This is a genomic window from Leucobacter insecticola, assembly GCF_011382965.1.
GTDB lineage: Bacteria > Actinomycetota > Actinomycetes > Actinomycetales > Microbacteriaceae > Leucobacter > Leucobacter insecticola.
Genome location: NZ_CP049934.1, coordinates 1,435,646 through 1,666,331, shown reverse-complemented (window position 1 = coordinate 1,666,331; position 230,686 = coordinate 1,435,646). Strand labels below are relative to the sequence as shown.

The following is a 230,686-nucleotide window of genomic DNA, read 5'->3' as shown; positions in this document are numbered from 1 at the left end:
GACCGGCTTTCCCGGGTGATTCGCAACGCCCTCGAAGACGAGACTTTTGCGGGATTTACGCTCTGGCCGCTCGGGCTCGCGGCTTCGTGGAGCGCGATCGAGGCGGGGACCGATCAGGCCTTCGACAACGGGATGGAGCTGATGCGGGAGCTGACCCCGCGGATGAGCTCGGAGTTCTCCGTGAGGCCACTGCTGCTCCACAATCTCAGCCGCGGGCTCCGGCACATGACCGAGTGGACGGGCGACCCCGACTGGAACGTGCGGCGTCTCGCATCAGAGGGAAGCCGGCCGCTGCTGCCGTGGGGAGAGCGGCTTCCGGTGCTCGTCACAGATCCCTCGCCGACGCTCCCGATCCTCAACGCGCTCTACGACGATCCCGAAGAATCGGTGCGCCGATCCGTCGCGAATCACCTCAACGACCACAGTCGCACCCACCCGGAGCTTACGGTACTGACGGTTCGCGGCTGGCAGCGCAGTGGCGGGGAACATGTCGCCCGCACTTCTCGGCACGCACTGCGGACGCTCGTGAAGCGCGGGGATCCTGGGGCCCTTGAACTCCTCGGATTCCCACCCGTGAGCGTGACCGTGTCCCCACTCACCCTGTCGACAAAGCGGGTGCCCGCCGGCGGCGCCGTGCAGTTCTCTGCGGAGGTACAGAACACGGGTGACGAGCCCGCTCGCATGGTGATCGACTACGTACTGAGCTTTCCCGGGGCGCGCGGCGGCACGCGTTCAAAAGTTTTCAAGATCGCGGAGCGCGCACTCGATCCCGGCGACGGCACCGTGGTTACGGCCTCCCATTCCTTCCGGCCGATCACCACGCGCAAGTACTACCCTGGCAGCTACGCCCTCGCACTGCAGATCAACGGTGTCACCCAAGAGCCTGCGGAATTTACGGTCGAGGAGAACTAATGCCAAGGAAGATTGACGGAGGATCTGTGAGCGCCACAAAGTCAGACTTCAAGAAGGAACTCGACGCGTATCAGGCGAAGCGCGGCGCATTCCGTGTGGTTGATGTGCCCGAGCTGCAGTACCTGATGATCGATGGGCACGGGGATCCGAACACCTCCCCCGAATACACTCGCGCCCTCGAAGCGCTCTACCCGATCGCCTACGCGATGAAGTTTGCGAGCAAGCGCGAGCTCGGCCGCGATTACGTGGTGATGCCGCTCGAGGGGCTGTGGTGGGCGGACGACATGTCGACGTTCACGAGCGCGCGCGACAAGTCGCAGTGGGACTGGACCATGATGATCATGGTGCCGGAGTGGCTCAGCGAAGCAGCATTCACGGCCGCGCGGGATCAGGCCGCTGCCAAATACGCCGCACAGCACGCGGCGGCGGATCCGCACGCCGAAGACTCGCCCCCGTTCGACGAGGTCCGGCTCGCAACACTGCGCGAGGGACGGTGCGTGCAGACGCTGCACGTCGGCTCCTACGAGGCCGAAGCGCCGGTGCTTGAACGGATGCACCGCGAGTTCATTCCCGCACAGGGGCTGCGCATGGCCGGCACGCACCACGAGATCTACCTCAGCGATCCGCGAAAGGTCGCCCCCGAGAGACTACGCACGATCCTGCGCCAACCCGTTACTGCCGCGTAGCCGCCGCAGCGGCCTCACCGTCGAGCGCGGCGAGGATCCGGCGTAACGGGGCATGGTCGGTGCCCTCCTCGCGCTCGCGCACGCGGGTAGCCGCGTCCGGGCGGTCCTCGACGTGCACGATCCGGCCCGGGCGATCGCTCATCACCAGCACCCGGTCCGCGAGCAGCAGCGCCTCCTCGATATCGTGGGTGACGAGCAGGATCGGGCGGCCGTCGTTCGCGGTGATGTCGAGCAGCCAGTGCTGCAGGCGCCGCCGGGTCAGCGCGTCGAGCGCCCCCAGCGGCTCGTCGAGGACGAGCGCGCGCTGCGGCATCAAGAAGGTACGCATCAGCGCAACCCGCTGCCGCATGCCGCCGGAGAGCTCGTCGGGCCAAGCCCGCTCTTGCCCGGGCAGCCCAAACTTTTCAAGCAGAGCCACCGCCTCCGCGCGCGCCTCGGCGCGATCCCGCCCCGCGGTTTCCGCGCCGAGGGTGATGTTGTCGAGCGCGCGCAACCACGGCAGCAGGGCGTCGCGCTGCGGATGGTAAGCGATGCCCCCGGGGTGCGCGATGAGGTCGCGGGATCCACTGCGCGCGCTCCCCCGCTCCGGAACCACAAGCCCCGCGAGGATCCGCAACAGGGTCGATTTGCCGCAGCCGCTCGGCCCGAGCAGCGCGGTCAGCGTGCCGGGCGCAACCTCAAACGACACCTCACTCAACACCGGTGTGAGCTCGGTGCGCCGTGCCGCACGCCGGGCCCCCGCTTCCCGAAACCCGTGCGCGATGCCGTCGACCACGAGCGCGCCCGCGGTGCCTGATCCGATGAAATCAGTCATGTCAGCTCGCAGACGGCGCGGGGAGGTACTCGTTGGTCCACGCCCCTTCGAGTGCCGAGGCATCGTCAAGCATCCCCGCCCGCACCAGGAACTCTGTGAAACGATCCCACACTGCCTTGTCCATCTGTCCGAAACGGCCAGCCTCACCCTCGGCATCGCTACGGTACAGCGGGGCGTAGTAGGCGACCGCGGCGCGCACGAGCGAAGCGTCCAGCTCGGGGGCCACGGCGAGAAGCGCGTCCGCGCCGGCCCGCGGATCTTCGATGACGGCGTCGTAGCCGCGGCTCGTCGCCGCCACAAACGCGCGCGTCAGCTCGGGATCCGCCGCCATCGCGGCGTCGTTGCCAATAATCACCGGGGTGTACCAGTTGGGAATACAGTCCTGGTGCGCCGACAGCGGCAGCACAACCACGTCATCCCGCTCCATCTGCGCCCGCAGCGCGTCCCAGCCGCCAAACACCCAGGCAACGTCAAAGCGATCCTGAGCCATGCCCGCAAGATAGTCAACGTTGCCAATATCGATGAACTCAATCGATGCGGGATCCCCGCCACCGCACTCGGTCAACGCGGACATGATTTCGGTTTCGAGCGCCCCACCATACCCGCCGTAGGTGAGACCGGCGAGCGAAGCAGGATCCTCGCTCAAGCCGCTGGAGGCGAGACCCATGAGCGCCGAGTCGTTGACGGGCAGAAGCGTCGCGATCGCCGAGATCCCCATGCCCGACGCGCGCGCGGGAAGCAGGGACTCGGCCTGCGAGATCCCAAACTCCGCTTTCCCGGACGCCACGGCCGCGTCGGCCCCGATATCCGCGCCCGGCTCGATGATCTCCAGGTCGATGCCCGCCTCCGCGTAGTACCCGTGTTCGAGCGCGTAGGCGATACCGGCGTGGTGCGCGTTGGGCGTCCAGTTGAGCATCAGCGTGACGCTGTGCAGATCACCGTCCGCGGCCGACGCGGATCCCCCTCGGCGGCAGTGCATCCGCTGAGGAGTGTGCTGCCGAGCAGGATCCCTGCGCTGAGGGTTGCGAGGGCGGTGACGGATGAAACAGGTGAGTGAGCCACGACGGAGTGACCTTTCTATGGTGAGGATTTCGAGTTATACAGAGGCGGCGTCAGCGGCGAGGGCCGAGCTGGCGCGGGTGCGCGCGAGCGCGCGATCACCGAGGAGGGAGGTGATCCAAAACAGCAGCACCCCCAGCACGGCAATGACACCGACGGCAGCAAAGAGCTGGTCCATGCGGTAGCTCGCCTGAGAGCGTTGCAGATAGACGCCGAGACCGACGGACGATCCCATCCACTCGGCGATGATTGCGCTGAAGACGACGTAGCTAGCGGAGACCTTGGCCCCGGCGACCATGCCCGGAACGGCGCCGGGGAAGCGCGCTCGCCGCAGCACAGCAAAGCGCGAGGCCCCCATCGCGACCAGCAGTTCAACGAGGTCGCGGTCGACGCCGCGCATCGCCGCGCTGGCGCTGATGACAACGGGGAAAAACGCGCCGAGCGTGACCACCAGGATCTTCGGCCACGATCCGAAACCCATGGCCGCGATCACGATGGGTGCAAAGATCACCGGCGGGATCGCCTGGCTCGCGATCAAGAGCGGTTCGACCGCGCGCCGTGCTGTGTCCGACAGCGTCAGGGCGACCGCAGTGGCGATGCCGAGCGCGGCGCCGAGCACAAAACCACTGACGGCGATCTGAAGTGTGGCGGCGAGGTGTCCCGCGATCAGGGTGCGATCGTGCCATGCCGCCTGCCACACCTGCTCGGGGGCGGGCAGCAGGTAGGACGGAACCCCGGTGACGCGCACCAGCAGAGCCCACACGACCACCACGCCGACGACGGCGAGGAGCACGGGAAGGATCTGCCGCGAAAGACTCTTCACGACGACGTCTCGGCTAGTGCGTGATGCGCGCGGCCAGATCCGACATCGAGGCGTCGAAACGGTCGTCCCGCGCCTCGAGGATCCGCACATGCGTCATGTTTTGCTCGGCACCGGAAACGAGCGTCGCTTCGTGCAGCTCGCGCATCAGCGGCCACAGCCGATCGGCCGGCCCCTGCACTGTGGTGCCGAGCGCCCCACTTCGTAGTCGAGACCGCTCGATTCGATCACTCGAATCGCCGCCTCGCAGTGGGCGTATGTGCCCCGTTCATCGCCAGATGGCGCTGGCCCAACATGGACATGGATCAACATATTGACCGCTTCCCTCCGCTCGCATTACCGAGATCAGGTTTCTGGGGTGGTCCACCTCAATCGGTGAATCTCAGCCAAGTTTGGCCCCCCAGCGGATGTGTACTGTGGATTTCCCACCATAGCAGACCTCTGCGCCCTCGGATGGGGTCCGTCTCCAGGCCCGTGCTCCGCCCCCGGGTCCCGCTCGACGAGAATGCACTCCGCCGACGAGAATGCACTCTGCCGACGCACGGGGAATGGCTTCTCGTCGAGATACTGCATTCTCGTCGGATTACCATTGAGTGCATGGCGATCCTGATCGATCCTCCCGCGTGGCCCGCGCACGGCACGCTGTGGAGTCACCTCGTGTCAGACACCAGCACCGACGAGCTCCACGCGTTCGCGGCACGTCTCGGCGTTCCCCGTCGCGGGTTTGATCTTGATCACTACGACGTTCCAGCATCCCTGCACGCGGAGGCGCTCGCGCTCGGGGCCCGCGCCGTCACCGCGAAGCAGGTGGTGTTCGCGCTGCGCCATTCGGGACTGCGCGTGCGGCAGGTCGATCGGCCCGCGGCCGTTCCGCTGCAGCGGCGAGAGTTTCTCGTCACGGAGTGGTCGCGGCTCGGGCAGGCGCTCGGCAGTACCAAAGCGGACGGAGCCGAGGGTCCGTGGTCGCGGCTCGGTGAGAGCCTGCTCGCCCGCTGGAATGAACCTCACCGCAGGTACCACACCGAGGTGCACCTCGAGGATGTCCTCCTCGCACTGGACCAGTTGCACACCCGCGGTGAGCGCGTCTCGCCGGCGACGCTGGCCGCAGCGTGGTTTCACGACGCAGTGTACGCCGGCGCTGAGACGGACGAGCAGGATTCTGCTGCGCTCGCGACGCGGGAGCTCGGCGCGTTCGCTTCACTGCCCGACTCCGGGATCACTCCCGCGTTTCTGGCCCGGGTGGAGTCCTGTATTGTCGCGACGGCACCCGCGCAGCACGCGCAGGATCCTGACCCGGCACTCAGCCATCTCCGTGATGCTGATCTTGCGATTTTTGCCGCTGCTCCGCCTCGCTACGAGGCCTACACGACCGCGGTGCGCGAGGAGTATGCGCACGTCTCGCAGGAAGCGTTTGCGACCGGGCGCAGCCGGATCCTGATGGGCTATTTGGAACAGACTGCCATCTACCGGACCCCAGCCGCGCGGCAGCTGTGGGAAGAACGTGCCCGCAGCAACCTCACTGCTGAGGTGACGCTGCTGGAGCGGTCGCTTCGTCGTCCTGATCGGGATGTTTCGCGAGATTGACGATCCCGGCGACGAGGCCGCCCCAGACCGTGACCATCGCGATGATCATCATGACAACAGCTTCGGTAGTCATCGCGTTTCCTCCGTGTGCAGTGTTTCCAGGGTGCCCGTCTCACGATCAGCATCGTATGCCTCACGCTGCAAATACTCGTCGTAGCCCGGGTCCGTTTTTGCGCGTGATCTCTCGCTCCACGGGAGCAGCGACAGCAGCACACCGCCCACGATCAGGGTGACCACCATTCCCCATCCGAACACGGCCACAAACCACGCGGGGTAGCCCGAGTAGATCTCCGTGATCTTGCTCTGGAGTTCGCTGTACAGCAGGTAGCCGAGTACGACCGGGGCGAGGATCCCGACCAGCAGACGCCACCAGGATCGCACCGGGAAGCTTGAGCGGCGGTTGAGATGCGCCTGCAGCATGGGCAGTCGGTGCAGCACCCAGGCCACAACGATCACCGTCACAAACGCGACGGCCATGATCCCGAACGCGTTCACAAAAGCGTCGGCAGTGTCGAGTACCGCAAGCGCCGTCGTGGTTGAGAACAGGGCCATTGAGATGAAGGCCAGCGGGATCGATACGGCGAGTGTGGTCGGCACCCGCCCCCAGCCCAGCTTGTCTTGCAGCGCCGAAATGATCACTTCAAGGATCGACATCATGGAGGTCACCCCTGCGAAGACGAGCGAGCCGAAGAAGAGCACGCCAATGATCGAGCCCCCGACCGCGTTCGACACGATCGTCGGGAACGCGACAAAGGCGAGCCCGATCCCCGAGGTGGCAACACCCGAGACATCGGTACCCTGCGCCGCGGCCATGAAGCCGAGCGCCGCGAACACGCCGATTCCCGCCAGGATCTCAAACGACGAGTTTGCGAACGCGACGACGATCCCGGAGCCGGTCAGGTCGGACTTCGGCTTCAGGTATGACGAGTAGGTCACCATGATGCCAAACGCCACCGACAGCGAGAAGAAGATGTGCCCGTAGGCTGCCGCCCACACCGCGGGGTCGCCGAGTGCCTGCCAGTTCGGGGTGAAGAACGCGTTCAGGCCGTCAAGTGCGCCGGGCAAAAACAGCGACTGCACCACGAGCGCGATGAACATCAGCGTCAGGAGAGGCATCAAGATGACGTTGGCGGCACCGATGCCGCGTTTCACGCCGAGACTCATGATGACGATCACCACGAGCCACACGCCGATCAGGGGCAGACCCACCTGGGGCACGAACTCCGAGGATACCCCCGACTCGGCGACATCCCCCATGCGCAGAAAGTCAGAGAAGAAGAAGTCGTTTTCGTTGCCGACGCCCCACGTCAGCCGCGCAGAAAACCAGGTATACATCACGGCCCAGGCCACAATCACCGCGTAATAGACAGCGATCACAACGCAGATCAACACCTGCCACCAGCCCAGAGGCTCGGCGGCCCGGTGCATCCGGCGAAAGGCGAGCGGTGCGGATCCGCGGAACCGGTGCCCAATCGCGTAATCAAGGAACAACAGAGGCACACCCGCAGTGAGCAGGGCACACAGGTAGGGAATCAAGAACGCCCCGCCGCCGCCCTCGTAGGCAACGTAGGGGAACCGCCAAATGTTGCCGAGGCCGACAGCCGAGCCGATCGCTGCCAAAATAAACACGTTTCGAGAGCCAAAGGCCTCGCGTGCTGCCGGTCGTTTTAGAGAAGACATAGTGGGTAGATTACAGGACCTGGCGAGGTTGCGCGTATGGCACGCTAAGCGAGAGAATCGCGGCTTCTGCGTTCGGGATCGAGCCTCGCGAACCCGATGGAATCGCCCAAATGCGTCGTCATGTTACGGCCGACTTTCGTAATATTGCAGACGTTCGGCATGGTGGATGATTATGCCCGAGATCGTCGCAGCCCCCACGGCTCCGCCAGCCACCACGCCGGCGGGCCAGGTGCGGATCGATGCTGTCGAGCGTACCTTCCCTATGAAAGACGGCGCCCGCACCGTGCTTCGTGACCTCTCGCTCGAGGTGAGCGCGGGCGAGATCATCGCGGTGGTCGGTCCCTCCGGCTGCGGCAAATCGACGCTCCTCAGGCTGATCGGCGGACTCGACGTCCCCACCTCGGGCACGATCACCCTCGACGGCGAGCAGGTGCGTGACCACGACGATTCCACGGCCATCGCTTTTCAGGAGCCGCGCCTGCTCCCCTGGCGCACGCTTGCGCACAACGTCGCGATCGGTCTCCCCCGGGGCACCAGCCGCCGCGAGGCGAAAGCGCGCGTCGCGGAGCTGCTTGAACTCGTGGGCCTCAGCCATGCCGCAGACCAACGCCCCGCAGACGTCTCGGGCGGAATGGCGCAGCGCGCCTCGCTCGCCAGGGCGCTCGCCCGCAGCCCCCGCGTGCTGCTCCTCGATGAACCCTTTGGCGCGCTCGACGCGCTGACCCGGCTCAAAATGCACGACCTCCTCCTCGATATTCATCGGGCCCAGCCCACGACAGTGGTGCTCGTCACCCACGATGTCGAAGAGGCACTGTACCTCGCCGACCGGGTGTTGATGCTCCGGAACCTGCACGCGGCCGGGCACGAACCCGCACGCCCCGCGCCCGGGTGGTGGCGCTCGGATCTTCCTCCGGCATTGGCGCCCTCGGGTCCGCTCGCGCAGCAGCGCAGGATCCCGAACAGGATCACACCCAAGATGCAGCCGCCGCGGGCACTCCCCGTGCAGCCGGCTCCATCGCCCGTCTCGTGCCCGTGCCGGGCGCCCGCCCCGCGACCGAGGCGCCAGAACGTTCACCGATCTTCGGAACTCCCTCCTCGACGGATTAGGGGTCCACAAGTCCACCACACAGGAGAACCAATGAGCCCCATCACCCGACGTCTGATCCCCGCAGCCATCACCGCAGGGGTACTGGCCCTCACCATGTCCGGCTGCGTGCAGGGCGAAAGCGGCGGAAACTCAGCTCCCGCAGAGGGCAGCGAGTGGTCGACCAACACGCTCTCGCTCGACTGGGCAACCTACAATCCGCTCAGCCTCGTCGTCAAGGATCAGGGTCTCATCGAGGACGCCCTCGGCGACACTGTCAAGGTCGAGTGGATCCAGTCGGCCGGCAGCAACAAGGCGAACGAACTCCTGCGCTCGGGATCCATCGACATCGGATCGACCGCGGGATCCGCCGCGCTTTTCGCCCGCGCAAACGGGTCTCCGATCAAGGTCATCGACATTTTCTCGCAGCCCGAGTGGGCAGCGATCGTGGTCGGTGCAGACAGCAACATTTCCGATGTCGCCGATCTCAAGGGAACGTCAGTTGCCGCCACCAAGGGCACCGACCCCTACTTCTTCCTGCTGCAGACGCTCGAGGAGGCGGGCCTCAGTGCAAGCGACGTCGAGATCCAGAACGTGCAGCACGCCGACGGTCGGGCTCTCCTTGACGGCGGCTCCGTTGCCGCGTGGGCCGGGCTAGATCCAATCATGGCGGCGGCCGAGGTTGAGTCCGGATCCCGGCTCATCGCACGCAACGTCGACTTCAACACCTACGGTTTCCTGAACGCGACCGAGGATTTCATCACGGATCACGCTGATGTGGCCCAGGTCGTTGTTGACGCCTATGAGGAGGCTCGTGTGTGGGCGCTCGCGCACCCGTATGAGACCGCTCAGCTACTCGCGGATGCCGCCTCCATCGACATCGCGGTTGCGGAGACCGTGATCAACGAGCGCTCAAACCTCGATGTTTCGGGGGTTCCCGGCAAGGAGCAGATCGAGGTGCTGCAGCGGATCTCCCCGATCATCGCCGAATCCGGTGACATCAAGGGTGGCCAGGCAACACTCGATACGGCTATCGCCTCGATCGTGCACGACGAATTCGCCAAGAACGCGGCCCAATGACGCCCGGTTCAACCCCGCGTACCTGGGTCCAGATCGCCGGGGGTTTCATCGTCCCCCTCCTCATTGTCGGAGCCTGGCAGTTTGTTACGGCGACGGGGATGGTGCCGGCGTACCGGCTCCCCGGCCCCCTGTCGGTTATCGAGGCGGGATCCGAACTCATCCAGCGCGGTGAGCTGTGGCTCAACATCGCGATCTCGGTGCAGCGCGTCTTCATCGGCTTTGTTGTCGGATCCGGGATCGCGCTCGCCTTCGCTGCGGCCGTTGGTCTGTCGCAGATCGGCCGGGTGCTGCTGGCGCCCACGCTCGTCGCGCTGCGGGCTGTCCCCTCGCTCGCCTGGGTTCCCCTGTTGATCCTGTGGTTGCAGGTCGGCGAAGAATCGAAGGTGACACTGATCGCCATCGGCGCGTTCTTTCCGGTCTACACCACCGTCGCCGATGCGCTGCGGCACGTCAACCCGCAGCTCGTGGAGGCGGGGCGCAGCTTTGGTCTTCGTGGCTGGTCCCTCTTTCGCACCGTACAGCTCCCGGCGGTCATCCCGTCGGTGGTTTCCGGTCTGCGCCTCGCGCTCGCCCAGGCGTGGCTGTTCCTCGTTGCGGCTGAGCTGCTTGCTGCGTCGATGGGGCTGGGCTGGCTTCTGAACGACTCGCAGCAGACCGGGCGGGTTGACCGGATCCTGCTCGCCATCGTGTTGCTGGCGCTTCTCGGCACCATCACCAACGCGATCCTGGTGCTGTTCGAGCGTGCCGTGCTGCGGAGGTGGATGTGAGCAACGAAGCGCGCCTCAGCGAAACCCGCGCCTTTCCGCCATCGCCGAGCTTCGCGGCCCGGGCGAACCTCGACGCGAGCAGTTACGACGCCGCTGCGGCCGATCCGATCACCTTCTGGGAGAACGCCGCGCGGCGACTCGAATGGACCGAGCCGTGGCACACGGCGCATACGTGGTCTCCCCCGGTCAGGGACGCCAGCACCGGCACCGTCACGATCCCCGCAGCGACCTGGTTTGACGGCGGCACACTCAACGTCGCGACGAACTGCGTCGATCGGCACGTGGCGAACGGTCTCGGCGAAAACGTTGCCCTGTACTTCGAGGGCGAGCCCGGCGACCGCGTGGCCGTCAGCTATGCGGATCTTCAGCGGCGGGTGTGCCAGGCCGCGAACGCGCTCACCGCACTCGGTATCGAGCCGGGCGACCGTGTCGTTGTCTACCTGCCCGTGCTCATCGAAACCGTGGTGATAGCCCTCGCCTGCGCCAGGATCGGCGCCGTACACTCGCTCGTTTTCGGAGGTTTCTCGGCGGAGGCGGTGCGGTTCCGACTTGAAGACACGGGTGCAAAGCTACTCGTGACGAGCGATGGCCAACACCGCCGCGGCACGCAGGTCGAAGTGAAATCGAACGCGGATCTCGCGGCCACCGGCCTCCCCCATCTCGAGCACGTCCTCGTGGTGCGTCGCACCGGTCAGGCAGTGCCGTGGACCGCCGGCCGAGACGTGTGGTGGCACGAGCTCGTTGACGCGCAGCCCGAAACTCACGCGCCGCGGGCCTTCGACTCCGAGCACCCGCTGTTCATCATCTACACCTCGGGCACCACCGGAAAGCCCAAGGGTCTCGTGCACACCTCAGGCGGCTACCTCACCCACGCGAGTTGGGCGCACTGGGCACACTTTGACGCGAAACCCGACGATGTGCACTGGTGCACCGCGGATCTCGCGTGGGTCACGGCGCACAGCTACGAAATCTACGGGCCGCTGTCGAACGGGCTCACGCAGGTCATCTACGAGGGCACTCCCGACGCTCCGCATCGTGAACGGCACCTCGAGATCATCGAACGCTACGGCGTCACCGTCTATTACACGGCGCCCACGCTGATCCGGACGCTCATGACCTGGTTTGGCGAGGAGCTCCCGCCGGGGCATGATCTCTCGTCGATCCGGCTGCTCGGCACCGTCGGCGAGGCGATCAACCCCGAGGTGTGGGTGTGGTTCCGCCGCAATTTCGGCCGCAACAGCGTTCCCGTGGTGGACACCTGGTGGCAATCAGAAACCGGTGCCGCGATGATCGCGCCGCTCCCCGGCGTAACCACGCTGAAACCGGGGTCGGCAACGATCCCGCTCCCCGGGATCGACATGGCTGTCGTTGACGAGGCGGGCGAGCCGGTGTCCCCCGGCCGGGCCGGAACCCTCGTCGCCAGACGCCCCTGGCCGGGCATGGCCCGCACCGTGTGGGGCAACCCCGAACGCTACCGCGACTCGTACTGGGCTCCGTTTGCGGGGCACGGTGAGCACGGCGGCTACTACGTTGCGGGCGACGGCGCCACCGTCGACGCGGACGGCTATATCTGGATCCTGGGCCGTCTCGACGACGTCGTGAACGTGTCAGGGCACCGCCTCTCCACCATTGAGATTGAGTCTTCGCTCGTCGCACACCCGGCCGTCGGTGAAGCCGGGGTGACCGGGGTGAGTGACCCGATCACCGGGCAGGCCGTTGCGGCGTTTGTGGTTGACGGGTCGGAGGGCGTCGCAGATCACCACGAGCTGCGCGCACAGGTGACCCGGGATATCGGGCCCATCGCGAAGCCGAAGATCATCGTGCGCGTACCCGAGCTGCCGAAGACACGCTCGGGCAAGATCCTGCGTCGATTGCTTGCGCAGATCTGGCAGGGCGATACGCTCGGCGATACCACCAGCCTGCAAAATCCCCGGGCCGTCGACGAGGTGCGCAAGGCCGTGCGCCTGGCCAGGCTATCGGCGAGCAGCGAACCATCATCCAGCGCTTTATCGAAGGAGACCACATGAGCGAGCACCAGTTCGGGTTCCGCACCCGCGCCCTCCACGCGGGAGGCACCCCTGACGCGGCAACCGGCGCACGCGCCGTGCCGATCTACCAGTCCACGTCGTTCGTCTTCGACAGCGCGAAGGAGGCGGCAAACCTGTTTGCCCTGCAGAAGTACGGCAACATCTACTCGCGCATCGGCAACCCCACGGTGGCGGCGCTGGAGGAACGGATCGCGTCCCTTGAGGGCGGCATCGGTGCGGTCGCGACCGCGAGCGGCATGTCTGCGGAGTTCGTCACTTTTGCGGCGCTCGCGGGCCACGGCGACCACATTGTCGCCTCGGCGCAGCTCTACGGCGGCACCGTCACCCAGCTCGACGTCACGCTGCGGCGCTTCGGCATCGACACGACGTTCGTGGCGAGCTCCGATCCTGAAGAGTTTCGGAAGGCGATCCGCGCAAACACCAAGGCGGTGTATGTCGAAGCGATTGGCAACCCCGGCGGCGAAATTGCCGACATCGAGGGCCTCGCCGCCGTCGCCCACGAGGCCGGGGTGCCGCTCGTCGTCGATGCCACGCTCGCGACGCCCTACCTGTCGCGCCCGATTGAACACGGTGCGGACATCGTGATCCACTCGGTCACCAAGTTCTTGGGCGGTCACGGCACCACCCTCGGCGGTGTGGTCGTGGAGGCCGGCACCTTCAACTGGGGCAACGGCAAGTTCCCGACGATGACCGAACCGGTCGAATCGTACGGCGGTATCAAGTGGTGGGACAACTTTGGCGAGTACGGGTTCCTCACGAAGCTCCGTAACGAACAACTGCGAGACATCGGGCCGTCGCTCAGCCCGCAGTCGGCGTTCAACCTGCTGCAGGGTGTTGAGACCCTGCCGCAGCGGATCGATGCGCACGTCGCGAACGCCCGCGTCGTGGCCGAGTGGCTCGCCTCGGATCCCAGGGTCTCATTTGTGACTTGGGCAGGGCTCGACGGTCACCCGCACCAGGATCGCGCGCAGAAGTATTTCCCGCTCGGCCCGGGATCGGTGTTTGCGTTCGGGGTGCGCCCGGCGGGCGAGTTCACCTCCGAGAGCGAGCGGGTGCAGGCGGCCCGCGCGACCGGTGAGGCGTTCATCGAATCTCTGCAGCTGGCAAGCCACCTCGCAAACATCGGGGACGCGCGCACCCTGGTGATCCACCCCGGATCAACCACCCATCAGCAGCTCACCGCCGAACAGCTCGAGGCGGGCGGCGTGCCCGCCGACCTGATCAGAATCTCGGTCGGCATCGAGGATCCGGAAGACATCCTGTGGGATCTGGATCAGGCCCTTACCCGCGCGACAGGAGCACAGCGATGAGCGCAGCAGAGAACCCGGACAGCACAGCGATGAGCACAGTCAGCAACGACCCCACTTCCCCTCTGAGTCGACGTTCTCGGGGCTGCCTGCGCGCTGCCGGGAGCCGCGGGTGCCGCCGTGCGCAACTGGCAGGGGCCGACCGCGGGAGCGCGGCTCGGGATCCTGCACCGCGCAACGTCGGTGGCGATTGTGGGGGCGTCCGATAATCCCGCCCGCGCCAGCTACTTTGTCGCTACCTACCTGCTTTCGAGCGCACCGTACGAGGTGTACTTCGTGAACCCGCGCGCCGACACGATCATGGGACAGAAGTCGTATGCGTCGCTCGCGGATCTGCCGGTAGTGCCCGACATCGTCGATGTGTTTCGCAGGCACGAGGATCTGCCGGGTGTCGCCCGGGAGGCCGTTGAGGTTGGTGCGAAAACGCTGTGGTTGCAGCTGGGTTCCTTGAACGAGGAGGCTGCCGCGATCGCCGAGGCGGCGGGGCTCGACGTGGTCATGGATCGCTGCCTGAAGATCGAGCACGCTCGTTTCCACGGCGGGCTGCACCTCGCGGGCTTCGACACCGGCGTGATTTCCTCGAAGCGCCAGGTCGTCGCGCGGGGTTGACAGCTCAGCCGGTACTCAACTCTCAGCCGGTAAAAAACTGCGAATTCTGACCGGCTGAGGTGTGAGTACCGGCTGAGGTGCCGAATAGTAGGTGCCGGCTAGTTGACGCGGCGCGCTTCCGAGTCGGCATCAAGCTCGGCGGCGGCGCGGACCTCATCGCGGCGACCGGCCGCTGTGAGGGCAAGCCCTGCGGCGCTCGCGGAGAGCAGGTGTTTGAGGGCGCGGGTGAGTGGACGGAACCCCTCAATCGCGACGGCGAGATCCGGGGCGGTGTGATCCAGCCCGAGCTTTGACAGCGCGTCGCCTAAGGCGCCAGCCGCCAGGTAGTCTTCCACCGCGAAGGCACCGCCATCGCCCGCAAGCACGAGGTTCACCGCGGTGCGATCACCTCGCGCAAGCTGCTCGTCGACGATCGCCCGCGCGGTCGCGGTCGCGTTGCGGAGCGAGGCACGAAACACCGTCGGCCCGTGTGGCAACCCCGCTGCCTGCGCAGCGAGATCCGCCGCGGCATCGCCGATGACATCGGCGCCGGGAGCAACCCTCGCGCCTACAGAGGTGACAGCTTCGGACGCAGCGGGTGCGTCAAGCGCATCGACCACCACCACGATGCCCGCATCAGCGAGGGTCGTGAGGCCTGCGGTACCCCATGCAAGCCGCAGCTGATAGGTAGATTGCGAACGCGAAGCCGTCATGCACTTCAGCCTAGAGCGGCGGGACAGCGGCTCACCGGGAGCGACGTAATACTGCGTCATGAAGAGGAGATTCACGGCTCGATACTCAGCCCATTCCAGGCCAACACCATAGGATTACACACATGGCATATGAGGTTTCAAAGTCTGAAGAAGAGTGGCGCGAAGAGCTCGGCGACGAGAAGTACGAGGTGCTGCGCCAGGCTGGCACCGAGCGCGCCTGGACGGGTGAGCTCCTCGACGAGGATCGGGCGGGCTTCTACACCTGCGCCGGCTGCGGCAACGAGCTGTTTCAGAGCGGCACCAAGTTCGACTCGCACTGCGGCTGGCCGAGCTTCTACGATTCAGTGCGCCCCGACGCGGTTGAACTCATTGAGGACACCTCCCTCGGGATGGTCCGCACCGAGGTCCGCTGCGCCCGCTGCGGTGGCCATCTCGGGCATGTCTTCCCCGACGGCTTCGGCACGCCGACCGGCAACCGTTACTGCATGAACTCACTTTCTTTGAATTTCACGCCCGAAGCCGAGTAACAATTCGTCGCACACGGTAACAAAGCGCACAATCGTGCAGCACGGTCCCGAGATTCGGTAGTTTTCTGCGAAAGCCACCGACCGTCCCGGAAGGACCACACCCGTGCCAACAGCAGCCTCATCCTCCGTCGCACCCAGCACACACATCCGCCTCAACGCCTTCGACATGAACTGTGTAGCCCACCAGAGTTCGGGCCTGTGGCGGCACCCCGAGGATCAGGCGTGGCGTTACAAAGACATCGAGTACTGGACGAACCTCGCCCGCATCGCTGAGCAGGGACTCTTCGACAGCATCTTCATCGCAGACGTGCTCGGTACCTACGACGTCTACGGTGGCAACGATGTCGCCGCGATCCGCAACGGTGCGCAGGTGCCGGTGAATGATCCGGTGCAGCTCGCGGCAGTAATGGCCGCGGTCACCAAGAATGTTGGGTTCGGGATCACGGCGGGCACCGCCTACGAGCATCCGGTTCCCTTCGCGCGCAGACTCTCAACGCTCGACCACCTGACGAAGGGTCGTGTGGGCTGGAACGTGGTGACGGGGTACCTGCCATCAGCGGCCCGCAATCTCGGCAACGACGATCAGCTCGAGCACGATCAGCGCTACGAGCATGCCGACGAGTATCTTGAGGTGGTCTACAAGCTGCTGGAGGGTTCATGGGAAGACGACGCCGTGGTTCGGGATCGCGAGCGCGGCGTGTTTGCCGAACCGGAGAAGGTGCACCACATCGGCCACGAGGGCACGCACTACAAGGTGCCGGGCATTCACCTGTCTGAGCCTTCGCCACAGCGCACCCCGCTCCTGTTCCAGGCCGGGGCGTCACCGCGCGGGATCGGTTTCGCGGCGCAGCACGCGGAGGCCATTTTCATAGCCTCCCCCACGAACGCGGTCGCGAAGAAAAGCGTCGACGCGATCCGCGCAGCCCTCGTTGAGGCCGGGCGGGATCCCGAATCTGCCAAGGTCTACCTGCTGCTCACCGTGATCGTTGACGAGACCGACGAGCTTGCTCAGGCGAAGTACGAGGATTACCTATCGTATGTCAGCCCCGAAGGTGCACTCACGTTTTTGTCGGGCTGGATGGGCATCGACCTCTCGACGTATGACCTCGATGAGCCGCTCGGGAATGTGCAGAGCAACGCAATCCAGTCGACGCTCGCGGCGTTCAAGGCCGATAACCCCGAGGGTCGCGCGTGGACCGTGCGCGACATCGTTGAGCGCGGCGGCCTCGCGGGGCTCGGTAGGACCGTCGTTGGATCGGCCGCGACCGTTGCCGACCAGATGCAGCAGATCGTCGCCGAGACCGGGATCGACGGCTTCAACCTCGCCTACGCGGTAACTCCCGGCACCTTCGAGGACGTCGTGAAGCACGTCGTGCCCGAGTTGCAGCGCCGCGGCGCGTACCCGACGGAGTACGCGCCGGGCACCCTCCGCCAGAAGCTCTTTGGCGCCGGGGATCGCCTCCCCGAGAACCATCGCGGCTCACAGTACCGCGTCGGCGCCCCGCTCTCGACGATTGACGACAGCGTGCGGGGGTAGCCAGTGACTCGTCGATCCATCAACTCGTGGCCTATAGGCCCAAAAAGGGGCTTTAAGCCCAACTCGTCGAGAGTACAAAGCGCCCCTCTTGCCGAAGCAGCAGGGGAGCTAGGAGTCAGAAACCGAACGAACCAGTGACAACCCAAGAAGTGTACGTCAGGGGGAGACGAACTGTCTAGCACTCGACTTGACTCATCTAGAATGTCCGGGAACGACAGCCTGCGCCTCACATAAAGAGGTCCGCGTAGTTCCCTGGAACAATGAGCAGGGAGCTATCGATGGCGTCGCGCCGTGAAATCACGAAGAAGTTCGCACGCGAGTACGCGAACGCTAACAAGACGGAGAAGACCCAACTTCTGAACGCGTTGGTAGAAACGACAGGCTGGCATCGCGACTACGCTCGCCGGGCGATCCGCAACGCGCACGCCCGTAAAGGAGCCGCCCGCGACCGACAGCGCAAACCACGCCCACGGAAGTACTCCTACGACGCGCTCGTGGTGCTGCAGGAAGTCTGGGCGCTTTCAGGTCAACCATCGGGGAAATATCTCGCTGCGGTCATGGACGATACCCTGGAACGCCTCGTCCGGTTTCGCGAGCTCGGCCGGGTCGCCGCCCGCGTGAGCGAGGAGGTGCTGGACGAGCTACAGTCGATGAGTGCGGCGACGATTGACCGGTACCTCAAACCGCACCGGGACGCCCGCTACCCGCACGCGCTGGGCACGACGAGACCGTCACATGTCCTGCGCTGGTCCATCCCGACCCGCACCGCGATGGATGGCTTGCCGCCCGGGCCGGGGTTATACGAGTTGGACACCGTCGCACACTGCGGCCACACCACCAAAGGCGAGTACCTGCGCACCCTCACCGCCACGGATCCGGTGATCGGGTGGACACTGATCCGCGGTATCCGCAACAACGCTCACGTGAACATCAGAGCCGGGATGGACTGGATCCGCAAGGCCTCCCGATCCCGATCGCGGGGATGGACTTCGATAACGGAAGCGAGTTCCTGAACTGGTCGGTGGTTGCTTGGTGCGACGAGCGCGGCATCCCCGTCACCCGGGGCCGCCCCTACCAACACAACGACAACGCTCACGTTGAGCAACGCAACGGTGACTGCGTCCGCCGCCACACGTTCCGCTTCCGCTACGAAACCGATCACGAACTGACGCTCCTCAACGAGTTACATGCCCTAGTGATGAAGCGGAAGAACTTCTTGCTGCCCTGTGTGAAAGCTACCGGCTGGACCCACACCACCTCGGGCGGAAGAAACGCGTCTACGACGCCCCACGCACCCCGTATCAACGACTCCTCGACGTAGGCGTGCTCGATCATCGTGCCGTCGAACGCTTGACTGGTGAGCATGCGAAACTGAATCCAGCCGCTATCACTCGCCGGAGCGCTCGCATCCAGCAGCAACTAGTTGAGCTCGCTGCCTGAGCAAACTGTCACCTAAACGTGCATCAGACCCGATCGAATCGTCCCCCCATTAGAAACTAACTATCTGGTTCGACGCCAGACACTAGCCTTCTTCCAGTGGGCCATATATCCGGTCAGGCTGACCTGGCGGTCGCCCCGTATTCAGAATATGGAGAGTTGCGCCAAACTGGCCCTCAATCATTTCGAGCAGCGGGAATATCTCGTACTCGGATTCGCCGAGCTCGACTGTGAGCTTCAACGGAAGCGGCATATCGGATTCGGCCCATTCAATAGGAATCGGCGAGTTCATCTTAAATATGGGCTGCCCCACACGCACGGGAGAGCCGTCTGTAAGCCATTCGTGGGCCGGTCTATCACCACTCACAGGCATAGGCTGGTTACCTTCAAGACGGAAACTGTAACGACACGTGGAGCGGTCTCGAACTACCGCGTTCGCCTTAACTTGGGCTTTGTGCTTGTCCGCTATGTCCAGCTTATGGAGAATCACCAAGATGCCTTCCTCCACGGGTTCAGCATGGAAGGGCTGCACCGCATACAACCGCCTCCGTATGTCTATGGGAATAGATGCGAACGGGCCCTTAACCTTGCGATCCCATTCTGTTTTCGAAATACATATTGGGAAATAGAGCTGACGCACATGCTTCGGATGGGGCTGTCTTCCATCGAGGTGAGCAAGTTCCCAAGCGAGCGCATCGAGCGCCGAGCGATAGTTATGCAAAACATCACCAAGCAACAGAGACCATTCGTGAACTGGCATAGGTGCTGCCTCACGCACGAGGAACGTTGCCGACAACTTGTCCTGGGCAATTTCCACGTCCAGTCCTGATCTAGAACTCACGGACTGCATGTTCACGGAGTGGTAAAGCTGTCCTGATAATTGCTGTGCTCGGGCCCATTTCATGTATGGCCAAAGCGAATAGTCTTCACCAGGGCGCAAGACTCGTGGTTCATCACTGTTCTTCATGACACCTCACCTGCAACCGGGAACGATCCTCACACCGCTTCGTCGAATCTCGACAAGAATAACCTAGCAAGATGTTGGAATCGCAGGGCCGAGCGGAGTTCCACTTCCTATCCGGGTTAGCAGGTGGCCCGCATAGGGATAGTCGATCATAATCACGTAGTAACAGCCTATGATGCGGAGTCGCTATTGTTATTTTGATGATCAGCCACTGGTTCACCGCTTCTCGGATGACGGGGAGATTTGCGTCCCTGCAAGCCGTCATCTTCGTTTTCCTCGCGGGTCTGGCGACGTGGCTGCTGGCGCAATTCCCATCTGTGTTCCCGGCTTGGATCGCACCTGAGGGGCGATTGCGTATTTCGAGCGCACTTCTTGGTGCCGTTGCGTTCCTCGCCGCACTCACCCTGGTCGTGGAGTTTACGCATCGCATATTAGAGACGCATGGCGCCAACAGGTACCTAGGTTACTCAAAGAATGCAATGCTACTGAGTTCCCTACCCAACATGCTGTTGTTAAGAAGTTGGTTCTTTGGGTTCGCGCTACTCTGCACCTTGGCAGTACCTGCAACACTATGGCTTCTTCGCCAACTTTGGACTGACAAGCTACATTGGCTTGAGGCATACATTGCCTCTTGGTGGACAGTGAGTTATGCCTTTGTTGCTCTTGCCTTGACGTCAGGAGTTGTGGGCATATTCAGGATGACGGTGCAAAAACCCCACGTTCTCATGTGGAAGCAGCAGGACCCAACCATCAAGGAACAGATCGCTCACTATTTCAGACAGACACTGGGCCACCGCGCAGCAAACGCAATACGACAGGGCAAACTTCGTGAATGGGTCCAGAAGGCAGACAACTGGGCCGCTCAGGTGCAGCCCCAGGAAGATGCAAAGCGCGTGGTACAAGAAGCAATAAAGGGCCTCGAACGCAAGCATTTGTTGCTTAAGACAGACTCATTCTGGAAACGTCTCGACAAGCTACCCTCGGACGAACAAGAACGAAGAATCTGGGACTTGCACTCGTACGTCGAGTACACCTGGTGCGGGCTCGATGCGACAGCGCGCGTGGATGATGGCCGGAGGAAGTTGGGAGAAGGAGTGGCTGCCGCCAACCGACACGCGACGATTCTAGGACAGGCAAGGAACAGGTTCTCAGCCGAAACGAGCCGCTGGACTTCATCCGCGATGTCGCGAACTCGCCCACCGAACGAAACACCCACACTTGACACTTGTGATGCCAAAGACCTTGGGAACTTTATTTTACGGCAAGCTGCAAAAACCGTAGTGCGCGCCCAAGAGTCAGAAACAATGCCTGGCTGGAGAACTCACAGCCTTGAAGGCATCGTCCGGGAGTCGGGAATTGCCGAGGAGGAGTCTGTTAAAAGACAAACTGCGGCCCTGCTGCTTGACGCGATTGAGCAAACGGACGCGAGCAAATTAGCAAAGGATCTTCGAAGCGATTTGAGGCGCTATCTCCTCTCCATTGAGGCTGGCTCGTTGGCTGCCGTCGGCACCGGGGTGAGCGATTCCCCAGGTGTTTTCTGGCACCACCTGACGCGAGATCAAGAGAATTGTGCCCCGTATGCGCTTGAGGTGGGTATCGCTGGGCTCGGCGCGCATTACATCGTCTTGGGTGCATTGTTCGAGTATCTCGCCTGCGAAAACCGCCACTCGAGCTGTGAATGCGTGGAGCGGTTTGAAGTATGGCGATCCAACATATCTCAGAAATGGTCTCGCGACAGGCCGATGCTACCCACGGGCACTGAAGCTTATGGGATTCTGCGAAAGACTCCTATTCACTACTATCTGCCGCCTGCACATGAGCTAGACGGCCTTTTTCAGGCGCTAAGCAGGCCGACAAGTGGCTCCGGGCTTTGCGGAGATGCACCTTCCGAGCGTGTGCCCGTGATCGGTGGGCGACACTTTCTACTGTTGAAGATGCTTGCCGATGAAACCTGTAGCGGCGTTTCAACAGAGGTGTGCTGGCCATTTTTCTCCAATAGTCCGACAAACGAGTTTGAAGTATCCCGCCGCGGGTCTGCACTTGTCGAGTACCTCACCTGGATGACTGATTTTTCGCCGATCACCATTCCTTCGGGACTGTCTCGTGTGAAAGCTGCGATTGAAGAGGAGCAGTATCGGCTGAAGCTGTTTCACGAAGAAACGCGTCGACCAGAATCTGAAGTCGCAGCACGCAGGAGAGGAACCAGTCGCCAGGTGCGGATATCACCGTCTCGGGTCTTGCGGGTAGGAACTCGAAAGCGACAGATTCGCGAATAGCTTTACCCTTTGTTAGCCCATACCTCGCTTTCGTGGATCACCGCGACTCACGGTACCTTGTCGAAGCCCAGCTCTCCACGATCGACAACGGCTTTCGGAGGTAGGGGCTAGGGGACTCCGCCCACTCATGCCTGTGTCCGCTCCCCCGGCACCCACTCTGCTGTGAACGTATAGTGACCCCATCTTCACTCATAGGGTCACTTTGCGTTCACGCGATGGTAGATGTCGAGCTGATTGGAAAGGCTGCTTACGGCACGGATGATGCTGCTTATGAAGGCAAACGACCCTTCCAGCATTCAGGCTGTCGCCGTTCATGGGCATAGGCCAGCACGAAGACCCCGTCCTCAAATAGCGTGTAAATGATCTGGAATGGAAACCCGGCAACGCTTCGGGCATAGACCTGAGGGGCACTGATGCGATCGCGGTAATATCCCCAGTGGTAGGCAGGATCAAGAACACTCTCGACGGCAGGCTGGACGGCGATCAAGCAACGCACGCCTAAGCTGTCGCCAGCATCTTCATATCGATACGCAGCTTCCCGGAGTTCTTCGTGAGCCTTTTGATGCTCGCTCCAGCTCAGAGTCACTTTCTCCGTGCGGCAAGCTCTGAGCGGATCCGTGCCAAGCCGTCGCGCCCATCAACCAGCCGGGCTGAACCGTCAATCACTTCTTCAAGACGTCGACTGATAACTTGGTCCCAGGCTGCGTCAATGTCGGCCTGTTCCTCCGCGTCCACACGCTGAAGTGCAAGCGCTGCAATCTCGCGCTCGTCAGCGTCAAGAGACTTACCGCGCTCAATGTACTCAGTTAGGTGGGGGTTCAAGGTTCGATTGCAACTCGCGACCCTCGACAAGGGATCACTTTTGCTTTCCACTCGCCGGCGCCGTCCCCTCGGCCGCCGCCCAGAGACGCCTCGCTGAATCGAGCATGTGCTGCCGCATTTCTGCGGGGTATCGGATTGAGAAGGGCACTCCCGGAGCGAGGAGGTACACGGCGACAATCTCATAGCTCGCAGCTCCGGTGTGGACCACGCAGCTGTGGTCGTCAATCGCCTCGATGTGCACCGAATCGGGCGGAAAGCTGCCAGCCAGTTCCTCGGCCGATGCAGCGAACACCGCTTCGACTCGGTAGGCGTAGGGGGCAGTGGCGATAGTATTCACGGTAAATCCGGCCGCATCGAGCGTAGGCAGTTCCCGCTGCACAAAACGTTTGGAGGCCGCGCGCATGCTGGTGATGCGATCCACCCGGTAGTGCCGCCAACACCGGGACTGCTGGTTCCAGGCGAGGAGGTACCAGAGGTATTCGTTCTGGACGATGCGATGGGGTTCGACGAGTTGCGCAGGCTCCTCGACGCCATCCGAGGTGTAAGTAATCTCAAGAGTCATTCTGAGCCGACAGTATTTGGCGAGCTCGCGCAGGGACCTTGCCGAGGTCGTCGGGATCGGCGGCCGATAACTCTCGACGTACCGCGACAGGTCCAACGCCGCACTGCGATGCTTCTGCGGCAACACGCGGAGCAATTTCTCGGTGAGATCCTGATGGTCGATGTCGGGATCCTGCAGCCCCATCGCGGCCGCCGATTGCAGGCCCGCGAGCAGCGCGACGATCTCGTTTTCGCTCGGCAGCAAAAGCGCGATTCGTTTACCTGGCCCGAGCCGGTAGCCTCCGTGCGGACCGGGAACCGACTCGATCCCGAAACCGATGTGTTTGAGGTCGGCGATGATCCTGCGCACGCTGCGGGTCGTGATCCCCAGGCGATTCGCGAGCTCCGCCGCGGAGAGGTACTCGCTGGAGCGTTGCAGCGCGCCGAGCACCTCGATGCCGCGCTCCAGATAGTCAGCCACGTCCACCACCCTAGATAGAGATAGGGACATTCTACGACCGCATATCTCGTTACCGTTCGAGTACACGAACAATGACCCGAGAGAGTAAGCAATGATCGCAGAACATTTCCTCCTGAAGAGCCGCCCGCAGGCCAAGCCACACCTGGACAATTTCATACTCGCAAGCACCGAGATCCCCGCGCTGCAAAACGGCGAGGTGCTGGTGCGAAACACCGCCATGCAGCTCACGGCGGTGATGGCCGAACTCCTGCGGGGCGAGGATCTGCCGATGCCGTCCTACTCGATCGGAGAGCCGCTCTGGGGACCTGCCGTCGGCACTGTCGTAGAGAGCCGAGCGGCCGACTTCGCTCCGGGAGACACGGTCCAGTCGATGAACGGCTGGCGCAGCGCCTTCATCGCTCAGAGCGCGGAGCTCTCGCTGATCCCGAGGGTCTGTTCGCGAGGCCCGAGATGCTGCTGTGCCAGGGGCCCACCGCCTACCACGGGATCGTGGACATCGCCCGGGTGGGAGCGGGCGACACGGTGTTCGTGTCGGGTGCCGCTGGTGGCGTTGGATCGCTGGCCGGGCAGATTGCACGCTGTCGCGGCGCGGCAAAGGTGGTCGGCAGCGCCGGTTCGGAGGAGAAGTGCCGCTGGCTCATCGAGGAGCTGGGGTTTGATGCCGCGCTCAACTACCGGGATGAAGATTTCGCCGAGCAGCTCAGGGCAGAGTTCCCAGACGGATTCTCCGTGTTCTTCGACACGGTGGGCGGGACACAGTTTGAGTTTGCGGTGCAGACGGCGGCTCCGGCAGCGAGATTAGCGCTGTGCGGCACGCTCGCTCAGCAGTTCGCCGCCGCTCCCGGTGCGAGCATGCCACGCTTCGAGGCTCTGACCGCCATCCGCAAGCAGCTCGTGATCCTGCCTTTCAGCACCTTCCACACACCCGAGCAAATCGCGCACTGGGTCACGCACTACGCTGCATGGCTTGCAGAAGACCGCTTTGTATTTCCGCAATCCTCGCCTGCTGGTGGTCTCCGCGAAGCACCCCAGGCACTCATTGACCTTGGCAAAGGCAAGTTCCGCGGCAACGTCGTTCTCGCCTTGGACTGAACAGTGACACCTACACCCGCCACCAGACCACGCTATGCCATCAGCCAGCCCCGGGTGCTGATCGTCTGCGCCGTCTCACAACTGCTCGTGATCCTTGATACCTCGGTACTCAGCGTCGCCACCCCGCAGATCGGCAGCGAGCTGGGTTTCTCCCCCGTGTCGCTGCAGCTCATCGCGAACTCCTACACCGCGGCCCTCGCCGCCACGATCCTGCTGATGGGACGAATTGCGGATCGCTTCGGCAGGCGCAGGATCCTCGTTGGCGGGCTCGTACTGTTCGGCTTCGCGTCACTCGTCGGCGGTCTTGCGCCAACACAGGCGGTGTTCCTGATCGCGCGAATTTTCCAGGGCTTTGCCTCGGCCGGGATCGTCGCCTCAAACCTTGCGCTGCTCGTCGAGTGTTTCCCCGAGAAACCAGCTCGGCTCAGAGCGATCGGGATCTGGGGCGCCGCGGGTGGCTCGGGAGGAGCAATCGGGGCCCTGCTCGGCGGGATCGCGGTCGAGCACGCCAGTTGGCGGGTCGCGCTGCTCGTCAATGTGCCCGTGGTGCTCACTTTGCTACTCGGGCCGATGCGGCGCACGGGTCGGGATCACATCACCGGCGGAGGAGCAACGGGTTCTGCTGGCGGGTTCCTGATCCCGACCCGGCTTTTTAAAAAACGCGGGGTGCTCACCGCAGCCGCGATCATGTTCGTCGGCGGCGGCGCGATAGCCTCGGCGTTCTACTTCATCACACTGCATCTGCAACTCAGCGAGGGCTTCGGCCCGCTCCAAACCGGCCTCATGTTTCTACCGCTCTCGCTCGCGGTTCTTGCCACGGGTGGCCAGAGCACCCGTATCCAGCTGCGACTCGGCGCGAGAAGGGCACTGCAACTTGCCACGCTGCTGATGTTCTTCGGGCTCGGGATCACCGCCGCGCTGTTTGCAGCGTCGCTGCCGCTGGCTGGCGCATTCTCCTCCGCGATCTTCGGAGTTGGTGTCTCGCTGGTACTGTCGGGAACCGCCTCGGTAGCAACAGGACATGTGGATCCCGCGGACGCGGGATCCGTGTCGGGGATGATCGCGACGAGCCAACACTTTGGTGCGGTACTGATTCTGGCAGCACTTGTCTGGCTCAGCACGAAGCTGTCGCTACCGTTGGCGACTCAGGGCGAGTATCTGTTGCCTCTCTTGTGCGCCGCAGCGGTGTGCCTCATTGCGCTGCTACTGACCCCCGGTATCCCCCGGGGCAGGAACAATCAGCGGTAGCGACCGGGGCCGCGCCTGTACTCAACGGCAGCCTCCTGTGGGGTTCGGCGCGTTCCTGTTTCAGAGCCCACCGCTCATCCTCGGCGCCTATGTTCTCAACCTAATCGCGTTTCTCATCGCTCTCATGCTGGCGAATACTGAATTCAGACGCAGGGGCCAAGCATCAGGCGAGGACTAAACATGCCGAACCTGCACTTCATCGCCGAAACTGCGGTTCCTCGATGCAGGCTCGCCGGTGAGATGCAGGCTCGCCGGTGAAGTGCAGTCTCGGCGAGCAGGCAATAAAGGCCGCAGGATCTCGGTGCGGCCGGCAAACACGCACAAACACAGACATCAAGCACCCCAAACACGGCCCGAACGGGACCGTGTGCGAGAAGGAAAACTTGCTGGGATACCAGGACTCGAACCTAGAATGACGGTACCAGAAACCGTTGTGTTGCCAATTACACCATATCCCAATGGCGGAATTCCGAGGCTCCGGGGAGCTCGGCACCGAGATTCAACATTACCGGGTTTGGCCCTGAACATCAAATTGGTACCGACCCTTTGGAGCGTCGGAATCCCCTATTCAGCCCGGGCTCGCGCCAGATATTCGTCGGTCGCGCGGCGCGGCACCAGCACCACGGGAACGGGTGCCGCGCGCAGGATCTTCGCGGCGTGCGACCCGAGCGAAATCCGCGCAAGCGGCCCAAGGCTGCTCGACCCAAGCAACAGCACCTCGGTGCCCTCCCACGGGATCGCGCGCAGGGCCTCACGCCAGTTCTTCCCGGCACCCACTACAACCTCGACAGACTCCGGCACGCGCCCCGACTGCTCGATCTCACCCAGGATCTCGGTGGTGTGCGCGCGAATCGTCATTTCCCACTGCTTCACTACCTGATCCTCGGCCTGCAACCCCACCCCGGCCGACGCGAACGCGCGCGGCCTGGTGTGGAACGACGCGATCCGGATCCCTGCACCAGCATCAGCTGCCACCGCAGCCCCGCCCAATACGAGTTCGGCCGAAGTCTCAGAGCCACTGTATGCGGCGGTCACTCGCGAAAGACGCGCACCCGGCTCAAGAGCGAAGCCGTGCGGCGCAATCGCGACCGGGATCTCGGCCGCCTGCAGCAAACCAAAGCTGACGGAGCCGAGCCTAATGCCCTCTCCAGCTTCCGAAGCAGAGCCGAGCACCAGCCGCACGGCCTTCTCCGCCTCGCACACCTCGAGCAGCCCGCGCCTGGCGCTCGATGCACCGTGCACCACGGTGCGCACGCGAATATCGCTCGGGATCAGCGCCACGGCAGCATCGATCGCGGCCCGCGCATTCTTTATGAGAAAGGTCTGGTACTCCGTGTCGACCCGACTGTCGCTTGGCGGCCACGCCACAGAATTCACGGACGCGACCACCAGATCACGGTCGTAGCTGCGCGCAAGCAACACGGCAAGGTGAATCGCCGCTTCCGAGGCGTGATTCGGGGCGACCCCGACAACGACGGTCATCGGCGCGGCTCGCTGCCTGCGGGATCGAGGTCCATCGAATCTAGATCATCAACATCGAGATCGTCCGCGTTCAGATCACCGTACACACCCTCGCTTGCGAGCCTGTAGCGCCCGGGCCCGGTCAGCACGATCATGCCGGTATCGATCTGCTTGCCAAGCACCGAGTTCTTGCGCCCGGTGAAGTAATACCAGACAAGCACGAGCGCGGTCCAGCCGGCGAAGACGAAGATGGTGATGGGGCGCAGATCCTTGATGATCCAAAGGCAACCGATGATCGACAGGATCGGGATCACCGGGTACAGCGGCACCCGGAACTTGCGCTCCAGCTCCGGCTCGCGGCGGCGCAACACCATCACGGCGATCGACACGACGAGGAACGCAGCAAGCGTACCGATCGAGGTCATCTCGGCCAGGAAATTAATTGGCAACACCCCTGCGAGGATCCCGACGATCACCGAAACGATCACGGTGTTTGCGACCGGGGTCATCGTGCGCGGGTTGACCTTCTGGAACACCTTCGGCGCCATACCGTCGCGCGACATCGCGAACAGGATCCGGGTCTGGCCGTAGAGCACCACGAGGGTCACGCTGAAGATCGAGATCACGGCCCCCGCGGCGACCACGGTGCCAGGCCAGGTCGCCCCGACGATGTTCTCGAGGATGGCGGAGAGTCCGGCACTCTGGCCCGCGAAATCACCCGAAGCCTGCGCACCGAGCGCGGTGAGGGCGACGAGCACGTACACGCCGGTGACGACGATCAGCGCTGCTATCAGAGCGATGGGCAGGTTGCGGCGCGGGTTCTTCGCCTCGTCGCCCGCGGTGGCAACCGCATCAAGACCGACGAAGGAGAAGAAGATAATGCCGGCGCCCGTCATCACTCCGGCGAAGCCGAAGGGGGCGAAGTTTGCGAAGTGGTCGACGTTCCAGCCGGTGATCCCGACCGCGACGAAGAACAGCAGCACGGCGATCTTGGTGAGCACCATAATGGTGTTCGCGACGACGGACTGCGAGGTGCCGCGGATCAGAAGACCCATGCAGAGGAAGATCAGGATCACGGCCGGCAGGTTGATGATCCCGCCCTCTTCTGGGGCATACAAAAGCTCGTGCGGAAACTCGAAGCCGAAAATGTTCAGCACCAACTGATTCACGTACTGCGACCACCCGACAGCGACGGCTGCGGTGGAGACACCGTATTCGAGCAGCAGACAGGCGGCAACGCCCATCGCGGGCAACTCACCGAGGGTGCTGTAGGCGTAAGAATACGAGGATCCCGACACCGGCACACTACTCGCGAGTTCCGCGTAGCACAGCACCGAGAGGCCGGCGACCGTACCCGCGATCACAAACGACCAGATCACGGCGGGTCCCGCGATCGGCACGGCCTCAGACAAGATGAAGAAGATCCCGGTACCGATCGTTCCGCCGACGCCGATCATGATCAGTTGGAAGAGGCCAATGCTGCGCTTCAGCTGACTCCCCGCCTCCCCGCCGTCTCGGGGTACGGGCTTCACCCGAAAGAGCTGCTGTCGCAGAGAACTCGCCATGTGTGTGGACTTCCTTGTCTAGCGGACCGAACGGCCCTTGATCGTAGTTTCTGTCCGCTCCAAAGTGTGAAGCGAGCATGGCTCGGGTCTAGATGAGGCCTAGCCCCGAAGCACGCGGAAGCGGGTGACTTCTGCGTCAATTGCGCCGCGCACATACCCCGACGGGGACGTGGCAACGGCCTGGAGAAACGCCACGGTCTGCGGCGTAATCTCCTCGCCGGGAATTACGTTCGGGATCCCTGGCGGGTACGCAGCAAGGGTATCAGCCGAGACCCGCCCAACCGCATTCGCGGCGCTCACCACCTCGGTTGCTCCGAAGAAGCCGTCACGGGGCAATACACGGAGCCTTCCGGGCGCGGGCAGTGCGGGAAAGTCTTCTGCAGCGGCCACAGCAGTTCGTTGTCCCTCAGCTTCTTCGGATTCCACCGCAGAGACGAGCGCGCGGTATACGGCATCGACGTCAGGGGTCTTTCCCGCGCCGATGACCGCGACAATTGAGGTGGCCGTCGACATCTCGAAGTACAGCCCCTCAGCGTCGATCAACCGCTGCCGCAGCCAGTGCCCGCTCACACCCGTGGCCGTCAGGTCGATCGGCACGCGCAGCAGATCGGTGCCGACGATATCCGGGAACCGTCCGAAGGCGTCACTCACGACGCCAAAGCGTGGGTCTTCGCGCAGGATCGCGCGGAAGCACTGCGCCACCTCGATCGAGCGGCCGATCTCGGCCTTTCCGGTGGCGAGGGCGTGGCGCGCGATATCGAGCGATGCGCGCAGGATCGCACTCGTGGAGGTCGAAGCGGTCATCGCGAAGGCGCGCTCGATGAGAGGTTCGAGCTGATCAGCGAACGGGCCGTCGCCGAGGTGCAGCATGGCTGACTGAGTGAGGGATCCTGCAAGCTTATGCGTGCTTGAGATCACGAGATCCGCGCCGAGGCGGGCCGGCGACTCTGGCAGCTCGGGGTGGAATCCGAAATGCGGCCCCCAAGCACCATCGACGATAAGCAGAACACCGTGCGCATGAGCTACGTCCGCGAGTCCCCGCACATCGGAGACCGAGCCGAAGTAGCTGGGCGAAATAATGTACACGGCAGCGGCTTGGCGCCCCTCGGACTCCGCTTCGGCAAGTGCCTGGTCGAGAGCCTCGGGCGAGACTCCGTGAGCGATACCGTGACTTGTGTCGACCGTCGGAAACACGAAGGAGGGGATCAACCCAGCAAGCAGAACACCATCGCTGAAGCTTGAATGGGCACTGCGCTGCGACAGGATATGCTCGCCGAGACCTCGCACGGCAAGAGCCGCGGTGCGGTTCGCCTGCGAGGCGCCGTTCGTGAGAAACCAGGTGCGGCGAGCGCCCCAAGCATCGGCCGCGAGTTCAAGCGCTTGATCAAGCGGAGTGTTTTCACCGAGGTCGATGCCGTCAATGAGCATCGGGATGTCGAGGCGCAGCGTGCGTTCACCGAGAAACTCCGCGAGGCGCCCGCTGATCCCCAGATCCGAGCCGCCATGGCCAGGTACCATCAGCTGAACGGGTCCGCGGGCAACGTAGCGCTCGAGCGCGTCCGCGTACGGAGTCTCAGCGTGGCGGCGCAGGCGCTCTGTTACGGTACCCGTTTCGCGGCCGGTCTCAAGGTCCCCCGCGGGCATGGCTGTGGCGTCAACGTAGAGCATGCGACCATCATCTCGACGATGTCGCCCACCGGGAATCCCCAATTCACCTCTGGAGTCACATACCATGTATGTTACGAAAGCCGACTTTCGCGGCGTTCAAGAAATACGTGATAGGTGACGATGTGATCGACCTCCGCCAGCTCCAGGCACTCAGAGCAGTGCACAGTGAGGGATCAGTGACGCGCGCGGCAAAGCTCCTCGGGTGGAGCCAACCTACTGTCGACTACCACCTGCGAAATCTCGACGGACTCGTGGGGGCGCCCCTCCTGCAGCGCTCGACTCGCGGATCCACGCTCACTCCCGTCGGCACCCTGGTGCTCGAGCGTGCCCAGGAGATCCTGGTTCTCAGCGAGCGCACCCTGCACGATGCGAGGGAGCTCAGCCAGATGGGGCAGGTGGGCCTCCGCTTCGGCACCTTTCCCACAGCAGCCGCCCGCCTGCTGCCCTCAATCGTCTCGCAGGTAAATGATCTCGGGATCGACATCGACGCGGTACTTGAAGAGGTCGCCCCGCTCGTCACCCGCGTCAATCAGCGTCAGCTTGACGCGGCGCTTGTCTACTCGGTGCCGGGGTACGAGTTACCCTTTCGCAACGAGATCGTGACTACCGAGGTGCTCCAGGATCCGCTGATGCTCGCGCTCCCCGAAGGACACGAACTCGCCTCTCGATCCTCTATCGACATTCCCACCCTGCTCACCCTGCACGAGGAACCGTGGCTGCTCGGCGCCACCGAAGACGATCCGATGGACGCCGTTGTGGTCGACGCCTTCGCCAGGGCGGGTTACACACTGAATGTCGGGATCCGCACCGATGATTTCCAGGTCATGCTCGGCATGATCGCAGCGCGCATGGTAATCGGCCTCGTCGCGAAACTCGCGAGCGGCCCGTCGCACCCGGGCGTCGTACTGCGCCCGATCGAGGATCCATCCTTCGCCCGCTCCGTGCTGTTGGTCGCACCGGGAGAGGGCACATCGCGACAACCCTCAACTGCGGTGAGGCAGCTCGCGGTCGCGATTAGAAATGCTGTTGCGGCGACGCAGAATCCCGGCTAGCTAACCGGCTCCGCTCCGCGACCATCGAGCGCGTCGATGTACCTGAGCACGATGCCCTCGCGGAGCGCCCACGGCGAGATGTTCAGGGTCTCCACTTCAAACACCTTCATCGCGGTGCGCAGCACGATCGCACCGGCGAGGATCTGATAGCCGCGTTCCGGGGTCACGCCCGGGAGATACTCGCGAACCGAACCGGGCATTTGCCGAAGCGACGGCTCCCACTCGCGCAGGCCGATGTAGTGCAGCTGCGCAAGGTCACCGGTGATCGGGTCGGGCGGGCCGCCCACGAGTCGAGCCAGGGAGCGGATGGTCTTCGAAGTGCCCACCACACGCTTGGGCCGTGGCCGGTCAAGGAACATCTCCTGCCGCACGCGGGTGAATTCCGCACGGGCGTGCGCGCGGAGCTCCGAGATGGCAGTGGCGGGCGGCGGATCCTCAACCAGGAAGTTGATGGTGGAGCGGCCAGCGCCGAGAGGCAGAGACACCTGCACATCGGGGTATTCGTCCGCCCCCTGCGCAATCTCAAAGGAACCGCCGCCGATATCGAACAGCAGGATCTCCCCCGCCGACCAGCCGAGCCAGCGGCGCACCGCAAGCATCGTGATCCGGGCTTCGTCCTCGCCAGAAAGCACCTGCAGTTCGACGCCGCTCTCGCGGGCGATCCTGGCCAGTACTTCTTCACCGTTTGTTGCCTCGCGAATCGCACTTGTCGCGGTCGAGATCAGATCGTGTACACCGATCTCGCGGGCAATCTTCACCGATTCTCGCACCGCGTCAACGATGAGTTGCACACCCTCCTCAACGATCGCGCCGTCTGCGTCAAGATAGCGCATGAGTCGCAGTGTCGATCGTTGTGAGTGAAAGGGTACCGGGCTCGCACCGGGGTGCGCGTCAACCACCAAGAGGTGAACGGTATTAGATCCCACATCAATGACGCCGAGTCGCATGGGGAAAGTCTAGTGGGGTTGACACTTCTCGTCCGCATCCCATCACCTACGCTGGGAACATGACACAGCAGGATGCAGCGGCTGACGCGCTCACGGTCTTCACGGTGGATCAGAGCGCAGCCAGCCCGCCATTTCGCCAACTCCACGACGCCGTCGTGCGCGGGATCTCAGACGGTCGCCTGCTGCCCGGTCAGCGCCTCCCCACCACGCGCGCACTCGCGGCGCACCTCGGGCTCGCGCTTAACACCGTCGCGTCTGCGTACCGCGCACTCGAAGAGGCCGGCATTGTGGAGGGCCGCGGTCGTGCCGGCACCTTCGTCTCGCTCGGAGAGGATCCCGTCACCTCAGCCGCCCGCGCGATCGCCCTCGATGCTGCGGGCCGCATCCGTGCGCTCGGTCTCGACGCAGAGGCGACGCGTCGCCTCCTCACCGAGGCCGTGGAGGCGGTGTAGCGGGGCAGGCGGAAAGCCGGTGCTAGCGCATTTGCGGAGGAGAGATGTGCGAATCTGCACATCTCGATAACGCAATCAAGCGCTGGCACCGGCTTTCCGCCTGCCCCGCGGTGAGCGTCAGTACCCTCCCGAAACAGACCCAGCAGAGGATCCCGCACCATCCCATTCGGCGAGGATCGCGGCCGTGCCCGACACCCCAAAGCGGGTCGCGCCCGCTGCCCACAGTTCCCGCACCGCGGCGGCCGTGCGGATCCCGCCGGAGGCTTTGATCCCGAGCTTGCCGCCCACGGTCGCGGCCATCAGCCGGACCGCGTGCACGCTCGCTCCCCCGGCGGGATCGAAGCCGGTGGAGGTCTTCACGAAATCGGCACCCGCAGCTTCGGCTGCACGGCAGGCGCCGACAATCTCCTCGTCGCTGAGCGCCGCGGACTCGATGATCACCTTTAGCACCCGACCGAAACACGCCGCGCGCACGAAGCGGATCTCGCGCTCGACCGCCGCCCAGTCCCCCGCCCGCACGAGCCCGCGGTTCACCACCATGTCGATCTCGTCGGCCCCGTCGGCCACGGCACGTGCGGTTTCCGCCACCTTCATCTCCACGTGCTGCGCCCCCGACGGGAACCCCACCACGGTGACGATCTCGCGGCCATGCGACGCTGCCGGCAACAGTGATGGGCTCACACACACTCGCGCCACCCCGAGCGATGCCGCCCCGGAGATGAAGGTGTCGAGCTCATCCGGTGTCGTGCCGGGCGCAAGCAGCGTATGGTCCGCGATGGCAAGGAATTCTTGGGCACTGAGAGACGTTTCTGGCATACTCCGAGCATACGGCCCTGTCACTCGCGCGCGCTGCGTCCGGGCTTTAGGATTGCCCCGCGTTCACGCCCGGTTTTTCGGTGCTCGCCTCGCCAGAACTCAGATCACTGCGGACGTTCGCGATGCGGCGCCGACGGTCACTCGCGCGCACGAGGTCGCGGCGCAGACGGCGATCGCCGTGGTACAGGATCGCCTGCCAGTTCACGCGAGCATCGGGATCGACGAGATCCTTCTTCTTCGGTTTCGGCTTCTTCTCAGGCACGAACAGCCACCCGACCACGCCGAGCACAGCGTCCACGATCGACGCACGGATCCCCACGAACGACAGCAGGGCCCACGCCGCCATCGTCGCGTTGAACGCGGCGAAGATCGCGTTGCCGATATTGCCGACCTGGTAGTCGCGCACCGCGGTGAACACGGAGAAGCCGATGATGACGTACGGCAGCACCACGTAGAGCGCGGGGGCAGCCGTGCGGCCGGTGACCTTGGGAGTTCTGGCAAAGGGGATCTTCTGCCCGGTGATGCCCTGCTGCAGCGATTTCAGTACGCCCGCGAGGTTCACCGGCAGCAACACCAGGTTGAACCCGTAGATGCGGAAGATGTCGCTCACCCGGTGCCCGCTCTCGCGCAGATCCGCCCCCATCGAGATGAAGTACGGCAGCGCCGCAGCCACGACGAGTGGGCTGAGCAGGCGCGAATCGAAGGGGAAGAACAGCAGGAACAGCAGCCCGAAACTCGCCCAGGTCAGCGAGGCCATGTAGTTGGTCCGCAGCATCCGCTCGGTGAGCCGCACGCGCTCGGGGGTGCCCCGGCGACTGCGAATCATTTCGAGGAACTTCGGCATGATGAGGAGTCCGCCGTTCGCCCAGCGGCGGCGCTGCACGATCAGGGATCCGAAGTCGGGCGGCGTCGCACTGTAGCTCAATCGCTCGGGGTAGTTTTCGAGACGCCAGCCGTGCAAGCCGAGATCCACACTCGATTCGGTGTCTTCGATGACGGTGCGATCCTGCACATACGTCACAATCTCGAAGCCGCCGACGGTCTCGGTAACCGCGATATCGGCGAGCGCTTCTTTGCGGATCACTGCGTTTGCGCCGACCCAGAATGTCGCGTCGAAGTAGGTCAAGCCCTGGTGCTGGATGTGCTGCAGATCGGTGGTCGCCCCGGCGATCCGCTCGATGCGGGTCGGCGCGCCGCGAAACGAGGAGTACGGGGTCTGCGTCACCGCTACCCGTTCATTTTCTGGCTGCTCGAGCAGATACACGAGCCGCACGCAGTAGTCACGCAGGAGCTGCGAGTCCGCGTCGAGGGTGAGCAGGTACCGGCTGTCGGGGATCTCAAGATCAGCCTCGGCCTCATCGTGACTGCCGAGCCGTTCGAGTAGCCGTTCCCCTGTGCTGTTATCGATCCGGAACCGACCTCCCATCAGCGAGATATAAGAGTTGATGTTCATCGCCTTGTTGGGCTCTTGCGAGAGCGAAGCGAACTGTTTGCGTTCAAAGGAGGACAGCGAGGCACTGAAAATCCAGACGAGCCTGCGGTGCAATTGCGTGAGCCGCTCAAAATCGGGCGAGGATCCCTGTTCGGCAGCCGCCTCAAGCGCCAGTTTCGTGAGCCGCAGATCACTTGAGAGCCCGAGCAGCACCTGATCGATGAAGAACTCTGACATGTGATCGTGCATTGTCTCGTTCGCCGCAAAGGCGTCGAGCCAGGATGCGGCGTCTGCATAGGCCTGCGCGGCGCGGCGGGCGTCCTCGGGCCCTGGATCCGCGGGCGCCAGATCCTGCAGTTCCTGCAGCGCTGCAATGGCACCGAGCCGCGGTGCCTCAAGCTCATCAGAAATCTCCTGCAGCAGCCCGCGCGTCTCTTCCAGCCGTTCAAGTGCTGGGCCGGTGAGTCCCTCCGCTTTGTCATCGATCAGCAGCACCACCCGGATCTCGGGAAACTCCTGCAGCGCCGCTGACCATAGGGTGTAGCGAACAACCTCGGGCTCTTCGTCATAGCTCGGGATCAGCACCGTCACCGCGTCATCTGATTCGGCGAAGTGCGCGTCCAGCAGAGCACGCGGAGTGCGCCGGTGCCCGCGGAATCTGACGAGCGCGCCATATCTGGCGATCAGATACATCAGCGCAGAGAAGGTCAGCGCCGTGACCGTGAGACCGTAGATTACGGTCTGCACCTGAAACACGAACGACTCTCGCGGGCCCTCCACGAAGAGCCGCGCAATCGTAGTGACCATGTAGAAGAACCATGCAAGTACCGTGATCAGGATCGCGGCGCGCGCCCAGACGATGGCGAGCGGCGTTGGTCGCGAATGCATGATTGCGAGAGGTTCGGAGCGCTTCTCGGCACCCCATTGGCGGCGACGTGATCCGCTCTGCGTTTTTTCATCGACCCCACCTGCCATGCGTATATCCTAGCCAGACACGACGCGTGAGATGTGAACAAGATTCTCACCCTGAGCCCGCCGGGAGGACAAATGGTGAAGTGGTACCCGGGACGACGCCTGTCCTGGTTGCGTCTTGGCGTGGTCATTGCCGTTGTTGCCGCGCTTGCAGGTGCAGGGTGGTACTCACTGGGGTATGTGCAAGACCGGCAAGAAGCCACCGAACGTAGCCCGTGGTTTGACGCCTACGTCGATGTCACCGCAACGCCCACCTTCGAGTTTGAATCCCCCGAGAGCGACGGCCAGCAAAACGTGGTCCTCGCATTCGTAGTGGCTTTGAAAGACAATAACTGCACCCCTTCCTGGGGCGGCGTGTATGACCTGGCAGAGGCGGAGCGGGCGCTCGATCTCGATCGCCGGCTCGCCCGTTTCACGATGCAGGGCGGTTCGGCGATGGTGTCGTTTGGCGGGCAAGCGAACTCCGATCTTGCGCTCAGCTGCACCGATGAAACCAAGTTGCGTGCGGGCTACGAGGCGGTCATCGATCGCTACGATCAGCTCAGCATTGACATGGACATCGAGGGCGAGCTCCTCGCCAACCCCGAAGCGCTCGCGCGACAGGCACGGGCGATTGCGCAGCTCCAAGAGGAACGCAAGGGCGGCGACGGGCTTGACGTCTGGTTGACGCTCCCGGTGAGCACTGACGGGCTTTCTTTCGACGGCTTACAGGCCGTGCGACAGTATCTCGGCGCCGGGGTGGAACTCGCAGGAGTGAACGCCATGACAATGAACCTCGAGACTGCCGCGGGGGAAAGCATGTTGCCCGGGATCCTCGACAGCCTCGAGGCGACGCAGAATCAGCTACGTTCCCTCTATCAAGAGGTCGACGTGACGATGGGCGAGGCGACGGCCTGGAGCCGGATCTCGGCGACACCGATGATCGGCCAGAACGATACCCGCGGCGACATCTTCACGCTGCCGGACGCGGCAGAGCTGTCTCGTTTTGCCGCAGACAAGGGCATGAGCCGAATGTCGATGTGGTCGCTCAACCGCGATCAGCAGTGCGGCGAAAACTGGCCGGATGTGCGTCGAGTCTCCGACTCGTGCAGCGGCGTGGATCAGACTCCCGGTGAGTTCGCGAAGACCCTCCGTGAGGGGCGACCGGGAAGCCTGACGCAGATCAAGGGCGCGGTCCCCGGCGATTCGACTACGGCATCGGTGGAGGATGATCCGGAGACGAGTCCGTACCCGATCTGGAGCGTCGATGTTGCGTATCCGGCCGATACGAAGGTGGTCTGGAACCGCAGCGTCTATGAGGCGAAATGGTGGACGCAGGGCGATCAACCCGATCTGCCGAGCGAGGCGGCGGCACAGCCGTGGCGACTGCTCGGGCCGGTGCTGCCCGGCGAGAAGCCGGTTGAGCGCCCGGTGATCCCTGCGGGCACCTACCCCGAGTGGTCGAAGGAGACGGTGTTTACGCGCGGCCAGCGGGTGATCTTTGAGGGTGTCGCTTTTGAGGCGAAGTGGTGGACGCAGGGCGATAGCCCTGACGAGGCGCTCGTGCAACCGCAGGCCTCGCCCTGGCGGCAGCTCACCGACGACGAGGTCGCGAAGATTGTGGTGGAGAAGTAGCCACCCGACCCGGGGCCGCGAGAGGATCCGAACGGGGGCGGAGTGCGGGTAGACTACCAGGGATACCAATAGGTATACTTCAAGCATGGCTGCGACTTCGATCAAAGTTTCCGTCGAGCTACGGGATCGGATTAATCGCGATGCCCGCGCTCGTGGAACAACTGCCGCGGGGTTCCTCGAAAGCCTGCTCGACGGGTATGAACGTCGCAGGAGAATGGAATCCTTCGGCGCTGCGTTCCGCGCGAACGACCGTGAGTACTGGGATGAGTTCCACACTTGGGACGTCGACCTTGGCGAGTAGCCCGATGCCCGATTTGCGCCGCGGCATGGTGGTCTGGGCAGAACTTGACCCCACCAGGGGGCGCGAGCAGGCGGGCCGCAGGCCGGCGCTCGTTGTCGCAAGTGACTTGTATCTGGAACAGGCAGACACCCTCGCGATCATCGTGCCGGCGACGTCACGGGATCGCGGTTGGCCGAATCACGTTCCGCTTGTTGGCGCACAGCTATCCCTCCCTCAAACGACGTTTGCAATGACGGAGCAGCCCCGCACCATCACGCGGGATCGGCTCGTGGGGGTCGCCGGAGTCGTTGATCCTGAGGTGATGCGCGAGGTCGACGGCTGGTTGCGCGATTTTCTTGCACTCCCGTAGCGTGAAACGCTAGTCGCGAAACGGCCCGACGCGCTCAACACGCACCACGGGCTCACCCTCCGCTTCTGAGGCTGCGAGATCCACCGTGCCCTCGATCCCCCAGTCATGATCACCCGCGGGATCAAGCAGCACCTGCCTGAACCGCCAGACGCCGGCCGCAACAGCCTCCGCGCCGCGGTCGATGTCGAGAAGGCGCTCCGCGCGCGCATCGGCGGTCACGAGGATCTCGTCATACTCAGTGAAGTACCCCGCGAGCGCATCACGCCAGCGCTGCTCATTAAAGCCTCCGGGCCCCGTGGCGTGCGCCGATTCAAGCTCCGCAAGCACGTCGTAGCGTTCGAAGGCGGCGGCCTGCACCCGCCGAAACAGGGAGTTCCGCAGCATCACCGTGAAGGCTCGCTGATTTGCGAGCACCGAGCGGGCGGGCGAAGGCACGTCGATCCGGTCGCCCCCGTGTTCGCCCCCGCGAGCGGCCCGGTGTGCTTCGGGATCCGGACTCGCCAGTTCTTCCCACTCGTCAATGAGGCTCGAATCGACCTGCCGCACGAGCTCGCCCAGCCAATCAATGAGCTCTTCAAGCTCGGGGGTCTTCGCCTGCTCCGGCACCGTGCGTTCGATCGCGCGATACGCGTCACTGAGGTAGCGGAGCACGCCTCCTTCGGCGCGGCTGAGCTGATAGAACGACACGACGTCTCGGAACCCGAACGCGCGCTCGATCATGTCACGCACCACCGACTTCGGTCGCAGCTCGTAGTCGCGTGCCCACGGCACTTCCTTCAGATACTCATGAAACGCCTCGTCGAGCAGTTCTTTCAGCGGCATCGGATGGGTCACCGCTTCGAGCAGTTCCATCCGTTCCTCATACTCGACCCCATCAGCCTTCATTGCGGCGACCGCTTCGCCCCGCGCCTTGTGTTCTTGTGCCCGCAGGATCGCGCGCGGGTCCTCAAGGGTCGCTTCGATAATTGAGATGACATCGAGCGGGTAGCTCTCGGACTCGGGATCGAGGAGCTCGATTGCGGCGAGCGCGAACGGCGATAGCGGCTGATTCAGTGCGAAGTTCGCCTGCAGCTCGACGGTGAGTCGGAGCAGGCGATGCCCGCGCGCATCTTCATGCACCTCGACGATGCCGCCGTTGCGGAGCGTGCGAAAGATCTCGATCGCTTTGCGGGCGTGTGCAAACTGGGTGGCGCGCGGCTCGTGGGTGTCAAAAACCAGCGTCCGCATGGTGTCGAGGGCTTCCCCCTCGCGGTGTTCGCCGCGCCCGATCACGCCGAGGACCATCGCGTGCGTGACGCGCATGCGACTCACGAGAGCCTCGGGCTGCGAAGCGACGAGTTTGTCGAGCGTCGCCTCAGACCAGGCCACGAACCCCTGCGGGGCCGACTTCTTTTTGACAGGCTTCGCTTTCTTGCCGCCGCCCGCCTTCGCTTCGGCCTTGGCGGTCGCCTTCGCGTTTTCGATCTCGTGTTCGGGGGCGAGCGCGATCACGTCGCCCTCGGTGTCGAATCCGGCGCGGCCGGCACGGCCCGCGATCTGATGGAACTCGCGGGCGGAAAGCCGCCGCATCTTTTCGCCGTCGAACTTGGTGAGGGCGGTCAACACGACCGTGCGGATCGGCACATTGATGCCGACGCCGAGCGTGTCGGTGCCGCAGATGACACGAAGCAGGCCGCGCTGGGCGAGTTGTTCAACGAGGCGACGATAGCGGGGCAGCATGCCCGCGTGGTGCACGCCGATGCCGGATCGCACGAGACGAGAAAGTGTATTGCCGAATCCGGTTGAAAATTTGAACTCGCCGATCGCCTCGGCAATCTCGTCGCGGCCTGCGCGATCCACGATGCGGATGCTTGCGAGTGCTTGCGCCTGCTCGATGGCGTGCGACTGGTTGAAATGCACGAGGTAGGCGGGGACCTGGCGATCCTCGAGGAGCGCTTCGACGACCTCGTGGGCGTGCGCGGTCCGGTACTCGAAGTGCAGTGGGACGGGCCGCTCAACACCGGTGACGAGCGCGGTATCGCGGCCCGTACGACGACTGAGGTCTGCCGCAAGGTCGGTAACGTCACCGAGGGTCGCCGACATAAGGAGGAACTGCGCGTTGCGCATGAGCAGCAGTGGAACCTGCCAGGCCCATCCCCTTTCGGGTTCGGCATAGAAGTGGAATTCGTCCATCACGACCTGGGTGATGCCGCCGGCCTCCGGGTCACGAATCGCGAGGTTCGCAAGAATTTCTGCCGTGCAGCACAGGATCGGAGCTTCGGGGTTGATGGACGTATCGCCCGTGACCATACCGACCCGCTCGGCACCAAACACATCGACAAGGTCGAAAAACTTCTCGCTGACGAGGGCCTTGATGGGCGCTGTGTAGACGGTGCGCTGGCCTGCCGCGACCGCGGTGAAGTGTGCGCCGAGCGCGACGAGCGACTTGCCGGTGCCGGTGGGCGTGGCGAGAATCACGTTGCTGCCGAGCGCGATGCCGAGAACGGCCTCCTCCTGGGCGGGGTACAGGCGCAGCGCTTTCGCTTCCCACGCCCACTCCTCGAAGGCGGCGAAGACACCGTCGGGGGTGCCGAGCTCGCCAGGATCCTGATCCCGACCTTGATAGTCGTCGAGCAGCTGGCCGAGGTTCATGTGGTCTCCGTCACTCATGTCGATACAACCGTACTCTGCGACGCGGAGTCACCCGACGAGAGGATTGCTCAGTCGCCTCCCGCTAGCACCGCCGAGAGGCGATCCCGAGCACGGGTGAGATGGTCGTCGAGCACCGCAGCCACTCCGTCGGGGTCGTTCTCTGCGATTCGCTGCAGGATCAACGCGTGCTCGGCGTGAATGTGTTCGGACACCAGCAGATTGCGTCCCTGCACCTGCAGCATGCACGCGCGTACCTCGTTTGCCAACGACTCATAGATTTTGCTCATGCGTGCGCTACCGACGGCATCAACGAGGCTCGTATGGAAGCGCATATCGGGTTCAACGATCTCGAGCGGGCTGCCGCCCTTGGCGATGGTTGCGGCGATGTCTGCGTTCGCACGCTCGGCCTCGGCCGGCACGGTGCCTTCTCGGGCGAGGCTCCGGAGCACCTCCGACTCGACAAAAATGCGGCTGCGATAAATGTCACGCACGTCTTCGACGCCGAGGGCCGGCACCCGCGCGGGCCGGTGGGGATGCCGTTCGAGCAGCCCTTCGCTGACCACCCGTTCGATCGCGACGCGAGCGGTCGGCCGTGCGACGTCGTACATTTCGGCCACGGTTGTTTCGGGGAACACCGCTCCCGGTGAAAATTCCCCCTCCAGCAAGCGGTTCCGAAGATCATCAGCAATCGCCTCGGTGATCGACACCGCCGTTACTCTCGGCCTCATCCGCTGTCCCAAACTCTTCGCTCCAAGCCCTCCTGCACCCGATGTGAAAAGCCAGGCACTAGGCAACCCAGTATCCCATCTTGGTCACACCAAAAAAAACTCCGATTTGCTAAACCCGTCTACTTGTATAACAATGAAGAACGTTGCGCTCTCAGCGAATACTCAGAGAAGAGTCAGGAGATCATGTTTACCCAACCGCTCGCTCCAATTTTTGGTTCCATCGGGTGGTCGGCATTGTTTGCCGCCCTTCCCCTGATTGTGATGTTTGTCCTCCTCGGTGTCTTCCGTGTGAAAGCCGCATATGCGGCACTCGCGGGTCTCGCGCTTTCGATCGTGCTGGCTGTCGTCGGCTGGCAGATGCCCATCGGCCAGGCGCTCAGCGGCACCGCAGAAGGCATTCTCTACGGAATGTTCCCGATCCTCTGGATCTTGATCAACGCGCTCTGGATCTATCGTCTGACGCTCGAAACCGGCTGGTTTGAGGCACTAGGAACCACCATCCGCTCGATTTCCAACGACCTCCGCGTCCTCTCCATCATCATCGCGTTTTCGTTTGGCGCGCTGCTCGAGTCCCTCGCCGGTTTCGGAGCCCCCGTCGCGATCTCAGCAGCGATGCTCATCGCAGCGGGCATGAAACCCCTCAAAGCCGCGCTCGTCTCCCTCCTCGCCAACACCGCCCCGGTCGCGTTCGGGGCGATGGGCGCGCCGATCATCGCGCTCGCGGGCGTCACGGGCCTGCCGGTACAGAGCCTCGCAGCAATGGCCGGCCATCAGACACCGTTCATCGCCTTCCTGGTTCCGCTGATTCTGGTGTTCGTCGTTGATGGCCGTCGCGGCCTGCGCCAGACCTGGCCCATCGCGCTCGTCGCGGGTGTGGTGTTCGGTGCGTCGCAGTTTGTCACCGCCAACTACTTCGCTGTTGAGCTCACCGACGTCGTCGCGGCCATCGCCACCGTCATCGCGGTTCTCGTGATGCTGCGGTTCTGGCAGCCAAGCGAGATTGTGTCGTTCAATGAAAGCGACACGAGCGAAGAAGGCGCGGCATTGGCACACGACACCACGGCCTCCGCGCTCGCCGGCGCAGCCGGCACCAAGACTGCCACCCGTGCCCTGCCGACCTCCGCGGTGGCCCGTACCTGGGGCGCGATCGCCCCCTACCTTGCAATCATCACCATCTTTGCGATCGCACAGATTCCCGCGATCAAGACCTGGCTCGGCGAAGTGGGTACCGTGTCGTTCCAGTGGCCAGGCCTCGACATCACGAATGCAGACGGTGAGCCGATCCCGGCCCAACTCTTCAAGCTTGACCATCTGAAAGCAACCGGCACCCTCCTGCTGTTCGCAGGAATCGTCACCATGGTGCTGCACAAGATCAACATCAAGACGGCGCTGCGCGTCTACGGTGAGACCCTGCGCGAACTCCGTTGGACGATCCTCACCGTTGCCGCCGTGCTCGGTCTCGCATTCGTCATGAACCTCTCCGGCCAGACGGCCAGCCTCGGGTACGCACTCGCGGCAACCGGCGGATTCTTTGTGCTGCTCTCCCCCGTCATCGGCTGGGTGGGCGTGGCCATCACCGGTTCAGACACCTCCTCCAACTCGCTGTTTGGCCTGCTGCAGGTCACCGCCGCGAACCAGGTCGGGCTGAACCCGATCCTGATGGCAGCCGCCAACTCCTCCGCGGGCGTGCTCGGCAAGATGCTGTCACTGCAGAACCTCGCGGTCGCGGCCGCAGCGGTCAACCTGCACGGATCAGAAAGCACCCTGTTCAGGAAGCTCCTCGGGTGGAGCCTCGCGCTCCTTGCTTTCATCACTCTGCTCATATTCCTGCAATCAACCCCCGTACTCGGATGGATGGTGCCACAACCGTGAACACGTTGACGAGCGATCGCCACGCCGCACTTCAGGCAGCTCTGCCTGATCCCGCGCAGATCCTCACCCGCCCGATCGATCTGCACGCCCGCGCGCACGACGCCTCGCACTTTCTGCTCGTGCCGCAGGCCGTCGCCGTCGCAAAAAACGCGGACGACGTGGCCGCTCTGCTCCGCCACAGCGCAGAGCAGGGTGTGCCACTGACGCTCCGTTCTGGCGGAACGAGCCTCAGCGGGCAGGCGCTGAGCGATGGCATCCTCGTCGACGTGCGCAAGAACTTTCGCGGCATCGAGGTGCTCGACGAAGGAAAGCGCGTGCGCGTGCAACCGGGGGTCACGGTGCGCGCGCTCAACGCCCGGCTCGCCCGCTACGGGCGCAAGTTCGGGCCGGATCCCGCGAGTGAGGCCGCCTGCACCATCGGTGGCGTCGTCGCCAACAACTCGAGCGGCATGGCCTGCGGTACCGTCGACAACGCCTACCAAACGCTCGAATCGCTGACGATCGTGCTGCCCAGCGGCACCGTGATCGACACGGGAGCGCCAGACGCCGAAGAAGCGCTTCGCGCCCGCGAGCCGGAACTGTTCCGCGGCCTCCACGAGCTCGCACAGCGGGTCCAGGGCAACGCCGATTCACGATCCCGCATCAGTCACCAGTTCTCGATGAAGAACACGATGGGCTACGGCCTGAACTCGCTGCTCGATTTTGATCGCGCCGTCGACATGCTCGCGCACCTCATCGTCGGCAGCGAGGGCACCCTCGGGTTTGTTGCCGAGGCCGTGTTCCGCACAGTGCCTCGGGCACCGCTCGCGACCTCGGCGCTGCTGATGTTTGACAACATGGAAGCCGCAAACAACGCGCTCCCCGATCTCGTCGCAAGCCAGGCCGCGACGGTTGAACTACTCGACTCGGTGTCGCTGCGGGTGGGGCAGCAACTACCGAACGCGCCGACGTCTATTCAAGACATCACCGTCGCCGCGCACGCCGCGCTCCTCGTCGAGTACCACGGCCACACCGACGCGGAACTCGCCGAGCTGCAGGCCGGCGGCGATCGGCTCACCGCTCAGCTGAAACTCGCGCAACCCGCCGAGTTCAGCACCGACTCCCGCACTCGCGCGTCACTCTGGCAACTGCGCAAGGGACTCTACACCGCGGTCGCCGGAGCCCGCCCGCAGGGCACCACGGCGCTGCTCGAAGACGTGGTTGTTCCCGTCGCGGCGCTTGCCCGCACCTGCAACTCGCTGAACAGTCTGTTCGAACGGTACGCCTACGAGAACAGCGTCATCTTTGGTCACGCGAAAGACGGCAACGTCCACTTCATGTTGACCGACCAGTTCGAGACGCCCGATTCGCTCGATCGCTACCGGGTGTTCACTGAAGACCTGGTCGACCTGATCCTGGGCGAGGGCGGATCCCTGAAAGCCGAGCACGGCACCGGTCGCGTGATGGCCCCCTTCGTGAAGCGGCAGTACGGCGATGAACTCTACGATGTGATGCGCCGGATCAAGCAGCTGTGCGATCCGCACGGGCTCCTCAACCCGGGCGTCATTTTGAACGAGGATCCCGACGCTCATCTGCGTGATATCAAGGTGCCGATGCCCGTGCACGACGAGGTCGACCGCTGTGTGGAATGCGGCTACTGCGAACCCGTATGCCCCAGTAAGGATCTGACATTGACACCGCGGCAACGTATCGTCACCCTGCGCGCCATCGAACAGGCTCGACGTGACGGCGAAGAACAGCTCGCGGCCGCCCTCGAACGGGACTACGGCTACGACGCGGTCGAGACCTGCGCCGTCGACGGCATGTGTCAGACGGCGTGCCCTGTGCAGATCAACACCGGCAAACTCGTGAAGGTGAAACGATCCGACCGCGCAAACGGCATCGAACGCGGCGTCTGGGGAGGCGCGGCCAAGAATTGGAAGGCCGTCACCTCCATTGCCGGCACCGCGCTCAGCACCGTCAGCCACGTCCCGCCAGCGGTCATCGCGCCCCCCAACAAGCTCGCCCGCGCGGTACTCGGCAAGGATCGCGTACCGCTCTACTCGCCGGAGCTACCTGGCGGGGGCAGCAAGCGCGCCCGCGACCACAAGCCGCTGGCACCCGGCACCAGCTACGCCGCGGTGTACATGCCGGCCTGCGTCAGCACCATGTTCGGTCCCCGAAACGTTGATGGCAGACCAGCATCCCCGGCACCCAGATCAGCTTCGAGGCGCTGTGCGAGGCCGCGGGAGTGGCGCTGCTCGTGCCCGACAACATCGACTCACTGTGCTGCGGCACCCCGTGGACGTCCAAGGGAATGGTGGATGGCGCCCGCACCATGCGCGAACGCACGGTCGCGTCGCTGCGGCGCGCCAGCAACGACGGCGAACTCGCCATCGTGTGCGATGCATCGTCGTGCACCGAGGGTCTGATCCTCGCGGTCGAAGAACACAACAAGACCGCAGCGCAGCCGTTGCGTGTTATCGACGCCGTCGAGTTTGTTGCGGAACGGGTACTGCCCGCGCTCCCCAAGCTCCCCGCAGACGTGAAACTTGAGCGGATCGTGCTGCACCCGACGTGCTCGTCCACGCAGCTTGGGATCAACGACCATCTCGTTGCAGTTGCTCAGGCCGCCGCCCACGACGTGGTGGTCCCCGAGAACTGGGGGTGCTGCGCCTTCGCGGGTGACCGCGGCATGTTGCACCCCGAGCTCACCGCCTCGGCCACCGCCGCCGAGGCAGCAGAGGTCCGAGAGCTCAACGACGCGTGCGGCGGCAACGACGTCCACGGTTCCTGCAATCGCACCTGCGAGCTCGGCATGACCCGCGCCACCGGTGAAAACTACCAGCACGTCATCGAGATCCTGCACGGCCTGCGGAGCACAGCCGGAGACCTACACTAGAACCATGGCCGATCCGATCCTGTTCCAGCCCATCACCCTCCGCAATCTCGAGATCCGCAACCGCCTGTGGGTGGCCCCGATGTGCCAGTATTCCGCGGTCGACGGCGTCATCGGTGATTGGCATCTGCAGCATCTCGGCGGGCTCGCACGCGGCGGCGCTGGCCTCGTCACGATGGAGGCGACCGGGGTGGTCCCGGAGGGCCGGATCACCCCGGATGCCCCGGGATCTGGAGTGAGGATCAGATGCCCGGCCTGCGCAGGGTTGTCGATCTCGTGCACTCGCACGGCGCGAAAATCGGGATCCAGCTCGCGCACGCTGGCCGCAAGGGGTCGACGTACCCGCAGTTCCCAGGGCTTCCCGTGGGGTCGGTGCCCGCCACCGAGGGCGGCTGGCAAACGGTCGCTCCCTCGACTCTCGCCTTCGGCAGCTACGCGGCACCCCGGGCGCTGGAAGCAAGTGAGCTCCCCGGTCTCGTGCGGGCCTTCGCCGACGGGGCCGGCCGTGCCGTGCGCGCCGGGTTCGATCTTGTTGAAGTGCACGCAGCGCACGGCTATCTGTTGCATGAGTTTCTGTCACCGCTGTCGAACACGCGCAGCGACGAATACGGAGGTGACCTCGGTGGCCGTGCACGTCTCCTCCTCGAAGTTGTGGCGGCGATTCGCGCTCAGCATACTGATCTCCCGATATCCGTCAGGATCTCGGCGACGGACTGGGTGGAGGGTGGCTTCACGGTCGACGAAGCGACGGAACTATCCGGGATGCTCGCGGCCGCCGGCGCCGATTTTGTCAGCGTCTCCTCGGCAGCGAACGTGCCGGATGCCCCGATCCCGGTCGGCCCGTCCTACCAGGTGGGGCTCGCCGCAGAGGTGCGTCGTGGCCCGCTTCCCGTCGGCGCGGTCGGACTCATCACCGAGGCCGCGCAGGCAGAGGGGATCCTCGCAACCGGCCAGGCCGACGTGATCCTGCTCGCCCGTCCACTGCTCACCAACCCACACCTGCCGATCAGCTGGGCGCACGAGCTGCGCGCTCCTTCCGCGGCGTCGATCGTCCCGCCGCAGTACGCTCGGGCGAGGTCTTAGAGGTCCTTACCGCCACTCACTCCCCCGCTTCCCAGCCCGCTCAGCAAAGCGATCGATTGCCTCAAGCACAGCTGGTGCGCGCCACACCGCAGGTCCCCGGTACTCTGCCTTGAAAGCAAGCACTCCGACTTCTTGAAGCCCCTGCAGATAGCGGTACACGTTGCTCGGGGCAATGCCGAGGTCCCGCGCCGCGATCTCGGCAGTAAACACGGGCCGCTCAAGCGCGAACCGCAGCAATCGCTCCTTTGCGCTGCCTGTGCGCGGTGCCGCAAGTTCACGCCAGTCTTGCGAAATCTGGTCAAGCTCCGCCATGAGCTGTCGCCCGTTTGGCACGGCTCTCAGCGATGCGGCGGCGAACTTCTCAACAATCGGGGAGGGATCCCCGTCACGATAGGCAGTGAGTGCGTCGTGGTAACCCCTGACGTCTGTGAGCAATCCCGCTGATACCGGCACTGCGACACTTCTGGTGACCTGGCTTCGCCGCAACATCGCTTGAGCGAGTGCTCTTCCTGTACGTCCATTTCCGTCGCTGAACGGGTGAATGGTCTCAAACTGGGCATGAGCAACGGCGACGTGCACGAGAGCGGGCATATCATCGCGCTCGCAGAAAGCTGCAAGGTCACTCATGAGTTCGGGCACACGCGATGCTGCCGGGGCAACATAGCTTGCACCGATCGGGCTATAGGCCCTGCTCCCAATCCATACAGACTGTGCACGGAAGTCACCGGGGGTATGCCGATCCTGTCCTTCCATGAGCACTCGGTGCATTTCACGCATCGATTCGGAGCTCAGCTCATCGCTGAGTTCGAGCGCTGCCAGCATCGCACGGGTATTTGCAGCAACTTCAGATGCGTTTCTCGCAACACGCCCACCAAGCTCGGCCGTGAAAATCTGGCGGGCGGAGGCCGTCAGGTTCTCGATCTGCGATGAAGACGTGGCTTCTGATCGCAGCAGGATCGGGCCGAACGCGGCAAGCCGAAGACCCACCTCGGTATCGAAGCGGGCAAGCTCGAGTTCCGCCTCACGGGCGAGGAGTTCTACCTCTCGATCAACCTCTGGAACGAGATCGACAATCATCGAAGGCACTGCCGTATGGTACTTCGCACCCCTCATCGATAGCCGCGTCGCAGCGGGCCCCATCGAAGCTATCTGCCCGCCGTCCCAGATCTGCTCTTCATAGTCGAGCTTGGGCCAGGGTTTCGTCATCATTCACCCCAGAGTCGATGATTTGATAATCGAAGACCATTCTATTATCAAAAAGCACTATTTTTGATAATTAAAGCGATGTTCGTTATCAAGACCACTTCAATGAGAAAGGATCTTCCATCAACGTCGGTGGCCCGGAATACACTGAGCGCATGAACACGACAATCACTCAAGCGGAGCTGCTGCGACTGCGAATGCGGGCGCAGGGACTTGCGGGAACCGGGGCCGCTGACGCCCCTGCAGGATCGGACACAGCATCCGGCCCCGCACGGATCGCCGCTACCGCCTCCCGAATGCTCGCCCTGCAGGGGCAAGACTGGCGCTCATCACGCTGGGCCTTGGGCGTGCGAACCCCCGGAACCACCGTCGCTGACGTTTCCGCAGCTTTCAACACCGGCCGCATCGTGAGGTCATGGCCGATGCGCGGCACGATCCACGTGCTCGCGGCCGAAGACATCGGGTGGATGCAAGCGGCTACCAACCGTCGTGTGCTCGCGGGCGCAGCGAAACGCCGCGCGCAACTAGAACTGAGTGATGCGACGCTTGAACGGCTCGTCGAGGTCGCAGTCGCTGCGCTCAGCGGTGGGCAGTCACTCAGCCGCGACGAGCTCGCCGGCACATGGGAAGAGGCAGGCATCGAGGTCCAGGGACCGTGGCGGTACCACACGATCTGGTGGATGTGCCAGAACAACATCACAGTGCTGGGTCCCGTGCAAGATGAGGCTGAGCCTCGGCTCGTGCTGGCTGAAGAGTGGATCACCACACCCCGTCAACTTGAGGGAGGCGCGGCGCTCTGCGAGATCGCCACGCGCTACGCCCAGGCGCGCGGCGCGGTCACCGCGAAAGATCTCGCCTGGTGGTCTGGGCTGACAATGAAAGATGCCAGGCAGGGGCTCAGGCTCGCAAGCGAGACCGGGTCACTCGTAGAGCTCGAATCAGATGCAGCGGACGGAGCCCTGTGGGCCGATCCCGAGCAGCTTGCGGCGAGCGCAAACGAGAGTTCCGCCACCGCGTGGCTAATGCTTCCCTCCTTTGACGAACATTTGCTCGGCTATAGGGGCCGCGAAGCGCAGCTTACCCCAGAGCATTTTGAGCGCATTGTGCCCGGCCGAAACGGCATGTTTCTTGCCACGATTGTGCATGAGGGGCGGGTCGTCGGCACCTGGAAACGCGCTCCGGGCAAACACAGCAAGATCCTTGTCACGCCGTTCCCAGACGCAGAAATTGATCTCACCGCGCTCGAACCCGAGGCAGCGAGGTGGTCACAGTTTCACGGATTCGATGCCGCTACGCTCGAGATGGGAGGATCCACGTGAGCGCAAACAATCTCGGAGCACCACTGCCCCGGCTGCTCTATGCCGAAGACGATCAGCGGCTCGCCGAAATGACCATCGAAGTGCTGAGCGAGTTCTACGAGGTGGATCATCACGCTGACGGCGCTTCAGCACTGAAGCAGGCCCTCAGCAAAGGGTTTGATGTGATGGTGTTTGACCGGCGCATGCCAAGTATGGACGGGGTGTCGCTGCTGCAAGCGATTCGCACCGCGAGGATCACGACCCCGGTGCTGTTGCTGACGGCGCTCGACGCTGTTGACGATCGTGTGGCCGGGCTTGATGCTGGAGCAAACGATTACCTGGTGAAGCCGTTCGCGTATGAGGAACTCTTGGCTCGCCTGCGTACCCTGCGCCGCGGCTACGAGGCGATTGGCAAGCGTCGGCCCATCGGCGAGTGGACGCTTATGCCCGAGACGCAGGCACTCTATTCCCCCACCGAGCTTCGTTATGCCCTGACCGAAACCGAGACTGCGCTGCTCGAGGCGCTTGCCGCAAGCCCGGAACGCATCTTTTCGCGCGAAGAGCTCCTCGAATCCGTGTTTACTGATGCTTCCGGCGTGAGTTCCGTCGACACGTACGTGCACTATCTCAGGCGAAAGACCGTTCCTGAAATCGTGGAAACGGTGCGGGGGCGCGGCTACCGATTGGGGGCTCCTGAATGAGTGTGGATGTGGATCGCAAACGAGTGAACACCTCTGCCCGCATCATCGGCTTGTGGGTCGGGATCAGTTCGGCTGTCGTCATCGCTGCGGGAGTGGGCGCGCTTGTCGCAATTATTCTGAGCCATTCTCGTGGTGACTCAGACTCGCACGACGACCACGATGACCACCGCTTCGACCGGGTCGTCGTTGACGTTGACGACGTCGTGTCTTGGATCCTGGTCTTCGGTATCGTCGCGGTTGTCTCCCTCAGCCTGATTGCCTGGGCGACAGCGAGGCGAGCAGTTCGACCGCTTGCAGAAGCTCTGAGCGCACAGCGCGCATTCGTCGCAGACGCGAGCCACGAACTCCGCACCCCGCTCACCGCGCTTGACAGCCGCGTACAAATTCTCGAACGTCGCCTCGCCCGCGGTGAACCCATAAGCGACGTGGTCTCAGAGCTCAGACGCGATTCAGATGGGATGGCCGAGATCCTCGCAGACCTGCTCCTTGAAGCGCAGCTTGGTGCCCAACATGCCGCGATGCCGCCGACGGATCTGCGTGCCCCCTCGAAGAAACCGTGACAAGACTCGCCCCGCTCGCTGCGGCACGGCACGTCGAACTTCGCCTGACCTATTACGCGGACAACGCCCCCATCTCCGTCCAGGTCAGCCATGTTGCGCTCTCGAGACTTTTTCTCGCGGTCCTCGACAACGCGATCGAGCACACCGGTGATGCCACCACCGTGGCAATAGATGTGCTCGTTCATCCGCAACACGTCGAGGCCCGGGTCGTTGACAGCGGGCCGGGGATCGCCGCGGCAGACATCGAACGCATCTTTGAACGCTTCGCGCGCGGCCCCGAGACGGGACGGCGGCGTGGCTACGGGCTTGGGCTCTTCCTTGCACGCAACATCGCTGAACGCGGTGGCGGCAGCCTCAGCGTTGAGCGAACCTCGGCGGCCGGTTCCGTGTTCCTCCTGCAACTCCCCCGCGTCACGCAGCCGGCCACGTCATCCGATAGGAATCCGTTTCAGCCCCGGCAGTGAGATCCGCGGCCTGAGTGAGCTCGACACCGTGCGCCCAGCGGCGAAATGAACCATCATCGCCCACGATCAGACCATTCGTCTGCCCCGCCGCTTGCAGCCAGCTGAGATCCTGCATACCGGCCACAACCGCGGCCGTCGCCCATACATCCGCATCAGCCAAGGATCTCGCGACAACTGTGGCGCTCGCAACGCCCCTCGCAGAGCCTCCGGTGCGCGGATCCACGATGTGAGTTCCGCGTTCGGCAGGCCCTGACGTTGCGATAGCGCCATTGCGTATCTCTAGGGTGGACACAAGGTGGCCTGCGCGGCGCGGATCCGCGATCCCGATCCGCCATTCCCACGACGCGTCAGCAGCAGTGGAAAGCTGCATGTCCCCTCCGGCATTTAGGGCAACCGCGATCGCCTTCCCGGTTTCCAGCAGCGGCAGTAAACACAGGCGTTGCGCCTGCTCCACCGCCCACCCCTTGACATAGCCGGTCGGATCAAACGTTCCCCGCCAGTTCGCGCTAAATCGGCCCCGCGTCTGCACCTCGGCCCGCGCGCACGCGTCGACAACCTCGGCCATACGGGGGTCGGCCGAGACGATGTCGAGTTCGCCGCGTTGAATCCTGCAGACGTCTGAATCGGCTCGATAAGGACTAAACACCCGGTCAACATCGCGCAACTGTGCGAAACAGTCAGATATCGCCGCCGAAACATCCGGGTCGGCCTGATCCGCGCCGATCACTTGCACGCTCACCATCGTGCCCATAATCTCGGCGGTGGCGGCCGCCTTTCTCTGCGCCTCGTGTGTCATTTGCGGGCCTGATCGATGGCGCTCTGCAGGGAGTTTTGATAGCCCGTGGACGTGTACGTCGCCCCCGACACCATGTCGACATTGGCGGATTGCGCCTGCAGCGTCGCGTCGACAAGCTGCGGGATGGCTCGTGAGTTGATGCGCTGATCTTTCGCGCTCGACGACGGATACTGCGGCACGGACACCTGCGTAATCTTGCCGCTCGCGACCGTGACGACAACCTGCACATTGCCATACTTCGTCGAGACCGCAGAGCCGGTGAACCTCCCATCGGTGAGGGTCCCGCCGGTCGCCGTGCTCCCCGTGCTCCCCGTGCTGCCCGTGCCCCCTGTGTTTCCCGTGCTGCCCGTGCTCCCCGCGCGAGACGTGCTCCGAGAAGAGTCACCATCATGATCGTCGTCATGATCGTCGTCATGATCGTCGTCATCATCGTCATCGTGATCGTCGTCTCGACGCGGCGGCTGCGCAGCCGCTTGATCTGGCACGAGCGCTGCCTGATCGGTCATATCTGTCTGGATCGTCGGCGACACCGCGGCAGGATCAGCGACCCCGAGCGACGTGCGGTAACTCATCACCAGCACCAGCAAGCCCAGCGTCGCAAACACCGCTGTCAGTATCCGTTTCATTGTCTTCCTCCCGGTTCGTACACGTCTGATCACACCGTGAACAGTTCTGAATGAATGTCTTTCGCAGGCACTCCGAGCCGACGAAGGTCACGGATCACACTTCGCATCCATGCCTCAGGGCCACACACAAACACGTCGCTCGCGCCGCCTCCAGGCATGAAATAGCGCAACAGCTCGGCGCCATCCCAGCCGGCCGCAGCCGACGAAATCCAGCTGCTTCCTCCCTGCGCCCTCGGACCATCAAGCACGTAGTGCTGCAGGCCCCGCTGAGAGCAGAGCCGCGCGATCTCGTCGCCTCGGATACGCCCAGCCGGGTCGTGATCCCGAGTCACCAGCACGGCTTCACCCGGCAACCAGTCGCCTGCCTCAAGGAGCGACACCAGCGGCGCGACGCCCGCGCCGGCACCCAGCATGAGGACGCGCGGATGACGACGCTGATCATTGGTAAACAGACCGAAGGGACCCTCCACCATGACGCGAGTCCCCGGTCGAATGCTGGCAAGGCGGCGGGTGCCGTCACCGACGATGCGAGCCGACAACTCCATCTCTGTGTCCGTGGGAGCCGCCGCAAGCGAGAACGGGTGGCCCCTGCTCCAGCCAGCCCCGTTGAGAAAGCGCCACACGAAAAACTGCCCTGCCTTGGGCGCGAGCTTTCTGACCCCCGCCCCTGCACGCGAACGGCGACCGCGGAATTGCCATCAGGCCGCACCTGCACCACGCGGAGCCCCGCCCGCGCGCCACGCCACAGCGGGCGAAGTACCCGGAAGAACACCACGGAAATGACGGTGACGATCCACAAGCCCCACCAGTAGACGGTTGCCGCGGGCGAATCCAGGAAATCAGCCCCGGTCCAAAGCATGTGCGGCACAGCCATGCCGACACCGAGATAGGCGTAGAGGTGCAGCAGATGCCATGATTCGTAGCGCACGCGCCGCCTGGATCGGCGCGCCGAACTCACTGCAACCCCGAGCACGAGCAGCGAGCCGATCACCGCGATCAACATTCCCGGATAGTTCCACAGCAGGTCGGAGGCCTGAGCGAAGAGCCCGACCCCATCTTGGATGGCGTAGCCCAGCCAGATGAGCACTGCGTGCACGACGAGCAGCACGACAGACCAGATTCCGACGATGCGATGGAAACGAGTGATCGTATCGCGCCCGAATCCTTTTTCAAAGAGCGGGATCCGTGCCATCAACAGCACCTGATAGAGCAGTAGGTTCGCTGATACGAGCCCCGCCAGCCGACTCACGCTGTTCAGGGTCTCTGCATCGAAGCCGAGCACGCTCTGAATGCCCTGCCCGGATACCCAGAGTGCCACCGCCACGATACTGGTGCCCCAAATCACGGCGCGGGCGCAGCCGTTCCACACCGCGGTGCGGCGGCGGGCGCGGGACGCATCGTGCACGGAAAACGCACCCGGCGAGCCTGGGCCCCCTGGAGTTGCAGGAACACCGGCCGCCGTTTCCACGAAATTGCTCTGCAAGGTTGTCATGTGACCATGCTCTGAAGCGGATTCTAAGCACCGTCTAAGAAACCGATTCCACCTGCCTCTTCACAGACTATTTGCAGTTTTTGGCCCACTTGTCCATCGCCTCGCAGTAGCAAGGCTTTCCTGCAATTCCCTGGCAACTGCCGCGCGGGTCCCCCTCGCTCGGGCTCTAAACTTGAAAAATGGAACTTGGACTCATCGCCGTCGCAGGTGTCGTGTTACTCGTCAGCGTGTCCATTCTGGGAGGCCGTATCGGCGTCGCGGCCCCGCTCCTGCTGGTTGTGGTGGGGATCGGCGCCGGGTATGTGCCGTTTATGCCTCTGATCGAGCTTGACCCCGAGGTTGTGTTGCTCGGGATCCTGCCGCCGCTGCTCTACGCAGCCGCAGTCAACGTGCCCCTGATCGATTTCAGGCGCAATATTCGCCCCGTCGTCGGTCTGTCAGTGCTGCTCGTGATTCTCTCGGCCGTGGGCATCGGGGGATCATTCACCTGGTGATCCCGGTGATCCCGTTTCCGGTCGCGGTGGCTCTGGGCGCGGTGGTCAGCCCTACCGATGCCGTCGCAGCAACCTCCATCGGTAAGCGGCTCGGCATGCCCGATCGGGTGGTGTCGATCCTTGAGGGCGAAAGCCTCGTCAATGACGCCACTTCGCTGGTGCTCCTCAAAACCGCGGTCGCCGCGGTCGCCGGAAGCTTCGTCTTCTGGGATGCTGCGGGTTCGTTCGCATATTCGGTCGCCGCCGCCATTGGCATCGGGCTTGTCATGGGTCTCGTGACCGTGTGGGTCAGGTCCAAACTGCAAAACCCCGTGTACGACACGATGATCTCCTTTGTGGTGCCGTTCGTCGCGTTTATCCCGGCTGAAGCCCTCAACGCTTCGGGGGTGCTCGCCGTGGTGGTCACGGGGCTGTACACGGGCCACCACGCATCTCGCAGGTTCAGCGCAACCGCGCGCATGAACGAGCGTCTCAACTGGCGGACCGTGCAGTTCGCGCTCGAAAATGGCGTGTTTCTGGTTATGGGCCTGCAGCTCCACGCGCTCGTTGAACAGGTGGGCGAGAGCTCGCTGAAACTCGAACATGTGGCGCTGATCGCACTCCTTGTGGTCGCGATCCTGATCCTCTTCCGCGCCATCTTTATGGTGCCGATGATCGCGTCCATGCGCCGCACCTCGCAGGTCTACGAGCAACGCAGCAACGGCATCGCGGCGTTTGCCCAGCGCGTGCGCAACGAAGCAAGCCCGAGCACACGGCGACTGCGCAGGATCGAACTACTAGAGCAGAGGTCGAAAGCGGATCTCGCCCACGAGCGCGAACAGCGCCTCGGCGTGCGCGAGGGCGTTGTGCTTTCCTGGAGCGGCATGCGCGGAGTCGTCACCCTCGCCGCGGCACAATCCATTCCGATTGGGATCCCGTATCGAGCCCAGCTCATACTGGTGGCCTTCGGAGTAGCGGTGGTCACGCTACTCTTTCACGGACTCACACTTCCGTTGGTAATCCGCAAGCTCTGGCCGAAAGGCGCGGGGGCCGGCGCGAGCGCAGGGGAGCTAGCGGCGCTGAGCAAGGACCTCATCGAGGCGGCGAATGAGGCGATTGATGATGCGCACGCGAATGAGCTTGCGAAAGGTAACACCCGGGCTTCAGAGTCAGCGGTGGCGAGGGCTCGCGCAAGCGCGCGAAATGCTCTCGCCCCCATCGCCCTCGCTCTCCACGAAACCGGGGCAATCGTCGAGCCTGCGCAGGAAACCCCCGCGCAAAGCTATCTCCGATACGCGAGACTCGCGCTCGAGGCGCAACGCAACGCACTGCTCGAAGAACGAGCCATTGGGAGCTACAGTTCCGACGCTCTACGGAGCGCGGAGCTCGCCCTCGACGCACACGAGGCGCGGCTCACACCGCCCACTGAGCACTGAGGGTGGTCGAGGCGCGGGGCATCCTGCACAACAATTAATAAAGTTTGTGCACTTCGCACGTGTCAGCACGAGGCGGCTAGAAATACTCTTCAGAGAACTGTTTCGAGCCCTCAGCAAGGATATTTATGTCCCGCATCACACACGGCGATGACTTCGCCCTCACGAGAGTCGATTCCGCGTCTCAAAAACACTGGTTTGGCATTGCCGTGCAACGTTTTGGGCAGGTCTCCGCGCTCTCGCAGTTTCTACTTGGTGCCACACTCGGGTACTCGATGACCTTCGGAGAGGCAGCGCTCGCATTTCTCTTCGGGTCAATCGTGCTTGAGACGGTCATCGTTTTTGTTGGCATCATTGGGCAACGTGAGGGGCTGAATACCGCGCTTCTTGCCCGCTGGACAGGGTTTGGTGAAATTGGAGCTTCACTGGTCGGTCTGGCGATCGGCATCAGCCTCATCGGCTGGTTTGGCGTACAGTCAGCGATTTCAGCGGAATCACTCGACAGCCTTATGCCGGGCGTGATGCCAGTGTGGGCCTGGAGTCTGGTGTTTGGCCTCGCAGTGACCGCCGTCGTCGCGTTTGGGTTCAAAGGTATGCAGTGGCTCGCGAACGTCACCGTCCCTCTGTTCCTCATTCTCGTCGGCTGGTCAGTGGTCAGCGAACTATCCCGTCATGATCTCGGCGAGCTCCTCACTGACCCTGCTCCAGGACCGTCCATGAGTGTCTGGGCCGGTACTGGCATCGTGGCGGGCGGGCTCATCGTCGGCGCGATCATTTCCGCTGACATGACACGCTTTAACCGTTCGAGCATCGACGTTGTGAAACAAACGGTCGTAGGGGTCACGCTCGGCGAGTTCGTCATCGGTCTCGCCGGGGTGCTGCTCGCGCACGCGGCGGCCAGCGGGAATATCGTTGCGATAATTACCTCATCGGTGGGGCTCGTCGGCCTGTTTATCGTGATCACGGGCACCCTCAAGATCAACGACTGGAATCTTTACTCATCAACGCTCGGGCTCGTCAACTTCATTTCGACGGCCTTCGGGCGAAATCTCAATCGAGGTACAGCGACTATTGTGCTCGGTGTCGTCGGTTCAGTGCTTGCGGCCGCCGGAATCCTTGGCCAGTTCACTGAGTTCCTCATCGTGTTGTCAGTAGCTTTTCCCCCAATCGCAGGCATCATGGTCGCTGAGTACTTTGTGGTCAAGCACTGGCGCCCCGAACTCGAGGAGTCACGTGCCGCGGGTACACTCCCCGCAACGGCGCCTCGTATCGTCCCGGCCACGATCGCCATCTGGCTCTTCTCCGCAGTCACCGGCTACTTCATCACCTGGGGTATCCCCGCGGTATTCTCGCTTGTCATATCGATGGTGTTGTACATCGTTGCGGGCAAGCTCGGCTGGGTGCGCCCGCTCGGTGCCGCGACCACCCGCTAAACATCCTTACTCCATCTATTCACAAGGAAGCGATCAACATGCATATCGGGATAGACGTCGGTGGCACCAACACGGACGCAGTCCTTATGGACGGCACCCAAACCCTGGTCGGGATAAAGCACACGACAACACCCGACGTAACGGAAGGTATAGTCCAAGCGATCTCGGGTCTACGCGAGAAGCACAGGTTTGCGGGCTCCGAAATCACCGCGGTAATGATCGGGACCACACACTTCATCAACGCACTCGTCCAGGCGAAGCGGCTCGCACCGACCGCGGCGCTTCGGCTCGGTCTTCCCGCGACGCAGGCACTGCCGCCGCTCATTGATTGGCCAGAAGAGCTTGTCGCCGCGATCAACGCACGAAGCTACTTGGCCCATGGCGGCTATGAATTCGACGGACGCCCAATCAGCCCGATCGACGTTGACGAGCTCCGGGCTCATGCGGCAGACATGCGCGAACACGGTATCCGATCAGTCGCGATCTCCTCTGTCTTTAGCCCAGTGAACCACGATCTAGAGGTCGCCGCTGCTGAGATCATCCGCGAAGTTCTTGGGGACGACGTCGCCATTTCGCTGTCCTACGAAATCGGACGGATCGGCCTACTCGAGAGAGAAAACGCGACCGTCATCAACGCAGCGTTACGCGAGCTCGCTTCGGAAATCGTTGACGGGCTCACCGCCGCAGTTCGAGCGGAAGGCATCGAGGCCCCGATCTTTCTCAGCCAGAATGACGGGACGCTCATGGACGAGGACTACGTGCGCAGCTACCCCGTTGCGACATTTGCTTCCGGTCCAACGAATTCGATGCGCGGTGCTGCGCTCACGAGCGGGCTCACAACCTGCGCCGTCATCGATGTGGGTGGCACAACGACCGATGTTGGACTGCTCATCAACGGCTTCCCACGAGAGACCGCCAACGAGGTAAAGGTCGCGGGCGTACGAACCAACTTTCGTATGCCAGATGTGCTCTCTCTCGGGATCGGTGGGGGCAGCATCGTCAACGAGCAGACCGCCGAGGTCGGGCCCGAGTCAGTTGGCTACCGACTGTCTTCTGAGGCTCTCGTATTCGGAGGATCAACACTCACTGCGACGGACATTGCGGTCGCAGCGGGCCGTGCAGACATTGGAGACCGTTCTCAAGTGGCTCATCTCGACCCCACCTTCGTGGCGCGGGTACTCGACCGAATCGCCGAGCGTGTCGCCGAAGCTGTAGATCGCATGCGGACATCCCCCGACCCCATCCCCGTCGTCGCGGTTGGCGGTGGATCCCTACTTCTGCCTGACGAGCTACCTCTATTTGGCACCGTATCAAAGCCAGAGAATTACGCGGTCGCGAACGCGATTGGCGCGTCCATCGCGCAGGTCGGTGGTGAAATCGACAAGGTGTACTCGGTTGCTCCCGGTCAGCGAGAACACACCATCACCGCCGTGCGCGCAGAGGCCATTGAGAAGGCAGTTGCTGCAGGTGCGAAGCCCAGCTCCGTAACAATTATCGACTTTGATGAGGTACCGATTCCCTATTTGCCAGGCAACGCCACCCGGATCCGTGTCAAGGCTGTCGGCGATCTCAGCATGGAGGCGGCGCGGTGAGTTGGACAATCACAGTCAGTGATATTGACGATATCGCGCGGGGATCAGCGACGCTCGGCACAGGTGGCGGCGGTGATCCCTACGTCGGCGGCTTGCTCGCTAAGGAAGCATTGCGACGACACGGTGACGTTACTGTGGTCTCTCTCGATGAGGTTCCCGACGACGCGATCGTCGCAAACGTATCGATGCTCGGGCTCCGACGGTAATGATCGAAAAGTTGCCGAGCCTCGACGAGGTTATTCGGCCAGTGCACGAGCTGAGCGAACACTATGGCAGCCCCATTACTCACATCATGTGCATTGAGATCGGCGGCGTAAACTCGACGATCCCCATCGCCGCCGCAGCCGCGCTCGGGCTTCCTCTGATCGATGGCGATGGCATGGGCCGCGCCTTCCCTGAGCTGCAGATGGTACTTCCTACGCTCTACGGCGTCTCCGCTTCGCCTCTCGCCTACTCCGACGAAAAGGGCAACGTTGGCGTGCTGCGCACAATCAACAATGCCTGGGGCGAGCGCATCATCCGTGTCGCCGCTGTTGAAATGGGGTGCTCAATCATGCTCTCCGGCTTCCATATGTCTGGGGCCACCGCGAAACAGGCACTCGTGCGAGACTCGCTCACCCTGTGCGCCAACGTCGGCCGGGCGATCGTTGACGCGCGCGTTGCCAAAGTCGACCCGGTTGAAAAGGTGATTGGGCTACTCGGTGGGCGAGCGATCTTTGGTGGCAAAGTCACCGACGTTGAACGAGCCACAACGAGCGGGTTTGCCCGCGGCCGGGCAACTATTTCGGAGGGGGACGATACGCTCACAATCTCTTTCCAGAACGAGCACCTCGTCGCTGAGCTCAACGGACAAGTACTCACTACCACCCCCGACCTCATCATGGTGCTCGAGCATGAAAGCGGCGAACCGGTGACCACCGAGGGGCTGCGCTATGGCCAACGCGTGCGTGTCATCACCTCTCCGGCCGACGAGCGATGGCATTCCCCCGCCGCAATCAGCATGGTGGGCCCGCGCTACTTCGGCTATGACCTCGATCCGCACCGATTCGACGGAACAGTGCGTCCAGCTTCCCCCACCGCAGAGACGAGGGAGGCGAATTGAGCTGGACACTCACCGCCGCGGACCTGCCTGACCTCGCGCGCGGCGCGACGCTGCTGGGCACAGGAGGCGGCGGTGACCCTTACATCGGCCAGATGCTCGTCACGCAAGTACTCGGCGACCGCAGCATCACGGTCCTTGACCCTGACGAAATCGCAGACGATCTCTTTGTAATTCCGACAGCGCAAATGGGCGCACCGACCGTGATGATCGAGAAGATCCCGGCGGGCACGGAGCCCCTGGCGGCACTACGGACGCTTGAGGCGCACCTCGGGCGTACCGCAGAAGCCACAATGCCCATCGAATGTGGAGGGATCAACTCAATGATCCCGCTCATCGTCGCCGCTGAATCTGGTCTTCCCGTGATTGATGCCGACGGCATGGGACGAGCGTTCCCCGAGCTCTCGATGGAGACGTTTGCCGTGTATGGTGTGAACGGCTCTCCGCTGGCCCTCGCTGGAGAACGGGGCGAACACGTCATCATCGATACCGGAGCTGACAATCGGCAGATGGAGTCGTTTGCGCGCGCCATAACAATTCGCCTCGGCGGAGTAGCCCACATCGCCGAGTACGCAATGACCGGCGCCGATGTCCGTCGCACTGCGGTGCCGCGCACCCTCTCGATGGCCCGCAACATCGGCGGCGCGATCCGAGAAGCCCGCGAGCAGCACCGCTCACCGTTCGCAGCAATCGCTGAAACGCTTGCGAAGACGCTGTATTCCGAAGTGCGCGAATTGCACCTTGGCAAAGTTATTGACGTTGAGCGTCGTACAACACAGGGCTTCGCCCGGGGCCGTGCACTGATTGAGAGCCTCGATGGGGCTGGTCCACCGCTTGAAATCGCATTCCAAAACGAGAACCTCACCGCTTGCCGCGGAAACGAATTGCTCGCGATCGTGCCCGATCTCATCTGTGTCGTCGACCATGAGACAGCTGAGCCGATCACCACGGAGGGCCTGCGCTATGGTCAACGAGTGCGGGTGCTCGGCATCTCAACCCCAGAACTCATGCGTTCCCCCGGCGCTCTCGAAACGTTTGGGCCGAGCGCTTTTGGGTTGGATCGGGCTTTCGTGCCGGTCGAGCATCTCGGTGGAATCGTGATTTCCAGAGCATAAGTCGCCTACGCTTATAGACATGCCTCTGCTCCTTTCCGCGGGAGACCTTCCGCTGCTCGCATCGGGAGCTTCCTTCTGCGGTTCAGGCGGAGGCGGTTCCCCTTGGCTCACCGAACTCATGGTGCGAGATTCCTTTGCGGACTCGTTGCAAGCGTGGCTACCACATGAGCTCGACCCCAAAACCCCTTGTTTTGCTCCGGCGTTCGCTGGATCAACGCTGCTACTTCAGGAGAGGCTACCTGGGCTCAACGCTTTCGAGCCGCTGATCTCGGTCGCGGAGCAGTGGCTTGGACATCACCTCGAAGCCGCGTGCTCATTTGAGGCCGGCGGCCTAAATGCGCTCACCCCTTTTCTGTTCGCTCCGGACCGGAAGATTATCGATGCTGACTGCAGCGGCCGCGCCGTGCCGACGGTCGACCGCACGAGCTTGTACATTGATCACGTTCCCGGAGTGTTTGCCGTCTGCAGTACCGGCGCGGGCGGTGTGTCACTTACTCAATCGGAGCGAGCCGAAGATGTCGACCGCCTGATGCGTACCGCGATGATTCAGGCTGGTGGTGCCGGGCCGGTGGTATTCGCAGGATTCACCGCCGGAGACCTCATTAGGCATTCCTTGCACGGCCACCTTGAGCGGTCGCGCCACATCGGTGCGGCACTCGCAGAGACCATCGATGAGCCCATTGAGGCGCTCGCTGCACTGATTGGTGCGATCATCGTTGGGCAGGGACGGATCCTCGACCTCACCAAAGACAACCGGGACCCGCATGTGTACTCGGCAGAGATCGGCTGCATGGACCGAACGGTGTTGCGCGTTGTCGCACGTTCCGAGTACCTTGCCGTGCTGACGGATGGTGTCCTTGTGTCAACGGCGCCCGATTACATCGTCGCAATTGACGTGCGCTCGCGGGAGATCATCGAGGCTTCCGAGCTGCGAGAGAATCGCCACGTCGCCATTTTGACACTGCCTGCCGATCGGTGGTGGCGTTCACAACCCGGACGCGCGGGCAAGCTGTTGCCTTCCACTTATGGTCTCTCAGGATTGGACCCGGAACAGTGATTCCTCCGTCCGTTGCTCGAAATTCCACCGATCTCGCGTCGTTACTCTCCCACCCTGACAACGGCGAACTCAAACACGTGGCGGGGCCAGCAGAGGGCGAATGGAACGAAGTCACCGTCGACGGTGGTGAGCAAGCCGGTCATGGCCTCCTTGTCCACACTGCACCTTTCCCCAGCACAATTTGGCAGCAGGACTCTCTTCTGCGTCGCGTCAGCGACCGGGGGTTCTCAGCGCTCGCGGCACCCGCTGCAGAAACTGCCGGGGCGGGTACCTGCAAGCTCGCGGCCAGGTTGGGCGTAACCTTGCTCTCCACCACACGCCCGGTGGAGCTGGTTCGAGCGTGTTGGCAATTGCAGCAGGCGCGGGACGCGCTTACCCTCGACTACGTACGAAAGGTCGCGCAAGCATTCGAGTACCCCGCTAAAGACCTCGCCGGTTTGCTCGCGCACCTGCGCGCGGCCATCGGCCACAATATTGCGCTCATCGACGCAAATGGCGTTGTTCAGCAGGCGGGGGGAGAGCTTGCCCGGGCGTTACATGAAGGTATCGATTTTGCTCCTTGGATCAGCTCCGCCCGCGTTGGAAACGAGGCAGCGGCCTCGGTACGTGTGGATAGCTCAACCCGACGAGGGCTAAGGCTGGTTGTCTTTGGGTCCGGGATTGGCGACGTCCAATTACGGGCTCTGTCAACCGCCGCAGAAATCATGATGCCCGCCGTTGCAGCACGCATCCTCATCGATGATCTTGCCTCCGTCAACGACGCTTCGGCGTCCGCGGATTTACTCCGCGACTTTATCGATCTGAGGGGTGCCCGCGATCAAGAGGTACAGCGGCGCATGGGTGAGCGCGGCTGGCGCACGGCCGGTTACCACCTTGGGTTCCAGTTCACCCCGAGATTTCGAGTTGACCCAGTCGGCCTTCACCACGCTGTCGCCCACGAACTCACCGGGATCTCAGTCGAATCGCACGCGGTACCCAGCAGCCAAAGCGTGTTGGGGTGGCTGAGTTTCGCTGAACCGCCCAGGGCGAGTCAGGTGGAAGATTGTGCCAATGCACTGCATGGCGTGCTTCAACGTCTCCGCCTGACCCGTGATGTTGCACTCGGCATAGGCTCACTCCAGAGCAGCGAATCTGGTCTCACTCGCACACTCAGCGAGGCCTCCGACGCCGCAAAAATCGCGGTTTCTCGTTCGAGCTCCGGTTACCTCGTGCGCGTCGACACACTCGGACTTGAACAGCTACTCCTTGCGTGGACCGGAAACGACACCTTCCTGCCTGCCGCCGAGTCAATGCTCGCCCCCCTGCTGAGTACGGCACCAGAACTGCTGAAAACACTCTCAGTTTTCCTAGACCACGAGTCCTCGATTCAGGCCACGGCGGACGCGCTCAGGCTTCATCGGAACACCGTCTCGACCCGCGTGCAGCGAGCCCAGGAGCTCATCGGGATCGACCTCTCGTCTTCTGACTCCCGCCTCGCTCTGCACCTTGCCTGTCGGGCGATCATGGCAGCCAGGGATGCAGCTTCAGGGGTTCAGGCCTCCGACCGCACCGGGTTCAGGTGATGACTAAAGACAATACTGGTGCGGGTGGATGACACCGCAGGATGCGCTGATAGATGCTCCATCACAAAGTCACGGACGTGATCCGAGTCTCTTGCGGCGAGATGGATAATGAAATCTTCGACACCACCCAGAAAGAACAGCTGCATCACCTCAGGCAATGCCCGCAACTCGTCGCTCATCTCAGCAATACGCTGACGCGCGCCCGATCGCACAGTGACACTCACGAGTACTTGCAGCTCAAGTCCCATCGCCCGCGGATCAACGGTGGCGGTAAAGCCGGTGATGATGCGCTTGGAGACAAGACTCCGAACCCGGGCAATGCAGGTGGAAGCAGCAACCCCCACTCGCTCGGCTAGCTCGGCATTGGTGATCCGGCCGTTCGCCTGCAACTCTTCCACGATCTTCCGGTCGATCTCGTCCAGCTCAGCCTCCGGGCGCAGATTCTTCGAAGCTTCGGACACCAAAAACCCCCTTACACTTGAAACGTAACACCCAAAACGACTGATTCCGAAGAGAATTCAGCGTTTCAGTATAGAACTCGAATATACTGCATAATCAGTACGTTATCCTCGCGGCAGCGCACGGCGCATGCCCGCAGCGCCGCGGGAAACGGCACAGATCCCATTCCGCGACTTCATCAGGAGCACATCATGCGCGTCGGCATTCCCACCGAAATCAAAAACAACGAGAACCGCGTGGCGATCACGCAGGCCGGCGTCTACGAGCTTGCTCGTCGCGGTCACGAGGTCCTTGTCCAGGCCGGTGCCGGACTCGGATCCGCCATCACCGACGCTGAGTACATCGCGGCGGGCGCGAAGATCGTCGAAGGCGCGGACCAGGTCTGGGCAGATTCTGACATGATCCTGAAGGTCAAGGAGCCCATCGCTGCCGAGTACAGCAAGCTCCGCAAGGATCAGGTGCTCTTCACCTACTTGCACCTCGCCGCCGAGAAGACCCTTACCGAGAAGGTGCTCGAGTCTGGCACAACCGCCATCGCCTACGAGACCGTGCAGCTTCCCAGCCGCGGCCTGCCGCTGCTTGCCCCCATGTCCGAGGTTGCTGGCCGTCTCTCCGTGCAGGTGGGCGCCTACAGCCTCATGAAGGCCAACGGTGGCCGCGGCATTCTGCTCGGTGGTGTCACCGCAACGCGTCGCGGCAAGGTGGTTGTGATTGGTGGCGGTGCTGCCGGCGAGCAGGCCGCTCGTATCGCCTACGGCATGGGCGCTGAGGTGACCGTCATCGATATCTTCATCCCGCGCCTGAAGCAGCTGGAGGACGAGTTCAACGGGCGCATCCAGACCCGCACCTCGAACGCACACAACATCACCGAGGCACTGAAGGAAGCCGATCTGGTGATCGGCTCCGTGCTCATCCCCGGCGAGAAGGCTCCGAAGCTCGTCACCGACGAAATGGTTGCGCAGATGAAGCCGGGCTCCGTGCTCGTCGACATCGCAATCGACCAGGGCGGCTGCTTCGAGAACTCGCGCCCGACCACGCACGACGATCCCACCTTCGAGGTACACAACTCGATCTACTACTGCGTGGCCAACATGCCCGGCGCGGTCCCCGAGACCTCCACCGCGGCGCTCACCAACGCAACACTCCCCTACGTCGTCGCACTTGCCGACAAGGGCTGGGTTGAGGCGCTGAAGGCTGATCCCTCGCTCGCAAAGGGCCTGAATGCACACAACGGCGTCATCACGAACGCCGGTGTCGCACACGCATTCACCGATCTCCCCTCGACCACCGTCGAAGAGGTTCTGGCCGCACAGGCGTAAGCTCCACCCCGCGGTTCACACCAGGCCGCTGCTCGCTGCTCTTCAGAGCCGGGCAGCGGCCTGGTGCTTTGTCAGCTTCTGTAACATTGTGGACCCAAGTGCCTAGGCCTGGTGATTGTCTTCCGCGGTCATACGCTGCGCCCTTGCACGCCCCTCGTCGGCCGCCATGTCGGTAAGGCCCACGATGACCACCCACAAGTGTGTCAAACACGAGAACGACGACCGTCCAGGGGCTCGACGTCCCCTGAAGGCATCACCACGCATGAGACCGTCACCTCAACCTGCTTACGACTCGCAACAACACCTGGGATACCGCCCTTTGGTCGGGTCTCACATGCTCGGAGACGTTGGAGAGGTCTCTGAAGCAAGGCGTGAGTTGACCGCCCATTCACCGCTGGACCCCATAATCACCCGCTTCGCCACGGAAGTAAGGGGTCCCGCGGCCAAAGGGCGGTCCTTTGACGGGTAGGCAAGAACGGGCGGTGCCGAAGGAGCGTCTCGGCTCCCGTCAGCTCCGAGCAACCGAACGGCATTGCGGCTAGTGTCGTACACATGGATTTAAAGTTCTCGTTCGGCGGAGCGACACCCGATCACGACCACGGAAGTCACGGCGAGGCGGGCCAGGACCCTGCCCTCACCGGCGTGCCGTTGCCGTTTACCGTGACTCCTGCTTCCAAGAGCAGCGTGCTCGAGGTGCATGTGCGCTGCAGCGACACCCAGGTCATCGCCGAGGCCGTATCGGGTGACAGCGTGACATATGCTCGCTCAGAAGTCGATGAGGCCGCGCGGGACCCCGCGGCTCTCGCTCGCGCGGTGAGCTCTGCCACTGCCCGAGTTGTGGCAGGTCTTGAGGGCCCGCTTGCTGAGGCCGTGAGCGGCGTGATCCTGAGTCTCGGTGGCAGCGAACAAGCCGTTGTCGTGGCACTCGGTTTCGGAAACGATGTTGCGTCTCCACTCACCTCGGAAGCATTCCAGCGCCGCACCGGAGTCACCTCGGGGACGCCTGTACACATAGCATAGGGACGTGTCCCTCACACTTCGCAAACTGCTACAGAACCCTTCCCTTCACCTCAGGTTCATTGTCGGCGAAGACGAAGAGACCTCAGACAAGCACGCCTTCGACCAAGAATTTGAGTGGCTCCACGCCACAGACATGATTGATCCGACTCCTTTTCTGGGGCCGGCAGAGGTGATCCTGACGCTCGGATGGCAATTCCCAGTTGTTCATGCGGCGGATCCCGCAGTGGCAGAGGTCAGAGTACCGTCCGAACGGCTCGAGCGACTCTACGATGACTACGCGGCGCTCGTGGCGGCCCACGGCGTCATTGGGATCGGGTTCGGAAGCGATGTCCTGCATAAAGGAGTCCCCACGAACTCGCGCTCGCGTGCATTCGACACGGCCTTATCCTGTTCGACGTGCCGTACGAGATTTCATTTATGGATCTCCTACAGGAAGCAGCACGTGTCCTTCAGCGGGACCAAACAGAGCGGTACACCAGATCGCTCCGCGCCCAGAAGGCAATCGCAAACGCTGCGACTCGTCGTGACGGCCTCAATGCGACTCTGCGCGAAACGGCGCGCCAACTCGGCTGCGGCGTTGCCCTTTACGATCCCCTGGGACGCCCAGTAACAGTGGTGGAGGCTCCCGACGGCCCGAGGGTGAGTGAGGCGGAGCTTGCCCCCATCGTGCAAAGCACACTCGAAAGCGTCCAACGTTTTCGTTCAGCTCAGGTGACCCCAGAAGTGGAAGCAGTGCTTCAGCTTTTGGGGAGCCTGGAGACCCGAGTGGCGTACTCGTTTTGACTCTCAGCCGAGGATTTGATGACCTCTCGAGAAACGTGCTCTCGAGTGTGCTGGCGCTGGTGAGTGTTTCATTGGAGCAGAACCAAGCACTCGCCACTCTGCACACCACGCTCAGGGAAGCCCTCCTGCAACTCTTGCTGTCTGGGAACATCTCCGTGACGCGCCACATTGTTGAAAGCGTCTGGGGTCCTTTGCCCGCACCACCGCTCATCGCGCTGGTTGGAATTCCTCAGCAGTTCGATTCCTCAGGGTTGATGCCCGCGCTGGAATCAGTGCACGCCGCAGAAGACATCCCGTTCTTCTTTGCACAGTACCGTGGCGATGCGGCGCTCCTCGTTGCAGAGGAGCACGCGACTCGTCTCGTCGAAGAACTTTCACCATTCGCATTCGCTCTCGGTCAGTCGCTATGCAATAGATGGGAGGGGCTTGAACTCGCACTCGAGGAAGCAAGCAAGGCGGCGGAGTTTGGAATGCGTCGGGGCACCATGGGAGTAACCGCGTTCCCTGAGATCTGGCGCGATGGAGTGACAGATCTGATTGATACCTCAAACGCGGCGCACGTGGCGAGACGTCTGTTGGGGCCGCTTGCGAGGAGCGCCCCTAGCCACGAGGTCTCGCTCCTCGACACGCTTCGAGTATGGCTCAAATATCACGGGCGACAGCTGCCAGCGTCCAGAGAGCTGGGGATACACCGCCACACCCTGAGCAATCGGCTTGAACAAATCGCAACACTGACAGGTGCGGATCTTGACGATTTTCAAGCCCGTGCAGAACTCGCGGTCGCCCTCCGTTACTACCAGGGATAGCATGACGCAGCGCCTAGCGCACGGACACTGCCGGAGATAGCATGGGCTTAGGGTTCAATGCTGAACACCGGCCAAGTGATATCTCGCGCCACTAACGACCACACCAGACACACAGGGTGACAAGATGCCAACAACGTTGTTTGAGCAGGCGAGCGGCGTCGCCGAGAACTTGCCCGATTGGAAACGGCTCATTTGGGGATCACGACCCGAATTTCACGCGGTCGGCATGCCGCAGGCAGACACAGCCTTCGCGGGGGAACTCGCCCGCACCGTGATCGACCAGAGCAGCGCGCACCGCATCCGAGTCGCCGCGCGCAATCACATCGCCCGGCGAACGAAGGCACACACGAGCACGACCGGCGGCTCTCATTTCGTTCTCATCTTTCAAATCAGCGGAGATAGTCACTTACGCTACGGCGAGCAACGCACGCAGCTTACGCCAGGTGACATGACTCTTATACACTCAGATACCCCTACGAATGGCTGTTCCCCAAAGAAGTCGAAACGCTGATGGTGTTTGTCCCTGAATACCGGTTTGATGCGCCACGAACCACACTCGAACCGATCGCCGGAACCCGCGTCGATGCCTCTGATCCGGTGGGCAGCTGCCTCACGTCACTGATCGACCCGTTTCTCAATGAGCCCGCAACCCTGCGCAGTGCCATCGGCCCTCGGCTGATGCGGAACTTTACGGAACTCGCTGCAACACGACTGATCGCTGAGCTACAGACGCTGCAACCCGGCAAACAGCCCTCAAGCGAACGAGTGTTTCGTCAGCTCAATGGCTATATCTGTGAACATCTCAGAGATCACTATTTGTCTCCAAAGGCGATTGCAGACGCAAACTTCGTCTCGCTTCGGTATGCGCAGGCCGTCTTTCAGCAGCGCGGCACCACGATGAACGCGTGGATCCGAGAGCGACGCCTCACACGCGTGCGTGAGGATCTCGCGGACCCGAGATTTCAGCACCTTTCCGTCTCTGACGTAGCAAGTTCGTGGGGGTTCGTGAACGCTTCGGCATTTTCCCGTGCGTTCCAGCACATTTTCGGCGAGACTCCGTCACAGTGGCGCAAACGTGAGCACTACTTCGATCCAACGGTGCCATCGCTGTAGACCGCCTTCCCACCCAGCATTGTCAGTTGCACCTGCGTTTCCTTGAGTTCCTCGTTGCTGCAAGTCAACGGGTCACGATCGACGACAATCAGATCGGCGTGGTGCCCAGGCTGCAGAGAGCCGATTCCTTCCCAACGCATCACCTTCGCACCATTCCGTGTCCAGGTTGCAAGTGATTCGAGTCGCGAGATCCGTTGCGCGGGACCTCCGTTGTTTCCGCCCCACACACTGTCGTGCGTCTCGGCCAGGGCTATGTGCTCCCACACGTTTTCTGGACCCCAGTCGGAGCCGCAGGAGACATCAAAACCGAGATCCAGCTCGCGTCTGAGCGGGATCAGATCACGCAGCACCTGGGACCCCATGCGTTCCCAATAGGTGTGCTGCTTGAAAAACGAAAACGACATTGATGTTGTGATGTCAAAGCCCTGGTCACGGAATCGACGACCATGCGCTTCGCTCAGAGTGTAGGCGTGCTGCAGGATGTAGTTCTGCTCGATCGTCGATCCGAACCGGCGTTCTGCCTCGTGGATTTGACGCAGCGTCGTCTCGTGTTCACGATCTGCAACGGAGATCACGTTGAGCCGCATACCGCGTTCTGCGGCGAAGTCGGCCATGAACTGCCCCTTCCACTCCGGAAGCCACTCGATACCGTTCGTCCACGCCCCGTAGCCGTTGCGATAGTTTCGCTCAAAGATCTGCTGCCCCGGACCCAGCGGGCCTCCCCGAGTAAGCAATAGCCCTTCGACTCTAAAAAAGTCGTCCGTGCGTTCTTGGAGTGCGTAGAGACCTCGGAGCCGGTCACCAAGTTCTTCCTCGCTCAGTGCCACTGAGTCAGGAAGGCCATGAGGCTCACCATCGGGAGTGCACAGCACCCGAACGCTCAATGTCCCCGCGGCGCGATGCTGCCGGTACACATCAATGGTCGGAAAGTCCATCATGTGACCTTCAAACACACTCGTAACGCCAAGCGCGTTCGCGGCCCGCATCCCGTCAATTGCGCCCTCCATAAAGTCGGCACCCGTGACACCTGAGATTCGAGCGAGAACTGAATCCCACCAAGGTTCATTGTTGTAGTAATTGTTGACTGCACCGGAGAAACGACCGGTGGGTTCGCCCAAGCGATCTTTCTCAAGGTAGACGTTTCCTATGCGATCGGGGGTGTTCCGAGAGACTTGGATCGCATTCAGCCCACGAGTATTGAACACCGTCGTATTCGGGTTAACGGGGGCCCAAGCTTGAATCCATACCGGGTGGTCCGGCGCGACCGCATCAAGGATGTCGCGAACTGGAAGCTCTCCCTCTGCCAGATCCCGCCAAGATCGACGTACGAAGTAGTGCGGTTCCCCGACCGGCGAACACCGAATCCATTCCCCTTTCGGAGCACGCGCGACCGCCGCCTCAATGCGAGCAAGAATGTCATTCCAGTCGCGGCAGTCGAACAGGTCGACCACCGAGTGCCTGAACGCCGCCCAACTCAACAGGTGCGGGTGTGTGTCAATGATTCCGGGCATGAGCGTCCGCCCCGACAACGACACTCGCTCCGCCCCGCTACCCGCGAGCGCCAGCATCTGCTCTTCTGAGCCGGTACCCACGACGCGGCCGTCTATCATGACTACGGACTCGTGAACTGCGTTGTCCGGCCGCATCGTAACAACTCGCCCGTCGGTAAACACCGTTGCTCGGCCTCGTTCTTGTCCAATGTTCTGCATCTGTCTCTCCCTTGAGCTTGATACGTCATCGCACCACGTGCACACGATTCTGCCGCCCCAGACACGCGATTTCTGTGCGAAAACCGCACAACTACGAACCAAAAACGCAGAGTCCTCACCTCGACAGATTGTCCATAAAAGTCAAGTTGATTTGCCTATTTGACGCGCTGCTCGAGGATCTCAATCCCTCACTATGTTGAGTAGAAACGAAAAAATCGACATTTAGTCGAATGCAGGGTTCGTGACAAGCACGCAAGCTGGTTACAGGTGCGACTTCCAGTCATATGCAAAGGAGCTGACAAATGACGAAACTCAAACGAAGCCTCGGATTCGGGGCTGCGTACGCAGCCTCAACCGGGCTCGTCGTCTCAGGAACCGCCATGGTGTCTCTGGGAAACGGTTTTGGAACGGGCGGCCTCGCTTTCGCTATCCCAGCGTTCATCGGGCTGATCATCATCATTATGGTGGCGATTTCATACGGTGAACTCGCATCGATGCTCCCCGGAGGCGGGATGGTGGGAGAGTACACACTTCCCGCGCTCGGCCGGCTCCCTGCAATCCTCGCGGTACTCGGGGGCTACCTCGTCTTGGTCTCCGCAGACGGAGGCACGCAGCTCCTTGTGGCAGGTGATTCCTTCGAATCACTCACAGGCTTCCCCGCTGCGGCTTTCTCGTTTTTGCTTCTCGGCGTTCTGCTCACCCTCAACATTTCCGGTGTCGATATCTTCGCTCGCGTTCAGATTCCCGTCGTCTTCGGGATGATGGGGATCCTTGCTGTGATGGGTCTCGCCGGGGTATTCGGCTTCACGAGCCAGTCACCGGTGGACAATTCACTGCTGAACACAGATTGGAGCACCCTTGCCTCCATGGGGGCGGTCGCAATCTGGCTCTACATCGGCATGGAGTTCGTTGCCCCGCTGGCAGAAGAAGTAAAGCGGCCATGGAAGACCATCCCGATGGCCATGATCATCGGCGTCTCAACCATCTTCCTGGTCGATGTGCTTTTCGGCTGGGGTGCAAGCCGCTACGCCGATCTCGGTGAAATGGCGGCTTCCTCGATCCCTCACGTAGTCGGCGCAACTGCGATCTTTGGCGGTGCCGGCGGCCTCATCATGACACTCGTCACAATCTTTGCTTCGTTCTCGACGGGGAACTCCTACCTCGCGGCGATCCCTCGAATGCTGTATGGACTTGCGAATGAGGGTCTCCTCCCGAAGTGGTTTGCGCGGGTAAGCAAACGCTCTCGTGTGCCTTGGGCGGGCATGCTCGTCACCGCATTCTGCATGGGGGCTGTGCTGCTCTATTCGACCTTCAGCCAAGGCGGAATCGAGCTCATCCTCAACCTCATTAGCATCGCTTGTACCACGTGGCTCATCAGCTATATCATCGCCCAGGTCGACGTGATAGTACTGCGCCGACGCTACCCGAGCGCGCGGCGACCGTTCAAGACTCCCCTGTACCCGCTTCCCCAGGTTCTCGGCATCGCCTCCTGCGGTTATCTCATCGTGTTTATCGTGCCCGAGCTCGAACAGCGACTCGTTATTTGGGGAAGTGCGGCGGTCATCCTCGCAGCTATCGCACTATTTGCCGTGATCTGGCTGAAACGGAATCGACTGCCTCTCTTTACCCCGACGGATCTCACCCATACCCAAAGCAACATCATCATCCGGTCCGAGAGCATGGGGGAAGACTACGAGGGCATTATTGATGAAGACATCGCAGAGCAGCCGCAGACGACGCAGCACAACGCCAAGATCGCGCCGCATCAGGAGTCGGGACGCCGATGACCACTGCGAACCCCTTAGCGCCGCGCCGGCACAAGCGACACCCGCTTGCAGGAGATGGTCCGATCGTTGACCGCGCGAGGCGCGCACTGCGAAGCACCGCAGAACATTTTGGCAGTGTGCAAGGAACTGATCGGACAACGGTGACCGTCCGCACCAAAGACGGAATCGAAATCGTATTCAGCTACGATCCCGGCAACTACGTCTTCTCTCGCGTATATGCGTGCACGATATCCACGGTTCTGCCTGACACGACAGACGTTCCGGCGACAGTGTCGCTCACCCATCGTGGCACGCAGCGAGGCGGACGGTTCGTCGCAGGACGTGTATCTGCGCACTCCGAGTGCGCTGTGGACCGACTCAATCGGGCCACAGCATCTCACCTAGCCGGTATCGATCTCGTCCGCGCGAGCATCGCCACGACGAAGAACTCCGGCAAGAGACTCACACTCAGTCCCATGGGTGGCTCCTTCGTGTGGGTGCTGATCCCACCCGTGTTTAAGGCGACCGCTTTCCCACCTGGCGAGCCCGAGCGAATCCTCGAACTCATTCGCGCTGTCAGGGGCCTCACCCACTCGAAACCCCACTCCTCCAGCCCTTGAGCTGGCAGAAAGGAAATCAGTATGTCCTCACTCACTGTCCAAGCAGCCGTATTTGTCGGCGCCCAGCAGCCGCTCGTCGTGCGGGAACTCACAATTGATTCCACTCCGGGACCCGGCGAGGTACTCGTCAAGATGGCCGCGTCGGGTGTGTGCCACAGCGATCTCCACGCACTCGACGGCGATTGGGATACACCAGCACCCCTGGTACTAGGCCACGAGGGCGCGGGGGTCATCGTGGCGCTCGGTGCCGATGTCACAGAACTCGCAGTCGGCGATCACGTGATCCTTTCGTGGACACCGTCGTGCCAAAAGTGCGAGTACTGCGTCTCCGGAAACCCGGTCCTCTGCCAGCTGGCAAACGAGACTGCATACCAGCACGTATTTTTCGACGGCAAGACAAGACTCTCCGATGAAACAAGTCCGGTCAAGAGTTTCCTTGCTGTTGGTTCTTTTGGAGATCACGCAATGGTGCCCGCCTCTGCGGCGATCAAGATCCGCAAAGATGCGCCGCTCGCGCAGGCCGCCCTGGTCGGTTGCGCGGTCACCACGGGAATCGGGGCTGTCACCAATACTGCGAAAGTTGAGCCCGGAAGCACAGTGCTCGTTGTTGGCTGCGGCGGCGTTGGTTTGAACGTGGTCCAAGGGGCGCGTCTCGCGGGTGCGAAGCAGATCATCGTTGCTGACGTCAGCGACGAAAAACTTGAGCTTGGGCGGACGTTCGGCGCGACTCACACCATCAATAGCCGAAGCGCCGACCTGGTGGAGACCGTTCGCGCCCTCACCAACGGCCGCGGCGTGGACTACGCCTTTGAAGCGATCGGGCTGCCCTTCACGATCGAGGCATGCTACGAGGCCGCGCGACGCGGAGGAACCGCGGTCGTCGTCGGACAGGTCGCCGACGGAGTCAAGATCTCAATTGATCCATTTGTCATGAGCGATCAAGAAAAGAAACTCATCGGATCAAATTACGGGTCGAGCCGCCAGTCGATTGACTTCCCAAAGATCATCGATCTATACATGGAAGGCCGCATCGATCTGGACTCGATGGTCACCGATCGCATTAGGCTCGATCAGGTCAACGACGCCTTTGCGGAGATGCGTCAGGGGCGAGGGATCCGAAGTGTCATCGAGTATGACCTGTCGCCTGACTACCCCGCGTTCTGAAACCGAATAACCCGCTCGAGGGCCTCCGCCACCGCGGACTCCCCAGCAGCGTAAGACAACCGCACAGCTCGGCTACCCGCCACCGGGTCGAAATCGTTTCCGGGTACAACGGCAACGTTGGCGTGTTCAAGTAGCGCTTGCGCGTACGCCGTTGAACTCTCGAAACGCTCGAGCTGCGGGCCGAGTTCGGAGTAGTAGTAGAACGCCCCGTCTGAGGGCGCTGCCTCGCCCCAAGCAAGCTGCGGGGCGGCGTCGAGAATGAGTGCACGCGCACGCGCAAAACCGGCAACGACCGCATCACGTTCCGCGTAGCTCTCGGGCGTGAACGCGGTTAGCGCGAGTTCCTGTGCAGGGGCGGGCGGCGACAGTGCAAAATTGGAGGCGAGCGCTTCCATCGGCGCAATGAGCTCTTCTGGCAGAATCGCCCAGCCGAGCCGCCAGCCGGTCATTCCCCAGTACTTCGAGAACGAGTTGATGACGATCGCTTCGGAGTCAAGCGATAATGCACTGATTCCACGGGGATCAGGGGATCCGGGATCGGGGAAGGTGATGCCGTGGTAAATCTCGTCACTGATCAAACGGACGCGGTGTGTGCGGCACCAATCGGCGAGCTCCGTCAATTCTTCGCGTCGCAGCATGGTACCGGTCGGGTTCGCCGGTGACGCGATGACGAGCCCGGCGAGTTCTCCGTGCTCCGCCACGGCGGCGTCAAGGAGCGCGGGGGTCGGTTGGTAGCGAGTTGCCGATCCTGTCGGAATCTCCACGACCTCAACTCCGAGCGCCGTCAGGATATTGCGGTAAGCCGGGTACCCGGGGCTCACCAGCGCGACCCGATCCCCCGGGTCAAAGGCCGCCAGAAACACCAGCTGGAACGCGCCTGAGGATCCGGTCGTGACGGCCACGCGCCCCGGATCGACCTCGGTGCCGTACCAGTCCAGGTAGTGTCCCGCTATCGCTTCCCGCAGCGGCATCGTGCCGAGCGGGCCGGTGTAGCCGGCCGGTTTCAGCGTGCCGGGCGCGGGCCGCGCGCTCGGCTCTCCCGCGCACAAGGAGACAACGTCGTGCCCGGCGGCGCGGCGCTTCGCGATCTCGTCGGTGATGCGCATCACTTCAAAGGCCGGGATGTGGGAGCGCCTTGACACGGTCAGGGGCGTCAGCGCGTCGAACGTCGAATCCAACGTCCTCGACGGAGGGGTCTTGAAAGGTCCACCAGGTTTTACCATGTCTCTACGCTACCCAACAGCCCCGCTCATTGCCGAGCTTCGGCCGCGCTCGGTTAGCCGCAGATAGCCTGAGAGTGCCGCCAACCCTTCAGAGCTCGTTGGGAGACCATCGCCGAGACGGTCCGATGACACCAGATGCGCCGCCCACTGTGCGCGGCTGATGGCGACGTTGAGTCGATTGCGCATCAGCAAGAACTCGAGCCCGCGCGGCACGTCTTCCGCACTGGAAGCAGCGAGAGTCACGATTGCGATCACGGCTTCCTGCCCTTGAAACTTGTCGACGGTGCCGACTCTCACCTCACCGAGCCCCGCCTCGGCGAGCGTTTCGGCAACGCACTCAACCTGCGCATTGTAAGGCGCGACGACGATAAGGTCGTGCTGAGTGAGCTTACGCGGGTTTTCCCCAGGCTCATGGACCGTGCCACTCAGCGCGCTCTGCGCGATGCGCACGACCTCCGCTGCCTCTTCTCGCGAGCTCGTCGAATTGCCGTGGTGAGCCACGGGATGCCAGAGAAGGCCAGCGGATCCTGCACCGACAACCTCGCGCAGCGAAGCCGTGGGGTGCGCGTGCAGCCGACCCTCGTAGGCGAGCGCCGACACCACCGAAGCGAGCTCCGGCCGCATGCGCCGGGTCTCGGCAAGGAAGACACCGAGATTCTCTGGCATCGTGTCGTGATCGCCGAGCAACCAGCCCAGGGCGGAAGTGTCGACGGGTTCAGGGTGGCTGCCCTGCGACACCTGCGGCAACTGCTGCGGATCCCCCAGCAGCAACAGGCGTTTCGCGGCGACCGAGGAGGCGATAGTGGGCGCCAACGAAAACTGCCCAGCCTCGTCGATGACAAGCAGGTCAAGCTCGGCACGCCGCACCCGCGCCTCGTTTGAGAAATCCCAAGCCGTGCCGCCAAGCACGCAGCCGGCACCGTCGCGGCCGGCACCGGGACGACCGCCCATTCGGCTCGCATGGTTATCCAGAAACAGTGAGTGCCCGTTCTTCTTCAGGACCGTGTAGCCGGGCCGAGGAGCCCCTCCGCCAGACTGCCGCCCTGCGGCACCTTTCCGACGCGCGTGGGATCGAGGCCAGCCCGAACCACTCCGTCAAGCACGTTTTCGACGACGCGGTGCGACTGCGCAACAACGCCGATCCGCCAGCCGTGATCTTCGACCAGCGTCTTGATAACGTGCGCCGCGAGATAGGTCTTCCCTGTGCCAGGTGGCCCCTGCACCGCGAGATAGCTGCGATCAAGGTGCCGGAGCGCCGCAGTCACCAGGGCGATTGGGTCATCATGTTCAGCGCTCAGCGCGGCGAGACCACCACGCACCGAGAATCGCGGCGGAGTGCGACGAAGCAGATCCACTACGGGATCGCTGGGAAAACTCCCCCGGTCCAGGGACTGCGCAAGCAGGGCGCCCCACTCTTCAATCGCCCCTTTCTGAGCGCCAGCGCGAGGTGGTGCACCGGGAACGAGGGCTACGGGAAGCGCGTCATATCTGTTCATGTCACCGCTCAACACCTCTTCGACGGTCACTCCGTCATCGAATCGTTCGGCAATTTTCACGCGCCTGGCACCGCGAGATCCCGGCACCGCACCGTGCTGGGGAAACGGCGACGGATACTCGTAGAGCAGGAAGGCGTCGCTGCCGGGTTTCAGCGAGCTCCCTGGCGAGATCTCTCCCCGCAACCGGATGTGGCGTCGTTCAGACCGCGCCCGCGGCGGCAAGAACCAGTTCTCGACGACCGTGGTGAGATCCCAGTCGATCACCATCACGTCGCGGGTCTCTGCCCAGTCCTCGATGGGGTCGGTGAGCCGCGCAAAATGCGCCCACCAAAATGACTTCTGTTCGCGCTGATGATAGTCGATTGCGCTTGCGGCGAGCGCGGCTGCCTTTCGGTCTCGCGGTTCCGTCGCAATCGCTGCGTGCATGGCAAGGGCGCCCGCGACGGTGCTGAGTTCCAGATCTGGCGTTTCTGCTTCGGTAACCGCCTCTGGCGGGTAGGGGGCGACCTGGTGTGCGCTGGCGAGCGAGAGCAGCCAATCACGCAGCCGCAGCGTCGAGACACAGTCGTAGCGGTTGTAGTCAGCGATCGCGTCGAGACGGCGCTGCCCTTCTGCTCTGGTTTCGGGATCTTCCGCATTGATCTGCGCCATCGCCTCGGCGTACTCGGTGACGGATTGGGCGGCGCTTGTGACCCCGGATTCGTCGCGCAGCTCGGACCCCATGTAGAGCGGTTCCAGCTTCTTGATGGAGTAGGAGTTCGATCCCACGCGCAGAGCCCGCCGCACGATCGGGTAGAGGTCAACGAACACGTGCTCGCGAAGCAGCTGATCAACCTCGCCCTCGCCGACCCCGTGCCGGACGGCGAGACTAAGCAGGTGGGTGCGTTCGTATGACGCATAGTGGTAAATCTTCATGGCCGGGTACTGTGCGCGACGCGCACGCACAAGCTCGAGAAAATCGATCAGCGCCTGCTTCTCAGCCACGAGTGTGTGCGCCCAGAGCGCGGTGAACTGCTCGTGCAGATCGACCAGGCCAAAGAGATAATCGATGCCCCAGCGAGCAGCCCCGGTTTCTCCCGGTTCGCGGTACATCGGGTCGCCCTCGAAGTCGAAAAACAGGTCACCAGGGTTGGGCTGCGGGATCGCGGCAAGCGCCGCAGGATCAAACACGCGAACCGGCGGAGCCTCTCCCTGAACCGCGGCAAGCTGCATCTGCGCCTGAGCGCTCAGTCGCTCAAGCACCTGCTCGCTCACTCCCGGGATTGCTGGGAGTTCGGGCTCAAGGATGACGCATTCGTGGATCGGGAGCTGCTGATCATCAGCCTCGCCACCGCTTCGATTGAGCCCCGCGACCGCGTCGATGGTGTCGTACCCCGCGGCCACAAGCGCGTCACGCTGGGTGCGCCGGATCCCCGCAATGAGCAGAGGATCGCGCGTGCGCTCGATCTCTGGCGCACACACTTCGCAGCGACCGCAGGCGGCAATCCCCTCCGCGCCCCACACTATCGGTGCGGCGCTCGCACGGGTGCCGTCTGCCCCGACAGCGCGGGCACGATCCAGCAGGATCTCGTGTAGCCTGGACCGCCGCTGCCGAAACACCGGAGCGATGTCGGCGATCCGGTGACGCGACCTCGCCCCATCTCCCAGTATCAGCACCGCCTCGGGTGAGACCGGCACGCCGACGCGTTCAAGCTGCTCGGCATAAGCAGCGAGTTGCATCAGCGCCGAGACCTTGGCGCGCCTGGCGAGCTTCGTATCTTGCACCTCGTATGCACCATCAGGCATGCGCTGTAGGAAATCGGCGAAACCGATGAAACCGATCTCGGGGTCACTCGTCACGGGATCCGCGGGCCGCTGCGCCGGATCAAAGAATGTCGCTTGAAACACGATGTCAGCACCGCCCGCAAACGCGGCCTGAGTCTGTTTTGCCACGGCAATAAGATCGGTCTCCCGCATCGAGGCCGGGCGCGGGATCTCGGTTACTCCCCCCGGCTGCCCCGCCGTTCCCGCCCCAAACTCGCGGCGATACTCCTGCAGCACCCGATCCTCGTGCGCGTCGCCCAGCTTCGCGGCACGACGCAGCATCGGGTCGTCATCGGCCGGAACCTCAACGTTGCGACCGAACTTCACATCGGCTCGCCTCAGGAATGCGAACTCGCACGCGCTCGCAGCGGTGAGATCGCTCGCGCTGGTCACGAGCCGGATGCTGCCCTCGCTATTGTGCTGCAGAAACACTGCTGCGCCTCCCGTCTACCGGCGATCTGCCGTAATCAACAGAGTAGGCCAGACCTCGGACATTCAGCGTCCAGCAGATGGAAGGTTCTCATCAAACCCAACGGAACGCTCGTTCGCAAATGCGCGGAGTCGCTTATCGCGAGTCCACAACAGGGTTCCCGTGGTCACCAACGTGGCGGCAAGCACGTGGGCGTCGATGACGTTGAGCCCTTTCCCCCACAGCTGGGAACTGTTTACGAAGGCAAGAAGCTCGAAATGGCTCACGGCCCGGAGCTCCCGCAGTCCGAACAAAGCGTCGAGGAACGGTTCACGATCAGCAAGGTTACAACACCGCAAGTTCTTCGATGATGAGTGGGTGAGTGCACACGTTTCCGAGTTCGAGCAATTCCACGAGCCGCTGATCTGTGCAATGCAAATGATCAATCCACACCGAGGTATCGACCAGAATCAAAAGCTATGCCGCCCTTGAACGCGGAGGCACAGTCGCCCCAGGATCACTCCCGCCGAGTGCTGCAAGCCGACGCGCGTGTTCAAGCTCCACTACGCGCTCCAGGCTCGCTCGCACCAGCGCGGATGTCTCAGAGATGCCGGTCAACCGGATAGCCTCTTCCAACAGCCGATCATCGACCGTCACCGTCGTGCGCATAACACCACCGCCACAGCTCCAAAACATGCATCACATGATGCATATTTCCACGCTACGTTCGGAGAACGCAAACTACAAGCATCAAAACACGCCCAGCCGATTCAGCACACCGGCCGCTCCGAGCGATCACAACCGCGCAAGCGCCTCGATATCTTCAAGGAAGGCACTCTGCTCCTCGGCTGAGACGGTCGCGCGGGTCACCCCGAGCGCAGCGAGATAATCGGCTGTTTCGAGCTCCGCGGCGGCGTCATCGCTCTGCCGCACGCCGGCGCGGAGGGCGCGAGCAAGTGCATCCTGAGACGCGCGACGTGCCGCATACTCAATGTCGGCGGGCGTCAGCCCTGCACTCTCTGCGACCAGCCTCGGAAAGTCGACGTCTTGGGCGATCTCGGCCGGAACATAGCGTCGCCAGATCGCGTTTCTCGCTTCATCGTCCGGCAGCCCAATCGGCAAGACATAGTCAAAACGCCCGTGCCGCAAAAACGCCGCGTCGAGGGCACGCACAAAGTTCGTCGCGCAAACCAGCAGCAGCCCCTCGCGATCGCGAAACTCAGCGACAATCTTCAGCAGCTCATTCGTCACCCCCTGTGTGGGCGAGGGCGGATCCCCGCGACGCTGCGACGCAATTTCTTCCACCTCGTCGATAAACACCACGGCGTGCTCAAGCTGCACGATCTGCTCAAAGGTTTCGCGCAGCGCTGCCGCCATGCCCGTAGCACCGTCGCCGAGGCGCGAGGGAAACACCTCCACAAACGGCCAATCAAGACGCGATGCCACCGCCTTTGCAAATGTGGTCTTGCCGGTGCCGGGCGGGCCAAACAGCATGACCGCGCGCGGCGGCACAACTCCGTAGCGATCCGCCAGATCCGGCTGTGCGAGCGGCGCTACCAGCCGCTCCTCAAGGAGTTGCTTCTCGTGCCGCATCCCCGCGACGTTGCCCCACAGGTGGCGCGGCAGCACCCGCCCACCGACCTCTTTCAGGAGGTCAAGCTCTCGTCGCTGCACCGGCATCTGCCGTTCGAGGTAGCGCAGACTGTGACGGGTATCAAAACCGTTGGAGGTCAGGAGTTCGAGGCGGCTCCCCTCGGGCATCAACACGGAAAGTGTCGACAGACCGAGCGGCGCCATCCGCCGCTCAAGCGCATCAAACAGTGCGCCGGAGACATTCTCGGATCGTGCATCCTCATCGATCCCGAAGAACACCACCCAGCCCTGCGCGTGTGCGGCACGCCCCACCGCGGCGGCGACAACCTGGTCATCGCGCACGGCAACCACCGCGTGGTCTTCGCGACAGGAAGCAGTCACCTCCGCAAGTGAGTACACGGGCTGTTCGGCAGAGGTGCGCGCTTCCCACCACAGACGCACCACCGCGTCGAGATCGTCGTCATGAAATTCGCGAATGTGAATGCGTGCCATGATCAGATCATGCCAGAAAACCGGGGTCGCACACGAGAGCTGAGCGTGCGCCGCGCTCAGCGGAGCTGGGCGAAGGCCTCAACCTGCGCGGTGGGGCCGACGATCAGAAATACGTCCCCCGCGCACAGGACCCGCTCCTGCGAGGCACTCGCGTTTCGCCAGGTGCCATCTGCTGAGCGCACCGCAGCGATCGAAATACTCTTGGGGAGTTTGCCCGCCGATGCTCCGAGGGTCACATCCACCAGCCCCTCAGGCACCGTCGTCTTGACCATCGCGAATCCCGGCTCCACCTCGAAATAGTCCGTCGCGGCACCGCGCACGAGGTGCGCCACTCGCCGCCCCATCTCCTTTTCGGGTGCCACGACGCGGTGCACGCCGAGCTGTTCCAGGATGAGCGCATGCTGTTCGTCATCGGCCTTCGCCCACACCGCGGGGACGTTGAGGCGCAAAAGCAACGACGCGGTCAGCACCGAAGCGCGAATATCAGAACCCACGCCAACCACCACCCGATCGAAAGATCCGATGTCGAGCTGTTCGAGCGTTTCGAGTCGAGTCGCATCCGCGCGAACCACCTGGGTGAGTTGGCCGTTCAAGGACTGCACGATGTCCTCATCCGCGTCAACACCCAAGACTTCGGTGCCCGTGCGCATCAGTTCGAGTGCGAGCGCCGTCCCGAATCTCCCAAGACCGATCACCGCCACCGAGTCGACGTCGGCAATGCGCCGGGTGCGATCACCAAACGACAAAAAGTTCGACATGATTTTTCCTTATCTCGCGTGGTTCAGAAGCCGCGTGACGCAAGCAACACTAGCCGATCGCCGGCCGTTCCTTCGGGAGTTCATAGGCGATACGACGCTCACGAAGCGCAAGCGCCGAACCGAGGGTCAGCGGGCCGAGCCGACCCAAAAACATCAACAGCACCAACATCAGTTGCGCCGCATCGGGCAGCGTCGCGGTGATCCCCGCTGACAGGCCCACCGTGCCAAAGGCAGACACTGCTTCAAAAAGCACCAGGTCAAGATCCACATCAGTGATGTTCAGGATCAGGAGCGTCACCGTGATGATCGCACCGATCGCAATCACCACTACCGTGATGGCCTCCCGGTGCACCGCTCGCGACAGCCGCTTGCCAAAAATGTTGACCGAGGTGCCGCCGCGGAGCTCGGTCCAGACGATGAAAAAAAGCACCGCGAAAGTGGTGACCTTGATGCCGCCTGCCGTGCCCGCTGGTCCGCCGCCGATAAACATCAGCACGTCAAGACCCAGCCAGGTGCCATCGTGGAGCTGCGAAATGTCGACGGAGTTGAAACCTGCGGTGCGGGCCTGCACGGATTGGAAGAACCCCGCCAGCAGTCGGGCCGCGGGATCAAGCTTCCCCAGAGTTGCGGGGTTGGACCATTCCACCACGGTGAAGAATACGGTGCCGGCCGCGAGCAGGGCCCCCGACATGATCAGGACGATGCGTGTGTTCATCGTCCACCGCAGCGGCACCCACAACTCCCGACGCAACTGCCGCAGCACTGGGAATCCGAGCCCACCCAAGACGATAGCGAGGCACAGCGGCAGGCAGATCCACGGGTCCGCGACAAACGACATCATGTTGTCGCTGTAGAGCGCGAAACCGGCGTTATTGAACGCCGAGACCGCGTGAAACGTCGCATACCAGATGGCTTTGGGGAGGTCGTAACCGTATCCAAAAACAAACCGGAGACAGAGCAGCAGCGCAACCACGGCCTCGATCGCAAGCGAGGTCTGCAGGATCCCGATCCCGATCCGGCGCGTGTTTCCGTCGCCACTGGTCTTCGTTTCCGCCCCCGCAACGAGGCGGGCGCGCACCGACATCTTTCGAGCTAGGAGCAGCCCAACGAGCGCGGCAAAGAGCATGATCCCGAGGCCACCCAGTTGGATGAGCAGCAGGATCACCACCTGCCCAAAGCCACTCCAGTGTGTTGCAGTGTCAACGACGGTCAGGCCGGTGACACACACCGCCGATGTCGCAGTGAAGAGGGCATCAACGACACCAGTCCAGCGGCCCTCCGCCGAAGAAACGGGAAGCATGAGCAGCAGTGTGCCGAGGGCAACCGCGCCTGCGAAGCCCAGCGTGATCTTCTGCGCAGGTTCCATAAAGGTCGCTCGACGGGCCGCACCAGCGTCCCGCGAAACCCGCAATTTCGCCATAGCCCCTGATCGTAGCGGAACACGGCAGGGTCAACGCTTCGAGTCTTCAGGGAGCCGCATGTGCGTGTGCGCTCCGCAGCGCAGGGCGCCAGCTTGAGGGCGGACCGAGGTGTTCACACACAACACCGCGCTGCGCGCCGCAAAATTCACAGCCCACATGCCCGGAAAACCCGCTAAGCTATCTCAGTCGGCGCCCACGCGCCACGCGTCGCTATTCACCGCACCGCCCGCCTGCCTCACGCGCAGGCCTGGGCGCCGTTCGGCCCGATCCGCGGCGAACGGATGCGCGATCCCGCGCACTCGATAACTTGCAGTGACGCACGGTACATCACGATTGTTTTGATCCGTTCTGAGGCATGTCCTCTCTCGGAGCTAACTGTGCCGAGCGCTGCTCCAGAATGAAAGGTCCCAGTGACCGAAGAGACTACCCCCCAGACGCCATCTTTCTTGGATCTTGGTGTCCCCGCCCCCATCGCCGACGCGCTCGCGAAGAACGGCAAGACGTCCCCGTTCCCAATTCAGCGCGACACCCTGCCCGACACGCTTGCGGGCCGGGACGTGCTCGGCCGTGGCCGCACCGGATCGGGCAAGACCATCGCGTTCGGCATCCCGCTCGTCGCCAACCTCGCTGAGGATGTCGCCCAGAAGCGTCGCCCGAACAAGCCGCGAGCCATCGTGCTTGCCCCGACGCGAGAGCTCGTCACCCAGATCGCGGAGACGATCAAGTTCCTCGCGGACCCGGTGGGCGTGCGCGTCACCACTATCTTCGGCGGAGTCTCGCAACGCCGCCAAGAAGAGGTCCTCGAGCGTGGCGTTGACATTGTGGTTGCGGCCCCCGGTCGTCTCGACGACCTCATGAAACAGGGTGTCGTTGATCTCGGTCAGGTGCAGATCACCGTGCTCGACGAGGCGGACCACATGGCCGACATGGGCTTCCTCCCCGTTGTCACCCGGATCCTGAACAAGACCCCGCAGCGGGGTCAGCGCCTGCTCTTCAGCGCGACCCTCGACAACGGCGTGGACAACGTGGTGAAGAAGTATCTCCACGATCCGATCATGCACTCGGTTGACTCGGCTGAGTCTCCCGTGCCGCTGCTCACCCACCACGTATTCGAAGTTTCTGGCAAGGATCAGAAGGACGCGCTCATCGAAGCGCTCGCGAGTGGCACCGCCCGCCGTATCTTCTTCACTCGCATGAAGCACCAGGCGAAGCGTCTCGCGAAGCAGCTCACTGCCGCGGGGATCCCCGCGGTCGAACTGCAGGGCAACCTGTCGCAAAATGCTCGGGATCGTAACCTCGCCGAGTTCGTCAGCGGCGAGGCCCGGGTGCTCGTGGCGACCGACGTTGCCGCACGCGGCGTGCACGTTGACGGCGTCGAGCTCGTCGTGCACATCGATCCGCCCGTCGAACACAAGGCCTACACCCACCGTTCCGGCCGCACCGCACGCGCGGGCAACGAGGGCGACGTAGTGACGCTGGTACTCCCCGAACAGCGCGGCGAGATGCGTCAACTGATTCGCGCCGCAAAGATCAAGGTGACCCCGCGTCATGTCGATCCAAACGCCGCCAATATCGATCCCGAGGTGCTGGCATTGATCGGTGAGATCGCGCCGCGCGTCGATCCGAAGGAGACCGAGCGCAAACGCGCGAGCGCTCAGAACGCTCAACAGCGCGCTGCCGGTCACGCACCCCAGGGCGAGGGCAAGAGCCAGGGCGCCAACGCGAAGCGCAAGCGATCACGCGGCGGGCGCGGCGGTGCGAACAATCAGGGCCAAGGTTCAGGATCTGGGCAGGGCGCAGGTCGGGGCAAGGGTTCAAGCTCCGGACGGGGTGCCGGTCGCGGCGGTCAGGGCCAGGGCGGCCAGGGCCGCACCCAGCAGGGCGGCCAGCGCCGCACCGGTCGTCGCGCGAGCGGCGGCGGATCAAGCACCGTCTACTCGACGAGCAGCTAGTAGGTCTATAAACCCCGTCGCACGTATACTCGTCTGATGGGCATTTATCGGGAACTCGGCAGAAACCCCGGAGTGTTTCGTGTCCTGATCTCGCAGCTCACAGCGCGCTTCCCATTTGGGATGCTGTCGATTGTTCTGCTGCTACATGTGCAGCTCGCGTATGGGGACTACACCTCAGCCGGTGTCGTATTGGCCGCGCAGAGCATCGGCCAGGCAGTGTCTGGTCCCGTGTCAAGCCGCCTTATGGGACGACTCGGGATGGGCCCGGTACTCGCGAGCACCACTTTCCTGTGTGCGCTTCTCCTCATTGTGATCGCATTCGTTCATTTGCCATTGACTATTACGGCGGGCATCGCATTCTGTGTTGGTATCACGACTCCCCCGGTGACTCCGGCGGTGCGCACGCTCTACCCGAAGCTCGTTCCCGGCAACCAACTCGCAGGCCTCTTCTCCCTTGATGCTGCGGCTCAAGAGATCATCTGGGTGCTCGGCCCCGTCGTTGCGGTGTTTGTATCCTCGCAATTTGGCACCGCCATCGGCCTGTGCGTCGCCGCCGCGTTCATGATGCTCGGCGGCGCCTGGTTCATCCTCAGCCCCTCAGTCGGTGCGGTCAAGATCCCCCGTGCTTCCCGCGGCATTGGCGCGATTTTGCGCCGTCCCACCGTCGTCATCGCTACCGTTGTCGGTTTCTTTTTTGTGTCCTCATTCGCGGCCATCGAAGCCGGAATCGTTGCAGCCTTTACTCCGGCCGGTGATGACGCCGGGCACGGCAGCATGGAATCCGGGATCGTTCTCGCACTCTTCGCGGGAGGATCCCTCGTGGGCGGCCTGCTCCTTGGACATCGCACGCTTCGGCCGTGGTCGATGCTGCTCAGGATCACTGGCGTACTTGCAGGCACTCTGCTGTGCCTGGTCAGCCTCAACATTTGGTGGCTGGGCGCGGTGTTGTTCCTCGGCGGGCTGGGAACGGCTCCCACCTTTGCCGCAATGTCGAGCATCGTGAGTTCCACCGTCAAGTTTTCGGAAACCGCCGAGGCGTACGGCTGGGTCGGCACGGGACAGCTCGTGGGCGTCGCGACCGGTTCGGCCCTCGCGGGCATTGCGATCGATGCGGCCGGAGCGCACGGCGCGATCCTCGTGTCTGCAGCGCTTCTCCTCGTCTGCGCTATCGTCGCTGCGAGTTGCATGCGCTGGCTGCCCGATCTGAAGGGTCGCCATATTGAGCCGCTCCCGGAGACGGGAACGCTCAACATTCCGCTGCCATAGCGGCCTCTTCGCATCTGCTGAATACGCTGAATTCTCCCCGCATGCGAAACGTAGGCGGCATGTAGGGTGTGGATATGAAACGTCGACGTTCACTCCTGTCTGCGATCGCCGCGCTCGCTGCGGTGCTGGTCGTGGCGCCACTGTCTGCATGTGCGGCTGGGCAGAGCGATCTCACTACGATCGGGCCTCAAGCGATACCAGACACGCAAAGCGGCGCCCCCGAATCGCTGTCTGAGGATTCCTTTCGGGCAGCTGATCCCGATTCGACAGGGCCCTCCATCATCTATTCCGGCGACATTTCGCTCACCGTGTCTGATCCTGGTGACTCCGCCGCTCGAGTTGAAACGATCATCAAAGATCTCGGCGGCTACGTCGAATCGCAAACCGTTGATGGTTCGATTGGCGGCTCCCCTGCACACGCGTCGATGGCGGTGCGCGTTCCGGCGGACAAGTTCGACGCGGCGTTTGAGCAACTCGCCGAGATAGGCGATGTCGTCTCCCAGAGCCGCAGCAGCGCCGATGTCACGACTCAGCGCGTCGACCTCCAGGCGCGGGTAGGGGCGTTGGAAGAGTCGGTGAGCCGCCTCAAACAACTCATGACAGGAGCCGCCTCAACCAGCGAACTCATCGAGGCTGAATCGGCTCTCTCCCAGCGACAGCAAGAGCTTGATGGCTTGCGCGCGCAACTTGAGATCCTCGAAGACCAAGTTGACGACGCGAGCATTTGGGTGAACCTCAGCACTCAGAGCGTCATCCCCGGGGGCCCAGCAAGCTTTTGGGAGGGTCTGCTCGCAGGTTTCGCTTCCCTCGGTACAGCCGGGGCGGGCGCGCTTGTGCTCGCCGGGATCCTGATCCCGTGGGTGATCCTCGGCGGCATTATTGCCGGTGGGATCGTACTGATCGTGCGGGTTTCGAAGAAGCGGCGCCAGCGGCGGCAGGGATCCGCGCAGGAGCCGCAACTGATTCAGTAGATTTATTGCGCATATTCAGATGATTCGCTCCAAATAAACCTTCGAATACACGCGATTCGAAAGCTAGTGCTCTGGTGAGAGGTATGGGAGACTGGCTGTACTAACACCACCCGACGAAGTCACTAAGGAGTGAGTCATCTATGGGCACATTTGCCGTCATTAACCCGGCCACGGGCGAAACCCTCGCGGAGTATCCAGACGCCACCGCTGCGGAGATCGAGGCGTCGCTCGCCTCGGCACAGAAGGCCTACAAGGAGTGGGCTCGCACCACTACCGTCGCCGAGCGAGCTGCCCTTGCACAGCGCGCGGCTGAACTCTTCGACGAGCGGAAAGACGAGCTTGGCGCGATCATCAATCGCGAGATGGGCAAGCCGATGGAGCAGTCGGTCGGTGAGGCCGAGTTCTCGGGAGCGATCACCGCGGCCTTCGCCAAGAACGCTGAGAAGTGGCTCGCCGATGAGGTACTCGAGGTCGAGGACGGCCTGAAATCTTTCTTCCGCTTCCAGGGCACCGGCGTGATCCTCGGCATCATGCCGTGGAACTACCCCTACTACCAGGTTGCACGCTTCGCGGTTCCCAACCTGATCCTCGGCAACACGGTCATTCTGAAGCACGCTGCACAGTGCCCCGAGTCGGCGCTCGCCCTCGAAAAGATCTTCCGTGACGCGGGCTTCCCCGAGGGCGCCTACGTCAACGTGTTCGCGACCCACGACCAGATCGGCGACATCATCGCAGACGATCGGATCCAGGGTGTCTCGCTCACTGGCTCCGAACGCGCAGGTGCAATTGTGGCTGAGCAGGCAGGCCGCGCCCTGAAGAAGTGCGTGCTTGAGCTCGGCGGATCCGACGTGTTCCTTGTGCTCGACACCGCGGATCTCGACCACGCGGTGGAACACGCTGTGGGCGGCCGCATGGAGAACACCGGCCAGGCGTGCAACGGTTCCAAGCGCATCGTCGTCATGGACAAGTACTTCGACGAGTTCGCTGAGAAGTTCAAGACTGCCATCGCTGGGCAGTCCTACGAGGCGGGCGACTTCGGCCCGATGTCGTCGGCTGCGGCAACCGAGACGCTGACCAAGCAGGTTGGCGGCGCGATTGCTCAGGGCGCCGAGGTGCTCGTCGGCGATAACTCCCCCAGGGCAACCTGTACACCCCGACCATCATCACCAACATCACGCCGGCGATGGACGTCTACAGCCAGGAACTGTTTGGCCCGGTCGCGCAGCTCTACAAGGTGTCGAGCGATGCTGAGGCGATCGAGCTCGCAAACTCTTCGCCCTACGGTCTCGGCTCCGTGATCATTTGTGACGATCTGGAGCGCGCCGAGCAGGTCGGCAACCAGCTCGATGTCGGCATGGTCTTCATCGGCGGCGCGGGCCTTGAGGGTGCAGACGTGCCCTTCGGTGGCGTTAAGAAGTCGGGCTACGGCCGCGAGCTGGGCAAGGTCGGCATGCTCGAGTTCGCCAACAAGAAGCTTTTCCGCTTCTACGAGAAGTAAGAACGTAAGTGAATGGCTGTGGCCCGGATCCGAGTTGGATCCGGGCCACAGCCATTTGCACGCCTGAAAAAGTCCCAGCACAACCGGCATTGGTGCATCGAAAATGCCCCCTCCCCGCATTCATACTGGAGCCACCGCAGACGCGGCAACCCCAATGAGGAGGAACAATGCCTGATACTTACGAGCATCTTTTCGTGCGCAACATGGTGCCCTGTGGCTCAGATTTCAGCAATGAAGGCGACGCTGCCGGTCTACCAACTCCCCCAAACGTGTCTCCGCCGCTCGGGCTCATGCGTGTCAACGAAGTGCCGCAGAGCCAGATTCATATGAGCCACACCTGGATCCACGAGGTCGATGAAGCACACCACTGGGTGAACGATCACGTTCACGAGTATGACGAAGTGCTCATCTGGACCGGCTCAGACCCGGAGAATCCCGAAGACCTGGGCGCAGAGATCTACCTCGACATTGAGGGTGTGCGCCACAACATCACTACTTCAGGCTCCGTATACATTCCGGCAGGGGTTCGGCACTGCCCGCTCGGCTTCATCAAGGTCACCCGCCCCTTCAACTTCAGCGCGCTCTCGCTGAGCCCCGAGTATGACTCGGACGAGAATGAAGGCCTGATCGAGAAGCTGAAGGCCGAAGCTCTCGCCACCTCCGAGTCTGCCTCCTAACGACGGAGTGGTCGGTGGCATTATCACCCCCCAGCGCGAAGAGCCTGACTTTCGCGCCTAGCTCCCGCAGTTCGCTCACTGCGGGTGTTCGCGTTGACTATCATCGGTCATATGGCATGGCCGCGGTCGAAACACCGCTGCCGCCGACGGGTGATCAACGATGCGAGGGAGCCCCGATGTCCGCCGACCACAAAAGTTCTCTACCTGTGCACTCGCTGACCATGCAGCCGGACTTTCCGAGCGGCACCCAGTTCACCGTCGAGCCCATCGATGCGCTCAACGAGGCGCACGAGCCTCACCGACACAACTTTGCTCAGTTGATCCTGATCGAAGAGGGTGAAGGCTACGATGTCATCGATTTCGCGCGGGTTCCTCTGACCCCGGGCGACGTCCACGTGATTGCTCCCGGGCAGGTGCATTTTTGGGAAGCCAGGGGCCTCCGCGGCATCGGTGTGATGTTCGAGGAGAGCCTCCTCGATCAGCTGGGCGGTCTCCCCGACCAAGTGCGCGAGTTGCTGCTTCTCGGAGCAGCTCCACTGTGTCTCACCATGCAGGCCCAGGCTCAGGTGCGTCGTCTCGTCGAGGCGGTCGCTGAGACCAGAAGCAGCGAGAGCGCACGCCACCTGATCTCCGCCACGATGTGGGAGTGCGTGTCGGGTGGCGCGGCTCCGCCTGCGGCAGTCGAGCAGTCGTCACTGTCCCGAGATTTCCTCCGGATGGTGCTGCGAGCACCCAGCGCGCGCATGACCGTGTCTTCCTGCGCGGCCGTGCTTGGGGTGACCAGCGGCTACCTCACGGAATCGGTGGTGGCCGATACCGGATCAACCCCCGGCAGGATCCTGCGCACTGCGGTTGCCCGTGAATCGCAGCGTCTACTCAATGGCACCGAATTGAGTGCGGCTCAGATTGCCGATCGTCTCGGGTTCAGCGAACCCTCTTATTTCTCACGGTTCTTCCGGCGCGAAGTGGGCTGCACTCCCACTTCGTACCGAGAGGTACCAGCTAGTACCCGGCGGATGGTCTAAGCGACCGACCTCACGCATCACGCATTCCGGGTACATCACCGTACCGAAAACTATCGACGCCAGAGTCGGCGATCGATTTCACAAGGAGCATTGATGCTAGTTTCAACGAGTTCCGAGCAACAGCGGACATCTTCCCGCGCGTTCTTCACCGATTTCGATAGTTTCGACTCGGCCATTTCCTCGTCGTTCGTTCCCCTCTTGGTGTCAGGTCCGCCAGCAGCCCGGTTTCGCGGGCGACTTTGCGCCGCAGATGCTCATCACATCACGTTCGCCGAGGTGAGCGCAAATGCACATGATGTCTACCGTAACGAAAGCCTCATTGAGCAGGGAGGCGGCGATTATTTTAAGCTGAGCCTCATGCAGGCGGGCACCGGTTTACTGGTGCAAGACAATCGTGAGGTGATCCTGAGCCCCGGCGATGTCGCCATCTACGACACCGCCCGCCCCTACACACTCACGTTCGACAGAGACTTTTGCAACCTCGTCGTGATGATCCCCAAAAGCAGCATCGACCTGCCCGCCGAACTCGTTGCCGAGTTGACGGCCACTCATCTCTCCCGGGACACAGCGCTCGGCACCATCGTGTCACAGACGCTGCCACAGATGCCCGGGGCCCTCGTGCAGTCACCGGACCTGGTGCGGCGACAGCTGGCACAGACCACAACAGACCTGATTTCAACCCTGATTACCGCAACGCTCGGTTCTGAACGGCTCGACCAGGATCCCCGCCAGGTACTCATTCGCAGCGTCCGCGAGTACATTCGCGATCATCTACAGTCACCCACACTCGGGCCCGAAGAAGTTGCGGCCGCGCACTACCTCTCTCCGCGGCGACTCCACGGCATTTTCCAGGGGGAAGGAGAGACAATCGCCGCAATGATCCGCTCGCTCAGACTCGAACGCTGCTACGCCGATCTGCAAAACCCTGCCTACGCGGACCGCCCGGTTTCGGCCATAGCGGCGCAGTGGTGTTTCCTCGATGCGGCCCACTTCAGCCGCACGTTTCGCGCTCGCTTCGGCATCTCTCCAAGCGAGCTCCGACTCTCCAGATAGACGAGTCGCCACAACCGCTGTTCTGGTTGAGGCGGCTCGGTCCCGTCTCAACCAGAACAGTCTTTCTACTTCTGGGACTTCTTCGACAGGTAGCTCGGAGCCAGCGAGAGCGCGCTAAACCGGAACGGTCGATCCACCCGGTTGAAACCGAGCGGGCAGTGCACGGTTCCGGCCGGAATGTACACCGATCCGGAAGTCGTAATGATGTGGCGTTCTCCCTCCACGTCCATGTAGATCTCGGCCCCCAGATCCTCCGGGTTGTCAGGGTCTCCGCCTGTCCAAATCAGCACTTCGTCGTAGTCGTGCACGTGCGGGTTAACCCAGTGTTGAGGCTCCTCGGTCGGATGCACCCAAATGTGACTCATGTTGATCTGGCTCTCCGGCACGACCGAGGGATTCATTACCCAGTACCCTTCTCCCAGGTTCTCCGGGAGGTCAAGGCCGGCCTGCTCACCCTCGCTGGTGAACTCTCCAGCACAGCTGGGCATGTCGCGCACAAAAAGGCGCTCGTAGTTGCTGGTCATTTTTTCCTCCATTATTTTGTTTGTTTGGGATCTTTTCTTCCGCGAATCTAGTGGTGCGTCTCAGAAATGGCTTCCCAGTAAGGATGTGCCGGGGAGCTGTGATCGCAAGGCGGACGAGGAGAGCTTTGCTGGAGGCAAAGCCGACGAGAACAACGCAGCGAGCGCGGCTCACCGGCGCACCGCAACGGGGAGTTATTTCTGAGACACACCACTAGGTGGCAGGGCGTCGCTGCCAGCTGTTCCAGAGCGGACGGTATCCCATCCGGCACCAGAACGGACCGGAGCGCGGATTAATTGCGGCGTAACCCAGGAGGACCCGTTCGACGCCCGCGGCCTCAAGACGGCCATGACCGAACTCAACGACACTCTCGCCGATACCGGCCCCGCGAACTTCCTCGCGTAGGTACATCGCCTGGATGTAGCCGACGGGGGCTGCGCCCGCACCGCCCTGTATCTCTCCACCCGCTGCAGCGCTGCACTCGGCACGGTGCCGCTCGCGGTCAAACTCGATACTGAGGTAACCGGCGACCTCACCCTGTCGCTCAAGCAGCCAGGTCCACTCAGGATCCTGCTCTAGCCGCTCGCGGATCCCGTCGGCCAAGATTGCTGCAGCTCCCGGGCGAATCGTTACGCTGCCGTGCTGCGAATCATGGGCGAGCAGCTCGACATCGAGCTCGGCCAGGATCGACACATCGGCCAGGCTCGCCTGTCGCAGCGTGTATCCACGCGCCTTCAGACGAGCCTCCGCCGCACTCGGATCGGTTCCGCGGCGCCCCACCCTGATCCCGATGGCCCCGACGACTGCGAAGCCGTGGGCGAGCAGCGGAATGGCCGCGGCGGAGTCTCGGGCTGGCACGACGAGTTCCATAGCGGTTTCCCACTCGTCTTCGGGGCCAAGATCTCCCTCTACGCGTTCGACCCAGCGATCCAGTAGCGTGTTGAGCGCGGTCGTGTCGCCGTCCCATCGCAGCTCCAGTTGGTCCCGCTGCAAGGCTCCCCAGAGAGCTTCGGGCGCGTCAGCACACAGCGCGACGCGGCTCGGTAGGCCCACGGCACTGATAGCGCTGCCGGAGTTCCGCTCGATCAGCGCACCGTCAACGGTGGCAAATTTCCGCTCAGGCAGTTGCGAGTCGAGGCTACGATCTCTTGCATTCCAGCGTTCTGTGGTCTCATCGTCAATCCGCACCCTCATCCCAACTCTCTGTGCAGCGCTCGGGGCCACACGGTTCCTCTTGAGTGAGCGTAATCGTTGGCACTCCTGTCTTCTTTGACTCTGAAGGTCAACATTTTGCCCTCGCAGGTCAAGCTGCCGAAGTCGATTCGGGATCGTGCACAATGAGAAGATGACTATCAATTCTGCTCCAGAGACGACTCCGTCCAAGCGAAGGGCCCGTGCGTTAGGGCTCAAGATGGGCGAGCTTCCGAGCGGCGAGTTCAATGCGATTACCGATGTGGCCGGGGTACGAGTCGGCCACACCACCCTCGTTTCGGGAGACGGCTCCCTCGTGCGAGGATCCGGGCCGGTGCGAACGGGCGTAACCGTGGTCTTGCCCTGCGATGAGCCGTGGCGCACCCCCTTGTTTGCGGCGCCGCATCGTCTCAACGGCAACGGCGAGCTGACGGGTCTTGAATGGGTACGCGAATCGGGCACCCTCACCAGCTTCATCGGGCTCACCAATACGCACAGCGTTGGGGTGGTGCGCGACGCTCTGGTCGCTCATGAAGCTCTGGCCCGCGGACCCGAGGAATCGTTCTTCTCGCTCCCGGTTGTGGGAGAGACTTGGGACGGGATTCTCAATGATCTCAATGGCTTCCACGTGCGCCCGGAGCACGTGGAGCAGGCCATCGCATCGGCGACCTCAGGCCCGGTGGCCGAGGGCAGCGTGGGCAGCGGCACCGGGATGATCGCGCACGGCTTCAAAGGTGGCATCGGCACTTCGTCCCGCGTGGTTTCCGAAACAGACGGGGGCTACACCGTCGGAGTACTCGTGCAAGCCAACCACGGCAGGCGCTCCCGGCTCACCATCGACGGGGTGCAGCTCGGAGACGCGATCCAGCTTCCCGATGATCACGCGGCCGGCACCAACCTCCCGGAGGGCAGCGGCTCCATCATCGTCATTATTGCGACCGACGCGCCGCTTCTTCCCCACCAGTGCGCTCGCCTTGCCCAGCGATCCACGCTCGGGATCGCTCGCGTGGGAGGGGCGGGCGAAAACGGCAGCGGGGATCTCGCGTTGTGCTTCTCCACCGCGAACCTCGGCGCAATTCCCGGCGGCTTTTCTCCAGACACCCCCATCAGTGCCCCAGTCTCCGCCCTCAGCAACGACCACATTGATCCGCTCTTCTACGCGGTAATTGAAGCAACGGAGGAAGCCATTGTCAACGCGATGCTCGCGGCTGACACCATGGTCGGTATCAACGGCACGACTCGCTACGCTCTTCCGCAGGATCAACTGGTACAGCTTCTCGCGCGGAAGTAGCGAAGGCCAGGGCTCTCGCCCTAGACCTGCCAGCGGCTAGGACGCAACAGGCAGGTCGAGGGTGTCTGCGAGAAGGCCTTGAGTGTAGATGTCTTGAGGGTTGTCCATTACCCTTTCAACTTGGCCGTGTTCGACGATTGTCCCCTGGTTAAGCACGGCCACCGAATCAGCGATGCTGCGCACCACGGCGAGATTATGGGTCACGAAAATGATCCCGAGCCCGTCGGTCAGGAGTCCACGAAGAAGCTCAACGACCGAGGCCTGCACCGAGACGTCCAAGGCGGAGGTGACCTCATCGCAAATGAGTACACCGGGATTCGCGAGCAACGCCCGCGCGATCGCGACGCGCTGTCGCTGTCCGCCCGAGAGCTCCGCGGGGTAGAGCTCGGTCGTCCGTCCCGGAATCTCGACCCGTTCCAACGCTTCGACGGCCCTTGCGCGCGCGGCCTCTCCCCGCAGCCCCTCGAAGTGAACGAGCGGAGAGGTGAGGCTCGCGCCTACCGTCAGCCTCGGATTCAGTGAGCCAAAGGGATTCTGAAAAATGTACTGCAGGCGTCGACGCGCCTCACTCGTGCGCTTCGCGGCGGAACGAGCGAGCGGGGCACCATCGAGTTCAACTTCACCCTCCCACTCAGTATGCAGCCCGATCAAGCAGCGCGAAAGCGTGCTCTTTCCGGATCCTGACTCTCCCACGATGGCAATACATTCGCCGGGCCGCACCTCGAGGTCAATGCCGTTCAGCACGGTGTGTGACGCGTAAGAAGCGTGCAGATCGGTCACGCGTAGCAGCGGCGGTGTGTTGTCTTCTGCGTCCCTTACCGGGGCCAGCGCAACCACAGGCATCCCTTCTCCTTCGAGCTCGCGGTGATGAAAACACCGAACTTCGCCCACACCCGCGCGCTCCAGCTGAGGCACGGACTCATGGCAAATCTCCGTGGCGAAGGCGCAGCGCTTGGCGAACACGCAGCCGGGATTACGGTCACTAATGCTCGGTGCCCGGCCGGGGATCGGAACGAGCATCTGCCGTCGCTCGGTCGAGGGCACGGCGCGCAGCAGGGCGCGCGTGTATGGGTGGGACGGGGATCGCAGCAGGTCTCGGGATGGCCCGGTTTCCACGACCTGACCGCCGTACATGACGGTCACGGCATCCGCGACCTCCGCAACAACCGCAAGATCGTGGGTGACGTAGATCGCAGCGATGCGATGCTCGTCACACAGACGCTTCACGAGCTCAAGCACCTTCATCTGCGTGGATACATCGAGACCGGTCGTCGGCTCGTCGAGCACGATCAAGCGAGGCTTCGCGATCACCGCCATAGCGATTCCGATTCGCTGCTGCTGCCCACCGGAAAGCTCGCTCGCGTGCTTCTTGAGGAAGGCATCGTCACTCGGCAAACCAACCGAGATGAGTGTTTCGCGAATCTGCCGCAGCGAATCGGCGCGAGATCCCTCGACCGCTTCCAGCAGTTGGTCAACGATGCGCATCGCAGGGTTGAGGGCGGTTGCGGGATCCTGAGCCACGTATGACACGAGACCGCGGCGGGCCTGGCGTAGACCGACCTCGTCGAGCCCGAGGAGGTCGGTTCCCTCGATCGTGACAGAACCGGAGGTAATCTTGCCGCCCGGCCGCGTGTAACCGAGCAATGCGAGAGCGAGGGTGCTCTTGCCTGATCCTGATTCCCCGACAATGCCCATCACCTCACCGGCTTCAAGCGCCAGTGATACGTCCTCAATAATCGTGGCTCCGTCGCTCTCGAGCGCGACGGTAAGCCCACTCACCTCAATTGTCGCCATGATTAGTTCCCTTCGGTTCGAGCGATAACGCGTGCGCCACCCTCGGAGATCAGATTGCCGCCGATGGTGAAGAGCGCGATCATGATGATCGGCACGAGCACGGCAAGCGGTTGTGTGGTGAGGCCGGTGCGGTTCTCACTCACCATCAGCCCCCAGTCCGGAGTCGGTGGCTGAATGCCGTAGCCGATAAAGCTGATCGAGGCGAGGATCCCCACAGCCCACATGAGTCGGACGCCAAATTCCACGAGCAGCGGCGACGTGATGTTGGGCAAGATTTCTCGGAGGAGGATCGTGCGATTTGGTGTCCCGACCGACTGCGCCCAGAGCACAAACTCGCGCCGGCATATCGGGAGCGTGGCACCTCGGATCACACGAGCCACACCGGGCACGAGCGCAATGATCACGAGAGCGACGAGTAGCCAGGAGGACGGCCCGAGCACGGACACAAACATGAGCGCCAAGAGCAGTCCGGGGAAGGCAAGCAGTACATCCATGATGCGCATCAGGATCGTGTCGGTCCAACCGCCGGCGTAGGCCGCAACCATGCCGATCAACGCCCCAATCAGGACGCCAAGAATCGCGGCGAGGGGCGCCATCCATGCGAGACTCACGCCGCCCGCGAGCACCCGGGAGAACACGTCCCGGCCGAGCTGATCCGCCCCCAGCAGGAGCCCGTCACCCGGAGGAGCATACGGAAACGCGATAGATTCGGCGGGCGGGTACGGTGTGAACAGTGGTCCGAGCAGCGCGAACAGCAGCATCACCGCGAGTAATGCGATGCCCCATCGGACCTGGCGCGAGGCCAGGAAGCGGGCAAGCACGCGCGGAGTGTGGTGGGTGAGTGACGTAGCGGCAGTATCCGGCGTTTTGATGATCGTCATGAAGTTTCCCTGGATGCTAGTTCGGGCGTTTGGCGCCGGCCTGGGGCAGCACGTCGGCAATGAAATTGAATACGAAGTAGGCGGTCGCAATGATCAGCACAATCGCTTGGACCACCGGCAGGTCACGATTTCCGACGGCCTCGACGAGGGCTGATCCGATGCCGGGGTATGAGAATAGATACTCCACCACGACCGTTCCGCCAATCACGAAGGCCGCGACGAGCGACGCCGCAGGCACGATCGGCGCGAGCGCGTTTGGCAGCGCATGGCGGTACAGGATCCGGCGCGTCGACAGACCTTTCAACTTTGCGGTCTGGATATACTCACTGTTCATCACGTCGATGAACGAGACGCGCACGAGCCGGGAGAGGTAAGCGACTCCGGTGATCACGAGCGTGAGAATTGGCAGCACGAGTGCCGGGATGTGCCACCACGGCATGTCCCCCGGTGGGATCAGCGAGACCGGAGGTAACCAGCGAAACACCGTGGTGCCAAACAGCGCGATAAGCACAGTGCCAGTCACGAACTCCGGTGAAGCGTTCACGACCATCGAACTCCCCATAAACACGTGGTCGAACGCGCGATCCTTGCGCTGCGCGGCGATCACGCCGAGAAGGAGCGATACCGGCAGCATGATCACCATCGCGAACAGCCCCAGCGTGATGGAGTTTCGAAGTCGTATGCCGAGGATGTCGGCGACGGGAACGCCGTTCGTGAGCGAGACACCCCAGTTGCCCTGCAGGATCCCGCCAAGCCACGTCAGGTACTGGGTGATGAGTGGACGGTTCAGCCCCAGCTGCTCGCGCAGCGTTTCAAGCCCCTCTGGCGTGGCGTTGACCCCGAGAATCACGCGCGCGACGTCCCCCGGCATCGCTTGTGTCGCGAAGAAGATCAGGATCGATACCAGCAGCAGCGTAATGACACCCTGCAGGGTCTTGCCCGCAGCCCGCTTTGCGGTGCGGCGACGGCGCAGGCCTCGCGAAGCGCTCGCGCGCGCATCCGATATAGCAATCAACTCGGTCATGACTTCCTCGTCCTCTCAGGCTCCGGTCCGCCCGAACTCCTGCATTCCATCGTGCGCGCGAGCGGCGGCTGTCACAATCAACTTCGCCGCGAATGGCTCCTGCGGTCAACCGGAGTGCGCAGGCCGACAAAAAAGGGTGCCCACGCGTAAACGTGGGCACCCTTTTTTGTGGTTACGCTGGCTGGTGTTCGGCGCGCTCCGCTTCACTCATATAGTGGCCGTCTTTGCTCAAGGCGAGCGCCTGGAAACGGAAGGGACGATCCACCTGGTTGAAGCCGAGCGGGCAGTGCTTGGTGCCCGCTGGAATATAGACGGATCCTGAGGTGGTAATGATGTGGCGCACACCCTCGATGTCCATGTACAGCTCCGCGCCGAGGTCGAGGGGGTTCTCCGGGTCCGAGCCCGTCCAAGTCAGCACCTCGTCGTAGTCGTGCTCGTGTTCGTGCACCCAAAACACTGGCTCGTCCGTGGGGTGGACCCAGCTCATCGTCAGATAGGTTTTCGCTTCCGGCACGTCCATCGCGCTCATCAGCGCCCACGGGCGGCTAAGGTTCTTCGGCAGTTCTCGTCCCGCAGCCTCCGCCTCGTTAATCATGTCGAATCGGCAATCGCGGAGTGTGCGAACAAACAGGTGCTCGTAAGGGCTGGTAGTCATCGAAACTTCCTCTCCGGCGCGTGGATCACACGCCAATGTGTGGAGTTCTGAGGCTACGCGTGTCAAGTCCCCGGGTCGATGCACTCCCGGCGGACACGATGGTACTTTTCGTGTTTCCGGCTTCGCGAAACGGCTGTGGCCCGGATCCCAATCGGATCCGGGCCACAGCCGTTTCAAACCGTGAGCTCGCGCTACTGGTCCAGGAAGGTCTGCGCGAAGAACTCAGCGAGTTCCTGTGTCGCAGTGAGTGGCAGGATCGCGGCCACGTAGTGATCCGGGCGCACCACAACGACGACACCATCACGGCTAATGCCACGCTGCTCGAAGATGTCGTCCTCCGGCTTTGCCGCGTAGATCTTCTCGTAGTCGACCAGCTGGAACGGCCCCGAGAGTGGCAGGAAGAGCTTTGAGACCTTCGAAATGTCGACGTCGTGGTGATCCTGCTGGAAGACCGCCTTCACATCGAAGACAGAATCAACGTCTCCGCCGAGCGGTGTGAAGCGCTGAATCGGAGACTCCTTCGAGCCGAGCATCCATTCGGCCCACTGATTCAGTTTCTCGCCGGTCTTGTCCGCGAAGGCGTAGACGCGGTAGCGTCCATCAGCGCGGTGGTGGTGCCCGAGATGCACATCAACCGCGTCGCTGACGCGGGTCGTCATAACGGATTTGAAGCGCTTGCCGATCGGGAATCCGGTGGCGAGATCCTGATGCTCGCCAGCACTCGTGAGCATTGACTCGGTGTACTCGGTCATGAACCCCGCCGGGAACTCCGCAGTCTGCACGTAGAACTCTTCAAGCTGCTTCGGGGAGTCGAACTCCTCCGGCTTTCTCGCCATCAGACCGGACCACTCACGGTCGAAGTCGATCAGGTTCTGTGCCGTGACCCGGCGTTCATCAGAGTAAGTCCGCAGCAGCGACTCGGGGCTGCGCCCCTCAAGCACATAGCCCAGCTTCCATCCCAGGTTCCAGCCGTCCTGCATGGACACATTCATGCCCTGACCAGCTTTGGCGCTGTGCGTGTGGCAGGCGTCGCCCATCAGGAACACGCGCGGCTTGCCGTCGGGTGAGGTAGCCGCGTCGTCGAAGCGGTTGGTGACGCGGTGCGCAACCTCGTACACGCTGTGCCAGGGCACATTACGCACATCGAGTGTGTAGGGGTGCAGGATCGCGTTTGCCTGGCGAATAATTTCCTCCAGCGAGGTCTCGCGGACCTTTCCACCATCATTCTCGTCGACCTCGCCGAGGTCGACGTAGATCCGGCAGAGGTGATTGCCCTCGCGCGGGATGTGCAAGATGCTTCCCGCCGCCGAATGGATAATGCTCTTCTTGCGAATGTCGGGGAAGTCGGTCACCGACAGCACGTCCATGACACCCCAGGCGTGGAATGACTGGTCACCGTGGAGGGAACCACCAATGGAACGGCGCACCTCAGATTTGGCCCCGTCCGCTCCGATCACGTACTTTGCGCGCACGGTGATCTTTTCTGCCGGCCCGCTCCCCTCGACCTTCTCCGTGTTGATCCCGGCACCGCTGTACCCAGAGACACGGCGAAGGGTAACCTCGACGGGATAGTCCCCTTCGCCCGTGACGTTCAGACCGATGAACTCGTAGCCGTAGTCAATGTCGCCGCGCGCGGGGGACGCTTTGGCGTACTCGGCAAAGTAGTCAATGACACGGGCCTGGTTCACGATCAGGTGCGGAAACTCGCTGATGCCCGCGGGATCGTCGGGGTGATTGAGGTGCGAATAATGTTGTTGGGGTTCGCGGGATCCGGGTTCCAGAACGCGGTCTCGGTGATCTGATATGCCTCGTGAATGATCTCCTGCGCGAAACCAAATGCCTGAAATGTCTCAACGCTGCGAGCCTGAATGCCGTCGGCCTGACCAAGCACGAGACGACCGTCCCGGCGCTCAACAACCCGGGTCACCACGTTCGGGAACTGTGCGAGCTGCGCTGCCGCCACAATTCCAGCGGGGCCGGAGCCCACGATGAGCACATCGATCTCGCTGGGCAGATCATTCGGCCTGTCGAGGCCAACACCCGCGGCGGGTTCGATACGTGGATCGGTAGAGACGTATCCGTGGTGGTGGAACTGCACTGTTACTCCTTCACAACACTGTAGCAGCGGGGCCTTCACAGGTATTTGTTCACTATTTGAACACTCATTCTGAATATCGCACACCAAGCATAAACCGCGGCGCGCGATCCCACAACATCGATCCCATGAAGACTCCGGGACTACCCGACTTCCGGCACCACACTCACGTCGGTGTACACAAAGTCATTGCCAACACACAAGAGCGCCTCACCCAACGACTTCGCGAGCGCATACGAGTAACTATCACCCAGATTGAGGTTTGCGGGATGCCCACTCCCCTTCCGTACCGCCCGTAGGCCTCGGCCGCCACTCGTGCCTGCGTCGCATCAAGCGGAATGATTTGAACATCGAAGACCTTCAAGAACTCATTGACGAGAGCTTGCTTCTCCGGCGCGCGCGACATCACAGCACATACCTCTACGTAACTTGCCGCGGAAATTCTCAGCACAAGCTCCGAGTGCAAAACCTCAACCAAAGCCTCATATCCCGGCTCCTTGTGAAGCACAGCCACAATCGCCGAGGTATCCACGATCACTGCGGAAGTCCCGTTTCGGGATCATAGAGCTCTTGCTCTCTGCGCCGAGTCTCCGCAATCCCTTCCGGAGTAAACACCTCCTGAGCTCGTGCAAGCATCGCCCGAATCGCAGGACCCTTCACCCCCACGGATCCGTCTCAATCTCACGGAGGCGACGCTCCACCGCATCATCGACCGCGGCCGTCTGGCTCATCCCGGTAAGCGTGGCGAGGCGACGCACCTTTGCGTGCGTAACTTCATTCTTGATATTCAAAGACACGCCCTAATTCTACCTTTTGAAATCTCACGGTTCTACCCCTTCGATTGCACTTTCACTTTCGCTTCTTCCCAGGTCCGTTCCGCTTCCTTCGCCAGGTCCAGAACATGCTCGGGCAGACAAACGCCCCTCCAATGGGAATCGAGCATCCGCAACACAGCGAAAGTCAACCAGAGCTCCTTGGACTGAAGGGCAATTTCCACCAGATCGACCCCTTCTCCAGGGAAATCCTGAAGCAAGCAAATAACCTCGCCCAAGACTCGCTCGGTCCCTGCGGGTCTCCAGAACTTGGCGCTGTTCTCACCAAAGCTTCTGAACCCTGCGAAAGCAAAGTGGCACGGGCCAGATCCAAGTACGCGGGCAGCCGCTCCTGAGTAATGTCCTTCGAGATCAGGTGCCAGGCATAGCCATCTCCAGAGTGCTCGTTCACATAGCTCCAGAGCGCTGGAAACGGGTCGATCTTTTCTCGGTCCACTGCGCAGCAAGAGAGCGCCCGAATTGACTCGGGGTCGGATCCTTCAGCGCGCTCGCAATGGCCTCAGCCCACTTCTCATGCGAGCGAAGCTCCCGATTCATGCTGAGTATGTCGGAGTGAGACCACGCCCATTCCGCTGGAAGGTAGAGCCCCAAATCGTAATCAAAAAAGTCTTCGATCTGGCAGCTCAGATCCCAGACCGGGAAGGCCGGAACACGCGCGGTGGCGTGCCGAAACCAGTCCATGAGATTGCCCGGTGCATCTTCGTCATAGCGCAGATCGCCGTCCCCACTTCGCCGGTCAAAGCGATTGGAAAGATAACGAGTTGCGGCAAAAAAGTGAGTGTCGCTCACTGATGGCTCTGAAAGCGGGAAGGGTGAAATCATAAAGGTCCAATCGGCGGGGAAAGTTCATGGTGCATCCAGTCTGCGGGCACACAGCCGGGCTACGGCCGCTCACCCAAAATCTGTGGATAAGAACTTGCATACACTTCAAAATGAGCACCTGTGAGCGGAGATACACGGCCTCGCGCAGGAACAATATCCCTGATAAACCGCGACGCGCGATCCCACAACATCGATTCTGCTCATACGATCGGCCAGAATGGGTCTCATGACCCAATCACGCGCCGAGGGGACGGCCACAGCCGGCTCCCAGACGCTCTCTCGCGGGCTACAAGCCCTGGAGATTCTCGCCGACGCAGAGTCTCCCCTCTCGATCAGCGAACTCTCCGATCAGCTCGGCGTTCACCGATCGAACGCCTACCGGATCCTGCGCACACTTGAGCAGCACCGCTTCGTGATCCGCAACGACGCCGGTCTGATCCGTCTCGGCCCCAAGATCACCGCTCTAGCCCGAGGTGTCGCCCCCGCCCTCCACAACGCGGCGCTTCCCGCCGTAACCGAGCTTGCGAACGCGGTTGGCATGACCGCATTCCTCACCGTGCTCGACGCCAACGAGGTCGTCACCCTCGTCACCGTCGAGCCCGCCAACGTAGAAGCAACTATCGCGCGAGATCCGGGTGTGAGACACACGGTGGAGCGCGGCGCACCCGGACGCGCGATCGAGTCGTCCCTCACCCCCGCCGAACGAGCATCGCTGCTCGGCAGCCCAGATTTCAGTGATGCGGTACTCAAGGCGAAACGGCAAGGCTACGCGCTCAGCCTTCAAGAGGTGGTCAACGGAGTGAGAAGCGTCGCGGTGCCGATCAGGATCCCAGGGGAACCGCCCGCCGCAATCGCCGTCGTACACTTCAGCCTTCCCGACCCCCTCGACGAAGTCATCGCGCATCTGCACGCGTCCGCCGAACAAATCGCGCAGAATTATCGCTAGCCTTTCATGCAGCGTGCCCCGCACCTCCCACGAAGAGGTACAGGGCACGCCCCGGCCAAAGAAGCCGATTCCAGAGACTACTTCTTCAGCGTTACGCCTTCCAGGGCGTACGCGCTCTTGCCGTAGAGTTCTTCCTTCAGCCCGGTAACACCATCACGGTACCCAGCAATGCTGTTGCCGTTCACCACCACAATGTCACCACCGCGCTTGTTTTCAATTGCCTGCATCTGACTCACAAACCCACACTGTTCGTCAGGATCGGCGGTCATGTACAGCTTGTCAGCCAGCGCGTTGTACTCGGCGTCGTCCATGTGGGTCGAGTTCTCAGAGCCTCCCGGAAGGAAGTGGCTCGTCGCAGTCAGCAGGTACGGGCTCGAGGTGTAGCCGACGTGGAACGGCCACTCGAGCCAGCGGTTGAGGAACGAGGCCACGTCAAGCTTCTTCACGTTGATCGTGACCCCCACCTTCGCCGCCTGCTGGGCGTACAGCTGGGCCATTTCCATCATTCCTGGGAACGCGGCATCGGTGACGAGGTCGACATTGATATCCGTGGCACCCGCCTCTTCGAGAAGCTGCTTTGCTCGCTCCAGATCCTGCTTCCGCTGTGGCACATCAGGGGTCGGGCAGGAGGTGTTCTTACCGATGTAATCATTTCCGACCACGGCATAGCCGCCGAATGCCTTCTCCACGATCTCTTCGCGATCCGCAATCAGTCGCATGGCCTCGCGCACCTTGGGGTTGTCAAAAGGAGGAACACTCATGTTCATCGACATGAAGGGGTAGCTAGCGGTCTCGCTTACGAGCAGGTTGATGCCCGGCTCTTTTTCCAGTGAGGGCACATCAGTGAACGGAATCCCATGCGCAATATCGACCTGTCCACCCCGGAGCGCGTTGGTGACCGCCTGCTGATCCTGGAAGAACGAAAGCTTTACCTTCTCAACTCCAGCTTTCTCGCCCCAGTAGTCATCAAAGCGGGTGAGTTGTGCTTCCTGTCCGGCGGTGAACGATGCCACCTCAAAAGGGCCCGTGCCCGCAGGCGCATCTTCAGTTGCACCCTTCAGGCTCCGCATCAGCACACGATCCATCGCGAGTGCGTTCGGCACCGGGCCATATGGCCTATTGAGATTCATCTCGAAGGTGTAGTCGTCGATGATCTTCAGGCCTTCAGGGTCAATGAAACCGATCTGAGTAGCGAAAGCCCAGGCGTTATCTGGATCAAGCATCCATTTCAGGCTTTCGACTGCGTCTTCAGCCACGAACTCTTCTCCGGCATGGGTTGTGACACCTTCCCGAAGCTTCACGGTCCAAGTGTCAAGCGTCTCGTTCGGGGTCATTGATTCTGCAAGCTTGTAGATAACAGCACCGCTCGGATCCGTCGCAGTCAAGCCTTCATAGACCTGCCTGTAAAGGGCAGAAGCGGAGGACGAACCCTGCTGGGTGTAGGGCTGCACTTGATCCTTAGAGTTTCCAACCACTCCGATGGTGAGCACTTCACCACCACCGTCATCGGCCGACGGAGCACAGGAGGCGAGCGAGGCAGCAAGAAGTACTGCGGCGAGCGCTGCGACCCCCCGTTGTGTGCGGGTACGAATATGCATGTTGGCCCTTCCTTCATCTTCTTCGTTGAATTTCACACTGGGCGAGTGCTCAACACTCGTATGTTTTATATTGTGAATCGGGGCGGATCAGCAGACAATGAGCTCCGTCGGAGTTGACGCACGCAGTCAAGCCGACGGCAGCTTTAGGCAAATGCGTGAGTTACCGTCACCTCAACGTCGCGAAGCCTCTAAGATGTAGGTGTCCAGTGCCGAGCGGTTCGATTCCGGTCCGGCCGGCAAAGGCGCTCGAAAAAGGGGCGCTGCTGCCCGGGAACAGGACACCCGGGCGAGACATACACGGTTTCCCATCTTTCGATTCACTCTTCGTAAAGGATCTGTATGTCTACTACCGCCGCTCCCGCTTCGCCCCCACACTCACCCGCATCCTCGCTGAATCACTCGCGCGTCATGCTGAGCAGAGCTTTGGCCTGATGGGCAACGGAAATGCGCACCTCATTGAGAGCCTCGGGGAGGTCGGCGTCGGATATACGGCGGTGCGGCACGAGGCGGCGACGGTCGCGGCAGCGGATGCCTACACGCGCGTCTCGGGAAAGATCGCGATCGCGACCACCACGTACGGAGCTGGTTTCACGAACACGCTGACAGCGCTCGCGGAAGCGACCCAGGCGCGCACCCCAATGCTCGTGGTCGTCGGCGATGCGCCGAGTAATGGTCCGCGCCCCTGGGATGTCGACCAGGAAATGCTTGCTGCGGCCCTCGGCGTGCGCACTCACATGCTGTCGGTCACAAATATCGAGCGGATGGTGGATCGCGCGGTTTCTTACGCGCAGCGTCTGCGCCGCCCGGTGGTGCTCGGGATCCCCTACGACCTTGTGAATGCCGAGGCCGTCGCGAACCCGAAAACGAGCCAGGGGATCGACCTGAACGACCCCGCGACCATTGCTTCGCTCAGCGCATCCGTCGCAGAACATCACACCACGCTCGCTACGTCCCCACAGCCGCGTGGGACGGCGATGCCCTCCGCTCCGGCGGGCCATCAGATGGAGGCTGCTCTGCTCGCGCTTCGCGAGGCGGAACGCCCCGTCATTCTTGCTGGACGCGGAGCGCATCTTTCGGGTGCGTCCGCGGAGTTGGGTGAGCTCGCGGACGTACTGGGCGCGGTCACTGCCACAACAGCGCTCGCCCGCGGCATCTTTCCCAAAGCACAATACGATCTTGGTCTCACGGGCGGCTTTGGGCATTTGGAGGCCATGTCGGTTATTGCCGAGGCCGATGTTGCTGTGGTTGTCGGTGCGGCACTCAACCAGTTCACGATGCGCTTCGGTGATCTCTTTGGTCCCGGCACCACGGTCATCCGTATCGATGACGAGCAGGTTCCACCGCCAAAGACGAACCATCCGATCACTCATCTGTTGCTGCAAGGGGACGCGCGGGCGCTGCTCGGGTCGCTGTTGCTCGGCCTCGCGGAATCCGAAACTGTCGAGCCCACAGTGACCCCCAGTGGTGGCTGGCGCGAACGGGTGACAGGACTCGAGCCTGACGGTGCCCGACGCGTGCGCAGCACCGGTCTTTCGGAACACCCAGACGGGATCTGCGCTGACGGGCGATTGGATCCGCGCGCGGTGGCAACGCGGATCGGTGAACTGCTTCCCGAGGAACGCCATGTCACCGCCGACGGGGGTCACTTCATCGGCTGGGCCAACATGTACTGGCCCGTCGCTGCCCCCGAACGAATGATCATGGTCGGCACCGCCTACCAGACCATCGGGCTCGGATTCCCCACCGTCGCGGGTATCGCTGCTGCCGTTCCCGACACCACTGTCGTGCTGAACACGGGTGACGGGGGCGGGCTGATGGCCCTCGCTGACCTTGAAACCGCGATCCGCACGGCACCCAGCTGCGTTATTGTGGTGTGGAATGACGGCGCCTACGGAGCGGAGGTGCATCTCTACGGCGCGATGGGCCTCAACGAGGGCCCGATGCTCATCCCTGACGTAGACTTCGCCGGTGTCGCAACGGCTCTCGGCGCGCGCGGGGTCGCTGTGCGCGCACTCGAGGATCTTGATGCGCTCGGCGACTGGGTTGCGGAAGGTTCCCGCGGAACGATCCTCCTAGATTGCAGGATCTCACAAAGCGTAGTCGCCGACTACCAGCGCGAGATTCAACGCGTCAACGGGCTTGAGGTACCCGAGGACTAGACAGTAGCCGGGCGTCCGAGACTTGCCTCGGAGGCTCGGCTACTTCTTTGCGTTCGCCTCGTTCGCGATTGCGTTCACTACGATCTCGCCGCCGCTCGTGAGAAGCGCCCGGCGCCACGGGAGCGTGCCTTCGATCTCGATCTGGATCGACATGCTCAGCACGGTTCGGATCAGCACGATGAGACCGAGCACCGCGGCGTCTTCAAACGACGGCGCCGAAAGCGTATGAATAATGTCGGCCGCGACGAAGATCTCAAGACCGAGCAGGATCGAGCCGCCGATCGTGGTGCGCAGCACCTGGTAGGCCGCTCTGCCTCCGCCGCCCCGCACAAGCGCTCGGACCGAAAGCACGGCGGCGATCCCGATACCCACGATCACCACAACGACGCCGATGACCTCGATCACGGTCACGATGGCCGCAAACAACCCCGCGGTATCCAACCCTTCGTTATGCATGTTCCCAGCCTGGCATAGTTTTCAACCCGATGGCTGGTGAATGGTTCGCAACCGGTCGGTGAGCGCCCACCATAATCGCGAGTGCCCAACATAATCGCGTGCGGGGTAGGTGGGCGCTCGCTGTTTAGGTGGGCCCTCACCACACCACGAACGCGGGCTACTTCTACCGCACAGCAAGGCCCTCGACCAGGCGAGCGAAGGCCGTGTAGGAGACTCCGGCATCGCGCACACCGGAGGAGACACCGGCCGCGGCTTCTCTGAGTGCGCCAACCAGCAGGGACGCCACAGCCTCTGGGTCCAGGGCCGGATCAACCTCGCCCGCGCGCTGCGCCGCGCGGAGCACCTCAGCCATCATGAGCGAGCTCGCGCCGGATCCGATCCCGCGCTCCTCACCGCTTACGATAAGCGCCGGGCCGGAGACATTATAAAAGTGCCCGATGCGCGCATCAGCAGCGAGTTCGAACATCGCCCGCGCGTGAGCAGTGAGTTGCTCCCGCCAACCAATTGCTGCAGCCTCCGCGGCGCGGGTTTGCGCGACGAGATCCCGGCCGAGCCTCTCGTAGGCTGCCCGCAACAATTCATCCCGACCACCGGGAAAATGTGCATACACAGTCCCCCGCGAAATCCGCGACGTCGCGGATATACGATCGATCGTGGTCTCGGTGACCCCACTCTCAGCAATCACCGCGAGCACCGCATCAACGAGCTCGGCCCGGGTCCTCAGCTGCCGACGTTCACGCAGGCTGAGGACGCCCTGCGAATCCGGTCCCCACGTTGCTCCCGTACATCGCTCATGCCCTCAGTCTAGGCTCGCCGCGCCGCAACACAAACTGTAAATATAATTTCTATACTCAAAATATACTTTTCCCCCGAGATGCGTGTTACCGTATGAACGCACTCATCGGAAGGACAGGCATGACCAGCGTAGATCTCACCGCCGCAACCGCCCTCGCTCGCGAGGCACTCGAAACTTTTGGCTTTGATCCCGACACTCCCCTCACGCTGCTCAAAAACCGTGAGAACTTCGTGTTCTCGCTCACTGATACCCGCGGGGAAGACAACGCTTCAACCCGCTACGTCCTCCGTGTACACCGCCAGGGCTATCACTCTGATGCGGAACTCGCTTGCGAGCTCGATTTCGTGCGCGCGCTCCATGGAGAGGGCGTCGCGGTCCCGAGCTTTCTGCACTCCCCCGACGGCCGCGGCTTCTGCACGGTCGGCCACAATCATCCCGCGGGCGCACACCAGGTCGACATGCAGTTACTGCTCGAGAACCACGGCAACTTCGGTGACGAACGTACGGGAGTCGACGGCAGCGCGTCGATCGACCCGGCAGATTTTGCGGCGCTGGGCCGCCTCGCGGCCGAGGTACACAATGCCACCGAACGATCCGGCTACACCATGGCGGTGCCCCGCGACGACTGGGATCTGGATGGCCTTGTCGGCACCGAGCCGGCGTGGGGTGATCCGCTCAGGATCGCCGAGCTCGTCGGCGAAGATCGCGCGGCGGTCGAGGCTGCGATACTCCGCATCCGCGAGCAACTCACCGCATATGGCACCCCGAAGAATCGCTTCGGCCCGATCCATTCGGATCTCACCCCCGAAAACGTGCTGCGCACCGGGGCCGGCCTCGTGCTCATCGATTTCGACGACTTCGCCGCGGGCTGGCACCTCTTCGATCTCGCGACAGCGATCCATTTCTACACGCCCCACCCGCGCTACGCCGAGTACCGCGATGCCCTCTTCGCCGGCTATGAATCCGGGCGGCCGCTCGACCCCGCGGATCACGCCGCCTTCCCCGCGATGCTCCTCGCCCGCGCACTCACCTATCTTGGCTGGGCCGCCGATCGTCGCGGCGAGGACACCCCCGAGTGGCTCGTCGCTAGGGTTCTCCCGAACACTGTGCGTCTCGCCCGCGAGTTCATCGCGGACTAGCCGCGCCCCAGCACCCAAGTCTCCGCCACAAGCAAGGATCACCACCATGGCAACTACCGCCGAACTCATCACCCGCCGCAACCGGACCATCGGCCCCTACTCCCCGCTCTTCTACGACACCCCACTTCAGTTTGTTTCAGCGAAGGGTGTCTGGCTCACCGAGGCCAGTGGCGAGCGCTATCTCGACGCCTACAACAATGTGCCGCACGTCGGTCACGCGAACGAGCGGGTCGTCAGGGCGATGACCGAACAGGCGTCCCGCATCAACATCCACACCCGCTACCTCAACGAGCGCGTGTACGACTATTCTGAGCAACTGCTCGCGACCTTCGATGCGGGCCTCGACCGTGTCTTCTACGGCAACTCGGGATCCGAGGCCAACGAGCTCGCACTCCGGATCGCCCGTCAACACACGGGAGCGACGGGCCTCATCGTCTCCGACTACAGCTACCACGGCACCACCATCTCTCTCGCCGAAATGACGACGGGGCTGAAGACGAAAGAACCCCTCGGGGCACACGTGCGAACCCTGCGCCTGCCAGATCTCGACGTGGATCCGCGCCCCGCCGCCGAGGTCGCTGCCGACACACTGCGCCAGCTCGACACGGCCATCGTCTCGCTTCAGGAGGCGGGATTCGGTATCTCCGCGTGCCTCTTTGATCCGTTGTTCTCGACCGAGGGCATGCCGCGGCTGCCGGAAGGATTACTCACAGCAATCGCGGATCACGTCCGCGCCGCTGGCGGCCTCGTGATCGCTGACGAGGTGCAGAGCGGCTTTGGCCGCACCGGCACGCACATGTGGGGTCACCAGTACGCGGGCCTAGTGCCGGATATCGTGACCATGGGCAAGCCGATGGGCAATGGCCATCCCATGTCCGCCGTCGTCACAAGCGAAGCGCGGCTCGACGAGTTCGGTTCGCAGAACGAGTTTTTCAATACCTTTGCGGGGAACCCGGTTTCCGCTGCGGTGGGCGAGGCCGTGCTTCAGGAGATGGCCACGGAACAACTCATGCAGCGCGCAGAGGTTCTCGGTACCGCGGCCCTCACGAGCCTGCAAGCGATGGTCGAGAAACACGATTTTGTGCGTGTGGCGAAGGGCACCGGCATGTTCCTCGGTCTCGATTTTGCGGTCGATGGTGAGCCTGCACCCCACCTCGCCAAACAGGTGGTTGAGGCGATGAAGGATCGTCGGGTGTTGATTTCACGGATCGGCCGCGAGAGTTCAGTGTTGAAGGTTCGCCCACCACTCGCGTTCGGCGCGGACGAGCTACCGTTGTTGGTCAGCGCACTCGAAGACGCACTCTCAGAAATTTAGGTGTATCCTCGCCCTGAGAGGTGAAATGCATGGTGGCAACTCAGTTTCGAAATCTATCCAAGGCAACGCAGACGCCGGCTCAGGCTGACAGTCTCGGCGCCTTCCGCAACCTGGTGTCGTCCTCCTTTGTTCCGCTGCGAGTGAGTACTGACCGCCCCGAGCCATTCGCCGCTCGTATGTCTTCCGCTGACGCTGACAACATCGCGTTTACCGAGATCACAGCGAAACCGCACCTCGTCGAGCGCACTCCAGAAACGATTGCGAGCGGGGGCAGCGGTTACTATAAGGTCAGCCTCCTCCTGTCAGGCAGCAGCATCCTCGTACAGGATGGCAAAGAGCTCGTGATGAGCCCTGGAGACCTATCGATCTACGACACGTCTCGCCCCTACTCGCTCCTCTTCGGCGAAGAGTTTCGCAATCTGATCATGATGTTCCCGAAGGATCGCTTGGAACTCCCCATTCCGTTCACGGAGCAGCTCACGGCCGTGTCTCTCAGACAGCAGAACAGCGGCCTGGCCTCGGTAATCACCGCATTTATCTCTCAGTTTCCGGCACAGCTCTCCCCGCTCGATGACAGGGTGCGCACGAAGCTCGCTCATACGAGCCTCGACCTCGTGAGCACCATGCTCTCAAGCATTCTCGACACGGATCCCGCGCACCGAGATCCCCACCAGGTGCTACTCCAAAAGATTTACACCCACATCGACGAAAATCTGGGTTCACCCCAGCTTTCCCCCAGCAGCATCGCGGCGGCGCACTACATCTCCACCCGCCACCTGCACGCGCTGTTCCGTCAGGCCGACACCACCGTCTCGACGTGGATCCGCGAGCGCCGCCTTGAGCGGTGCCGCGTTGACCTGCTTGATCCCGTGATCGCCGACCGCACTGTTTCAGCGATTGCGGCCCGATGGGGCTTCACCGACGCAGCCCACTTCAGCCGGGTGTTTAAGTCCACCTACGGCGTCTCCCCGAGTGAGTTCCGTCAACCGAACTCAGCTCTCGAAGCAAAAATGTTCCGCGGTTTCCGCCGCTAGGCTCCCCCGAAAAGGCAAACCCTTCCGCCGGTTGAGCGAATGCAGGAGTCGAAACCACGGCCACGTTTCCCTTGATTTCGACTCCTGCGTCGCTCAATCGGCGAGCTTCATTCCCGTGTGACCGAGTTGTGACACTCATTGACGAACCGGGCACGACCCTTGTGTCTGCCCGCAGAGAGCACTCCACCGGAGCCTTTGTGTCCTTACAGTAAGAGTTCCACCCCGAATATCAAGATTCGGTGAGCTTCCCGCTCAGCTCTTCAACGACGACGACACAAAGGATCCTGGCCAATGACGACCATAACTTCTGATCTCACCGCTGCCGACGTGACAGCCGCCGATCCCAACGAGTGGCGAAGCTACGACGAGTTCGCCGCGGGGATCGACACCTACCGCCTAGGCAGTATCTCCCTCGAAGGCACGGCGCTGGGGCTCACACTTGAAGACGGCTCGACCCTCACGCTCAGCTTCGGCGCCGACTCAGTGCGCTGGAGCGGAACAGGAGCACTCGCCTCAGACGGAGAACTCGACGATCCTTACGACGCCGTGCGTGTGCGCCAAGACGTCGTTTTCGTGCACCTGCCGCTTGAATCACGCGAGCGCGAAGCCATCACCGTGGTCTACTCCGAGTCGACCCACCGCGGGCTCGTCACCCGTTCCGAGATCGCGGAGACCGCTGTAGAGGGCGAGCCCCAGGTTGGGCAAACCTTCTGGTCCGCTGTCACCGATGGTGGGACCCCAAGCGGCGAGGTGCCCGGGCCGTCACGCGACCTCATCGGCAAGCGCAACCTCTACCGCTACAGCCCGCATCACCTCTACGAGCACGTCTATATCTCGAGCGAGCGCTACGCCTGGCAGTGCGTGCAGGGCGTGCAGCGAGGCCACGGCGACATGGACATGTCAACGGTGTGGAAATTTGCCGACGGACTCTACCTCTTCTGCTTCCGTGAGTTCCGGATCGCCGTCGCAAGCGTCTGGCTCCACGACCTTGGCTACCAGCTGATGACGACAGGGATCTTCCTCGGCATCAACAGCGACGGCGAAGCCGAGCACTCACGAGCAGGCGGCCACATTTACCCCATCGGCTCTGTCGAGTACCCCGACGTGCAGCCGGTGTAGGCCCAAAACTGACACTTCACAGCCCAGTACTTATACAGGTCACCAACAGAAGGAACCTCATGAAAAGAAAAATTGCTGGCATTGCCGCGATGACTACGGTCACCGCTATTGCCCTGACGGGTTGCGCCGGATCTGATGGCGGCGGCGAGGGAGCCCCGATCAAGATTGGCTCAGTGAACACGCTGAGTGGCGCGGCAACATTCCCCGAAGCATCGGAAGCTGCCCAGGCGGTATTCGATCGCGTGAACGCAGACGGCGGGGTAAACGGCCACAAGATCGAATACAACACGGTCGACGACAAGGGCGATCCCGCGGCAGCGACCGCGGCGGCCAGAGAGCTTGTCGGCAGCGACGAGGTTGTCGCCCTCATCGGCGGCGCATCCCTCATCGAGTGCGATATCAACAAGAAATACTACGAGCAGGAGGGCGTCAAGTCGATGCCCGGTATCGGTGTAGATCCGGGGTGTTTCAATTCCCCCAGTATCGCTCCAGTCAACATCGGACCTTACAACGACATGACCCTCACTCTTCTCAACGGCTCCGAGAATCTCGGCATCGATGACATTTGCGTAATGCTTGAGATCGCAGGCTCCACGCTGCCCGCGTACACCGCGGGCGTGGAACGCTGGACCGAGATCACCGGCAAGAAGCCAATCTTTGTCGACGACACGGTTCCCTACGGCGGGTCTGACTACACGCCCTACATCGTGAAGGCGAAGGAAGCGGGCTGCAAGGCGATCGCTGTAAACGCGATGGAGCCCGACGCGATTGGTCAAGTGAAAGCAGCACAAGCTCAGGGCTGGGATGATGTCACGTTCCTCTTCCTCACAAGCGTCTACAGCGAAAACTTTGCGAAAGCTCTCGATTGGACGAGCGCCGGCGCACACATTCCTGCCGAGTTCTACCCCTTCACTGAAGACAGCGAGATCAACGCTGACTGGAGTGGCCTGATGAAGGAGAACAATATCGCACTGACTTCGTTCAGTCAGGGCGGCTACCTCGCAGCAACCTACTTCGTCGAAGTACTGAAGAGCATTGACGGCAACATTACCCGAGAGTCCGTTGCTGCGGCGCTCGAAGGAATGGATCCGATCGACAACCCGATGGTCGCTTACGAGTATCAGTTCAAGAAGGCTGCAGAGCAAGACTACGAGCCCGGCGCATGGCCCGTCGAGCTTAAGTCGGGCACACGGGCTTGGGAAAAGGCTGCCGAAGATTGGCTGCTGTTTCCGAGCAGCAAGTAGCGATCGATAATCGCAGCAGCGTGACAGAACGGAGCGGGCCAGATACTCACCGTGAGGTGAGACTGGTCCGCTCTGCTCAACCGTTCAACCTCTGGCACCAAAGGATCCACATGTGCACCATATCCAACCGTAAACGCCCACGGAGCCACCCGTGAACGGGAGCGCGCTCCTCCAGGGCGCTCTCGCGGGTCTCGCGTCCGGCGGTCTCTACGCCGTGCTCGCCGTGACCCTCACTCTGATGTCCCGGCTCGTGCGAGTCGTCAATTTTGCCCAAGCTGCAACCGGAATGTTCGCAGCATTCTCTGCTGTGTGGTTCGCCGACAAGCTCGGCCTTCCCACCTGGTTCGCAATCATCGCAGGAGTGATCGTCGGGGCGCTACTGAGCGGCATCATCGGGTGGATCGCGGCAACCTGGCTGTCAGAGTCGACCGTCACCCTACGGTCAGCGATGACCGTCGCTCCGCTCCTCCTGCTGATTTCACTTTCTTTCATCATGTTCGGCAACAAGCCTCAGCCTTTCGAACCGATCCTCTCTGGCCCAGCGTTCTCGGTCGCAGGTGTCGTAGTGAGTTGGGTTACCGTCGTAATGGCGGCGCTGGCGATCACCGTGGCGGCAGCCTGTTCGATTCTGCTTCGCAAGACCACCGTCGGCACCAAGCTGCGCGCTCTCTCTGAACGCCCGACAACCGCCGAACTCATCGGCATCGCAGCAAAACCCCTCTCGATCGGCGTATGGGCCGTGACCGGCGCCATTTCAGCAATCACGATCATGGTGATTGCCCCCTCTCAGTCCAACGATGCCATCAGCTTGTCGATGCTCATCATCCCAGCCGCGGCTGCCGCGCTGCTCGGCGGCTTTAGGCGCCTCGATCTCGCAGTGGTCGGCGGTCTCTCGCTCGGGATCATTACCGGAATCGTGGCGCAGATCCCCGCTGTGTCGTTTGTGCGTAACTTCATCCCCTTCCTGTTCATCGTCATTCTGCTGCTGTGGTCGCAGCGTAAGGAGGTGTGGGATGCTGCTCGCTAACCGTCGTCTTCGCACTGCCCTTCCCCTCGTCATCGCGGTCGTCGCACTCGCAGTCGGCTGGGGATTAAGCGTCGGGCTTTCCGGCTACTACGTCTTCCTCGCAATCAGCTCGGTCACGGCGATCATCGCTGTACTCGGTCTCGGTGTCGTTACCGGCTCCGCAGGCATCATCGCTCTCTCCCAGCTCACCTTCGCCGCGATCGGTGCGTGGGTCGTTGCCTGGATGAGCGTCAACGAGATCCCCGGCGGTTTCCCCGTGTGGTTGCTCGCTGGTGGCGTCGCAGGAGGGCTCGCCGGTATTTTGATCGGTCTCCCGGCGCTTCGTCTTCGCGGCGTCAACCTCGCCGTTGTCACCCTCGGTTTCGCCGCGGCGTTCGACGTGATGCTCATCCAGATCCAATTTCCGGGGTCCGTCGACGGCATTCCGGTGTCGCGGCCCGAGCTCTTCTCGAGCGATCGCGAGTACTTCTTCTTCGCGGTCATCGTGCTCGTGCTCTGCGCCCTGCTGATCTCGTGGTTGCAGCGCAGCCGCATCGGAAGCAGTTGGAAAGCTGTCGCGTTCTCAGAGCGCGGTACGGCAGCCGTTGGGCAGAGTGTCAGCTCCGCAAAGCTCTCAGCGTTCGCGGTGAGCGCGGCGCTCGGCGGTATCTCAGGCGGGCTGATCGCGGGTCAAGTACAGCTCCCTTTCGCGTCGAGCTTCGCCCCACTGCAGTCGCTCGCGCTCTACATCCTCGCGGTCATGAGCGGCGCCTACCTCATCGATATGGCCATCTTCGGCGGTATCCTCTGGGTGCTCGTGCCAGAACTGTTGAAGAAGTGGGGCGTGCCGCAAGACTGGGGCTTCGTCGTGTTTGGTCTGCTCGGGATCCAGGCCCTCACGAGTGGCACCAACCTGGGCGAGGGAATCCGAAACTTGTTCCGCAAGCGCTCGCGTAAGCGACTGGTGGAAGGCGCCGACCTCACCGCGCACGAGGTCGGGACGAGCGTGCTCGATGTATTCGCCGTGCCAGAAGCTGCCAACCCAGTTCCCGCTGACGCTCCGCCCGTGCTTGAAGTCGTCGACCTCGGTGTCCAGTTTGGTGCGTTGAAGGCGCTCGACGGTGTGTCGCTGCAGGTGCGCCCCCGCTCGATCATGGGACTTATCGGCCCGAACGGTGCTGGCAAGTCGACCTTCGTCGATGCGGTGAGCGGGTTCTTGCCGCAGCACACAGGAACGGTGCTGCTTGATGGCCAGGACATCACCCGGCTGGCACCCGCGGCGCGAGCTCGCCTGGGCCTACGTCGCACCTTCCAGCAGGATCGGGTTCCGCCCCAGCTCACGGTCGAGTCCTACGTACGCTTCGTGACGCGTGAGTGCATCGACAATGATGAACTCACCGATGCCTTAACCTTCCTGGGGTGCCCAGCACCCGAGGAAAGGCTGTCAACCGTCGACGTCGGCACCCGCCGACTGATCGAGGTGGCGGCCGCGGTACTCTCCGGCCCCAAGGTACTGATCCTTGATGAGCCAGCCGCCGGGCTCTCGCACGACGAGCATCTGCAGTTTGGGCAGCGGCTCAGCCGGATCCCGTCGCGTTTCGACACGGCCATCGTGATCATTGAGCACGACCTCGATCTTGTACGCACTGTTTGCACCGAGATCACCGTGCTTGATTTCGGCCGGGTGCTGGCGCAGGGCCCGCAGCAGGAAGTTCTTGACGACCCGGCCGTGATCGCGGCTTACATGGGAGATGCGGAGATCAACTCATGAGCGAACTACGATTGTCTGGAGTCGCGGTGAGCCGCGGCGCAGGCCCCGTCATCTCCGATGTAGATGTCACACTCCAGAAGGGTCAGGTTGTGGCGCTCGTTGGCCCAAACGGTGCCGGCAAGACGAGCCTGCTCGAGTCAGTCTCGGGCGTCATCCCTCATTCCAGGGGTGACATCAGCATTGACGGCGATTCAATCGCGAAGTGGAGCAGGGTGCAGCGATCCCGAGCTGGAATCGCACACATCGAGCAGGGTCGGGCCATCTTCCCCTCGCTCACTGTGCGCGAGAACATCATGCTTACCGCGAAATCGGAAGCGGGTGTGCAGGAGGCGCTCGCATCGTTCCCGGAGCTTGAGAAGCGGATCGATTCGCAGACAGTGCTGCTCTCGGGTGGCGAACAACAGATGGTCGTACTCGCGCGCGCCTTCGCTTCGAAGCCGAAGTATCTGCTCATCGACGAGATGTCGCTTGGCCTCGCCCCGGTGGTGTTCATGCGCATCCTGCCGGTAATCCAAAAGATCGCGGAGTCCGGAGTGGGGGTGCTGCTCGTTGAGCAGTTCACCCACCTCGCCCTCGGGATCGCCGACGAGGCCCTCGTCGTCTCGGGTGGCAGGGTGAGCCACCCGCAGGGACCGGCATCGGATCTTGAGAAAGATCCTGAGCTGCTGCGCACGGCCTATCTCGGGAGCTAGTAGCTATCGAACACAGATGGGGTTCTTTCCGAGTATCTCTCGAAATGAACCCCATCTGTGTATGATCCTGAGCGCCAGAACTACATCGTCCGCGCGATCTACACCAGTTTCACAAAAGCATTGATGAGCGTTGAGGCAACAGCTGGAGGCACGCCAGCTTTCCTCCGGACAGCAATATCGTTTCTACATCCCGGCGTGCTCAAACGCGACCGTGGGGAGATCCACGATGTGGGCGCCGCCGTCAGCCACAAGCACGGATCCCGTCATGTATGAGGACTGCGAGGAGCCGAGGAAGCGCACGATCGAGGCAATCTCGGAGGGCTCAGCTGCCCGCCCGAGCGGCACGTCGCGGGTGACGGCGGCGTAGCCTGCGTCACGATCCGCGATCTCGGGGGCGTGGCTTGCAAACTCGTCCATTTCTGCGTCGGCCATGGGGGTGCGTACCCATCCAGGGCAGACGGCGTTGACGCGCACACCCTTGCGACTGTAGTCGCGTGCGAGGCTCTTGGTGAGGCCGATCAGTGCATGTTTACCGACCGTGTACCCGGCAACAGAGGGGCCTGCGAAGAGGCCAGCGAGTGAGGAGACGATTACGATCTCACCCCCACCTTTCGACAGCAGGGCTGGCAAGGCTTCGCGCGCCATCACAAACGCCGTCGACAGATTGACCTTGATCGCGGAGTCCCAGTCTTCGTCGCTCGTGTCTCCCACGGCAGCAAAACCGTGCCCGCCGGCGTTTGCGACGAGCACATCGATCGTGCCGAAGCGCTCGACGATTTCCTCCACGGCTGCTCGCGCGGAGGCGCCGTCAGATGCGTCGGCCACGATCGCGGTGGCGCCGATCCGGGCGGCGACCTCTTCGAGCGGACCGATGCGGCGGCCAATAATCACCACGGTCGCGCCGTCGTCCGTGTAGCGCTCCGCAATAGCGGCACCGATCCCGGTGCCTCCGCCTGTGACGACGACGACGCGTCCCTGAACGTCGCTGTTCTTGGTTCCCATGAAAAACATCCTTGTCTGTCGTTTACCGGTCACAGCGGGCGACCGTGTTTCTATCCTGGCGTGATCCTTAGCGGAGAGTGAGCGACCGAGCACTCTCAGAGCAGCACTCGTCACCCAGAATCAACACGGAATCACAAGCCCACAGCGCCCCCGCACAATAACGGCGGCAGTCGCTTGTGAAAGGCTTGACGCAGAACCTCATCACCGAAGTAGGGAGTCGACGTTGACCCACACCCAGCCAGAACTCATTCTCACCAACGGCCGCATCTATACGGTTGATCCTCTGCAGCCGCGGGCGGAGGCGTTCGCAGTCACGAACGGTCGTATCTCCGCTCTGGGCACGAGCGCCGAGATACACCAGCAAGCGGGGCCGCACACCAAGATTCGGGATCTCGGCGGCGCGTTTGTCATGCCCGGACTCGTCGACGTGCACAATCACCATTTTCTCGCGGGCAAAGAAGAACTCTTTGAGCTTCACGTTCCTCTCGGCGCGGATCTCGCGGGAATCGTCGAGGCGGTGCGAGATCACGCAGCAACGTTGCCCGAGGGGGCCTGGATCGTTGGTGCACCCTGGGCGAGTGACCGGCTCGGTGAGATCAATACTGCTGAGGCTCTCGCTCAACTTGACGCTGCCGCGGGCGGGCGGCCTGTCGTTCTCACGGACGACTCACACCACAACCGATGGGCAAACAGCCGGGCGATGGAAGTTGCCGGGGTCACGGCCGGGCAAGAGGGTGTGGTGGTTGACGAAGCCGGTCGGCCAACCGGGGTGTTACTCGAGGCCGCCGGGATCCCGGTTGCGCACGCGCAGCAGGCGGCGGGGGCGCTTACCGCCGAGGAGGAGCGCCGCTCGGTGCAGCGCGGAGTCGAGATTCTGAATTCCTACGGCGTCACCACATTCCAGGATGCTGGGGTGTCAACCCAGATACTTGCGGCGCTGCGTTCGCTCGATGAGGCTGATGGGCTCAACGCCTGGGTCGTCTCCTCGATGCTCATCAACGACGAGATCTTCGGGTACAAAACGATCGGCGAGGATCTCGTCTTTGACGGCGAGCGCTTCCGCACCGAACACCACCGTCCCGACTTTGTAAAGATCTTTCTCGACGGTGTACCGCCGACCCGCACGGGGGCGTTCATCGAGCCGTATCTGCCCGACGATGCACACGGCGATCACCATCACGGGGAGACTCTGCTCAACCCAGAAGAACTCACCGACTGGCTGCGCCGCGTTGCCAAGGTCGGTCTCTCCGCAAAGGTCCACTGCACCGGCGACGCCTCCGTGCACGCCGTGCTGAACGCGGTGGAGACGCTCCGCGGCGAAGGATTCACCGAGACCCGCTACCAGGTGGCGCACGGCCAGTTCGTGCACCCTGACGATATCGAGCGCTTCGGTCCCCTCGGTGTCGCGGCTGACATTTCGCCATTCATCTGGGTGCCAGGCCCGATCGTGGAAGCGATCCGCGAAGTGCTACCGCGGGAGCGCGCCGACCACATGCAGCCCAACCGCGCGCTGCTTGACGCGGGAGCCGTGGTCGCGGGCGGATCCGATTGGCCGGTATCACCGTCACCCAACGCGTGGGAGGGCATTCACGGCCTTGTCACCCGCGAGGATCCGAGCGGTCAGTACCCCGGCACGCTCTGGCCAGAGCAGGCGATCACGCTTGAAGAGGCTATCGCGACCTTCACGATCGGCGGCGCTGAAGCCATGGGGCTGGCCGACGAAGTGGGGTCGCTGACACCGGGCAAATCGGCCGACTTTGTGATCTTGGATCGCGATCCCTTCGATCACCCCGCAAACGAACTCGTGCAGACCACCGTCACCGAGACCTGGTTTGCCGGGCGCAAGGTGTACACACTCGACTAGCCCCCTCCCCACCCCATAACTTCCAGGACAGATAAGGATCCACCGTGCACAAACTCACCGTCCTCTACCCCGAGCCCACCGACCGCGCCGAGTTTGAGGCGTACTATCGCGGCACGCACTTGCCTCTGTGCGCCAAGCTCCCCGGCGTGCAAGACATTACTTTCTCTATCGGGATCACCGATCCCGGCGAAGCTCCCTACTTCGCCATCTTCCAGGCGACGTTCGCCAATGAGGCCGCCCTCGGAGCGGCAATGGCATCGCCCGAGGGCAAGACTGTCGAAGCCGACGTCGCAAACTACGCCACCGGCGGGGCAATCGTGTTGACCTTCCCTGTGGAGTCAATCACGCTCTAGCACTTCCCCATCCTCCCTCCACCAAGATTACATATCGACCTCAGATGTTTTTCCTCTACAATGGAGAACAATAAGTTCCTCTGTGGTTGCCAAGCGGCAGCCAGCACCTTTCACTGCCTCAAGGATGGGCCAATGCCGAAGATCATCGACCACGACCAGCGCCGCAAAGACATCGTCGATGTGACCTGGAATCTGATCGTCGAGGGCGGGATCGAAGCAGCAACCATGCGCGAAATCGCCTCGCGCGCGGGTTTCGCGAACGGCGCGCTGAAGCACTACTTCTCGGGCAAGGACTCGATCGTCAAGGGCGCATACGAAAGCTCACTGCATGCCTTGAGCGAGCGCCTTGACGCTCATGTCGCGGGGAAACGAGGCATCGAGGCTCTCGAGGATTCGATCCGCTTCACGCTCCCGATCCAGGAGGAAGATGCGACCGCTGCTCGCGTATTGCTCTCTTTCTGGGAGCGGTGCGTGTTCAGCCCCGAGCTCAATCACGACTACGACGAGCACCTGTCTGGCTGGACCACGGAATATCTGCAGTATCTCAAAGAGGGCAGGGAAGACGGAGATATTCTGAACCCCACCTCCGACGCGCAGCTCGCGAACGAGATCATTATGATGGTGCTCGGCGCTACCGTGACCCGGGTCGTCAGCCCTGCTTTCTTCGTTCCGGAGATCCTCGAAGCACAGGTGACCGACTATATTGCCAGACTGCGCCGCTCAGACTTGCCCTAATCCGGTGAGCCGTAGCTCGCCGCAGGATTAGGAGATCGAAAAGCAAGAATGCGGGCCGGGTTCTCCACCATGATCTGCTTGAGCGCTAGCTCGGGGACACCGAATTCCACGAGTGTCGGCAAGAACTGGTCGACGATATAGCCGTAGCCGTGCCCCCCATAGGCTTGCAGTTGCACCCGCTGACAGACATCGCTGCCGAGCACGAGCTGCGCACCCCAGCCGTCTGCAACCAGCTCCGCAAACCCGCGGGCCACGCTCCGATCGGTATACGGGAAGAGCGTGCCCCACGGGCTGCCGGTCGTGCCAAGAAAATCAGCCTCGACCGCGGCCCCACGCTCAAGCAGTCGGCGAGCCAGAGGCATGTCTTCCGCAATGGATCCGGCATGCCCAAACACCACGGATCGTGGATCGGCCCCCTCCTGTTCAATCGCGTCGAGCACCCGCAGTCTCTCTTCGCCAAAACCGCCCATGTGCAGAGTGATCGGCGCGCCCGTAAGCGCTGAGGCCCGGGCAGCCGCGCGCACGCTTCGCATCTCCTGCGGATCCACGGGCTGCCCCTCGGCTCCGACCTCACCGATCACCCCGGATCGGATCGGTTCCTGGCCTGGCCGCGCCCCCACTCCGACCACCACATCGCGGACAAGTTGCTCGGTGAGTTCTCGGTCGCTCAGCTGTGAAAAGCCTGCCGGGTGAAGATCGCGCTGGTACCACCCCGCCCCCATCACCACGTGCAGACCGGACGCGCGACTGAGCTCACGAAGTGCCCGCGGATCGCGCCCCACCCCCGAAGGGGTAACTTCGACCACTGTGCCGCCTCCCTGCTGGGCAAAGGCCGAAACCTCTCTGAGCATGAGTTCTGGGTCCCCCAGAATGTCGTTGTCAGAATTGACCGAGCCCCGCCTCACCGCTGCCAGGTTACTGAGCGTCAGCGGTTCCTCTGCGCTCTCTTCCCACTCACCGGCACGCGGACGCGGCGAGTGGAGAGGCCTGCGAATGTCGAGAAAGAGATGTTCATGCATGAGCGTCATCCCCAATTTCTCTGGAGCCACCGGGCCGAGCACGGTCTGCACCAGGCCACGAAGGTCCGGGATCTCAATTTCACTCATCGCTGCCTGTCCTCCCTAGGATTCGCACCGCATTGCCACCGGACACGGCTCGCACCAGTTCGTCGGACAGTCCCATGAGCCGCAGATACGGCGCGAATTGCTCCGGCACAAATTCAAGCCCGTTGCCACCCCAGGCGGTCAGACGGTGTTTGTTCCGTATCCCCGAACTCAGCAGAATTCGGTGTGCCGCCCCCAGTTCTGCGCAGCGCATGATCGTCTCCGCGACGTTGTGATCGGAGACAACCGTTCGCACGTTCGGGATCCGTCCGAGATCGTCAAAGCACAGCGCTGTGCCGTGTGCGAGGAGTGCGAGCAGCCGGGCCTCATCAACGCCAGTCGTAGTGACCCCGGTCTCGATATCACGTGCGGCTATCGCGGTGGTCGCACCGGTGAGCACTACGCGCTCACGAGCCAACCCCGCGGCATCACTGGCCACAAGCGCACGAGACACCTCGTCGGCTCCCGCCGCTGCATCAATCAGGATCGCCGTTCCTGCCTCTCGCGCGGCCTGAGCCGCAGCGGCGATACGTTCGTGATGGTCACGCGCAGAGATCAGTCCGACAATGCCCGCTGGGTGTTCGCGGGCGCCGAGCTGTGCGCTCAGGTGAGCGTACAGGGCATCGGGCGTTTCCACCCCCGATCCCCCCACGCTTCGAATCAGCGTGACTCCGGTTTCGCGGCTAAGCTCAGCCATCAATGCCGGTCGCTCCGGCCCGGCCCGGGGATCATCAAGCACGATCACCGCGACAGAACCAGCCTGCGCGAGCCGTTCGAGAGCTCCCTTCGCATCGCGAGCATCGAGCGTGCGGTCGTCTCTGTTTGACTCCCCCAATTGCAGTCGCCCGAGCCGTTCGATGGTGACTGGTGCTCGCTCAAACTCGGCCTCGCACGCAGCACCGCCCGAGTTTCTTGTTTGCGGCGCAGCACGCAGCAGCAGGGGCTCCGCGGCGAGCAGCACATCAAAGGCGCTGCCCGCGACGGGCCCACAGACCGAGGTGATCATGTGCGTCTCACGCTTGCCACACTAGATCGCTGTTGCTACCAGCACCCGCGGGCTGCCCGGAAGCGCAACGAGGCGATCAGAGCGCCAGCCGGTCGCAGCGAGCCACCCCTCGACCTGATCAATCGGATACACGACGGTGCCGTCGATGTTGAAGTACTCACCGGCATGCAGCGCGTCAATCTTTCGCTGAGTGCCGTCATTATCGAGGAAAAAGTCAAGCAGCATCAACGTTGCTCCGGGGGCCGCAGCATCGCGAGCCGCCTGCAGGATCGCAAGGTTCTGCGACTCATTGAAACGGTGCAGCACGTGGGTGAGCAGCACCAGATCGTGCTCACCACCGGGTTTTGCCGTCTCCGTTTCAGCGTCTTCCACAGTGACCCGGCCGGAGAAGCCCGCAGCCTCAACGGCTTCAGCAATCGATCCTGACATATCAGGGGCGTAGACGAAGCGCGTATTGAGCTCGGGGTTCTGAGTCATCGCAGCGAGCGAGAATCCTGCCGCGAGGCCACCAAAATCGAGCGCGTTGCGGTAGCTCGTGAAGTCGAACGCTGCCCCAAACTGCTCAGCGTGCAGAGCGTTGTAGGTCATGACGCCGTCCATGAAGTCGCCCCAGCCGGCCTCGTCGAGATCAAGGGTGCCCGCCTCATCGGTGTCGACGGTGCGGTCGTAACCCAGCCATTGCTTGTAGCTGATGTCACCAAGAAAGGCGATGAAGGGAGTGAGATCGATCTCCCCCGCTCCCGAGAGGTATGCAGCGGCATCCTCTGCCAGCGAATACGTGCCGTTCTTGCGTTCGAGGAGTCCCAGCGAGTTCATCGCGTCCGCGAGCGTGCGCACCTGACGAGGTGCATGCTTCGTGGCCTCCGCCAACTGCGCGATGTCTTTCGGTCCATGCGCAAGTGCGGAGAAGAGACCAATGCGACTTGCGGCATCGAGCTGCTTCGCACCCATGAAGCCGATGGCAATATCTACGATTCGTTCGGGAGTTGCGGTCATGGCGTGTGTCCTCGGTGTTGGGCCGTCCCGTGGCGCGGGACGGCGATGTCCTTTTCAGCGGTCTTCATCTACAGCGGTGTTCACATGCAAAGCGAACAAAACACTGCGCTTGCGGGAAACTCTACAATCGTAGAAGAATAATGTCTAGCGTTGATTCATTTATTTTCTACTAACATAGAAAAAAGCACCCACTTCACCGTCGAAAGGGCGACCATTGCCTCTCAACACCCGCTACCTCCCCGCAGCTTCAGTCAACGGCAAGACGCCGGTGGTCCTGCTGCACGGCTTCGCTTCCAACGCCGGAGAGGACTTTCTCGCAACCGGGTGGTCCGAGGCACTGAGCGCGGCGGGTAGATCCGTCATCGCAATTGATCTCCCCGGCCATGGCGAGAACAACGCCCCGCTGTCCCCAGACAACGCAACCACCTCAGAGGTTGTGCGCACAATCCTGGACGCGATTGAGACCCACGCGCCGGAAGGTGAGTTTGATGTGGTGGGCTACTCCCTCGGGTCCCGTCTCGCATGGGAACTCCCCGAAGCGTCACCGCGGGTGCGCCGCATGGTTCTCGGTGGGCTCAGCCCATTCGAACCATTCACCGCGGTTGACCCGGCAGAGCTACAGGCTGCACTTGCTGGACAGGATCCCGCGAACCCACTGGTCGGCATGATGGCAGGCATGATCTCCGCGCCAGGCCAGGACACCACCTCGCTCGCCACCCTCATCTCGGGACTTGCCTCCGAACCCTTTGCGCCAAGCAAGGGAACCGGCCCGCAGATCCCCACTCTCTTCGTTGCGGGCAGAGAAGATGACATGACACAGGGCCTTGAATCCCTCATCGAGGGACTCCCCCACGCCCAACTTTCCACAGTGCCGGGCGATCACCGCGGCGCACTCGATAGCCCGGAGTTTCGCTCCGCGGCCATCGAGTTCCTCGCGGGCTAGGGAAGCCGGGACACTAGGGCGCCCACACCCCGTCGGCACGCACCTCGCGGTCGAGCCAGAGCCCCGCGGTCGCCTCGCGGATCCGCTGAGCACCCGCGCGTTCGAGCAGCTCAATCGCGCCGAGGTTATCGTCGAACTGACTGACCTTGGATGCGCCGAAGAGAACATTGGCCGTCGCCGGGTTGGCCAGACAGAAGGCGATCCCGAGCTGCGCGGGAGTGGTGTCGAGTGAAGCTGCGATCGCGAGCACGCGCGGGTACGCGGCAACGATCTGCTCTCGGATACCTCCGACGTCGGCGCCAATCTTGCGGCCGGGACTCAGTTGGCCGACGAGGATCCCTCCCTCAAACGAATCCGAGGCCTGCAGAGCAAGGGTTCCCTCCTCAAACCAGCGCCCGTAGTATTCACCCTCGGCCATCGTGCGCCGCACCAGGCCGTACTTCAGCTGAGCGAAGCTTGGCGGGGTGAGCCCTTCGACCCGAGCCGTATCGAGCGCCAGTTGCAGGGATGCTGCGGGCCAGTTATTCACGCCCCAGCTTGCGAATCGGCCGGCATCAATCTCGGTTTGCACGTCTCGCACCACCTGCGCGATGTCGATCTCGCCCACGAAGTCTCCGACCACAACGGTTTCGAACGACTCGGGCCCGCCCTGCCCCGCGCCAATCCGCTCAAGCGAGACGTCCATCTGGTCTGCGAATCCGGTCTGCGGGTACTCCCAGAGCCACAGCTTTCCACACAACTGGTACTTTTCACGAGCAAGACCGAGTTCGCGCAGCGCTTCCCCGAAGAGCAAGTCGGTGCGAGAAGCTTCCGCATGCGGGCCCATGTTGTAATACGCGACGTCGAAGAATCCGGATCCGACCTCTACCGCCCGGTTCATCAGCGCGAGGCGCTCTTCGATTTCCATACGGTCCCAGGTATTCCAGGAGCCGAGCGCAAACACGGGCACCCGGGGGCCTCCCGGGCCAAGCTGGCGAGTGGGAACGGAATGAGTGTGGGTCACGGGTGCCTCCTTGCACGTGCGTTGGATCCTGCAAATTGTTCAGAAACTCCTGCAGATTTATTTTCTACATACGTATAATATCAGGTACGCCCCCAGAGCGCTTTATGCATCCTGCCGAGCGCCACGCAGACAAAGGAGTCCCCGTGCTTTCTCCCCGAAATATCCTCGTGACCGGCGGCGCAGGCGGCATTGGTCAAGGCATCGCCCAGGCATTCATCGACGCAGGCGACCGAGTACACCTGGTGGATCTCAACGCCGAAGCCGTCACCGCAGCCGCCGCTAAGCTCGGGACCCAGGCCCGGGCGATTCCTCTCGACATCACCGACGAGTCCGCCGTAGCCGCAGCTTTCGCAGCCTTCGAAGACACCCCCATCGACGTTCTCGTGAACAACGCCGGGATCCTCTCGGTGCACGGCACGGTCGTCGAGCTTGACGCCACAGCCTACCGCTCGATCCTCGACGTCAACGTCGTCGGCACCTTCATCGTGACGCAGGCCTTCGCAAAGCACCGCGTCTCGGCGGGTGGCGGGGGCGCCATCGTCAACATCTCCTCCATCGGTGGCCGCCAGCCAACCCCCGGCATGGGCGCCTACGAATCCAGCAAGGCCGCCGTCGATTCGGTCACACGCTGGTCCGCCATCGAGCTCGCCGAGCACGGGATCCGAGTGAACGCCGTGGCGCCCGGCCCGGTGCTGACGCCCATGCTCCAACAGGGCATGCCCGAGGGCTCAGCCGAACGAGCAGCCTGGGCAAACAGAATCCCGCTCGGCGACCTCGCCCAGGTGCACAACATCGCCCCGGCAGTGTTTTTCCTCGCGAGCCCGGGAGCCGCTCACATCACCGGCGTGTGCCTGCCGGTGGACGGCGGTCAACTGCTGACGTAGGCCATACCCCCGAGAGCTCCTGCGAGCCCCGCCTACCGGCAGGGCCCGCAGGGTCACTCAATCCGTCAGAATCGTTCGAACACCACCCGGCCGTCGAGCACCGTGAGATCGACCTCAACGCTGGGAAGCCCCGCGGCCCCCACCTCAAAGGGGTCGGCGGCGAGCACGGCAAGGTCGGCGACCTTACCAACCTCGATGGTGCCCTTCCATGCAGCGGCACGATCTTGCGCCGCCGGCACCGCGGTGTAGGCGCGCAGCAGACCGAGCAGGCGACGCTCAGCCCCTTCCGCACCAGCTGTCGCGACGATCCGCGCGTCAGCATCTGCGATGCCACGCCGCCAGTCGAAGTTCAGCACAGGTGCGTCAGATGACAGCACGAGCACACCGGCATCGAGCGCGTCCCCAAACCGCCAAGCCTCGTGGGCAGCATCCTCCCCCATGAGCGCCGCCAGCCACTCAAAGGTCTGTGTCGCAATCCCTGACTGTGCGTTGAGCCAAATTCCCAAGGCCGCCATCTGTTCGATCTGCTTCGGGGTCGCGAGATCGCCATGAATCACCGTGTGCGCAAGCTCGCGAGCGCTCGGCGATCCGGGTGCGGCCTCAGCCTCAGCTATCGCGTCGATCACCAGCTGGATCGTGCGGTCTCCAGTCGCGTGCACCCCGAGCTGCAGCCCCTCAAGGTGTGCCACCCGGATCATCTCAGCGAGATCCGCCACTTTCTCCTCGAGCGTGTCACCCTCGACCAGGAGATCCCCATGACTCCCGTCGTCGTAGCTTCGACTTGTCCACGCCTGGCGCGACAGCGGAATCAGATCCCCAAAGAGCTTCACACCGGCGACCCGAAACCACGCGGGATCTGCACCCTCATCAAGACCTCGCTCACGCTGCCCCGAATCCCGCGAAGCACGGTCGCGAGGTCACTCGGACCGTCGAGGATCCCATAGAGTGCAAGTGCCGTGATCCGTTGCAGCAGAGCGCCCTCCAAGGCGAGTTCGCGATAGATGTCAAGCACCTCGCTATGGAAGCTGCCGGTCTCACCCTCATCTTCGCCCGGCCCGATCCCGGGCTCCGTGTAGCTGGTGATGCCAAGTTCTGTCAGGAGCCTGCCCGCGCGCAGGATCGCTTCGCGCCGCTCGGCCCGTGTCGACACGAGCACGCCCGAAACCTGTGCGGCGGCCTCCGGATCCTCAGCACCAAAGAACGTGTGTGGCCACCGCGCTCCGAGCCAGCTGCCGTGCAGGTGCGAATCGTTGATGCCCGGGATTACGGCGCGGCCCGCGAGCTCAATGACCCTTGTTGCTTCGCCGATCCAGGGTGAAATCTCTTCCGCAGACCCCACCGCGACGATCCGCCCCGCGGCCACGGCAACGGCCTGTGCGCGGGAACCTGTGGGATCAAGTACCAGCACCGACCCTCCGCGCAGCACGAGGTCCGCAGGCGTCGGTCGTGGGAAATCGGCGGGCTGCATCATTGCTTCTCCTTGGGCAGGATCTCGGACGAGATCTCGGATCGGGCGCGGAGTGGCCCTTCCGTTTTACTTCAACGTATGTAGAATAAAACCACATCATCGGCACGCGAGCAACGACGCCATACCGAATCCCGCTGGAATGGAGCACTCAATGACGATCCCCACATCCACCCTCGCCGCGGTACTGACCAAACACGGTGAGGCGCTCGAGCTACAGCGACTCCCCCTACCGGAGCGACTCGAACCTGGCGCGGCGCTCGTCAAGATCACCTGCACCACCCTGTGCGGCACGGATATCGAGATCTGGGAAGGCAAAATGACCTTCCCCGGAATGCTCCCGATGGTCCTCGGCCATGAAATGGTCGGAGAAGTGATTGCGGTCGGTGACGGCGCCGCCGACGCCCTCGGTGAACCGATTCAGCTTGGCGACCGCATTGGATGGTCAGAGTCGGTGTGCGGCGCGTGCTTTGGCTGCACCGTGCTGCGCCAGCCCGTCGCCTGCTCACAACGCGGCTACGGCTTCCTGCAACGCTCCGATGTTTCGCCGTTTGCGACCGCGGGGCTCTCGGAGTACGCCTATGTCACCTCCGGCGCGCAGAAACTCAAACTTCCCACAGAGGTCAAGGACACCTGGGCATCCATCGCAGGCTGCGCGGCCAAGACCGTACTGCGCGCATTCGATCGGGCTGGAGGCGTGCGCCCCGGCTCCACCGTTGTCGTGCAAGGATCCGGAGCCCTCGGACTCTTTGCCACAGCAGTTGCCAGCATCTCGGGCGCGGGCACCGTCATTACGGTTGGTGCCCCACCGGCCCGCCTCGCCCTCGCCGAGAAGTTTGGCGCAACGCACACGATCGATATCGCGGGCGGATCCGAGGCCACCATCGCACGCGTAGCGGAGGTCACGGCAGGACGCGGCGCTGACCTCGTCCTCGACTTCGCGGGAGCCCCCAGCATCGGCCCCGAAGCCATCGCGATGGCTGCCCAGCGCGGCACCGTCGTGATCGTCGGATCAACCGGGCCCACGGGTGATACCTTCCCGCTCTCGGCGATCATGAGCAAGGAGCTCAATGTCGTCGGGTCCCTCAACGGTGACATCTCCGACTACTTCCGATCGATCGAGTTCTTCCGCTCCTTCGCAGACCGTTTCCCCTGGGACGAGCTATTCTCGGCCCCCTGCGGACTTGAAGAGGCGAGCGAGCGGATCGCCAACATGCACCGCCTCGGTGAGGTCAAGGCCGTCATCGATCCCAGCATCACAAAGACATCACGGTGAAAGGACCAACCATGACCCAGATCCCCCGGCGTCGCATCGGTGCGAGCGAGCTTGAAACCTCGGTGTTCGCTCTCGGCTCCTGGCACATCTATGACCGCATGCATTTTGAGGATGCGGTCGAGCTCGTGCGCACGGCCGTCGACCGCGGCATTAACCTCTTCGACGTGGGGGTGTACTCAGCCCCGGATGGTCCACCGGCATTCACCGATGTGCTCTTCTCCGCCATCATCCGTGCGGCAGGAGTGGCCCGCGAGGACTACCTGCTCTCCGAAAAGCTGTGGCTTGAAGGCTGGGACGATCAGGCAGGGTTTAGACCGCAGCTGGAAAACGCGCTTTTCCGCGTGGGGGACGAGCAGGCCGACCTCGTCATCCTGGGGGATCTGCGCCGCGACGACGTCGCACTCCGCGATATCGTGTTGAGCCTCGCATCACTGCGCGAAGACGGGCTGATCCGAGCCTGGGGCGTCAACAACTGGTCGGCTTCGAACGTGCAGTCGCTCATCGATCTGGCGGCAGCCGAGGGGGTCGCCGGCCCCGAGATCGCACAGCTCAAGTACAGCGTCTCCCGGCGTTCAATCCCCGACGGTGAACCCTTCGCCGCACTGTGGCAGCAGGGGCTATCTATGCAGGCATCGGACGTCATGGAGGGGGCTATCTCGCGGGCAAAGTGAACACCGACCGCGAGGTGGGCAGGGATCCGGGGGCATCAGACAGCGGATCATCGACGACGTGCCGGGCTTTGTGGCGCTCGCAGAGGAGCTCAGCGCCACTCCCGCACAGCTCGCCATTGCGTTCACCCTCACTCACCCCGCGACGGCGACAACACTCTTTGGCGCGTCAAGCGTTGAGCAACTGAACGCGAACCTCGCGAGCCTTGAGTTGCTCGAGCGCGTTGGAGAGGAGACGCTTCGCGCGCGCGTTGAACCGTTTTGGGCAGACCGCGGCCTCGTTGATCCGGAGGGACCATAAACATGCACAATGCACTCGTCACCTCAATCGGCAGCGTCCCGATCGCATACGGAACCCCGACCATCACACCGGTTCCTTTCGATCACGAAATGCAGCCGATGCTTGCCGCGCTCGCCAACGACCCAACACCACCACTGAGCGAGGAGACACTGGCGTCTGCGCGTACCTCGGGCCCCGGTTTCCCCGACGCCGAAACCGCTGCTGCCGGTCTTTCCGTCAGCGTGCAAGAGCTCGTGATCCCTGGGCCTGCAGACGCCCCCGATCTGGAAATCACCGTGTTTTCACCGAGAGAGCGAGGAGCCTCACCACTCCCAATTCTTGTGAACTACCACGGCGGCGGCATGATCGTCGGTCACCGCAGCTGGGAACACGGCCGCGTCATCGACCTCGTCGCTAGGCACGGCGTGATCGGCGTCAATGTTGAATATCGTCTCGCGCCCGAACACCCCTTTCCCGCCGGGGTGGAGGACGCCTACGCCGCGACGGTATGGGCCGCACGCCACGCCACGGAGCTCGGCGGCGATCCTGGCCGTCTCATCGTAATGGGCGGCAGCGCAGGAGGCGGCCTCGCCGCCGCGGTATCGCTGATGGCGCGGGATAGGGGTGGCCCCGCAATTGCCGGTCAGCTGTTGCTCTGCCCGATGCTCGACAACACCAACACGACCGTGTCCTCCCTGCAATACGACGGCATTGGCACCTGGTCACGCGATGCCGCACTCCTTGCGTGGAAATGCTTGCTCGGCGAAGAACTCGCCTACTCGCTCGACGCACCCGCCTACGCCTCCCCCAGCCGTGCGACAGACCTCTCGGGTTTACCCCCCGCATTCATCGAAGTCGGCGCCGCCGAGATGTTCCGTGACGAAGACATCGACTATGCTTCTCGCATCTGGGCAATTGGGGGCTCAGCCGAACTGCATGTCTGGTCTGGGGGATGCCACGGTTTCGACATGTATGTGCCCGAGTCCGAAATCACCCGAGCGGCACTCGCCGCACGTGACTCCTGGCTGAGCCGAATCTTTGCCGAAACGAGGGGAGACGAAGATGTGTGAGTATGTGCCTGTGGCGCCTCAACCGCGACCGGATCCCGTCGCCTACGATCCTGATCTTACCCCGGGCCTTTCGGCCTTCATGGATCTGGTGGAGCGAATCCCGCTGCGCGCCCACACCATCCTGGAGAACCGCGAACACTTCGAAACGATCATTCCTCCGATGGAGGCGCAGGTCGAGGGGCGCGCGATCTCGTGGCAGAACCTGGTGATCCCGGGCCCCGAAGGCGCACCCGAGATTGAGATCACCGTAGTTCGGCCTGCGGGATCCCACCCTGCGGAGGACCCCCCGCGCCCGGCGGTGCTCAGCATTCACGGCGGCGGCTATGTGCTCGGCACGCGCTTCTTCGCAACCGGCGACATCATCGACCTCGCCGAGCGCTTCGGCACCGTGGGAGTGAGCGTCGAGTATCGCCTCGCCCCCGAGCACCCCGCGCCTGCGGCGGCCGAGGACTGCTACGCGGCGCTCTGCTGGATGGCGGATCACGCGGAAACGCTCGGCATCGATCCCGATCGGATCGTCGTCTCGGGTGCGTCGGCCGGCGGCGGGCTCACCGCTGCAGTAGCTCTGATGGCGCGGGATCGCAGCGGGCCGCACATCGCAGGCCAGATGGTGGGTTGCCCAATGATCGATGACCGCAACGACACCGTGTCGAGCTGGCAGTATGACGGTATTGGGGCGTGGGATCGAAACAACAACGACACAGGCTGGAACGCGGCGCTCGGCACCGATCGCGGCACGTCACGGGTTCACCCATACCAGGCTCCCGCCCGCGCCACCGACCTCTCGAGGCTACCTCCCGCGTTCTTGGAGGTCGGATCCGCCGAGGTGTTCCGCGACGAGACAGTCACATATGCGAGCCGGATCTGGGCCGCAGGAGGCGAGGCCGAACTGCACGTCTGGTCCGGCGGATACCACGGTTTCAGCGGTTTCTCCCCCGACGCCACCGTGTCGCGCGCGGCGCTCGCGGCCCGGGACAGCTGGTGGCAACGGATCCTCACCCGATGAACCGCGGGTCACGATCCGGCAGATCAGAGTCTGGCGGATCCCGCCCGATGGGCCTCTTGCGCATCACACTCGTGTTGGGTGCGCTTGAAGCCTTCGGCCCGCTCTCCATGGATCTCTACATGCCTCAACTGCCGCAGCTCGCACGCACGCTCGACACCACTGACGCGCTCGCCCAGGCCACCATGTCCGTGTGCATGATCGGGCTGGGTCTCGGCCAGCTCATCGCGGGGCCACTGTCAGATCGTTTCGGAAGAAAGCGCCCGCTCGTGATCGGCGTCGTGCTCTTCGCGCTGCTGTCGGCGGTGTGCGCGATGGCGCTATCGATCGAGATCCTGATCGCCGCGAGATTTTTGCAGGGACTCGCAGGATCCGCCGGCATGGTCATCAGCATGGCGGTGGCGCGGGATCTCTTTCAAGGTGTTGAACTCTCGCGAATGCTCTCGCTCCTCACGCTCGTGACCTCGCTGACTCCCATCATCGCCCCAATCATCGGCGGACAACTCGCGCTCATCATGGACTGGCGCGGCATCTTCTTCGTGCTCGCCGGCATCGGGCTCGTGCTCGTACTGGTTGCGCAGTTTGGTCTGCGTGAAACGCTCGTCGACGGTCGGCATTCGGGAAGCGTGCTCCGCACGACCGGAAGTCACATCTCCGTCATCATGCGCGACCCACTCTTTGTCGCACTCGTAGTCGCCGCGTGCCTCGGCGGCGTAGCGTTCTTCTCGTACCTGTCGATGTCGAGCTTTGTGTTGCAGGGCGAGTTTGGGCTCACCCCGCAGATTTTCAGCTTAGTCTTTGCCTTCAACGCGCTGGCCCAGCTGGGTGGGGCGCAACTCTCGCGACTGTTGGTACCGCGCCTCGGCACGGTGCGCATGTACCTTGCGGGCCAGATTGCCGGCGCTGTCGCTGGCGTCGCTCTGCTGTTGTCGACGCTACTGAGCGCGTCCCCGCTGTTGATCATCGTGCTGCTCGCGCTGTATCTCGGGTCCGCAGGCATCGGCGGCCCCAACGGAACAACTCTCGCCCTCGGTGGGCACGGATCTCGCGCAGGTACCGCCTCGGCACTGTTCGGTATGGCAATGTTCACCGCCGGAGCCCTGACGGCGCCCCTCGTTTCCGCGTTCGCTGGCACCTCCGCCTTGACGATGGCGGCGAGCATCACCGCGGGCGCAGTGGTCGCCGCCGGAATCGGCATGATCGCAGTACGCCGCTTCGCACGGTGATGACTGTGCCCGGTTCGTCAAGCGGGCTTCAGCGATCGACAAGCGCGTTTGTGCCGGCGCGGCCTAGTCTGGAAGTACTACTCGAAGTGGAGGACTCATGAATACCTACGAAAGCCTGCTCGCCGCAATCACACCGACCAGTGGCGAGACACGTGACGTGTTTGACCCGGCTACCGGTGAGCTGATCGGCAAGGCGCCCGTGCAGGATGTTGCGGCGCTTGAAGCCGCAATTGACAAGGCCGAGGCCGCGCAGGTGTCGTGGGCGGCACTCAGCGATGACGAGCGTCGCGCTTACCTCCACAAGGCCGCAGACGCGATCGAGGCGTCCTCTGAAGCACTCGCTGAGCTCCTGTCGCGCGAACAGGGCAAGCCGCTCAACGGGCCGAACGCCCGTTTTGAGGTCGGCGGCTGCGTCGCATGGACCCGCACCCCCGCCGACACCCCTCTCCCCACCGAAGTCATCGTTGACGATGAGTCCGGTTATGCAGAGATGCACTACCGTCCGCTCGGTGTGGTTGGCGCAATTTCTCCCTGGAACTGGCCGATGATGATCTCGATCTGGCAGATCGCCCCGGCGCTGCGAATGGGCAACACGGTTGTCATGAAGCCCGCGGAAACCACCACGCTCTCCGTTGTCGGGCTGATTGCGGTCATGAATCAGGTACTCCCCGAGGGCGTGCTCAACGTCGTCCCCGGCCCCGGCAGCACCGTGGGCGATGCGCTCACCCGCAGCCCAAAGGTGCAGAAGATCATGTTCACCGGATCCACCCCGGTCGGCAAGCGCATCATCGAGGCCTCCGCCAACAACGTCACCCGTCTGACGCTCGAACTCGGCGGCAACGACGCTGGGATCGTGCTTCCCGACGTGGATCCCGCAGCGATTGCCGAAGGCCTGTTCTGGGGTGCGTTCATCAACACCGGTCAGACCTGCGCCGCGCTGAAGCGCCTCTACGTGCACGATTCGGTGTACGACGAGGTCGTCGAGAACCTGGTCAACTTCGCGAAGAACGTGCCGATGGGTGTTGGCGTCGAAGAAGAGAACGTGCTCGGGCCGCTGCAGAATCGCGCACAGTACGAAATCGTTGATCGGCTCGTGGAGTCGGCGAAGGCCTCTGGTGCGCGTGTTGTGCTCGGCGGCAACCCCGATCACGATGCCGTCGGCAACTTCTACCCAACCACGATCGTCGCCGACATCGATCCGCAGAACGATCTCGTTGTTGAAGAGCAGTTTGGACCGGCACTGCCGATCATCCGCTACTCCGACCTCGACGAAGCCGTGCGGCTCGCGAACGAGCTTGAGGTCGGTCTCGGTTCTTCGGTGTGGTCATCGGATCGCGCGAAGGCACTCGAGGTGGCAGCTCGCCTGCAGGCCGGCACCACCTGGATCAACTCGCACGGTGGCCTCCACCCGATGATCCCGTTCGGCGGCGCGAAGCAGTCCGGCTACGGCCGCGAGTTCGGTGTTGAGGGCCTGAAAGCCGTCGCCGAGCCGCACGTCATCAGCGGCTAGCACCCGCGGGCCTGGCCAGCGTCGGCCCCGGCCCCGGCCCACGAGAGTCTCCAATCCCGGCGAGCGTCCCCCTTATCTACGCCATCTTGAGCGCGGACAAGGGGGACGCTCGCCAGTTTGGGGGACGCTCGCCATTCCTACGGGGAGGGGCGAGGCGGGCAGGGGCGGGATCCTCCGCTCACAGGTGCAGGGATCGCCGAGTTTATCCACAGGTTGCATGAAGTCGACCAGCGAGGGGTGTTGACCCGGCAGGCTAGAGTCATGCCACAAGACGCACCGGTCACCCCCGCTCACATTGCCGAACTCAAGACGAAGCTCTTAGACGCGCGGTCCCTGTTCCAATCCGGGCTCACCGAGCGCGCAGTCGCCACCAAGCTCAACACCGAAGCACTTGTGCGGCTGCGGCGTGACAGCTACGTGAACGGCGAGTTCTGGGACAGCGCTTCCCTGGCCGACCGACATCTCGCCGCCATGCTCGCAGTGCAGCGTGCGGCCGGGTCGCCACGAGTGTTCTCTCACCGCTCAGCCGCGAGTCTCTATGGTCTCCCCATCTGGTCGGCCTGGATGGGGCGAATCTGTGGCACACCCCTTGATCCCGCCAGCACTAAAGTCGTCGACATCACGAGCACCGCAAAGCGTGGCACACGGAGCAGGTCACTCCGACGGCACCGAGGTACGCTCAGACCCGAAGACGTCGAAATCGTTGCTGGACTCAGCTGCACCTCTCCTTCGAGAACTGTCATTGACCTCGCGTGCACCGAACCGTTCGGGATCGCCCTTGCCTGCACCGATGCTCTGTTGAGAGAAATGTTCACTGTGAATCGACTGGTCGATACACAATCTTGGCACGAATGGCAGGACGAACTGATTACGTACACGCGCCGCCATGCTCGGCGTCGCGGGATGGCTGTGACCCGGGCCCTCGCAACCCTCGCCGACCCGCGAACGGACTCTCCTCTGGAATCGATCAGCCGGTTGCGTTTTCATCAACTCGGGATCGCGGTGATACCTCAGGTCAGGATCGCTGCAGAACACACAGGATGGCTGTACCTCGACTTTGTGCTTCACGAGCAGGGCATCTTTGGGGAGTGCGACGGAGCCATGAAATACAGCGACAAACAGCTGCTGAATTATCGCACGCCTGCGGAGGTTGTGCTTCAGGAAAAGCAGCGCCAGGACTGGGCCGCGGGCGAGAGCGGGATGCGTGGGGTGCGATGGGGAGCGAAAGATGTCACCACCGCCGCAGTGTTTGCTGAGAGGCTGAGGGCTTTCAAAGTCGAAGTCCCCGGATCCCCCACCCTGCAATTCGGCAGGGAGACCGCGGCATTCCTCCTCAGACTCCCGTGAGCGACACTGCCGCCGGACGAGTGTCCCCCATATCCACGAGCGTCTCCCTTGCCCGCAAGCCAATTCGTGTGGGTACGGGAGACTTTCGTCAGTACAGGGGACACTCGTCAGGCAGGCCGCGGGAGCGGCTCAGCAGGGCGCGGGCTACCAGCGGGGCTTGCGGGGGCCGCGGTCGCTTCCGCCGTCGCGGGGACCCCGGTTGTCGCGGTCTCCGCGGTACCCACCGCGGTTGTCATCGCGGGATCCGCCGTAGCCACCGGAGTTGCCGCGGTCATTTCCGCCACGGGATCCGCCAAACCCACCACGGTCATTGCCACGGTCGTTGCCGCGGTCGCCCCGGTACCCGGCGCTTCCACCACCGTCGCGCGATCCGCCACCACGATTATCACGATAACCACCGCCACCGCGGTTGTCACGGTCACCGCGGTATCCGCCGCGGTCATCACGGTAACCACCACGATCTCCGCCCCGATCTCCGCCCCGGTCGCCGCGGTCGCCGCGGTAACCGCCACCATCACGCGAGCCACGATCGTCGCGGTAGCCGCCTCCGCCGCGACGGTCACCGCCGCGATCGCCGCGCGGTTCCCAACCCTTGCCGCGAGGGGCGGGGCCGGAATCCGGCTTCAGCTCGATCAGCTTGCCGCTGATCCGGGTCTGTTCAAGCGCCGACAGCGTTGAGGGCGATAGCGAGGCTGGCAATTCAACGAGCGAGAAGTCGTCGCGCACCTGGATACGACCGAAGTCATCCCGGGTGAGTCCGCCCTCGTTCGCGATCGCGCCGATGATCTGGCCCGGGTTGATCTTCTGGCGGTGTCCGACCTCGATGCGGTACATCCGCAGGTCGCTGCGACGTTCACCGCGAGGGGCGCGTTCGGGGCGATCAAAGTCGCGTCCGCCACGGTCGCCGCCGTCTTCGAGAAACTTCGCGGCCTGCGCGCGATCTCGGGCAAACTTGCGGTCGTCGTTCTCGTCAAGCAGCAGTGGAGTATCACCCTGCGAAACCACGGCGAGCGCAGCAGCCACGTCAGCTTCGGGCACGTTGTGGTTGCGCACGTAGTGGGCAATGATGTCACGGAAGCGATCGATTCGCGCCGTCTCGTCGAGGGCCGCCGTGATGGCGTCGTCGAAACGCGAAAGACGAGTCGCGTTGACCTCTTCAACGCCGGGCAGCGCCATCTGAGTGAGCGGCTGCTTGGTGGCCTTCTCAATCGACTTCAGCATTCGGCGTTCGCGCGGCGTGACGAAGCTGATCGCGTCTCCCGTGCGGCCAGCGCGGCCCGTGCGACCGATGCGGTGCACATAGGACTCGGTGTCAATCGGCAGGTCAAAGTTGATGACGTGACTGATGCGTTCGACGTCAAGCCCACGCGCGGCCACGTCGGTCGCAACAAGCACATCGAGTTTGCCGTCTTTCAGCGCCTGCACGGTGCGCTCGCGCTGAGCCTGCTGCACGTCACCGTTGATCGCTGCCGCGGAATAGCCGCGCGCACGCAGCTTCTCGGCAACCTGCTCGGTGTCGTTGCGGGTTCGGGTAAACACGATAATGCCGTCGAAGTTTTCCACCTCGAGGATGCGCGTCAGAGCGTCAAGCTTCTGCGTGTAGGAAACCACAACGTAGCGCTGCGTGATGCTCGCGCTCGTCTGGGTCTTGCTTGCAATCTTGACCTCTGCGGGATCGTTGAGGTACTGCTGCGAGATCCGGCGGATCTGCGCCGGCATCGTGGCGGAAAACAGCGCAACCTGCTTCTCGGTGGGCGTGTCGGCGAGGATCGTCTCTACGTCCTCCGCGAAGCCCATCTTCAGCATTTCGTCGGCCTCGTCGAGCACCAGGTACTTGACCTCGCTGAGATCAAGGGAACCGCGCTTCATATGGTCCATGATGCGGCCGGGCGTACCGACAATAATGTCGACGCCACGGCGCAGCGCGGACAGCTGCTGGCCGTAGGCCTGCCCACCGTACACGGGTAGCAAGTGCACCTCGGGAAGATGCGCGGCATAGCTCTCAAACGCCTCACAGACCTGCAGTGCAAGCTCACGCGTCGGCGCCAACACAAGCGCCTGCGGCTTGCCGCTCCCTGCGGTCATCCGCGACAGAATCGGCAGAGCGAACGCCGCGGTTTTGCCGGTGCCCGTCTGTGCGAGACCCACGACGTCACGCCCCGACAGCAGGGTCGGGATCGTTGCCTCCTGAATCGCAGAGGGGGTCTCGTAGCCAAGGCCCTTCACTGCGCGCAGGATCGGCTCGCTGAGCCCGAGTTCATCAAAGGTAATGCGTGCAGTCTCGGGCTTTTCGGCAACCGCCGCTTCAGTGTGTTCCCCGGCCGCAGGAGCTTCCGCGGCTTTGGCGTCTTCGGTGTCGACCGCAACAACTGCGGCCTCAATCTGGTCAAGTGTGAGCACTTCACTCGCGCGTTCTGGGGTGTCGCCCGCGGTGCGCTCAGGTGCTTCAGGTGCCGTATCAGGCACGGAGTTTTCAGGAGAAGTCATTAGTGTATTCTACTCCCCTTCGGACTCCGGGCAGTACCGCCCCGGTGCCTTCACACGCTATGCGGAGACTCGCAGCGCGAGCCAGGCCTCCCGACGTTTGGCCTGCAGCACGGGATCCGCCACGGGTGAAGCCGCGAGCAGCCGCTGGCTGTAGGCGTGCTGCGGATCCCGAGTCACCTGGTCACCGTCCCCGATCTCAACGAGGTTGCCGCGATACATCACGGCAACGCGGTGGCAAATGCTGCGCACCACCCCGAGATCGTGCGAGACAAAAAGGTAGGAGACGCCCGTGTCACGCTGCAGCTCGATGAGCAGTTCGAGCACCGTCGCCTGCGTGGTGAGATCAAGCGCACTCACCGGCTCATCACAAATGATGAGTCTGGGCTTTCGCACCAGCGCACGAGCGATCGCGATGCGCTGCCGCTGCCCACCCGAGAACTCATTGGGGTAACGGTCAATAACCGAAGCGGGTAGGCTGACCCGTTCCAGCATTTCACTGACAATGCTGCGCCCTTCGCGGTGACTCACCCCGGTCGTAGAGAGCGGCTCGGAAAGAATATCGCCGATCGTCATCATCGGGTTCAGTGAGCCATAGGGATCCTGAAACACTACCTGAATATCGGCAGCGAGATCCCGCCTCGCACGGCCAGAAAGATGCGTGATGTCGCGTCCATCAAACGTGATCTTGCCGCTCGCAACAGGCACCAGGCCCAGGATAGCCTTGCCGAGCGTCGACTTGCCCGATCCTGATTCGCCCACCAACCCAACGCACTCGCCGTCACCCACTTCGAGAGATACCTCGTGCAGCACTCGATTCGGCTTGCGCTTCGAACCGTACTCAACGACTACGTTTTCCGCCCGCAGCAGCGGTGCAAACTCACTCATGCGCGTTCCTCCTCGTGGGTCCGTGCGCCGTTCATCTGTGTGCCAGGTGCGGATGCGCTGAACGCGGCATCGATCTCGCTGCGGCTCTCAGCGCCGTCGAGTGATGCGGCAATAAGCTCGCGCGTGTAGGGGTTCTCGGCGTGCGCGAAGATCGGTCCCACGTCGTCAATCTCGACGATGGATCCGGATCGCATCACAACGACCCGGTCGCAGATGTCGGCCACCACGCCAAAGTTGTGGGTGACGATAATGAGCGACATCTGGTATTCCTGCTGCAATTCGCGCAGTAACTCGAGCACCTCCGCCTGCACCGTGACGTCGAGCGCGGTGGTGGGCTCATCTGCCACCAGCACAGACGGCTTGCCGGAGATTGCACCAGCGATCAGCACGCGCTGCGCCATTCCGCCCGAAAGCTCATGCGGGTACGACTTCATGACCCGCTGCGGATCAACGATGCCAACCTTGTCGAGCATCTCAAGCGCACGCTCACGAGCCTCTGTTCGACTCATCCCGTGCACGGCGCGCAACGGCTCGGTCATCTGGTAGCCGATGGTGTAGGAGGGATCGAGGTTCGTCATCGGCTCCTGTGGAATGTAGCCAATCTCGTGGCCGAGCAGTTCCGCCCTCTCCCTGCGCGACAGCGTGGTAACGTCCTCGCCGCCGATCCAGATCGCGTCGGCCTTGTAATACCCCGATTGTGGGAGCAGGTCGAGCATCGAGAAGACAGTCTGTGATTTACCGGATCCGGACTCCCCCACGATCCCGAGCACCTCTCCCGGGGCAACATCGAGAGTGATGCCGTGCACCACCTCGACCTCGCCGCTGTCGGTCTCGTAGCTTACGCGCAAGTTTTCCAAGCGAACCGCGGAGTCAACTGCCGCGATCGACAACGATCCGGTGGTGGAGGAGCTGGCGGGCTTCTTTGCTGCATTCTCCGCCAGGATCCTGCGCCGCTCGCGACGCGACAGAGTGACGGTCTTGACGCTGATCACATCGGCGAGAGTTGAGCCGAGTACCGCAAGCGCGGCAATCGTGATGCCGAGGGCGACTGAGGGCCATAGGAGGAGCAGCGGATCCGTGCGCATCACTTTGAAGCCTTCATTCATGGCAGCGCCCCAGCCGGGGGTGGTGCCTCCTCCGATACCGAGGAACTGAAGACCGGCTTGCATACCCATTGCCATGCCTGCGGTGAGGGCCGTTTGAATCACGATGGGAGCAAACACGACGCGGATCACGTGTCTGCTCATGATTCGCAGGTTCGAGAGTCCCGCGACTCGAGCGGCATCGATATAGGCCTCGTTGCGCACCGAGAGTACTGTCGAGCGGGTCAACCGGAAGTATCCCGGGGCCATAAACACACCGACCGTGATCATGAGCAGCGTGAAGTCGTTGCGGGTGCTTGCGGCCACGATGAGCAGGATGATCATGCCGGGAACAGCCTGCAGCGCGTCACTGATCCAGGTGCCGATGCGGTCAACAATGCCCCCGGTGTACCCGGCCACAAGCCCGGTGGGAACACCAAGCACAACGGCGGTACCGATCGCAACAAGGGCACCCCAAAGGGTAATCTGCGTACCCCAGATGAGACGGCTGAGCACATCTCGGCCTGCGGTGTCTCCCCCAAGTAGATGCTCGGGGCTCGGCAGCGCACGCGTCAGACCGAGGTCAACGGCGTTCGGATCATAGGGCGAAAGCCAGGGCGCGAATACAGCGACGAGCACGATCAGCGCGAGGGTGGTGATCGAGATGACACCGGCCGGGCGGCGCAGGAAACGTGCGAAGGTCGAACGCCTGGTCGTTCCGCGCGGATCCACGGGATCGGTGGTGACGCCTGTGATCGGCTCAGTGCCGGTGAGTGCTTCGGTCATCGGAACGGTCATTTCACACGCGCCTTCGGGTTGATCCAGCCAAGCAGGATGTCGAGCAGGAAGTTAACGATGACGACGAACACCACCGTGATCACGGTGATGCCGAGCAGCATGGGGATGTCGCCGTTCTGCGAGGATCCCTGCGTGAGCGCGCCGATACCGGGGAGCGCGAAGATTTGCTCAACCACGATGGCACCGGAAAGGAGACCCACGAACATCAGGGCGAGCACGGTGAGTGATGCCGGCGCAGCGTTGCGCAGCAGGTGGATCACAATGCGATGTCTGGGGAGGCCACGGCTGCGAAGTGTCCGCACATAGTCTTGGCGGTCGGCCTGGATGATGGCGTTTCGCAGCTGTTCAGCAATCATCACGACCGCCCCGACTGCAAGCGCAATCGCCGGGAGCGTGATCGATAACGCCCAACCGCTGAGCGACTGCCCTGGCTGCGTATAGCCCACAGCGGGGAACCATTTCAGCTGCACCGCGAAAAGCATCACGAGCACAAGCGCCACCCAGAAGCCGGGAAGCGCGAACAGCACCACAGCGCCCGCTTTCACGAGCTTGTCGATCCAGGTGTTGGGACGGAGGCCCGCGAGCACACCGAGCACGCCACCCAGCAGAGCAGACAGCAGAATTGCAATGGTTACGACAGAGAGTGTCACGGGAAGTTTCGTGGCGATCTGTTCTGACACCGGCTGGAAGTTTCGCCAGGAATCGCCGAAGTTTCCCTGCACGAGCTGCAGGATCCACTCGCCGTACTGCACGACTACAGGCCTGTCGGTTCCGATCTTCTGCGCGAGAGAAGCTTGGGCTTCTGGCGTCGCCGCGCTCCCAAGCAGCCCGAGGGTCGGATCCGGGATCGCGGCGTGGGCCAGGAAGAACGTCGCAGTCGCCACCGCGAACAACAAGATCACCCCGGAGAGAAGGCGCTTAAGCGTGAAGGTGAGCATCGAATACTCCTGGTTCGATTCGGTGACGGGGAGTGGGTCCACTTTTTAGGACCCACTCCCCAGAGGGATTAGCCTACGACGTTGATGTGCCGAAGCGTCGGGAACATCATGCCAATGACCGGTGTCACCGTGAACTCCTTCGTCGAGATGTAGGAGTTGTTCGCCTGGTACCACACCGCAAACCAGGCTTCTTCAGTCACCATCTTGTTGAGGGCCTCAATCTCGGTGTCCTGCTCGTCACCGGGAGCGGCAGTGAATACCTTCTCGGTCTGGGCCTTGATCTCAGGGAAGGCTTCAAGGCCGGTGTTGGGGTTGTACCACTGCGGCATCGCGATCTGGCGCTCAACCGTGGCAACGGCGTTGCCATCCATCGAGATCACACCGATGAACATCGGGTAGGTGGGAGCGTTGCCCATGTAGTCCATGAACTGGTATTCATCCCAGGTCACTTTGATTCCGAGCTCGCCGAACACCTGCTCAGCCGCGGCCTGGTAGGGCTGGAAGGGGCCCGCCATTGGCATCTTGAGTGAGAATCCGTCTGCGTAACCCGCTTCTGCGAGCAGCTTCTTGGCCGTCTCGATGCTGGGCTTGTAGAGTCCGTTGAGATCGGACAGGTTGCCCGTGGTGTCTGCGGGGAAGACCTGATTCGTGGCGGTGCCGTTGCTCCGCGCGATAGCCTTCAGCATTTCTGCACCATTGAAAGCAGTGTTCAACGCCTGGCGCACCTTCAGGTCACCAAGCGGTTTGCCCATCTCGGTGGTACCCGCGCGATCCGTGAACTGCAGACCAACCCAGGTGGCGAGTCCTGAGCTCACATTCCAGTCGTTGGCGGCCGCGAGGTCAATCGCGGATTGGTCGCCATAGATCACATTGAACTGGCCACCCTCCATACCGTTCAGCATTGCGGTCGGATCGCTCAGCGGCGAGATCACGAGCGGGTCAAAACGGAAGTCGTCCGCCGCCCAGTGGTCAGCCACCTTATCGAAGTGGTACTCGGCACCCGGGATCGATGCTTTGCCCAGCGTATAGGGACCGGATCCGACGGGTGCCTGAGCCAGCGAGCCGTCATCAATGGCGGCGGGAGCCATCATGTAGCTGCGTCCGAGCCCCATGAAGTAGAGGATCGTGTCGTCGCGCTCGGTGAGGTGGATGGCGATAGTGTCTGCATCGACCGCCTCGAAACTCTCCACCTTGTTGTATGCCTCCTGCGAGCGCACCCCGGCCTTCAAGTACTCCAGGCTTTTCACAGCGGCCGCGGCGTCAAACTTCTCACCGTCGGAAAACACCGCGTCAGTGCGGAGATCCATGGTGATCGTCTTGAAGTCTTCGGATACTTCCCACTTGGTCGCAAGAGCGGGCTGGGGTTCTCCGTCGCCGTCAACAACCACCAGCGGATCGTAGACCGCCGACATATAGGGCCCGTCAAAGCCAATGTCTGCGAGCGAAGGATCCCAGGAGGTGACGTCGAGGAAGTTGCCGATGTTGAGTGGCAGGTTTCCTTCAGTTTTGTTGTCACCGTCTCCGCCGGAGCCGCCCGACGAACAGGCTGTAAGGGTCAGGGCAGCCGCCGCGACTACCGCGAGGCCCTTCAGTGCATTTTTCATCATGTCTACTTCTCTCGGTCTTCGGACATGTTGCTTGGGTGAGGCTCCGTTGCTTATCCACGCACCTGCCGCTTGGAACAAGTGTGTTCCTTCGGAGAGTGTGGCGCCACTTCGGTGTGCCGTCGGTTTCATTCTACGCACGTTGACAATAAAAACAAGTCCACGTTCTGACGGAAATGTAACAACTCAGACACGAACCCACAGGTGGCGAGTAGCTTTTTCGGGTGGCACACCCGAACCCACAGAATCCTCGCCTGGACACTTGGGGCTTTGCGCATCTCGTTCAGGGCGGAGGCACAGGGGTCTCAGCGCTCAACTGAGTATTCGACGGCTTGAGCAGCATTGTTATTGCGGCTGAGCAGCACTCGATATTGCCGCGGAGCAGCACCGAGTAGTACTGGCGAGCAGCACCCCAAGAGGCTGCTACCCGCCAGCAGACTGTTATCGGCGAGCGTTACTCTCTCGCATGATTGTTTCGCCGGTTTCTACCCAGATCGTGCGGTGCACGATTCGGTCCATGATGGCGTCAGCATGGACGTCGCCACCGAGTCGTTCATGCCAGTCCTTCTTCGCGTACTGGGTACAAAACACGGTCGATGCGGTGTCGTAACGACGTTCGAATAGTTCGAGGAGCATCCCGCGCAGACTGTCACTGGGTTGGTCAAGGAGCCACTCGTCAATGGTTAACAGTTGATAGGCCGCATACTTTCGCAAGAGCTTCTCTTTCCCGCCGGGTTTATCCGCCGCTGCATGCCATGCCTCCTCAAGGTCGGGCATCCAAATGTAGAGTCCCGTACTGTTCAAGATTCGCTACCCCGGCTTCTTTGAACAACTGCTTCCGGACCGCCAACGTCTCGGAGATCACACCAAGCATCTTGTACTGCGGGACCGTGAACGACGCCGTCAGCAGCGTCGCGAGCCCCTTCCCCAGTATCATCGTGGGATTGCTGCCGCTGATCATCGCCGTCACACCGGACGCCACAATAGGCCTATTCGATTCCCACGACCTCTAAGGATCTTCGCTGAGGATACGATTAAGCTCCTCAGGGTTTCGATACCCCAAATACACTGCCATATGTCCAGCCCCGTCACGAGCGGGCACATGAAAGAACGGGGCGTTGATTTCCAGACCGGCCTCTTTCAGTGAGGCCACCAGCAACACATAGACGGCCTCCGTGTTCCGCTCGAAATCACCAACTACCACACTCCGCGCCAGATCGGTAATTTGCAAGTATGTACGGAAACGCATCCCCCCACGAACCTCGAGGGAGGTTTCGTTCACCGGCATAAAGAACTCGATATCGGTCACCTCATCGAGCGGCACATTATTGAGGCTGTACATCATGGGACCGCGCAAGGTACCCCCGCACGCGACCACATTAGAGAGGAACTCCTCAAGCCGTGCCCCAAACTCTTCATATGGGAATTTGGCGCGATACGACACCACGTTTTGAAATGCAAGACGCTCACCAAACGTCACCGCCCGGCCTGCGACGCTCATGACGTTTGCTCCGGTTCAACATACAGGTCAAGCATCACGTCTCCGAACACGTCGAGCACAACGTGGTATACCGTCGATACCGCTCGCCCCGACTCAGACACCTTTTCAAACAGCAGATCGTATGGGATCGGTTCCGCGACATCACAGTGACGGTAGAAATAGTCGGACTCCACCCGTAACTCTTTCAAAAACCCGAAGCTCTGCTCAGAATCGTCCACAATGTTAACTTCGTTACCCAACGACGTCATCACCGTAAACCGGTCACCACCTGGTAGATACGAAAACACGATCGGCCCCGACGTGTAATACCCGTTCTGCATCAGCACGCTCTTAAAATAGCTCCCCACAGCATCCATCACGTCAAGCGCAGATTCACCCTCGCTCAACGTCACCGTGTGAGACACCACATCCCGTAACTGCAATACCCTCGGCCTCACAACCACACCTTCAACCATCACACACACCTTCTCTCAAATCCGCAAACAGCAGAAAACCTATGGTCACAGAATTCTCGGCAGCACATAGTTCAGAACCTCCACCACAATGACCAACGCCGCGATAATGAGCACGATCTTCAACACCTTCCAGAGCGCAGCCGTCACCTGTGACCCAGAAAGCACGCGTTTCGGGGGTCGCTCCTCCCAATACACTCGATCGCGAGACTTTAACAGCGTGAAATAGACCAGCTCGATCACCAACGCCGGCATCACCGAAGCGGCGAGCAAAAAATACACGAGACCCAAAGTAAATACGGCGTACGTACCCTGCGTTAACAGGTTCGGGCCAATCGTTACCACCGCGAAAATCGTCCACATGCTCTTCGGGCTATACACACGCGAACTGGCCGTCAAGTTCCCTAGCGTCCGTTTCCACGAGTGCCCGTACCGCAAACGACGATGCAGCAAATTCAAGTTCACTGCAAACGAACCACACAAGAACAACAGACATAACACCGCACAGACTCCGGCGTATGCAGGATCAAAGGAGAATTCACCTTTTGGAAACATCGCCATCAACGAGAACCCCATATAGCAGCATCCGTACAACCATCCGGTGATACCGAAGAGTGTCATCAACGCGGTCGAGAACACCTGGAACCGAAACACCCACCACCGAATCAACGACAACAAGAACACGGCCAGCCCGAACACGATCATCACCAGGTGCGCACGCCACAACGGCAGAAACTCGTCAAGCCCCAAATACACGAGACTCCCAAGAGACACAAGATTTACCGCAAGCATTACCGAAGAAATGAAGGCCATGAGCGGTAGCCTCAGTAGCGAGAAGCGGCCATCGGCCAGCGACAAGAAATAGAGCTTGTTTGCCTCCCGCGGATCCTCAATCACCGGACCAACGCTCTCACTCACAATGTGCCCCGTTCGGTCTCTGGAGTCCTACCAAAACTTGATCTTCCCTTCATCCCAGCAGCTCTTCACCCAATCCTTCGCTCCCTGAACAACAGACTTGCCACCAAGGCCCGGGATCGGCGTATTGATCAGGAAATTGATGGTGAGCCCAGCAGCCGCACCAACGATCGTGCCAATCGGTGGGACCGCTGACCCAATCGCCGCCCCAGCAGCCATTGCACCAGCAGCGCTACCGAGATCGATAGTCGTGTCGATCGCAAAGTCCCTGATGTCATTACCTTGCACACCATCATGGAAATACTCGTGCGCATTACTTCCTATCGTCAACGCAGTCCCGAAGATACCCGCCCCCTTCGCGACCTTCGTAAGCTTGGTCGCATCACCCCAACCCCGAAAATCATCGACCGGGGACAAGAACCCGCTCTTCAGACCATTCAAGCTCGACTTGATCGGGCTACTCATCACTTTCGGGTCGAGCCCGTACTGATTCATCCGCCGGTAAAACTCTTGACCCAACTTCACCTGATTGGGCTTGGCAGGGTTGTATACCTCGTCGCCACCCCACTTCAGCACACCCGACTTATCCCGAGTCAATTTCCTACCGCTCAACGCCTCATACACGCTCGCCACATCACGCGCCTTGCCACCAGTCGCCAAAAGACTCACACGACCGTCGCTCCCCAACTCGTCAAGGTCGTTCAAGAACGCTGCTGTGGCCATAATGGCGCGGAACAGATTTTCAAGCTTGCCAACAAACAGGCCGCTCGTTTGTGACGAGAAATCTCTCAACGCTTGCAACATCTGCGCTGTCGCCTGGATCTGGGTATCAAAATCACCCAACTGCCGCTCATAGTCATCACACAACAACTCAAGAGTCGCAACGCTGTACGCATTGCCCTGGGCGCTGGCAAGGTACATCCTTCGCCTGGCTGAGGAGAGCTCCATTGAAGTTGCCTGGCGCAACGACTTCAACGTACCCAGCTGCGAAGTCAACTCATCCTCATCCAAACTTCCGTAGGCACTCACACCCGCGTCAGCCGACACGTACGAATCAAGATCGTCTTGAATATCATCAAGTTTTGCTTTTGCATCCACGATGCTGGGAGTCACGACATCACTATGCAAAGAGCTGATCGCACTATATGCCGCACTATATAGCCCCTGCCCACTGATCTCACTCACCAGCTCACGACTTCCCTGCTCCAAAGCGTCAAAAAGCGTACGGGCTTTCGAAAGGTTCGTTGTTAATGTGCTCTGCAGTGCGGCCGAGTCGGCAGACGTATACACAAGACCCATCAGCTCTTCTCCTGTCGTTCGGTACGTAGACGCTGTTCGTTTTCCTCAAGACGCGCACGCATTTCACGTTCCTCTTCATCTAGGAATTCGAGTCGTTGCATCGTGATCCGGCGCAACCCCGATTCCAGGTCCCTGAACCCAGCCAAACGCTTCTGAACGAAATAATCCTTCGGATCACCACCAGCGGCAGCCTCCTCGAGTTGTCGCATACCGTCGCTCATCTGCAACAGATAGTTCTCCGACTGCTCACGCTCGCGTCGCACACTCGCTAACTCGTCAGCAAGATCTTGCTGCTCACGCTGCAACGGTTGCGGACTCCGCTCACCCTCCACCATCTCAGAACCCGACATCGAGCGACCCTGCAAGACACACAGCATCATTCTGGTCACGAGTTTCAATAGCCACCGCGAGCCCAACCAAGCTCTCAGCCTGCTTCACAACCGATTTCGCAAACTCATCAATCCTCTGCTGAAACCCGGTTGCGACACTCATCCCATCTTTCATGCTCACAACGTTGCTCGAGCCAAGACTCGCACTCTGCCAGGACACGTCGATATCCACTTCCAATATCAACGCAACCGCTTGACGCGCACCCTCAACATTTGACGAAACCTTAGCCATCACTCACTCCATCCCACTCATGCTTAGCTTCTTACGAAGCACAGCAAATGGATCCAACTCAACACCTTCGCCACCGTCAACGTCTTCCACATACTCAGGAATTTCCGTTAACGCGTCCGCGAACTGCACCGCCCGCGTCATAGGCCTGCGACCGTGTTCCATCTGATCTAACAAATCCATGAGAAACGCCTCATCATTCTCATCCGTGTATCCTTCGAACACGACCTCCACAATTTCGTCCGCGAGGATCGGGAACGTTTCACGGTCAGGCGCCTCGCCATAGGGGTGCGGACCCACCAAATAGCGACCCGCCACCGAGCTGTCAAGATCAGGGCGGTAAGCTCCACGCGCCAACACGACAAATAAGCCCGATGCCTTCTCATTCTCCACCCGCACCACCGACCCCAAGCCCAGCAGCACCCCATCAAATGTCAACGCCATTACTCGACCTCCCGCTCACCTACAGATGGCACCACCACATGTGTCAGTTCCCCATCCCGGAGTGAGTGCAGCACGTCACGTCCAAATGATTCTTTACGCAATTCAAACGGCACATTCTCCACAAAACGTTGCGTACCAAAGTCCCCACCGAACAAGACTGTGTCAACATACTCACGGAGAGAAGCAACAAGACCGTAAGCGCTATTCACCTTCGCAACATGATCAAATACCACTACCTGCACCCGGTCGTTTCCAAGCGCAAGTAGCTCAGCCACCTGATCAGGAAGCAACGTCAACCTCTCAATCAGGTCAGACAACCCGGAAATCAGCAAACAGCGTCGCCCAGGCGCGCCATGCTCGACAAACCGAAGAAGTGCTTCTTTCACGGCGTCACCTTGTTCCTTCAACGCAGCTTTACCAACAAACAACGAATCCGACGACGTAAACATGCCAACGAACGCATCATGCGCGTCAATGACCACCAACTCAGACTCATCCACCGTCGACGCAACCTGCCCAGCGAAGAACGGGAACAGCAACCTCGCTTGCTTCCCAGACTCAGCAAACACACCCAACGCCCTCCCCGAAAAGACAGGGAATACCGCAACCTCCGCGCTCGCCCTGTCAAGACCATACGGCACCAACTCCCGAGGCAAAGCTGCAGGAACAAACCCCGCAAATATCTCCGTAGTCAGCTCCTGCGGCACCATCGGAATCCGAGCAGGACGCTCACCCACCCAAGCATCATCAAGCTCGGCCACCTGCGCTTCCATCGCAGCCAGGATCTCGCCACTGTTCTCACCATGCGCGGGCAGATAGAACTGGATCGCGGTCGGCACATCAATCTGGATCTGCCCCCTGCCCGGAGTGCCACTCTGCTCCAGCCGTTCTCTGCCCATGATCTGACCGAGTTCACCCTCGTCATTCAAGAACAGACAGATCTTCGTCGAGATGTTACTCAACATACTCATCCGGACGCCACCCACACGACTCGAACTCAACACCAAATACACACCAACAGCCGCACCCTCACGAAGCACCTGCAGCAACACGTTATCGATCCCGTCTTTCCGGGGATCGTTCGGAGTGAGATTGTCATACCCGTCAAGCACGTTCAACACCACAGGGAGCGCCTGCTTCGTTTTCATCCCGTACTGCTCAAGATTCGCTACCCCGGCTTCTTTGAACAACTGCTTCCGGACAGCCAACGTCTCGGAGATCACACCAAGCATCTTGTCGAGCTTCTCCCCTTCTTCCGGGGTGACGATGTCAGCAACGTTCGGCAGCCCCTTCAAAGGCAGCAGCCCATTATTACCAAAATCAAGCAGGTAGATATGCAACTGCTCAGGAGTACGAGCCTTCGAGAGGTTCATGACCATCGTCTGTAGAATCGCAGACTTCCCATACCCGGGACTCCCAAACACCACCGTATGACCGGCCTTCACAAGATCAAAGTCGTAATTCTCCTGCGCCTGCCGCGACGGAATATCCAGCATCCCCAACGGCACCGCATACCCAGCATCCACACCGGCACCCGCGCCGCGAGGCTCCGGGCTCGGGATAGCTTCCGCGAGACCCGGCAGCCACGGCTTATCAGGAAGCATCAACCCAGCATCCCCATCAAACAGCGACGCGATCGAGTCAATCACCGCTTCAAGCTGCGTCGGCAGATCACTCGTATCCTTGCCCTGCTCAACCTCTTCGTCAGGGTCATAAAACAGCTCGTACTGACCCACCTCGTTGATCTTGTAGATCCGCTCATCCACCCGCTCAGTCACAACCGCGTCAGGATCATACGGAAGACCCGCATACCCCGACTGGAACAGCTCATACACCTCGTTCTGACCGACCTTCAAATAGCCACGGCCAGGGTTCGTAATATGCGCCGCATCCGCAGTCTTCAACAACTCGTTCGAGTCCTGCTCACTCGCCATCTTGAGTGCGATCTTCGACGTCGAGTTCGCCTCAATCTGATCATTCACCACACCAGCAGGCTTCTGCGTCGCCAAAATCAGATGCACACCCAGACTCCGCCCAATACGCGCAACACCAGCGACCACGACACCGCAAATCAGCAATTCGGGATCGCAGCACGTCACACCATCACAGCCTTGCAAAGCCTGTCAAGCCTCGCCAAAAACGCCATGACATCCATGTCATTCAGTTTCACGAAAAAACGAAGCGGTACTGACACCTTCATCTTGAGGACCCAGATAGAAGCGGATCTCTTCCTTGCACCCAAACACAACAGATTTACAGCTTCTCCAGAGGTGCCCAAATAAATCAAATTGCGGCTCACTTTTGGAAAGAACGAAAGAAACCCCACCCCCGAAAGGATTAGCCACCTTGGTTCCACTGAGCAACTTGCCCGATAAAGACAAAGGCTCATTCCAATCGAGGTCTTCTTCTTTAAAACTCTTATCAGACTCACCAACTTGAAGGTTGTTTGGCCATCCAGTGATCTCAAACGTGCCATCACGCTCAATGCTGATGCGTGCAGCACCATCACCTGCAGGGTTCTCGTATACCCACTCACCAACCAGATCCACCTGCTGATTTGCATGATTTGCACACCCTGCGACCCCAAACAAGAGACCAGCAACACACAGCAGCCCAAACCATCGCCTCACCACGTTACGGTTTCCTCCCAAGTAAACGTTTCGGTGTATTTCGAGAAGGGCCCAGAGGTGCCGATCATGTTATTCAACTTTTCGTAAACCTCGTCACCCCAAAATCGAAGCATTGACCCTACTGTTGAATCATTCGTTGCTGTAAACCGCACGACCGCGGAGTTCGGGCCCGTCTGAACCACGGTCTCCGCTGTTAAATCATAAGACCCCAAGGTAACAACCACGCGGTTCGCCCCCGGCACCCATGGCATAGCAGGCCCACCTGGGCCAGCAATGGTCAACGCATCTCTCAAAAACAGCGGGTTGTCAAAGCCAGGGTCCCCAGCATCGTAACCACCAGGCTTAAGATCGCTTAGCGACCCACCAGTTCTTAGCTGCGCTCGCACTCTCTCCCGAAACTCCTCCGTGGACCCGAATTGTCGAATCTCCTGCGTGAAAGAATTCTCAGCATCGAACGCCACCTTCCGGCTCTTTGATCCCAACGCAAAAGGAACCAGGATTGCGAACATTTGGTCCTTAGTGCCAAACACCGAGTCCCACTGTTTTCCCCACCAAGGTTTCCGGGCGGCTTTGTCTTCTCTGTACTGAGCGAACATACCCTCCCAACTCGCCGTTGAGAGCTCTTGATTCGTCTTGCAATACTCGTCCATTGGCGTCAGCAAGTCTTGCAACCCAACAAACGAGGCATCAAAACCGCCAGACACATACTGGCGGCCCTTCCCCACCGCAAGGTTTCCCACATCCTTCGCGATAGAGTTCAGCTTCGCCAGCAACTCCTCGACCTGCGCAAACCCCGGGTCAGTCGCTTCATAAGCATCCCAAGTTTCCGACTGCCCCTTCACACACCCGACCATCGCCTCAAACTCAGCAACTGCTGCATCGGCTTTACCTGCAGCCGTGGCTCCGACCGTTTCGAATCCAGATACAGTCGTCGAGATGGCTCTCAACTGCGTAGCAAACCCACTCAGCGTCTCAATCCCTTTCGCCAGCTGAGTTTGATGTGTCGTGAATTCATCACGCACGAGCCAGAACCCTCCGTCACCATCGACCTGCCCATACCCAAGCCAATACATGCCCACCGCGGTCTGGAATGTCTGCAACGCCGACAACAACGCCCGCACGATCGGGGCGTGCACCTCGCGAATATATGCACGCATCGCGTCAGCACCCTCACCGGTGATATTCTCCGAACCTGCCAACGCTTCTAGTGCGCTCGTCAAGTTCTTGAGACAGTTTCTTGTGTCTTTCCAGGTTTACGCGGCCAGGGACTGGTCGCGAGTCTCGTAAGCAATGCGTGCGGCAACCGGCGGTATGCCGCCAGCGCGAGCGTGCGGGCGGCGACGGTTGTACCAGGACTCGATGTAGTCCATGATCGCTGTTCGCGCGTGAAGACACGTCCGCCAGGACCGCTGGTAAAACATCTCGGTCTTCAAATGTGAGAAGAACGACTCCGCAACGGCGTTGTCCCAGCACACCCCAACCTCTCCCATCGACTGAGTGATGCCGTTGTTCGCGCACCAGCCCTGAAACTCGCCCGAGGTGTATTGGGCACCACGATCCGAATGGAATACCACTTCCCCAGACGTGTCGACTCGGCCGTGATCGCGAGCCATGACGAGCGCGTCGATCACCAGACTGGTGCGCATATGCGTGTCGGCCCGCCACCCGATGATTTCCCCATTGAACAAGTCGATCACGGTCGCCAGATACAACCAGCCCTCATCAGTGCGCAGATACGTGAGGTCCCCACACAGCCGCTGACCTGGGACATCGGCAGTGAACTGGCGATTCCCGAACGCGTCAAGCATGTGGTTTCGAATGTGCGCGGTGCGCGCGGCAGGGTCAGCAACCGTGGTCTTCTTCCACGCCCGTACACGAACCGCTTTCAAACCCAGCTCGCGCATGATCGCTCCCACCGTGCCGGCAGCGACCGTTATGCCCTCGCCCCGCAGAATCCGCCAGATCTGGTCACGGCCGGCCTTCCCCCTCGCAGCATCGTAGACGCGTGTGACATGCCCGGTCAGCATCTCGTGGCGTTGCCGACGCGGCGACGGCAGTGACGGTTTCACCCACCGGTAGAACGATGCGCGAGACACCCGAAGCTTGGCACACATCCACGCCACAGGGTAGTTCGCCTTCTCCGCAGCGATGAACGAGAACACTTCAGTTACCGTTGCTTCGCGGCGAAGAAGGCGCTGACTTTTCCCAGGAACTCAATCTCACGCTTCAGCTCCGCGTTCTCGGCCTGCAACGCCTGGTACTTCGCCCACTCCACCGGACCACGCCCCTCGGTCTCGTCTTCGGGGTGTTCTTCACGCCACGCGCGCACCCAGTTGCCCAAGGTTCCCTCGTTAATGCCGAGATCTACAGCGCACTGCGCGATCGGGCGCTTCGAGGTGATCACCAACTCAACCGCGTCAGCCTTGAACTGAGGCGTGTACTTCTTCCGATCCATATGAAACAGTTCCTCCTAACAACTGTCTCAACAAACTGTACGGCCGCACTCAACCCGACGCCCCAGCCCTTTCAACAACCCCGGAGAAGACGCCTGCCACGAATCCGCAGAAAACTCGACCACACTCACTGCGGCACCACACAATCCGCGTCTTCTTTATCCTGCACCACAATATTCACACCAAACTTGCCAAACTCGCCCGCATCACTCTCCGCCAACGCACCATACAGGGCGATCAACTCCGACAAATCAGAGTAAATCTCAGACACCGCCTTCGCACCAGGAACGTTGAGATTATCTCCCCGCGTCCACCCGTCTTTCGTGCCCGCCACACGAGACGTCAGCTTTGAAACCGTCCGGGCCTCCTCATGAAACCCTTCCTGAATACCCCGCGTATCCGATGCCATCACCTACTCCTTCTCCACCAACTCCACAAACCCAAACATCGTCAAGCAGACCAAGTCGGTGGACAGACCAGGGCGAGAGTCTGTCCGCCCAAACTGAGCGGAGTCAGGGCATCATGTTAGGTATGGAGCCCGACTGCAAGATCCGTCACCTGCCGAGCTTCCTTGTTCGCGTCTTTGGCTAGAGTCGCTGAGTCGGGGGAACATACAGCTGCTCAGGCATCAGCACACGACCGGTCGACGTCTCCACGACACGCTTGCCGCTCTCATCAACAACAATTTGCAAGTCACTCCCCACAGGAAGATCATAGATGCCAATCAAGGCGGGTTCGATCGCGCAAGCATCGTTAAAGTCGGTGATACGCCAGTTCCCCGAGTCAGCAAGATATTCGCTACTATCCGCCGCGCTCATGATGCGCCACCCATTATCAACGGGTGCATTCGAAGGCTCACGCAACATCCAGCGCACCGGAGCAGCGCCCTCCCAGGCATTCATTGTCATCAAACACGCACCAGCCTGAGGAATGATCTCCACGTTCAACTCCTTGCTCACGAGATCACGTCAATGTCTTGCCCCGACGCCGCCGCATACGCAAGAACTTCGTCACGCATAAAACCATGCATATTTCGTGCAAGGCCCTGCCCCACGCTCATCTCACGCCGCCGATCAAGATGAGCCGTCAAATCAGGCCGAGCATGCTCAGTCACAACAGCAAACACGGCAAGCAAATACTCCTTGCTGGAAGAGGCATCCACCATAAGCATCACCAACGGGAGTCCAAATCTCGGCGAACGCAAATTGATGTCCGCCCCACCGTCCAACAACCGCGCAATCAGCGCAGCCTCACCCTCCACGTCACGATCTCGCTCACGCCCCCACAACACATGGAACACATTCACGCCATCACCACTCGTGCTCACCCAACGCGGATCCGCACCATCATCAAGCAGACGATTCGCAATCGCCAAACGCGCCTGAGGATCCTCATTCCTCATCGCCGCGGCGAGGAAGTCGTCCAAGCCGTCTGCCGCGTCAACAGGCACGTCCGCCTGATCGTACACCGCACAGAACTCCTCATATGTTCCATCTTTAGCTAGATAGTACAGCGAAGCCATTTACTTATCCCTTTTCGTCGATGTGTGATTGATTCCTCAACGAGTCCTCGACCCGGTAGTTCTCCACTTTCCGATATTCCTCCAGAAATTTCTCTTTCGAGATTTCGCCGCTCAAATATTTTCTTCTGAGATCAGAATACTTTGCTTCGGGGATGTGGCCCATGTCCCAAATGCCCTCACGGGGTTGCTTGGGCTGCCACTCGATCTTCTTCCAGTCGCCCGAGATGTCTTTCACCCATAGCTGGTTTGGCCCTGGAGCACTCGGCGGCGCATCCAATCGGCCCTCTGCAAAATCTTTCAGCTGTTGCGCTCGGGCATTATTCCAAACCTTTTCAACCTGCCCTGGCGCGTAATCAGGACGACTATTCGCATAGGGAAGACGAAACCCGTCGGCGTCATACCCGTACGAATTCGGCTCGCCGAGCTTTGGCAACTTACCAGTTTTGGGTTCGGCTGGGATTTTGGGTGCGGTGGGCGCTTCGCTCCCTTTGGCCCAGTTGAGTGCGGACTTCACCTTCTCCGCAACCGTCACCGCCCCAGCACCAGCACCCTTGAACGCATCCTTCACCCCGTTAGCCAGCCCCTTCACACCAGCCAACACACTCGACCAAGCACCCGCCAACGACTTCGTCACACCCGACAACGGCTTGATCGCACTCGACCCCTGGTTCAACCGGCCAGCAATCGCCACACCACCCGGCACCACCACACTCGCCACCGTCGCAGTCGCGTACCCGATCGCATACGCATCACCCGAAACGACCCGATCCCACGCACCCGTCACCTGACCCCACAACTGCGCCCGAGCCCGCTCATCCGTCGCCAACGCCCCCAACGCCCGATCGGTCTCCACAAGGTTGAACTGCAACGCCCCACCAGCCATATCCACCACCGCAGCACCAGCACCACCCAAAAACTGCAGCACCGGACTCCCCGAATCCCGAGCAGCCTGACCAATCCCCTCGTCATACCACTTCGCCACCCCCGAAGCCGCATCCCCAATCAGGTTCAGCTCCCGACCCGTCTGCCAAATCGACGCATGATTAATCGCACCATTGATCCCGCCCACCAGAAGCGTCCCACCCAACGCCGTCAACCCCAACGAGAACCCACCCGTAAACGGCGTCAACCCCAGACCCACCACCGTGAGGACCGCACCACCAACAATCTGTAACGCATCCCCAACTAGATCCCAGCCAGCCTTCTCCCGACGCTCCCGCTCAAGATCATCCCCATACCCATCAAGCGCGAGCTGCCACCCATCAGACGCAATCTGCGCGTTCTCGTCACAATACGTCGCCATCCCATCGACCAGACCGCCCAAATCCCCAAACGAGACCGCCCAACTCTCCGGCGAGAACGACCTCCCACGCCCAACCTTAAGGTTCCCCACCTCCCGCACGATACGCTTCAGCTCACTTATCGCTTCCTTCACCTGGTCAAACCCAGGATCAGTCGCCTCGTACGACTCCCACGTCGACTGCAACGACGTCGAAATCCCCAACATCCCCCGCAACACACCCGCCGTTTGAGTGACCGCCCGAGAACCAGCACCACCCAACGACACCAAATGCGCAGCATCAGCATCAATATCTTTCAGATCCTGACTCAACCTGTCTAAGTCCGCAATACCCTCGTTGAGCTGAGCCTCATGCCCCGAAAGCTCGTCACGCACCAGCCGGAACCCGCCATCAGTATCCACCCCACGATACCCGTCCCAATACTTCCCCACCGCAGTCTGGAACGTGATCACCGTCAAAAACAACGACTGCGCAATCGGCACATGCACCCGAAGAATATAGTCACGCATCGCATCAGCACCCTGACCCGAGATCTGATCAGAACCCGCCAAACTCTCAAGCCCCGACGCCAACTCAGAAAGCGCCTCAACCCGACGCCCCAGCCCTTTCAACAACCCCGGAGAAGACGCCTGCCACGAATCCGCAGAAAACTCGACCACACTCACTGCGGCACCACACAATCCGCGTCTTCTTTATCCTGCACCACAATATTCACACCAAACTTGCCAAACTCGCCCGCATCACTCTCCGCCAACGCACCATACAGGGCGATCAGTTCCGACAAATCAGAGTAAATCTCAGACACCGCCTTCGCACCAGGAACGTTGAGATTATCTCCCCGCGTCCACCCGTCTTTCGTGCCCGCCACACGAGACGTCAGCTTTGAAACCGTCCGGGCCTCCTCGTGAAACCCTTCCTGAATACCCCGCGTATCCGATGCCATCACCTACTCCTTCTCCACCAACTCCCAGCTACCAACAACATCAACTCCCTGCGATCCCGATCGCCTGCGCAGAAAGCAACGGATGCTCGATCGGGTTAATCGAAAACGCTAACGACCACTGCTTGCTCTTACAGTCACGAATCGCCTGACCGATCTGCCCATCAATCTGCGCAAAAGTTGAGCGGGCATCCTCAAACCTGCTCGTAAACCGGTCGCGCCCCTTCCCCTTCCACTGGTTCGCGCCAGCGTTCTCATACGTGTTGATGTTGAAACCCCACACCTCACTGCGCACGTTCCTCAACTTGGTGACGATAACCCCCAGTTCAATCACCTGTTTCAGTAACCGTTCGTCATTCATCGTCATCCCCCAGATCACGCACATTCGCAAACAAATCATCACTCACACTCGACGCAACCGGAGCAGCAGAGGCAGCAGGAACAGCAGCCACCGGCACCGACGGTTCGCTCTGAGACTTCTGGAACTGCACATACGCGTTATCGAGGATCTCAAGCACGAGCTCATCGTCAGCATCACGGTACCCCTCGAACACGACCCTCATAATGTCGTCATGATTGAAATAGGCAATGTTCGTGTCGATCATGCCCTCGGGATACAGAAACGCACCATAATCAAAGAACTTGTCTTCCACGATCGAGCCACGACTCACGATCAAGAGCTTCTTCACCGACCCGTTCAGGATCACGATGCTCCCGAGCGGCAGAAACGGACGCTTCTCATTCATTTCGTCACTCATACTCTTCTTCCTTTACGTCGTAATTCACCAAACGGGTCTTTGGGGTCCCCCACGATCCCGGCGGCCGGCGTCTCCCCGCCGCCTCAGGATGCTGCAAGGGCGCCGCGGGTGTTGCAACAGCGGCGGGGGCAGCAAGATCCACCCTCAAATCAGGCTCACCCACCGGCACCGGCGGCACCTTCCGCGGCGCCTTCGCGTTCTTCAACAAATCCTTCGCGAAACCCGCCTCTTCCCCACCCTCATACCCGCGATGCAGCACCTTGCTGATCTGGTTCTGCCTGATCACAATCTCTCGCACCCCGGACGCAGCACCCTGCGGATACGGCACACTCTTATAGCCAGCAAGGAACCCATCACCGTCCTTTTGAAAGCCCCGCGCAATAATCACAAACGTGCCCTCATCGTCCTCGATCTGGACGGCACTCCCCAGAGGAAGCAGCTCTGGCATCTCACTCACCGGTGCTTCGCTCATCACGCTGCCCCCTTCACCCGCGGCAGCTTGATCTTCTCAAACATGCTCCCACCACGCATCACAAAGAACGGCTCATCAACACCAGGCTCCGGCTCAGTCGAGGTGCCCATACTCTTCACCAACGCACTGTCATACGCCCTCGCTCCCACCAGACCACTAAACTTCAGATCCCGCAAAAGCTTCGGCACCGGATCAAACGACTTCGAAACATAGTCATGCCTGCTGAAGATCATGAAATCGAGCCCCACCTTAAACGTGTTCTTCAACGCCAACACAAAATCATCAGGCTTCAACCCGGTCTTCACAACAAAATCAGCAAGATTCGCGATCACAAGCACCATCGGGGTGCCCTGCACTTTCTGCTTATTCAACCCCAGATACGCGACGATCCCAGCAACCACCTGCCCCGCATCACCCTTACTCGTGACCCGGCTAAAGTTCGACGGCAACGAGGTCCCCTCAAGCACCTCTTCAAAACTCTCATCGAAATCAACAATCAGGAACTCGGTCCCTGCCCGTCCACCCTGAGTGAGCAGCCGCTGCTGGAACAACACCTCTTGCTCATCGTCCTTCGCAGCGAATAAGAAGAACGGCTGCGTGCGCGGCAAGAACCCTCTCGCCGTGGTCGTGGCCTTCGACAACCCCAAAGGCACACCACCCCCAGCTTCCACCTCCCGCACAGACCCAAACCCGGCAAACACGTCGGGTGTCAATGCCTCGGGCACCATCGGAATCTTCTCCGGCCGTACCCCCACCCAGGCAGCATCCAACACCGAGACCTGTTCCTCAAGCGCAGCAAGCACCTCGGAACTATTCCCGCCCGCACCCGGGAGATAGAACTGGATCGCGGTCGGCACATCAGTGAGCACCTGACCCCGGCCAGGAGCATCAACCTGCAACAGACGTTCACGCCCCATCAACTGAGCCAGCTCACCCTCGTCATTCAAGAACAAGCACAGCTTCGTCGAGATATTGCTGAGCATGTTCACACGAACACCACCCACCCGGCTCGCACTCATCACCACATACACGCCCAGGCCGGCACCCTCACGGAGCACCTGCAGCAACAGATCATCGATCTTGTCTTTCCGGCGATCATTCGCCGTGAGGTTATCGTACCCATCAACCACATTCACGAGAACCGGTAACTGCTGCTTCGTTTTCGTCGTGTACTGCTCAAGATTCGCCACCCCGGCCGCCTTGAACAGCTGCTTCCGAGTCGCGAGCACAACAGCAATCGCTTCAAGCATCTTGCCAAGCTTTTCGCCCTCTTCAAGCGTCACAATATCGGCAACATTCGGCAGATCACGCAACGGCAACAGCCCATTATTCCCAAAGTCGATCAGGTTCACATGCAACTGCTCAGGCGTACACGCCTTCGCAAGGTTCACCACCAACGTCTGCAACACCGTCGACTTCCCATACCCGGGACTCCCAAACACCACCGTATGACCGGCCTTCACAAGATCAAAGTCGTAATTCTCCTGCGCCTGCCGCGACGGAATATCCAGCATCCCCAACGGCACCGCATACCCAGCATCCACACCGGCACCCGCGCCGCGAGGCTCCGGGCTCGGGATAGCCTCCGCGAGACCCGGCAGCCACGGCTTATCAGGAAGCATCAACCCCGCATCCCCATCAAACAGCGACGCGATCGAGTCAATCACCGCTTCAAGCTGCGTCGGCAAATCACTCGTATCCTTGCCCTGCTCAACCTCTTCATCAGGGTCATAAAACAGCTCGTACTGACCAACCTCGTTGATCTTGTAGATCCGCTCATCCACCCGCTCAGTCACAACCGCGTCAGGATCATACGGAAGACCCGCATACCCCGACTGGAACAGCTCATACACTGCAATTCATAATGGAAATCTAGGGAAGGCGCCTCGTTCGGGTTCTCAATCTCGAACTCAATCTTGAAATCACTCATTTGGAGAAGTTCGCCCCCTGGTCAGATTATGCCGGCTCCGCTCATGTGGAGACACCAAACCAAACCAAGGGGTTTCACGACACGCACATCAGTCTTCCAAGGGAACCTCAACTCCGAATCCTTGAACTGGATGCCATGTCGTCACCACCCATTCGGGTGGAAGCTCGGCACGAACCCGCCGAGCCAATTCGTATCCATCCTCCAGAAAGTTGTCTGGAAGCTCGTAGCTTGCTGGGTCATCAGCTGGGAAAATTGCGTCGGCACTGTTTACCCACGCGAGCAGGTCTTGCACCAGCTCGGCACTCAAACCGATCTCGTGACCGTCTAGGTTAGCGAGCCCGTATTTGCCAGACATCCACAGGGCATCGCACTGCCATTCATAATGGACATCTATGACAGGTGGCTCACTCGGATGCTCAACCTCAAACTCAATCTTGAAATCACTCATTTGGAAAAGTTCGCCCCCACGATGTAGCCGTTGTCACCGATAGTTATTGCAAGCTTCAATGTCTTGCCTCCGTACTCAAATTCATAGACAGGCCTCCCCGTCCCTTGCCTTTGATATCTGATTATCCTGCCCTCCTGGATCGCGGTCGTCAACACCTCAGGAATCTGCGCCTCACTAATACCCCTCTGCGCAAACTCAGCGCCATGGACCTCGACAATATGGGCGAGACCAGAAGGATTACCCTCCATCGTCGAATTGATTCCCTTTTCAAGCCAAACAATTCTCCCCTCAGGGGTTTTGAAGATGGTAACAACTTTTTCGGGGCTGACCTTAGCACCATTCTTGAGAAGCTCATCAACAAGAATCTTCTGCGCTGCTGCTGCTTCTGCGGCTTTCTTCGCAGCTGCCGCTTTGGCCGCAGCGGCCGCCCTTTCGGCTTCTTTCGCGGCTTTCGCTACCGCAGATGCCTCTTTCGCGACCGTGGCCCCCTTCACCGCCGCACCAGCACCAAAGGTAAGCACCAGAGTCGCAACATCAGGAACAAGCTTCCCAATCGCATACCAATCCCCAGACACCACCTTCGCCGCAGTGTCTCCCACCGACGCCCACAACTGCTCCCAAGCCTCCTCGCTCGTCGCCAGTAAAGACACCCCTTCCCACAAATCCACCAAATCGAAACTCACCAGAGTCACGAGCAGAGAAACGACACCATCCCCGATACCCGCCAATAACTGCCACCCAGGATTCCCAGACGCCTTCGCAAGACCCGCAGCATTCACCTCATACCACTTCACAAAATCCCCAACGGGTCAAATTCTTTCCCCGTCGACGCGATTATTGCATAACGACTCCCGGACGGAAGCCCCATATTCCAAAACGCATGCTTCCGCGCATTATCACGCAGCAACCGGTCAGCTTCCTCCACGTCTTTCGCATGCTCAGAGAACATGCGCTCCCAACCCGCAGTCGCATTGCGGCCGTACAGTTTGTTGAGACAGTTGTTAGGAGGAACTGTTTCATATGGATCGGAAGAAGTACACGCCTCAGTTCAAGGCTGACGCGGTTGAGTTGGTGATCACCTCGAAGCGCCCGATCGCGCAGTGCGCTGTAGATCTCGGCATTAACGAGGGAACCTTGGGCAACTGGGTGCGCGCGTGGCGTGAAGAACACCCCGAAGACGAGACCGAGGGGCGTGGTCCGGTGGAGTGGGCGAAGTACCAGGCGTTGCAGGCCGAGAACGCGGAGCTGAAGCGTGAGATTGAGTTCCTGGGAAAAGTCAGCGCCTTCTTCGCCGCGAAGCAACGGTAACTGAAGTGTTCTCGTTCATCGCTGCGGAGAAGGCGAACTACCCTGTGGCGTGGATGTGTGCCAAGCTTCGGGTGTCTCGCGCATCGTTCTACCGGTGGGTGAAACCGTCACTGCCGTCGCCGCGTCGGCAACGCCACGAGATGCTGACCGGGCATGTCACACGCGTCTACGATGCTGCGAGGGGGAAGGCCGGCCGTGACCAGATCTGGCGGATTCTGCGGGGCGAGGGCATAGCGGTCGCTGCCGGCACGGTGGGAGCGATCATGCGCGAGCTGGGTTTGAAAGCGGTTCGTGTACGGGCGTGGAAGAAGACCACGGTTGCTGACCCTGCCGCGCGCACCGCGCACATTCGAAACCACATGCTTGACGCGTTCGGGAATCGCCAGTTCACTGCCGATGTCCCAGGTCAGCGGCTGTGTGGGGACCTCACGTATCTGCGCACTGATGAGGGCTGGTTGTATCTGGCGACCGTGATCGACTTGTTCAATGGGGAAATCATCGGGTGGCGGGCCGACACGCATATGCGCACCAGTCTGGTGATCGACGCGCTCGTCATGGCTCGCGATCACGGCCGAGTCGACACGTCTGGGGAAGTGGTATTCCATTCGGATCGTGGTGCCCAATACACCTCGGGCGAGTTTCAGGGCTGGTGCGCGAACAACGGCATCACTCAGTCGATGGGAGAGGTTGGGGTGTGCTGGGACAACGCCGTTGCGGAGTCGTTCTTCTCACATTTGAAGACCGAGATGTTTTACCAGCGGTCCTGGCGGACGTGTCTTCACGCGCGAACAGCGATCATGGACTACATCGAGTCCTGGTACAACCGTCGCCGCCCGCACGCTCGCGCTGGCGGCATACCGCCGGTTGCCGCACGCATTGCTTACGAGACTCGCGACCAGTCCCTGGCCGCGTAAACCTGGAAAGACACAAGAAACTGTCTCAAGAACTTGACGAGCGCAGTGTCAACATACTCACGGAGAGAAGCAACAAGACCGTAAGCGCTATTCACCTTCGCAACATGATCAAATACCACTACCTGCACCCGGTCGTTTCCAAGCGCAAGTAGCTCAGCAACCTGTTCAGGAAGCAACGTCAACCTCTCAATCAGGTCAGACAACCCGGAAATCAGCAAACAGCGTCGCCCAGGCGCGCCATGCTCGACAAACCGAAGAAGGGGTCTGCTGAGGGTTTGGTTGAGTCTAAGATTGCATAGCTTTGAGGCTGTGCTGGAAGGATAACAACCATGCCAAAGAATGTGTTTAGTGATGAGTTCAAGCGAGACGCTGTCGCGCTGGTCGAGTCGGGCATCTCGCAGAAGACGGTGTGTAAAGATCTTGGCGTCTCGAAGTCCGCGTTGCAGTCATGGGTGCGCGACGCGAGGTTCCAGTCCCACGGAATGACCCCGTCAGCTGATCCTGTCGAGCGGGCCGAGATGGCGAAGGCCGTGAAACGGATTCGTGAGCTTGAGATGGAAACCGAAGTGCTCCGTCGCGCGGCAGCATACCTGTCACAGATACACATCACACCCCCAAAATGATCTCCCCGCTCGTCCAAGAGATGGCTGCGCCAGGTGCCCCTGTCAGGGTGCCGGTCGCGGTGGCGTGCCGGGTGTTGGGTTTCAGTGAACAGGCCTACTACCAGTGGCTGAAATGCCCGAAATCTGCGCGCGAGATTGAGGAAGAACACCTCATTAGCGTGCTGCGTGAACTCCACGAGGACGACCCCGAACTCGGGTACCGGTTCCTCGCTGACGAACTCCATGACCTCGGCTACCAGGTGAGCGAACGCAGGGTGTGGCGATTGTGTCATGTTGCAGGCATCAGTTCAGTCATTACGCAGCGTAAGCGCCGCTACCAGCAGGCTGGCCCGCCCGTGGGTGATGACCTCGTGAAGCGTGAGTTCACCGCTACTGGCCCGAACCAAGTGTGGCTGACCGACATCACGGAGCACTGGACAGGTGAGGGGAAGCTGTACCTGTGCGCGATCAAGGACCTCTGGTCGAACAAGATCGTCGGCCAGTCAATGGGGCCGCGCATGAAGGCCAGGCTCGCGGTTCAGGCGCTTACGAACGCGGTCCAGCAGCGCGGCTACCCTGAAGGCGTGATTGTGCATTCGGATCGCGGAAGTCAATTCAGGTCAAGGAAGTTCCAGAAGGCCCTGAAACGGTACAGGTTGAGAGGGTCGATGGGCAGGGTGGGGGCGTGTGGGGATAACGCTGCGATGGAATCCTTCTTCAGTCTGCTGCAGAAGAACGTGCTCGATCGTAAAGCCTGGCGTACTCGGCAAGAGTTGCGGCTCGCGATTGTGCACTGGATTGAAGCGAAGTACCACCGTAAACGCAGACAGCGCCGGCTTGGGAAGCTGACGCCGGTCGAGTTCGAAGTGGTTATGATGGATGCTGTCGCGTTGGCGGCATAACAACCCCTGACTCAACCAAACCCTCAGCAGACCCGACCCTACATGCTCCACGATCCGGCGGGCACCATCAACGTATTCGACGACTTGTACCGCGGTCGCACCCGACGCGGTCTTTACCGTTCGAGCGCGTAACCCCATACACAGAAGTCTACGAGACCCCGAATTAGTGCGGTCACCACGAACCAGAAACCGCATCAAATCAACGATCTACACCCAGAAACACGAGCTACCCCAACAAAGTGGCACGAGTCAGGCCACACGATCCGCGTCTTCTTGATCCTGCACCACAATATTCACACCAAACTTGCCAAACTCGCCCGCATCACTCTCCGCCAACGCACTAGAAACCGGTACCCCAGGAAGAAATTAACTCACGGAAGACTCAGGAGCGCCACAGATCATTCAAGAAAACGTAGCTCATACTTCTCCGGCACCGCATCATGTTGATAGTAGTACCAAAAAACTTCACCGGCTTCAGCCGCGTCAAACGCCTCCTCGGCAGGCACGCCATCGACGCGACCATTCCATACAATATCGACCGTGCCACTTGAGTGCCCCTTTTCAGGCAGAGGTCGAGCAAGCCTATACAGGCCAGCTGATCCGCCAGGGTTTTCTTTACGTATCTCGACCATCATCGCATCAGCGCTCCCAGCCGCCTGCAGAAATAGGTCCGCCCAAGAAGCAGGCAAATCATCTCTCAGCCGCTTTCCCACCGGCAAACGAGACAGAGAAATCGCGAATCTTTCTCTTCCGTCCATCAAAGCTGGGGCTCTTCGGATAACAAACTCAATCCGCGTATCATTAGGAATCTCAGTGTGAGAAGTACCGTTCTTGGATAAAACATGCGTAATAGTAATCATTTTTCCTTCTTCTACGGAACTCTATGATCAATAACTTGAACAATTTCAACGGGCTGACCATTCAAGATCCCCTTAGCAGGATTGCTTTGAGAGACTAGGCCATCGAATTGACGCTGTACGTTACCCGGGCGCATATACTCGCGGTGAGCACCACCACTCTTTATCTCAACACCTATGTATTGATTTCCCTTAACATGTATCAACCCGTCGTATCGGCGCCCCTGGCCTCCCGCTTCCAATCTAACAACTATCTGATCCGGAAGCACATCCACTCCCAGATCGAGGCCAACTTCTTGGAGCCCTAGAGCTTCTTTGTTTGCGCTGATCTTGTCGGAGGTTGTGTACTTCCCGAAAATATCCCTCCCGTCGCCCCGGTCGATTCCCCTGAGCTGCTCACGAACAGCTGTTGGCAGAGCATTGATTTCTTCAAGACTCAACTCACCCCGCCGGATTTTGTCCGCAACGCTTTGCACTCCACCTGCACCTAGTCGGTCTTTGGCCCAGACCAGTGCGGACTTCACCTTCTCCGCAACCGTCACCGCCCCAGCACCAGCACCCTTGAACGCATCCTTCACCCCGTTAGCCAGCCCCTTCACACCAGCCAACACACTCGACCCAGCACCCGCCAACGACTTCGTCACACCCGACAACGGCTTGATCGCACTCGACCCCTGGTTCAACCGGCCAGCAATCGCCACACCACCCGGCACCACCACACTCGCCACCGTCGCAGTCGCGTACCCGATCGCATACGCATCACCCGAAACGACCCGATCCCACGCACCCGTCACCTGACCCCACAACTGCGCCCGAGCCCGCTCTGCGCTCGTCAAGTTCTTGAGACAGTTTCTTGTGTCTTTCCAGGTTTACGCGGCCAGGGACTGGTCGCGAGTCTCGTAAGCAATGCGTGCGGCAACCGGCGGTATGCCGCCAGCGCGAGCGTGCGGGCGGCGACGGTTGTACCAGGACTCGATGTAGTCCATGATCGCTGTTCGCGCGTGAAGACACGTCCGCCAGGACCGCTGGTAAAACATCTCGGTCTTCAAATGTGAGAAGAACGACTCCGCAACGGCGTTGTCCCAGCACACCCCAACCTCTCCCATCGACTGAGTGATGCCGTTGTTCGCGCACCAGCCCTGAAACTCGCCCGAGGTGTATTGGGCACCACGATCCGAATGGAATACCACTTCCCCAGACGTGTCGACTCGGCCGTGATCGCGAGCCATGACGAGCGCGTCGATCACCAGACTGGTGCGCATATGCGTGTCGGCCCGCCACCCGATGATTTCCCCATTGAACAAGTCGATCACGGTCGCCAGATACAACCAGCCCTCATCAGTGCGCAGATACGTGAGGTCCCCACACAGCCGCTGACCTGGGACATCGGCAGTGAACTGGCGATTCCCGAACGCGTCAAGCATGTGGTTTCGAATGTGCGCGGTGCGCGCGGCAGGGTCAGCAACCGTGGTCTTCTTCCACGCCCGTACACGAACCGCTTTCAAACCCAGCTCGCGCATGATCGCTCCCACCGTGCCGGCAGCGACCGCTATGCCCTCGCCCCGCAGAATCCGCCAGATCTGGTCACGGCCGGCCTTCCCCCTCGCAGCATCGTAGACGCGTGTGACATGCCCGGTCAGCATCTCGTGGCGTTGCCGACGCGGCGACGGCAGTGACGGTTTCACCCACCGGTAGAACGATGCGCGAGACACCCGAAGCTTGGCACACATCCACGCCACAGGGTAGTTCGCCTTCTCCGCAGCGATGAACGAGAACACTTCAGTTACCGTTGCTTCGCGGCGAAGAAGGCGCTGACTTTTCCCAGGAACTCAATCTCACGCTTCAGCTCCGCGTTCTCGGCCTGCAACGCCTGGTACTTCGCCCACTCCACCGGACCACGCCCCTCGGTCTCGTCTTCGGGGTGTTCTTCACGCCACGCGCGCACCCAGTTGCCCAAGGTTCCCTCGTTAATGCCGAGATCTACAGCGCACTGCGCGATCGGGCGCTTCGAGGTGATCACCAACTCAACCGCGTCAGCCTTGAACTGAGGCGTGTACTTCTTCCGATCCATATGAAACAGTTCCTCCTAACAACTGTCTCAACAAACTGTACGGCCGCACTCATCCGTCGCCAACGCCCCCAACGCCCGATCGGTCTCCACAAGGTTGAACTGCAACGCCCCACCAGCCATATCCACCACCGCAGCACCAGCACCACCCAAAAACTGCAGCACCGGACTCCCCGAATCCCGAGCAGCCTGACCAATCCCCTCGTCATACCACTTCGCCACCCCCGAAGCCGCATCACCAATCAGGTTCAGCTCCCGACCCGTCTGCCAAATCGACGCATGATTAATCGCACCATTGATCCCGCCCACCAGAAGCGTCCCACCCAACGCCGTCAACCCCAACGAGAACCCACCCGTAAACGGCGTCAACCCCAGACCCACCACCGTGAGGACCGCACCACCAACAATCTGTAACGCATCCCCAACTAGATCCCAGCCAGCCTGCTCCCGACGCGCAGTCTCTACATCATCCCCATACCCATCAAGCGCGAGCTGCCACCCATCAGACGCAATCTGCGCGTTCTCGTCACAATACGTCGCCATCCCATCGACCAGACCGCCCAAATCCCCAAACGAGACCGCCCAACTCTCCGGCGAGAACGACCTCCCACGCCCAACCTTGAGGTTCCCCACCTCCCGCACGATACGCTTCAGCTCACTTATCGCTTCCTTCACCTGGTCAAACCCAGGATCAGTCGCCTCGTACGACTCCCACGTCGACTGCAACGACGTCGAAATCCCCAACATCCCCGCAACACACCCGCCGTTTGAGTGACCGCCCGAGAACCAGCACCACCCAACGACACCAAATGCGCAGCATCAGCATCAATATCTTTCAGATCCTGACTCAACCTGTCTAAGTCCGCAATACCCTCGTTGAGCTGAGCCTCATGCGCCGAAAGCTCGTCACGCACCAACCGGAACCCGCCATCAGTATCCACCCCACGATACCCGTCCCAATACTTCCCCACCGCAGTCTGGAACGTCACCACCGTCAAAAACAACGACTGCGCAATCGGCACATGCACCCGAAGAATATAGTCACGCATCGCATCAGCACCCTGACCCGAGATCTGATCAGAACCCGCCAAACTCTCAAGCCCCGACGCCAACTCAGAAAGCGCCTCAACCCGACGCCCCAGCCCTTTCAACAACCCCGGAGAAGACGCCTGCCACGAATCCGCAGAAAACTCGACCACACTCACTGTGCGGCCGTACAGTTTGTTGAGACAGTTGTTAGGAGGAACTGTTTCATATGGATCGGAAGAAGTACACGCCTCAGTTCAAGGCTGACGCGGTTGAGTTGGTGATCACCTCGAAGCGCCCGATCGCGCAGTGCGCTGTAGATCTCGGCATTAACGAGGGAACCTTGGGCAACTGGGTGCGCGCGTGGCGTGAAGAACACCCCGAAGACGAGACCGAGGGCGTGGTCCGGTGGAGTGGGCGAAGTACCAGGCGTTGCAGGCCGAGAACGCGGAGCTGAAGCGTGAGATTGAGTTCCTGGGAAAAGTCAGCGCCTTCTTCGCCGCGAAGCAACGGTAACTGAAGTGTTCTCGTTCATCGCTGCGGAGAAGGCGAACTACCCTGTGGCGTGGATGTGTGCCAAGCTTCGGGTGTCTCGCGCATCGTTCTACCGGTGGGTGAAACCGTCACTGCCGTCGCCGCGTCGGCAACGCCACGAGATGCTGACCGGGCATGTCACACGCGTCTACGATGCTGCGAGGGGAAGGCCGGCCGTGACCAGATCTGGCGGATTCTGCGGGGCGAGGGCATAGCGGTCGCTGCCGGCACGGTGGGAGCGATCATGCGCGAGCTGGGTTTGAAAGCGGTTCGTGTACGGGCGTGGAAGAAGACCACGGTTGCTGACCCTGCCGCGCGCACCGCGCACATTCGAAACCACATGCTTGACGCGTTCGGGAATCGCCAGTTCACTGCCGATGTCCCAGGTCAGCGGCTGTGTGGGGACCTCACGTATCTGCGCACTGATGAGGGCTGGTTGTATCTGGCGACCGTGATCGACTTGTTCAATGGGGAAATCATCGGGTGGCGGGCCGACACGCATATGCGCACCAGTCTGGTGATCGACGCGCTCGTCATGGCTCGCGATCACGGCCGAGTCGACACGTCTGGGGAAGTGGTATTCCATTCGGATCGTGGTGCCCAATACACCTCGGGCGAGTTTCAGGGCTGGTGCGCGAACAACGGCATCACTCAGTCGATGGGAGAGGTTGGGGTGTGCTGGGACAACGCCGTTGCGGAGTCGTTCTTCTCACATTTGAAGACCGAGATGTTTTACCAGCGGTCCTGGCGGACGTGTCTTCACGCGCGAACAGCGATCATGGACTACATCGAGTCCTGGTACAACCGTCGCCGCCCGCACGCTCGCGCTGGCGGCATACCGCCGGTTGCCGCACGCATTGCTTACGAGACTCGCGACCAGTCCCTGGCCGCGTAAACCTGGAAAGACACAAGAAACTGTCTCAAGAACTTGACGAGCGCAGAGCGGGCTCGGGCGCAGTTGTGGGGTCAGGTGACGGGTGCGTGGGATCGGGTCGTTTCGGGTGATGCGTATGCGATCGGGTACGCGACTGCGACGGTGGCGAGTGTGGTGGTGCCGGGTGGTGTGGCGATTGCTGGCCGGTTGAACCAGGGGTCGAGTGCGATCAAGCCGTTGTCGGGTGTGACGAAGTCGTTGGCGGGTGCTGGGTCGAGTGTGTTGGCTGGTGTGAAGGGGCTGGCTAACGGGGTGAAGGATGCGTTCAAGGGTGCTGGTGCTGGGCTGTGACGGTTGCGGAGAAGGTGAAGTCCGCACTCACCTGGGCCAAAGGAAATCTCGGCACGGGCGCAGCGAAAGCCAGCGATGAACTCATCTCGGTAGAAAGGGTATCGGAGACCGGCGCCAAGCTTCATTCAAGCCTTGTAGGAGAAGAAATTGCTAGTGGACATGCTTTTCAGAAACACGTTATTGACCAGAAAGAGTTTCCTGGCATAACCACACGAGAACAGTTTGCGAGACTCATCGAGGATGTGGTTCAAAATGGTCAAAAACGAGAGCTTACTAATGGGAAGACTTACTATTGGAAGGACGGTACGTTAGTGATTCGAAACCCTCGTGCCATTGATGGTGGAACTGCCTATAGGCCGGTGGAAGGAATGCAAGACTTCTTACTGGGGAGGATAAAGTAGCGATGCGTTTGTTGTACTTTGATGAAGATGTTAATAACTATGAACATCTGGAAAAGGTGTTTTCGACGGCTGACGTTTCTCCGCAGGAAGTCGTCGTTGTGGCTCGAGGGGACGAGCTACAGACGCTTACGAGCATCATTGGTCAAGCACTAGGGCTGTTACAGGGCGATGATTTTACGGAACGGGTGAAAATGACTCCCGACCAAGCAAGAAGTTTGCAGCGGGCCATAGCTGAGATTCTGGACGCGACTTATACGCCGGCATAAGCTTTACCTAGTTAAGGACCCTTCATGAAAGCTATTAATCCAGATATCTCCCTGTCAAGAGACTATCAAGATAGATTTGTTCCTTCCGAGTCTCTCGAAGTCCCTAGAGGTGATGTCATTGTCGCCATTGAGCGTTCCGGGCTTCTTGCTTGTGCTGAGATGCTTGCAGTCTGCTTAGAGGGCATTGAGGAATGGGAGTTCGACACTCGCGTGGATGTGCTGCCCGAAGACGCTCTTACCGTGATTGAACACCTGAAAACAGTTGCGCAAGATTGAAATGCAACCGTAGAGGGAAGGCTTCAATCTGTCACATGGTGATGCGATGGTTTGGGGTGCTGTGTGTTGCTGGTCTCTTGTTCGGGCTCAGGGTCTGATGCACGTTTAGGTGACATTCAACATGGCTAGCTTCTGCTGGTCTGGAAGGATGAACCTATGCCCCTCGTTACCCCAAAGAGTTCCGCGACGACGTCGTAAGAGGGTGTCAAATAGTTTGTGTAAGCCGGGGATCCCCGGAAGGAACGCAACACTATGGAGACCATGTCGTATCAAGACGAGGAACGCGCCGAAAGGCGTCGTACACAGAAAGAGATCGCTGACCAGCTGAGGGCCTCTGGCGCGTTGGATGACATCTTCGCGCAGATGGACGCGGGTGCCCCGTTGACCGGCGACAACGGGCTACTCGGCGGGATCGTGAAGGCCGCCCTCGAACGCGGCCTGGAAACGGAGCTGAGTGACCATCTCGGGTATGAGAAAGGAGATCCCGAAGCAAACATTTACCCGAATTCCCGGAATGGGACGTCAGCGAAAACCGTATCGACCGAGGTCGGTGATATTGAGCTTGCGATCCCCAGGGACCGGAACGGGTCATTCACGCCGATGCTCGTCCCGAAAGGCCAGCGCCGCCTCGACGGATTAGACGGCATGATCATCTCGCTCTATGCGGGCGGGATGACGATCCGTGAGATCCAGCATCACCTGTACTCAACGCTGGGCACTGACCTGTCACACGAGACGATCTCGAAGATCACGGACCAGATCCAAGACGAGGTCCTTGCCTGGCAGACGCGCCCCTTGGAGCCGTTGTACCCGGTGATCTATCTCGACGCGATCATCGTGAAGATCCGTGATGGTGGGCACGTCCGAAACAAGGCCGCACATATCGCGGTCGGCGTCGATATGGACGGCATCAAGCACGTCCTCGGGATTTGGGTACAAGCAACCGAGGGGGCAAAGTTTTGGGCAGCCGTGTGTGCAGAGCTCGCGAACCGTGGCGTGCGTGACGTGTTGATCGTCGCGTGTGACGGTTTGACCGGGTTCCCCGAAGCGATCCAGGCGACCTGGCCTGAAGCGACGGTACAGACCTGCGTGGTGCACCTGATCCGTGCCGCAATGCGGTTCGTGAACTACCAAGACCGGAAAGCTGTCGCCTCGGCCCTGAAACCGATCTACCAGGCCGTCAACGAGGATGCCGCGCTTGAAGCGCTCGAAGAGTTCTCGAACTCGACGTTGGGGAAGAAATATCCATCGGCGGTGAAATCGTTTCAAGACGCGTGGGATCGTTTCATTCCGTTCCTCGCGTTCCCGCCGGAACTTCGGCGGGTGATCTACACCACCAACGCGATCGAATCGTTGAACTATCAGCTGCGGAAGGTGACGAAGAACCGTGGTCATTTCCCCAACGATGCTGCGGCGGTGAAGCTATTGTGGCTCGCGATCTGCAACATCGAAGACAAGCGTGCCCGGGAACGCCAGAAAGAACGGGGAAAGCCTGCCAAAGAACGCAACGCGAAGCCTCGCCTGATCGAGGGCGCAGTGACTACGAACTGGAAGACAGCGCTCGCGCAGCTCGCGCTCGCGTACCCCGACCGTATCGAGCCCTACCTCTAAAACTGCACCCGAAAGGACACCTATCATGACCGCCACACTCGATATTGAAGAAGGCCTCACCGCGCAAGAAGCCTGGCTGATTCTTGCCGATGATGTTCTCTGGACCTTGGCCGAGTTTCTGCCCAAACTGAGTCGGGAAGCGAAACGAGAGATCACGGACCAGCTCGGCTACATCGGGGGCGCTACAGCTCTTGGGACGAGCTTGCTGCGACAACCCGGACCACCTCAAACAACATCAACCCAGAAAACTAAATCCCGCAGCTTACACAAACCTCTTGACAGGCCCTCTTCAGAACCGCCTCAACCAGGCTTACATGCGAGAAGGGAGCACTCCCCTAAAGGGGGGCGATGGTTCCCTTGTGGATGCGATAAGACAGGAACTACTCACAGGTGAAAGAATTGGGGGAGGTGACCATATCAGTAAGGGGCGAAACGTAAGAGGGTCCCTGAGAAATTGGCTCCGACTGAACAAGGGGGCCGATCCATCCGATATTGAGACCGCAAAGAGAATCTTGCAAGAAATTGAGGACGCGCTAAATGGAAAATGAATCGCATGAAGACGATCAGCTTGATGAGGAGTTTTGTCGGAACCTCGTGGAAAAGGTTCCCGAAACTGCCCCGCTTCTTGAAGAACACTTGAAGGATCAAGGCGGAGAATTGCTGGCCTACATTTTTATGAGCGGTGTTGCCGAGTGGGCTGAGAAAAATGCAGAGGCGAAAACAGCTGATGTGGTTCAGCTCCTTGCGGTGCTTAATCAAGGACTTGCTGAGGGCAAGCGCGATGTACCGAATCTCATCGTGGTTGGATTCGTCGAATGGCTTCTGCGAGACACTCCCTTGAAATCTCTTCTACAAGGTGAGCTCAAAGCTTGGCACGATTTTCATACAGGAGCATCTGAGAGTCATCCCTTTTTGCGAAGAGGCGACTAGGGCCAATGCCGTTCGGTTAAGTGTTTCTCGATGATGTCAATACTCCCGGGCGAGGCTACTCCCGGAAGTAGCGCGGCTCTTGTAGGAATAGATCTGTCCGCCAAGACCGATCCAACCGACAAGAGCCGCGATGTCCCATTTGCGGCCGTACAGTTTGTTGAGACAGTTGTTAGGAGGAACTGTTTCATATGGATCGGAAGAAGTACACGCCGCAGTTCAAGGCTGACGCGGTTGAGCTGGTGATCACCTCGAAGCGCCCGATCGCGCAGTACGCTGTGGATCTCGGCATTAACGAGGGAACCTTGGGCAACTGGGTGCGCGCGTGGCGTGAAGAACACCCCGAAGACGAGACCGAGGGGCGTGGTCCGGTGGAGTGGGCGAAGTACCAGGCGTTGCAGGCCGAGAACGCGGAGCTGAAGCGTGAGATTGAGTTCCTGGGAAAAATCAGCGCCTTCTTCGCCGCGAAGCAACGGTAACTGAAGTGTTCTCGTTCATTGAAGCGCTCTTAATCGGAGTGCCCGGACGATACTTCTCGAGCATCTCGTCCAAATACTTCCTAGCACCTGAGTTGACCGCTTTTGGTTGGTTTCGCTTATACCGGCCCTGGGAATGGCTTGTTTATGCGGGAGTTTCAGCGGGGCGGGGCACTAAGGAACGTGTTTGTACCCTGGTTTCATGGGTGAATACGTGCGCCGTGTGAAGACAAGGTCGGGTGCGACCGCGGTGCAGATCGCGTCGAAGACGCGCGGGGTGCGCACCATCATTGAACATATCGGTTCCGCGCACACCGATCTGGAACTCGAGTTGATGGTCCAGACCGCGAAAACTCGTGTCAGGGAACGCGCTCAGGCTGCCGGGGAGACAGAGCTCCAGATCGATACCCCCACCGACCCAGTCGTGCCGCGCATCACGATGCAACACTCCTACTCGCGTCTGCTCTACGACACTCTCGTAGGCCTGTACGACCGGCTTGGCTTCACCGATGCAGTGACCGACCGGGTGTTTCGTGACCTTGTCGTCGCGCGTCTTATCGAGCCCGCTTCAAAGCTCGACACGATCCGTATTCTTGAGAACCTCGGGCTGAAAGCCCCTCGAATAGTGGCATTCACCGGTCATTGAACCAAGCAGCAGACCAGGGCTATCGAGACAAGTTCGCTGCCGCCTGCGTCGCGTTCAGAGGAACGAAACGCCTCACACTCGTGTTGTACGACGTCACCACATTGTTCTTCCAAGTCGAGCAAGAGGATGAGTATCGTAAGCCCGGCCTGTCCAAAGAACGCAGGCTCGAACCCCAGATCGTGGTTGGATTACTCGTCGACGAACGCGGGTTCCCGCTGCAGCTGCATTCATTCGAAGGGAACAAGGCCGAAACGCTCACCCTCGTGCCCGTGCTCGACGCGTTCCGAGCGCAGCACCCCGAAGTGACGGTGAGCGTCGCGTGTGACGCAGGCATGCTGTCAGCCGCGAACCTTCTTGCGTTAGAAGACGCCGGCTACTCATTCATTGTCGGCTCGAGAATCGCGAAAACTCCGCCAGATGTCGCCGCATACCAGCACGACGGTTCTGAACTTTCTGACGGGCAGATCTTCGAGAGCCGTCAGTGGTTTGGTCGTGGCGAGACGAGGCGTGAACGAAGGGTGGTGTACCAGTACCGCGAGAAGCGTGCCCGCTTGGATCTGCGCAATATCGAGAAACAAGTTGAGAAAGCGAAGAAAGTCGTTGCTGGGACTACACCCGTGAAAAAGGGCCGGTTCCTGAAGATTAGTGGTGCATCGAAAAGCGTTGACGGGGCTCTGGTGGAATCAGCCAGGCAGCGGGCCGGGATGAAAGGGTATGTCACGAACCTGCCGGTCCTGACTGCGCCCGCGCTGACAGTGATTGATGCATACCATCAGCTGTTCAACGTCGAAGCATCGTTTCGGATGGCGAAGACAGACCTCAAAGCCAGACCGATCTATCACCGGCAGCGGGAGAAGATCGAGGCGCATTTGACGGTTGTGTTCTGCGCGATAGCGATCTCGCGGCATATCCAAGAAGTGACTGGTGTGTCGGTAAAGAAGTGTGTGCAGCAGCTCGCCCGGGTGCAAGACGGGGTGGTCTCGATCGCGGGCGTGGAGCATATCGTTCCGGCCGCGATACCGGGAGAGGTACGTGAATTATTGACTCGGCTCGGAAGGTCGGGTGCGGGGCACTAAAACGGTCAACTCAGGAGCAACGGTAACTGAAGTGTTCTCGTTCATTGAAGCGCTCTTAATCGGAGTGCCCGGACGATACTTCTCGAGCATCTCGTCCAAATACTTCCTAGCAGTCCGCGGCGTCACATCAGCAAGCTGAGTGTTCTTCCTCGAGACAATCTCTCTACCCGGAACATAGGAATCAAGAACTTTGTTATTCTCAAGCCGAATTTCATTCATATCACCGTAACGGTGATGGCGATGGGGGCGCCGGCGTTTCCAGCGTTCTTCATCGAATCACCCGACGCAACCACGACGAGCGCGCAGCCAGCGCCGCCCGCGTCAGCTCAATTTCGGGCATATATATGTCGAAGCCGTGACAGCCTCCCGACCACACATGCAGCTCAGCCTGGCCACCCGTGGCCCAGATCCTGCTGGCATACTCGATGTCTTCATCACGGAACATTTCAGCTGCCCCCACTTCGATGTAGGCAGGGGGTAGCCCAGAGAGATCCGCCGCCCGCGTCGGAGCAGCGTAGGCTGGCGCGGACTCACTCGCGGCAAGATCCGTGCCCAGCACGCACTCCCACGCAAGCAGCGCAGCCGAGCGCTGCCAGGTGCCAATGCCGTCATATTGCAGGCTCGACACCGTCGAGTTCGTGTTGTCGAGCATTGGGCAGAGCATCAACTGCCCGGCCATCTTGGGGCCGCCTCGATCCCTCGCGAGAAGCGCAACCGCGGCGGTAAATCCCCCTCCGGCACTACCCCCCATCACGACAATGCGTTCGGGATCTACGCCGAGACGTGCGGCGTTTTCTACAAGCCAGACGAAGCCGTCATAACAATCCTCAACACCGGCAGGGTAGGGATCTTCGGGGGCGAGGCGGTACTCAACAAGCACGCCGACCGCCCGATGCTCCGCCACCAATTCCGCGATCCGCCCGGCCTCGGCCGAGCGATGCCCAACGATCATCCCGCCGCCGTGAATGTTATAGAGGGTGGGGAGCTTCTCTCCTGCGGATCCGCGGGGGCGCAGGATCGTGATTTCGATCGTGTGGTCGCTCGTTGCGGACTGTACCCGATGCTCTTCGTGATCGATCGCAAGGTCACCGATAGCTTCGGCATAGATCGCGCTGAGGTCCCCGACGTCACCCCTAGGCAACGTCTCTCGCGTGAGCGGCACCGAGATTTCAGGAACGGCATCGAGCGCGTGTTGCACCTCGGGGTCGAACGGAACAGGGGGATATCGCAGCGACATAGTCCAGGTTTCCTTCTCTTCTTCGAGTAGTGGCGATCGCGATGGATCGATAGAAGATATTTCTACACCAGTAGAAAACTTTTTCCAAGACCCCTTGCGAAAGTTTTCTACAAATGTAGAATCAAAATTGCACAGCGACGTGCAAGAGGCGCTCCACGCGGTTCGCCTTGCCACTCACCACGAAGGGGTACACATGATCCACACGCGCATCAGCGGCAGCGTAGCCGCTGTCGCCCTAGCCGCCCTCGCGCTCACAGGCTGTTCAAGCAGCGACAACAGCGATCTCAACAGCGACGGCGCCGGGCCACTCAACATCGGCGGATTCACCGATGTCACCTCCTGGGATCCCGCGCTCGCCGATATTGGCTTCGACGGGCCGTTCCTGTCGGCCGTCTACGACCCGCTCATTGCGCTCGACGGAGACGGCACCCCCGTTCCAGCGCTCGCGAAAGAGTGGGAAGTATCCGAGGATTTCAAGACGATCACCCTGAAGCTCCGTGACGATGCGGTATTCAGCGACGGAGAAGCCTTCAACAGCGCAGCTGCAGTGAAAGCCCTCGACCACCTGAAATCCGGCGTACGCTCACAAGAGGCGTACCTCAACGTCGAAAGTTTCGAGGCCACCGACGACAGCACGGTCGAGATTCACCTCTCCAAGCGCGACGACACGATCCTGTACTACATGGGACTCGGTCGCAGTTACATGCCAGCGCCAGCGGCGATCGACGCGGGCACCCTCACGAAGGCGCCCGTGGGATCCGGCCCCTACACACTCGACGAGAAAACCTCGGTTGCTGGAGCTGAGTATCATTTCCAGAAAGTCGCAGACCACTGGGCAGCAGATCAGTTCGCCTTCGACCCGCTCACGATCATGCCCATCGATGATCCAACCGCCCGCACGAACGCAATGATTGCCGGTCAGATCAACGTCAACTACGCGGGTCCCGACGATCTCGCCCAGGCCAAGGCCAACAACTGGAATGTTGAGTCAAAAATCGCGGGACGGATCGGCATACAGTTCACCGACCGCACCGGCGCAAGCTTCGCTCCCTTCGGGGACGTGCGGGTGCGACAGGCGCTCAACTACGCGTTTGATTCCGCTGGGCTCATTGACATGCTCGCGCAGGGAAATGGCAAACTTACCAATCAAGTTTTCCCGTCCGGCGGCGAGGGCAATCTCCCCGAGCTCGATCACAAATACGACTACAACATCAAGACCGCAAAAGAGCTAATGGCCGAAGCTGGCTACGCCGATGGCTTTGATATCACTATGCCAATAATGCCCGTGCTTTCGGCATACCAGCCCATCGCAAATCAGGTCTTTGCCGACCTCGGGATCCGGGCGAGCTGGGACGAGATGCAGTACATCGACTACGCCGAAAAAGCACCGACCTACCCAGCGTTTATGGGCATGATCGCGATCGATTCAAACCCCGTCGCGAACGTCGAACGGCAGATCGAAAAGCCGCAGTGGTACAACCTCACCCCAAATGCCGATAAGTTCCCCGAGGTGCAGGCGGCAATCGACGAGGTACACAGCAGTGATCCTGGCCCTGAACAGGTCAAGGCGATCGAGAAACTCAACACGATCGTCACTGATCTCGCCTGGTTCGACGTTTGGTTCCAGTCCGAGAACAGCTACGTGAGCACCCCAAATATCGATGTCACCGCGATCACTGGCATGATGTTTCCTACGCTGAGACAGATTGTCCCGGCCAACCCGTCAAAGTAAGGAAACAGGCAGCGCACTCATGGCTCAGATCGTCGACCACGAGGAGCGCCGCGGTGCAATCATCGCCGCCGCGACCGAACTCATCCTCTCTGGTGGGTTTGGCGCGGCGACGATGCGTACGATCGCCGCCCGGGCAGGCTATGCGAATGGTGCGCTGAAGTATTATTTTCCCGGCGGAAAGAGCGAGATCATCGCCGCCATCTTCACGAACACGCTGCGTGAGATCGAGTCGATGGCCGGCACTCAGAACACGGGAAACACGTCACAGGATCTGCGCCACTATCTCCGCAGTTGGTTCCCACGTTCCGTTGAGGAATTACCGAGCGGGCGGTTGCTGATCGAACTCTGGGGCCACTCTTTGACCGACGAGTCACTGCGGGAGCTCTATTCCGCGCACCTGGCACACTGGGGCGCGCAGATCGCCGCGCAGATCGAGGCCGCTCATGCAGTAGGCGCTGTCTTGGCTGCACCCCCGTTCGAAGACATGGCTTCGGAGTACATCTCCTTCACGATGGGCACCGCGGTGATGAATCTCATGTTTCCAGACGGTTCACATCTCAGCGACATTGAACACTATCTCGACGGGGTGCTGCTTCGACTCGGCACACCCGATGCGTGACTCGTCCCTCTGGCGCTTGCCAGCCAAGATCGTATACGATTTGAACACGACCAGTGAAGCTTGGAGGCCACGTGCTCGATCAGACAACGATTGAATCCATCGCAGACGAATTGGTGCAGGCGGATCGCGACCGCAGCGTCTTGCCCCGGCTGACCACTCGATACCCAGACATGGTGGTCGAAGATTCCTACGCCATTCAGAAGGTGTGGTCCGATCGCAGGATCGCCGCCGGCGCGCGCCTCGTGGGGCACAAGATCGGCCTCACCTCAAAGGTGATGCAGCTCGCAACCGGCATCTCAGAACCTGACTACGGCGTGATCCACGACGACATGGTCTTTGAATCGGGATCCGTGCTGGAGTTTGATCGCTTCTCGAATGTCCGCATCGAGGTCGAGCTCGCGTTTGTGCTGTCCAAGCCGCTCACCGGACCAAACGTCTCGATCTTCGATGTCCTCGACGCGACCGCGTACGTGGTTCCCGCCCTTGAAGTCCTGAACTCGCACCTCGAGATGGAGGGGCGGACCATCGTCGACACGATCAGTGACAATGCCGCGATGGGCGCGATGGTGGTGGGCGGCAGACCCGTCAAGGTCGACGAGACCGATCTCACCTGGGCGTCGGCGCTGCTGTACCGCAACGAGACTATCGAAGACTCAGGCGTCGCCGGGGCGATCCTCGGCCACCCAGCGCTCGGTGTTGCCTGGCTCGCGAACAAGCTCGCGCAGCACGGCCAGACGCTCGAGGCGGGCGAGATCATTCTCGCCGGTTCCTTCACCAAGCCCATGTGGGTCGAACGCGGTGACACGGTGCACGCCGACTACAACGGCCTGGGATCGGTGACATGCCGATTCATCTAAATCTCCCCACCACGCTGCGAGAACGCCTGGCGACCGCGGAGCGTCCCCTCATCGGACTGTGGGCGTGCGCAGGCAGCCCGATCACGGCCGAAATTGTCGCCGGCAGCGGCTGCGACTGGGTACTGCTCGACGCCGAACACTCCCCCAACGGACTCGAGTCTGTGCTCGGGCAGCTCTACGCAATGTCGGCCTACCCGGTGGCGCCGCTCGTGCGGCCACCGTACGGCGACACCGTCACGATCAAGCAGTACCTCGACCTCGGCGCGCAGAATCTCCTCATCCCCATGGTCGATTCGGCCGAGCAGGCCGAGCAGATCGTGCGCGCGGTGCGATACCCGGATGGCGCGGGCGGCGGGGTACGCGGCGTCGGTTCGGCGCTCGCACGCTCGGCACGCTGGAACCGGGTCGACGGCTATCTCGGCCGCGCCAACGAGACGATCAGCCTGACGGTGCAGATCGAATCGGCGGCGGCGGCGGCTGAGGTCGAGCGGATCCTCGCCGTTGACGGCGTCGACGCGATCTTCGTCGGCCCCTCGGATCTTGCCGCGTCGATGGGGTATCTCGGACAGCAGAATCACCCGGAGGTCGTGGCGAGTGTGTTGCACGCGATCACCGCTGCCACCGCAGCGGGCAAACCGGTCGGCGTCAATGCCTTTGTGCCCGCGGACGCGGATCGCTACATCGATGCCGGCGCCAGCTTTGTCGCCGTCGGCGCGGACGTCGCGATCCTCGCCCGGCAGACTGAGGCGCTGGTGGATCGATTCGCTTCCCGGCTAGACGGTGCCGAGGGCTCAGGATCCGAACCCCGCGCGAGCTACTAGGTTTCCGAACCGTAAACCTCTGGCCGCACGATTCGCAACCCTTCAAAGCGATGGAAGTCGCGGTCGAAGGTGGCCACGGGACACGCGAAGGCAAGTGCCACGGCTGCAATGTAGGCATCAGGGATCAGATTGGCCCGGGCATCTGTCACTTCTACTGTCCGGTGAAGCACATCGTGCCCATCCGGCAGACCGGGCGCCCGACGATACGCGGAACTCCTGGTGAGCGCTTCCATAAACGTCAGCGCTTCGCGGGGAGAAGCCGGCCCGTCAAAAATGCGACGGTTGGTCACGACGCGCAAGAAACCGATCCACACGAGGTCTGGAACGATAACTGCCGATTCCGTTTCAAGCAACCGCATGAGCCAGGGCCTGGCCACACCGTGGTGCGAGTGATCTGCACGGAAGGCTGCAACCAAGACGTTGACGTCGAGCACGATCACGAAGCGGCCTCGTGAGCGTCAAGTCCATCGACGGCATCAGCCTCATCGAGCACATCATAGAGATCCCGGTTAGAAGTGGCATCAATGCCAGACTTCACACCACCACCGTGAAACACCGGCAGGTCAACAACCTCAGCGGGGGAACCCTGTGCGGCAATGTATACGCGCAACGCCTCCTCCACATACTCCCCAAGGGTTTCTTGCCTGCGGGCAGCATTTCGTTTCGCCGCCTCCAGCAGGGGCGCTTCGATCCTCAGCGTGGTCCTCATGCATCAATGATACCAAGTACGTGCATCACGAGCATCACCCCGCATTACCGCGCCATGATCGAGAACACGTTGAAGGTCGCCCAGAAGAGCAGCTATGCATCGGCAACCCGCCAACTCAGTACCCTCAAGAGTGTCTGCGAGTCGGCGAGCGCGCCTCACGACTTTGACTTCGCCGAGTTTCTTGCCGAGTTGGTTGAGCAGAACCGGCGGCGACCGGCGTGCCTCCGAGCGTTCAGCGAGCAACGGCTGATTTGAGTAGGTGCCCATGTAAGGGCGCGCCCTAACCGCCAAGACAAGCGCACCCCTTGTCTTGTTTGACCAATGATCGAACAGCTGGAGAATCCCACTGCTCTCACTCGCCCGCGACCGCCCGCTCTCGGAGCGCCGTGACCAGACTGTCCGTGAGTCCCCCGGCTCGCAGCGGTTCGAGGGGGTCCGAATAGCGCGCACCGAGAGTCTCGAGCAGTTCGAGCATCGGTGCGGCGGAGAATTCGGTGCGTGTCGCCGCCCTCGCCGCCGCGTTGAGGTCGATCCCGCGGCGGAGCATGAGCGGCGCAAGCGTCGGGGTGAGGCGTGCCCTGATCGCTGGCGCGTTGGGTGCTGTGCGGAGGTAGTCGGCAACCACCTGCTGCCGATCCGCTCCCAGCACGAGAAGCAGCGCGGCCGCGAGCACGCCCGTGCGATCCTGCCCCGCGGCGCAGTGGAACGCGGTCGCGCCGGGCGCGTGCGCTACGACCGCGAGTGCGGTGACGATCTGCGGCGCAGCGCGCTCAAACATCGACACGTACATCTGTCCATAGCTGCGCTGGTCGAACGGGTCGCCCCCCGCGGGTGCCGCAGCCTCGGCGTCGTGCCCGAGGCTCGCGAGCAACGGAACGTGATGGTAGCTCACGGCCGTCTGCGTGCCCAGCGGGCCGCGGCCGGTCGCCGTCAGTTCCTCAGCGGATCGCAGGTCGATGACCGAGCGCACCCCCTGCGCCACGAGCCCTGTGGCGTAGCTCTCGGGCACGGTCGATAGGTCGTCGGCGCGGATCGCGAATCCCTCGCGCACGCGTCCGCCCGCGACGGGAATCCCGCCGAGGTCGCGCAGGTTGACGGGAGCGGTGAGCATCATATGATTTTCTTTCGGATCAGAGCACTCGCCTGGTCGATCAGGGTGACCAGCACGATAATGCAGATAATGATGGCGCTGAGGTGACCGTAGTCGTACATCCTCATGGCCGTGGTGAGTTCGAGGCCGATGCCACCCGCGCCGACCATGCCCAGAATCGTCGCCCCGCGGACGTTGCCCTCAAACAGCAACAGCGTGTACGACACGAGCAGCGGCGCGGCCTGCGGCAACACCCCGAACTGGGTAACCTGCCGCGGCGACGCACCGACGGCGCGCATCGCGGTCATGGGGCCCGCGTCAACGGACTCCATCGCCTCAGCAAACACCTTGCCGATCGAGCCGATTGAGCCGATCGTCATCGCGAGGATGCCAGCGAACGGCCCGAGCCCCACCGCGGACACAAACATCAGCGCGAACACCAGGTCGGGCAGCGAGCGGATCACGTTCATGATCCAGCGGCACGGAAAGTAGAGCCACTTCGGCGCGAGGTTCGCGGCGGCCCCAAACGCGATGAACAGCGACAGGATCGCCCCGAGCACGGTGCCGACAACCGCCATTTGCACCGTCTCAACGAGAAGAGAGACGATCGTGCCGAGCTTGTCCCACGACGGCGGGAACATTCGCGACACGAAGCCCGCCATGTTGACCGAACCCTCACCGAGTTTCGCGAAGTCAAACTTGGCGCCAATGAAAGACCACACCAGCACCACAACCACCACCGGCAGCCCCAGCATCGCACGGGCGCGGGGCACCCGGAACGCGCGCTCGAGCCGTTCGCGTTCCGCGAGCTGCAGCTGCCCCATTACTGTGCCCCCTCGGTCGCGGGTGCGCCGTCGTAGAGTGGCGCGAGGGCTGCTGCATCGAGACGAGCACTGGGGTCGGCAATGAGGATCTCTCCCCGCCGCAGCCCGACGATCCGGTCAGTGTGCTGCAGCGCCAGCGGGATCACGTGCAAGCTCACCAGCACGGGAATTCCGTCTTCCCGAGCGATCTCGCGCAGCAGTTCCAGCACGGAGTGCGACATTGCCGGATCGAGCGACGCCACAGGTTCATCAGCGAGGATCAGCTTGGGGTTCTGCATCAGCGCGCGTGCGATCGCGACTCGCTGCTGCTGCCCTCCCGAGAGTGACCGTGCAGGATCCTGCGCTTTGTGTGCGATCCCCACCCGGTCAAGCAGGTCGAGTGCCCGCACCCGCTGCTCCCGCGTGAAGCCGCCAACGAGGTTAAGCGGCCCTGAACTGCCGAGCGCCCCGGTCAAGACGTTCGTCAAGACGCTGAGACGCCCGACCAGATTGAACTGTTGAAAGATCTGTCCCACGCCGGACCGCAGCTCGCGCAGCTGCCCGCGCCGCAGGTTCGTGAGGTCGTAGCCGACGACGCGTGCGGCACCACCGCTGATGGGAGCAAAGCCGGTGAGGCTCTTCATGAGGGTCGATTTCCCCGATCCCGAAGCGCCCAGCAGCGCCACCATCTCGCCGGGGAAGAGTTCGAGGCTGACGCCATCGAGGACCGGGGTATTTTTGCCGTAGGCAACCCGCAGATCGCGCACGGATACCAGCGGCAGGCATTCGCGCAACTGGGCGGTGGTCGGCTGGCGCGCATCTGTCTGCGCAGCGACGCCGCCCCTCCCGGGGTGCGTCGTTGCGGCAGTTGTGGTGGTCGGTGTGGTGAGTGACATGCGTGGACTCCGATCCGCTGGGCTGCCGAGTTACTTCAGATCCGAAATGTCGACGCCGGCGATGGCCGCGGTGTCAACAAACGGCTGGAACATTGAGGTGCCGGGCATACTCACTGGCGCGGTGCCCTGCGTCGCCTCCATCATGGTGCCGAGGCGTTTCGCGTTGGCCTCAACAAACACCTGCGGCAGTGCCTCCAGGATCAGGTCGCGGGTCTCCGCGGGGAGATTCTGGTCTGCGAGCACGGCGACGGAGACGGGCATCGACATGCTCTCCCCCAACGAGCGGGTTTCGCCCTTTTCGAAGGGGAAGCTCGGATCGTTTGTCCCGGCACGCTTGGGGAAGATCGTGGAGGTGCAGGCGACGTCAACCTGTCCCTCGCGAAGCGCTGTCAGGCTCATGTCGTGCCCGCCAGAGAACATCGCCGTGTAGTCGGTGTCTTTTGTGAGGCCCGATTCTTGCAGCATCGCGAGCGGCATGAAGTAGCCAGAACTCGATGCGGGATCGGCAAAGGCCACGGTCGTGGCGGGCGAGATGTCCGCGAGGGTGCGCAGCCGCGAGTCGTCCAGCACCAGACAGGTCGATACCGGCTCGCCGTTTCCGGGCCACGCCATAATCGCGTCGACCTCGCCGGTGCTGACGGCGAGCGCCGACGGGAATCCGCTCATGATTCCAACATCGACGTGGTGGTTCCGCAGGGCTTCAACGACGGCGGTGTAGTCGGGCACGTCGACGATCTCCACTTCGCGCCCTGTCGCCTCACTGAGCAGCGCCGCAAACGCCTGGACTGGATTCTCCCCGCTCGGATCGTCTCCCACCGGGGTGGCCGCGAAGGTGATGGGCGCACTCGGGTCGTCGGCTCGCGGGGAGTCCCTGGATCCGGCGCACGAGGTGAGCGCGAGTGTGCTCAGTGCGAGTAGAGCGAGTGCTGAGGCGGCGCGAGTGCGCATCGTTGTTCCTTACTGCGGGGATCCCCCACCGAGACCGACATGTTTCGAACGGTTCTCAGTTCAGCAGGCGAAGGTAGCCGGGGGCGGCGTGCGGGAAACGTCGGGCTGACCGATCATGAATGCCGCGTGAACAGCGTGGGCCCGGACCGGCGCCACCGGATTCACAATTACGACTTCCCAAACCTTCGCGGATCGTATACGATAACAAATATTAAGTGCGCGAGCGGTGCGCACACGAGACGAGCGAGGTTGTTTTGGCTGAAGCGCAGTCCTATGGAATCGATACTCCCGGCAAGATCATTGCCGTTCATCTCAATTACCCCTCGCGCATCGCGCAGCGCGGCCGGGTCCCCGCACAACCCTCCTACTTCCTGAAGCCCGCGTCCTCGCTTGCGGCCACCGGCGGCACCGTCGAGCGCCCCGCGGGCACCGAGTTGCTGGCCTTTGAGGGTGAAATCGCCCTCGTGATCGGCACCCCCGCCCGCCACGTCTCTCCCGAGGAGGGCTGGGCTCACGTCGCCAAGGTCACCGCAGCGAACGACCTCGGCCTCTACGACCTGCGCGCCGCAGACAAGGGATCCAACCTCCGCAACAAGGGCGGCGACGGCTACACTCCGATCGGCCCGGTCGCGATCCCGACCACCGGGATCGGCGAGGGCGACTGGCGGGTCCGCACCTGGGTCAACGGTGAGCTGGTGCAGGATGACACGAGCGACACCCTCAAGTTCACCTTCGGTCGCCTCGTCGCAGACCTGTCACAGCACATGACACTCGAGACCGGCGATGTGATTCTCACCGGCACTCCGGCCGGCTCATCGGTGCTCATCCCGGGTGACGTCGTTGAGGTCGAGGTTGACGCCCCCGGAGCACCCGGCGCACCCACCACGGGCCGCCTCGTCACCACGGTCACGCAGGGCACGATCCCCTTCGGTGATTTCGGATCGAAACCACAGGTCGACGATCTCCAGCGCATCGAAGCGTGGGGTAGCGAGGAAGAGCACGCGGCGGCCGTGAAGGCTGGGCGCGCCACCCCGCTCGATGCCCCGACCGCTGCATCCCCCCTCACCGACGCGATCCGCGAACAGCTCAAGGGTGTCGCCGTCGCAACCGTCTCGGCGGCCCTGCGCAAGCGCGGCTACGTCGACATCTTCATTGATGGCGTACACCCCAATCACGAGGGCGACACGATCCTCGGCACCGCCAAGACCCTCCGCTTCGTGCCATTCCGCCCCGACCTTTTCAAGAAACATGGCGGCGGATTCAACGCCCAAAAGCGCGCCTTTGACACGGTGAACCCCGGCGAGGTGCTCGTGGTTGAGGCCCGCGGGGTGCGCGAAACCGGCACGGTCGGCGATGTCCTCGCGCTGCGCGCCCAGGTTCGCGGGGCCGCGGGGATCGTCACCGACGGGGGTGTCCGCGACTACGCGGCGGTCGAGGAATTCAACATTCCGGTGTTCTCACAGGGTGCACACCCGAGTGTGCTCGGTCGCCGCCACGTGCCGTGGGAGACCGACGTCACCATCGCCTGCGGCGGCGCAGCCGTGCAACCGGGAGACATCATCATGGGCGACCGCGACGGGGTGATTGTGATCCCGCCGTTCCTGCTCGAGGAAGTCGCCGCGGAAGCCGCCGCGCAAGAAAAGGCGGACGCGTGGGTCGCAGACCAGGTGGCGAAGGGCGCCGCCGTCGATGGCCTCTTTCCCATGAACGCCGAGTGGCGCGCAAAGTACGAGGCCGAAACGGGCGACAAGGCCTAAGCCATGTATGCCGAGTCAAAGTCTGAGCGCGCCTACCGCCTGATCCGGGATCGGATCGACGGCGGGCAATACGTGCCGGGTTACCGCCTGGTGCTTGCACCGATCGCGAACGAGCTGGGCATGTCCGTCGTGCCCGTGCGCGAGGCGATCCGCCGCCTTGAGGCGGAGCAGCTCGTCACCTTCGAACGGAATGTCGGCGCGCAGGTTGCGCTCATCAAGGAGACCGAGTACCTGCACACCATGCAGACGTTGGCGCTCGTGGAGGGTGCGGCTACCGCGCTCGCGGCCCCGGGGATCACCGCCGACCAGATCGCGCGCGCCCGCGACATCAACCAGACGATGCGCGAGACCCTCAACGCCTTCGATCCGCAGCGCTTCACCAACCTCAACCTTGAGTTTCACAGCGTACTGTTCGAGAGCTGCCCCAACCCGCACATCCTGGAGCTGGTGTACCGCGGTTGGAACCGCATGAAGGTGCTGCGCAACTCGTCCTTCAGCTTCGTGCCTGGCCGCGCGCAAGAATCGGTCGAGGAACACGAACGGCTCCTGCAGCTCATTGAGGGCCACGCCCCGATCCTCGAGATCGAGATGGCGGCCCGCGCCCACCGCACCGCAACCCTTGATGCCGTGCTTGCCCACTCAGATGAGCAGCGTCACGCTGATCAGATCCAACACGCTGCGCCAGCAGCCTGAACCCACCAGACCACACACAACCATCCACACGGAGGAGACACACGATGACCTACCAGAAACCGGCAGACCTGCCAGAGAAGATCCAGCTGTTCATCGACGGCGAATTCGTGGACGCCGAGGGCGGCGCACAGTTCGACGTCATCGAGCCCGTCTCAAACGAGGTATACACGAAGGCCGCATCCGCGAGCAAGGCCGACGTTGACCGCGCTGTGGCGGCCGCGAAACGCGCCTTCGATGAGGGGCCGTGGCCAAAGATGCTCCCCCGCGAGCGTTCGCGGATCCTGCACAAGGTCGCCGACATTGTCGAATCACGCGACGATCGCCTCGCCCTGATCGAGAGCTGGGATTCGGGCCTCCCGATCACCCAGGCCAAGGGCCAGGCGCGCCGCGCCGCCGAGAATTTCCGCTTCTTCGCCGACCTGATCGTTGCCGAACACGACAACGTCACCAAGGTCCCTGGCCGCCAGATCAACTACGTCAACCGCAAGCCGAAGGGTGTCGCCGGCCTCATTACACCGTGGAACGTGCCGTTCATGCAGGAGTCGTGGAAGCTCGCACCGGCGCTCGCGACCGGCAACACCGTGGTGCTGAAGCCCGCGAGCTACACGCCGCTCTCAGCAGCGCTGTGGCCGGAAATTTTCCGTGAGGCTGGCGTACCCGACGGCGTCTTTAACCTGATCCTCGGTTCCGGCGGCGTCGCGGGCGATGCGCTCGTGAAGCACCCCGATGTGCCGCTCATCTCGTTTACCGGCGATAGCTCGACCGGCGCGATGATCTCGACCAACGCGGCTCCCTTCTTGAAGGGCCTCTCGCTTGAGCTCGGCGGCAAGAGCCCGTCCGTCGTCTTCGCCGATGCGGATCTCGAGGAGGCGCTCGATGCGACCGTCTTCAGCGTCTTCAGCCTGAACGGTGAGCGCTGCACTGCCGGTAGCCGCGTGCTCGTCGAGCGCTCAATCTACGACGACTTCGTTGCCCGCTACGCCGAGCGCGCGAAGAACATCGTGATCGGTCTGCCCTCGGATCCCGCCACCGAGGTCGGCGCACTCGTACACCCGAGCCACTTCGAGAAGGTCATGAGCTACGTCGAGATCGGCAAGAGCGAGGGTCGTCTCGTCGCCGGCGGCGGCCGCCCCGAAGGGTTCCCCGAGGGCAACTACGTCGCACCGACCGTCTTTGCAGATGTGAAGCCCGAGGCCCGGATCTTCCAGGAGGAAATCTTCGGCCCGGTCGTCGCGATCACTCCCTTCGACACAGACGAAGAGGCACTGCAGCTCGCCAACGACACCAAGTACGGCCTCGCAGCCTACGTTTGGACCTCAAATCTGAAGCGTGCTCACAACTTCGCTCACGGCATCGAGTCAGGCATGGTGTGGCTGAACTCGAACAATGTGCGCGATCTCCGGACTCCGTTCGGCGGCGTCAAGGCCTCGGGCCTCGGACGCGAAGGCGGATACCGCTCGGTCGACTTCTACACCACGGCACAGTCGATCCAGATCACTCTCAACGAGGCGCACAGCCCGCGCTTCGGTGCAGGCAAGTAGCGGGCATCATCCCGCTATCCTGCGGAGTTCTTCCCCGCGAAGCGCGCCGCAGGATCCCCACACCATCTCTCAGATGTGCAGTAATGAACAAGGAAGGACCGAAATATGTCTGAACTCAAGGGTCGCGAAAAGACCTCCTCAGGCTTCTACGTCACCAAGGAAGCCCCGATCAGCACTGACAATCCCATCAAGACGCCATCGGTGCCAGCGCCAGACATCCTGCGCTGCGCCTACATGGAGCTCGTGGTCACCGACCTCGCAAAGTCGCGCGAGTTCTACGTTGACGTGCTCGGCCTGACGGTCACCGCAGAAGACGACAACGTCATCTACCTGCGCTCCCTCGAGGAGTTCATCCACCACAACCTCGTGCTCCGCAAGGGCCCGGTTGCCGCCGTTGCTGCGTTCTCCTACCGCGTGCGCACCCCCGAAGACATCGATAAGGCTGTCGCGTTCTACACCGAACTCGGCTGCCGCGTCGAGCGCCGTAAAGAAGGCTTCGTCAAGGGCATCGGTGACTCGGTACGCGTTGAGGATCCCCTCGGCTTCCCCTTCGAGTTCTTCTACGAGGTTGAGCACGTCGAGCGGCTCGCATGGCGCTACGACCTCTACACCCCGGGTGCGCTCGTGCGTCTCGACCACTTCAACCAGGTCACCCCCGACGTGCCACGCGCCGTCCGCCACTACCAGGATCTCGGCTTCCGCGTCACCGAAGATATCCAGGACGAAGAGGGCACCGTCTACGCCGCCTGGCTGCGTGCCAAGCCGACCGTGCACGACACCGCTGCGACCGGCGGCGACGGCCCCCGCATGCACCACGTCGCGTTCTCCACGCACGAGAAGCACAACATTCTCGCAATCTGCGACAAGATGGGCGCGCTGCGCATCTCGGACCGGATCGAGCGCGGCCCCGGCCGCCACGGCGTTTCCAACGCGTTCTACCTCTACCTGCGCGATCCTGACGGCCACCGCGTCGAGATCTACACCCAGGATTACTACACCGGCGATCCCGACAACCCGGTGGTCACCTGGGATGTGCACGACAACCAGCGCCGCGACTGGTGGGGCAACCCGGTTGTGCCGTCGTGGTACACCGATGCGTCCCGCGTGCTCGACCTCGACGGCAACCTGCAGCCGATCGTCGCACGCACGGACGCCTCGGAGATGGCCGTGACCATCGGCGCCGACGGCTTCTCGTACACCCGTGGCGAGGACGGCGACAAGGGCTTCAAGCTCGGCAACACGCTGTAAGTCGGAGGACCCTACCGCCGATTGAGCGAACCGTAGGACCCCGCCGCCGATTGAGCGCGCAGAATACTCAGAGAAGAAAGCATCGCTTTCTTCCGTATTTTGCGCTGGCGCCACTGCGCCAGGTGAGTCGAAATCAAGGAAACACTCTCTTGGTTTCGACTCACTACGTTCGCTCAACCGACGGTAGTGCGTCGGCGGTAGGCTTGCGCTCAATGATCGCATCAGCTCCGGCGATCCCCGTCGACGCGCTCGGATCCCGGATCCACCCCCACCACGGCATCTTCGCCCCGGTGCGTGGCGAAGACCTTGAGCTCGTGGCACGCGCAGAGTTTCCGGGTGGCGCGGGGTGGATCATGCTCGCTGACCTCGCCGAGCGCCTGGGGCCGCGCAGTCGCCGCGAGCTGCTTACGTGGATCGCCGACTCGACGGCGTAGGGATCAAAGTGCGCGAGCGCGTCGTAGAGATCTAGGGCTTGAGTGACCTTACGTCCCTGAGTTGACCGGATTCGTACCCTTAGCTTCACCCCAACTTCGAATGACGACAACGATGCGATGCGCCGCGGAAGTGCCAGGATATGTGAAGTGAACTTACGGCGCAGCACACTAGGAACCGCCGAGGTTGCGTGACAGCGTCAATGCTCCCTTCCGCACGAGGCTCCCGAGCGCTTCAATCTTGTCACCAATTCGCTTCTTCGGCCCGCTGACGTTAAGGGCGGCGATGATGCGTCCCGTGTGATCAATCACCGGGGCAGAGACCCCCACCACCCCCTCCTCGAGATCCTCATCGAGTATCGAATACCCGACGGAACGAATGCGCTCAATCTCAGCAAGCAACTCATTGAAGTTGCGAACTTTTCCCTGAGTGTTGGGTACTTGGTCACGCAAGGAGAACGGGTTTGGTTCTCGACCAAACATTTCACCTTCAATAATCGTTGAGTCATGCCCCTCTCCTCGTACCACTGCCGCAAGGACTCTTCATCCCAATCGCTGAGCAACACCCACCCCGAGGAGGAGCGCCACGCCGCAGTGCGCACCCCTTGCCACCCTGCAGAACGAAGCTCATGAGGACTCACCTCACTGGCGAGGGTCAGGACGTTGCCGTGCATCAGCACACACAGGTGAGCCGTCTCACGAGTTGCGGCGACGAGACCCCGCAGCACGGGCTGACCACTCTGCACGAGTTCTGATTCAGCGCTCCGTGCCGCGAGCGCAAAGACGCGAGGCCCCACTCGGTAGCGCTGGGTCTCCGGATCCCGAGCGGCAAGTCCCGTCGCGGCAAGGGTGGCGAGCGCGCGTGAAATCACCGTTTTGCTTCGCCCCGAGAGCTTCGCGAGTTCTGTCACACCATAGCCACCGTTGCGCGTTGCGGCATCGCTCGCGAGCATCTCCAGGAGGCGAATATCTCTCCCCAAGCCGGTCGAGTTGACTCTGTCATCGTCACCCAGCTCATTGCTTTCTAGTTCCGCGCCCCGCCCACGAGAACTGCGCTTCGTGGTGGCTTGCGATCCGCTGGTGCGTGCCATGCGCCCCTCCATCTCAGCTAGGTCAGATCATTAGCGTGTCATTGAGTTCCGTTATTCGCAACTTGACTTGCAGATTACGGAACCCATACATAAGTTTATGCCAGCCAGCGCTGCAACAGGGCCGCGCGATCGGCGTCGAAGAAAAGGGGTCCAAAGATGGATAACGTGCAGCTCGGAGAGAGCTTCGTCGGTGAGGGCGTAAATGCCGCTCACGTAAACACTGTGCTTGGCCACCGCGACGGCCCCGCAGGTACCGCATGGGCGACCTCACTTGGTAGTCCGAGCGAAGGCTTTGTACCATTCGTAGCCGTACTCAAGCCATCATTGCCAGTCAAACCCATGACTCTCTTCGTGCAAAAGGCTGCCGCCGGAAGCGACTTCCACAGCACCGCAACCTGGGGGGCCGCACAGGCCGGCATCGCCGCCGGAGTCGCTGACGCCGTCGCTGAAGGCGTCATTCCCGAGTCTTGCACCGAAACACACGCACTCATCGCGGCGGTCTGGGTGAACCCTGAAACCAATGATCTGGACGCGGTCTACCGCAACAACAGAGAGGCCGTACGTCGCGCACTTGAACTGGGCGCTGCCAACGGGCCGTCACTTGAAGACGTCATCGCCGCCCGCAACTCCCCCAGCAACCCCTTCTACACCCCGAGCCAGAAAGTCGCCGCAGATGTCGCACGCTAACCCCACCCGTACGCCCGAAAACACCGTCGTCGGTTTCATTGGCCTGGGCCACATGGGTTCCGGCATGAGCCGCAACCTGCAGGAAGCCGGCTTCAAACTCGTCGTCACCGACCTGCGCCGCGAGGCCGCTTCCGAACTGCTTGCCAACGGCGCCGAGTGGGCCGACTCCGCCGCAGAACTCGCACTCCGTGCCGATGTTGTCATCACGATGCTCCCCACGCCCCGCATCGTCTCAGCGCTGCTGCAGGGCGAACAGGGCCTGCTCGCCGGACTCTCCGAGGGGAAGACCTGGATCGACATGTCAACGTCGGTCCCCGAGGTCGCCGACGGGGTGCGCGCAGAAGCGAACGCTCGCGGCATCCGCATTATCGACGCACCGGTCAGCGGTATGTCGGTCGGCGCAGCAAACGGCATGCTACAAATCTTCGTTGGCGCTGATCCCGAACTTCATGCCGAGCACCTTCCCGTCTTTGAAGCGATGGGCGACCCCGAGCGCATCATCAACGTCGGTGGACACGGTGCCGGCTACGCCGTGAAGCTTATGATCAACCAGCTTTGGTTCTCGCACCTCGTCGCAACCGCCGAGGTCCTCGCAATCGGCACCGCAGCCGGAGTTGATCTCGACGTATTGCGCCGCTCACTCATCGCGAGCCCAGCCAACAGCAACTTCCTCGAGAACGATGTACTCTCGATCCTTCGTGACGGTGACTACGACGAGGGATTCGCCATCGCGCTTGCCTGCAAAGATCTTGGACTTTCCATCGACCTCGCCCGTGCGGTCGGCATGCCCAGCGAAGTGTCGGCGCTCGTGGAGCAGGTCTTCCGCCGCGCTCGCCGCAGCTACGGTGACAGCGCTGGCGAGATGACCCCCTTCAAACTGTACGAAGATTTGCTGGGTGGACCACTCCGCCTCGCCCCGACCGCAGGAGGTAACGCATGAACGCGCTCCCAGAGAAGACCCCGACTGGACTCTTTATCGGCGGCGAGTGGTGTGACGCTGAGTGCGGCGCAACCCTCGCCGTAACAAACCCAGCAACAGGCGGCGTGCTCGCCCACGTTGCGAGCGCCTCGGTCGCCGACGGCAAGACCGCGCTCGACGCCGCAGTTGCAGCACAAAAGTCTTGGGCAGCTACGGCGCCTCGGGAACGCGGCGAGATCTTGCGCCGCGCCTTTGAACTCACGATCCAGCACCGTGAAGAGCTCGCCCGTATCATCACTCTCGAGATGGGCAAGCCACTTGCTGAGTCACGCGGCGAGGTCAACTACGGCGCCGAATTTTTGCGCTGGTTCTCGGAAGAAGCTGTCCGTATTGACGGGCGCTACTCCATGTCACCAGACGGCGGCAACCGCCTGCTCGTGCTCCACCGCCCAGTTGGCCCGAGCCTGTTCATCACCCCGTGGAACTTCCCGCTCGCAATGGCAACGCGCAAAATTGCACCTGCCCTCGCTGCGGGCTGTACAAGCGTGTTGAAGCCTGCAGCGCAGACCCCGCTGACGGCCTTGTACTTTGCAGCACTCCTCGTGCAAGCCGGTGTGCCGGCCGGTGTTGTGAACGTCATTCCCACAGCTACCGCTGGAGCCGTTATCTCACCACTCACAACCGACCCGAGATTGCGCAAGATCTCTTTCACCGGTTCGACGGAGGTCGGCAAGCGTCTCATCCGAGACTCGGCGGAGCAGGTGCTGAAGGTGTCGATGGAGCTTGGCGGCAATGCCCCGTTCATTGTCTTCGAAGACGCCGATATTGATGCTGCCGTTGAGGGTGCCCTCGTCGCCAAGCTGCGCAATGGTGGCGAGGCGTGTGTCGCGGCAAACCGTTTCCTTGTGCACGAGTCTGTCGCCGAAGAATTCACCAGCAAACTCGCCGCACGAATGGCGGGTTACGTGCAGGGGCCGGGCATGGCCGACGGCGTAACCATCGGACCGCTTATCGACGAGGCGACCCGCAACAAGGTGAGCTCGCTCGTGGCGTCCGCTGTGGCAGAAGGGGCAACTGTAAAGATCGGCGGCGAGATCCCCGCCGGTGACGGCTTCTTCTACCCGCCGACCGTGCTCACCTCGGTCCCGCACGGAGCCGAGATCTTGAACGAAGAGATCTTCGGCCCCGTCGCACCAATCGTCGTGTTTGCGGACGAGACGGAGGCCATTGAGCTCGCGAACGCAAGTGAGTACGGACTCGTTAGTTTTGTGTACACCCAGGATCTCAACCGCTCGCTGCGCCTCGCGGAACAGCTAGAAAGCGGCATGATCGGCGTCAACACTGGTCTTGTATCGAATCCGGCAGCTCCGTTCGGCGGTATCAAGCAATCGGGACTCGGCCGCGAAGGCGGCGCCGAGGGCATCCACGAGTTCTTGGAGACCGTCTACGTAGGAATCTCCAATCCGCTCGCCTCACAATAACCCCGTCAACGAAGACATAAGGACACGCAATGACCGAAACGCACACCGCTCAACGGGATGTAGCCGACTTTGACGAGATCCCGCTCAACAAGTTCCACGTTCGCATCACCGCACTGACTTTCGGTGCGCACTTTAACGACGGCTTCGCAGTCGGCATCATCGGCATGGCCATCGTACTTATCGGGCAACGCGGTGCCATGGACCTGAACGCCTGGTGGACCGGTGCGCTCGGCGCCGGGGCCCTCTTTGGCCTATTCGCGGGCGCGCTGCTGTTTGGTTCGGTTGCCGACAAGTTAGGCCGCCAGAAGATCTTCGCGATCAGCTTCATAGTGATCACCGTCGCAACCTTCGCGCAGTTCTGGGTGCAAGAACCCTGGCAACTGCTGATGCTCCGTGTGACCCTCGGACTCGGGATCGGTGGCGACTATGCTGTCGGTCACGCCATGCTCGCCGAAGTGCTGCCACAGCGACGGCGCGGTGAGATTCTCGGATCATTCTCCGTAATCTGGACATTTGGCTATGTGCTCGCAACGCTCATCGGAGTCTTTTTCATGCAATCGGGAATCGAAGACGCCTGGCGCTGGATGCTTATCGCCCCGGCTTCATCGCCGTCATTGTTCTCGTTGCTCGTCTCGGCACCCCCGAGTCACCACGCTGGCTGCTGCGCATGGGTCGCGAGAAAGAAGCACGTGCGATCCTCGATAAGCACTTCGGCACGCATGTGGTGCTGAAACCAGAGCCCGTTATTGAGGGTGAACTGAGCGGATTCCGCGGCCTGTTCAGCAAGCTCTACATACGGCGAACGATCTTTAACTGCGTGTTCTTCGCTTGCATCGTGATGCCCTACTTTGCGATTTACACTTTCCTACCGAGCATTCTTTCGAACATGGGCTTGTCGGATCTTGCCGATAGTGGCAGCGGGTACGCCGTTGAAATCTACCTCAATGTGTTTCTTCTTGCAGGAGCGCTGGCTGGAATATGGGCGACCGCAAAATTCTCCCGCCGTGGTTTTTTGATCTCCGGGTTCATTGTGCTCACCGTCTCACTGACCGCACTTGCGCTGGTGCCGACAACCGGGACCATCATCTCGGTTGTGATCTTCGCAGTCTTCACCTTCTCCCTTTCAGCGATCAGCAATCTCGTCGGGGTGTTCCCTGCCGAGAGCTTCCCAACCCCGGTGCGATCATCGGGCATCGGGTTTGCGACAGCGATCAGCCGACTCGGTTCTGTTGTCAGCACATTCTTGTTGCCTGTCTTGATGGCCTCACTCGGGGTCGCACCAACGATCCTCATTCTCGCCGGTGTACTGGCAGTCGGCCTCATCGTGTCTGTGCTGTGGGCGCCTGAGACGAAGCATAAGACGCTCACCGAGTCTGGCTTGATTACGCTGCCGGATCGCGTTCACTAGTCGGGATGTGGATAGTCCGCGATGAGAGGCCTCGTGCCATCACACCGCGGACTATCCACCTGGAAAGCCCTGCGCGCAAACACACGGCCCATGCACGCCCAGCACAGCCAAACACTGCTCGACACCCCTTCCGCTCTCTAGACTCGATTCCACATCTGCCTCGCACGCGCCACCGCTGGCGCGATCGGCAACGTCGCCACTTCGAAGGGAAGAGTGAAATGAGCACTCACACAACTCAGGAATCCGAGATTCACGATCCTGGGCTCAGCAGGAGGACACTCGGCGTCCCCTCAATCACCCTCATGATCATTGCTGCCTCCGCGCCCCTCACCGTGGTGGCCGGCGGAGTCACCACTTCCTTCGCGGTAACGGGTTCCCTCGGAGTACCCCTCGGGTTCCTCCTCATTGCCGTGATCCTCACCCTGTTCGCGGTCGGCTACACCGCGATGGGCCGTTTCATCACCAACGCGGGCGCCTTCTACGCCTACGTGGCACAGGGCCTCGGCCGCCCCCTCGGCGTCGGCGGTTCGCTCGTCGCGCTCGTTTCCTACAACGCGATGCAGGTCGGGATCTACGGTCTCTTCGGGTTCCAGATTTCGGTGTTTCTCGAGGCGAAGCTTGGCTTCGCATCTCCGTGGTGGGTGTGGGTGTTTCTGTGCATCATCGTCGTTGCCGTCCTTGGTGTGAACCGCGTCGATCTCTCGGCGAAAGTGCTGGGCGTGCTCGTAGCGCTCGAGTTCATCGCGGTGATCCTGTTCGACATTGTTTCTTTCACTGCGTCTCCTGAGGGCGTATCTGCCGCAGCCCTCAACCCGAACGCACTGTTTGGCCCGGCGCTTGGCCTGATCCTGGTCTTCGGCGTCGCCGCGTTCATGGGCTTTGAGAGTGGTGCAATCTACGGCGAGGAGGCCAAGGATCCGAAGCGCACCGTGCCGCGAGCAACCTACCTCGCAGTTGCGATCATCGGGCTCTTCTACGCGTTCAGCGCGTGGGCATTCTCCGTCGGGATCGGCCCCTCCCAGATCGTGCAAGCCTCGCAGGAGGCCGGCCCAGACCTCATGTTTGTTTTCATGACCGAGCAGACCAGCGTGATCATCGCCGACATCATGACAATCCTCTTCATCACGAGCCTCTTCGCTGCGCTGCAGGCATTCCACAACGCCGTCGCCCGCTACCTCTATTCCCTCGGACGTGAGGGTGTGATGCCCCACGCCTTCAGTCACACCAGCAAGTCGGGTGCACCGTGGGCCGGCTCGGTCGCACAGACGATCATCGCGATTATTATCGTGGCAGGGTTCGCGCTCACAGGTGACGCCTTCGGCGCGGCAGACGCCATGTTCGGCGAGCTCTCGTTCCTCTACCCGGTTCTCACCATGTTTACGTGGCTCACGAACACCGGAGCCGCAGGTCTCGTTCTCTTGATGGCCCTCACGGCGTTCGCGGTCATCGGGTTCTTCCGGAAGCGCCCCGGCGGGCTGAGCGCCTGGACCACCGTCGTCGCCCCATTTGTCGCGGGGGTACTCCTTGCCGGCATGTTCGTCATGATCCTCGGCAACTTCCCCCTCATGCTCGGGCAAGAAGAACCGGATGCCACCACCTTCGTGCTCCCGGGAATGATCATCGCAGCCTTCGTTATTGGTCTGGCATGGGCGTACGTGCTCCGCGTCAAGAAGCCACACCTGTATTCCCAGATCGGCCACGGCACTGAACCTGGCGCGTATGGCACCGAGCTGATCGGGGTGGTTGGGGTCGAGGAAACCGGGGCGCCGTAGCTCGGTGCTATTTGCTCGCTTCGTGGATCAGCGAAGCGAGCAAAGCCACCCGGGGAGGTACCGAGGCCAGGTCGAGCCATTCGGTGGGACTGTGATCTCCGCCACCCACGGGTCCGAGCCCATCAAGCGTCGGCACCCCCAGAGCCGCCACACGATTCGCGTCCGAGACTCCCCCCGTGTGCGCAAGGCCAGGCTCAAAGCCGAGTTGCTTCGCAAGCTGAAGTGAGGTTGCGGCGAGCGCGTTTCCCGCCGCGCTTTCCTCCATCGGCGCGCAGTAGTCAACTTCGCACACGTCGATGCGGGTTCCCGTGACCGTAGGATCGGCGGCCCGTTCTCGCAGCCGCCCAAGCGCGCCGTCGAGCACATCTTTCTGCACTGCACGCATCTCGACATTCAGGGTCGCACGATCCGGAACCACATTGACCCGATCACCCGCGCGCAACATCCCCACATTCACTGTGAGTCGCTGTGCAGGGTCGGAGAGCTCCTGCAGAAATACGGTGAGGTGGGCTGCTTCAAGTCCGGCATGCGCACCGCGCTCTGGTTCGATGCCCGAATGAGCAGCTACACCGTGAATCGTGATTTCGAGGTCCACTGCACCTTTACGAGCGACAACAAGATCTCCGTTTTCACGGGCACATTCGAGACAGAATGCCGCATCGGCCCCCACCGCAACCTTCTGCAGAGCGGCACCGCCGACCGGAGAGCCAATCTCCTCGTCGGGAGTGAACGCAAGCACGAGTTCACCAAAGTTGTCGGCTCCCGCCGCGATCAGGTGAGCCGCTGCGTGCAAGCCTGCCACGATCCCCGCTTTGTCGTCGGTTACCCCGGGGCCGTGCGCCATCCCATCGGCATCTACCGAAAACGGACGTTGGGCGGCATCGCCGCGCTCGAACACGGTATCCATGTGCGCGAACGTCACGATGCGGCGCGAACCGCTCCCCCGCTTGCGCCCCACCAGCAGATCACCGTAGGCGGGATCCAGCGTCCGACGCTCTACTTCGAAACCCAGCGTTTCGAGCCGTCGTTGCACCCAGTCGGCGACACGGTTCACTCCAGCGGAATCATGCGATCCCGAGTCGATCGACACGAGTTGCGAAAGATCTGTTTCATAAGCTTGGCGGGCGGCTTTGGCCCGGCGCAGCATCTCAATCGCAACCATGTACAAGTCTCCGATCCCAGTTACAATAACGTCCCCGTGCGAAGTACAACGTAGCACTTTCTGAATCAAACGTTTCAGAATTTGAAAAATGGAGCAAATCGTGTAATGTTTCGATCAGCTCAACGAGGAGAATCAAGGAGAATCTCATGCGCCTCATCACACTCGGATCCGCCGCCATCGCTGCTTCCGCAGCCTTCACCCTCGCTCTCACAGGCTGCACGAATGCCTCGATGGACCAAGCAGACGACGCCACAACCCCGGACTCCCCAAAACTGCCGACAGAAACCATTTCACAGCTCGACGCCGACCCTGCGCTCGAAGCACTACTTCCTGAACGAATTCGGACGGCGGGCACGCTGAATATCGCCACTGATCCGACGTACGCGCCGTTCGAAGTGTACGCTGCCGACAACAAGACAGTGGTGGGTCTCGACGCCGACCTCGCCGAGTCACTCGGACAGCTGCTCGGACTCGAGGTCACCTTCGTGCCTTCCGGCTTCGATAACATCATCCCCGGTCTTAGCTCTGGAAAATATGACATGGCAATGTCAGCGTTCTCCGTCACCGACGAGCGCAAGCAGAATGCAGACTTTGTCGTGTACCACCAGTCAGGCAGCGGTATCGCTGTACCCACCGGCAATCCCGACAAGCTTTCAATGGATCCGATGACACTCTGTGGCAAGATTATCGGCGCAGAGAAGGGCAGCACACAGGGCATGGAGATCATGCCCGAGTTCAACAAGCAGTGTGAGGCGGCCGGCAAGGAATCGATCGACATCAAGCTTTTCCCCGGCACTGACAAGGCCATCACCGCGCTCTCCTCGGGACGCGTGCAGGGCGTTGTCTCGGGTGCCACTGGCCTCGGGTATCAGGCAAAGATCACCGGTGCGTTCGATCTCGCAGAGGGCGGAGACTACGAGCCGAAGCCGACCGGCCTGGTACTGCCCAAGGGCTCAGATCTGACCCCGGCGATCACCGCGGCGATGGAGAAGCTCGTGACCGAAAAGCCGTACCACGAAGCGTTCCAAAAGTGGGGCATCAACGATAGCAACGAAGTCGCCCCGGAGCAGGTCGCGGTGAAATAGGGATCTCCCTCGCAGATCCATTCCCACCGCAATCCGAGAGTCGCAAGCATGACTAGCCACACGCTCACGCACCCCATCCTTGACGATACCGATTACACGATCGCGAACAAGAAACACCCGTGGCGCTGGGTGTCCGGCGCTATCATCCTGTTCGCGTTCGGAATGCTGGCATACTCAGCCGCAACGAATCCACGGTTCCGCTGGGACATCATCGGCTTGTACTTCAGGGACACGTCTATCGCGCAGGGTATTCAGATCACCCTGCTGCTCACCGTTGTGTGCATGCTGCTCGGCATTGTGCTCGGGATCATCCTCGCGGTCATGCGCCTCTCGGTCAACCCAATCGTGCGGGGCGCGGCAGGCTTCTACGTGTTTGCGTTCCGGGGGACGCCGGTGCTCGTGCAGTTGCTGCTCTGGTACAACCTCGCAGCCCTGTACCCTGACATTACGTTTGGGCTCCCCGGTGTGCACCTGAACGCCAACCAGATTGTCACGCCCCTCATGGCGGCGATCCTTGGCCTCGGACTGAACGAGGCTGCATATATGTCGGAGATCGTGCGCGCCGGCATTCTCTCAGTGGATCCTGGCCAGTCTGAGGCCGCAGGTGCCCTGGGTCTGAACCGTCTGCAGACCATGATCAAGGTGGTGCTTCCGCAGGCGATGCGCGTCATCATCCCACCGACAGGCAATGAGACTATCGGCATGCTGAAGAACACATCGCTGGTGAGCGTGCTCGCTGTTTCCGAGTTACTCTATTCGACACAGGTCATCTACGCGAAAAACTTCCAAGTGATCCCGCTTCTGCTCGTTGCGAGTATCTGGTACATCATCATGACAACGGTGTTTACGGTGGGGCAGTCCTGGCTTGAAAAGCGATTCTCGCGCGGCTCGACCCGCAACGTGCAGGTGAGCTGGATCGATCGCATTCGCAAGGCGATGCGAACCCACGATCCCGTAGCGACCGGAAAGGTGAGCTCACCATGAGTGAAGCTAAACAAAACCCCATGGTGCGCATGAAGGGTGTGCGGAAAAGCTTCGGATCCCTCGAAGTGCTCCAGGGAATCGACCTGGACGTGGCTCGGGGTGAAGTTGTGTGCCTCATTGGAGCTTCGGGATCCGGCAAGAGCACCCTGCTGCGCTGCATCAACCACCTCGAACAACTCAACGGTGGCCGGATCTGGGTCGATAACAAGGTCGTTGGCTACGATCTGCGCGGCAAGACCCTGCATGAAAAGAGTTACAACGAGATCTGCCGCGACCGCACGCAGACGGGTATGGTGTTTCAGCATTTCAACCTGTTTGGCCATATGACGGTGCTCGAAAACATCACGCTCGCGCCGCGCACCGTCTTGAAACAGAAAACCAGCGAGGTTCTCCCCCGCGCAATGGCGCTGCTCGAGCAAGTTGGCCTCGCGGACAAGGCGAAGGCCTACCCGCGCCACCTGTCGGGTGGACAACAGCAGCGGGTCGCCATCGCGCGTGCCCTCTGCATGGAACCTAAACTGATGCTGTTCGATGAGCCCACGAGCGCGCTCGACCCCGAACTCGTGGGTGATGTACTCAAGGTGATGCGCGACCTCGCAAACTCCGGCATGACCATGGTTGTTGTGACCCATGAGATGGGCTTTGCGCGTGAGGTCGCGGATCGTGTGGTCTTTATGCACGGTGGTCAGATCATCGAGCAGGGCACCCCCGCAGAGGTGCTCGGCGATCCACAACACGAGCGCACCCGGTCGTTCCTCTCGGCGGTGCACTGAGCGATCGACTCAGCCCACCCCGCTTTCTCGTCCAAGCCACGAGCACCCGTTCCGGCAACGCCCCGATGCCCGGATGCGTAAGCGAGGCTCAGATCAGATCAAGCTGCTGCACCGTCTGCTCAATCTGCTCTATGCGATGGCGGGCAGTCTCACCGATCCTGTGCACAAGGGTCTCAAAAATCGCCTCGACAAGCGCCATCACCGGAACCACGGAGTCAAACGGGCCACGCTCTGAAGCGATGCTAGTGAGTACCGCATCAGCCGACTCGTGCCATTTTTCCTTTATACCCCACCACACTAAAGCGGCACGAGTCGGGAGTAAGCGCCGTAGACTTTGTGTGCGCTAGTTTACTCTTGTGATCAATTGATGAGTCCTAGCTGCACATTTTGTCAATAAAAGGGATTAGGGGTTTCGATGTCTTCGGGAACAATTCGCTCGAGTACTGTCGGTGCTGATGCCGCCGTCAATGAGCTTGTTGGCATTGACACTTCTGGGTACCAGGACCAGCAGGTCGCATTCGGTTTCACCAGTGACATCGTTGGGATGGACGCAGGTCGTGACGTCACCAACCAGATGCTTCAGGCCGTCAGCCAGTTTTGCGCTGCGGTGTTGGGGCAGGCGAACAAGTTCCCGGAACTTGCCGCCAGCATTGAGAAGCGTGACGTTGCAGATGCCGAGCGTTGGAGTGATTCATTATGAATGCTGATAGGAGCGGTAACGAACGAATCGGGCTCACCACCCAGATTGCGCATATTGAACGGCAAGCCGACGAATTCTCGGAGCTTCGAAACAACTATCAGCGTTCACTCGAGCAGTTTCGAGAACAATTTCAGGCGTGACACGACGCAGAGAAGCGTCCCTCCACGAGCGCATGCAATCGGGCAGCCGCACTGCGCAGAACGAACTGCAGTCTCGGCAGGAGACGCTTTTTCAAGTGAATAAATACGTCGATGATTCGTTTGTTGAGCTTGAGCAGACGAGTTTGGAAGTCCGGCAGTCCCTCAACGATGCGCGAGAGAGACTGATCCGGCAAAGGAGTGAGTTACCTTGGGAGTAAAGTTCGGAGTCGATGATTCGAGTCGCCTCATCAGTGCGATGCGCAACAATGTTTTGGTGGCGAATTTGATAATTGATCGCCTCTCTGCTGGGGCGCAGCATTTGATCTCACACCTTGACAGTGGTGTCTTGCAGGGTGCCGCCTATACCGCTGGAAGAGGCCTGTTCAGTGATTTGATCATTCCAAGCATTGAGAAGCTTGGCGAGGCTGTTGATGATGTTCACGCCGAGCTTGCATCCTATGAGCACGCGCATTCTGTCCTATCCGTGTACGGAGACCTCGACTCGGACGACCTCACGCAGGCATTACAGGATGCTCGGGATCAGTTCGATCTGATCGAGACTCAGATTCAGATCAACCAGGCGTTCTTGGCCCAAGTTTCGGGTCTTCCAGGTAGCGCAGCATTCAGTGCTGACCGGCTCGGCAATTATCAGGCTCAGGCGAGCCTTGAAGACCTCAAGCGGCAGGTAGAGGCAGAGATTCTAGAGATTCGCACCAAGCTCGAGAAGCTTGAGTGGTTCGTAGCGGATGTGTCGAGATACTTTTCGGACAGTTTGCAGGTGATGCAGCTTGCTATCCGGGCTGCGCTTGAACTGGGCAAGATCGCGGTCGAGGCAGACGGCAGCTACTACACGAGCGGTGTAAATCTTGCGCTCATTCACCAGTTGCGCGACGCGAAGATCACTACCCACCGCGCCCCGCCAAGCAACACCCCTACTGACGCAGTGACCTTTGACGGCCTGAGGTCTGCCTCGGATCTCAGCTACGACAAAATGATGGAATGGCTCGCCTCCGATGAGGGGAGACGGCTTCACTCTCTCTCGCGCGCTGGAACCCAGGACTGTTTGATTTTGTGTTGACTTCAGGGTACGCGCTTGTTGCGGAGAAAAATCTACTGGGTGCCCTAGGGCTTTTCATTAGCCTCATGTGGGAGAACTCCTTGATTGCAGTGGAGGGCGGCAAGACGATCCTCGACAAGTTCGCAACGAATGCGGAATGGGACATGAAACCCTACCTCGCTGAAGAGTTTGATTATGATTTGGGTTATTTCTATCTTCGTGACGAGTATGGCCGGATTGTGCGTTCGGATGTGTTTGGCAACGTGGTCTACGGGTCAATGCTGGCGCACTGGGACGTCGGTCTTGAAAACGCACTTAAGGGCGCAAATATGGGAAGTGCACCTGGTGTCGATGCCGGAGTAGGTGACGACGACCTGGATGACCGAGCTGTGGAATTCGGGTACGAGCTGTACGAGAAGTATCCAAATGGGCTTACTCAAGATCAGTACTACGAGGAGATCGCCAATGCGAACCTTAGCGGGACGTAAGCTGGGACAAGCGCTCTTCGCGGTGCTCGTGTGTTTCTCTCTTTCCGCGTGTTCAGGAAGCCTGTTTACTGAGACAATCAGGTGGAAAGGCGGGACCTTTTATAACGAGTCTGATGGTTTGATTAGGCAGCCTGATTGGCCTATGTCCTTAGAACTGAACCCTGACGGAACGGGCTTTGGGGTCGGCCTTCCGCAGGGGCTTCAAGAAAGCCCAGACAATATTTGCATTAACCCCACCAGCGAGGAACGTTACGATGGGGCAGTAGAGTGGCGGCGAATTTCTGACTATAGATTCGAGATAGCATTTGCGGACTCTCGGTACACGCTCACGAGCGGGCCAGGCAAATTCCTTGCAAACTGGACCGAAGTTCGCATCTACACTTGCCACTGGGGATACGAGTATTGGGCGATGTACGACTCACCTTGACCGTCCGAGTTTCGCGCATCGACGATGCACCTGGAGTTGACACGGTGAAAACAGAAGAATGTGATCTTCGATCGGTAGCTTTTGATGGTGACTTCCATGAGCAGCATCCCGGCAGTTTCTAGGCGGAACGGTCTTTTCGTATGTCGAAGACAGATCTTGAGGCAAGGCCGATGCTTCATCATCAGGGTGACTCGATCGAGGCGCATCTTACGATCGTGTTCTGCGCGCCCGCGATCGCCCGTCATTTGCAAGAACAAACCGGGTAGAGCGTTCGCCGGATCATGAACATACTCAGGCCATTGAGGGATGTCACGGTCGAGATCGGAGGGCAGCAGGTTGTTGCCGTAACACCCGCGACCGTTGATGCTGCAGCAATTCTTGCCGCTCTCGCGTCAAAACCGCACTAAAATGGCACGAGTCGGGTTTATGCACGGTGGTCAGATCATCGAGCAGGGCACCCCCGCAGAGGTGCTCGGCGATCCACAACACGAGCGCACCCGGTCGTTCCTTTCGGCGGTGCACTGAGCGATCGACTCAGCCCACCCCGATTTCTCGTCCAACCCGCGAGCGCGCAACCCAGCAAGGCCGCGATGCCGGCCGCACAAGCGAGGCTCAGATCAGGTCAAGCTGCTGCACCGTCTGTTCAATTTGCTCTATGCGGTGGCGGGCAGTCTCACCAATCCTGTGCACAAGGGTCTCAAAAATCGCCTCGACAAGCGCCATCACCGGAACCACGGAGTCAAACGGGCCACGCTCTGAAGCGATGCTAGTGAGTACCGCATCAGCGTCGGAGGCACAAGGCGAAACCCACTTGTCGGTGATCACTACAACACTCGCTTTTCGAGTTCGTGCGTGATGCACCAGATTGCGGGTGCCACTCTCGTAGCGCCTAAAATCGAAAGCAACAAGCACGTCTTTCGCGTCGAATCCGGCCATCGTCGCGCCGCGCAGACTCGCCATTTCTGGCACCATCTGCACGTGTGAACGAAGCTGCTGCAGGCTCGCCGAGAGGTACTCCGCAAGAAACAAGCTGTAGCGACCCCCAACGAGCCAAATGCGACGCTTGGGGTTCGCAAGCAGTTCAATCGTGGTCTCGAAATCATGCGCAGAGACACCTGCGAAGGTCGCACGCAAATCATCAACAGAGGAGTCAACAAACACCGCCAGGTCACCTGCGGGTGCTACCCGGTTCGTACTGGTTCGTTCATACAGTGTCGTAGGTGAGGCACTTCGCTGCTCAAGCTCACCCCGAAGCGCTTTCTGAAAGTCCGGGAACCCGCTGTAGCCGAGACGCGTCGCGAACCGCACAACGGTGGCCCCGCTCACTTCGGCCAAGTCGGCCAAACCGGCGACCGTTTCGAATCCAGCGACCGGGTACGCAGCGAGCAGAGTGCGCGCTACCTTGCGCTCGGAGGGCGTGCAGTCGCCCATGCGTTCGCGGATCCTGGAGGCCACGGTGTCCTCAGCAATTCTGACGCCCTCAATGTACGGATTCGACTCGCGCATGTGATTCGGCATTTCAGCCTTTCGCTCTCAGTAGATATCGTCTGCTGCAATAAGCTTCGCTGCTCACTACTTCGACAATGGCTGTGGCGAGTCTACCAACGTGATCGGCACGCAAGGGGCTATACCTTGCGTTTCGAAACCCCAGCCATAACCTGAAACATACATTTCCACCTTGAAGGAATACGCTACATATGAAACACTTGAGTCTGCGCGATGAAGCCAGGTTTCTCGCGCTTTCCCCTCAACGCCGAGACCGGAGAACGATTTGTCTTCTTTCATACGCTCACGTCGCAGAACACTCACCGTCGCACTTGCCGCTACACTCAGCCTGGGCACAATTGCAACAGCTCCGACACCCGCAAGTGCGGCACCTTCCCAGGGCCACATTGTCCTCATCGGCGGTGCCATTAAGCCAGGCGACACCCCAAGTGAGGTAATCATTCAGGAGGTCGTCGACCTCGCGCAGGCCCACGCGGGTGCTGGCAACACACCGCGCATCGCGATCCTGACCGCTGCATCTTCCCCCGCCCCCAGCGCAGAAGAAGCGGCGGACGGTGACACCTACGACAACGCCAGCGCAAATGGGCTCTATTACAAGAAGTGGTTCGAGGCACACGGGGCGGAGGTGTACCCAGTGCCGATCGATGTCAACCCGACCGAGGATTACCCCGGAGACCCGTACACCGCCGCAAACGCATTCGACGCAACGGTGGCCAACATGATCCGAAGCTCTGATGCCGTGTACTTTGGTGGCGGTGATCAGACTCGCTACGTTCGTTCACTCCTGAGTTGCACTGCTCCGGATCAGAGCTCGGCAGACAGGTTCGCTTACACCACGTGCACTGACACTCCCGCAATGACGGCGATCCGCGAGGTTGTTGAAAGTGGCGGAGTGACCGCGGGCACGAGCGCGGGACTCACGATCCAGCAAGGTCCCGACATGATCTCGGGTGGGGATCCCTACCAGTCCTGGCGAGACCCGGCCGTCGCCGGGTGGTTTGACGAGGACAGCCCGGAGGCGTCAACGCTCACTTATATTCCCGCAGGAGGCCTCGGCTTCTTCACCGAGGGCCAGCTCGACTCGCACTTTGCCCGGCGCGATCGCCAGCCCAGGCTTGTAAAGCTCTCGCTCGAAACCCAACACGAACGAGGATTCGGAGTCGAAGAGAAGACAGCTCTGGTGGTTGACCGTGCAGCCCGCACCGGCAAGGTTATCGGTGCCCTCGGAGCCAGCATGCTCGACGTCTCAGAAGCGACCTTTGACGGCAAGAGCGCCGCGGGAGTGCGTTACTCCTACTTTATGACTGGATCCACGATCGACTTCGCGACCGGTGCCATCACACTTGCCGGCACCGAACGCACCGGCGTTGGCAGTGGTCCCGCGCCCGCTGTGGAACCAGACATCTGGAAGTCGTACGAGTGCGACTCAAACCCCTACATTTTCGGCACACTGAGCTTGGCACAGTCGTTCGTAAAATCGAGTACCTCACGAGCCTCCGGCGACAGCTGCGACGCCCTCGCCGAGTCGCCTCGATTCCGCACGACGTTCAATCGCGACGAACGCACGCGATGGAGTGACGATGGCAGTTTTGTAGACATCGCCATGTCGATCGCCGAAATCCCCTCGTTCACCGCTGCCGCCTCAATTTCGGGACCGACAAGGTTGACCGAAGGCGACACCGCCAGTATCGCCGTTTCGGTCACCAATACGGGAGGCACCTCTCTCACGGACTTCACTATCAACGGCGCTCCCACCACCGCCACGACAGTACTGCCTGGATCTACGGCGGTCTTTACCTTCACACACGCCGTAGCGGAGGGGCCACAGACCATTCGCGCGACAGTCACCGCGAGTGCAGTCGACACCAACGGCTCTGACCTGAACATGACTACCGATCCGCAAGCCGTAGCACTGGAGCTGCGAGGCGCTGCGAAGCTGGTCGATCCTGACCGTCCTGAGAAGCCTGGCCTGGAGAAACCAGATTCAGAGACCCAGGCCAAGGATCTCGCTCCCACGTCACAGACTCATCAACTAGCCGCCACGGGGGATCCTTCACCGCTGGCACCCTTGGGCCTCGCCTCATTACTCATGGTCGCCGGGGCGGTTGCGCTTTCGGGCCAACTGAGAGTGCGCACCAAATGAAGCGATACTAGCTCGTGTCCGGTCCCCCGGACAGCACAGCACTGATCCGCATAGCCACCGCAAGAAATACCCGCTGAGATGGAGGTATCGGATCGCGCTGACGCACCATCGAGCAGCAGCGCTCAGCGAAAGGATTCCCATGGCCCTCCCCGGCGCCCGCCCCGTCCGTGCCCCCCGCGGCACCGAAATCTCAGCGAAGAGCTGGCAGACCGAAGCCCCGCTTCGCATGCTCATGAACAACCTCGACCCCGAAGTTGCCGAACGTCCCGACGATCTCGTGGTCTACGGCGGCACCGGACGCGCGGCGCGCAGCTGGGAGGCCTACGACGCCATCGTCGACACGCTGCGCGACCTCGAAGAGGACGAAACCCTGCTCGTACAGTCAGGCAAGCCCGTCGGCGTCTTCCGCACCAACGTCTGGGCGCCGCGCGTACTCCTCGCGAACTCCAACCTCGTAGGCGACTGGGCGACGTGGCCCGAGTTCCGCAAGCTCGAAGCCGAGGGCCTCATGATGTACGGGCAGATGACCGCGGGATCGTGGATCTACATCGGCACTCAGGGGATCCTGCAGGGCACCTTTGAGACCTTTGCCGCGATCGGCCGCAAGCTCGCGGGACTTCCCGGTGCCGCCGACAAGGGTCTCGACGGCACACTCGCCGGCACCATTACGCTGACCGGTGGTTGCGGCGGCATGGGTGGCGCCCAGCCCCTCGCAGTGACGCTGAATAACGGTGCCTGCCTCATCGTGGATGTCGACAAGACCCGCCTCGATCGCCGCGCGGGCAAGCGCTACCTCGACGAGGTCGTCACCGATCTCGACGAGGCCCTCGCCAAGGTCCAACAGGCCAAGACCGAGCGTCGAGGCTGGTCCGTCGGGCTCGTGGGCAACGCCGCCGAAATCTTCCCCGAGATCCTGCGCCGCCAACTCGCGGGCGAAATCAACATCGATATCGTCACCGACCAGACAAGCGCCCACGACCCTCTCAGCTATCTGCCCGTCGGCTACACGGTCGCGGAGTGGCAGGATCGCGCCGCACAGGATCCCGAAACTTTCACCCGCGACGCCCAGTCGTCGATGGCCGCGCACGTCAAGGCGATGGTGGAGTTCCAAGACGCAGGATCCGAGGTCTTCGACTACGGCAACTCGATCCGCGACGAAGCCCGCAAAGGCGGCTACGCCCGCGCCTTCGAGTTCCCCGGCTTTGTGCCCGCCTACATTCGGCCCCTGTTCTGCGAAGGTCTTGGGCCGTTCCGCTGGGCTGCACTCTCCGGCGATCCCGAAGACATCCGGGTTACCGATGAGGCAATCCTCGAGCTCTTCCCCGAAAATGACCACCTGCGCCGCTGGATCCGCGCCGCACAGGAGCGCGTCGAATACGAAGGCCTGCCTGCCCGCATCTGCTGGCTCGGCTATGGTGAACGCGCGAAGGCAGCCGTGCGATTCAATGAGCTTGTCGCCGAGGGCAAGCTCAAGGCGCCGATCGTCATCGGACGCGACCACCTCGATTCCGGATCCGTAGCCTCCCCCTACCGCGAGACCGAGGCGATGGCCGACGGGTCAGACGCGATCGCGGATTGGCCACTGCTCAACGCACTCACCGCCGCATCCTCGGGTGCAACCTGGGTCTCCCTGCACCACGGCGGCGGAGTCGGGATCGGCCGCTCTATCCACTCAGGGCAGGTCTCCGTGGCAGACGGGACCCCGCTCGCCGCGGAAAAACTGCAGCGGCTCCTCACGAACGATCCGGGTATGGGGGTGATCCGGCACGTGGATGCGGGATACCAACGGGCCGCCGATGTGGCTCGGGATCGTGGAGTGCGGGTTCCAATGGATCCCGTGATTCGGAACACTGATACAGCGTGGTAATCCCCGGGGATCCGAGGGGCTGACCCGGTTCCATCGCGACGTTGCGTCTTCGAGATGTGCAAATCGCACATCGCTCTTCCGCAAAAGCGACAGAACCGGGTCAGCCCCTCGGATCCCCTCACGTATATGCGAAGGTAAGAACTATGACTTCACTTCTGATCGACAACATCGGTGAACTCACCACCAACGATGATGGTGTGGAAGTTGGCGGACGCCTACACAACGCCGCCATCGTCATCGAGGGGGAACGCGTTGCCTGGGTCGGGGCGGCAGCGAACGCGCCGGCGACAGACGAGCAGTTCGATGCGGGCGGGCGGGCGGTGCTGCCCGGATGGGTGGACTCGCACACACACATGGTGTTTGCCGGAGATCGCACCGCGGAGTTTGAAGCGCGCATGGCCGGCGAGACGTATGCCGCGGGCGGCATCAATGTGACCGTGGACGCGACGCGGGCAGCAACGGACACGGCACTCTCCGAGAATCTTGCGCGCCTCATCGCGGAGGCCAGGCGCGGCGGCACCACCACGATTGAGACCAAGACCGGCTATGGGCTCACCGTCGACGACGAAGTGCGGGCCGCGAGAATTGCCAGCGAGCACGTCGATGCAGTGACATTCCTTGGCGCGCATGTGGTCCCGCGCGGCAGCGATCCGACAGCGTACCTCGATCTCGTTACCGGGCCAATGCTCGCCGCCGTGGCACCGCATGTCAGCGCGGTCGACGTGTTTTGCGAGACGGGTGCCTTTGACGAAGTCGCCACCAGACGAGTACTCGAGACCGCACGCGCGGCAGGGCTCGCCACACGTGTACACGGGAACCAGCTCGGCCACGGCCCCGGAGCTCTGCTCGCGGTCGAGTACGGTTCACTGAGCGTCGACCATCTCGGCTTCCTCTCCCCCGCTGACTTTGACGCGCTCGCGGGTTCTTGGTCCGGGTGGGAAGCAAGATCGGGATCCTCGCCTCGCGGCACCGTGGCGACCGTGCTTCCCGCCTGCGACCTGTCGACGCGGATGCCGCTCGCCCCGGCGCGCGAGCTCCTCGACGCAGGCGTGGTCCTCGCGATTGCCTCGAACTGTAATCCCGGCACCTCCTACACGAGCTCGATGGGCTTTAGCGTCGCGACTGCCGTCTTACAGATGGGCCTCACCATCACCGAGGCAGTGCGGGCCGCGACGCTCGGTGGCGCGATCGCCCTCGGCATGCACATGGACGGCTGGATCGATCCGCGCGGCATCACGCAAGCTGCCGTCGGCAGGATCGCCCCGGGATCCCGAGCCGACCTGCAGCTACTCGAGGCGCCCTCGATCACTCACCTCGCTTACCGTCCCGGCATGCCCCTCACTTCAGCCGTCTGGCGTGCGGGCACACGCGTCATGTGAAGCTAGTGCCCTGCGCAGGGGCCGGCTCCGCCTGATCCAGCGCTGCTTGATCCCGCGCTGCCTGATCCCGCGCTGCCTGATCCCGAACACACGCCAGAACCAGCCCGACCGCCATCAATCCAGAGATCAGCGAGGTGCCGCCAGCCGAAACAAACGGGAGCGGCACCCCCAGCACCGGCACGAAGCCAAGCACCACCGACACGTTGACGACCATCTGCGTTCCAAACCAAGCAACCGCACCCCCCATCACCGAGACCGAGAATACATCCGTGCATCGCGCCATGATCGCAACCAGCACGATACAGATCGCAACAAACACCAGAATCAACGTCATCGCACCGAGAAGTCCGACTTCCTCGCCAACAATCGCGAAGATGAAGTCAGTCTCCGCCTCCGGTAGCCACTGCCATTTGGCCCTCGAGTTGCCGATCCCGGATCCGAAAAGCCCGCCGTTCGCGAGCGCCCAAAAGCCGTTCAGCGACTGCCAACACATTCCTGCCGCGTGCTCAGGATCGTTGAGGCAGTCGATTTCGAAGAACTGCGCCACTCGAAACACCCGGTTGGGTTTGATCAGCGTCATCAGCACGATCCCGAGCACCGCAACCACCGCGATCGCGCCCAGGATCCGCCACTTCACCTGCACAAAATAGAGGCAACCAAACACAAGTGCCGCGATAATCACGAGCGTGCCAAGGTCTCCGCCGAGCACGTTGATGCACATTGACGCTGCCACAACCGGCAGGATCGGGATCACGACGTGCTTCCATTTTCCAAGCAACGGCCGTTTGGCAGCCAGCACCGTCGATACCCACAGAAGCAGCACAAACTTCATGAACTCCGCCGGCTGAGCCGAGATCGGCCCGAGACGCAACCAGTTCCGGTTTCCTCCGGCTTCATAGCCGAGCGGGGTGTACACGAGCAACTGCAAGACAAGTCCGGCTAGAAGCAGCGGCCACGCAAGCCTGCGCAACTTGACGAGCGACATCTGAGAGATGACGAGCGCCAGACTCATCCCGATGAGCGCGTAGGCCCCCTGCCGAAGCACCCCACCGAGAGGATTCCCACCGGCCGCAATCGCCGTCACCTGCCCCGCAGACTGCACCATAATGATGCCAACACCGACCAGCAGCCCAACAAGCGCCACGAACGCAATTGCTAGCGATCGCAGCGGGCTGGGCGCCGCAGGTAGTACTCCAAAGAGCAGCGCTGAGTCGCGAGGGGGAAGGTCGATCCGGCTCTGTATTAGCCGCGACACGTCAGTTCACGCAGGGCATCGAACCGGCACGAATTGGCTGATCCGAAGACTCGTACACTGTGAGCCCCGAGTCGGAGGCCGGTGGCGCAGGATCCGCTGCGGCAGGATCCTCACCGGGTTCACCTGCTTCCCCGGCACCAGCATCCTCAACGCCCTCGTCAGCGACGTCGACGCCAGGCGTCTCCCCCGCTTGCACGGCGTCGAAGTAGCTGCCGTCAAGAATCGAGGCGACAATGCTCCGGATCTGTTCCTCGTCAACGAGATTGACGGAAGCGCCGTTGATCATGTCAAAGCGTACAATCGGCAAAGTGACGAATTGCACGCCGCTTTGTGCGACCTCCTGCGCGATCCTCACGAAACCGAAAGCGTCGAAGTTGGTGTCAAGCGCAACGTAGTTCTGGGTCACTTCGGCGAGCGAGGCAATGGTTGCCGGGTTCGTAAGCGTCGACTTCTGCTTCAGCTTTTCAGCGAGACTGACGAGAAATGCTTGTTGGCGTCTGGAACGATCCAGATCGGTGAGGAACGGCCCGTCCTCACTCGTGTCCCGCCGCTGCCGCACAAAACTCATTGCCTGCTGCGCGTCGAGCTCCTGCACTCCCGCGGGAAAGTATGCACCGGAGTAGACGTCCTCTGTCGCCTGGTTGAGGCACACCTTGATCGGGGCGACGGCCTGCGCGATCTGGTAGAAACCACCCATCGTCATCTCGATAAAATGATCGATCCGCACGTCGCCCAAAAACTTGGAAACAGTCTCGATCTGCGTCTGTCGACCCGCTGCCCGTGCCTCCTGATAGATCTGCTCCTCGCTCATATTCTCGCTGCCATAGAGCTCACCGAGTCGCTGCTGCAAACCGAGACCGTAGGCTTCCTTGATCTTGGAGTTGGTGACCCCGAGTGGGGCTCCGGCGATTTCGACGTAGTCGTCTCGCGGAATCGCAATACCTGTGGTGCGCGAGCGATCCTCTGGAATGTGCAGCAGGATCAGTACGTTCGCGTTGTACCCGCCGTCAGCTCCGTTACCCGCGTGCAGGGCTTGGTACATCTCCTCCGGCAGAGGGTTCCCGTTTTGGTCGAGGCGGCTATCGAGCCCCATGATGAGGATGTTCTGTTCACTCGTGTCGGTCGCGATCCCGGGCAGGTTCGGCAGTTCGAAGTCTGATCGCACGATGTTGTCGTCAATACTGCGAAGTGTAATTGCGGCCACAGCGGCCGTCGAGCCCATTACCACCGTGACCGCAACTGCGATCGTCGTGAGTAGTCTGCGGCGGCGAGTAGGTCGCTTCATATGGCGAAGGGGCGCGCCCTCAGCAAGCTTTTGGTTCATGTGTTCTTCCGTTCCCTCAAATAGTCGATCGATTTGCCCGGAGGGGGCAGCTACACGACTGCTAAGGGAGGGGAAGTCGGCACCTCAAGGAACGGCGCAGGGGGAAGTAGACATCGAGCGAATCTGGCGACCCGGTCAGTTGTGACGAGGGGTAGGCACACTTCACTGGCGCTGAAACCCAGAGCACTGGCAAGGCTGTGGGTTGGCGCAATGAGCGCATTCTGGGGCTCAGGATCATCATCACTCACGGGAGCGTTTCCATCTTCGATGGGTTCGCTGAACACCTGCGTGTACGCTTCTGCCTGCAGGATGTCGATCATCCAAAATGTCGGTGTGGCGACGACGAGTGCGAGCTGCAACACGAGCACGAGAAGTATTGGTCGCCTTGTCATGTGACCTCCCCTGCCGTGATGATCATTTAGGGATCCGAAGCCCCAAAACCCGAAGTCCCGAGACTAACAGTGCTAGCTGGGTCAACCATGCATCGGCGCATGACATACCCTACGTATATGAATCAGAGCGACGCGACTCCCCGGATCGAAAATGTCCTACTACAACACCCGGTCATCGCGAGTGTAAAGAACGACGAAGATGTCGCCGCTGTGCTGGACACAGCGTGCCCCGTCATATTTGTGCTGTTCGGATCGATCATCACGGTCCCCCGCATTGTTGAGACCCTCAAGAGCGCTGGACGAACGGTCTTCGTCGATGTGGATCTGATTGACGGGTTCTCCAACAGGACCGTTGCTGTTGACTTCCTGAAACAGCACACTCGCACCGACGGTGTGCTCAGCACAAAGGCAATGATGGCAAAACACGCGAAGGCCCTCGGGCTCCTCAGTATCCACCGAGTATTCCTGGTGGATTCCTTCAGCTACCACAGCCTTCCCAAACAAGTGGGTATCTCGGGAGCCGACGCGGTGGAGATACTCCCCGGCTGCATGCCGAAGGTCATTTCCTGGGTGCGAGAGGACACTGATCTCCCCATCATTGCGGGCGGCCTCGTGTGCGACAAAGAGGATGTGATGAGCGCGCTCGGCGCGGGAGCTATGGCTATCGCATCATCAAACCGTGACGTCTGGAGCATGTGATCCGCGACTTACAACGCCCAGGGGCGTTTGTGACAATCTACAACCCCGGTGTCGCGCATGGACACGCGCCTGGAAGACGTGCTATGTTCCACACAGAACTTAATACGCCCTCCGATGAACTTCGGAACGGTTGCTAGAGACTCAGAGAACAGCGACCTCCCCCACCACAGGGAGTTTGCTGTTCTTTTTTTGTACCCAAATCAAGTTCCAGACGGACCAGGAAGCTCAACCACTAAAGGAAACTCTCCAGTGTCAAACACCACGCAATACCCCACAACAACATCGCTCAGCCGCGAAGAGATCGTCGCTGCCTACACCGCCATGTTGGAGCCTGCGCGCGTCATCACCGACGAGCAGACGCTCAAGGAAAACAGCGTCGACCGCTACTACAAGGTCGAAAACATCTTCGGCACCTACTCACTGCCGCTTCCCGCCGCGGTTGTGAAGCCCATCAGCACCGAAGAGGTCGCAAAGGTGCTGGTCTTCGCCAACGAGAACCGCATCAATGTCGTGCCTAAGACTGGTGGCAGCGCCACCGAGGGCGGTCTCGAGACCGTCGTGCAGAACTCCATCGTGGTCGACGGCTCGCTGATGAACGAGATCCTGAACATCAACACCGAAGACATGCTCGCCACCGTACAGTGCGGTGTGGGCCTTGAGCAGTTGGAAACCGAGCTGCGCAAGATCGGATACACCACGGGCCACTCGCCGCAGTCGAAGCCGCTCGCTCAGTTTGGCGGCCTTGTGGCAACGCGCTCCATCGGACAGTTCTCGACGCTGTACGGCGGCATCGAAGACATGCTCGTCGGTGTCGAGACCGTCTTCCCGAACGGCGAAATCTGCCGGATCAAGAACGTGCCCCGTCGCGCAGCCGGCCCCGACATCCGCCACCTCGTGCTCGGCAACGAGGGCGCGCTCAATTTCATCACCGAGGTCAGCGTCAAAATCTTCCGCTACTACCCCGAGAACAACCAGTTCTACGGCTACCTCCTTGACGACATGAAGACGGGCCTCAAGGTACTTCGTGAGGTCGTCACCCAGGGCTTCCGCCCCTCGGTCGCGCGCCTCTACGACTCCGAAGACGGTCTCTACCACTTCAAGCACTTCTCAGACGGCCGCTGCGTTCTTATCTTCGTCGCCGAGGGCCCCAAGGGGATCGTCGAGGCAACGGGCACGGCGATCGAGCAGGCGGTTGCCAAATTCGACGGTCTTGACCGGGTCGATGGCGCGCTCATCGAGGAATGGTTCAATAATCTCAACTGGGACGTTTCGAAAATCGAGGAAGAGCGCGTCGAAATTCGCGAAACGCTTGTCAACGGCTTTACGACCGAGATCTCGGGCAACTGGAGCGTGATCGGCGACATCTACGAGAACGCCATCGCGCGCATCCGTGCTGAGATTCCGGCCCAGTTCACTCTGCTTGGCGGGCACTCCAGCCACAGCTACCTCAATGGCACCAACATGTACTTCGTGTACTACTACAAGATTGATGTGGATCCCACCGAGGAGCGTACGGTCTACCACGACCCGATCCAGAACATCATCGTCGAAGAGACGCTGAAGCTTGGCGGATCCATGTGCCACCATCACGGTGTCGGCAAGCACCGCACGCACTTCCTGGCTGAGGAATATGGCTCCTCGCTGTACATGCTTGAGACTCTGAAGTCGGCGTTCGATCCAAACGGCATCATGAACCGCGGCACCATCTTCCCACTAGAGAAGTAGGAGCCCTCTCAAGCTACTTGTGCGGGGTGGGATCGCCACAAGGCTCGCCTACCCCGCACGAGCAGCCGCCAAGCCCCCACCCCCCTACCCGTTTGCCCCTCGCTTTCACTGATTTGAAAGGTTCATCATGACTGAACTCAACATTGCCGACTTCGGCGCCGATTTCTTCTCGCTGCGTGGCAAGAACGCAATCGTGACGGGCGGAAATTCGGGGCTGGGTCATGCCTTCTCGGTGGCCCTGGCTAAGCTCGGCGCGAACGTGCTGGCGGCGAGCGTGATGCCGGATGACGGAGAGACGAAGGCACTCGTAGAGGGCGCCGGATCGAAGTACTCATACCTCGACGCCGACATCACTGCGAAGGGCATGCCCAAACAGATCGTGGAGCGCTGCGTCTCCGAATTTGGCAGTGTCGACATTCTGGTCAACAGCGCCGGGCGCTGCATCAACGAGCCCGACGTGCTCAAGTTCACCCGCGAAATGTGGGATCCAATGGTCGCGCTCAACCTGACGGCTGCTTTTGAGATGTCACATGAGGCCGCGAAGTTCATGGTTCCTCAGCGCAGCGGCAAGATCATCAACATCTGCTCCGTGTTTACCTTCTTGGGGGGCCGCTGGTCACCGGCTTACACGGCGACCAAGCATGGCATCGCTGGGCTCACACGGGCCTACGCCGATGAGCTCGGCGGCTTCGGGATTCAGGTGAACGGGATCGCCCCGGCTACTACGCGACGCCACTCACCGCGGAAACACGCGCCAATCCCGAAGCAAACCAGCGTATTCTGGATCATATTCCGGCCGGCCGCTGGGGACAGACGCAGGACCTGATGGGAGCGACTGCTTTCTTGGCCAGCCGCGCCTCCGACTATGTGAACGGACATATTCTGAGCGTCGATGGCGGCTACCTCGTGCGCTAGCGCGCGGGACTCAGCACACAGAGATAGTCGAGCAGCGCAATCATGGCAAAAAAGTACCTCATCGGTATCGACGGAGGGTCCCAAAGCACTAAGGTCGTCATTTTCGACACCGAGGGAAGCGTCGTTTGTGAATCCTCGGAGAAGCTAGCCCCGATGCACACACCGGGTGCTGGTGTGGTGGAGCACCCAGACGATGATCTCTTCACCACGCTGGTGAGCGCGTCGTCAAGAACGCTCCGGAAGTTCACGGACGATCACGGTGGCAATCTCGCCGATATCGTGGGCGTTGGGCTGTGCACGATCCGCTGCTGCCGCGCACTCGTGCGCTCCGACGGCATGCTCGCGGCCCCTGTGCAGAGCTGGATGGACATCCGCCTCTCGAAACCGTACGAGCACGAGTCCGATGACGTCGCCTACGTCACGACCACTTCTGGCTACCTTATGGGCCGCATCACAGGAAGCTTCACGGACACCGCCGCGAACTACATTGGCCCCTGGCCGATGGACGTGCGCACTTGGGACTGGTTCACCGACCCTGAGGCGTTTGCGGCCTGGGGCATTCCTCGAGACATGCTCTACACGCTACAAAAGCCCGGAGATATCGGCGGGTACGTGACCGCCGAGTTTGCCGCCGCAACCGGCATTCCGGCAGGCCTCCCTGTCGTGCACACCGCAAACGACAAGGCAGCTGAAGCACTTGGCGCCGGCCTTCGCGACGAAAAGGCCGCACTCGTCTCCCTCGGCACCTACATCACCGCGATGGTCGTCGGATCGAACGTGGCGGAGTCTCCACAGGCGTACTTCACAAACTTCGCCTCCGAACCCGATCGCTACATGTATGAGAGTGCTGGTATTCGCCGCGGTATGTGGACCGTATCGTGGCTGCGCAATCTGGTCGGGGCAGAAGTCACGCAGGGAGCGGCAGAGCTCGGGATCGGCGCCGAGGAGTATCTGAATCTGCTCGCGGCCAAGGTGCCTGCCGGATCCGACGGCCTGATGTGCGTCCTCGATTGGCTGGCCTCGCCCAGCCAGCCGCACAAGAAGGGCATGTTTATCGGTTTTGATGAGCGCCACGGCTACGCCCACATGTACCGCTCGATCCTTGAGGGCATCGCCTTCCGCATGCGGCAAAACGTCGCCGAGATGGAGGCGGAGCTAGGCACCAGAATTGAGAAACTCGTGATCTCTGGCGGTGGTGCGAACAGCGACGTGTGCATGCAGATCTTTGCTGATGTCTTCAACGTGCCTGCAGCAAGAAACGAAATGCGCGGCGCGGCCGGCCTGGGCGCCGCTATCTGCGCTGCCGTGGCCTGCGGAATCTACCCAGATTTTGATGTCGCTACCTCGCGCATGTCTCGAGAGGCCGAAGTCTTCACCCCAAACCCTGCAAATACCGGACTATACGCGGAACTCGGCGAAGTCTACGCAGATATCTCTTCGCAGACCGACGCGCTGCTCGAACGAACCTCTCAGATCCTTTCCCACCACTAGGAGCCACCCCTTATGTCCAAGCTCGCATCGAAGAAGATCTTCGAGCTGTCTCTGCTCATCCTTGCCGCTGGATCGATTTATCCGCTGGTGTACCTCCGGCAAAACTTCGAAAAGACCATCCTCACGCTGTTCGATATCAGCCAAGCAGAACTCGCGAGTTTGTACGCGACTCTCGGGATCATCTTCATTGTCGGCTACATTCCCAGCGGCTGGCTCGCGGATCGTTTTTCCGTCAAACTGCTGGTGATTTTCTCACTGCTCACCACGGCGGCAACCGGTATCTTTTACGCTCAGATTCCCGATAGCGCGTTTTTGCTTCCCATCTTCTTGGTCTGGGGTTTTGCAACGGTATTCACATTCTGGAGCGCGATCCTGAAATCGGTGAACCTCCTCGCGGATGAGAGCGAGGAAGGACGCTACTTCGGCGCGCTCGACGGCGGCCGCGGTCTGGTCGAGGCGGTGCTTGCGAGTCTCGCGATCGGGATCTTTAGCTGGGTCGCCGGGGCCGGAGCCCACTCCTTTGCCGATACGAAGGCCGGGTTCCAAGCGGTCGTCTATATGTACTGTGGCGCAATCATCCTGATTGCGGTCGCGTTGTTCTTCCTGATGCCCAACCGCAAAGAGCAGCTCGCGCGCGCGGCAGCATCTGTCACGGCTCCGGTCGAGGAGTCAAAGCAGTCTGTGTTCTCAGCGTTTGCGCAGATCCTGAAGATCCGCGAGGTGTGGGTGATGATGTTGATCATTTTCTGCGGCTACACGCTGTTTTGGGCACACTACTACTTTTCCGGCTACCTCAACGTGAATCACGGCGTGGGCCAGGTGGGCGCGGGCGTGGTCACCGTGATCGTGCTGTGGATGCGACCGATCGGTGGCTTCGGCGGCGGCTTCCTTGCCGACAAGTACGGCCGCTCACGGATTCTCTCCATTTCGATGTTCGTCACGGCAGCGCTGCTCGTTACGCTCGCGCTGCTTCCCGGTGGCGCGCCGCTCGGGCTCATCTACGTCCTTATCGTTGCCGCGGGCCTACTCGTCTACGTGATTCGCGGCGTGTACTGGTCAGTTCTTGACGAGACGCGCGTTCCCCCGGCCGTTGTGGGTATCGCGATCGGCGTCATCTCGTTCTTCGGGTACCTCCCCGACCTCATCATTCCGTGGATCAGCAACGCGATTTACAACGGCTTTGGCGACGACGTTGCAGGGGCAAACGATGTGTTCTTCATCGTCAGCGCGGGCATTGGCGTGATTGGTGCGCTTGCCGCGATGTATTTCTCGTTACTTGTCAAGCGCCGTAAGACGCAAGACACGCTGACGGCACCTGCTTCGGATCCCACAGCACCCGCCGAGGAGTCTGAGCCAGCTTAGACGCCCCTAGGCACCCCGCCCATGGATTCGCGCGGACAGCGTCTCAGCGGTCTCGCGGACCGTGTTGGCGAGAGCCGGGAGATCCGCCTCGGCCACGCTACCTTCCACGAACGTCACTGCAATCGCTGCCACCGGCCAGCCACGGTGATCGAGCACCGGCACCCCACCGATTCAAAGCCTTCTGATACCGATCCACGTTCCACGGCAAAGCCTCTGGTCTGTGTCTCGTCGAGCACCGAGCGCAGGCGCGAGTAGCGGTCAATGCCGTCAGCGTTTGCGAGGCGGTGCACGAACGCCTCGCGGTTCGGGAACAACGCGCGAACCTGAGCTTTGGGGAGCGCCGCGAGGATCGCGCGTCCGCTCGCGGTGAGCGGCATCGGAAGCCGCACGTCGACATCACTCACGAGCGAGGGCGCTCCCGGTGCTCGCTCCTCAATAATGTAGAGCACATCGCGCCCGTGCGGCACGGCGAGGTGGCAGCTCTGATGCACGCGATCTACGAGCCCGGTAATGAGTGGGCGACCCAACTGCGCAAGTGGCTCCTGCCGCGCGTAGGCGGAGCTGAGTTCCATGGCCGCGATCCCGAGGCCGTACCGCTTTTGCTCCGGCAGATGCATGACGAAACCGTGATCCTGCAACGTCGAAAGCAGGTGGTAGGCGGTGGATCGCGGCAACTCGAGTCTGGCGGCGATCATGCTCGCCGCCATCGGGCCGCGAGACCTGGCGAGCAGGCTCAGGATCCGCAAGGTTTGGTCGGCCGCGGGGACCTTCACTTGGCTCATGCTCGCATTCCTCCGGTCATGATTCTTTCAACTGTACAGGCCCAACTGCGGGGCGAAGGCGCAGCGTGGACACGGCGGCGATCAGCGCGCCCGCGGCGCTGCCAAAGATCGCGAGGAGATAGCTACCCGCCGCGTCGTAGGCTAGGCCCGCAATCGTCGGACCGAGGAGGGCCGCGATCCCCACTCCCGTGTAAAGATACCCCAGCACTGTGCTGATGCGTTGAGCACCGAACAACTCGACAGCAACGACGGGGTAGAGCCCACGCAACCGCCGTAGGCGGCGCCAAACACGAAAGCGAACACGGCCAGCATGACGTAGTTGTCAGCGAACGACCAGAACACAAAGGACCCCGCTACCGCGGCGGTCAGGATCGCCAGCAAGTATCGGGCCGGGATCAGGTCTCCGAGCCCCACCAGCACGAAGCGCCCGATCACGTTGCCAACCCCGATGACCGCGATGAGCGAGGTGCCCGCTTCGAGTGAGAGGCCCAGATCCTGCGCAGCCGGCACCAGATGCACATAGGGAATAAACACGCAGAATGAACCGAGTACCACTACGAAATAGAACAGCGGGAAGGATCGCCGCCGCCACACGTCTCTCGGCCTCGCAAAGCGAAGCGCCGGTGGCTCCTCGTCCGGGATCCCAGCGGCACTCCTTGACATCTCGCGCTGCCGCACGAACACCGCCGCAGCCCCACCAACCACGGCCACGATGCCCGCAAGCAACAGCAGGCAGCCGCGCCAGCCCAGAACCGGGATCAGCACTCCCGTGAGAGCAGGCAGCACGAGGGTACCAACGCCCAGGCCAGCAATCGCGATCCCCGAGGCGAGGGCGCGCCGCCTCACGAACCACGACTGCACCGCACCGAGCGCTGGAACGTAGGACATGCCGATCCCGACTCCGCCAGCAATGGAATAGGCATTGTAGAGCCCAAGCAGTGACTGCGAGAACGCTGCGGCCACGTAGCCGAGCACCATCACGACAATGGCGATCACGACCATGCGACGCACGGGCCAACGGTCGGCGAGTTGGCCAGCGATGGCTCCGAGCCCGTAGTAGCAGAACGCCGCGAGCGCGAACACGAACGCGATCTGTCCGCGTGAGGCGTCAAATTCTTCAGCCAGTCCAGGAAACAGTGCAGAGAAGGCGTAGACCGATCCAAAAGTTACCGCCGTGACCGCGTGAGTGCCGGAGACTACCCGCCAGCCCGCGGGCGAATCGAGCTGGTCACCGCTGTCAACTGCCACGCGAACCATGCCACTCAGTGCTCCGCGTCGGCGATGAGCGCGAGCACCCGTTCGGTCGCTGCGGCGTCGCCCACCGTGATTCTGATCCCACCGTCGAGCCGACGCACCGAGATCGCGGCGCGAGCCGCACACGCTTCAAACGAGTCAGGATCCCTCGGCACAAACCACACGAAGTTGGATTGAGATTCGAGCGGATGCTCCCCCACATCCCGAAGCGCATTTATGATCGCGCGCCGTCCGTGCTGAACTTCGGCGACGTGCGCGGCGAGCCCCTCCGTATCCGCCAGAGCAAGCACCGCCGCACGCTCGGCGAGAGCCGTCACAGCGAAGGTCGGGCGGATCCGCCACATCGCATCGGCGAGTTCCCGAGACACCACCGCATATCCCACCCGCAGCCCCGCGAGACCGTGAGCTTTGGAGAAGGTCCGCAGTACCGCAATATTGGAGTGTTCGGAGAACGCCACGATGCCGTCGAGCGCCTCCGGATCATCGACATACTCGGTGTAAGCCTCGTCAACGATCACCAGCACGTTCGCGGGCACCCGTCGCATAAAATCAGCGAACTGTTCTCGGGTGATAATCGGCCCGGTCGGGTTATTGGGCGTGCACACAAACACCGCACGCGTGTGCGGTGTGATCGCATCGGCCATCGCCTCGAGATCGTTCGTGCCGTCGACCGCGAGCGGCACCGGGATCCCGGTTGCCCCGGCAACCGAAGCCAGAATCGGATAGGCCTCGAAGGACCGCCAGGGGTACACAATCTCGGCTGGAGCTTCACCTCCCCCACTGCGAGGGATCAGCACGTCAAGCAGCAGCCGCAGTGCCCCAAGACTGCCACTCTCCGTGACAATCTGTTCAGCCGAAACCCCGAGCCGCGCCGCCAGCGCTACACACAACTCTGTGTTCATCGGATCCGGGTAGCGGTTGAAGGCGAACTCTTCGAGTAGCCGCGCACGAACGGCCGCGCTCGGCCCCTCACTTCGCTCGTTCGAAGAGAGCTTGAGCGGCGTCAGGCCAGGCACCACGGCCGCCGGTTTCCCGGCGCGGTACGCGGGGAGCTCCATGAGCTCCGGGCGCGGCTGCGGTGTGACGAAAGTGCCAGACATGTGAACTCCTCTTGAAGTAATCGTGGCTATTTCAATGCGCCAAGCACGCGCTCAGCTTCTCTGAGTACCGCCCCGCTCGCGACAAACTCGTGAGCCGAGGTAATGGTCGGCGACAGGAAAGTGTCGGTGTCGGGTGCGGGGATCCTGGTGCGAAAGAGCGCGTGCACCGCGGCAGTTGCGGCACCGGGTTCGCCAAGCTCAGGATCGTTGACGCGGAAGTCGAGCGCGCGGGTCGAGGCGAGCAGTTCGATCCCGAGCACCCGGGCAAGGCCGTCGAGCGCGCGACGCAGTTTGCGGCCAGCGTGCCACCCCATCGAGACGTGATCCTCCTGCATCGCCGACGACGGGATCGAGTCAACCGACGCAGGAGCCGCAAGCCGTTTGAGTTCGGAAACGATGCCAGCCGCGGTGTACTGGGCGATCATGAGGCCAGAATCGAGCCCGGCATCGGCCGCGAGAAATGGCGGCAGTCCGTGGTTGCGAGAGACGTCAAGAAACCGATCAGTGCGGCGTTCTGAAATGCTCGCAAGGTCGGCGACCGCGATCGCAAGAAAATCAAGCACATACGCGACCGGTGCTCCGTGGAAATTGCCGTTCGATTCGACGCGGCCGTCGGACAGCACGACAGGGTTGTCGATGGCCGCGGTGAGCTCAATCGCGGCTACATTTGCGGCGTGGGCTGCCGTATCGCGGGCGGCGCCGTGCACCTGCGGGGCGCAGCGCAGCGAGTAGGCATCCTGTACCCGGGTGAACTCCTCTTCGCTAGGCCGCTGGATCAGCGTTGAACCTTCGAGCACCCGAAGCATATTCGCGGCGGCGGCGGCCTGCCCCGGGTGCGGGCGGAGCGCCTGCAGTTCGGGGCGAACACCGCGTCGGTGCCGGTGAGCCCTTCGACGCTCGCGGCGGCAGCGATGTCGGCGGTGCGCAGCAGGTTTTCGAGATCGTGCAGCGCGAGGCAGAGCATGCCGAGCATGCCGTCAGTGCCGTTGATGAGGGCGAGGCCCTCCTTCTCGGCGAGCACAACCGGGGTGATCCCGGCTGCGGCGAGCGCCTCGGCGGCGGGGATCGGCGCGGCGTGCGGATCCTTATTCACACGCACTTCCCCCTCCCCCATTAGCGTGAGCGCGCAGTGCGCGAGCGGGCTGAGATCTCCCGAGCAGCCGAGGGAACCGTACTCATGCACAACGGGGGTGATTCCGGCATTCAGGATCGCGGCGTAGGTCTCGACAACGATGGGCCGTACTCCGGTGCGGCCGCTCGCGAGCGTGTTCAGGCGCAGCAGCATGAGGGCACGCACAACCTCGCGCTCCACCTCGGGGCCGGTGCCAGCAGCGTGGGAGCGGATCAGGCTGCGCTGCAACTGCTGGCGTTTCTCCACTGGGATCTGCACGTTTGCGAGCGCCCCGAATCCTGTTGAGACGCCGTAGTGCGGCTTGGTGTCATTGGCGAGGTCTGCAATGACCTGCTGACTGGCGGCGACACGTTCGAGTGCGCCAGGCGAGATTTCAACGGGCGCCTCGTATCGGGCAACGGAGACGACATCGGAGACGGTCAGCGGTGAGGCTCCGAGAATAATCGGGGTGAGTGCGTAATGGTTCATGGTGTCCATCCAAGCGAAGAGGATCAACCGCATGGGGCGGATTCTTAGCATTAGGTCTGGGATTACAGACTCATTCAAGAGATGCGGATATATGAAGAAAACTCGTGTGCATCTGTAATCCCAGACGTCAAGCACGCGAGTGCACGGTCAGCATTCACCCGGTTTGCTACGGTCGCTAACATGAGCCACACCACCCCCACGCCTGCCGCGTCCCTCGCCCACGATCCCGCCTGGCCGCGCACCGGCGGCTGGCCCGCGCCTGCACCCTCCGAGCGGGCGGATCTCGCACTCATAGGGATCCCCACTTCGCGCACCTCCCTCTCCCGCAGCAACGCACACGAGACACCGGATGCCGTGCGGCAGGCCCTCAGGCGATACTCGGGCCACCTGGTCGCCGCAGGCCTTCCCAGCGCCCGCGGAACTGAAGCGGAGCTCGTGAT

Annotated in this window: 214 protein-coding genes, 1 tRNA gene, 16 pseudogenes and 1 riboswitch (2 of these 232 cut by a window edge); of the genes and pseudogenes, 121 read left to right on the top strand and 110 right to left on the bottom strand. The window is 61.6% G+C overall.

Annotated elements, in window-relative coordinates:
- Together G7067_RS07665 and G7067_RS07660 are read left to right on the top strand one after the other, a co-directional pair.
- Positions 1-912: the 3' portion of a DNA alkylation repair protein gene (locus G7067_RS07665; RefSeq protein WP_166323243.1), read on the top strand. The gene continues 189 nt to the left of window position 1, outside the view; the window shows 912 of its 1,101 coding nt (coding positions 190-1,101); its start codon lies beyond the left edge, outside the window; its stop codon occupies positions 910-912.
- Positions 912-1,598 (top strand): GyrI-like domain-containing protein, encoded by a 687-nt coding sequence (locus G7067_RS07660; protein ID WP_166323241.1) that lies wholly within the window; start codon positions 912-914, stop codon positions 1,596-1,598. Before G7067_RS07665 ends, G7067_RS07660 begins: the two co-directional genes overlap by 1 nt.
- Here G7067_RS07660 and G7067_RS07655 read toward each other — a convergent pair.
- From G7067_RS07655 to G7067_RS13820, 4 genes are all read right to left on the bottom strand, one after another.
- Positions 1,585-2,412, bottom strand: a complete 828-nt coding sequence (locus G7067_RS07655; protein ID WP_166323239.1) for an ABC transporter ATP-binding protein — start codon at positions 2,410-2,412, stop codon at positions 1,585-1,587. The two genes, G7067_RS07660 and G7067_RS07655, sit on opposite strands and share 14 nt — an antisense overlap.
- Before the next feature lies 1 nt (position 2,413).
- A complete protein-coding gene (locus G7067_RS07650) occupies positions 2,414-3,391 on the bottom strand; it encodes an ABC transporter substrate-binding protein (RefSeq protein WP_166323237.1) in 978 nt (325 codons plus the stop codon).
- Positions 3,392-3,508: 117 nt separating this feature from the next.
- A complete protein-coding gene (locus G7067_RS07645) occupies positions 3,509-4,294 on the bottom strand; it encodes an ABC transporter permease (RefSeq protein ID WP_166323235.1) in 786 nt (261 codons plus the stop codon).
- Between the two features lie 13 nt (positions 4,295-4,307).
- Positions 4,308-4,439 (bottom strand): hypothetical protein, encoded by a 132-nt coding sequence (locus G7067_RS13820; protein WP_244301011.1) that lies wholly within the window; start codon positions 4,437-4,439, stop codon positions 4,308-4,310.
- A 157-nt stretch (positions 4,440-4,596) separates the two neighbouring features.
- Positions 4,597-4,703, bottom strand: a riboswitch (TPP riboswitch).
- A 185-nt stretch (positions 4,704-4,888) separates the two neighbouring features.
- Here G7067_RS13820 and G7067_RS07635 point away from each other — a divergent pair.
- Entirely contained in the window at positions 4,889-5,875 is a 987-nt protein-coding gene (locus G7067_RS07635; RefSeq protein ID WP_166323233.1) for a DUF4031 domain-containing protein, read from the top strand.
- Here G7067_RS07635 and G7067_RS15220 read toward each other — a convergent pair.
- Positions 5,808-5,948, bottom strand: a complete 141-nt coding sequence (locus tag G7067_RS15220; protein WP_166323231.1) for a methionine/alanine import family NSS transporter small subunit — start codon at positions 5,946-5,948, stop codon at positions 5,808-5,810. The genes G7067_RS07635 and G7067_RS15220 overlap by 68 nt on opposite strands.
- Positions 5,945-7,555 (bottom strand): sodium-dependent transporter, encoded by a 1,611-nt coding sequence (locus tag G7067_RS07625; protein WP_166323229.1) that lies wholly within the window; start codon positions 7,553-7,555, stop codon positions 5,945-5,947. The genes G7067_RS15220 and G7067_RS07625 overlap by 4 nt, the downstream gene beginning before the upstream one ends.
- A 166-nt stretch (positions 7,556-7,721) precedes the next feature.
- Here G7067_RS07625 and G7067_RS07620 point away from each other — a divergent pair.
- The 6 genes and pseudogenes from G7067_RS07620 to G7067_RS07595 all read left to right on the top strand — a co-directional run.
- Positions 7,722-8,198 (top strand): annotated as a pseudogene (locus G7067_RS07620) (ABC transporter ATP-binding protein); the annotation flags it as partial.
- 495 nt (positions 8,199-8,693) lie between these two features.
- Complete coding sequence (locus G7067_RS07615; protein WP_166325944.1) at positions 8,694-9,719, top strand: aliphatic sulfonate ABC transporter substrate-binding protein; 1,026 nt, start codon at positions 8,694-8,696, stop codon at positions 9,717-9,719.
- Positions 9,716-10,486, top strand: a complete 771-nt coding sequence (locus tag G7067_RS07610) for an ABC transporter permease (RefSeq protein WP_166323227.1) — start codon at positions 9,716-9,718, stop codon at positions 10,484-10,486. Before G7067_RS07615 ends, G7067_RS07610 begins: the two co-directional genes overlap by 4 nt.
- Positions 10,477-12,513 carry an acetate--CoA ligase gene (gene acs / locus G7067_RS07605; protein ID WP_166323225.1) on the top strand — a complete coding sequence of 679 codons (2,037 nt, stop codon included), beginning with the start codon at positions 10,477-10,479 and terminating at the stop codon, positions 12,511-12,513. The genes G7067_RS07610 and acs overlap by 10 nt, the downstream gene beginning before the upstream one ends.
- On the top strand, positions 12,510-13,844 hold the full coding sequence (locus G7067_RS07600; protein ID WP_166323223.1) for an O-acetylhomoserine aminocarboxypropyltransferase/cysteine synthase family protein: 1,335 nt from the start codon (positions 12,510-12,512) through the stop codon (positions 13,842-13,844). The genes acs and G7067_RS07600 overlap by 4 nt, the downstream gene beginning before the upstream one ends.
- Positions 13,845-13,961: 117 nt before the next feature.
- Positions 13,962-14,450: a CoA-binding protein gene (locus G7067_RS07595; RefSeq protein WP_244301009.1), complete on the top strand. Its 489-nt coding sequence runs from the start codon at positions 13,962-13,964 to the stop codon at positions 14,448-14,450.
- A 98-nt stretch (positions 14,451-14,548) separates the two neighbouring features.
- Here the strand turns inward: G7067_RS07595 and G7067_RS07590 are convergent, their stop codons facing one another.
- Entirely contained in the window at positions 14,549-15,142 is a 594-nt protein-coding gene (locus tag G7067_RS07590) for a 2-phosphosulfolactate phosphatase (protein ID WP_166323221.1), read from the bottom strand.
- Positions 15,143-15,264: 122 nt separating this feature from the next.
- On the opposite strand from G7067_RS07590, the gene msrB reads away from it, so the two are divergent.
- The 4 genes from msrB to G7067_RS13810 all read left to right on the top strand — a co-directional run bounded on the left by msrB (position 15,265) and on the right by G7067_RS13810 (position 18,527).
- Positions 15,265-15,669, top strand: a complete 405-nt coding sequence (msrB, locus tag G7067_RS07585) for a peptide-methionine (R)-S-oxide reductase MsrB (RefSeq protein WP_166323219.1) — start codon at positions 15,265-15,267, stop codon at positions 15,667-15,669.
- 166 nt (positions 15,670-15,835) lie between these two features.
- Complete coding sequence (locus G7067_RS07580) at positions 15,836-17,206, top strand: LLM class flavin-dependent oxidoreductase (protein WP_166325938.1); 1,371 nt, start codon at positions 15,836-15,838, stop codon at positions 17,204-17,206.
- A 278-nt stretch (positions 17,207-17,484) separates the two neighbouring features.
- Positions 17,485-18,219, top strand: a complete 735-nt coding sequence (locus G7067_RS13815) for an integrase (RefSeq protein ID WP_205881099.1) — start codon at positions 17,485-17,487, stop codon at positions 18,217-18,219.
- The gene (locus G7067_RS13810; protein ID WP_205881098.1) at positions 18,189-18,527 is read left to right on the top strand and encodes a hypothetical protein; all 339 of its coding nucleotides are present in this window, start codon (positions 18,189-18,191) and stop codon (positions 18,525-18,527) included. The genes G7067_RS13815 and G7067_RS13810 overlap by 31 nt, the downstream gene beginning before the upstream one ends.
- Positions 18,528-18,728: 201 nt before the next feature.
- Here G7067_RS13810 and G7067_RS07570 read toward each other — a convergent pair whose 3' ends face one another.
- A complete protein-coding gene (locus G7067_RS07570; RefSeq protein ID WP_166323217.1) occupies positions 18,729-19,610 on the bottom strand; it encodes a hypothetical protein in 882 nt (293 codons plus the stop codon).
- Between the two features lie 197 nt (positions 19,611-19,807).
- Here G7067_RS07570 and G7067_RS07565 point away from each other — a divergent pair, with 197 nt between their 5' ends.
- On the top strand, positions 19,808-21,883 hold the full coding sequence (locus tag G7067_RS07565) for a hypothetical protein (protein WP_166323215.1): 2,076 nt from the start codon (positions 19,808-19,810) through the stop codon (positions 21,881-21,883).
- A 268-nt stretch (positions 21,884-22,151) separates the two neighbouring features.
- On the opposite strand, the gene G7067_RS07560 is transcribed toward G7067_RS07565, so the two are convergent.
- From G7067_RS07560 to G7067_RS07550, 3 genes are read right to left on the bottom strand one after another with little or no spacing between them, the layout of a single operon-like run.
- A complete protein-coding gene (locus G7067_RS07560) occupies positions 22,152-22,469 on the bottom strand; it encodes a hypothetical protein (RefSeq protein WP_166323213.1) in 318 nt (105 codons plus the stop codon).
- Positions 22,466-22,705 carry a hypothetical protein gene (locus tag G7067_RS07555; protein ID WP_166323211.1) on the bottom strand — a complete coding sequence of 80 codons (240 nt, stop codon included), beginning with the start codon at positions 22,703-22,705 and terminating at the stop codon, positions 22,466-22,468. The genes G7067_RS07560 and G7067_RS07555 overlap by 4 nt, the downstream gene beginning before the upstream one ends.
- Positions 22,706-22,739: 34 nt before the next feature.
- A complete protein-coding gene (locus G7067_RS07550; RefSeq protein ID WP_166323209.1) occupies positions 22,740-23,726 on the bottom strand; it encodes a helix-turn-helix transcriptional regulator in 987 nt (328 codons plus the stop codon).
- 91 nt (positions 23,727-23,817) lie between these two features.
- On the opposite strand from G7067_RS07550, the pseudogene G7067_RS15215 reads away from it, so the two are divergent.
- From G7067_RS15215 to G7067_RS07540, 3 genes and pseudogenes are all read left to right on the top strand, one after another.
- Positions 23,818-24,084, top strand: a pseudogene (locus G7067_RS15215) (NADP-dependent oxidoreductase); the annotation flags it as partial.
- A 92-nt stretch (positions 24,085-24,176) separates the two neighbouring features.
- Positions 24,177-24,818, top strand: coding sequence for an MDR family NADP-dependent oxidoreductase (locus tag G7067_RS14270; RefSeq protein WP_244301008.1), 642 nt, complete (start codon positions 24,177-24,179; stop codon positions 24,816-24,818).
- A 3-nt stretch (positions 24,819-24,821) separates the two neighbouring features.
- On the top strand, positions 24,822-26,066 hold the full coding sequence (locus G7067_RS07540; RefSeq protein ID WP_166323205.1) for an MFS transporter: 1,245 nt from the start codon (positions 24,822-24,824) through the stop codon (positions 26,064-26,066).
- Between the two features lie 386 nt (positions 26,067-26,452).
- On the opposite strand, the gene G7067_RS07535 is transcribed toward G7067_RS07540, so the two are convergent.
- The 4 genes from G7067_RS07535 to G7067_RS07520 all read right to left on the bottom strand — a co-directional run bounded on the left by G7067_RS07535 (position 26,453) and on the right by G7067_RS07520 (position 30,760).
- Positions 26,453-26,524: transfer RNA gene (locus G7067_RS07535), tRNA-Gln, on the bottom strand.
- A 106-nt stretch (positions 26,525-26,630) separates the two neighbouring features.
- Positions 26,631-27,548: a universal stress protein gene (locus G7067_RS07530; protein ID WP_166323203.1), complete on the bottom strand. Its 918-nt coding sequence runs from the start codon at positions 27,546-27,548 to the stop codon at positions 26,631-26,633.
- Positions 27,545-29,092 carry an amino acid permease gene (locus G7067_RS07525; protein WP_166323201.1) on the bottom strand — a complete coding sequence of 516 codons (1,548 nt, stop codon included), beginning with the start codon at positions 29,090-29,092 and terminating at the stop codon, positions 27,545-27,547. The genes G7067_RS07530 and G7067_RS07525 overlap by 4 nt, the downstream gene beginning before the upstream one ends.
- Positions 29,093-29,191: 99 nt before the next feature.
- Positions 29,192-30,760, bottom strand: coding sequence for an aminotransferase class I/II-fold pyridoxal phosphate-dependent enzyme (locus tag G7067_RS07520; RefSeq protein ID WP_166323199.1), 1,569 nt, complete (start codon positions 30,758-30,760; stop codon positions 29,192-29,194).
- 68 nt (positions 30,761-30,828) lie between these two features.
- On the opposite strand from G7067_RS07520, the gene G7067_RS07515 reads away from it, so the two are divergent.
- Positions 30,829-31,812 carry a LysR family transcriptional regulator gene (locus G7067_RS07515; protein WP_244301007.1) on the top strand — a complete coding sequence of 328 codons (984 nt, stop codon included), beginning with the start codon at positions 30,829-30,831 and terminating at the stop codon, positions 31,810-31,812.
- Here the strand turns inward: G7067_RS07515 and G7067_RS07510 are convergent.
- On the bottom strand, positions 31,809-32,759 hold the full coding sequence (locus tag G7067_RS07510) for a Ppx/GppA phosphatase family protein (RefSeq protein WP_166323197.1): 951 nt from the start codon (positions 32,757-32,759) through the stop codon (positions 31,809-31,811). The genes G7067_RS07515 and G7067_RS07510 overlap by 4 nt on opposite strands.
- Positions 32,760-32,818: 59 nt before the next feature.
- Here G7067_RS07510 and G7067_RS07505 point away from each other — a divergent pair, with 59 nt between their 5' ends.
- Positions 32,819-33,211, top strand: a complete 393-nt coding sequence (locus tag G7067_RS07505) for a GntR family transcriptional regulator (protein ID WP_166323195.1) — start codon at positions 32,819-32,821, stop codon at positions 33,209-33,211.
- A gap of 117 nt (positions 33,212-33,328) precedes the next feature.
- Here the strand turns inward: G7067_RS07505 and deoC are convergent, their stop codons facing one another.
- Together deoC and G7067_RS07495 are read right to left on the bottom strand one after the other, a co-directional pair.
- Complete coding sequence (gene deoC, locus G7067_RS07500) at positions 33,329-34,027, bottom strand: deoxyribose-phosphate aldolase (protein WP_166323193.1); 699 nt, start codon at positions 34,025-34,027, stop codon at positions 33,329-33,331.
- A gap of 46 nt (positions 34,028-34,073) precedes the next feature.
- Positions 34,074-36,434: a glycosyltransferase family 2 protein gene (locus G7067_RS07495; RefSeq protein WP_166323191.1), complete on the bottom strand. Its 2,361-nt coding sequence runs from the start codon at positions 36,432-36,434 to the stop codon at positions 34,074-34,076.
- 33 nt (positions 36,435-36,467) lie between these two features.
- Here G7067_RS07495 and G7067_RS07490 point away from each other — a divergent pair, with 33 nt between their 5' ends.
- The 3 genes from G7067_RS07490 (at position 36,468) to G7067_RS07480 (ending at position 38,695) form a co-directional block, all read left to right on the top strand.
- Entirely contained in the window at positions 36,468-38,045 is a 1,578-nt protein-coding gene (locus tag G7067_RS07490; protein WP_166323189.1) for a chitinase, read from the top strand.
- 85 nt (positions 38,046-38,130) lie between these two features.
- On the top strand, positions 38,131-38,346 hold the full coding sequence (locus G7067_RS07485) for a toxin-antitoxin system protein (RefSeq protein ID WP_166323187.1): 216 nt from the start codon (positions 38,131-38,133) through the stop codon (positions 38,344-38,346).
- Positions 38,347-38,350: 4 nt separating this feature from the next.
- Positions 38,351-38,695, top strand: coding sequence for a type II toxin-antitoxin system PemK/MazF family toxin (locus tag G7067_RS07480; protein WP_244301006.1), 345 nt, complete (start codon positions 38,351-38,353; stop codon positions 38,693-38,695).
- A 9-nt stretch (positions 38,696-38,704) separates the two neighbouring features.
- Here the strand turns inward: G7067_RS07480 and G7067_RS07475 are convergent, their stop codons facing one another.
- Positions 38,705-41,326 carry a DEAD/DEAH box helicase gene (locus G7067_RS07475; protein WP_205881239.1) on the bottom strand — a complete coding sequence of 874 codons (2,622 nt, stop codon included), beginning with the start codon at positions 41,324-41,326 and terminating at the stop codon, positions 38,705-38,707.
- Positions 41,327-41,394: 68 nt separating this feature from the next.
- A complete protein-coding gene (locus G7067_RS07470; RefSeq protein ID WP_341872808.1) occupies positions 41,395-42,033 on the bottom strand; it encodes a GntR family transcriptional regulator in 639 nt (212 codons plus the stop codon).
- A 204-nt stretch (positions 42,034-42,237) separates the two neighbouring features.
- Between G7067_RS07470 and G7067_RS07465 the strand changes: the two genes are divergently transcribed.
- From G7067_RS07465 to G7067_RS07455, 3 genes and pseudogenes are all read left to right on the top strand, one after another.
- Positions 42,238-43,926: an L-lactate permease gene (locus G7067_RS07465; RefSeq protein WP_166323181.1), complete on the top strand. Its 1,689-nt coding sequence runs from the start codon at positions 42,238-42,240 to the stop codon at positions 43,924-43,926.
- Positions 43,905-46,807 (top strand): annotated as a pseudogene (locus G7067_RS07460) (FAD-binding and (Fe-S)-binding domain-containing protein). The gene G7067_RS07465 and the pseudogene G7067_RS07460 overlap by 22 nt, the downstream one beginning before the upstream one ends.
- A gap of 4 nt (positions 46,808-46,811) precedes the next feature.
- Positions 46,812-47,887 (top strand): annotated as a pseudogene (locus G7067_RS07455) (NADH:flavin oxidoreductase/NADH oxidase).
- A gap of 6 nt (positions 47,888-47,893) precedes the next feature.
- Here the strand turns inward: G7067_RS07455 and G7067_RS07450 are convergent.
- Complete coding sequence (locus tag G7067_RS07450; RefSeq protein WP_244301005.1) at positions 47,894-49,096, bottom strand: Fic family protein; 1,203 nt, start codon at positions 49,094-49,096, stop codon at positions 47,894-47,896.
- Positions 49,097-49,245: 149 nt separating this feature from the next.
- On the opposite strand from G7067_RS07450, the gene G7067_RS07445 reads away from it, so the two are divergent.
- From G7067_RS07445 to G7067_RS14260, 4 genes are read left to right on the top strand one after another with little or no spacing between them, the layout of a single operon-like run.
- Positions 49,246-50,409 carry a winged helix DNA-binding domain-containing protein gene (locus G7067_RS07445; RefSeq protein ID WP_166323179.1) on the top strand — a complete coding sequence of 388 codons (1,164 nt, stop codon included), beginning with the start codon at positions 49,246-49,248 and terminating at the stop codon, positions 50,407-50,409.
- Positions 50,406-51,089 carry a response regulator transcription factor gene (locus G7067_RS07440; protein ID WP_244301004.1) on the top strand — a complete coding sequence of 228 codons (684 nt, stop codon included), beginning with the start codon at positions 50,406-50,408 and terminating at the stop codon, positions 51,087-51,089. Before G7067_RS07445 ends, G7067_RS07440 begins: the two co-directional genes overlap by 4 nt.
- Positions 51,090-51,097: 8 nt before the next feature.
- The gene (locus G7067_RS14265; RefSeq protein ID WP_244301003.1) at positions 51,098-51,649 is read left to right on the top strand and encodes a sensor histidine kinase; all 552 of its coding nucleotides are present in this window, start codon (positions 51,098-51,100) and stop codon (positions 51,647-51,649) included.
- Complete coding sequence (locus G7067_RS14260) at positions 51,646-52,113, top strand: sensor histidine kinase (protein ID WP_244301002.1); 468 nt, start codon at positions 51,646-51,648, stop codon at positions 52,111-52,113. Before G7067_RS14265 ends, G7067_RS14260 begins: the two co-directional genes overlap by 4 nt.
- On the opposite strand, the gene G7067_RS07430 is transcribed toward G7067_RS14260, so the two are convergent.
- The 4 genes from G7067_RS07430 to G7067_RS07420 are packed head-to-tail and all read right to left on the bottom strand — an operon-like array spanning position 52,061 to position 55,027.
- Positions 52,061-52,909 carry an FAD:protein FMN transferase gene (locus tag G7067_RS07430; protein WP_166323177.1) on the bottom strand — a complete coding sequence of 283 codons (849 nt, stop codon included), beginning with the start codon at positions 52,907-52,909 and terminating at the stop codon, positions 52,061-52,063. The two genes, G7067_RS14260 and G7067_RS07430, sit on opposite strands and share 53 nt — an antisense overlap.
- The gene (locus tag G7067_RS07425) at positions 52,906-53,535 is read right to left on the bottom strand and encodes an FMN-binding protein (RefSeq protein WP_166323175.1); all 630 of its coding nucleotides are present in this window, start codon (positions 53,533-53,535) and stop codon (positions 52,906-52,908) included. Before G7067_RS07425 ends, G7067_RS07430 begins: the two co-directional genes overlap by 4 nt.
- A 29-nt stretch (positions 53,536-53,564) precedes the next feature.
- Complete coding sequence (locus tag G7067_RS14255; protein ID WP_244301001.1) at positions 53,565-53,888, bottom strand: ferric reductase-like transmembrane domain-containing protein; 324 nt, start codon at positions 53,886-53,888, stop codon at positions 53,565-53,567.
- Entirely contained in the window at positions 53,864-55,027 is a 1,164-nt protein-coding gene (locus tag G7067_RS07420) for a ferric reductase-like transmembrane domain-containing protein (protein WP_244301000.1), read from the bottom strand. Before G7067_RS07420 ends, G7067_RS14255 begins: the two co-directional genes overlap by 25 nt.
- Positions 55,028-55,206: 179 nt before the next feature.
- On the opposite strand from G7067_RS07420, the pseudogene G7067_RS07415 reads away from it, so the two are divergent.
- The 8 genes and pseudogenes from G7067_RS07415 (at position 55,207) to G7067_RS07385 (ending at position 64,791) form a co-directional block, all read left to right on the top strand.
- Positions 55,207-56,936, top strand: a pseudogene (locus G7067_RS07415) (cation:proton antiporter).
- A 125-nt stretch (positions 56,937-57,061) separates the two neighbouring features.
- A complete protein-coding gene (locus G7067_RS07410; protein WP_166323173.1) occupies positions 57,062-58,366 on the top strand; it encodes a purine-cytosine permease family protein in 1,305 nt (434 codons plus the stop codon).
- 38 nt (positions 58,367-58,404) lie between these two features.
- Positions 58,405-59,958: a hydantoinase/oxoprolinase N-terminal domain-containing protein gene (locus tag G7067_RS07405; RefSeq protein ID WP_166323171.1), complete on the top strand. Its 1,554-nt coding sequence runs from the start codon at positions 58,405-58,407 to the stop codon at positions 59,956-59,958.
- Positions 59,955-60,385: pseudogene (locus G7067_RS14885) on the top strand (S-methyl thiohydantoin desulfurase domain-containing protein); the annotation flags it as partial. The gene G7067_RS07405 and the pseudogene G7067_RS14885, both read left to right, overlap by 4 nt.
- Entirely contained in the window at positions 60,365-61,060 is a 696-nt protein-coding gene (locus G7067_RS14880; RefSeq protein WP_341872882.1) for a DUF917 domain-containing protein, read from the top strand. The pseudogene G7067_RS14885 and the gene G7067_RS14880, both read left to right, overlap by 21 nt.
- Positions 61,057-62,172 carry a DUF917 domain-containing protein gene (locus G7067_RS07395; protein ID WP_166323169.1) on the top strand — a complete coding sequence of 372 codons (1,116 nt, stop codon included), beginning with the start codon at positions 61,057-61,059 and terminating at the stop codon, positions 62,170-62,172. Before G7067_RS14880 ends, G7067_RS07395 begins: the two co-directional genes overlap by 4 nt.
- A 19-nt stretch (positions 62,173-62,191) precedes the next feature.
- Positions 62,192-63,229, top strand: a complete 1,038-nt coding sequence (locus G7067_RS07390) for an S-methyl thiohydantoin desulfurase domain-containing protein (protein ID WP_166323167.1) — start codon at positions 62,192-62,194, stop codon at positions 63,227-63,229.
- Positions 63,226-64,791, top strand: coding sequence for a PucR family transcriptional regulator (locus G7067_RS07385; protein WP_244300997.1), 1,566 nt, complete (start codon positions 63,226-63,228; stop codon positions 64,789-64,791). Before G7067_RS07390 ends, G7067_RS07385 begins: the two co-directional genes overlap by 4 nt.
- On the opposite strand, the gene G7067_RS07380 is transcribed toward G7067_RS07385, so the two are convergent.
- The gene (locus G7067_RS07380; protein ID WP_166323165.1) at positions 64,761-65,252 is read right to left on the bottom strand and encodes an Lrp/AsnC family transcriptional regulator; all 492 of its coding nucleotides are present in this window, start codon (positions 65,250-65,252) and stop codon (positions 64,761-64,763) included. The genes G7067_RS07385 and G7067_RS07380 overlap by 31 nt on opposite strands.
- Before the next feature lie 189 nt (positions 65,253-65,441).
- On the opposite strand from G7067_RS07380, the gene ald reads away from it, so the two are divergent.
- The 6 genes from ald to G7067_RS07350 all read left to right on the top strand — a co-directional run bounded on the left by ald (position 65,442) and on the right by G7067_RS07350 (position 70,291).
- On the top strand, positions 65,442-66,569 hold the full coding sequence (gene ald / locus G7067_RS07375) for an alanine dehydrogenase (protein ID WP_166323163.1): 1,128 nt from the start codon (positions 65,442-65,444) through the stop codon (positions 66,567-66,569).
- 552 nt (positions 66,570-67,121) lie between these two features.
- Positions 67,122-67,589, top strand: coding sequence for a hypothetical protein (locus G7067_RS07370; RefSeq protein WP_166323161.1), 468 nt, complete (start codon positions 67,122-67,124; stop codon positions 67,587-67,589).
- A gap of 4 nt (positions 67,590-67,593) precedes the next feature.
- Positions 67,594-68,199, top strand: coding sequence for a hypothetical protein (locus G7067_RS07365; protein WP_166323159.1), 606 nt, complete (start codon positions 67,594-67,596; stop codon positions 68,197-68,199).
- A 232-nt stretch (positions 68,200-68,431) separates the two neighbouring features.
- Positions 68,432-69,178 (top strand): PucR family transcriptional regulator, encoded by a 747-nt coding sequence (locus G7067_RS07360; RefSeq protein ID WP_166323157.1) that lies wholly within the window; start codon positions 68,432-68,434, stop codon positions 69,176-69,178.
- A gap of 124 nt (positions 69,179-69,302) precedes the next feature.
- Positions 69,303-69,689, top strand: a complete 387-nt coding sequence (locus G7067_RS07355; RefSeq protein WP_166323155.1) for an AraC-like ligand-binding domain-containing protein — start codon at positions 69,303-69,305, stop codon at positions 69,687-69,689.
- The gene (locus G7067_RS07350) at positions 69,689-70,291 is read left to right on the top strand and encodes a helix-turn-helix transcriptional regulator (protein WP_166323153.1); all 603 of its coding nucleotides are present in this window, start codon (positions 69,689-69,691) and stop codon (positions 70,289-70,291) included. The genes G7067_RS07355 and G7067_RS07350 overlap by 1 nt, the downstream gene beginning before the upstream one ends.
- On the opposite strand, the gene G7067_RS07345 is transcribed toward G7067_RS07350, so the two are convergent.
- On the bottom strand, positions 70,261-72,000 hold the full coding sequence (locus G7067_RS07345; RefSeq protein ID WP_166323151.1) for an amidohydrolase: 1,740 nt from the start codon (positions 71,998-72,000) through the stop codon (positions 70,261-70,263). The two genes, G7067_RS07350 and G7067_RS07345, sit on opposite strands and share 31 nt — an antisense overlap.
- Before the next feature lie 302 nt (positions 72,001-72,302).
- Here G7067_RS07345 and G7067_RS07340 point away from each other — a divergent pair, with 302 nt between their 5' ends.
- From G7067_RS07340 to G7067_RS07330, 3 genes are read left to right on the top strand one after another with little or no spacing between them, the layout of a single operon-like run.
- A complete protein-coding gene (locus G7067_RS07340; RefSeq protein WP_166323149.1) occupies positions 72,303-73,787 on the top strand; it encodes an APC family permease in 1,485 nt (494 codons plus the stop codon).
- A complete protein-coding gene (locus G7067_RS07335) occupies positions 73,784-74,386 on the top strand; it encodes a DUF3156 family protein (RefSeq protein WP_166323147.1) in 603 nt (200 codons plus the stop codon). Before G7067_RS07340 ends, G7067_RS07335 begins: the two co-directional genes overlap by 4 nt.
- 21 nt (positions 74,387-74,407) lie before the next feature.
- Positions 74,408-75,550 (top strand): Zn-dependent alcohol dehydrogenase, encoded by a 1,143-nt coding sequence (locus G7067_RS07330; RefSeq protein ID WP_166323145.1) that lies wholly within the window; start codon positions 74,408-74,410, stop codon positions 75,548-75,550.
- On the opposite strand, the gene G7067_RS07325 is transcribed toward G7067_RS07330, so the two are convergent.
- The 8 genes from G7067_RS07325 to G7067_RS07290 form a co-directional block, all read right to left on the bottom strand.
- Positions 75,535-76,773 carry a pyridoxal phosphate-dependent aminotransferase gene (locus G7067_RS07325; RefSeq protein WP_166323143.1) on the bottom strand — a complete coding sequence of 413 codons (1,239 nt, stop codon included), beginning with the start codon at positions 76,771-76,773 and terminating at the stop codon, positions 75,535-75,537. The genes G7067_RS07330 and G7067_RS07325 overlap by 16 nt on opposite strands.
- A gap of 9 nt (positions 76,774-76,782) precedes the next feature.
- Positions 76,783-77,724 carry a DEAD/DEAH box helicase gene (locus G7067_RS14875; protein WP_166323141.1) on the bottom strand — a complete coding sequence of 314 codons (942 nt, stop codon included), beginning with the start codon at positions 77,722-77,724 and terminating at the stop codon, positions 76,783-76,785.
- Positions 77,725-77,768: 44 nt separating this feature from the next.
- Complete coding sequence (locus tag G7067_RS07315; RefSeq protein WP_166323139.1) at positions 77,769-80,504, bottom strand: TM0106 family RecB-like putative nuclease; 2,736 nt, start codon at positions 80,502-80,504, stop codon at positions 77,769-77,771.
- Positions 80,505-80,567: 63 nt separating this feature from the next.
- Positions 80,568-80,768: a hypothetical protein gene (locus G7067_RS14245; RefSeq protein ID WP_244300996.1), complete on the bottom strand. Its 201-nt coding sequence runs from the start codon at positions 80,766-80,768 to the stop codon at positions 80,568-80,570.
- A gap of 190 nt (positions 80,769-80,958) precedes the next feature.
- Positions 80,959-81,150 (bottom strand): type II toxin-antitoxin system VapB family antitoxin, encoded by a 192-nt coding sequence (locus tag G7067_RS07305; protein ID WP_166323137.1) that lies wholly within the window; start codon positions 81,148-81,150, stop codon positions 80,959-80,961.
- Positions 81,151-81,276: 126 nt separating this feature from the next.
- The gene (locus G7067_RS07300) at positions 81,277-82,566 is read right to left on the bottom strand and encodes an ATP-binding protein (RefSeq protein ID WP_166323135.1); all 1,290 of its coding nucleotides are present in this window, start codon (positions 82,564-82,566) and stop codon (positions 81,277-81,279) included.
- A gap of 56 nt (positions 82,567-82,622) precedes the next feature.
- Positions 82,623-83,324 carry a potassium channel family protein gene (locus G7067_RS07295; protein WP_166323133.1) on the bottom strand — a complete coding sequence of 234 codons (702 nt, stop codon included), beginning with the start codon at positions 83,322-83,324 and terminating at the stop codon, positions 82,623-82,625.
- 49 nt (positions 83,325-83,373) lie between these two features.
- A complete protein-coding gene (locus G7067_RS07290; RefSeq protein WP_166323131.1) occupies positions 83,374-84,744 on the bottom strand; it encodes a TrkH family potassium uptake protein in 1,371 nt (456 codons plus the stop codon).
- 411 nt (positions 84,745-85,155) lie between these two features.
- Here G7067_RS07290 and G7067_RS07285 point away from each other — a divergent pair, with 411 nt between their 5' ends.
- From G7067_RS07285 to G7067_RS07255, 7 genes and pseudogenes are all read left to right on the top strand, one after another.
- Positions 85,156-86,697: a DEAD/DEAH box helicase gene (locus tag G7067_RS07285; protein WP_166323129.1), complete on the top strand. Its 1,542-nt coding sequence runs from the start codon at positions 85,156-85,158 to the stop codon at positions 86,695-86,697.
- A gap of 36 nt (positions 86,698-86,733) precedes the next feature.
- Entirely contained in the window at positions 86,734-87,963 is a 1,230-nt protein-coding gene (locus tag G7067_RS07280) for an MFS transporter (protein ID WP_166323127.1), read from the top strand.
- 74 nt (positions 87,964-88,037) lie between these two features.
- A complete protein-coding gene (locus tag G7067_RS07275) occupies positions 88,038-88,934 on the top strand; it encodes a DUF4349 domain-containing protein (RefSeq protein WP_166323125.1) in 897 nt (298 codons plus the stop codon).
- Positions 88,935-89,074: 140 nt separating this feature from the next.
- Positions 89,075-90,432: pseudogene (locus G7067_RS07270) on the top strand (NAD-dependent succinate-semialdehyde dehydrogenase).
- 167 nt (positions 90,433-90,599) lie between these two features.
- Positions 90,600-91,109, top strand: a complete 510-nt coding sequence (locus G7067_RS07265; protein ID WP_166323123.1) for a hypothetical protein — start codon at positions 90,600-90,602, stop codon at positions 91,107-91,109.
- A 206-nt stretch (positions 91,110-91,315) separates the two neighbouring features.
- The gene (locus tag G7067_RS07260) at positions 91,316-92,134 is read left to right on the top strand and encodes a helix-turn-helix domain-containing protein (protein ID WP_166323121.1); all 819 of its coding nucleotides are present in this window, start codon (positions 91,316-91,318) and stop codon (positions 92,132-92,134) included.
- A 93-nt stretch (positions 92,135-92,227) separates the two neighbouring features.
- On the top strand, positions 92,228-93,187 hold the full coding sequence (locus G7067_RS07255) for an AraC-like ligand-binding domain-containing protein (RefSeq protein ID WP_166323119.1): 960 nt from the start codon (positions 92,228-92,230) through the stop codon (positions 93,185-93,187).
- 65 nt (positions 93,188-93,252) lie between these two features.
- Here G7067_RS07255 and G7067_RS07250 read toward each other — a convergent pair whose 3' ends face one another.
- Positions 93,253-93,711 carry a cupin domain-containing protein gene (locus G7067_RS07250; protein WP_166323117.1) on the bottom strand — a complete coding sequence of 153 codons (459 nt, stop codon included), beginning with the start codon at positions 93,709-93,711 and terminating at the stop codon, positions 93,253-93,255.
- Here G7067_RS07250 and G7067_RS07245 point away from each other — a divergent pair.
- Positions 93,701-93,913, top strand: coding sequence for a hypothetical protein (locus G7067_RS07245; protein WP_166323115.1), 213 nt, complete (start codon positions 93,701-93,703; stop codon positions 93,911-93,913). The genes G7067_RS07250 and G7067_RS07245 overlap by 11 nt on opposite strands.
- A gap of 9 nt (positions 93,914-93,922) precedes the next feature.
- Here the strand turns inward: G7067_RS07245 and G7067_RS07240 are convergent, their stop codons facing one another.
- The gene (locus G7067_RS07240) at positions 93,923-94,903 is read right to left on the bottom strand and encodes a GNAT family N-acetyltransferase (protein ID WP_166323113.1); all 981 of its coding nucleotides are present in this window, start codon (positions 94,901-94,903) and stop codon (positions 93,923-93,925) included.
- Between the two features lie 151 nt (positions 94,904-95,054).
- Between G7067_RS07240 and G7067_RS07235 the strand changes: the two genes are divergently transcribed.
- A complete protein-coding gene (locus G7067_RS07235; protein WP_166323111.1) occupies positions 95,055-96,191 on the top strand; it encodes a DmpA family aminopeptidase in 1,137 nt (378 codons plus the stop codon).
- Positions 96,192-96,227: 36 nt separating this feature from the next.
- Here the strand turns inward: G7067_RS07235 and G7067_RS07230 are convergent, their stop codons facing one another.
- From G7067_RS07230 to G7067_RS07190, 9 genes and pseudogenes are all read right to left on the bottom strand, one after another.
- Positions 96,228-97,985 (bottom strand): ABC transporter ATP-binding protein, encoded by a 1,758-nt coding sequence (locus G7067_RS07230; protein ID WP_166323109.1) that lies wholly within the window; start codon positions 97,983-97,985, stop codon positions 96,228-96,230.
- A gap of 2 nt (positions 97,986-97,987) precedes the next feature.
- Positions 97,988-98,866: an ABC transporter permease gene (locus tag G7067_RS07225; protein WP_166323107.1), complete on the bottom strand. Its 879-nt coding sequence runs from the start codon at positions 98,864-98,866 to the stop codon at positions 97,988-97,990.
- Between the two features lie 16 nt (positions 98,867-98,882).
- Positions 98,883-99,890: an ABC transporter permease gene (locus tag G7067_RS07220; RefSeq protein WP_166323105.1), complete on the bottom strand. Its 1,008-nt coding sequence runs from the start codon at positions 99,888-99,890 to the stop codon at positions 98,883-98,885.
- 172 nt (positions 99,891-100,062) lie between these two features.
- Complete coding sequence (locus G7067_RS07215) at positions 100,063-100,545, bottom strand: hypothetical protein (RefSeq protein WP_166323103.1); 483 nt, start codon at positions 100,543-100,545, stop codon at positions 100,063-100,065.
- 191 nt (positions 100,546-100,736) lie between these two features.
- Positions 100,737-102,643, bottom strand: a pseudogene (locus tag G7067_RS07210) (FAD-dependent monooxygenase).
- Between the two features lie 163 nt (positions 102,644-102,806).
- Positions 102,807-103,148, bottom strand: coding sequence for a type II toxin-antitoxin system VapC family toxin (locus G7067_RS15210; RefSeq protein WP_425280706.1), 342 nt, complete (start codon positions 103,146-103,148; stop codon positions 102,807-102,809).
- 148 nt (positions 103,149-103,296) lie between these two features.
- Positions 103,297-103,437 carry a type II toxin-antitoxin system VapB family antitoxin gene (locus G7067_RS07200; RefSeq protein ID WP_166323101.1) on the bottom strand — a complete coding sequence of 47 codons (141 nt, stop codon included), beginning with the start codon at positions 103,435-103,437 and terminating at the stop codon, positions 103,297-103,299.
- 32 nt (positions 103,438-103,469) lie between these two features.
- Complete coding sequence (locus G7067_RS07195) at positions 103,470-103,673, bottom strand: hypothetical protein (protein ID WP_166323099.1); 204 nt, start codon at positions 103,671-103,673, stop codon at positions 103,470-103,472.
- A 187-nt stretch (positions 103,674-103,860) separates the two neighbouring features.
- Complete coding sequence (locus tag G7067_RS07190; RefSeq protein WP_166323097.1) at positions 103,861-104,262, bottom strand: hypothetical protein; 402 nt, start codon at positions 104,260-104,262, stop codon at positions 103,861-103,863.
- Between the two features lie 259 nt (positions 104,263-104,521).
- Between G7067_RS07190 and G7067_RS07185 the strand changes: the two genes are divergently transcribed.
- On the top strand, positions 104,522-105,241 hold the full coding sequence (locus G7067_RS07185) for an IclR family transcriptional regulator (protein WP_166323095.1): 720 nt from the start codon (positions 104,522-104,524) through the stop codon (positions 105,239-105,241).
- A gap of 77 nt (positions 105,242-105,318) precedes the next feature.
- On the opposite strand, the gene G7067_RS07180 is transcribed toward G7067_RS07185, so the two are convergent.
- A complete protein-coding gene (locus tag G7067_RS07180; RefSeq protein WP_166323093.1) occupies positions 105,319-106,839 on the bottom strand; it encodes an ABC transporter substrate-binding protein in 1,521 nt (506 codons plus the stop codon).
- Positions 106,840-107,174: 335 nt separating this feature from the next.
- On the opposite strand from G7067_RS07180, the gene G7067_RS07175 reads away from it, so the two are divergent.
- Positions 107,175-108,998, top strand: a complete 1,824-nt coding sequence (locus G7067_RS07175; RefSeq protein ID WP_244301339.1) for a thiamine pyrophosphate-binding protein — start codon at positions 107,175-107,177, stop codon at positions 108,996-108,998.
- Between the two features lie 39 nt (positions 108,999-109,037).
- Here G7067_RS07175 and G7067_RS07170 read toward each other — a convergent pair whose 3' ends face one another.
- Both G7067_RS07170 and G7067_RS07165 read right to left on the bottom strand, forming a co-directional pair.
- On the bottom strand, positions 109,038-109,454 hold the full coding sequence (locus G7067_RS07170) for a DUF1622 domain-containing protein (RefSeq protein ID WP_205881096.1): 417 nt from the start codon (positions 109,452-109,454) through the stop codon (positions 109,038-109,040).
- Between the two features lie 163 nt (positions 109,455-109,617).
- Entirely contained in the window at positions 109,618-110,139 is a 522-nt protein-coding gene (locus G7067_RS07165) for a TetR/AcrR family transcriptional regulator (protein WP_244300995.1), read from the bottom strand.
- 230 nt (positions 110,140-110,369) lie between these two features.
- On the opposite strand from G7067_RS07165, the gene G7067_RS07160 reads away from it, so the two are divergent.
- The 8 genes from G7067_RS07160 to G7067_RS07125 all read left to right on the top strand — a co-directional run bounded on the left by G7067_RS07160 (position 110,370) and on the right by G7067_RS07125 (position 119,570).
- On the top strand, positions 110,370-111,389 hold the full coding sequence (locus G7067_RS07160) for a phosphotransferase enzyme family protein (protein WP_166323091.1): 1,020 nt from the start codon (positions 110,370-110,372) through the stop codon (positions 111,387-111,389).
- Between the two features lie 46 nt (positions 111,390-111,435).
- The gene (locus G7067_RS07155; RefSeq protein ID WP_166323089.1) at positions 111,436-112,704 is read left to right on the top strand and encodes an aspartate aminotransferase family protein; all 1,269 of its coding nucleotides are present in this window, start codon (positions 111,436-111,438) and stop codon (positions 112,702-112,704) included.
- Positions 112,705-112,733: 29 nt separating this feature from the next.
- Positions 112,734-113,738, top strand: coding sequence for an AraC-like ligand-binding domain-containing protein (locus G7067_RS07150; RefSeq protein ID WP_166323087.1), 1,005 nt, complete (start codon positions 112,734-112,736; stop codon positions 113,736-113,738).
- 291 nt (positions 113,739-114,029) lie between these two features.
- Positions 114,030-114,857 (top strand): MoaF C-terminal domain-containing protein, encoded by an 828-nt coding sequence (locus tag G7067_RS07145; RefSeq protein ID WP_166323085.1) that lies wholly within the window; start codon positions 114,030-114,032, stop codon positions 114,855-114,857.
- Between the two features lie 59 nt (positions 114,858-114,916).
- Positions 114,917-116,101, top strand: a complete 1,185-nt coding sequence (locus tag G7067_RS07140; RefSeq protein WP_166323083.1) for an ABC transporter substrate-binding protein — start codon at positions 114,917-114,919, stop codon at positions 116,099-116,101.
- Positions 116,102-116,252: 151 nt separating this feature from the next.
- Positions 116,253-117,128 carry a branched-chain amino acid ABC transporter permease gene (locus tag G7067_RS07135; protein WP_166323081.1) on the top strand — a complete coding sequence of 292 codons (876 nt, stop codon included), beginning with the start codon at positions 116,253-116,255 and terminating at the stop codon, positions 117,126-117,128.
- Positions 117,115-118,878 (top strand): branched-chain amino acid ABC transporter ATP-binding protein/permease, encoded by a 1,764-nt coding sequence (locus tag G7067_RS07130; RefSeq protein ID WP_166323079.1) that lies wholly within the window; start codon positions 117,115-117,117, stop codon positions 118,876-118,878. The genes G7067_RS07135 and G7067_RS07130 overlap by 14 nt, the downstream gene beginning before the upstream one ends.
- Entirely contained in the window at positions 118,875-119,570 is a 696-nt protein-coding gene (locus G7067_RS07125; RefSeq protein WP_166323077.1) for an ABC transporter ATP-binding protein, read from the top strand. The genes G7067_RS07130 and G7067_RS07125 overlap by 4 nt, the downstream gene beginning before the upstream one ends.
- 183 nt (positions 119,571-119,753) lie before the next feature.
- On the opposite strand, the gene G7067_RS07120 is transcribed toward G7067_RS07125, so the two are convergent.
- Positions 119,754-120,572: an SDR family NAD(P)-dependent oxidoreductase gene (locus G7067_RS07120; RefSeq protein ID WP_166323075.1), complete on the bottom strand. Its 819-nt coding sequence runs from the start codon at positions 120,570-120,572 to the stop codon at positions 119,754-119,756.
- A gap of 223 nt (positions 120,573-120,795) precedes the next feature.
- On the opposite strand from G7067_RS07120, the gene G7067_RS07115 reads away from it, so the two are divergent.
- From G7067_RS07115 to G7067_RS07105, 3 genes are all read left to right on the top strand, one after another.
- Entirely contained in the window at positions 120,796-122,436 is a 1,641-nt protein-coding gene (locus G7067_RS07115) for an amidohydrolase (RefSeq protein ID WP_166323073.1), read from the top strand.
- Between the two features lie 44 nt (positions 122,437-122,480).
- Positions 122,481-122,789: an EthD family reductase gene (locus tag G7067_RS07110; protein WP_166323071.1), complete on the top strand. Its 309-nt coding sequence runs from the start codon at positions 122,481-122,483 to the stop codon at positions 122,787-122,789.
- 132 nt (positions 122,790-122,921) lie between these two features.
- Entirely contained in the window at positions 122,922-123,524 is a 603-nt protein-coding gene (locus G7067_RS07105; RefSeq protein ID WP_166323069.1) for a TetR/AcrR family transcriptional regulator, read from the top strand.
- On the opposite strand, the gene G7067_RS07100 is transcribed toward G7067_RS07105, so the two are convergent.
- The 3 genes from G7067_RS07100 to G7067_RS07090 are packed head-to-tail and all read right to left on the bottom strand — an operon-like array spanning position 123,521 to position 126,629.
- Complete coding sequence (locus G7067_RS07100) at positions 123,521-124,630, bottom strand: phosphotriesterase family protein (protein WP_166323067.1); 1,110 nt, start codon at positions 124,628-124,630, stop codon at positions 123,521-123,523. The two genes, G7067_RS07105 and G7067_RS07100, sit on opposite strands and share 4 nt — an antisense overlap.
- Entirely contained in the window at positions 124,623-125,633 is a 1,011-nt protein-coding gene (locus G7067_RS07095) for a phosphotriesterase family protein (RefSeq protein ID WP_166323065.1), read from the bottom strand. The genes G7067_RS07100 and G7067_RS07095 overlap by 8 nt, the downstream gene beginning before the upstream one ends.
- 21 nt (positions 125,634-125,654) lie before the next feature.
- Positions 125,655-126,629, bottom strand: a complete 975-nt coding sequence (locus G7067_RS07090) for a methyltransferase family protein (protein WP_166323063.1) — start codon at positions 126,627-126,629, stop codon at positions 125,655-125,657.
- 214 nt (positions 126,630-126,843) lie between these two features.
- On the opposite strand from G7067_RS07090, the gene G7067_RS07085 reads away from it, so the two are divergent.
- On the top strand, positions 126,844-127,572 hold the full coding sequence (locus G7067_RS07085) for an alpha/beta fold hydrolase (protein WP_205881095.1): 729 nt from the start codon (positions 126,844-126,846) through the stop codon (positions 127,570-127,572).
- Positions 127,573-127,585: 13 nt separating this feature from the next.
- Here G7067_RS07085 and G7067_RS07080 read toward each other — a convergent pair whose 3' ends face one another.
- The gene (locus G7067_RS07080) at positions 127,586-128,575 is read right to left on the bottom strand and encodes an aldo/keto reductase (protein WP_205881094.1); all 990 of its coding nucleotides are present in this window, start codon (positions 128,573-128,575) and stop codon (positions 127,586-127,588) included.
- A 143-nt stretch (positions 128,576-128,718) separates the two neighbouring features.
- On the opposite strand from G7067_RS07080, the gene G7067_RS07075 reads away from it, so the two are divergent.
- Complete coding sequence (locus G7067_RS07075; RefSeq protein ID WP_244300994.1) at positions 128,719-129,459, top strand: SDR family NAD(P)-dependent oxidoreductase; 741 nt, start codon at positions 128,719-128,721, stop codon at positions 129,457-129,459.
- Between the two features lie 65 nt (positions 129,460-129,524).
- Here G7067_RS07075 and G7067_RS13805 read toward each other — a convergent pair whose 3' ends face one another.
- Both G7067_RS13805 and G7067_RS13800 read right to left on the bottom strand, forming a co-directional pair.
- Positions 129,525-130,289 (bottom strand): amidohydrolase family protein, encoded by a 765-nt coding sequence (locus tag G7067_RS13805; RefSeq protein WP_205881093.1) that lies wholly within the window; start codon positions 130,287-130,289, stop codon positions 129,525-129,527.
- Positions 130,286-130,930 (bottom strand): amidohydrolase family protein, encoded by a 645-nt coding sequence (locus tag G7067_RS13800; RefSeq protein WP_205881092.1) that lies wholly within the window; start codon positions 130,928-130,930, stop codon positions 130,286-130,288. Before G7067_RS13800 ends, G7067_RS13805 begins: the two co-directional genes overlap by 4 nt.
- 148 nt (positions 130,931-131,078) lie before the next feature.
- Here G7067_RS13800 and G7067_RS07065 point away from each other — a divergent pair, with 148 nt between their 5' ends.
- From G7067_RS07065 to G7067_RS07035, 8 genes are all read left to right on the top strand, one after another.
- A complete protein-coding gene (locus G7067_RS07065) occupies positions 131,079-132,200 on the top strand; it encodes a zinc-binding dehydrogenase (protein ID WP_205881091.1) in 1,122 nt (373 codons plus the stop codon).
- An 11-nt stretch (positions 132,201-132,211) separates the two neighbouring features.
- Positions 132,212-132,871, top strand: coding sequence for an aldo/keto reductase (locus tag G7067_RS07060; RefSeq protein ID WP_244300993.1), 660 nt, complete (start codon positions 132,212-132,214; stop codon positions 132,869-132,871).
- Between the two features lie 58 nt (positions 132,872-132,929).
- On the top strand, positions 132,930-133,169 hold the full coding sequence (locus tag G7067_RS14240; RefSeq protein WP_244300992.1) for an aldo/keto reductase: 240 nt from the start codon (positions 132,930-132,932) through the stop codon (positions 133,167-133,169).
- A gap of 2 nt (positions 133,170-133,171) precedes the next feature.
- A complete protein-coding gene (locus tag G7067_RS07055; RefSeq protein ID WP_166323059.1) occupies positions 133,172-134,218 on the top strand; it encodes an alpha/beta hydrolase in 1,047 nt (348 codons plus the stop codon).
- Positions 134,211-135,224 (top strand): alpha/beta hydrolase, encoded by a 1,014-nt coding sequence (locus G7067_RS07050; protein ID WP_166323057.1) that lies wholly within the window; start codon positions 134,211-134,213, stop codon positions 135,222-135,224. The genes G7067_RS07055 and G7067_RS07050 overlap by 8 nt, the downstream gene beginning before the upstream one ends.
- Positions 135,221-136,447, top strand: coding sequence for a multidrug effflux MFS transporter (locus tag G7067_RS07045; RefSeq protein WP_244300991.1), 1,227 nt, complete (start codon positions 135,221-135,223; stop codon positions 136,445-136,447). Before G7067_RS07050 ends, G7067_RS07045 begins: the two co-directional genes overlap by 4 nt.
- Positions 136,448-136,544: 97 nt before the next feature.
- Positions 136,545-137,957: an aldehyde dehydrogenase family protein gene (locus tag G7067_RS07040; RefSeq protein WP_166323055.1), complete on the top strand. Its 1,413-nt coding sequence runs from the start codon at positions 136,545-136,547 to the stop codon at positions 137,955-137,957.
- 261 nt (positions 137,958-138,218) lie between these two features.
- On the top strand, positions 138,219-139,304 hold the full coding sequence (locus tag G7067_RS07035) for a hypothetical protein (RefSeq protein WP_166323053.1): 1,086 nt from the start codon (positions 138,219-138,221) through the stop codon (positions 139,302-139,304).
- Between the two features lie 144 nt (positions 139,305-139,448).
- Here G7067_RS07035 and G7067_RS07030 read toward each other — a convergent pair whose 3' ends face one another.
- The 29 genes and pseudogenes from G7067_RS07030 to G7067_RS13795 form a co-directional block, all read right to left on the bottom strand.
- Complete coding sequence (locus G7067_RS07030; RefSeq protein WP_166323051.1) at positions 139,449-141,791, bottom strand: DEAD/DEAH box helicase; 2,343 nt, start codon at positions 141,789-141,791, stop codon at positions 139,449-139,451.
- Between the two features lie 57 nt (positions 141,792-141,848).
- A complete protein-coding gene (locus G7067_RS07025; protein WP_166323049.1) occupies positions 141,849-142,676 on the bottom strand; it encodes an ABC transporter ATP-binding protein in 828 nt (275 codons plus the stop codon).
- Complete coding sequence (locus tag G7067_RS07020; RefSeq protein WP_244300990.1) at positions 142,673-144,556, bottom strand: dipeptide/oligopeptide/nickel ABC transporter permease/ATP-binding protein; 1,884 nt, start codon at positions 144,554-144,556, stop codon at positions 142,673-142,675. The genes G7067_RS07025 and G7067_RS07020 overlap by 4 nt, the downstream gene beginning before the upstream one ends.
- Entirely contained in the window at positions 144,553-145,536 is a 984-nt protein-coding gene (locus G7067_RS07015; protein WP_244300989.1) for an ABC transporter permease, read from the bottom strand. The genes G7067_RS07020 and G7067_RS07015 overlap by 4 nt, the downstream gene beginning before the upstream one ends.
- Positions 145,537-145,562: 26 nt before the next feature.
- A complete protein-coding gene (locus tag G7067_RS07010; protein WP_166323045.1) occupies positions 145,563-147,101 on the bottom strand; it encodes an ABC transporter substrate-binding protein in 1,539 nt (512 codons plus the stop codon).
- 438 nt (positions 147,102-147,539) lie between these two features.
- Positions 147,540-147,884, bottom strand: a pseudogene (locus G7067_RS07005) (ATP-binding protein); the annotation flags it as partial.
- Positions 147,862-148,068, bottom strand: a complete 207-nt coding sequence (locus G7067_RS07000; protein ID WP_166321097.1) for a hypothetical protein — start codon at positions 148,066-148,068, stop codon at positions 147,862-147,864. The pseudogene G7067_RS07005 and the gene G7067_RS07000, both read right to left, overlap by 23 nt.
- Before the next feature lie 39 nt (positions 148,069-148,107).
- Positions 148,108-148,599, bottom strand: a complete 492-nt coding sequence (locus tag G7067_RS06995) for a DUF5085 family protein (protein WP_166323043.1) — start codon at positions 148,597-148,599, stop codon at positions 148,108-148,110.
- Positions 148,596-149,054 carry a hypothetical protein gene (locus G7067_RS06990; RefSeq protein WP_166323041.1) on the bottom strand — a complete coding sequence of 153 codons (459 nt, stop codon included), beginning with the start codon at positions 149,052-149,054 and terminating at the stop codon, positions 148,596-148,598. Before G7067_RS06990 ends, G7067_RS06995 begins: the two co-directional genes overlap by 4 nt.
- A 45-nt stretch (positions 149,055-149,099) precedes the next feature.
- Positions 149,100-149,969 (bottom strand): hypothetical protein, encoded by an 870-nt coding sequence (locus G7067_RS06985; protein ID WP_166323039.1) that lies wholly within the window; start codon positions 149,967-149,969, stop codon positions 149,100-149,102.
- Positions 149,970-149,996: 27 nt separating this feature from the next.
- Positions 149,997-151,265 (bottom strand): hypothetical protein, encoded by a 1,269-nt coding sequence (locus G7067_RS06980; RefSeq protein ID WP_166323037.1) that lies wholly within the window; start codon positions 151,263-151,265, stop codon positions 149,997-149,999.
- Entirely contained in the window at positions 151,265-151,615 is a 351-nt protein-coding gene (locus tag G7067_RS06975; protein WP_166323035.1) for a hypothetical protein, read from the bottom strand. The genes G7067_RS06980 and G7067_RS06975 overlap by 1 nt, the downstream gene beginning before the upstream one ends.
- Complete coding sequence (locus G7067_RS06970) at positions 151,602-151,886, bottom strand: hypothetical protein (protein ID WP_166323033.1); 285 nt, start codon at positions 151,884-151,886, stop codon at positions 151,602-151,604. The genes G7067_RS06975 and G7067_RS06970 overlap by 14 nt, the downstream gene beginning before the upstream one ends.
- A 3-nt stretch (positions 151,887-151,889) precedes the next feature.
- Positions 151,890-152,327, bottom strand: a complete 438-nt coding sequence (locus tag G7067_RS06965; protein ID WP_166323031.1) for a DUF4176 domain-containing protein — start codon at positions 152,325-152,327, stop codon at positions 151,890-151,892.
- Entirely contained in the window at positions 152,327-154,348 is a 2,022-nt protein-coding gene (locus G7067_RS06960; RefSeq protein WP_205881089.1) for an FtsK/SpoIIIE domain-containing protein, read from the bottom strand. The genes G7067_RS06965 and G7067_RS06960 overlap by 1 nt, the downstream gene beginning before the upstream one ends.
- A gap of 135 nt (positions 154,349-154,483) precedes the next feature.
- The gene (locus tag G7067_RS06955; protein WP_166323027.1) at positions 154,484-154,876 is read right to left on the bottom strand and encodes a hypothetical protein; all 393 of its coding nucleotides are present in this window, start codon (positions 154,874-154,876) and stop codon (positions 154,484-154,486) included.
- A 77-nt stretch (positions 154,877-154,953) separates the two neighbouring features.
- Positions 154,954-156,177, bottom strand: a complete 1,224-nt coding sequence (locus G7067_RS06950) for an LXG domain-containing protein (RefSeq protein WP_166323025.1) — start codon at positions 156,175-156,177, stop codon at positions 154,954-154,956.
- A gap of 33 nt (positions 156,178-156,210) precedes the next feature.
- Positions 156,211-157,412, bottom strand: a protein-coding gene (locus G7067_RS06945) for an IS3 family transposase (RefSeq protein ID WP_166323023.1) whose coding sequence is annotated in 2 segments (ribosomal slippage) — positions 156,211-157,163 and positions 157,163-157,412 — 1,203 coding nt in all. Because the reading frame shifts where the segments join, the coding sequence is not laid out codon by codon here.
- A 125-nt stretch (positions 157,413-157,537) separates the two neighbouring features.
- The gene (locus G7067_RS06940; RefSeq protein WP_166323017.1) at positions 157,538-157,819 is read right to left on the bottom strand and encodes a hypothetical protein; all 282 of its coding nucleotides are present in this window, start codon (positions 157,817-157,819) and stop codon (positions 157,538-157,540) included.
- A 178-nt stretch (positions 157,820-157,997) separates the two neighbouring features.
- Positions 157,998-158,351, bottom strand: a complete 354-nt coding sequence (locus tag G7067_RS06935; protein WP_244300988.1) for an immunity protein Imm33 domain-containing protein — start codon at positions 158,349-158,351, stop codon at positions 157,998-158,000.
- Between the two features lie 14 nt (positions 158,352-158,365).
- Positions 158,366-158,878, bottom strand: a complete 513-nt coding sequence (locus G7067_RS06930) for a hypothetical protein (RefSeq protein WP_166323021.1) — start codon at positions 158,876-158,878, stop codon at positions 158,366-158,368.
- A 58-nt stretch (positions 158,879-158,936) separates the two neighbouring features.
- Complete coding sequence (locus G7067_RS06925) at positions 158,937-160,898, bottom strand: GH-E family nuclease (protein WP_166323019.1); 1,962 nt, start codon at positions 160,896-160,898, stop codon at positions 158,937-158,939.
- Complete coding sequence (locus G7067_RS06920) at positions 160,895-161,176, bottom strand: hypothetical protein (RefSeq protein ID WP_166323017.1); 282 nt, start codon at positions 161,174-161,176, stop codon at positions 160,895-160,897. Before G7067_RS06920 ends, G7067_RS06925 begins: the two co-directional genes overlap by 4 nt.
- A 40-nt stretch (positions 161,177-161,216) precedes the next feature.
- Positions 161,217-161,534, bottom strand: coding sequence for a hypothetical protein (locus tag G7067_RS06915; RefSeq protein WP_166323015.1), 318 nt, complete (start codon positions 161,532-161,534; stop codon positions 161,217-161,219).
- Positions 161,527-161,931 carry a DUF4176 domain-containing protein gene (locus G7067_RS06910; protein WP_205881087.1) on the bottom strand — a complete coding sequence of 135 codons (405 nt, stop codon included), beginning with the start codon at positions 161,929-161,931 and terminating at the stop codon, positions 161,527-161,529. Before G7067_RS06910 ends, G7067_RS06915 begins: the two co-directional genes overlap by 8 nt.
- Positions 161,924-162,403, bottom strand: a complete 480-nt coding sequence (locus tag G7067_RS06905; RefSeq protein WP_166323013.1) for a DUF4176 domain-containing protein — start codon at positions 162,401-162,403, stop codon at positions 161,924-161,926. Before G7067_RS06905 ends, G7067_RS06910 begins: the two co-directional genes overlap by 8 nt.
- On the bottom strand, positions 162,403-164,256 hold the full coding sequence (locus G7067_RS06900) for an FtsK/SpoIIIE domain-containing protein (RefSeq protein WP_205881086.1): 1,854 nt from the start codon (positions 164,254-164,256) through the stop codon (positions 162,403-162,405). The genes G7067_RS06905 and G7067_RS06900 overlap by 1 nt, the downstream gene beginning before the upstream one ends.
- Positions 164,257-164,421: 165 nt before the next feature.
- Positions 164,422-164,781 carry a hypothetical protein gene (locus G7067_RS06895; protein ID WP_166323011.1) on the bottom strand — a complete coding sequence of 120 codons (360 nt, stop codon included), beginning with the start codon at positions 164,779-164,781 and terminating at the stop codon, positions 164,422-164,424.
- Complete coding sequence (locus G7067_RS13795) at positions 164,778-165,575, bottom strand: DUF4258 domain-containing protein (protein ID WP_205881085.1); 798 nt, start codon at positions 165,573-165,575, stop codon at positions 164,778-164,780. Before G7067_RS13795 ends, G7067_RS06895 begins: the two co-directional genes overlap by 4 nt.
- Positions 165,576-165,801: 226 nt before the next feature.
- Between G7067_RS13795 and G7067_RS06885 the strand changes: the two genes are divergently transcribed.
- Positions 165,802-167,003 (top strand): IS3 family transposase gene (locus G7067_RS06885; protein ID WP_166323001.1). Its coding sequence is split into 2 segments (ribosomal slippage): positions 165,802-166,051 and positions 166,051-167,003, totalling 1,203 coding nucleotides; the frame shifts between segments, so codons are not numbered across the junction.
- Here the strand turns inward: G7067_RS06885 and G7067_RS06880 are convergent.
- A complete protein-coding gene (locus G7067_RS06880; protein ID WP_166323009.1) occupies positions 166,970-167,206 on the bottom strand; it encodes a hypothetical protein in 237 nt (78 codons plus the stop codon). The two genes, G7067_RS06885 and G7067_RS06880, sit on opposite strands and share 34 nt — an antisense overlap.
- A 126-nt stretch (positions 167,207-167,332) precedes the next feature.
- Between G7067_RS06880 and G7067_RS06875 the strand changes: the two genes are divergently transcribed.
- A protein-coding gene (locus G7067_RS06875; RefSeq protein WP_166323007.1) for an IS3 family transposase occupies positions 167,333-168,507 on the top strand; the annotation gives its coding sequence in 2 pieces (ribosomal slippage) (positions 167,333-167,612 and positions 167,612-168,507; 1,176 coding nt in all).
- 398 nt (positions 168,508-168,905) lie between these two features.
- On the opposite strand, the gene G7067_RS06870 is transcribed toward G7067_RS06875, so the two are convergent.
- From G7067_RS06870 to G7067_RS06850, 5 genes are all read right to left on the bottom strand, one after another.
- Positions 168,906-169,367 (bottom strand): hypothetical protein, encoded by a 462-nt coding sequence (locus G7067_RS06870; RefSeq protein ID WP_166323005.1) that lies wholly within the window; start codon positions 169,365-169,367, stop codon positions 168,906-168,908.
- Positions 169,368-169,378: 11 nt separating this feature from the next.
- Positions 169,379-170,092: a hypothetical protein gene (locus G7067_RS06865; RefSeq protein ID WP_166323003.1), complete on the bottom strand. Its 714-nt coding sequence runs from the start codon at positions 170,090-170,092 to the stop codon at positions 169,379-169,381.
- A gap of 141 nt (positions 170,093-170,233) precedes the next feature.
- A protein-coding gene (locus tag G7067_RS06860) for an IS3 family transposase (protein ID WP_166323001.1) occupies positions 170,234-171,435 on the bottom strand; the annotation gives its coding sequence in 2 pieces (ribosomal slippage) (positions 170,234-171,186 and positions 171,186-171,435; 1,203 coding nt in all).
- A 27-nt stretch (positions 171,436-171,462) separates the two neighbouring features.
- Positions 171,463-172,158, bottom strand: coding sequence for a hypothetical protein (locus tag G7067_RS06855; RefSeq protein WP_166322999.1), 696 nt, complete (start codon positions 172,156-172,158; stop codon positions 171,463-171,465).
- Positions 172,104-172,637, bottom strand: coding sequence for an LXG domain-containing protein (locus G7067_RS06850; RefSeq protein ID WP_166322997.1), 534 nt, complete (start codon positions 172,635-172,637; stop codon positions 172,104-172,106). The genes G7067_RS06855 and G7067_RS06850 overlap by 55 nt, the downstream gene beginning before the upstream one ends.
- Before the next feature lie 50 nt (positions 172,638-172,687).
- Between G7067_RS06850 and G7067_RS14235 the strand changes: the two genes are divergently transcribed.
- The 10 genes and pseudogenes from G7067_RS14235 to G7067_RS06800 all read left to right on the top strand — a co-directional run bounded on the left by G7067_RS14235 (position 172,688) and on the right by G7067_RS06800 (position 179,896).
- A complete protein-coding gene (locus G7067_RS14235) occupies positions 172,688-172,915 on the top strand; it encodes a transposase (RefSeq protein ID WP_244300987.1) in 228 nt (75 codons plus the stop codon).
- 153 nt (positions 172,916-173,068) lie between these two features.
- Entirely contained in the window at positions 173,069-173,887 is an 819-nt protein-coding gene (locus G7067_RS06845) for an IS3 family transposase (protein ID WP_244300986.1), read from the top strand.
- A gap of 33 nt (positions 173,888-173,920) precedes the next feature.
- Positions 173,921-174,217 carry a hypothetical protein gene (locus tag G7067_RS06840; RefSeq protein WP_166322995.1) on the top strand — a complete coding sequence of 99 codons (297 nt, stop codon included), beginning with the start codon at positions 173,921-173,923 and terminating at the stop codon, positions 174,215-174,217.
- On the top strand, positions 174,214-174,618 hold the full coding sequence (locus G7067_RS06835) for a hypothetical protein (RefSeq protein ID WP_166322993.1): 405 nt from the start codon (positions 174,214-174,216) through the stop codon (positions 174,616-174,618). The genes G7067_RS06840 and G7067_RS06835 overlap by 4 nt, the downstream gene beginning before the upstream one ends.
- 2 nt (positions 174,619-174,620) lie before the next feature.
- Positions 174,621-174,884 carry a hypothetical protein gene (locus tag G7067_RS06830; protein WP_166322991.1) on the top strand — a complete coding sequence of 88 codons (264 nt, stop codon included), beginning with the start codon at positions 174,621-174,623 and terminating at the stop codon, positions 174,882-174,884.
- Between the two features lie 24 nt (positions 174,885-174,908).
- Positions 174,909-175,160: a hypothetical protein gene (locus G7067_RS06825; protein WP_166322989.1), complete on the top strand. Its 252-nt coding sequence runs from the start codon at positions 174,909-174,911 to the stop codon at positions 175,158-175,160.
- 261 nt (positions 175,161-175,421) lie between these two features.
- Entirely contained in the window at positions 175,422-176,771 is a 1,350-nt protein-coding gene (locus G7067_RS06820) for an IS256 family transposase (RefSeq protein WP_166325887.1), read from the top strand.
- A 537-nt stretch (positions 176,772-177,308) separates the two neighbouring features.
- A complete protein-coding gene (locus tag G7067_RS06815; protein ID WP_166322987.1) occupies positions 177,309-177,701 on the top strand; it encodes a DUF7674 family protein in 393 nt (130 codons plus the stop codon).
- A 188-nt stretch (positions 177,702-177,889) separates the two neighbouring features.
- Positions 177,890-178,177 carry a transposase gene (locus G7067_RS06810; RefSeq protein ID WP_166322985.1) on the top strand — a complete coding sequence of 96 codons (288 nt, stop codon included), beginning with the start codon at positions 177,890-177,892 and terminating at the stop codon, positions 178,175-178,177.
- A 199-nt stretch (positions 178,178-178,376) separates the two neighbouring features.
- Positions 178,377-179,896: pseudogene (locus G7067_RS06800) on the top strand (IS1634 family transposase).
- A gap of 268 nt (positions 179,897-180,164) precedes the next feature.
- Here G7067_RS06800 and G7067_RS06795 read toward each other — a convergent pair.
- Entirely contained in the window at positions 180,165-181,133 is a 969-nt protein-coding gene (locus tag G7067_RS06795; protein ID WP_166322979.1) for an alpha/beta hydrolase, read from the bottom strand.
- 193 nt (positions 181,134-181,326) lie between these two features.
- On the opposite strand from G7067_RS06795, the gene G7067_RS06790 reads away from it, so the two are divergent.
- The 4 genes from G7067_RS06790 to G7067_RS06775 all read left to right on the top strand — a co-directional run bounded on the left by G7067_RS06790 (position 181,327) and on the right by G7067_RS06775 (position 185,162).
- Complete coding sequence (locus G7067_RS06790) at positions 181,327-182,865, top strand: ABC transporter substrate-binding protein (protein ID WP_205881084.1); 1,539 nt, start codon at positions 181,327-181,329, stop codon at positions 182,863-182,865.
- A gap of 19 nt (positions 182,866-182,884) precedes the next feature.
- Positions 182,885-183,484 (top strand): TetR/AcrR family transcriptional regulator, encoded by a 600-nt coding sequence (locus G7067_RS06785; RefSeq protein ID WP_166322977.1) that lies wholly within the window; start codon positions 182,885-182,887, stop codon positions 183,482-183,484.
- A 71-nt stretch (positions 183,485-183,555) separates the two neighbouring features.
- A complete protein-coding gene (locus G7067_RS06780; RefSeq protein ID WP_166322975.1) occupies positions 183,556-184,341 on the top strand; it encodes a fumarylacetoacetate hydrolase family protein in 786 nt (261 codons plus the stop codon).
- Positions 184,326-185,162, top strand: a complete 837-nt coding sequence (locus G7067_RS06775) for an HpcH/HpaI aldolase family protein (protein ID WP_166322973.1) — start codon at positions 184,326-184,328, stop codon at positions 185,160-185,162. Before G7067_RS06780 ends, G7067_RS06775 begins: the two co-directional genes overlap by 16 nt.
- On the opposite strand, the gene G7067_RS06770 is transcribed toward G7067_RS06775, so the two are convergent.
- Positions 185,159-185,602: a TA system VapC family ribonuclease toxin gene (locus G7067_RS06770; RefSeq protein ID WP_166322971.1), complete on the bottom strand. Its 444-nt coding sequence runs from the start codon at positions 185,600-185,602 to the stop codon at positions 185,159-185,161. The two genes, G7067_RS06775 and G7067_RS06770, sit on opposite strands and share 4 nt — an antisense overlap.
- The gene (locus G7067_RS06765) at positions 185,599-185,871 is read right to left on the bottom strand and encodes an antitoxin (RefSeq protein WP_166322969.1); all 273 of its coding nucleotides are present in this window, start codon (positions 185,869-185,871) and stop codon (positions 185,599-185,601) included. The genes G7067_RS06770 and G7067_RS06765 overlap by 4 nt, the downstream gene beginning before the upstream one ends.
- A 54-nt stretch (positions 185,872-185,925) precedes the next feature.
- Here G7067_RS06765 and G7067_RS06760 point away from each other — a divergent pair, with 54 nt between their 5' ends.
- Positions 185,926-186,126, top strand: a complete 201-nt coding sequence (locus tag G7067_RS06760; protein ID WP_166322967.1) for a hypothetical protein — start codon at positions 185,926-185,928, stop codon at positions 186,124-186,126.
- Positions 186,127-186,223: 97 nt separating this feature from the next.
- On the opposite strand, the gene G7067_RS06755 is transcribed toward G7067_RS06760, so the two are convergent.
- The 4 genes from G7067_RS06755 to G7067_RS06740 are packed head-to-tail and all read right to left on the bottom strand — an operon-like array spanning position 186,224 to position 189,608.
- Positions 186,224-186,985: a tyrosine-protein phosphatase gene (locus G7067_RS06755; protein ID WP_166322965.1), complete on the bottom strand. Its 762-nt coding sequence runs from the start codon at positions 186,983-186,985 to the stop codon at positions 186,224-186,226.
- Positions 186,982-187,785, bottom strand: a complete 804-nt coding sequence (phnE, locus tag G7067_RS06750; RefSeq protein WP_166322963.1) for a phosphonate ABC transporter, permease protein PhnE — start codon at positions 187,783-187,785, stop codon at positions 186,982-186,984. The genes G7067_RS06755 and phnE overlap by 4 nt, the downstream gene beginning before the upstream one ends.
- The gene (phnC, locus tag G7067_RS06745; RefSeq protein ID WP_166322961.1) at positions 187,785-188,660 is read right to left on the bottom strand and encodes a phosphonate ABC transporter ATP-binding protein; all 876 of its coding nucleotides are present in this window, start codon (positions 188,658-188,660) and stop codon (positions 187,785-187,787) included. The genes phnE and phnC overlap by 1 nt, the downstream gene beginning before the upstream one ends.
- A gap of 30 nt (positions 188,661-188,690) precedes the next feature.
- Positions 188,691-189,608, bottom strand: a complete 918-nt coding sequence (locus G7067_RS06740) for a phosphate/phosphite/phosphonate ABC transporter substrate-binding protein (RefSeq protein WP_166322959.1) — start codon at positions 189,606-189,608, stop codon at positions 188,691-188,693.
- A 254-nt stretch (positions 189,609-189,862) separates the two neighbouring features.
- Between G7067_RS06740 and G7067_RS06735 the strand changes: the two genes are divergently transcribed.
- From G7067_RS06735 to G7067_RS06715, 5 genes are all read left to right on the top strand, one after another.
- A complete protein-coding gene (locus G7067_RS06735) occupies positions 189,863-191,365 on the top strand; it encodes a fumarylacetoacetate hydrolase family protein (protein WP_166325881.1) in 1,503 nt (500 codons plus the stop codon).
- A 3-nt stretch (positions 191,366-191,368) separates the two neighbouring features.
- On the top strand, positions 191,369-192,058 hold the full coding sequence (locus G7067_RS06730) for a GntR family transcriptional regulator (protein ID WP_166322958.1): 690 nt from the start codon (positions 191,369-191,371) through the stop codon (positions 192,056-192,058).
- Positions 192,059-192,102: 44 nt separating this feature from the next.
- Positions 192,103-193,599: a 5-carboxymethyl-2-hydroxymuconate semialdehyde dehydrogenase gene (hpaE, locus tag G7067_RS06725; protein ID WP_166322956.1), complete on the top strand. Its 1,497-nt coding sequence runs from the start codon at positions 192,103-192,105 to the stop codon at positions 193,597-193,599.
- A gap of 105 nt (positions 193,600-193,704) precedes the next feature.
- A complete protein-coding gene (gene hpaD, locus G7067_RS06720) occupies positions 193,705-194,847 on the top strand; it encodes a 3,4-dihydroxyphenylacetate 2,3-dioxygenase (protein WP_166322954.1) in 1,143 nt (380 codons plus the stop codon).
- A 212-nt stretch (positions 194,848-195,059) separates the two neighbouring features.
- A complete protein-coding gene (locus G7067_RS06715) occupies positions 195,060-195,281 on the top strand; it encodes a hypothetical protein (protein ID WP_166321096.1) in 222 nt (73 codons plus the stop codon).
- Positions 195,282-195,449: 168 nt separating this feature from the next.
- Here G7067_RS06715 and G7067_RS14230 read toward each other — a convergent pair whose 3' ends face one another.
- Both G7067_RS14230 and G7067_RS15205 read right to left on the bottom strand, forming a co-directional pair.
- Positions 195,450-195,761: an IclR family transcriptional regulator domain-containing protein gene (locus G7067_RS14230; RefSeq protein ID WP_244300985.1), complete on the bottom strand. Its 312-nt coding sequence runs from the start codon at positions 195,759-195,761 to the stop codon at positions 195,450-195,452.
- Positions 195,762-195,838: 77 nt separating this feature from the next.
- Positions 195,839-196,231: pseudogene (locus G7067_RS15205) on the bottom strand (helix-turn-helix domain-containing protein); the annotation flags it as partial.
- 294 nt (positions 196,232-196,525) lie between these two features.
- Here G7067_RS15205 and fae point away from each other — a divergent pair.
- The 5 genes and pseudogenes from fae to G7067_RS06685 all read left to right on the top strand — a co-directional run bounded on the left by fae (position 196,526) and on the right by G7067_RS06685 (position 202,636).
- Complete coding sequence (gene fae, locus G7067_RS06705) at positions 196,526-197,056, top strand: formaldehyde-activating enzyme (protein ID WP_166322952.1); 531 nt, start codon at positions 196,526-196,528, stop codon at positions 197,054-197,056.
- The gene (locus G7067_RS06700; RefSeq protein WP_166322950.1) at positions 197,043-197,996 is read left to right on the top strand and encodes an NAD(P)-dependent oxidoreductase; all 954 of its coding nucleotides are present in this window, start codon (positions 197,043-197,045) and stop codon (positions 197,994-197,996) included. Before fae ends, G7067_RS06700 begins: the two co-directional genes overlap by 14 nt.
- Positions 197,993-199,456 (top strand): NAD-dependent succinate-semialdehyde dehydrogenase, encoded by a 1,464-nt coding sequence (locus tag G7067_RS06695; protein WP_166322948.1) that lies wholly within the window; start codon positions 197,993-197,995, stop codon positions 199,454-199,456. The genes G7067_RS06700 and G7067_RS06695 overlap by 4 nt, the downstream gene beginning before the upstream one ends.
- 29 nt (positions 199,457-199,485) lie before the next feature.
- Positions 199,486-200,864 (top strand): annotated as a pseudogene (locus G7067_RS15200) (MFS transporter).
- A 218-nt stretch (positions 200,865-201,082) separates the two neighbouring features.
- On the top strand, positions 201,083-202,636 hold the full coding sequence (locus G7067_RS06685) for an APC family permease (RefSeq protein WP_244300984.1): 1,554 nt from the start codon (positions 201,083-201,085) through the stop codon (positions 202,634-202,636).
- 7 nt (positions 202,637-202,643) lie between these two features.
- Here the strand turns inward: G7067_RS06685 and G7067_RS06680 are convergent, their stop codons facing one another.
- Positions 202,644-203,798: a M20/M25/M40 family metallo-hydrolase gene (locus G7067_RS06680; protein WP_166322946.1), complete on the bottom strand. Its 1,155-nt coding sequence runs from the start codon at positions 203,796-203,798 to the stop codon at positions 202,644-202,646.
- 146 nt (positions 203,799-203,944) lie between these two features.
- Between G7067_RS06680 and G7067_RS06675 the strand changes: the two genes are divergently transcribed.
- The 3 genes from G7067_RS06675 to G7067_RS06665 are packed head-to-tail and all read left to right on the top strand — an operon-like array spanning position 203,945 to position 206,640.
- Entirely contained in the window at positions 203,945-204,883 is a 939-nt protein-coding gene (locus tag G7067_RS06675; protein ID WP_166322944.1) for an ABC transporter substrate-binding protein, read from the top strand.
- Positions 204,884-204,931: 48 nt separating this feature from the next.
- Positions 204,932-205,867 (top strand): amino acid ABC transporter permease, encoded by a 936-nt coding sequence (locus G7067_RS06670; RefSeq protein WP_166322942.1) that lies wholly within the window; start codon positions 204,932-204,934, stop codon positions 205,865-205,867.
- Entirely contained in the window at positions 205,864-206,640 is a 777-nt protein-coding gene (locus G7067_RS06665) for an amino acid ABC transporter ATP-binding protein (RefSeq protein ID WP_280115695.1), read from the top strand. Before G7067_RS06670 ends, G7067_RS06665 begins: the two co-directional genes overlap by 4 nt.
- Positions 206,641-206,728: 88 nt before the next feature.
- Here the strand turns inward: G7067_RS06665 and G7067_RS13780 are convergent, their stop codons facing one another.
- The gene (locus G7067_RS13780) at positions 206,729-206,938 is read right to left on the bottom strand and encodes a MurR/RpiR family transcriptional regulator (RefSeq protein ID WP_205881081.1); all 210 of its coding nucleotides are present in this window, start codon (positions 206,936-206,938) and stop codon (positions 206,729-206,731) included.
- 117 nt (positions 206,939-207,055) lie between these two features.
- Here G7067_RS13780 and G7067_RS06660 point away from each other — a divergent pair, with 117 nt between their 5' ends.
- The 4 genes and pseudogenes from G7067_RS06660 to G7067_RS15195 all read left to right on the top strand — a co-directional run.
- Positions 207,056-207,340 (top strand): TIGR04197 family type VII secretion effector, encoded by a 285-nt coding sequence (locus G7067_RS06660; protein WP_166322940.1) that lies wholly within the window; start codon positions 207,056-207,058, stop codon positions 207,338-207,340.
- Between the two features lie 414 nt (positions 207,341-207,754).
- A complete protein-coding gene (locus tag G7067_RS06655) occupies positions 207,755-208,558 on the top strand; it encodes a hypothetical protein (RefSeq protein WP_166322938.1) in 804 nt (267 codons plus the stop codon).
- Between the two features lie 80 nt (positions 208,559-208,638).
- Positions 208,639-209,025 carry a polymorphic toxin type 44 domain-containing protein gene (locus G7067_RS06650; protein WP_166322936.1) on the top strand — a complete coding sequence of 129 codons (387 nt, stop codon included), beginning with the start codon at positions 208,639-208,641 and terminating at the stop codon, positions 209,023-209,025.
- A 552-nt stretch (positions 209,026-209,577) separates the two neighbouring features.
- Positions 209,578-209,859 (top strand): annotated as a pseudogene (locus G7067_RS15195) (IS1634 family transposase); the annotation flags it as partial.
- 205 nt (positions 209,860-210,064) lie between these two features.
- Here the strand turns inward: G7067_RS15195 and G7067_RS06640 are convergent.
- Positions 210,065-210,970, bottom strand: a complete 906-nt coding sequence (locus G7067_RS06640; protein WP_166322934.1) for a MurR/RpiR family transcriptional regulator — start codon at positions 210,968-210,970, stop codon at positions 210,065-210,067.
- 253 nt (positions 210,971-211,223) lie between these two features.
- Between G7067_RS06640 and G7067_RS06635 the strand changes: the two genes are divergently transcribed.
- From G7067_RS06635 to G7067_RS06625, 3 genes are all read left to right on the top strand, one after another.
- Positions 211,224-213,101, top strand: coding sequence for a cyanophycinase (locus tag G7067_RS06635; RefSeq protein WP_166322932.1), 1,878 nt, complete (start codon positions 211,224-211,226; stop codon positions 213,099-213,101).
- A gap of 139 nt (positions 213,102-213,240) precedes the next feature.
- Positions 213,241-214,968, top strand: coding sequence for a urocanate hydratase (gene hutU / locus G7067_RS06630; protein ID WP_166322930.1), 1,728 nt, complete (start codon positions 213,241-213,243; stop codon positions 214,966-214,968).
- 143 nt (positions 214,969-215,111) lie between these two features.
- A complete protein-coding gene (locus G7067_RS06625; protein WP_166322928.1) occupies positions 215,112-216,347 on the top strand; it encodes an amidohydrolase family protein in 1,236 nt (411 codons plus the stop codon).
- On the opposite strand, the gene G7067_RS06620 is transcribed toward G7067_RS06625, so the two are convergent.
- From G7067_RS06620 to G7067_RS06610, 3 genes are all read right to left on the bottom strand, one after another.
- Positions 216,340-217,491: an FtsW/RodA/SpoVE family cell cycle protein gene (locus G7067_RS06620; RefSeq protein WP_166322926.1), complete on the bottom strand. Its 1,152-nt coding sequence runs from the start codon at positions 217,489-217,491 to the stop codon at positions 216,340-216,342. The two genes, G7067_RS06625 and G7067_RS06620, sit on opposite strands and share 8 nt — an antisense overlap.
- 112 nt (positions 217,492-217,603) lie before the next feature.
- Positions 217,604-218,926: an LCP family protein gene (locus G7067_RS06615; protein WP_166322924.1), complete on the bottom strand. Its 1,323-nt coding sequence runs from the start codon at positions 218,924-218,926 to the stop codon at positions 217,604-217,606.
- Between the two features lie 50 nt (positions 218,927-218,976).
- A complete protein-coding gene (locus tag G7067_RS06610) occupies positions 218,977-219,318 on the bottom strand; it encodes a hypothetical protein (RefSeq protein WP_166322922.1) in 342 nt (113 codons plus the stop codon).
- A gap of 117 nt (positions 219,319-219,435) precedes the next feature.
- Here G7067_RS06610 and G7067_RS06605 point away from each other — a divergent pair, with 117 nt between their 5' ends.
- From G7067_RS06605 to G7067_RS06585, 5 genes and pseudogenes are all read left to right on the top strand, one after another.
- Positions 219,436-220,017 (top strand): glycerol-3-phosphate responsive antiterminator, encoded by a 582-nt coding sequence (locus tag G7067_RS06605; protein WP_166322920.1) that lies wholly within the window; start codon positions 219,436-219,438, stop codon positions 220,015-220,017.
- A gap of 249 nt (positions 220,018-220,266) precedes the next feature.
- Positions 220,267-221,742 (top strand): FAD-binding oxidoreductase, encoded by a 1,476-nt coding sequence (locus G7067_RS06600; protein WP_244301309.1) that lies wholly within the window; start codon positions 220,267-220,269, stop codon positions 221,740-221,742.
- Positions 221,743-221,869: 127 nt separating this feature from the next.
- Positions 221,870-222,657 (top strand): annotated as a pseudogene (locus G7067_RS06595) (SDR family oxidoreductase).
- A gap of 42 nt (positions 222,658-222,699) precedes the next feature.
- Positions 222,700-224,148 (top strand): FGGY-family carbohydrate kinase, encoded by a 1,449-nt coding sequence (locus tag G7067_RS06590; protein WP_166322918.1) that lies wholly within the window; start codon positions 222,700-222,702, stop codon positions 224,146-224,148.
- Between the two features lie 12 nt (positions 224,149-224,160).
- A complete protein-coding gene (locus G7067_RS06585) occupies positions 224,161-225,510 on the top strand; it encodes an MFS transporter (protein ID WP_166322916.1) in 1,350 nt (449 codons plus the stop codon).
- Between the two features lie 6 nt (positions 225,511-225,516).
- On the opposite strand, the pseudogene G7067_RS06580 reads toward G7067_RS06585, so the two are convergent.
- The 4 genes and pseudogenes from G7067_RS06580 to hutH form a co-directional block, all read right to left on the bottom strand.
- A pseudogene (locus G7067_RS06580) lies at positions 225,517-226,292 on the bottom strand (IclR family transcriptional regulator).
- A gap of 141 nt (positions 226,293-226,433) precedes the next feature.
- Complete coding sequence (locus tag G7067_RS06575; RefSeq protein WP_205881216.1) at positions 226,434-227,540, bottom strand: MFS transporter; 1,107 nt, start codon at positions 227,538-227,540, stop codon at positions 226,434-226,436.
- A gap of 14 nt (positions 227,541-227,554) precedes the next feature.
- A complete protein-coding gene (locus tag G7067_RS06570) occupies positions 227,555-228,646 on the bottom strand; it encodes an aminotransferase class I/II-fold pyridoxal phosphate-dependent enzyme (protein ID WP_166322914.1) in 1,092 nt (363 codons plus the stop codon).
- A gap of 26 nt (positions 228,647-228,672) precedes the next feature.
- A pseudogene (gene hutH, locus G7067_RS06565) lies at positions 228,673-230,255 on the bottom strand (histidine ammonia-lyase).
- Positions 230,256-230,426: 171 nt separating this feature from the next.
- On the opposite strand from hutH, the gene G7067_RS06560 reads away from it, so the two are divergent.
- Positions 230,427-230,686 carry the 5' portion of an agmatinase family protein gene (locus G7067_RS06560; RefSeq protein ID WP_166322912.1) on the top strand. Its footprint extends 757 nt past the window's final position, so 260 of the gene's 1,017 nt are visible here — the first part of the coding sequence; the start codon lies at positions 230,427-230,429; the stop codon falls past the right edge of the window.

Coding starts and splice junctions, on each gene's coding strand:
- G7067_RS07305 (WP_166323137.1), bottom strand. CDS start 81,150: ATGCGCACGACGGTGACGGTCGATGATCGGCTGTTGGAAGAGGCTATC.
- G7067_RS07420 (WP_244301000.1), bottom strand. CDS start 55,027: ATGACAACCTTGCAGAGCAATTTCGTGGAAACGGCGGCCGGTGTTCCT.
- G7067_RS06810 (WP_166322985.1), top strand. CDS start 177,890: ATGGATCGGAAGAAGTACACGCCGCAGTTCAAGGCTGACGCGGTTGAG.
- G7067_RS07020 (WP_244300990.1), bottom strand. CDS start 144,556: ATGACCGTTCCGATGACCGAAGCACTCACCGGCACTGAGCCGATCACA.
- G7067_RS06820 (WP_166325887.1), top strand. CDS start 175,422: ATGTCGTATCAAGACGAGGAACGCGCCGAAAGGCGTCGTACACAGAAA.
- G7067_RS07410 (WP_166323173.1), top strand. CDS start 57,062: ATGTCCCGCATCACACACGGCGATGACTTCGCCCTCACGAGAGTCGAT.
- G7067_RS07150 (WP_166323087.1), top strand. CDS start 112,734: ATGGTGGCAACTCAGTTTCGAAATCTATCCAAGGCAACGCAGACGCCG.
- G7067_RS07405 (WP_166323171.1), top strand. CDS start 58,405: ATGCATATCGGGATAGACGTCGGTGGCACCAACACGGACGCAGTCCTT.
- G7067_RS06615 (WP_166322924.1), bottom strand. CDS start 218,926: ATGAACCAAAAGCTTGCTGAGGGCGCGCCCCTTCGCCATATGAAGCGA.
- G7067_RS07065 (WP_205881091.1), top strand. CDS start 131,079: ATGACGATCCCCACATCCACCCTCGCCGCGGTACTGACCAAACACGGT.
- G7067_RS06605 (WP_166322920.1), top strand. CDS start 219,436: ATGAATCAGAGCGACGCGACTCCCCGGATCGAAAATGTCCTACTACAA.
- G7067_RS07565 (WP_166323215.1), top strand. CDS start 19,808: ATGATCAGCCACTGGTTCACCGCTTCTCGGATGACGGGGAGATTTGCG.
- G7067_RS07105 (WP_166323069.1), top strand. CDS start 122,922: ATGCCGAAGATCATCGACCACGACCAGCGCCGCAAAGACATCGTCGAT.
- G7067_RS07345 (WP_166323151.1), bottom strand. CDS start 72,000: ATGCAGAACATTGGACAAGAACGAGGCCGAGCAACGGTGTTTACCGAC.
- G7067_RS07055 (WP_166323059.1), top strand. CDS start 133,172: ATGCACAATGCACTCGTCACCTCAATCGGCAGCGTCCCGATCGCATAC.
- G7067_RS06640 (WP_166322934.1), bottom strand. CDS start 210,970: ATGCCGAATCACATGCGCGAGTCGAATCCGTACATTGAGGGCGTCAGA.
- G7067_RS14270 (WP_244301008.1), top strand. CDS start 24,177: ATGCTGCTGTGCCAGGGGCCCACCGCCTACCACGGGATCGTGGACATC.
- G7067_RS07495 (WP_166323191.1), bottom strand. CDS start 36,434: ATGGCAGGTGGGGTCGATGAAAAAACGCAGAGCGGATCACGTCGCCGC.
- G7067_RS07520 (WP_166323199.1), bottom strand. CDS start 30,760: ATGCTCTACGTTGACGCCACAGCCATGCCCGCGGGGGACCTTGAGACC.
- G7067_RS07600 (WP_166323223.1), top strand. CDS start 12,510: ATGAGCGAGCACCAGTTCGGGTTCCGCACCCGCGCCCTCCACGCGGGA.
- G7067_RS07465 (WP_166323181.1), top strand. CDS start 42,238: ATGTTTACCCAACCGCTCGCTCCAATTTTTGGTTCCATCGGGTGGTCG.
- G7067_RS07230 (WP_166323109.1), bottom strand. CDS start 97,985: ATGGCGACAATTGAGGTGAGTGGGCTTACCGTCGCGCTCGAGAGCGAC.
- G7067_RS07515 (WP_244301007.1), top strand. CDS start 30,829: ATGTTACGAAAGCCGACTTTCGCGGCGTTCAAGAAATACGTGATAGGT.
- G7067_RS06965 (WP_166323031.1), bottom strand. CDS start 152,327: ATGGCGTTGACATTTGATGGGGTGCTGCTGGGCTTGGGGTCGGTGGTG.
- G7067_RS06990 (WP_166323041.1), bottom strand. CDS start 149,054: ATGGTTGAAGGTGTGGTTGTGAGGCCGAGGGTATTGCAGTTACGGGAT.
- G7067_RS07235 (WP_166323111.1), top strand. CDS start 95,055: ATGACTATCAATTCTGCTCCAGAGACGACTCCGTCCAAGCGAAGGGCC.
- G7067_RS07095 (WP_166323065.1), bottom strand. CDS start 125,633: ATGATCACCTCGGTCTGTGGGCCCGTCGCGGGCAGCGCCTTTGATGTG.
- G7067_RS06695 (WP_166322948.1), top strand. CDS start 197,993: ATGAACGCGCTCCCAGAGAAGACCCCGACTGGACTCTTTATCGGCGGC.
- G7067_RS06975 (WP_166323035.1), bottom strand. CDS start 151,615: ATGTCGGGTTCTGAGATGGTGGAGGGTGAGCGGAGTCCGCAACCGTTG.
- G7067_RS07580 (WP_166325938.1), top strand. CDS start 15,836: ATGAACTGTGTAGCCCACCAGAGTTCGGGCCTGTGGCGGCACCCCGAG.
- G7067_RS06910 (WP_205881087.1), bottom strand. CDS start 161,931: ATGAGTGACGAAATGAATGAGAAGCGTCCGTTTCTGCCGCTCGGGAGC.
- G7067_RS07120 (WP_166323075.1), bottom strand. CDS start 120,572: ATGGGAACCAAGAACAGCGACGTTCAGGGACGCGTCGTCGTCGTCACA.
- G7067_RS07480 (WP_244301006.1), top strand. CDS start 38,351: ATGCCCGATTTGCGCCGCGGCATGGTGGTCTGGGCAGAACTTGACCCC.
- G7067_RS07155 (WP_166323089.1), top strand. CDS start 111,436: ATGGCAACTACCGCCGAACTCATCACCCGCCGCAACCGGACCATCGGC.
- G7067_RS06570 (WP_166322914.1), bottom strand. CDS start 228,646: ATGTCTGGCACTTTCGTCACACCGCAGCCGCGCCCGGAGCTCATGGAG.
- G7067_RS07265 (WP_166323123.1), top strand. CDS start 90,600: ATGCCTGATACTTACGAGCATCTTTTCGTGCGCAACATGGTGCCCTGT.
- G7067_RS07030 (WP_166323051.1), bottom strand. CDS start 141,791: ATGACTTCTCCTGAAAACTCCGTGCCTGATACGGCACCTGAAGCACCT.
- G7067_RS07350 (WP_166323153.1), top strand. CDS start 69,689: ATGGTGTTTGTCCCTGAATACCGGTTTGATGCGCCACGAACCACACTC.
- G7067_RS06755 (WP_166322965.1), bottom strand. CDS start 186,985: ATGATGCTCACCGCTCCCGTCAACCTGCGCGACCTCGGCGGGATTCCC.
- G7067_RS06685 (WP_244300984.1), top strand. CDS start 201,083: ATGAGCACTCACACAACTCAGGAATCCGAGATTCACGATCCTGGGCTC.
- G7067_RS14875 (WP_166323141.1), bottom strand. CDS start 77,724: ATGGGCGGTCGTCCCGGTGCCGGCCGCGACGGTGCCGGCTGCGTGCTT.
- fae (WP_166322952.1), top strand. CDS start 196,526: ATGGATAACGTGCAGCTCGGAGAGAGCTTCGTCGGTGAGGGCGTAAAT.
- G7067_RS07145 (WP_166323085.1), top strand. CDS start 114,030: ATGACGACCATAACTTCTGATCTCACCGCTGCCGACGTGACAGCCGCC.
- G7067_RS13800 (WP_205881092.1), bottom strand. CDS start 130,930: ATGATGCAGCCCGCCGATTTCCCACGACCGACGCCTGCGGACCTCGTG.
- hpaD (WP_166322954.1), top strand. CDS start 193,705: ATGTCTGAACTCAAGGGTCGCGAAAAGACCTCCTCAGGCTTCTACGTC.
- G7067_RS06660 (WP_166322940.1), top strand. CDS start 207,056: ATGTCTTCGGGAACAATTCGCTCGAGTACTGTCGGTGCTGATGCCGCC.
- G7067_RS07295 (WP_166323133.1), bottom strand. CDS start 83,324: ATGTCGAACTTTTTGTCGTTTGGTGATCGCACCCGGCGCATTGCCGAC.
- G7067_RS07240 (WP_166323113.1), bottom strand. CDS start 94,903: ATGAGGGTGCGGATTGACGATGAGACCACAGAACGCTGGAATGCAAGA.
- G7067_RS06905 (WP_166323013.1), bottom strand. CDS start 162,403: ATGAGCGAAGCACCGGTGAGTGAGATGCCAGAGCTGCTTCCTCTGGGG.
- G7067_RS07510 (WP_166323197.1), bottom strand. CDS start 32,759: ATGCGACTCGGCGTCATTGATGTGGGATCTAATACCGTTCACCTCTTG.
- G7067_RS14880 (WP_341872882.1), top strand. CDS start 60,365: ATGGTACTTCCTACGCTCTACGGCGTCTCCGCTTCGCCTCTCGCCTAC.
- G7067_RS07255 (WP_166323119.1), top strand. CDS start 92,228: ATGCTAGTTTCAACGAGTTCCGAGCAACAGCGGACATCTTCCCGCGCG.
- G7067_RS07525 (WP_166323201.1), bottom strand. CDS start 29,092: ATGGCGAGTTCTCTGCGACAGCAGCTCTTTCGGGTGAAGCCCGTACCC.
- G7067_RS06675 (WP_166322944.1), top strand. CDS start 203,945: ATGCGCCTCATCACACTCGGATCCGCCGCCATCGCTGCTTCCGCAGCC.
- G7067_RS07300 (WP_166323135.1), bottom strand. CDS start 82,566: ATGGCACGCATTCACATTCGCGAATTTCATGACGACGATCTCGACGCG.
- G7067_RS07485 (WP_166323187.1), top strand. CDS start 38,131: ATGGCTGCGACTTCGATCAAAGTTTCCGTCGAGCTACGGGATCGGATT.
- G7067_RS07290 (WP_166323131.1), bottom strand. CDS start 84,744: ATGGCGAAATTGCGGGTTTCGCGGGACGCTGGTGCGGCCCGTCGAGCG.
- G7067_RS07010 (WP_166323045.1), bottom strand. CDS start 147,101: ATGATGAAAAATGCACTGAAGGGCCTCGCGGTAGTCGCGGCGGCTGCC.
- G7067_RS07335 (WP_166323147.1), top strand. CDS start 73,784: ATGACCACTGCGAACCCCTTAGCGCCGCGCCGGCACAAGCGACACCCG.
- G7067_RS14235 (WP_244300987.1), top strand. CDS start 172,688: ATGGATCGGAAGAAGTACACGCCTCAGTTCAAGGCTGACGCGGTTGAG.
- G7067_RS06665 (WP_280115695.1), top strand. CDS start 205,864: ATGAGTGAAGCTAAACAAAACCCCATGGTGCGCATGAAGGGTGTGCGG.
- G7067_RS07275 (WP_166323125.1), top strand. CDS start 88,038: ATGAAACGTCGACGTTCACTCCTGTCTGCGATCGCCGCGCTCGCTGCG.
- G7067_RS07625 (WP_166323229.1), bottom strand. CDS start 7,555: ATGTCTTCTCTAAAACGACCGGCAGCACGCGAGGCCTTTGGCTCTCGA.
- G7067_RS07610 (WP_166323227.1), top strand. CDS start 9,716: ATGACGCCCGGTTCAACCCCGCGTACCTGGGTCCAGATCGCCGGGGGT.
- G7067_RS07340 (WP_166323149.1), top strand. CDS start 72,303: ATGACGAAACTCAAACGAAGCCTCGGATTCGGGGCTGCGTACGCAGCC.
- G7067_RS07590 (WP_166323221.1), bottom strand. CDS start 15,142: ATGACGGCTTCGCGTTCGCAATCTACCTATCAGCTGCGGCTTGCATGG.
- hpaE (WP_166322956.1), top strand. CDS start 192,103: ATGACCTACCAGAAACCGGCAGACCTGCCAGAGAAGATCCAGCTGTTC.
- G7067_RS13815 (WP_205881099.1), top strand. CDS start 17,485: ATGGCGTCGCGCCGTGAAATCACGAAGAAGTTCGCACGCGAGTACGCG.
- G7067_RS15220 (WP_166323231.1), bottom strand. CDS start 5,948: ATGACTACCGAAGCTGTTGTCATGATGATCATCGCGATGGTCACGGTC.
- msrB (WP_166323219.1), top strand. CDS start 15,265: ATGGCATATGAGGTTTCAAAGTCTGAAGAAGAGTGGCGCGAAGAGCTC.
- G7067_RS06730 (WP_166322958.1), top strand. CDS start 191,369: ATGTATGCCGAGTCAAAGTCTGAGCGCGCCTACCGCCTGATCCGGGAT.
- G7067_RS06815 (WP_166322987.1), top strand. CDS start 177,309: ATGGAAAATGAATCGCATGAAGACGATCAGCTTGATGAGGAGTTTTGT.
- G7067_RS06765 (WP_166322969.1), bottom strand. CDS start 185,871: ATGAGGACCACGCTGAGGATCGAAGCGCCCCTGCTGGAGGCGGCGAAA.
- deoC (WP_166323193.1), bottom strand. CDS start 34,027: ATGCCAGAAACGTCTCTCAGTGCCCAAGAATTCCTTGCCATCGCGGAC.
- G7067_RS07570 (WP_166323217.1), bottom strand. CDS start 19,610: ATGAAGAACAGTGATGAACCACGAGTCTTGCGCCCTGGTGAAGACTAT.
- G7067_RS07050 (WP_166323057.1), top strand. CDS start 134,211: ATGTGTGAGTATGTGCCTGTGGCGCCTCAACCGCGACCGGATCCCGTC.
- G7067_RS07140 (WP_166323083.1), top strand. CDS start 114,917: ATGAAAAGAAAAATTGCTGGCATTGCCGCGATGACTACGGTCACCGCT.
- G7067_RS07325 (WP_166323143.1), bottom strand. CDS start 76,773: ATGGTAAAACCTGGTGGACCTTTCAAGACCCCTCCGTCGAGGACGTTG.
- G7067_RS07505 (WP_166323195.1), top strand. CDS start 32,819: ATGACACAGCAGGATGCAGCGGCTGACGCGCTCACGGTCTTCACGGTG.
- G7067_RS06775 (WP_166322973.1), top strand. CDS start 184,326: ATGCCGATTCATCTAAATCTCCCCACCACGCTGCGAGAACGCCTGGCG.
- G7067_RS06760 (WP_166322967.1), top strand. CDS start 185,926: ATGATCGAGAACACGTTGAAGGTCGCCCAGAAGAGCAGCTATGCATCG.
- G7067_RS06830 (WP_166322991.1), top strand. CDS start 174,621: ATGCGTTTGTTGTACTTTGATGAAGATGTTAATAACTATGAACATCTG.
- phnE (WP_166322963.1), bottom strand. CDS start 187,785: ATGGGGCAGCTGCAGCTCGCGGAACGCGAACGGCTCGAGCGCGCGTTC.
- G7067_RS07100 (WP_166323067.1), bottom strand. CDS start 124,630: ATGAGTGAAATTGAGATCCCGGACCTTCGTGGCCTGGTGCAGACCGTG.
- G7067_RS13820 (WP_244301011.1), bottom strand. CDS start 4,439: ATGCGCGAGCTGCACGAAGCGACGCTCGTTTCCGGTGCCGAGCAAAAC.
- G7067_RS07330 (WP_166323145.1), top strand. CDS start 74,408: ATGTCCTCACTCACTGTCCAAGCAGCCGTATTTGTCGGCGCCCAGCAG.
- G7067_RS06590 (WP_166322918.1), top strand. CDS start 222,700: ATGGCAAAAAAGTACCTCATCGGTATCGACGGAGGGTCCCAAAGCACT.
- G7067_RS06825 (WP_166322989.1), top strand. CDS start 174,909: ATGAAAGCTATTAATCCAGATATCTCCCTGTCAAGAGACTATCAAGAT.
- G7067_RS07475 (WP_205881239.1), bottom strand. CDS start 41,326: ATGAACCTCGGCCAGCTGCTCGACGACTATCAAGGTCGGGATCAGGAT.
- G7067_RS07445 (WP_166323179.1), top strand. CDS start 49,246: ATGAACACGACAATCACTCAAGCGGAGCTGCTGCGACTGCGAATGCGG.
- G7067_RS07180 (WP_166323093.1), bottom strand. CDS start 106,839: ATGCATATTCGTACCCGCACACAACGGGGGGTCGCAGCGCTCGCCGCA.
- G7067_RS06715 (WP_166321096.1), top strand. CDS start 195,060: ATGATCGCATCAGCTCCGGCGATCCCCGTCGACGCGCTCGGATCCCGG.
- G7067_RS06970 (WP_166323033.1), bottom strand. CDS start 151,886: ATGGCTAAGGTTTCGTCAAATGTTGAGGGTGCGCGTCAAGCGGTTGCG.
- G7067_RS06980 (WP_166323037.1), bottom strand. CDS start 151,265: ATGGGTCTTGTGTATACGTCTGCCGACTCGGCCGCACTGCAGAGCACA.
- G7067_RS06920 (WP_166323017.1), bottom strand. CDS start 161,176: ATGGCATCGGATACGCGGGGTATTCAGGAAGGGTTTCACGAGGAGGCC.
- G7067_RS07430 (WP_166323177.1), bottom strand. CDS start 52,909: ATGACACACGAGGCGCAGAGAAAGGCGGCCGCCACCGCCGAGATTATG.
- G7067_RS07160 (WP_166323091.1), top strand. CDS start 110,370: ATGACCAGCGTAGATCTCACCGCCGCAACCGCCCTCGCTCGCGAGGCA.
- hutU (WP_166322930.1), top strand. CDS start 213,241: ATGGCCCTCCCCGGCGCCCGCCCCGTCCGTGCCCCCCGCGGCACCGAA.
- G7067_RS07530 (WP_166323203.1), bottom strand. CDS start 27,548: ATGACCGTCGTTGTCGGGGTCGCCCCGAATCACGCCTCGGAAGCGGCG.
- G7067_RS07035 (WP_166323053.1), top strand. CDS start 138,219: ATGCCACAAGACGCACCGGTCACCCCCGCTCACATTGCCGAACTCAAG.
- G7067_RS06740 (WP_166322959.1), bottom strand. CDS start 189,608: ATGCGCACTCGCGCCGCCTCAGCACTCGCTCTACTCGCACTGAGCACA.
- G7067_RS07130 (WP_166323079.1), top strand. CDS start 117,115: ATGCTGCTCGCTAACCGTCGTCTTCGCACTGCCCTTCCCCTCGTCATC.
- G7067_RS06670 (WP_166322942.1), top strand. CDS start 204,932: ATGACTAGCCACACGCTCACGCACCCCATCCTTGACGATACCGATTAC.
- G7067_RS07615 (WP_166325944.1), top strand. CDS start 8,694: ATGAGCCCCATCACCCGACGTCTGATCCCCGCAGCCATCACCGCAGGG.
- G7067_RS07355 (WP_166323155.1), top strand. CDS start 69,303: ATGCCAACAACGTTGTTTGAGCAGGCGAGCGGCGTCGCCGAGAACTTG.
- G7067_RS07040 (WP_166323055.1), top strand. CDS start 136,545: ATGAATACCTACGAAAGCCTGCTCGCCGCAATCACACCGACCAGTGGC.
- G7067_RS07215 (WP_166323103.1), bottom strand. CDS start 100,545: ATGACTACCAGCCCTTACGAGCACCTGTTTGTTCGCACACTCCGCGAT.
- G7067_RS07425 (WP_166323175.1), bottom strand. CDS start 53,535: ATGAAACGGATACTGACAGCGGTGTTTGCGACGCTGGGCTTGCTGGTG.
- G7067_RS06940 (WP_166323017.1), bottom strand. CDS start 157,819: ATGGCATCGGATACGCGGGGTATTCAGGAAGGGTTTCATGAGGAGGCC.
- G7067_RS07185 (WP_166323095.1), top strand. CDS start 104,522: ATGACCCAATCACGCGCCGAGGGGACGGCCACAGCCGGCTCCCAGACG.
- ald (WP_166323163.1), top strand. CDS start 65,442: ATGCGCGTCGGCATTCCCACCGAAATCAAAAACAACGAGAACCGCGTG.
- G7067_RS06680 (WP_166322946.1), bottom strand. CDS start 203,798: ATGGTTGCGATTGAGATGCTGCGCCGGGCCAAAGCCGCCCGCCAAGCT.
- G7067_RS07250 (WP_166323117.1), bottom strand. CDS start 93,711: ATGACCAGCAACTACGAGCGCCTTTTTGTGCGCGACATGCCCAGCTGT.
- G7067_RS06870 (WP_166323005.1), bottom strand. CDS start 169,367: ATGATTACTATTACGCATGTTTTATCCAAGAACGGTACTTCTCACACT.
- G7067_RS06790 (WP_205881084.1), top strand. CDS start 181,327: ATGATCCACACGCGCATCAGCGGCAGCGTAGCCGCTGTCGCCCTAGCC.
- G7067_RS06625 (WP_166322928.1), top strand. CDS start 215,112: ATGACTTCACTTCTGATCGACAACATCGGTGAACTCACCACCAACGAT.
- phnC (WP_166322961.1), bottom strand. CDS start 188,660: ATGTCACTCACCACACCGACCACCACAACTGCCGCAACGACGCACCCC.
- G7067_RS07125 (WP_166323077.1), top strand. CDS start 118,875: ATGAGCGAACTACGATTGTCTGGAGTCGCGGTGAGCCGCGGCGCAGGC.
- G7067_RS07650 (WP_166323237.1), bottom strand. CDS start 3,391: ATGCACTGCCGCCGAGGGGGATCCGCGTCGGCCGCGGACGGTGATCTG.
- G7067_RS13810 (WP_205881098.1), top strand. CDS start 18,189: ATGGACTTCGATAACGGAAGCGAGTTCCTGAACTGGTCGGTGGTTGCT.
- G7067_RS07280 (WP_166323127.1), top strand. CDS start 86,734: ATGGGCATTTATCGGGAACTCGGCAGAAACCCCGGAGTGTTTCGTGTC.
- G7067_RS07370 (WP_166323161.1), top strand. CDS start 67,122: ATGGATTTAAAGTTCTCGTTCGGCGGAGCGACACCCGATCACGACCAC.
- G7067_RS06610 (WP_166322922.1), bottom strand. CDS start 219,318: ATGACAAGGCGACCAATACTTCTCGTGCTCGTGTTGCAGCTCGCACTC.
- G7067_RS07090 (WP_166323063.1), bottom strand. CDS start 126,629: ATGACCGCAACTCCCGAACGAATCGTAGATATTGCCATCGGCTTCATG.
- G7067_RS06700 (WP_166322950.1), top strand. CDS start 197,043: ATGTCGCACGCTAACCCCACCCGTACGCCCGAAAACACCGTCGTCGGT.
- G7067_RS06785 (WP_166322977.1), top strand. CDS start 182,885: ATGGCTCAGATCGTCGACCACGAGGAGCGCCGCGGTGCAATCATCGCC.
- G7067_RS07045 (WP_244300991.1), top strand. CDS start 135,221: ATGAACCGCGGGTCACGATCCGGCAGATCAGAGTCTGGCGGATCCCGC.
- G7067_RS07060 (WP_244300993.1), top strand. CDS start 132,212: ATGACCCAGATCCCCCGGCGTCGCATCGGTGCGAGCGAGCTTGAAACC.
- G7067_RS07390 (WP_166323167.1), top strand. CDS start 62,192: ATGCCTCTGCTCCTTTCCGCGGGAGACCTTCCGCTGCTCGCATCGGGA.
- G7067_RS14230 (WP_244300985.1), bottom strand. CDS start 195,761: ATGTTTGGTCGAGAACCAAACCCGTTCTCCTTGCGTGACCAAGTACCC.
- G7067_RS07225 (WP_166323107.1), bottom strand. CDS start 98,866: ATGACGATCATCAAAACGCCGGATACTGCCGCTACGTCACTCACCCAC.
- G7067_RS07655 (WP_166323239.1), bottom strand. CDS start 2,412: ATGACTGATTTCATCGGATCAGGCACCGCGGGCGCGCTCGTGGTCGAC.
- G7067_RS06915 (WP_166323015.1), bottom strand. CDS start 161,534: ATGAATGACGAACGGTTACTGAAACAGGTGATTGAACTGGGGGTTATC.
- G7067_RS06795 (WP_166322979.1), bottom strand. CDS start 181,133: ATGTCGCTGCGATATCCCCCTGTTCCGTTCGACCCCGAGGTGCAACAC.
- G7067_RS07450 (WP_244301005.1), bottom strand. CDS start 49,096: ATGATGACGAAACCCTGGCCCAAGCTCGACTATGAAGAGCAGATCTGG.
- G7067_RS07660 (WP_166323241.1), top strand. CDS start 912: ATGCCAAGGAAGATTGACGGAGGATCTGTGAGCGCCACAAAGTCAGAC.
- G7067_RS07220 (WP_166323105.1), bottom strand. CDS start 99,890: ATGACCGAGTTGATTGCTATATCGGATGCGCGCGCGAGCGCTTCGCGA.
- G7067_RS07025 (WP_166323049.1), bottom strand. CDS start 142,676: ATGAGTGAGTTTGCACCGCTGCTGCGGGCGGAAAACGTAGTCGTTGAG.
- G7067_RS06995 (WP_166323043.1), bottom strand. CDS start 148,599: ATGAGCGTCGCAGGCCGGGCGGTGACGTTTGGTGAGCGTCTTGCATTT.
- G7067_RS06585 (WP_166322916.1), top strand. CDS start 224,161: ATGTCCAAGCTCGCATCGAAGAAGATCTTCGAGCTGTCTCTGCTCATC.
- G7067_RS07635 (WP_166323233.1), top strand. CDS start 4,889: ATGGCGATCCTGATCGATCCTCCCGCGTGGCCCGCGCACGGCACGCTG.
- G7067_RS06895 (WP_166323011.1), bottom strand. CDS start 164,781: ATGAGTGATTTCAAGATTGAGTTTGAGGTTGAGCATCCGAGTGAGCCA.
- G7067_RS07170 (WP_205881096.1), bottom strand. CDS start 109,454: ATGCATAACGAAGGGTTGGATACCGCGGGGTTGTTTGCGGCCATCGTG.